This window comes from Methanocella paludicola SANAE (genome assembly GCF_000011005.1).
Taxonomy (GTDB): Archaea; Halobacteriota; Methanocellia; order Methanocellales; family Methanocellaceae; genus Methanocella; species Methanocella paludicola.
In genome coordinates, this window is record NC_013665.1 from 1,181,300 (window position 1) to 1,411,985 (window position 230,686).

219 protein-coding genes and 3 tRNA genes (2 of these 222 cut by a window edge) are annotated in these 230,686 nt (G+C 54.0%); 132 read left to right on the forward strand and 90 right to left on the reverse strand.

Features of this window, described 5'->3' with window-relative positions; translation table 11 throughout:
* The 4 genes from MCP_RS06055 to MCP_RS06070 all read right to left on the reverse strand — a co-directional run.
* Window positions 1-120 carry the beginning of a hypothetical protein gene (locus MCP_RS06055; protein WP_012899945.1) on the reverse strand. Its footprint begins 1,731 nt before the window's first position, so only the first 120 of its 1,851 coding nucleotides appear in the window; the start codon lies at window positions 118-120; its stop codon lies beyond the left edge, outside the window.
* Between the two features lie 86 nt (window positions 121-206).
* The gene (locus tag MCP_RS06060) at window positions 207-1,391 is read right to left on the reverse strand and encodes an ABC transporter permease (protein ID WP_012899946.1); all 1,185 of its coding nucleotides are present in this window, start codon (window positions 1,389-1,391) and stop codon (window positions 207-209) included.
* 4 nt (window positions 1,392-1,395) lie between these two features.
* Complete coding sequence (locus tag MCP_RS06065) at window positions 1,396-2,412, reverse strand: ABC transporter ATP-binding protein (protein WP_012899947.1); 1,017 nt, start codon at window positions 2,410-2,412, stop codon at window positions 1,396-1,398.
* Window positions 2,413-2,421: 9 nt separating this feature from the next.
* The gene (locus tag MCP_RS06070; protein ID WP_231845179.1) at window positions 2,422-2,715 is read right to left on the reverse strand and encodes a PadR family transcriptional regulator; all 294 of its coding nucleotides are present in this window, start codon (window positions 2,713-2,715) and stop codon (window positions 2,422-2,424) included.
* A 189-nt stretch (window positions 2,716-2,904) separates the two neighbouring features.
* Between MCP_RS06070 and MCP_RS06075 the strand changes: the two genes are divergently transcribed.
* Complete coding sequence (locus MCP_RS06075) at window positions 2,905-3,948, forward strand: sensor histidine kinase (protein WP_012899949.1); 1,044 nt, start codon at window positions 2,905-2,907, stop codon at window positions 3,946-3,948.
* A 608-nt stretch (window positions 3,949-4,556) separates the two neighbouring features.
* Here the strand turns inward: MCP_RS06075 and MCP_RS06080 are convergent.
* Together MCP_RS06080 and MCP_RS06085 are read right to left on the reverse strand one after the other, a co-directional pair.
* The gene (locus MCP_RS06080; RefSeq protein ID WP_231845180.1) at window positions 4,557-5,270 is read right to left on the reverse strand and encodes a winged helix-turn-helix transcriptional regulator; all 714 of its coding nucleotides are present in this window, start codon (window positions 5,268-5,270) and stop codon (window positions 4,557-4,559) included.
* 14 nt (window positions 5,271-5,284) lie between these two features.
* A complete protein-coding gene (locus MCP_RS06085) occupies window positions 5,285-6,058 on the reverse strand; it encodes a hypothetical protein (protein WP_012899951.1) in 774 nt (257 codons plus the stop codon).
* Window positions 6,059-6,306: 248 nt separating this feature from the next.
* On the opposite strand from MCP_RS06085, the gene MCP_RS06090 reads away from it, so the two are divergent.
* The 4 genes from MCP_RS06090 to MCP_RS06105 all read left to right on the forward strand — a co-directional run bounded on the left by MCP_RS06090 (window position 6,307) and on the right by MCP_RS06105 (window position 10,104).
* A complete protein-coding gene (locus tag MCP_RS06090; RefSeq protein WP_012899952.1) occupies window positions 6,307-7,041 on the forward strand; it encodes an ABC transporter ATP-binding protein in 735 nt (244 codons plus the stop codon).
* A 1-nt stretch (window position 7,042) separates the two neighbouring features.
* Window positions 7,043-8,170 (forward strand): ABC transporter permease, encoded by a 1,128-nt coding sequence (locus MCP_RS06095; protein WP_012899953.1) that lies wholly within the window; start codon window positions 7,043-7,045, stop codon window positions 8,168-8,170.
* Complete coding sequence (locus MCP_RS06100; protein WP_012899954.1) at window positions 8,167-9,576, forward strand: COG1470 family protein; 1,410 nt, start codon at window positions 8,167-8,169, stop codon at window positions 9,574-9,576. Before MCP_RS06095 ends, MCP_RS06100 begins: the two co-directional genes overlap by 4 nt.
* A 156-nt stretch (window positions 9,577-9,732) precedes the next feature.
* Entirely contained in the window at window positions 9,733-10,104 is a 372-nt protein-coding gene (locus MCP_RS06105; RefSeq protein ID WP_012899955.1) for a hypothetical protein, read from the forward strand.
* A gap of 94 nt (window positions 10,105-10,198) precedes the next feature.
* On the opposite strand, the gene MCP_RS06110 is transcribed toward MCP_RS06105, so the two are convergent.
* Window positions 10,199-11,251 carry a hypothetical protein gene (locus tag MCP_RS06110; protein ID WP_012899956.1) on the reverse strand — a complete coding sequence of 351 codons (1,053 nt, stop codon included), beginning with the start codon at window positions 11,249-11,251 and terminating at the stop codon, window positions 10,199-10,201.
* Window positions 11,252-11,658: 407 nt separating this feature from the next.
* Here MCP_RS06110 and MCP_RS06115 point away from each other — a divergent pair, with 407 nt between their 5' ends.
* From MCP_RS06115 to MCP_RS06125, 3 genes are all read left to right on the forward strand, one after another.
* Window positions 11,659-12,807: a hypothetical protein gene (locus MCP_RS06115; protein WP_012899957.1), complete on the forward strand. Its 1,149-nt coding sequence runs from the start codon at window positions 11,659-11,661 to the stop codon at window positions 12,805-12,807.
* A 241-nt stretch (window positions 12,808-13,048) separates the two neighbouring features.
* Window positions 13,049-13,417 carry a hypothetical protein gene (locus MCP_RS06120; protein WP_128567063.1) on the forward strand — a complete coding sequence of 123 codons (369 nt, stop codon included), beginning with the start codon at window positions 13,049-13,051 and terminating at the stop codon, window positions 13,415-13,417.
* Window positions 13,418-13,532: 115 nt separating this feature from the next.
* Window positions 13,533-14,021, forward strand: a complete 489-nt coding sequence (locus MCP_RS06125; protein WP_158301450.1) for a WD40 repeat domain-containing protein — start codon at window positions 13,533-13,535, stop codon at window positions 14,019-14,021.
* Window positions 14,022-14,028: 7 nt separating this feature from the next.
* Here the strand turns inward: MCP_RS06125 and MCP_RS06130 are convergent, their stop codons facing one another.
* A complete protein-coding gene (locus tag MCP_RS06130; RefSeq protein ID WP_012899960.1) occupies window positions 14,029-14,667 on the reverse strand; it encodes a thymidylate synthase in 639 nt (212 codons plus the stop codon).
* A 444-nt stretch (window positions 14,668-15,111) separates the two neighbouring features.
* Here MCP_RS06130 and MCP_RS06135 point away from each other — a divergent pair, with 444 nt between their 5' ends.
* Complete coding sequence (locus tag MCP_RS06135; protein WP_012899961.1) at window positions 15,112-16,317, forward strand: HEAT repeat domain-containing protein; 1,206 nt, start codon at window positions 15,112-15,114, stop codon at window positions 16,315-16,317.
* On the opposite strand, the gene msrA is transcribed toward MCP_RS06135, so the two are convergent.
* Entirely contained in the window at window positions 16,314-16,817 is a 504-nt protein-coding gene (gene msrA / locus MCP_RS06140; protein WP_173332316.1) for a peptide-methionine (S)-S-oxide reductase MsrA, read from the reverse strand. The two genes, MCP_RS06135 and msrA, sit on opposite strands and share 4 nt — an antisense overlap.
* Window positions 16,818-16,895: 78 nt before the next feature.
* Between msrA and MCP_RS06145 the strand changes: the two genes are divergently transcribed.
* Both MCP_RS06145 and MCP_RS06150 read left to right on the forward strand, forming a co-directional pair.
* Complete coding sequence (locus MCP_RS06145) at window positions 16,896-17,075, forward strand: hypothetical protein (RefSeq protein WP_012899963.1); 180 nt, start codon at window positions 16,896-16,898, stop codon at window positions 17,073-17,075.
* A gap of 129 nt (window positions 17,076-17,204) precedes the next feature.
* Window positions 17,205-18,323 carry a hypothetical protein gene (locus tag MCP_RS06150; RefSeq protein WP_012899964.1) on the forward strand — a complete coding sequence of 373 codons (1,119 nt, stop codon included), beginning with the start codon at window positions 17,205-17,207 and terminating at the stop codon, window positions 18,321-18,323.
* A gap of 63 nt (window positions 18,324-18,386) precedes the next feature.
* On the opposite strand, the gene MCP_RS06155 is transcribed toward MCP_RS06150, so the two are convergent.
* On the reverse strand, window positions 18,387-19,589 hold the full coding sequence (locus tag MCP_RS06155; RefSeq protein WP_012899965.1) for an MBL fold metallo-hydrolase: 1,203 nt from the start codon (window positions 19,587-19,589) through the stop codon (window positions 18,387-18,389).
* A gap of 399 nt (window positions 19,590-19,988) precedes the next feature.
* Here MCP_RS06155 and MCP_RS06160 point away from each other — a divergent pair.
* The 13 genes from MCP_RS06160 to rpsJ all read left to right on the forward strand — a co-directional run bounded on the left by MCP_RS06160 (window position 19,989) and on the right by rpsJ (window position 33,325).
* A tRNA-Lys gene (locus MCP_RS06160) sits at window positions 19,989-20,062 on the forward strand.
* Between the two features lie 11 nt (window positions 20,063-20,073).
* On the forward strand, window positions 20,074-20,352 hold the full coding sequence (locus tag MCP_RS06165) for a DNA-directed RNA polymerase subunit H (protein WP_173332317.1): 279 nt from the start codon (window positions 20,074-20,076) through the stop codon (window positions 20,350-20,352).
* A 17-nt stretch (window positions 20,353-20,369) separates the two neighbouring features.
* Window positions 20,370-21,914 carry a DNA-directed RNA polymerase subunit B'' gene (locus MCP_RS06170; RefSeq protein WP_012899967.1) on the forward strand — a complete coding sequence of 515 codons (1,545 nt, stop codon included), beginning with the start codon at window positions 20,370-20,372 and terminating at the stop codon, window positions 21,912-21,914.
* A gap of 1 nt (window position 21,915) precedes the next feature.
* Window positions 21,916-23,730 carry a DNA-directed RNA polymerase subunit B gene (gene rpoB / locus MCP_RS06175; protein WP_012899968.1) on the forward strand — a complete coding sequence of 605 codons (1,815 nt, stop codon included), beginning with the start codon at window positions 21,916-21,918 and terminating at the stop codon, window positions 23,728-23,730.
* The gene (locus tag MCP_RS06180; protein WP_012899969.1) at window positions 23,727-26,360 is read left to right on the forward strand and encodes a DNA-directed RNA polymerase subunit A'; all 2,634 of its coding nucleotides are present in this window, start codon (window positions 23,727-23,729) and stop codon (window positions 26,358-26,360) included. Before rpoB ends, MCP_RS06180 begins: the two co-directional genes overlap by 4 nt.
* The gene (gene rpoA2, locus MCP_RS06185; protein WP_012899970.1) at window positions 26,357-27,526 is read left to right on the forward strand and encodes a DNA-directed RNA polymerase subunit A''; all 1,170 of its coding nucleotides are present in this window, start codon (window positions 26,357-26,359) and stop codon (window positions 27,524-27,526) included. Before MCP_RS06180 ends, rpoA2 begins: the two co-directional genes overlap by 4 nt.
* A gap of 40 nt (window positions 27,527-27,566) precedes the next feature.
* Window positions 27,567-27,872, forward strand: coding sequence for a 50S ribosomal protein L30e (locus tag MCP_RS06190; RefSeq protein WP_128567065.1), 306 nt, complete (start codon window positions 27,567-27,569; stop codon window positions 27,870-27,872).
* On the forward strand, window positions 27,865-28,308 hold the full coding sequence (locus tag MCP_RS06195; RefSeq protein ID WP_012899972.1) for a NusA-like transcription termination signal-binding factor: 444 nt from the start codon (window positions 27,865-27,867) through the stop codon (window positions 28,306-28,308). Before MCP_RS06190 ends, MCP_RS06195 begins: the two co-directional genes overlap by 8 nt.
* Before the next feature lie 12 nt (window positions 28,309-28,320).
* The gene (locus tag MCP_RS06200; RefSeq protein WP_012899973.1) at window positions 28,321-28,749 is read left to right on the forward strand and encodes a 30S ribosomal protein S12; all 429 of its coding nucleotides are present in this window, start codon (window positions 28,321-28,323) and stop codon (window positions 28,747-28,749) included.
* 9 nt (window positions 28,750-28,758) lie between these two features.
* Window positions 28,759-29,325, forward strand: coding sequence for a 30S ribosomal protein S7 (locus tag MCP_RS06205; protein ID WP_012899974.1), 567 nt, complete (start codon window positions 28,759-28,761; stop codon window positions 29,323-29,325).
* A 19-nt stretch (window positions 29,326-29,344) separates the two neighbouring features.
* Window positions 29,345-31,543, forward strand: coding sequence for an elongation factor EF-2 (locus MCP_RS06210; protein WP_012899975.1), 2,199 nt, complete (start codon window positions 29,345-29,347; stop codon window positions 31,541-31,543).
* A 126-nt stretch (window positions 31,544-31,669) separates the two neighbouring features.
* On the forward strand, window positions 31,670-32,950 hold the full coding sequence (gene tuf, locus MCP_RS06215; protein WP_012899976.1) for a translation elongation factor EF-1 subunit alpha: 1,281 nt from the start codon (window positions 31,670-31,672) through the stop codon (window positions 32,948-32,950).
* A gap of 60 nt (window positions 32,951-33,010) precedes the next feature.
* Window positions 33,011-33,325 (forward strand): 30S ribosomal protein S10, encoded by a 315-nt coding sequence (rpsJ, locus tag MCP_RS06220; RefSeq protein ID WP_012899977.1) that lies wholly within the window; start codon window positions 33,011-33,013, stop codon window positions 33,323-33,325.
* Window positions 33,326-33,546: 221 nt separating this feature from the next.
* On the opposite strand, the gene MCP_RS06225 is transcribed toward rpsJ, so the two are convergent.
* Complete coding sequence (locus tag MCP_RS06225; RefSeq protein WP_012899978.1) at window positions 33,547-33,939, reverse strand: hypothetical protein; 393 nt, start codon at window positions 33,937-33,939, stop codon at window positions 33,547-33,549.
* 546 nt (window positions 33,940-34,485) lie between these two features.
* On the opposite strand from MCP_RS06225, the gene MCP_RS06230 reads away from it, so the two are divergent.
* Entirely contained in the window at window positions 34,486-35,640 is a 1,155-nt protein-coding gene (locus tag MCP_RS06230) for a transposase (RefSeq protein ID WP_128567066.1), read from the forward strand.
* 315 nt (window positions 35,641-35,955) lie between these two features.
* Here the strand turns inward: MCP_RS06230 and MCP_RS06235 are convergent, their stop codons facing one another.
* A complete protein-coding gene (locus MCP_RS06235) occupies window positions 35,956-36,690 on the reverse strand; it encodes a tetratricopeptide repeat protein (protein WP_012899980.1) in 735 nt (244 codons plus the stop codon).
* 94 nt (window positions 36,691-36,784) lie between these two features.
* Between MCP_RS06235 and budA the strand changes: the two genes are divergently transcribed.
* Window positions 36,785-37,510, forward strand: coding sequence for an acetolactate decarboxylase (budA, locus tag MCP_RS06240; protein WP_158301451.1), 726 nt, complete (start codon window positions 36,785-36,787; stop codon window positions 37,508-37,510).
* A 7-nt stretch (window positions 37,511-37,517) separates the two neighbouring features.
* Here the strand turns inward: budA and MCP_RS06245 are convergent, their stop codons facing one another.
* A complete protein-coding gene (locus MCP_RS06245) occupies window positions 37,518-38,069 on the reverse strand; it encodes a hypothetical protein (protein WP_158301452.1) in 552 nt (183 codons plus the stop codon).
* Between the two features lie 99 nt (window positions 38,070-38,168).
* Window positions 38,169-38,858: a protease inhibitor I42 family protein gene (locus MCP_RS06250; RefSeq protein WP_128567068.1), complete on the reverse strand. Its 690-nt coding sequence runs from the start codon at window positions 38,856-38,858 to the stop codon at window positions 38,169-38,171.
* Window positions 38,859-38,999: 141 nt separating this feature from the next.
* On the opposite strand from MCP_RS06250, the gene MCP_RS06255 reads away from it, so the two are divergent.
* Window positions 39,000-39,329, forward strand: coding sequence for a hypothetical protein (locus MCP_RS06255; RefSeq protein WP_012899985.1), 330 nt, complete (start codon window positions 39,000-39,002; stop codon window positions 39,327-39,329).
* Between the two features lie 5 nt (window positions 39,330-39,334).
* Here the strand turns inward: MCP_RS06255 and MCP_RS06260 are convergent, their stop codons facing one another.
* The 5 genes from MCP_RS06260 to MCP_RS06280 all read right to left on the reverse strand — a co-directional run bounded on the left by MCP_RS06260 (window position 39,335) and on the right by MCP_RS06280 (window position 44,363).
* Entirely contained in the window at window positions 39,335-40,609 is a 1,275-nt protein-coding gene (locus MCP_RS06260; RefSeq protein WP_012899986.1) for an MFS transporter, read from the reverse strand.
* A 26-nt stretch (window positions 40,610-40,635) separates the two neighbouring features.
* Window positions 40,636-41,496: an ABC transporter permease gene (locus MCP_RS06265; RefSeq protein ID WP_012899987.1), complete on the reverse strand. Its 861-nt coding sequence runs from the start codon at window positions 41,494-41,496 to the stop codon at window positions 40,636-40,638.
* A gap of 2 nt (window positions 41,497-41,498) precedes the next feature.
* Window positions 41,499-42,431 (reverse strand): ABC transporter ATP-binding protein, encoded by a 933-nt coding sequence (locus tag MCP_RS06270; RefSeq protein ID WP_012899988.1) that lies wholly within the window; start codon window positions 42,429-42,431, stop codon window positions 41,499-41,501.
* 118 nt (window positions 42,432-42,549) lie between these two features.
* A complete protein-coding gene (locus MCP_RS06275) occupies window positions 42,550-43,335 on the reverse strand; it encodes a carboxypeptidase-like regulatory domain-containing protein (protein WP_231845181.1) in 786 nt (261 codons plus the stop codon).
* Between the two features lie 140 nt (window positions 43,336-43,475).
* Window positions 43,476-44,363, reverse strand: coding sequence for a carbohydrate kinase family protein (locus tag MCP_RS06280; protein ID WP_231845182.1), 888 nt, complete (start codon window positions 44,361-44,363; stop codon window positions 43,476-43,478).
* A 177-nt stretch (window positions 44,364-44,540) separates the two neighbouring features.
* On the opposite strand from MCP_RS06280, the gene MCP_RS06285 reads away from it, so the two are divergent.
* The 5 genes from MCP_RS06285 (at window position 44,541) to MCP_RS06305 (ending at window position 48,882) form a co-directional block, all read left to right on the forward strand.
* Window positions 44,541-45,422, forward strand: coding sequence for an ABC transporter ATP-binding protein (locus MCP_RS06285; protein WP_012899991.1), 882 nt, complete (start codon window positions 44,541-44,543; stop codon window positions 45,420-45,422).
* A 28-nt stretch (window positions 45,423-45,450) separates the two neighbouring features.
* On the forward strand, window positions 45,451-46,224 hold the full coding sequence (locus tag MCP_RS06290; protein WP_128567069.1) for an ABC transporter permease subunit: 774 nt from the start codon (window positions 45,451-45,453) through the stop codon (window positions 46,222-46,224).
* A gap of 164 nt (window positions 46,225-46,388) precedes the next feature.
* Window positions 46,389-47,276: an ABC transporter ATP-binding protein gene (locus MCP_RS06295; RefSeq protein WP_012899993.1), complete on the forward strand. Its 888-nt coding sequence runs from the start codon at window positions 46,389-46,391 to the stop codon at window positions 47,274-47,276.
* Window positions 47,277-48,071 (forward strand): ABC transporter permease, encoded by a 795-nt coding sequence (locus MCP_RS06300; RefSeq protein ID WP_012899994.1) that lies wholly within the window; start codon window positions 47,277-47,279, stop codon window positions 48,069-48,071.
* 10 nt (window positions 48,072-48,081) lie between these two features.
* Window positions 48,082-48,882 carry an ABC transporter permease gene (locus MCP_RS06305; protein WP_012899995.1) on the forward strand — a complete coding sequence of 267 codons (801 nt, stop codon included), beginning with the start codon at window positions 48,082-48,084 and terminating at the stop codon, window positions 48,880-48,882.
* Between the two features lie 91 nt (window positions 48,883-48,973).
* Here the strand turns inward: MCP_RS06305 and MCP_RS06310 are convergent, their stop codons facing one another.
* Window positions 48,974-49,819, reverse strand: coding sequence for a TrmB family transcriptional regulator (locus MCP_RS06310; protein WP_012899996.1), 846 nt, complete (start codon window positions 49,817-49,819; stop codon window positions 48,974-48,976).
* Between the two features lie 127 nt (window positions 49,820-49,946).
* On the opposite strand from MCP_RS06310, the gene MCP_RS06315 reads away from it, so the two are divergent.
* The 3 genes from MCP_RS06315 (at window position 49,947) to MCP_RS06325 (ending at window position 52,376) form a co-directional block, all read left to right on the forward strand.
* Window positions 49,947-50,822: an SAM-dependent methyltransferase gene (locus MCP_RS06315; RefSeq protein WP_012899997.1), complete on the forward strand. Its 876-nt coding sequence runs from the start codon at window positions 49,947-49,949 to the stop codon at window positions 50,820-50,822.
* Window positions 50,823-50,923: 101 nt separating this feature from the next.
* Entirely contained in the window at window positions 50,924-51,403 is a 480-nt protein-coding gene (locus MCP_RS06320) for a MarR family winged helix-turn-helix transcriptional regulator (RefSeq protein ID WP_158301453.1), read from the forward strand.
* Window positions 51,387-52,376 carry a carbon-nitrogen hydrolase family protein gene (locus MCP_RS06325; RefSeq protein ID WP_394296152.1) on the forward strand — a complete coding sequence of 330 codons (990 nt, stop codon included), beginning with the start codon at window positions 51,387-51,389 and terminating at the stop codon, window positions 52,374-52,376. Before MCP_RS06320 ends, MCP_RS06325 begins: the two co-directional genes overlap by 17 nt.
* A gap of 5 nt (window positions 52,377-52,381) precedes the next feature.
* Here the strand turns inward: MCP_RS06325 and MCP_RS06330 are convergent, their stop codons facing one another.
* On the reverse strand, window positions 52,382-53,176 hold the full coding sequence (locus tag MCP_RS06330; protein ID WP_012900000.1) for a DUF169 domain-containing protein: 795 nt from the start codon (window positions 53,174-53,176) through the stop codon (window positions 52,382-52,384).
* Between the two features lie 79 nt (window positions 53,177-53,255).
* Between MCP_RS06330 and MCP_RS06335 the strand changes: the two genes are divergently transcribed.
* From MCP_RS06335 to MCP_RS06345, 3 genes are all read left to right on the forward strand, one after another.
* A complete protein-coding gene (locus tag MCP_RS06335; RefSeq protein ID WP_012900001.1) occupies window positions 53,256-55,346 on the forward strand; it encodes a minichromosome maintenance protein MCM in 2,091 nt (696 codons plus the stop codon).
* 25 nt (window positions 55,347-55,371) lie between these two features.
* Window positions 55,372-55,656, forward strand: a complete 285-nt coding sequence (locus MCP_RS06340) for a DUF424 domain-containing protein (RefSeq protein WP_128860161.1) — start codon at window positions 55,372-55,374, stop codon at window positions 55,654-55,656.
* 269 nt (window positions 55,657-55,925) lie between these two features.
* Window positions 55,926-56,510, forward strand: coding sequence for an Lrp/AsnC family transcriptional regulator (locus tag MCP_RS06345; RefSeq protein ID WP_012900003.1), 585 nt, complete (start codon window positions 55,926-55,928; stop codon window positions 56,508-56,510).
* 50 nt (window positions 56,511-56,560) lie between these two features.
* Here MCP_RS06345 and MCP_RS06350 read toward each other — a convergent pair whose 3' ends face one another.
* The 6 genes from MCP_RS06350 to MCP_RS06375 all read right to left on the reverse strand — a co-directional run bounded on the left by MCP_RS06350 (window position 56,561) and on the right by MCP_RS06375 (window position 61,647).
* Window positions 56,561-57,850: an ATP-binding protein gene (locus MCP_RS06350; RefSeq protein WP_012900004.1), complete on the reverse strand. Its 1,290-nt coding sequence runs from the start codon at window positions 57,848-57,850 to the stop codon at window positions 56,561-56,563.
* Window positions 57,851-57,948: 98 nt separating this feature from the next.
* Window positions 57,949-58,752: an A24 family peptidase C-terminal domain-containing protein gene (locus MCP_RS06355; RefSeq protein ID WP_012900005.1), complete on the reverse strand. Its 804-nt coding sequence runs from the start codon at window positions 58,750-58,752 to the stop codon at window positions 57,949-57,951.
* Between the two features lie 81 nt (window positions 58,753-58,833).
* Complete coding sequence (locus MCP_RS06360; RefSeq protein ID WP_128860162.1) at window positions 58,834-59,070, reverse strand: 4Fe-4S binding protein; 237 nt, start codon at window positions 59,068-59,070, stop codon at window positions 58,834-58,836.
* Between the two features lie 44 nt (window positions 59,071-59,114).
* Entirely contained in the window at window positions 59,115-59,657 is a 543-nt protein-coding gene (locus tag MCP_RS06365) for a 2-oxoacid:acceptor oxidoreductase family protein (protein WP_012900007.1), read from the reverse strand.
* Window positions 59,657-60,754: a transketolase C-terminal domain-containing protein gene (locus MCP_RS06370; RefSeq protein ID WP_012900008.1), complete on the reverse strand. Its 1,098-nt coding sequence runs from the start codon at window positions 60,752-60,754 to the stop codon at window positions 59,657-59,659. Before MCP_RS06370 ends, MCP_RS06365 begins: the two co-directional genes overlap by 1 nt.
* Window positions 60,751-61,647: a thiamine pyrophosphate-dependent enzyme gene (locus tag MCP_RS06375; RefSeq protein WP_128567071.1), complete on the reverse strand. Its 897-nt coding sequence runs from the start codon at window positions 61,645-61,647 to the stop codon at window positions 60,751-60,753. The genes MCP_RS06370 and MCP_RS06375 overlap by 4 nt, the downstream gene beginning before the upstream one ends.
* A 266-nt stretch (window positions 61,648-61,913) precedes the next feature.
* Between MCP_RS06375 and MCP_RS06380 the strand changes: the two genes are divergently transcribed.
* Window positions 61,914-62,318 carry a tetratricopeptide repeat protein gene (locus MCP_RS06380; protein WP_012900010.1) on the forward strand — a complete coding sequence of 135 codons (405 nt, stop codon included), beginning with the start codon at window positions 61,914-61,916 and terminating at the stop codon, window positions 62,316-62,318.
* Window positions 62,319-62,449: 131 nt separating this feature from the next.
* Window positions 62,450-62,701 carry a glutaredoxin family protein gene (locus MCP_RS06385; RefSeq protein ID WP_012900011.1) on the forward strand — a complete coding sequence of 84 codons (252 nt, stop codon included), beginning with the start codon at window positions 62,450-62,452 and terminating at the stop codon, window positions 62,699-62,701.
* 3 nt (window positions 62,702-62,704) lie between these two features.
* On the opposite strand, the gene MCP_RS06390 is transcribed toward MCP_RS06385, so the two are convergent.
* From MCP_RS06390 to MCP_RS06410, 5 genes are all read right to left on the reverse strand, one after another.
* Window positions 62,705-63,376, reverse strand: a complete 672-nt coding sequence (locus MCP_RS06390) for a B3/B4 domain-containing protein (protein WP_128859968.1) — start codon at window positions 63,374-63,376, stop codon at window positions 62,705-62,707.
* A gap of 103 nt (window positions 63,377-63,479) precedes the next feature.
* Window positions 63,480-64,418 carry a carbohydrate kinase family protein gene (locus MCP_RS06395; protein ID WP_128860165.1) on the reverse strand — a complete coding sequence of 313 codons (939 nt, stop codon included), beginning with the start codon at window positions 64,416-64,418 and terminating at the stop codon, window positions 63,480-63,482.
* Window positions 64,419-64,451: 33 nt separating this feature from the next.
* Window positions 64,452-65,678, reverse strand: a complete 1,227-nt coding sequence (locus tag MCP_RS06400) for a 2,3-bisphosphoglycerate-independent phosphoglycerate mutase (RefSeq protein ID WP_012900014.1) — start codon at window positions 65,676-65,678, stop codon at window positions 64,452-64,454.
* 136 nt (window positions 65,679-65,814) lie between these two features.
* Window positions 65,815-68,250 carry a plasma-membrane proton-efflux P-type ATPase gene (locus MCP_RS06405; protein WP_012900015.1) on the reverse strand — a complete coding sequence of 812 codons (2,436 nt, stop codon included), beginning with the start codon at window positions 68,248-68,250 and terminating at the stop codon, window positions 65,815-65,817.
* Window positions 68,251-68,289: 39 nt separating this feature from the next.
* Window positions 68,290-70,446, reverse strand: coding sequence for an amylo-alpha-1,6-glucosidase (locus MCP_RS06410; protein ID WP_128859969.1), 2,157 nt, complete (start codon window positions 70,444-70,446; stop codon window positions 68,290-68,292).
* 156 nt (window positions 70,447-70,602) lie between these two features.
* On the opposite strand from MCP_RS06410, the gene ppsA reads away from it, so the two are divergent.
* The 4 genes from ppsA (at window position 70,603) to MCP_RS06430 (ending at window position 76,324) form a co-directional block, all read left to right on the forward strand.
* Window positions 70,603-73,023, forward strand: a complete 2,421-nt coding sequence (gene ppsA / locus MCP_RS06415; protein ID WP_012900017.1) for a phosphoenolpyruvate synthase — start codon at window positions 70,603-70,605, stop codon at window positions 73,021-73,023.
* Window positions 73,020-74,000 (forward strand): 2-hydroxyacid dehydrogenase, encoded by a 981-nt coding sequence (locus MCP_RS06420; RefSeq protein ID WP_012900018.1) that lies wholly within the window; start codon window positions 73,020-73,022, stop codon window positions 73,998-74,000. Before ppsA ends, MCP_RS06420 begins: the two co-directional genes overlap by 4 nt.
* Before the next feature lie 15 nt (window positions 74,001-74,015).
* Window positions 74,016-75,227 carry a phosphoglycerate kinase gene (locus MCP_RS06425; protein WP_012900019.1) on the forward strand — a complete coding sequence of 404 codons (1,212 nt, stop codon included), beginning with the start codon at window positions 74,016-74,018 and terminating at the stop codon, window positions 75,225-75,227.
* Window positions 75,228-75,361: 134 nt separating this feature from the next.
* Window positions 75,362-76,324 carry an ATP-dependent 6-phosphofructokinase gene (locus MCP_RS06430; protein ID WP_012900020.1) on the forward strand — a complete coding sequence of 321 codons (963 nt, stop codon included), beginning with the start codon at window positions 75,362-75,364 and terminating at the stop codon, window positions 76,322-76,324.
* A gap of 42 nt (window positions 76,325-76,366) precedes the next feature.
* Here MCP_RS06430 and MCP_RS06435 read toward each other — a convergent pair whose 3' ends face one another.
* The 3 genes from MCP_RS06435 to MCP_RS06445 form a co-directional block, all read right to left on the reverse strand.
* The gene (locus tag MCP_RS06435) at window positions 76,367-77,458 is read right to left on the reverse strand and encodes a type II glyceraldehyde-3-phosphate dehydrogenase (protein WP_012900021.1); all 1,092 of its coding nucleotides are present in this window, start codon (window positions 77,456-77,458) and stop codon (window positions 76,367-76,369) included.
* 141 nt (window positions 77,459-77,599) lie between these two features.
* A complete protein-coding gene (locus MCP_RS06440; RefSeq protein ID WP_012900022.1) occupies window positions 77,600-77,827 on the reverse strand; it encodes a hypothetical protein in 228 nt (75 codons plus the stop codon).
* 112 nt (window positions 77,828-77,939) lie between these two features.
* Window positions 77,940-78,521, reverse strand: a complete 582-nt coding sequence (locus MCP_RS06445) for an HdeD family acid-resistance protein (protein WP_012900023.1) — start codon at window positions 78,519-78,521, stop codon at window positions 77,940-77,942.
* A gap of 82 nt (window positions 78,522-78,603) precedes the next feature.
* Between MCP_RS06445 and MCP_RS06450 the strand changes: the two genes are divergently transcribed.
* Window positions 78,604-78,783, forward strand: a complete 180-nt coding sequence (locus MCP_RS06450) for a hypothetical protein (RefSeq protein ID WP_128859970.1) — start codon at window positions 78,604-78,606, stop codon at window positions 78,781-78,783.
* A gap of 30 nt (window positions 78,784-78,813) precedes the next feature.
* On the opposite strand, the gene MCP_RS06455 is transcribed toward MCP_RS06450, so the two are convergent.
* The 3 genes from MCP_RS06455 to MCP_RS06465 form a co-directional block, all read right to left on the reverse strand.
* Window positions 78,814-81,252, reverse strand: coding sequence for a plasma-membrane proton-efflux P-type ATPase (locus tag MCP_RS06455; RefSeq protein ID WP_012900025.1), 2,439 nt, complete (start codon window positions 81,250-81,252; stop codon window positions 78,814-78,816).
* Window positions 81,253-81,260: 8 nt separating this feature from the next.
* The gene (locus MCP_RS06460) at window positions 81,261-82,646 is read right to left on the reverse strand and encodes a PrsW family intramembrane metalloprotease (RefSeq protein WP_231845184.1); all 1,386 of its coding nucleotides are present in this window, start codon (window positions 82,644-82,646) and stop codon (window positions 81,261-81,263) included.
* A 163-nt stretch (window positions 82,647-82,809) separates the two neighbouring features.
* On the reverse strand, window positions 82,810-83,802 hold the full coding sequence (locus tag MCP_RS06465; protein WP_012900027.1) for a hypothetical protein: 993 nt from the start codon (window positions 83,800-83,802) through the stop codon (window positions 82,810-82,812).
* Between the two features lie 262 nt (window positions 83,803-84,064).
* Here MCP_RS06465 and MCP_RS06470 point away from each other — a divergent pair, with 262 nt between their 5' ends.
* Entirely contained in the window at window positions 84,065-84,895 is an 831-nt protein-coding gene (locus MCP_RS06470) for a helix-turn-helix transcriptional regulator (protein WP_128567074.1), read from the forward strand.
* A gap of 168 nt (window positions 84,896-85,063) precedes the next feature.
* A complete protein-coding gene (locus MCP_RS06475; RefSeq protein ID WP_128859971.1) occupies window positions 85,064-85,861 on the forward strand; it encodes a DUF5667 domain-containing protein in 798 nt (265 codons plus the stop codon).
* A gap of 30 nt (window positions 85,862-85,891) precedes the next feature.
* On the opposite strand, the gene MCP_RS06480 is transcribed toward MCP_RS06475, so the two are convergent.
* On the reverse strand, window positions 85,892-86,830 hold the full coding sequence (locus MCP_RS06480) for a CPBP family intramembrane glutamic endopeptidase (protein WP_158301454.1): 939 nt from the start codon (window positions 86,828-86,830) through the stop codon (window positions 85,892-85,894).
* 185 nt (window positions 86,831-87,015) lie between these two features.
* Between MCP_RS06480 and MCP_RS06485 the strand changes: the two genes are divergently transcribed.
* Window positions 87,016-88,416 carry a rhodanese-like domain-containing protein gene (locus MCP_RS06485; protein WP_231845185.1) on the forward strand — a complete coding sequence of 467 codons (1,401 nt, stop codon included), beginning with the start codon at window positions 87,016-87,018 and terminating at the stop codon, window positions 88,414-88,416.
* Here MCP_RS06485 and MCP_RS06490 read toward each other — a convergent pair.
* Together MCP_RS06490 and MCP_RS06495 are read right to left on the reverse strand one after the other, a co-directional pair.
* Window positions 88,413-88,946 carry a DUF6691 family protein gene (locus MCP_RS06490; RefSeq protein WP_012900032.1) on the reverse strand — a complete coding sequence of 178 codons (534 nt, stop codon included), beginning with the start codon at window positions 88,944-88,946 and terminating at the stop codon, window positions 88,413-88,415. The two genes, MCP_RS06485 and MCP_RS06490, sit on opposite strands and share 4 nt — an antisense overlap.
* Complete coding sequence (locus tag MCP_RS06495) at window positions 88,943-89,416, reverse strand: YeeE/YedE thiosulfate transporter family protein (protein ID WP_012900033.1); 474 nt, start codon at window positions 89,414-89,416, stop codon at window positions 88,943-88,945. The genes MCP_RS06490 and MCP_RS06495 overlap by 4 nt, the downstream gene beginning before the upstream one ends.
* A gap of 265 nt (window positions 89,417-89,681) precedes the next feature.
* Between MCP_RS06495 and MCP_RS06500 the strand changes: the two genes are divergently transcribed.
* Window positions 89,682-90,875, forward strand: coding sequence for a S8 family peptidase (locus MCP_RS06500; protein WP_128567075.1), 1,194 nt, complete (start codon window positions 89,682-89,684; stop codon window positions 90,873-90,875).
* 231 nt (window positions 90,876-91,106) lie between these two features.
* Window positions 91,107-91,415, forward strand: coding sequence for a cupredoxin domain-containing protein (locus MCP_RS06505; RefSeq protein WP_012900035.1), 309 nt, complete (start codon window positions 91,107-91,109; stop codon window positions 91,413-91,415).
* A 231-nt stretch (window positions 91,416-91,646) separates the two neighbouring features.
* Here MCP_RS06505 and MCP_RS06510 read toward each other — a convergent pair whose 3' ends face one another.
* The gene (locus MCP_RS06510; protein WP_128567076.1) at window positions 91,647-91,928 is read right to left on the reverse strand and encodes a TATA-box-binding protein; all 282 of its coding nucleotides are present in this window, start codon (window positions 91,926-91,928) and stop codon (window positions 91,647-91,649) included.
* 279 nt (window positions 91,929-92,207) lie between these two features.
* Here MCP_RS06510 and MCP_RS06515 point away from each other — a divergent pair, with 279 nt between their 5' ends.
* Complete coding sequence (locus tag MCP_RS06515; RefSeq protein WP_128859972.1) at window positions 92,208-94,781, forward strand: PAS domain-containing sensor histidine kinase; 2,574 nt, start codon at window positions 92,208-92,210, stop codon at window positions 94,779-94,781.
* Between the two features lie 84 nt (window positions 94,782-94,865).
* The gene (locus MCP_RS06520; protein ID WP_128567077.1) at window positions 94,866-96,491 is read left to right on the forward strand and encodes a PAS domain-containing protein; all 1,626 of its coding nucleotides are present in this window, start codon (window positions 94,866-94,868) and stop codon (window positions 96,489-96,491) included.
* A gap of 29 nt (window positions 96,492-96,520) precedes the next feature.
* Here MCP_RS06520 and MCP_RS06525 read toward each other — a convergent pair whose 3' ends face one another.
* Complete coding sequence (locus tag MCP_RS06525) at window positions 96,521-98,860, reverse strand: PAS domain-containing protein (RefSeq protein WP_012900039.1); 2,340 nt, start codon at window positions 98,858-98,860, stop codon at window positions 96,521-96,523.
* 261 nt (window positions 98,861-99,121) lie between these two features.
* On the reverse strand, window positions 99,122-99,625 hold the full coding sequence (locus tag MCP_RS06530; protein WP_012900041.1) for a hypothetical protein: 504 nt from the start codon (window positions 99,623-99,625) through the stop codon (window positions 99,122-99,124).
* Between the two features lie 91 nt (window positions 99,626-99,716).
* Between MCP_RS06530 and MCP_RS06535 the strand changes: the two genes are divergently transcribed.
* Both MCP_RS06535 and cysS read left to right on the forward strand, forming a co-directional pair.
* The gene (locus tag MCP_RS06535) at window positions 99,717-100,412 is read left to right on the forward strand and encodes a TVP38/TMEM64 family protein (protein WP_012900042.1); all 696 of its coding nucleotides are present in this window, start codon (window positions 99,717-99,719) and stop codon (window positions 100,410-100,412) included.
* 46 nt (window positions 100,413-100,458) lie between these two features.
* Window positions 100,459-101,874, forward strand: coding sequence for a cysteine--tRNA ligase (gene cysS / locus MCP_RS06540; RefSeq protein ID WP_012900043.1), 1,416 nt, complete (start codon window positions 100,459-100,461; stop codon window positions 101,872-101,874).
* Between the two features lie 723 nt (window positions 101,875-102,597).
* On the opposite strand, the gene MCP_RS06545 is transcribed toward cysS, so the two are convergent.
* Entirely contained in the window at window positions 102,598-102,972 is a 375-nt protein-coding gene (locus MCP_RS06545) for a hypothetical protein (protein WP_128859974.1), read from the reverse strand.
* A 95-nt stretch (window positions 102,973-103,067) separates the two neighbouring features.
* Here MCP_RS06545 and MCP_RS06550 point away from each other — a divergent pair, with 95 nt between their 5' ends.
* The 5 genes from MCP_RS06550 (at window position 103,068) to MCP_RS06560 (ending at window position 105,897) form a co-directional block, all read left to right on the forward strand.
* The gene (locus tag MCP_RS06550) at window positions 103,068-104,240 is read left to right on the forward strand and encodes a tetratricopeptide repeat protein (RefSeq protein ID WP_012900045.1); all 1,173 of its coding nucleotides are present in this window, start codon (window positions 103,068-103,070) and stop codon (window positions 104,238-104,240) included.
* A gap of 102 nt (window positions 104,241-104,342) precedes the next feature.
* The gene (locus MCP_RS06555) at window positions 104,343-104,663 is read left to right on the forward strand and encodes a hypothetical protein (RefSeq protein ID WP_012900046.1); all 321 of its coding nucleotides are present in this window, start codon (window positions 104,343-104,345) and stop codon (window positions 104,661-104,663) included.
* Window positions 104,664-104,674: 11 nt separating this feature from the next.
* Complete coding sequence (locus MCP_RS15650) at window positions 104,675-104,818, forward strand: hypothetical protein (protein WP_158301455.1); 144 nt, start codon at window positions 104,675-104,677, stop codon at window positions 104,816-104,818.
* A gap of 11 nt (window positions 104,819-104,829) precedes the next feature.
* The gene (locus tag MCP_RS15655; protein WP_012900047.1) at window positions 104,830-104,985 is read left to right on the forward strand and encodes a hypothetical protein; all 156 of its coding nucleotides are present in this window, start codon (window positions 104,830-104,832) and stop codon (window positions 104,983-104,985) included.
* Between the two features lie 75 nt (window positions 104,986-105,060).
* Window positions 105,061-105,897, forward strand: a complete 837-nt coding sequence (locus MCP_RS06560; protein ID WP_231845186.1) for a coenzyme F420-0:L-glutamate ligase — start codon at window positions 105,061-105,063, stop codon at window positions 105,895-105,897.
* A gap of 447 nt (window positions 105,898-106,344) precedes the next feature.
* On the opposite strand, the gene MCP_RS15660 is transcribed toward MCP_RS06560, so the two are convergent.
* From MCP_RS15660 to MCP_RS06570, 3 genes are all read right to left on the reverse strand, one after another.
* Window positions 106,345-106,512 carry a hypothetical protein gene (locus MCP_RS15660; RefSeq protein ID WP_158301456.1) on the reverse strand — a complete coding sequence of 56 codons (168 nt, stop codon included), beginning with the start codon at window positions 106,510-106,512 and terminating at the stop codon, window positions 106,345-106,347.
* 65 nt (window positions 106,513-106,577) lie between these two features.
* On the reverse strand, window positions 106,578-107,417 hold the full coding sequence (locus tag MCP_RS06565; RefSeq protein ID WP_012900049.1) for a DUF4130 domain-containing protein: 840 nt from the start codon (window positions 107,415-107,417) through the stop codon (window positions 106,578-106,580).
* Entirely contained in the window at window positions 107,414-108,526 is a 1,113-nt protein-coding gene (locus tag MCP_RS06570; RefSeq protein ID WP_012900050.1) for a helix-hairpin-helix domain-containing protein, read from the reverse strand. The genes MCP_RS06565 and MCP_RS06570 overlap by 4 nt, the downstream gene beginning before the upstream one ends.
* Before the next feature lie 157 nt (window positions 108,527-108,683).
* Here MCP_RS06570 and MCP_RS06575 point away from each other — a divergent pair, with 157 nt between their 5' ends.
* Together MCP_RS06575 and MCP_RS06580 are read left to right on the forward strand one after the other, a co-directional pair.
* Entirely contained in the window at window positions 108,684-109,565 is an 882-nt protein-coding gene (locus MCP_RS06575; RefSeq protein ID WP_012900051.1) for an ABC transporter ATP-binding protein, read from the forward strand.
* Complete coding sequence (locus MCP_RS06580; RefSeq protein ID WP_012900052.1) at window positions 109,562-111,175, forward strand: ABC transporter permease; 1,614 nt, start codon at window positions 109,562-109,564, stop codon at window positions 111,173-111,175. Before MCP_RS06575 ends, MCP_RS06580 begins: the two co-directional genes overlap by 4 nt.
* A gap of 6 nt (window positions 111,176-111,181) precedes the next feature.
* Here the strand turns inward: MCP_RS06580 and MCP_RS06585 are convergent, their stop codons facing one another.
* On the reverse strand, window positions 111,182-111,454 hold the full coding sequence (locus MCP_RS06585) for a pro-sigmaK processing inhibitor BofA family protein (protein WP_012900053.1): 273 nt from the start codon (window positions 111,452-111,454) through the stop codon (window positions 111,182-111,184).
* 471 nt (window positions 111,455-111,925) lie between these two features.
* A complete protein-coding gene (locus MCP_RS06590; RefSeq protein ID WP_012900054.1) occupies window positions 111,926-114,325 on the reverse strand; it encodes a DNA-directed DNA polymerase in 2,400 nt (799 codons plus the stop codon).
* 152 nt (window positions 114,326-114,477) lie between these two features.
* Here MCP_RS06590 and MCP_RS06595 point away from each other — a divergent pair, with 152 nt between their 5' ends.
* The 4 genes from MCP_RS06595 to MCP_RS06610 all read left to right on the forward strand — a co-directional run bounded on the left by MCP_RS06595 (window position 114,478) and on the right by MCP_RS06610 (window position 119,544).
* Window positions 114,478-115,248 (forward strand): hypothetical protein, encoded by a 771-nt coding sequence (locus tag MCP_RS06595; protein WP_012900055.1) that lies wholly within the window; start codon window positions 114,478-114,480, stop codon window positions 115,246-115,248.
* Window positions 115,249-115,390: 142 nt separating this feature from the next.
* Window positions 115,391-117,031 (forward strand): ABC transporter ATP-binding protein, encoded by a 1,641-nt coding sequence (locus MCP_RS06600; protein WP_012900056.1) that lies wholly within the window; start codon window positions 115,391-115,393, stop codon window positions 117,029-117,031.
* Window positions 117,028-117,792, forward strand: a complete 765-nt coding sequence (locus MCP_RS06605) for an energy-coupling factor transporter transmembrane component T family protein (protein ID WP_012900057.1) — start codon at window positions 117,028-117,030, stop codon at window positions 117,790-117,792. Before MCP_RS06600 ends, MCP_RS06605 begins: the two co-directional genes overlap by 4 nt.
* A gap of 75 nt (window positions 117,793-117,867) precedes the next feature.
* Window positions 117,868-119,544, forward strand: coding sequence for a PAS domain-containing protein (locus MCP_RS06610; protein WP_012900058.1), 1,677 nt, complete (start codon window positions 117,868-117,870; stop codon window positions 119,542-119,544).
* On the opposite strand, the gene MCP_RS06615 is transcribed toward MCP_RS06610, so the two are convergent.
* Window positions 119,510-121,540 carry a heavy metal translocating P-type ATPase gene (locus tag MCP_RS06615; RefSeq protein ID WP_012900059.1) on the reverse strand — a complete coding sequence of 677 codons (2,031 nt, stop codon included), beginning with the start codon at window positions 121,538-121,540 and terminating at the stop codon, window positions 119,510-119,512. The genes MCP_RS06610 and MCP_RS06615 overlap by 35 nt on opposite strands.
* 319 nt (window positions 121,541-121,859) lie before the next feature.
* Between MCP_RS06615 and MCP_RS06620 the strand changes: the two genes are divergently transcribed.
* Window positions 121,860-122,708, forward strand: coding sequence for a DUF1259 domain-containing protein (locus MCP_RS06620; RefSeq protein ID WP_158301457.1), 849 nt, complete (start codon window positions 121,860-121,862; stop codon window positions 122,706-122,708).
* A 5-nt stretch (window positions 122,709-122,713) separates the two neighbouring features.
* On the opposite strand, the gene MCP_RS06625 is transcribed toward MCP_RS06620, so the two are convergent.
* A complete protein-coding gene (locus tag MCP_RS06625) occupies window positions 122,714-123,676 on the reverse strand; it encodes a DUF1259 domain-containing protein (RefSeq protein ID WP_012900061.1) in 963 nt (320 codons plus the stop codon).
* Between the two features lie 87 nt (window positions 123,677-123,763).
* Between MCP_RS06625 and MCP_RS16045 the strand changes: the two genes are divergently transcribed.
* From MCP_RS16045 to MCP_RS06670, 11 genes are all read left to right on the forward strand, one after another.
* Window positions 123,764-123,856 carry a four-helix bundle copper-binding protein gene (locus tag MCP_RS16045; RefSeq protein WP_231845187.1) on the forward strand — a complete coding sequence of 31 codons (93 nt, stop codon included), beginning with the start codon at window positions 123,764-123,766 and terminating at the stop codon, window positions 123,854-123,856.
* Between the two features lie 20 nt (window positions 123,857-123,876).
* A complete protein-coding gene (locus tag MCP_RS15365; RefSeq protein WP_128859976.1) occupies window positions 123,877-124,107 on the forward strand; it encodes a hypothetical protein in 231 nt (76 codons plus the stop codon).
* 123 nt (window positions 124,108-124,230) lie between these two features.
* Window positions 124,231-126,507: a beta-glucosidase gene (locus tag MCP_RS06630; RefSeq protein ID WP_128859977.1), complete on the forward strand. Its 2,277-nt coding sequence runs from the start codon at window positions 124,231-124,233 to the stop codon at window positions 126,505-126,507.
* Window positions 126,508-126,582: 75 nt separating this feature from the next.
* The gene (locus MCP_RS06635; protein WP_012900063.1) at window positions 126,583-127,545 is read left to right on the forward strand and encodes an ATP-dependent 6-phosphofructokinase; all 963 of its coding nucleotides are present in this window, start codon (window positions 126,583-126,585) and stop codon (window positions 127,543-127,545) included.
* Window positions 127,546-127,731: 186 nt separating this feature from the next.
* The gene (locus MCP_RS06640) at window positions 127,732-128,559 is read left to right on the forward strand and encodes a F420-dependent methylenetetrahydromethanopterin dehydrogenase (protein ID WP_012900064.1); all 828 of its coding nucleotides are present in this window, start codon (window positions 127,732-127,734) and stop codon (window positions 128,557-128,559) included.
* Between the two features lie 144 nt (window positions 128,560-128,703).
* Window positions 128,704-129,240 (forward strand): pyridoxamine 5'-phosphate oxidase family protein, encoded by a 537-nt coding sequence (locus MCP_RS06645; protein WP_012900065.1) that lies wholly within the window; start codon window positions 128,704-128,706, stop codon window positions 129,238-129,240.
* Between the two features lie 55 nt (window positions 129,241-129,295).
* Window positions 129,296-130,984: a potassium channel family protein gene (locus MCP_RS06650; RefSeq protein ID WP_012900066.1), complete on the forward strand. Its 1,689-nt coding sequence runs from the start codon at window positions 129,296-129,298 to the stop codon at window positions 130,982-130,984.
* A gap of 68 nt (window positions 130,985-131,052) precedes the next feature.
* The gene (locus MCP_RS06655; RefSeq protein WP_128567268.1) at window positions 131,053-131,472 is read left to right on the forward strand and encodes a phosphate-starvation-inducible PsiE family protein; all 420 of its coding nucleotides are present in this window, start codon (window positions 131,053-131,055) and stop codon (window positions 131,470-131,472) included.
* Between the two features lie 36 nt (window positions 131,473-131,508).
* On the forward strand, window positions 131,509-131,952 hold the full coding sequence (locus MCP_RS06660; RefSeq protein ID WP_012900068.1) for a phosphate-starvation-inducible PsiE family protein: 444 nt from the start codon (window positions 131,509-131,511) through the stop codon (window positions 131,950-131,952).
* Between the two features lie 4 nt (window positions 131,953-131,956).
* Complete coding sequence (gene truA, locus MCP_RS06665; RefSeq protein WP_128860169.1) at window positions 131,957-132,760, forward strand: tRNA pseudouridine(38-40) synthase TruA; 804 nt, start codon at window positions 131,957-131,959, stop codon at window positions 132,758-132,760.
* Window positions 132,761-132,838: 78 nt separating this feature from the next.
* A complete protein-coding gene (locus tag MCP_RS06670; RefSeq protein WP_012900070.1) occupies window positions 132,839-133,006 on the forward strand; it encodes a CxxC-x17-CxxC domain-containing protein in 168 nt (55 codons plus the stop codon).
* A gap of 94 nt (window positions 133,007-133,100) precedes the next feature.
* Here MCP_RS06670 and MCP_RS06675 read toward each other — a convergent pair whose 3' ends face one another.
* From MCP_RS06675 to MCP_RS06685, 3 genes are all read right to left on the reverse strand, one after another.
* Window positions 133,101-134,414, reverse strand: a complete 1,314-nt coding sequence (locus tag MCP_RS06675; RefSeq protein ID WP_012900071.1) for a hemolysin family protein — start codon at window positions 134,412-134,414, stop codon at window positions 133,101-133,103.
* 632 nt (window positions 134,415-135,046) lie between these two features.
* Window positions 135,047-135,850, reverse strand: coding sequence for a 5'/3'-nucleotidase SurE (gene surE, locus MCP_RS06680; protein ID WP_012900072.1), 804 nt, complete (start codon window positions 135,848-135,850; stop codon window positions 135,047-135,049).
* 516 nt (window positions 135,851-136,366) lie between these two features.
* Window positions 136,367-137,848, reverse strand: a complete 1,482-nt coding sequence (locus MCP_RS06685; protein WP_012900073.1) for an MFS transporter — start codon at window positions 137,846-137,848, stop codon at window positions 136,367-136,369.
* Window positions 137,849-138,001: 153 nt separating this feature from the next.
* Here MCP_RS06685 and MCP_RS06690 point away from each other — a divergent pair, with 153 nt between their 5' ends.
* The 7 genes from MCP_RS06690 (at window position 138,002) to MCP_RS06720 (ending at window position 146,352) form a co-directional block, all read left to right on the forward strand.
* Entirely contained in the window at window positions 138,002-138,352 is a 351-nt protein-coding gene (locus tag MCP_RS06690; protein WP_012900074.1) for a hypothetical protein, read from the forward strand.
* Between the two features lie 73 nt (window positions 138,353-138,425).
* The gene (locus tag MCP_RS06695) at window positions 138,426-139,292 is read left to right on the forward strand and encodes an ATP-grasp domain-containing protein (protein WP_012900075.1); all 867 of its coding nucleotides are present in this window, start codon (window positions 138,426-138,428) and stop codon (window positions 139,290-139,292) included.
* The gene (locus MCP_RS06700; RefSeq protein ID WP_012900076.1) at window positions 139,289-140,245 is read left to right on the forward strand and encodes a hydantoinase/oxoprolinase family protein; all 957 of its coding nucleotides are present in this window, start codon (window positions 139,289-139,291) and stop codon (window positions 140,243-140,245) included. Before MCP_RS06695 ends, MCP_RS06700 begins: the two co-directional genes overlap by 4 nt.
* A 1-nt stretch (window position 140,246) precedes the next feature.
* The gene (locus tag MCP_RS06705; RefSeq protein ID WP_012900077.1) at window positions 140,247-141,245 is read left to right on the forward strand and encodes a hypothetical protein; all 999 of its coding nucleotides are present in this window, start codon (window positions 140,247-140,249) and stop codon (window positions 141,243-141,245) included.
* Between the two features lie 255 nt (window positions 141,246-141,500).
* The gene (locus tag MCP_RS06710; RefSeq protein ID WP_128859978.1) at window positions 141,501-143,522 is read left to right on the forward strand and encodes a type II/IV secretion system ATPase subunit; all 2,022 of its coding nucleotides are present in this window, start codon (window positions 141,501-141,503) and stop codon (window positions 143,520-143,522) included.
* A 10-nt stretch (window positions 143,523-143,532) separates the two neighbouring features.
* Complete coding sequence (locus MCP_RS06715; protein ID WP_012900079.1) at window positions 143,533-145,569, forward strand: type II secretion system F family protein; 2,037 nt, start codon at window positions 143,533-143,535, stop codon at window positions 145,567-145,569.
* A 93-nt stretch (window positions 145,570-145,662) separates the two neighbouring features.
* On the forward strand, window positions 145,663-146,352 hold the full coding sequence (locus tag MCP_RS06720) for an RAD55 family ATPase (RefSeq protein ID WP_231845188.1): 690 nt from the start codon (window positions 145,663-145,665) through the stop codon (window positions 146,350-146,352).
* A gap of 10 nt (window positions 146,353-146,362) precedes the next feature.
* Here the strand turns inward: MCP_RS06720 and MCP_RS15370 are convergent, their stop codons facing one another.
* Window positions 146,363-146,557 (reverse strand): hypothetical protein, encoded by a 195-nt coding sequence (locus MCP_RS15370; protein ID WP_128859979.1) that lies wholly within the window; start codon window positions 146,555-146,557, stop codon window positions 146,363-146,365.
* Between the two features lie 59 nt (window positions 146,558-146,616).
* Window positions 146,617-147,240 (reverse strand): LysE family translocator, encoded by a 624-nt coding sequence (locus tag MCP_RS06725; RefSeq protein ID WP_012900082.1) that lies wholly within the window; start codon window positions 147,238-147,240, stop codon window positions 146,617-146,619.
* 193 nt (window positions 147,241-147,433) lie between these two features.
* Between MCP_RS06725 and MCP_RS06730 the strand changes: the two genes are divergently transcribed.
* The 7 genes from MCP_RS06730 (at window position 147,434) to MCP_RS06760 (ending at window position 154,781) form a co-directional block, all read left to right on the forward strand.
* Window positions 147,434-148,420: a TAXI family TRAP transporter solute-binding subunit gene (locus tag MCP_RS06730; protein ID WP_128567079.1), complete on the forward strand. Its 987-nt coding sequence runs from the start codon at window positions 147,434-147,436 to the stop codon at window positions 148,418-148,420.
* A gap of 20 nt (window positions 148,421-148,440) precedes the next feature.
* Window positions 148,441-148,938, forward strand: a complete 498-nt coding sequence (locus MCP_RS06735) for a DUF1850 domain-containing protein (protein ID WP_012900084.1) — start codon at window positions 148,441-148,443, stop codon at window positions 148,936-148,938.
* 146 nt (window positions 148,939-149,084) lie between these two features.
* Complete coding sequence (locus MCP_RS06740; protein ID WP_012900085.1) at window positions 149,085-151,160, forward strand: TRAP transporter permease; 2,076 nt, start codon at window positions 149,085-149,087, stop codon at window positions 151,158-151,160.
* Window positions 151,161-151,242: 82 nt separating this feature from the next.
* Window positions 151,243-151,434: a hypothetical protein gene (locus MCP_RS06745; protein WP_012900086.1), complete on the forward strand. Its 192-nt coding sequence runs from the start codon at window positions 151,243-151,245 to the stop codon at window positions 151,432-151,434.
* A 5-nt stretch (window positions 151,435-151,439) separates the two neighbouring features.
* On the forward strand, window positions 151,440-152,630 hold the full coding sequence (locus tag MCP_RS06750) for a DUF362 domain-containing protein (protein ID WP_012900087.1): 1,191 nt from the start codon (window positions 151,440-151,442) through the stop codon (window positions 152,628-152,630).
* A gap of 60 nt (window positions 152,631-152,690) precedes the next feature.
* Window positions 152,691-153,371 carry a metal-dependent hydrolase gene (locus MCP_RS06755; RefSeq protein ID WP_012900088.1) on the forward strand — a complete coding sequence of 227 codons (681 nt, stop codon included), beginning with the start codon at window positions 152,691-152,693 and terminating at the stop codon, window positions 153,369-153,371.
* 226 nt (window positions 153,372-153,597) lie between these two features.
* A protein-coding gene (locus MCP_RS06760) for an IS3 family transposase (protein ID WP_394296150.1) occupies window positions 153,598-154,781 on the forward strand; the annotation gives its coding sequence in 2 pieces (ribosomal slippage) (window positions 153,598-153,892 and window positions 153,892-154,781; 1,185 coding nt in all).
* Window positions 154,782-155,251: 470 nt separating this feature from the next.
* Here the strand turns inward: MCP_RS06760 and MCP_RS06765 are convergent.
* The 4 genes from MCP_RS06765 to MCP_RS06780 form a co-directional block, all read right to left on the reverse strand.
* On the reverse strand, window positions 155,252-155,494 hold the full coding sequence (locus MCP_RS06765; protein ID WP_012900091.1) for a hypothetical protein: 243 nt from the start codon (window positions 155,492-155,494) through the stop codon (window positions 155,252-155,254).
* 13 nt (window positions 155,495-155,507) lie between these two features.
* Entirely contained in the window at window positions 155,508-155,945 is a 438-nt protein-coding gene (locus MCP_RS06770; RefSeq protein WP_012900092.1) for a PadR family transcriptional regulator, read from the reverse strand.
* Between the two features lie 112 nt (window positions 155,946-156,057).
* Window positions 156,058-157,578, reverse strand: coding sequence for a PAS domain S-box protein (locus MCP_RS06775; RefSeq protein ID WP_012900093.1), 1,521 nt, complete (start codon window positions 157,576-157,578; stop codon window positions 156,058-156,060).
* Window positions 157,579-157,655: 77 nt separating this feature from the next.
* The gene (locus tag MCP_RS06780; protein WP_012900094.1) at window positions 157,656-158,120 is read right to left on the reverse strand and encodes an Lrp/AsnC family transcriptional regulator; all 465 of its coding nucleotides are present in this window, start codon (window positions 158,118-158,120) and stop codon (window positions 157,656-157,658) included.
* 211 nt (window positions 158,121-158,331) lie between these two features.
* On the opposite strand from MCP_RS06780, the gene ahcY reads away from it, so the two are divergent.
* The 5 genes from ahcY to MCP_RS06805 are packed head-to-tail and all read left to right on the forward strand — an operon-like array spanning window position 158,332 to window position 162,955.
* Complete coding sequence (ahcY, locus tag MCP_RS06785) at window positions 158,332-159,600, forward strand: adenosylhomocysteinase (RefSeq protein ID WP_128567080.1); 1,269 nt, start codon at window positions 158,332-158,334, stop codon at window positions 159,598-159,600.
* A gap of 12 nt (window positions 159,601-159,612) precedes the next feature.
* Window positions 159,613-160,515, forward strand: a complete 903-nt coding sequence (locus MCP_RS06790) for a PfkB family carbohydrate kinase (RefSeq protein ID WP_012900096.1) — start codon at window positions 159,613-159,615, stop codon at window positions 160,513-160,515.
* The gene (locus MCP_RS06795) at window positions 160,515-161,603 is read left to right on the forward strand and encodes a phosphotransferase family protein (protein WP_012900097.1); all 1,089 of its coding nucleotides are present in this window, start codon (window positions 160,515-160,517) and stop codon (window positions 161,601-161,603) included. The genes MCP_RS06790 and MCP_RS06795 overlap by 1 nt, the downstream gene beginning before the upstream one ends.
* Window positions 161,604-161,607: 4 nt before the next feature.
* Window positions 161,608-162,159 (forward strand): adenylyl-sulfate kinase, encoded by a 552-nt coding sequence (locus MCP_RS06800; RefSeq protein WP_012900098.1) that lies wholly within the window; start codon window positions 161,608-161,610, stop codon window positions 162,157-162,159.
* Window positions 162,152-162,955: an inositol monophosphatase family protein gene (locus MCP_RS06805; RefSeq protein WP_012900099.1), complete on the forward strand. Its 804-nt coding sequence runs from the start codon at window positions 162,152-162,154 to the stop codon at window positions 162,953-162,955. Before MCP_RS06800 ends, MCP_RS06805 begins: the two co-directional genes overlap by 8 nt.
* Here MCP_RS06805 and MCP_RS06810 read toward each other — a convergent pair.
* The 3 genes from MCP_RS06810 to MCP_RS06820 all read right to left on the reverse strand — a co-directional run bounded on the left by MCP_RS06810 (window position 162,952) and on the right by MCP_RS06820 (window position 168,928).
* Complete coding sequence (locus MCP_RS06810) at window positions 162,952-163,689, reverse strand: hypothetical protein (protein ID WP_012900100.1); 738 nt, start codon at window positions 163,687-163,689, stop codon at window positions 162,952-162,954. The two genes, MCP_RS06805 and MCP_RS06810, sit on opposite strands and share 4 nt — an antisense overlap.
* 344 nt (window positions 163,690-164,033) lie before the next feature.
* Entirely contained in the window at window positions 164,034-166,646 is a 2,613-nt protein-coding gene (locus MCP_RS06815) for a PAS domain S-box protein (RefSeq protein WP_128567081.1), read from the reverse strand.
* 110 nt (window positions 166,647-166,756) lie between these two features.
* Entirely contained in the window at window positions 166,757-168,928 is a 2,172-nt protein-coding gene (locus MCP_RS06820; RefSeq protein WP_128567082.1) for a PAS domain S-box protein, read from the reverse strand.
* 390 nt (window positions 168,929-169,318) lie between these two features.
* Here MCP_RS06820 and MCP_RS06825 point away from each other — a divergent pair, with 390 nt between their 5' ends.
* Window positions 169,319-170,017 (forward strand): dihydromethanopterin reductase (acceptor), encoded by a 699-nt coding sequence (locus tag MCP_RS06825; RefSeq protein WP_128567083.1) that lies wholly within the window; start codon window positions 169,319-169,321, stop codon window positions 170,015-170,017.
* 237 nt (window positions 170,018-170,254) lie between these two features.
* Window positions 170,255-171,169 carry a phosphatase PAP2 family protein gene (locus MCP_RS06830; RefSeq protein ID WP_012900104.1) on the forward strand — a complete coding sequence of 305 codons (915 nt, stop codon included), beginning with the start codon at window positions 170,255-170,257 and terminating at the stop codon, window positions 171,167-171,169.
* Window positions 171,170-171,173: 4 nt separating this feature from the next.
* Here the strand turns inward: MCP_RS06830 and MCP_RS06835 are convergent, their stop codons facing one another.
* The 3 genes from MCP_RS06835 to MCP_RS06845 all read right to left on the reverse strand — a co-directional run bounded on the left by MCP_RS06835 (window position 171,174) and on the right by MCP_RS06845 (window position 175,504).
* A complete protein-coding gene (locus MCP_RS06835) occupies window positions 171,174-173,795 on the reverse strand; it encodes a hypothetical protein (RefSeq protein ID WP_012900105.1) in 2,622 nt (873 codons plus the stop codon).
* 684 nt (window positions 173,796-174,479) lie between these two features.
* Window positions 174,480-175,004 (reverse strand): hypothetical protein, encoded by a 525-nt coding sequence (locus MCP_RS06840; RefSeq protein WP_012900106.1) that lies wholly within the window; start codon window positions 175,002-175,004, stop codon window positions 174,480-174,482.
* Window positions 175,004-175,504: a pyruvoyl-dependent arginine decarboxylase gene (locus MCP_RS06845; RefSeq protein WP_012900107.1), complete on the reverse strand. Its 501-nt coding sequence runs from the start codon at window positions 175,502-175,504 to the stop codon at window positions 175,004-175,006. Before MCP_RS06845 ends, MCP_RS06840 begins: the two co-directional genes overlap by 1 nt.
* 67 nt (window positions 175,505-175,571) lie before the next feature.
* Here MCP_RS06845 and MCP_RS06850 point away from each other — a divergent pair, with 67 nt between their 5' ends.
* Entirely contained in the window at window positions 175,572-175,772 is a 201-nt protein-coding gene (locus MCP_RS06850) for a hypothetical protein (RefSeq protein WP_012900108.1), read from the forward strand.
* A 114-nt stretch (window positions 175,773-175,886) separates the two neighbouring features.
* Here MCP_RS06850 and MCP_RS06855 read toward each other — a convergent pair whose 3' ends face one another.
* Window positions 175,887-177,857: a phosphoadenosine phosphosulfate reductase family protein gene (locus MCP_RS06855; protein WP_012900109.1), complete on the reverse strand. Its 1,971-nt coding sequence runs from the start codon at window positions 177,855-177,857 to the stop codon at window positions 175,887-175,889.
* 100 nt (window positions 177,858-177,957) lie between these two features.
* Between MCP_RS06855 and MCP_RS06860 the strand changes: the two genes are divergently transcribed.
* Window positions 177,958-178,839: a methionine synthase gene (locus MCP_RS06860; protein WP_012900110.1), complete on the forward strand. Its 882-nt coding sequence runs from the start codon at window positions 177,958-177,960 to the stop codon at window positions 178,837-178,839.
* Here the strand turns inward: MCP_RS06860 and MCP_RS15375 are convergent.
* Together MCP_RS15375 and MCP_RS06865 are read right to left on the reverse strand one after the other, a co-directional pair.
* Window positions 178,791-179,075, reverse strand: a complete 285-nt coding sequence (locus MCP_RS15375; RefSeq protein WP_128859981.1) for a hypothetical protein — start codon at window positions 179,073-179,075, stop codon at window positions 178,791-178,793. The genes MCP_RS06860 and MCP_RS15375 overlap by 49 nt on opposite strands.
* 36 nt (window positions 179,076-179,111) lie before the next feature.
* A complete protein-coding gene (locus MCP_RS06865) occupies window positions 179,112-180,569 on the reverse strand; it encodes an NCS2 family permease (RefSeq protein WP_012900112.1) in 1,458 nt (485 codons plus the stop codon).
* 357 nt (window positions 180,570-180,926) lie between these two features.
* Here MCP_RS06865 and MCP_RS06870 point away from each other — a divergent pair, with 357 nt between their 5' ends.
* Window positions 180,927-181,472 (forward strand): hypothetical protein, encoded by a 546-nt coding sequence (locus MCP_RS06870; protein ID WP_012900113.1) that lies wholly within the window; start codon window positions 180,927-180,929, stop codon window positions 181,470-181,472.
* A gap of 99 nt (window positions 181,473-181,571) precedes the next feature.
* Window positions 181,572-182,039, forward strand: coding sequence for a hypothetical protein (locus MCP_RS06875; RefSeq protein ID WP_012900114.1), 468 nt, complete (start codon window positions 181,572-181,574; stop codon window positions 182,037-182,039).
* Window positions 182,040-182,082: 43 nt separating this feature from the next.
* Here MCP_RS06875 and MCP_RS15935 read toward each other — a convergent pair whose 3' ends face one another.
* From MCP_RS15935 to MCP_RS06920, 9 genes are all read right to left on the reverse strand, one after another.
* Complete coding sequence (locus MCP_RS15935) at window positions 182,083-182,454, reverse strand: hypothetical protein (protein ID WP_012900115.1); 372 nt, start codon at window positions 182,452-182,454, stop codon at window positions 182,083-182,085.
* 110 nt (window positions 182,455-182,564) lie between these two features.
* Window positions 182,565-183,332, reverse strand: a complete 768-nt coding sequence (locus MCP_RS06885) for an ABC transporter permease (RefSeq protein WP_012900116.1) — start codon at window positions 183,330-183,332, stop codon at window positions 182,565-182,567.
* Window positions 183,325-184,266, reverse strand: a complete 942-nt coding sequence (locus MCP_RS06890) for an ABC transporter ATP-binding protein (protein WP_012900117.1) — start codon at window positions 184,264-184,266, stop codon at window positions 183,325-183,327. Before MCP_RS06890 ends, MCP_RS06885 begins: the two co-directional genes overlap by 8 nt.
* The gene (locus MCP_RS06895) at window positions 184,266-185,060 is read right to left on the reverse strand and encodes a 2-amino-3,7-dideoxy-D-threo-hept-6-ulosonate synthase (RefSeq protein WP_012900118.1); all 795 of its coding nucleotides are present in this window, start codon (window positions 185,058-185,060) and stop codon (window positions 184,266-184,268) included. Before MCP_RS06895 ends, MCP_RS06890 begins: the two co-directional genes overlap by 1 nt.
* Window positions 185,061-185,166: 106 nt before the next feature.
* On the reverse strand, window positions 185,167-185,667 hold the full coding sequence (locus MCP_RS06900) for a pyridoxamine 5'-phosphate oxidase family protein (RefSeq protein ID WP_128859982.1): 501 nt from the start codon (window positions 185,665-185,667) through the stop codon (window positions 185,167-185,169).
* 98 nt (window positions 185,668-185,765) lie between these two features.
* Entirely contained in the window at window positions 185,766-185,966 is a 201-nt protein-coding gene (locus tag MCP_RS06905) for a hypothetical protein (protein ID WP_012900120.1), read from the reverse strand.
* Window positions 185,967-186,031: 65 nt separating this feature from the next.
* Entirely contained in the window at window positions 186,032-188,485 is a 2,454-nt protein-coding gene (locus tag MCP_RS06910) for a heavy metal translocating P-type ATPase (RefSeq protein ID WP_012900121.1), read from the reverse strand.
* 8 nt (window positions 188,486-188,493) lie between these two features.
* On the reverse strand, window positions 188,494-188,865 hold the full coding sequence (locus MCP_RS06915; RefSeq protein WP_012900122.1) for an ArsR/SmtB family transcription factor: 372 nt from the start codon (window positions 188,863-188,865) through the stop codon (window positions 188,494-188,496).
* Between the two features lie 89 nt (window positions 188,866-188,954).
* Window positions 188,955-189,716, reverse strand: coding sequence for an ArsR/SmtB family transcription factor (locus tag MCP_RS06920; protein WP_012900123.1), 762 nt, complete (start codon window positions 189,714-189,716; stop codon window positions 188,955-188,957).
* A gap of 252 nt (window positions 189,717-189,968) precedes the next feature.
* Between MCP_RS06920 and MCP_RS06925 the strand changes: the two genes are divergently transcribed.
* The 7 genes from MCP_RS06925 to MCP_RS06950 all read left to right on the forward strand — a co-directional run bounded on the left by MCP_RS06925 (window position 189,969) and on the right by MCP_RS06950 (window position 196,580).
* Window positions 189,969-190,922 carry an ABC transporter ATP-binding protein gene (locus MCP_RS06925; protein ID WP_231845191.1) on the forward strand — a complete coding sequence of 318 codons (954 nt, stop codon included), beginning with the start codon at window positions 189,969-189,971 and terminating at the stop codon, window positions 190,920-190,922.
* 2 nt (window positions 190,923-190,924) lie between these two features.
* Complete coding sequence (locus tag MCP_RS06930; protein WP_012900125.1) at window positions 190,925-191,647, forward strand: ABC transporter permease; 723 nt, start codon at window positions 190,925-190,927, stop codon at window positions 191,645-191,647.
* A gap of 254 nt (window positions 191,648-191,901) precedes the next feature.
* Window positions 191,902-191,989: transfer RNA gene (locus tag MCP_RS06935), tRNA-Leu, on the forward strand.
* 262 nt (window positions 191,990-192,251) lie between these two features.
* A complete protein-coding gene (locus MCP_RS15380; RefSeq protein ID WP_128859983.1) occupies window positions 192,252-192,440 on the forward strand; it encodes a hypothetical protein in 189 nt (62 codons plus the stop codon).
* Between the two features lie 324 nt (window positions 192,441-192,764).
* Entirely contained in the window at window positions 192,765-193,967 is a 1,203-nt protein-coding gene (locus tag MCP_RS06940; RefSeq protein WP_012900126.1) for an ATP-binding protein, read from the forward strand.
* Between the two features lie 338 nt (window positions 193,968-194,305).
* On the forward strand, window positions 194,306-195,070 hold the full coding sequence (locus MCP_RS06945) for a TrmB family transcriptional regulator (protein ID WP_012900127.1): 765 nt from the start codon (window positions 194,306-194,308) through the stop codon (window positions 195,068-195,070).
* A 91-nt stretch (window positions 195,071-195,161) separates the two neighbouring features.
* On the forward strand, window positions 195,162-196,580 hold the full coding sequence (locus MCP_RS06950) for an MFS transporter (protein WP_012900128.1): 1,419 nt from the start codon (window positions 195,162-195,164) through the stop codon (window positions 196,578-196,580).
* Between the two features lie 538 nt (window positions 196,581-197,118).
* Here the strand turns inward: MCP_RS06950 and MCP_RS06955 are convergent.
* From MCP_RS06955 to MCP_RS06965, 3 genes are read right to left on the reverse strand one after another with little or no spacing between them, the layout of a single operon-like run.
* Window positions 197,119-197,658 (reverse strand): flavodoxin family protein, encoded by a 540-nt coding sequence (locus MCP_RS06955; RefSeq protein WP_012900129.1) that lies wholly within the window; start codon window positions 197,656-197,658, stop codon window positions 197,119-197,121.
* Between the two features lie 44 nt (window positions 197,659-197,702).
* Window positions 197,703-198,902, reverse strand: coding sequence for an aldo/keto reductase (locus MCP_RS06960; RefSeq protein ID WP_012900130.1), 1,200 nt, complete (start codon window positions 198,900-198,902; stop codon window positions 197,703-197,705).
* Between the two features lie 6 nt (window positions 198,903-198,908).
* Window positions 198,909-199,424: a flavodoxin gene (locus MCP_RS06965; protein WP_012900131.1), complete on the reverse strand. Its 516-nt coding sequence runs from the start codon at window positions 199,422-199,424 to the stop codon at window positions 198,909-198,911.
* 119 nt (window positions 199,425-199,543) lie between these two features.
* On the opposite strand from MCP_RS06965, the gene MCP_RS06970 reads away from it, so the two are divergent.
* The 3 genes from MCP_RS06970 to MCP_RS06980 all read left to right on the forward strand — a co-directional run bounded on the left by MCP_RS06970 (window position 199,544) and on the right by MCP_RS06980 (window position 201,052).
* Entirely contained in the window at window positions 199,544-199,897 is a 354-nt protein-coding gene (locus tag MCP_RS06970; protein ID WP_012900132.1) for a winged helix-turn-helix transcriptional regulator, read from the forward strand.
* Window positions 199,898-199,932: 35 nt separating this feature from the next.
* A complete protein-coding gene (locus MCP_RS06975; protein ID WP_012900133.1) occupies window positions 199,933-200,661 on the forward strand; it encodes a hypothetical protein in 729 nt (242 codons plus the stop codon).
* A 76-nt stretch (window positions 200,662-200,737) separates the two neighbouring features.
* Window positions 200,738-201,052 (forward strand): DUF488 family protein, N3 subclade, encoded by a 315-nt coding sequence (locus tag MCP_RS06980; RefSeq protein ID WP_012900134.1) that lies wholly within the window; start codon window positions 200,738-200,740, stop codon window positions 201,050-201,052.
* A gap of 9 nt (window positions 201,053-201,061) precedes the next feature.
* Here MCP_RS06980 and MCP_RS06985 read toward each other — a convergent pair whose 3' ends face one another.
* Window positions 201,062-201,478 carry a flavodoxin family protein gene (locus MCP_RS06985; RefSeq protein ID WP_012900135.1) on the reverse strand — a complete coding sequence of 139 codons (417 nt, stop codon included), beginning with the start codon at window positions 201,476-201,478 and terminating at the stop codon, window positions 201,062-201,064.
* 178 nt (window positions 201,479-201,656) lie between these two features.
* Between MCP_RS06985 and MCP_RS06990 the strand changes: the two genes are divergently transcribed.
* Window positions 201,657-203,153 carry an RNB domain-containing ribonuclease gene (locus MCP_RS06990; RefSeq protein WP_012900136.1) on the forward strand — a complete coding sequence of 499 codons (1,497 nt, stop codon included), beginning with the start codon at window positions 201,657-201,659 and terminating at the stop codon, window positions 203,151-203,153.
* 276 nt (window positions 203,154-203,429) lie between these two features.
* Here MCP_RS06990 and MCP_RS06995 read toward each other — a convergent pair whose 3' ends face one another.
* Complete coding sequence (locus MCP_RS06995; protein ID WP_012900137.1) at window positions 203,430-204,047, reverse strand: MBL fold metallo-hydrolase; 618 nt, start codon at window positions 204,045-204,047, stop codon at window positions 203,430-203,432.
* A gap of 31 nt (window positions 204,048-204,078) precedes the next feature.
* Window positions 204,079-205,662, reverse strand: coding sequence for a PAS domain-containing sensor histidine kinase (locus MCP_RS07000; protein ID WP_012900138.1), 1,584 nt, complete (start codon window positions 205,660-205,662; stop codon window positions 204,079-204,081).
* Between the two features lie 178 nt (window positions 205,663-205,840).
* Here MCP_RS07000 and MCP_RS07005 point away from each other — a divergent pair, with 178 nt between their 5' ends.
* Both MCP_RS07005 and MCP_RS07010 read left to right on the forward strand, forming a co-directional pair.
* Window positions 205,841-208,018 (forward strand): sensor histidine kinase, encoded by a 2,178-nt coding sequence (locus MCP_RS07005; RefSeq protein WP_012900139.1) that lies wholly within the window; start codon window positions 205,841-205,843, stop codon window positions 208,016-208,018.
* 366 nt (window positions 208,019-208,384) lie between these two features.
* Window positions 208,385-209,458, forward strand: a complete 1,074-nt coding sequence (locus tag MCP_RS07010) for an EFR1 family ferrodoxin (protein ID WP_012900140.1) — start codon at window positions 208,385-208,387, stop codon at window positions 209,456-209,458.
* On the opposite strand, the gene MCP_RS07015 is transcribed toward MCP_RS07010, so the two are convergent.
* Together MCP_RS07015 and MCP_RS15940 are read right to left on the reverse strand one after the other, a co-directional pair.
* Window positions 209,459-209,917, reverse strand: a complete 459-nt coding sequence (locus MCP_RS07015) for a hypothetical protein (protein WP_012900141.1) — start codon at window positions 209,915-209,917, stop codon at window positions 209,459-209,461.
* 148 nt (window positions 209,918-210,065) lie between these two features.
* The gene (locus MCP_RS15940) at window positions 210,066-210,707 is read right to left on the reverse strand and encodes a hypothetical protein (RefSeq protein WP_012900142.1); all 642 of its coding nucleotides are present in this window, start codon (window positions 210,705-210,707) and stop codon (window positions 210,066-210,068) included.
* A gap of 104 nt (window positions 210,708-210,811) precedes the next feature.
* Between MCP_RS15940 and MCP_RS07025 the strand changes: the two genes are divergently transcribed.
* Complete coding sequence (locus MCP_RS07025) at window positions 210,812-212,224, forward strand: MFS transporter (RefSeq protein WP_012900143.1); 1,413 nt, start codon at window positions 210,812-210,814, stop codon at window positions 212,222-212,224.
* Window positions 212,225-212,826: 602 nt separating this feature from the next.
* Here MCP_RS07025 and MCP_RS07030 read toward each other — a convergent pair.
* The gene (locus MCP_RS07030; RefSeq protein ID WP_012900144.1) at window positions 212,827-213,813 is read right to left on the reverse strand and encodes an aminopeptidase; all 987 of its coding nucleotides are present in this window, start codon (window positions 213,811-213,813) and stop codon (window positions 212,827-212,829) included.
* A gap of 134 nt (window positions 213,814-213,947) precedes the next feature.
* Between MCP_RS07030 and MCP_RS07035 the strand changes: the two genes are divergently transcribed.
* From MCP_RS07035 to ftsZ, 3 genes are all read left to right on the forward strand, one after another.
* Window positions 213,948-214,748 carry a mechanosensitive ion channel family protein gene (locus tag MCP_RS07035; protein ID WP_012900145.1) on the forward strand — a complete coding sequence of 267 codons (801 nt, stop codon included), beginning with the start codon at window positions 213,948-213,950 and terminating at the stop codon, window positions 214,746-214,748.
* A gap of 134 nt (window positions 214,749-214,882) precedes the next feature.
* Window positions 214,883-215,782: a HEAT repeat domain-containing protein gene (locus tag MCP_RS07040; protein WP_012900146.1), complete on the forward strand. Its 900-nt coding sequence runs from the start codon at window positions 214,883-214,885 to the stop codon at window positions 215,780-215,782.
* A gap of 388 nt (window positions 215,783-216,170) precedes the next feature.
* Window positions 216,171-217,316: a cell division protein FtsZ gene (gene ftsZ, locus MCP_RS07045; RefSeq protein ID WP_012900147.1), complete on the forward strand. Its 1,146-nt coding sequence runs from the start codon at window positions 216,171-216,173 to the stop codon at window positions 217,314-217,316.
* Window positions 217,317-218,240: 924 nt separating this feature from the next.
* On the opposite strand, the gene MCP_RS07050 is transcribed toward ftsZ, so the two are convergent.
* Window positions 218,241-218,585 (reverse strand): hypothetical protein, encoded by a 345-nt coding sequence (locus MCP_RS07050; RefSeq protein ID WP_012900148.1) that lies wholly within the window; start codon window positions 218,583-218,585, stop codon window positions 218,241-218,243.
* 750 nt (window positions 218,586-219,335) lie between these two features.
* Here MCP_RS07050 and MCP_RS07055 point away from each other — a divergent pair.
* The 3 genes from MCP_RS07055 (at window position 219,336) to MCP_RS07065 (ending at window position 222,250) form a co-directional block, all read left to right on the forward strand.
* Window positions 219,336-220,118: a tyrosine-type recombinase/integrase gene (locus tag MCP_RS07055; RefSeq protein WP_158301460.1), complete on the forward strand. Its 783-nt coding sequence runs from the start codon at window positions 219,336-219,338 to the stop codon at window positions 220,116-220,118.
* Between the two features lie 483 nt (window positions 220,119-220,601).
* Entirely contained in the window at window positions 220,602-221,099 is a 498-nt protein-coding gene (locus MCP_RS07060; protein ID WP_145972511.1) for an inovirus Gp2 family protein, read from the forward strand.
* Window positions 221,100-221,572: 473 nt separating this feature from the next.
* On the forward strand, window positions 221,573-222,250 hold the full coding sequence (locus MCP_RS07065) for an HXXEE domain-containing protein (RefSeq protein WP_197525932.1): 678 nt from the start codon (window positions 221,573-221,575) through the stop codon (window positions 222,248-222,250).
* 231 nt (window positions 222,251-222,481) lie between these two features.
* On the opposite strand, the gene MCP_RS07070 is transcribed toward MCP_RS07065, so the two are convergent.
* Window positions 222,482-222,555, reverse strand: a tRNA-Thr gene (locus MCP_RS07070).
* 141 nt (window positions 222,556-222,696) lie between these two features.
* Here MCP_RS07070 and MCP_RS07075 point away from each other — a divergent pair.
* From MCP_RS07075 to pheT, 10 genes are all read left to right on the forward strand, one after another.
* Window positions 222,697-223,758 (forward strand): hypothetical protein, encoded by a 1,062-nt coding sequence (locus tag MCP_RS07075; protein ID WP_012900153.1) that lies wholly within the window; start codon window positions 222,697-222,699, stop codon window positions 223,756-223,758.
* Window positions 223,759-223,895: 137 nt separating this feature from the next.
* The gene (locus MCP_RS07080; RefSeq protein WP_269446013.1) at window positions 223,896-224,192 is read left to right on the forward strand and encodes an MscL family protein; all 297 of its coding nucleotides are present in this window, start codon (window positions 223,896-223,898) and stop codon (window positions 224,190-224,192) included.
* Window positions 224,193-224,247: 55 nt separating this feature from the next.
* Window positions 224,248-225,195 (forward strand): diphthamide biosynthesis enzyme Dph2, encoded by a 948-nt coding sequence (dph2, locus tag MCP_RS07085; RefSeq protein WP_128567269.1) that lies wholly within the window; start codon window positions 224,248-224,250, stop codon window positions 225,193-225,195.
* A 103-nt stretch (window positions 225,196-225,298) separates the two neighbouring features.
* Window positions 225,299-225,568 carry a hypothetical protein gene (locus MCP_RS07090; protein ID WP_012900156.1) on the forward strand — a complete coding sequence of 90 codons (270 nt, stop codon included), beginning with the start codon at window positions 225,299-225,301 and terminating at the stop codon, window positions 225,566-225,568.
* A gap of 114 nt (window positions 225,569-225,682) precedes the next feature.
* Entirely contained in the window at window positions 225,683-226,213 is a 531-nt protein-coding gene (locus tag MCP_RS07095) for a hypothetical protein (protein ID WP_128567087.1), read from the forward strand.
* Between the two features lie 129 nt (window positions 226,214-226,342).
* Window positions 226,343-226,615 (forward strand): hypothetical protein, encoded by a 273-nt coding sequence (locus MCP_RS07100; RefSeq protein ID WP_012900158.1) that lies wholly within the window; start codon window positions 226,343-226,345, stop codon window positions 226,613-226,615.
* Between the two features lie 73 nt (window positions 226,616-226,688).
* Window positions 226,689-227,786, forward strand: a complete 1,098-nt coding sequence (gene endA / locus MCP_RS07105; protein WP_012900159.1) for a tRNA-intron lyase — start codon at window positions 226,689-226,691, stop codon at window positions 227,784-227,786.
* An 11-nt stretch (window positions 227,787-227,797) separates the two neighbouring features.
* Complete coding sequence (locus tag MCP_RS07110) at window positions 227,798-229,051, forward strand: tryptophan--tRNA ligase (RefSeq protein WP_012900160.1); 1,254 nt, start codon at window positions 227,798-227,800, stop codon at window positions 229,049-229,051.
* A 1-nt stretch (window position 229,052) separates the two neighbouring features.
* Window positions 229,053-230,540: a phenylalanine--tRNA ligase subunit alpha gene (locus MCP_RS07115; RefSeq protein WP_012900161.1), complete on the forward strand. Its 1,488-nt coding sequence runs from the start codon at window positions 229,053-229,055 to the stop codon at window positions 230,538-230,540.
* On the forward strand, window positions 230,528-230,686 hold the beginning of the coding sequence (gene pheT, locus MCP_RS07120; RefSeq protein ID WP_012900162.1) for a phenylalanine--tRNA ligase subunit beta. Its footprint extends 1,503 nt past the window's final position; the window shows 159 of its 1,662 coding nt (coding positions 1-159); its start codon is at window positions 230,528-230,530; its stop codon lies off the right edge, out of view. Before MCP_RS07115 ends, pheT begins: the two co-directional genes overlap by 13 nt.

The following is a 230,686-nucleotide window of genomic DNA, read 5'->3' on the forward strand; positions in this document are numbered from 1 at the left end:
GAACGTGATGATGGCCCCGTCGTTGTGTTTTTTATCGCTGATGGCGTAAAGCCTGGCCTCGACCAGCTTTTCGACATATTTAGGGTTAAGGCTACCCTCACCCTGTTCCGGTACCGTCATAGTGAACAGTGTTTATAATGTAATCATAAGCTATAATCTTTTTTCTTATGGCGCCTTTTAAAAAAAGAAGGGTAGAGGTAAAACCCCTACCTCGTCATCGCTCTCCTGAACACCGGTATGGCGATCAGCAGCATTATCGCGCCGAAGACTATCAGGATCGCCACTTCGGGAACTATATCGCTGATCCCCGCCCCGAGGATCATGACTTTCCGCATCGCCGTCACGGCATAGGTCAGCGGCAGCAGGTTCGAAACCCACTGCATGAACCACGGCATTTGCTGAATGGGGAAGAATACGCCCGTCAGGAACATCATGGGGAACTGCAGTACGGTCATCAGGATCATCGCCGTCTCCTCGTTATTCGAAAGTGCGGTCAGCAGTATGCCCAGGCCGATGAAGCTAAAGATCCCCAGCAAAAGCACGCCACCTGTCAATAGAATGCTCCCCTGTACCGAGACTCCGAATATCAGTATGGCGATCGCCATCACGATAATGCCCTGGATGAACCCGCGTACCGTCTGGGCTAACGTCTTGCCCATGATGATCGAGATCTCGTTCACCGGGGCGGCCAGGATGCCATCGAAGGTGCCTATCTCCTTCTCATGGGCAATTGCCCGGGGGATGCCGGTCATGGCGCCCATCATAACGATCATCATCAGCAGCCCGGGGGCCACGAAGCTGAAGTAGTTCATGTTACCGGGCACTGTTCCCTGAGCGTTCACCTTGAGCGGGGCGATCACAGCCTGCGGGTCCACGGTCTGATTGGCTTTAACGCTGAGCATCTGCACCTTCATGGCGCCTTGCATGGAGCCGATGATGTTGATGACCGACGTGCCGATGCCCTGCATGACCATCGATATCTGGGGCTGGCTGTTATCCGAAAGGATGGTGATATTCGCCTGCCTGCCCTGCGCCTGCTGGGCGCCGAAGCCCTGCGGCACGATGATCGCTCCGTACACCTGGCCCCTGGTGATCATCGTCCTCGCCTCGTCCTCGGTCGCAACGGAGGTGAGGGCCATCATGTTCGATTTATCGTTCAGCGTCTGCATCTGGGCGATGAGCTGCTGGCTGGCCTGGCTGTGGTCCAGGTCCGCCAGCGCGACCGGTATATCGCTATACGTATTTCCCGTTGGGAATATGAACCCCGTCATGATCAGCATGAAAAACGGCATGAGGAACAGGAAGATCAGGCCGATGCGGTTACGCTCGAACTCCAGCAGGTCTTTGACGGCGATGCGGTAGCTGTCCTGTAAGGTCTTGATAACGCCCATAGCCTTACCTCCCTCTCGGCCGTGGCGCAATACTGGGACCGCGGTGCCGGGTCACTTTCGGCTTTTCAGCCTGGTCACGCATCGTCTTGCCGGTGATCGAGAGGAACACGTCCTCGAGGGTCGGCTCGTTCGTGTTGATCATCGTGATATTGCCGCCGTCGTGGCGAATAGAGTCGATGATCCGGTCGAAACCCTCGCTGCCCCGGGCGCTGACCTTGATGTCATAGGCATCGGGCTGGTCGAAGGCGGTGACGCAGTCCAGGGCCTTGATGTGCCCGGCAATGGCCGGCGTCATATTCGGTATGCGGGCGCTGATAACGGTCATATCCGCTTCCTTGACGAGCTTTTTCAGGTTCGCGGGCGTGTCCAGCGCTACGATCCTGCCGTGGTCAATGATGGCGACCCGGTGGCTGAGCGCCTCGGCCTCGATCATCGCATGCGTCGTCAGGATGACCGTCGTGCCGTTCTTGTTGATACCCCGGATGAGCTCCCGTATGGAGAGCGTCGTCTGCGGGTCGAGGCCGAGCGTCGGCTCATCCATGAATATGATCTTCGGCTCGGTAAGCAGTGCACGGATCACGTTGATGCGTTGCCGCATGCCTGTCGAGTATTTTTTGATCTGGGTATCCTTCCAATCGCTCATGTTTACCAGGCCGAGCAGCTCGTCGATGCGAGATTCCAGCTTCGGCCGCGGCATCTGATACAGGTTACCGAAGAAGCGCAGGTTTTCCGCGGCGGTCAGCTGCTCGTACATGATCATTTTTTCCGAGACAAGGCCGATGCTTTCCCGGACATGGTCCGCTTCTCTGACCAGGTCATAGCCGTTCACCTTCGCTTCCCCGCCCGAAGGCCGGGCGAGCGTGCAGAGCATCCGGATCGTAGTGCTCTTGCCCGCGCCATTCGGCCCTAAAAATCCGAATATTTCCTTTTTATTTACGTTGAACGAAATATTATCCACAGCCGTGAAATCGCCAAATGTCTTCGACAGGCTGCGGACTTCGATGGCGTGATCTTCTGTCATTATTTTCCCTCAATCGTTGAAGAGCAGGCTCATCTCTTCGGTCAGCTGCCTGCGTTTCTCTTCGATGGCCTCGAGGGCCTTTTTTCCTTCCTCTGTGATGGTATAGACTTTTTTACGGTCTATCTCTTCCATTGAGACGTATCCTCTGGCTTCCAGGAAGTCGAGTACAGGGTATATGGAGCCCGGGCTCGGCACCCAGTGACCATGGGTAATTGTCTCGATCGCATGGATGATATCGTAGCCGTGTATGGGTTTCTTACTGATGATCTTCAGGACGATCATCTTCAGAAATCCTTTACGCATTTCTCTTCCCATTGCATCATCTGTCATGTATCTATTTCCGATATATCGCTATTCGATATATTGGCTCCAGATATATCGATACTCGATATAGTATATATATTTTAAGCTCCCGTGGAGCGTATATACAAAGACTAAAATACCGGCTGGTTAATATAAATCAATAAATATCCTGGTGATATCGTGAGTGAAATGATATCCGTAGAAGGCGAAGAACTGAAAAAGACCTTCGATAGCGTTCCCGCCGCGCTCGTCGTGGTCGACGGCGAGCTTAAAGTTCGTTTTTTTAACAGTGCATGGGCTGAGCTCTGTGAGCAGTGCCTGGGTAAAAAGGCCGCCCCGCACATGAGCATCACGACGCTTTTTAAGGATGAGACCCCGGCGCGGATGCTGGCCGACGCCCTGCATGGAAGCACCGTGCGGGAGAACGGCTTCCGCTTCGAGTCCGCATGCGACCGCTTCTATGACCTCACGGCCGCCCCGTCCGACAGCGGCGCCGTGCTTATGGCCGTTGACTCCACGGAGCGCTGTAACGCCATAAACCGGCTGGAGTCGGCAAAGTCCGAGGCCGAGTTCTATGTTGACCTCATGAGCCACGATATCCGGAATTTCAACCAGGTCACCATGGGCTACATCGAGCTGCTCCAATTAGCCGATAGCCTGAGCCCCCGGGATATCGAGTACCTTGAAAAAGCCCAGAAAGGCGTCACGGGCAGCAACAAGCTCATCGATAACATCAAGAAAATACGCCTTATCCGGCAGTTCGCCGGTAAGAACACCGTAAAGACGGACCTGAACGCCATACTTAAACAGGATGCGGACGACGTCCGTAAGGCCTCGCCTTCGGCGAAGATCCGCATGGAGTTCGACCTGAAGGAAAAGCGTGCCGTCATGGCCGACGAATACGTGCACGAGATATTCCGCCATATCCTGGAGAATGCGGCTAAATATGACCCGCATCCCGAGAAGCTCATTGATGTTACGGTATTGCCGGAGAAGATCGACGGTAAGGACTACTGGTCCGTGCGTATCTCCGACCATGGCTCGGGTATTCCGGAGGACAAAAAGAAGTCCGTCTTTGAGCGGATGACGGGGACGACAAAGGGCGCCGGCGTGGGGCTGTCCATCGTCCGGGTGATCGTGGATAAATACGGCGGCCGGATCCGCGCCGAGGACCGCGTTAAAGGCGACCCGTCGAAGGGCACGATATTTGTGGTGGATCTGCCGCAGGCGTGATGTTATAAATTCAACATCTAAACGATGGTTTGTTCGGTCGGTATCACGAACCTCTCCAAAGGAATTAAACCACGAATTTTTCTTTTTAGATTTTTCTCACGAAGTCTCTAAGCCTCGAACTCACCGTCAACGCACGAACTCTCTAATACACAGGGCAGTGCTCTAAGTCTCTAACGCGCTAACCCGAAACGAAGGCTCTAAGTCTCTAAATCACGTTTGAAGCGCTAAACGACATAGCACTGACACTCTAAAAGCCCGGTCGTTCCCCAGTACTTTGGGGTGTTAGTGGCGTTGGCGATTTAGCCGAGCCTTAGAGAGTTTGTGCAGGCTCGTTTAGCGTTTCGAACGTGCATTCGAGTTTTCGAGCCTTCTTTTCGGGTTTGAGGCTCAGGGCGTTCGTGCAATGCCCAGAGTATTAGAGAGTTCGGGCATTGACGGTGTTCTAGAGTCTCAGGGATTTAGTGAGTAAAAATTATAAAAGAAAATTAGTGGTTTATTTCCTTTGGTGATGTTCGAGATACCGACCAAACAAATCAACGCCCTATGGAAGTACGAAAAAATTTCAAGCGAGTGTCGTAAAATAGAGATTCGCACAAATCGCTTCTCAATTAAATATTGCTTAACAGTTTACTAACTGTCGGCTCGACGTAATACTTCTTGAACCTGCCGTCCTGCTCGAACGTGACCAGGTTATCGTTCAGGAACCGCTCGATGTGCCAGTGAACGCTGCTCTTGTCCAGCCCGAACCTCTCCGACAGCCGCTGGTTCGTCACGCCGGGCTCCTCCAAAATGGCCCAAAGAATATTCCGGCTCGTATCGTTCTTGATATACGCCAGCACCGTCTTTTCCTGCTCGGTATTCGCCTTTGAAGTATTGAATATGCGGGTGTACTTGCCCATCCGCTTCAGGATGATCTTGCCCTGCGACTCGAGCATCTGCACGTGGTACTTGACCGTCCCGTTCTTCATGTTCTGCCTGGTCGATATTTCCGAAGGCGTGCAGCCGGGGTTGTTAGCGACATAGTTGAATATGTTAAGCCGGTTGCGGTTATCCAGCACGTTCTGGATCTTGCCGATAACGAAGGGGGCCGCATTCATCAGGCCTATCGCGATGAGTATGCCGTCCAGGGCGCCCGCCACCTGTATCCACAGGGGCAGGTCCCAGAATGATACGGCCGCTGCGTCGGTCGCCTTCACGCCCGCGGGTATGCCGCTGCCCGGCGTCACGACGTATCCGCCGGTGCCGACAGTCGCCTGCAAAAACAAAGGCGAGACCAATAAAAGGGCGGATAAAAGGATGACCGCCACGATAAGGATCTTCATGTTCAGCCGCATAGCTACCAGGTCTTTAAATAATATTCATCTTTGCCGGTAACGCCGGTATCGGTCACCTTGAACGTCCACTCGCCGTTCGCCACACCGCCCGGGTTACTGATATCCATGTTGATGCATCCGTCCGTTACGCCGTCCGAGTCGTCATAGTACGGGCCGAGCTCATTACCGTCGGGCGTATAGACGACGACCCTGAGCGAGTCGTCCGTATTGTTCCACTTCAGCTCGAAGCTGAACGTCGCCGGAGACCCGGAAACATATGCCTGGTGCCAGTTCGTCTCCCCCGACATGATCTCGTTATTAAATACATCGGCTATCTCGCCAGTAACGATAGTGTCGTTCAGGAGCTGTACTTCGCCCTTAAAGCTTAGCTCGGAGCCGTCCACGTCGAACATCGTGTCGGCCATATAGCTGACTCTGTCCGCTCCCTCAGGCCCCTGATGCTTAAAGAAAAACACCGGGAACACCTTTGGCATGTCCTTTCCGGCCGGTATGACCATCATCTTACCTTCGATGAACTCGTGGCCATGGACAGGCCTGAAGCCGAAGATCGGCACCTCGGGCATTGCCCCAGGGTATTGCATTGCACGTACGCCGAACCCACTGCCCGGATAGTTCTCCGTCATGTCCAGGAAGATCTGCGTGAACATCATATCCTTGTGGAAACCGTCGGGAAGACGGCCCCTGTCGCCAGTGCTGTTGACTGGATCGACAGAGCCAATGGTGAACGAAACGACCATCAATAATAGTATGGCCGTTGCAATGCTCTTCTTAAGCATTTATATCAAGTAAATAAGCCTTTACCGGACTATAAATATGTTCTGGCTCCAACATCCAACTATTTTTAGTAAATAAATGCGTTTTATAATAATTCCTGACTTATAGTCATCGATTCTCATGGCGTCCCCTTTAAAGCTTATGGCCGAATCGTCAAACTGTGGCCCGATAGTTTGACGATCAGGCGAGAAATGATTTATATGCTACCCTCCTTTGCTCGATTGCAGGCGCTCACAGGAGGAAGCCTCATTTGATCAAGACAGAGAATTTAACAAAGGCCTATGACGGTGTCAAAGCCGTGGACTCCCTCGACCTTCACGTGGAAAAGGGGGACGTGTTCGGCTTCCTCGGCCCCAACGGATCGGGCAAGACCACCACCATGGGCATGATGATCGGCGAGATCGAGCCGACGTCGGGAAAATGCTTTATCAACGGCATAGACGTTCTCCGCCATCCGCTCGATGTCAAGCGGATCATCGGCTATATGCCCGACGGCCTGGGGTTCTACGAGAACCTCAACGCACGGCAGAACCTGAAATTTTTCTCCGAGTTCTACGACCTACCTTACGATAAGGCGGATAAGCGCATTACGGAACTGCTCAAATATGTGGGGCTCGAAGGCGTGGAAAAGAAAACGGAAGGATATTCAAGAGGCATGAAACAGCGGCTCGGCCTCGCGCAGGCGCTGCTCAACGATCCCGAAGTCATATTCATGGACGAGCCGACCAACGGCCTGGACCCGCAGGGCGTCATGCAGGTGAGGAACATCATCAAGGACCTTTCCTCCCGGGGCAAGACGATCTTTTTCTCCAGCCATATCCTGGAGGAAGTGCGCCATGTATGCAAGACCGTGGGCATCATCTCTCAGGGTAAATTGATCGCAAAGGGCTCGCTGGACGATGTCATGCATAAGATGGATAAGGGCACGGCCCCGGAAAGGTCGCTGGAAGAAATATTCCTGCAGACAGTATACGGAGGCGCTTAAAATGATGCCGGAGCTCATCGTAGCGAAAAAAGAGTTCAAGGATTACCTGACGAGCAAGAGGTTCTTGTTGATCTTCGGCGTGCTGATATGGATCACCATCGCCGCCGTGATCTCGGGCTTAAGCTCCTATAACTCGGAGCTGGGATCGTATAACTCCATGCTTTCTCGTGCGTCCACGATGGTCGCTAACGCGACCTTCCAGGGAGGGAACGCCTTCCAGCCGACAATGCCCTCGATGCTGCTGATCTTCGAGAACTTCAGCACGAGCTTTATCACCATCGGCTGGCTGCTTGCTATCGCCATCGGGTTCGACCTGATATCTAAGGAAAAGGAAACGGGCTCGCTAAAATTATTACTCGCCCGCCCCACCTACAGGGACTCGATCATCAACGGCAAGATCATCGGCGCGGTGTCCATACTGGTCGTCTCGCTCCTGGCCACGTTCCTGATCGCCCTCGCCATACTGCTGTTCGCCGGCGTCGTGCCGACGGGCGATGACCTGGCCCGGCTGGCCATGTTCTTCGTCATGATCGTGCTGTTCAGCGTAGCGTTCCTGGCTATCGGTATAGCGGCATCTGCGATAGCGAAAAACTCGACCATCTCTATACTACTGGCCATCGGGTTCGTCGCTTTCAGCCTGATCCTGCCGAGCTTCACCGGATCGATATACGAAGGCATCATGGGCCAGTCGCCGTCGGCGATGTCGATGTCGAGCGCCGTAACTGCGAGCTCATCGAGCACGAGCACGTCGGGTACGGCGGCTTCAGGGACTTTCGACCCGGCCAGCGGCGGAGGGCCTAACGGGAACAGGAGCATGATACAGATGACGGTCAACCCCGAATATACCAGCTACTGGACGACGAGGAACCAGGTCACCGAGCTGGTCAACCTCCTCTCGCCGACCAACGATCTGAACGGCATATCCCGTGTCGTGGTCAGCGGCGAGTCCGGCCCCACGGAGAATTCGGCGAGCGGCCAGTTCGACTTTAGCTCCAGGGGCATGACCTCGTCGACAACTCTGAGCGAGTCGCTTTCGTCGATACTGCCCCAGGTGCTGGCCCTCCTCGTCATGTCCATCGCCGGGTTCGGTATCGCATATGCGAAATTCGTAAGGATGGACGTCAGATGAAGCTAAAAGCGGCATTAAGCACACTCCTGCTGCTCTGCCTTATATCGGGGGCCCTCATGGCCCCCGCTCAGGCGGGCACGGTGTATTCATCCGTTTTCAGCGGGACGGTAAACGACGGAGAGACTAAATCCGCCGGCGGCTGTTTCGTCAGCTTCGAGATCACGAACGGCTCGGTACACGTCGAGGTCACGAGCCCCGACTATGGGTCGGACGATGCGTACGTTCCGGCGGGTAACGCCTATTACTTCAAGAACGTGCTGCGCATATACATCGCAAGCATCCCCACGACATCTTCGGCAGTAGTCGATATTTCGAAGACGACCTCTTCGACCTCCGGGACGGGCATCAAGGTCTATTGCGATACCCCGGCACAGAATACGCTGGCGGGTGACGAGGTCTCGTTCCCCATCACTATCCAGAACAACCTGGCGTCGGACGAGACGCTGAGCCTGTCGTCGGAAAGCCCTGGCGGATGGAGCTCTAAGTATGATTATAATGGCAAGGACATCTACCAGATCTATGTGCCTGCATCCTCTACAAAGACGGTCAACCTGGTGGTCTCGACGCCCTATACCTCGAGCATAGGCCAGCAGACGGTCTACGTGAAGGTCGGCGATTCAACGCTGGAGCTGTACGTCGATATCACCAGCGTCAACGAGTCTGTGGACGTCTCCGCCAAACTGAGTTCCCAAATTGTGTACATTGGTGACAAGATCTATTATGACCTGACGCTGGATAATCTCCAGGCGGCCGAGAATGTCTATCAGCTCTCCGTCATGGGCCTGCCCGAGAACTGGTACTACATGTACCTGGAATCGCGCAGCAGCTCGAGCGAGCTGGCGGAGACAGTCGTTCCGGCGTCCACCCAGAAGAGCCTCGTGCTCTGCATCGTGCCGCCATACTCGGTAAGCGCCGGGGACTATAACTTCACGGCCCGGATCACGGCCTCGTCTAACCAGACCATAACCAAGGACCTGGCGCTGAAGCTCAAGTCCGGGACCAGCATGACAGTAAATGTGGACAAGCTGGCATATACGGCGAGCGCCGGGCAGACCTTCACCATGAACGTCTACGTGACCAATAGCGGCACGGGAAGCGCGCTGACGAACGTCTATCCGGAAGTCACTGCGCCCTCGGGCTGGGTGGTCAGCTCTTCGCCGGAGACCGTGAGCACGTTAAAGTCGGGAGAGACGCAGACGTTCGTGATCAGCGCACAGCCGCCCGGCAATATCGTGGCGAGCGACTACGACGTGAGCGTGGATATAATGAGCGATCAGGCGACGGATACGGAAGAGTTCCGTATCACTATCGCGACCAGCTCGTACGTCCCGTTCGTTGCCGGCGGCATCATACTGGTCGTGCTCGTCGGCCTGGTCTTCCTCTACAAGAAGTATGGGCGGCGTTAAACGCCCTTTTTTTAGGCTCTGGACAGATCGCTCGATAGTACCGCTATTTTATTCCTGGCCCGCGAGATAGAACGCTAATATACGCTAATATACGCTAATATACGCTACAATATATTTTATCTGTGTTTATAGTTCAATGAGAATGGGGAGACTGGTATGGACATGAAAAAAGTATTTATCTTCGTTCTTTCCGTGCTGGCGATCCTGGCGATCTCTCTTCCGGCTGCTGCCAGCTTCGCCCCTGACGCGCGACCACTCAGCGCCGACTCGAGCATCAAGAGCGTGACTCCGTTCGACGGGTCCGTAGTAAGGGCGCAGCAGGTAAGAGATCCAACGGGAGCCGCAGGCATCTCCAGGCAGGAGGTCACGGGGGAGGAAACACCCGTAACGATGAACTATAATCCTTACTACCCGGTTACCACATATCCCGCCTGGATACCCAACTGGTGGGGGAGCTGGGGGTGGGGTGGCCCTGGCTGGGGCGGCTGGAGCTGGCCCTCGTGGAACACCTGGGGAGGCTATTGGTAAACGAGAGATAAAGCTGCCGGTAAGACCAATAGGACGATAAAAAAATTAATGAGGCGCGTTTTCAATCTGATACCGCCGCCTCTTCGCGAAACGCCTAGAGGTCCCAGAACACAGGTGCTATATGAGCACCGGCCACCGTCTTTTTACGTGCCAGATCCAGCATCGTACTCCTGTTGGTCGGATTGAAACACCCCGTGCCATTTTTATAGGGCGTGATCCATTCCGGATACGATGTCTTGCCTTCGTATGCATTGTGCATCGTGGAGCCTACGAACGCATTCCGGTACATGCGCTGCAGGTTCGTCGAGTTCGAGATCTGCGTCTTATTCCACTTTGGATCGGCAACGGGTGGCTTCCGCGTTCCCCAGCCATCGCGCATCTTCGTAGCGGCGCTCGATGTGCTCGTGGCATTGGTCGTACCCGTTACATTACTGGCGCTCGTCGTATTCGTGACATTCGTCCGGGGCCTGGCGTCCGACGTAATGTCGACCGTGTCGCGATTGATAATGTTCACATCGGTACTGAGCGACTTCACATATGGGCCTATGGCCGGGGATAGGCTGTCCATATCGAGCGCCAGGCTACCGTCGGCAGCCTTGGCGACCGGAGTCATGTACGGCCAGACGAACTCGGAGCCAAGCATCTTCGGATTCTTGAACGGGTGCCCTGATCCGAGGTAAGTCCCGATCGGCTCTGTTCCCAGGTTGCTCGCCGCGGTGTCGGCCATGAAAGCCCAGTTCGCCGTGAAGAACCCTGTGTCCGTAGTCTCCAGCTCTTGCGCCGCGTCCTGGTGAACGTCCGGGAAGGCCAGGTTGACCGGCCCGAATGGCAAAACATTCGCCGTCCCACTTGTGCTAAGGCCGACATCATCACCGATTGCGGTCACGCCCGTCGTCGGACCGAGCCCCAGGTCGTCGGCAGTTATCGGGAAATCGATCTGCAGGTTTTCTTTATCGCGCGCGAAAGCTGTCTGCTGGTGGAATATTGCGGCCATCGGTTTCTGTACGCTGATGTCCTCGCCTACGATCACGTCGCCTGCCTGGAGCGCCCATTGAGCCTCCATACGCGCTGACACGTCCAGTGCCATAGCCCCCACCAGTATACAAACTATGGTCACGATGACAGGCACAACTCTAAGTATGCTCATAAACACCCTCCTCAACGGTATTCTACTAACCCTCAACTAATAGATAGAAAAGCCGTGCGTTTAAAGGTTCACGAAAATTTAACCGAAATAATGGCGTTCTATGGATTATAGGGGACAGCCCGCCGTAATATTTGAGAATGGCCCGGATCATTCCAGGTCCAATTCACTGATTCCCTATCTACAGAGCCCTCTGGATAGTTTCGGTATTGTGACCGGTGGTTCGCTACAAACGCAATGAATAGGCCTGAGAAGTTTAACTAATCAATACTAATCAATCGTATTATTATTATTAAATTTAATTACAGTTAATAATATACTGATTATAAGTTTGTTTTAGAGGTATATTGAGAATCTATCCGGTGAGCCTGTTGAGGGTCAGGAGCCGGTCGGTTCATGAGGAGGGTAATATGAGGGTAGAGTATACGCTGAGAAAACCATTAACTATATTGTTAGTTTCAATCCTCGTGGTCATATCGACCATGCCAACGGTATCATGGGCGAGGACGGAAGCGAGGTATGAACTGATCGCGGGCGACGTGTTCTTCGGCAACGATCTGGGCCAGTGGGTTACTAAACAGAGCTTATTCCATCAGAACACGCTCCAGACGGAGGACCTGGAACATCTGAACATTGATTTTCCGATAAAAGCTGATGATTTAGGGCTTGGCCCGACCATTGGCACTGCGGAAGCTGATGGCGTTGCTCTTACTGGTTCGGCCAACGTTTTGCCGTTCGGTCCCGTGAACCTGGCCTTCCCGGACGTTCACCAGGACGCCTTCCAGTCGATAGCTGCGACGCAGACCGGATTCTTCACGGCTAACACGGTGGGCATACCTCCGGCGAATCTGGGCTCCTACGAGCTGATATCCGGGCCGGGAGCGTTCTTAAGCCCGGTGTCGGCACCTTCATCCATCGCAGGGCCGTACATGCCCTACGCTGAGATGACGAACATCATTCCGGGGTACGAACGACAAAAGGCCATCATTAAGAAGAAATCGAATTTAGCGGACCAGGAGTTCGTCTGGCCCTACTCGATCCCGACCGCCAAGGCTGCCAGTGGCAGCCTGGCCCTCGATACGAGTAGCCTGTCGTCCCCGGGGTATGTTCCGGACGTGCCGTCGCTCGAAGGCGTCAAGAGCGTTAATCCCAATGCGGGGTCAGTATTGAAATCGCAGGTGCGGGATCCAACGGGCGCCGCAGGTATCTCCCGACAGGAGGTCACGGGAGTGGAAGGAGTGGTGCCAGGGAGCTATATGGGCGGTGGTGCGCAGAATTATCTGGCGTATCCGTTCTTCCCGTTCGCCGCAAAGGCTGAGCAAATATCCCAGATGTCGCTCCTTGACAGGATGTGGCGGAACGCCCACCTGGGCACAATGGGCCGGGCTTACGAGGGCCTGACTGCCTATCCGACCTGGATCCTGCCCCTGGATTATACGAAATCCGCCATCAACATGGCGGACTGGGCGGCAGTGAACCGTGAGGCGCTTAAATACACACTGCCCGGAACTCATATAATGCCCAGGCTGTGGGACATCAATATAGTTCCAGGCGCATAACGTCCGTAAATTGATCAACCGGCGATCTCATCATCGGGCCTTGAATCTCAATTCGGGCCCGATGGTGCACGAGCCTGTGCGCTCGATGGGTGGGGCTCGACCAGTATTTCACAGTGATTACGGGGAATGGCATTATATCATAACGCATTTTTATATTTTCCGATGCATTTCATCCATTTTTATGCTTTTTTTATTCCATCGATTTTTACTTAATAAAGCCTTGTCGTTATTAGGGGTAAATATGAAGATGGATTGGAAGATCATAGTAGTGACCATGGCACTGGTCGTGGTCCTATCGGCGATCATATTCGTACCGGTATCCATTGCCGTAGACGGTGGTAAGGCCGGCGGCGGCAATAATACGAGCGTCAAGGCCAATAATACGAGCGCAGCCAACAAGACAAGCAATCAAACTAAGGCATTCGTGCCTGGCGGTGGACCGCATGGCGCAGGATTAAAAACCATTGAAGGCATCGGGCCCCACCAAAAAGGCTGGCTGGGAGGCCCGATGAACCCGTGGGTTTATGGCACTGCGGCATACCCTTCAAGGATGTTTTCGTTTGGCCTGGGCATGCCGGCAACATACCTGGGCGCAGGCATTAATAAATAATTTTTTTTAGAATGGGATCGTCGAGGTGGAGTTAACTTTATTTTACGTAATTGCATACCCGGCTTATTAGCTATCGGCGAGTTTATTTATGACTGAGCCATCCCAGCAACTTCTAATGACTTTAACCGGCCATACAGCACCCGTGATATCCTGCCAGTTCTCTCCCGATGGTAAAAAGATCGCCTCGGCATCCTATGACGGCACTGTCCGGATATGGGATGCTGCGGACGGGAAACTATTGCAAAAGTTGGAGGGCCCGATGAGCGCAGTGTTCTACTGTGTGTTCTCTTCTGACGGCAGGAAAGTTGCCTCTTTATCACGTGATGGCGCCGTGAGGGTATGGGACGTCGAGACCGGGAAGCTTATGCATACGCTATACGACCAGGCGGATAAGGTCTATCACTGTGCATTCTCTCCGGACGGTAAGAAAATAGCGACAGCGTCGCACGATGGCCTTGTACGGATATGGGACGCCGATACAGGGAAATTACTACAAACCCTGGCCGGCCATAAAAAAGCAGTGCTTTCCTGCGAGTTCTCTCCAGACGGAAAGCGGCTGGTCACTGTCTCCAGCGATAAGACCGTGAAGGTATGGGAAGCCTGAAGCGCGGCTACGGCTTAAGAACCTCTTCGGCCGCCTGGAAATCGTCCTCGTAGATGTGGACGTTATCCCCGAAACACCGCAGCGTGCCCAGCATGAAGTCCGTGGGGCCGATCAGCTCGTCCTTGACCAGCTCCTGGAAGGCCATCAGATTTGCCTCGAACGCCTTGAACATGTCCCACGAGCGGTAGTGGATGTGGACGTCAAGCTTGTTGTTCTTGTGGGGGAACACCCAGATCCGCTGAAAACACGGCTGATCCTCCTTTTTCATGCAATCTATTTTGGGCATCCACGTAATGGCCTGGATGCGCTTTGATTCGTACCGCTTATTCTGGAGCTGCTCGCCCATCCATTTTAGCTGGTCGAAGCCCTCGTAATTCACCAAACGGTCGATGTACGTGTACTCGAAACCATGCCTGCCGGCGGACTCCCGCTTGAACTGCTTTTTATAGAATTCGACGCGCTCCTTCGTGCAGAACGGGTCCTTCTTGTGCCACACCTGCACGGGGTTCCGGACCTCCAGGAGCATGCCGTTGATGCATTTTGCCTTGATGCCGTACTCGGTCTCCACGAGCTGCCCGTTAGTGTAAATTTCCTTTATTGCCCAGTACCATGCTTCTGACAGCGTGTCGAATGTTCCGGCGATCATCTCCTACACAAATGCCTTGTTCGATATTAAGCTTTTTGTAAGTATTAAATCGTCGTATGTCGAAGGCATGAAATGAGTTCATGCCCGAAAGGCGATTACTTTCACCATGCACTTGGTCAGCATATATAAACCCGAATGATATACTAGTGCTTAGACAGAACTTATCGCACACGCCCTACACGCTTCAGGGCCAGGCTGCGATACCATCCTGACATCCCCAACCTGTGAGGCGGGCACCATCCCTTTTTTGCCCGCCCCGGATTATCTTTACACAGAAAGCGATATACAGGGTAAAAATATAAATTCCGTTATAATTACTGCTATATATAATAATTTTCGCTATATCGCTGTTTTTTCAATTGATTATACCAAAAAAAGCCGCTTTTTATGGGATTAACCTAGTTATACAACCACTTGATTATGGTCTGTTATCGAGGGCACATCATGATCGTATCTATGAACAGCGATGCCAGGGGCATCACGCTGGACGAAAAGGAGGGCCTGAGACAGGCTTTACGCTGCGATGATATCAAAACACGGATATATGCAGTGAAGGCGCTGGAAGGGCCGGGGGACGAGCGGTCGATAAGCCTGCTGGTGGACGCTCTGAGGGACGAGCAATATGACGTCAGAGAGGCCGCCTACATGACACTCCGCAAGCTCGGCCACAGGGCATTGCCCGGTCTCGTATCGGCATTAAGGGATGAGAACTTCTACGTCCGAATGTACGCGACACTGGCCATTACCGACGAGATCATCGGCAACCCCGGCAGGAAATACGATGAAGCCGTCGTCGACGCCCTCACTCACGCCCTCCTCGATAAGAGCATATATGTCCGGCGCTCCGCATACGATGCCCTGAAGGTGCTGGAATATAACAAGATCCTCCGGTCCCTCATAAGCTCGCTGAAAGATCCCGACCCCGGTATTCGCATGGAGGCAGTCGTAGCGCTGGGCAAGATCGGCGATAAGCGCGCGGTGAAGGCGCTCATCCGTGCGCTGTCCGAATCGGACGCGGGCATCCGGCGGTGCGTCGTATCCTCCCTCGGCCGGATGAAGGATAAGAAGGCCACTGGATATCTCCTGGACATGCTATATGACCTTGATGGGAGCGTAAGGAAAGAGGCCGTTCGGGCGCTGGGCGCCATACAGGATGAGAAGGCCGTTCCGGGCCTTCTGCAGGCCATAAAAGACCGGGAACCCTCGGTTCGGGATGAGGCGCTTTATGCGCTGGACAGCTACAGGTCATTTAAGTACGTGACGCCGTTCGTGTCGGTCCTCGATGATGCTGTCGATGTCCGCAGGGCAGCCATCCGGGCCCTTGGAAAAGTGAGGGGCTGTAAATCCGTGGATACTCTGATAAGCGTGCTTGGCGATGAAGACGCTGAAGCCAGGGAACTGGCCTGCGCGTCCCTCGCCCGCCTCGGGAACTGCGCAATAAAGCCTCTCAGGTCGGCGCTGAACCACGACAACGGCAACGTAAGTAGCGGCGCAGCCCGCGCCCTTGAATTGATCAGTAAGGCCCGGGCGATGAAGCGTATAGATAGTGCCCGTAAACCCAGGCCGCCGGAACTCTGGATGGAGATCGAGTCTGCCGTCTCCGCCGGCCCGAAAGAGACTCAGTCGAGGCTATCATCTTTTGATATTTAGATGCCGCAGCCTTTCAGGTTATTTTTTTCAAGGTACTGCTGATGGTATTCCTCGGCTCTCCAGAATTTTGTTGCGGGCACGATCTCAGTGACGATGGGCTTCTTGAACTTGCCCGACTTTTGTAGCTTCTCTTTGGAGGCACGGGCCGCCGCTTCCTGCTCCTTATTATGATAAAAGATGACGGATCGGTACTGGGTGCCGAAGTCCGGCCCCTGCCTGTTAGGCGTAGTGGGGTCGTGATGGCTCCAGAACACGTCCAGCAGGACATCATATGATACTTTCGACGGGTCGTAGGTGACCTGGACGGTCTCGGCATGTCCGGTCCTGTCGGTGCAGACCTCTCGGTAGTCCGGGTTCTCGGTCCGGCCGCCCTCGTAGCCGACGGCCGTCGATACGACGCCGGGGATGTGCCTGAAGGCTTCCTCTACGTGCCAGAAGCAGCCCGCGGCGAAGTCGGCTTTTTGCAGGTTCTCGCTCACGATAGTAACTTGTCCTTTCATCCTTAAATTTTTGTCCGGCCCGGACACTAAAAAATATTTATTCTACGCTCGCCATATGCTCGCCATATAGGAATAAATATGGCCAGCACAGAGGACATGCTAAAGATCATCGGTTTAGCTTTCATCGGCATACTGGGCATCTTCGCGGTGGTGGTCATCCTGTCCATCCTGTGCGCCGGTATCGCCATCTTCGCTTACGTTTCGATGCCCGCCACGCCCACGGTGACGATAACGCCGATCGATTTTCCCTTTCCCTAGTCATGGTATAGCTACTTTTAAACACTATTCCTGGCCGAGCCCGGCATCTTCAACGGATTATATTTATATAGACACAAATATATAAGTAAACCTATAATTTGCCAAATAAATGCTTGAGGTGCCATATTAATGTCAGGGAAACGCTCACTCTTCGGGCTGCTCATTATCGCAGCGCTTTTAATCGCAGGCTGTACCGGGACGAAAACGATGGCGGGTAACAATGGCCTCTCCGCGGACGGCCAGTCAGCTCTGAAGGATTATCAAAAGTATTCGAGCGAGCTCAAGGACGAGATCAGCTACATGAAGTTCCATTACACGCTCTCCGAGAACGCCACGCTGGACGAATACAAGGCATGGCTCGGAGGATATGCCGAAAAGCTGGACCTCTGCAGGAAAATGTACAATGACACGAGCGCGGCCTCGAAAAAGTATCTCCCCTACCTGAACAACTCGAGTGAAGAGTACCGGAACGTGACCTCTGACGACGCCATCTTCCAGTCGGACATCGAATCCCTGAACCGGTCGTACGATCAGTTTGCCGATTATCTGGACCTTTCCATAAAAAGGGCGACTGCCCTGGGAAAATATACTCAGGCGATGAATGAGACCTACGATGCCTATAACGACATCTCCTCCTTCGCAGGCGGGGCGAAGGTAAGCTCGGAAGAAGATTATGCCAGTTTCCTCGACGGCTTCGACAGGAAGGCACAGGCCTATAAAAAGTATGCCGGCGATGCCGTTAAGGCGGGAGAAGAGTACCAGCAGTTCTTCGACCCGGAGAGCGCCGAGTACGCCGCCATCGAAGAGAACAACAATGCCCTGATCGACAGCATCCGCCAGTGCGAAGCTACCTATACCAAGTATAAAATGGACTACGATAACGGCATGGCGGCTAAAAGTGCCGCCCAGTCGGCCTTTAGCGATTATGTGGATAAGGCCGGCAAGGTGAGCGCCATGAAGACGGAGCTGGATGGATATCGCAACACGAAAATCGCGTTAGATAAGCTCGACCGGAGCTGGCTGGACGGCTACCGGCAGAAGCTGGACGCCTTCAACGCTGCCTGCAACGATGCCATCGCCGCGGGCGACGCCTGCAAGCAATATCTCAACACCACCAGCTCAGAATACAAGAGCATCGACGATAATAAGAAGAACATGCAGGATACTATGGCCGCCTACGAGGAGAACTACAAGAAGATCGAGGCGACCTACCGCAATCTCCACCCGCTGGAAAGTTTGAAACGATGATCCGGTAAATACCTCAAGCCATTGAATCGGTGCCGGGGGCCTGTCCCCCGGCGCACTATAATATTATACTATGTATTCCTCGCCGAGCCTCGGCGCGAACGCGTTGACGCCTATCTCTTTCTTAACCCACCCGGCGAACTCTTGGGTGTGGTCCCCGTGGACACAGAACACGTTCTCGGTGCCCTGGTCGCACATGTGCTTCACGATGGCCTTGAGCTCGGCATCGCCGCTGTGGGCGGAGAAGCTGTACTGCTCCAGCTTACACCGGAGCGGCAAAATCTCGCCGTCGACATCGATGGTGTTCGTGTCCAGCGCCATGCGCCCGTTCGTCCCGTCCACCTGGAAGCCGGTCAGCATGATCTTATTCTTCGGGTCGTCGTACATGTTCGGTATATAATATAGTGCCGGGCCGCCGTTGAGCATGCCCGCCGTGGTCACGACGACGGAGGGCTCGTCCAGCACCGTGCGCCGCATGGAGCCCTTGACGGTGGTGGCGCTACCGTAAGCCGACTTCAATCGTCCCGGATCCCGCACGTACTCGGGATTCTTCAGGAGAATATCCGTTACTTCCGTGCCCATGCCGTCCACGAAGCACCGGATGCCATATTCCTTAAGGATGAGAAGTACCTCCTGCGTGCGCCCGATGGCAAAGCAGGGGATAACGACATTGCCGCCAATGTCCAGCGTGTAGCGGATGGACTCGATGAACTGCTCTTCCAGGGCCTTCCTGTCTATGTGGTCCTTACCAAAGTAGGTGCTCTCCACCATCAGCGTCCTGGCGCCAGGGTAGTGGATCTTCGAGCCCTTAAGAAGGCGGGTGTCGGAGTTCTTGATGTCGCCCGTGTACAGCAACGTGTCGTCGTCGAACTCAACGTAGGTGAGCGCGCTGCCGGGAATGTGGCCCGCATCAAGTAAAGTTATCATATAATCGTCGGTCGAATAGTCCTCGTTATAGTCGAGCTCCCGGGTCCGCTTCAAGAGCATCTGCATATCGTTGGGGTCGAAGGGCGGAACATGTCCTCGCTCGGCGATCTCCAGCGTATCCTGGGCCAGCAGCTTTGTCAGATACTTCGTCGGAGGCGTGGCGAGCACAGTCGGCTTCAGGTCCATGAGGTTAGGCACGACGCCGCAGTGGTCCAGGTGGCCATGGGAGATGACGATGGTCTCAGGCCTGGGGCTGCCCGCCGGGTACTCGGGCGGATCGGAAGGCTTGATGCCATAGTCGAGGAGTACCTTCTCGTTCAGTAGAAATGCGGATCTGCCCACTTCACGCGCGGCTCCAAGGAACTTGATCTGAATGTTTATAACCTCCGATATGCCAAATTTAATATTAAGAGTCGAAAACAGGCTGAAATATATCCCATTCCGAATTAAAGTGTTAAACTGGCAGGCTTATATATTCCTTTCTCTACAAAATAATATAAATATTTCATTATTTCCAGGCCGGTGAAAACACGCCCGAAAGGTATCGTAATGCATGCCCCGTGCTATCCAGAACGATAGAAAAGTATAAATGCAATAGGCGCGATTCTAAGAGACCGTCGGAATCAAGTTCTATAATTGTATGGTGAGCCAAGTAGCATATCCCATGGAATGCCGCAGTCAAAATCCCTCGATGCCAGCATAACGAAAAAACGAAGACAGGACCTGCATAGAGTATCAACGGGGCTCGTAGCTCAGTTAGGTAGAGCGCCTGGCTTTTAACCAGGCTGCCTGGGGTTCAAATCCCCACGAGCCCGCTCACCCTATTATGGGACTTTTTTACTTTCTACACAGGAGGAAGGCAATATTGACCAAGAAATTTGACGTTCTGACGCACGATCTCGTGCCGAACCATATATTATTGACCGAGGAAGAGACCCAGGAACTTTTAAAAAGATACAGCATCACCCGGGGACAGTTGCCGAAAATTAAATCCTCCGACGTCGTCGTCAAGCAGATCGGCGCGAAGCCGGGCGACGTTCTCAAGATCATCAGAAGGAGCCTGACCGCGGGCAAGGCGGTCGCCTACAGGCTTGTTATCGATTAAGGCGAGGGGATTATTTAGTGTTAGACAGAAGAGAATTAAGTAAAGCATATTTTACCCGACGGAAGATAGCGCAGCATCATATTGATTCGTTCAACGTGTTTTTAGACCAGGGCCTTCAGAAAGTCATTGACGAGCAAGGCTTCATCGAGACCGACATCGAGGACGTTGAGCGGAACATTGAGCCCGTCAAGGTGAAATTAGGCAAGATTCGGGTCGGCAATCCCGTCGTGCGAGAGGCCGACGGCTCCGTCGAGCCGCTATTCCCGACGGAAGCCAGATTGCGGAATATTACTTATGCCGCCGAACTATTTTTAGAGATGAGCATCGTAAGGGGCGAAGTCGAAGAAGAGGCGATCGAGGTCAACATCGGCCAGCTCCCCATCATGATCGGCTGCAACAAGTGTAACCTGGCGAAGATGAACTCCGAGGACTGGATCAAGAACGGCGAGGACCCGATGGATCCCGGAGGATACTTCGTCATTAACGGCACCGAGCGTGTCCTGATGACGCTTGAAGACCTGGCCCCGAACAAGATCATGGTCGAGTACGATGACCGCTACGGCGACCAGATCGAGGTGGCCAAGGTGTTCTCGCAGCGCCGCGGGTACCGTGCGCTGGTCATCGTCGAGAGGGGCCGCAAGTCCATCTTAGAAGTATCGTTCCCTTCCATTTCCGGAAGGCTGAACTTAGTCATGCTCATGCGTGCGCTGGGCCTTGAGACCGACCAGGACATAGTGAACGCAGTGTCTGACGACCCCGAGATCCAGAAGTTCATGCTGGAGAACCTGGACGAGGCCGAGGCCGACACCGTGGAGACCGCAATGGAGAAAATAGGCAAGCGCGTGGCCGCGGGCCAGGCCCGGGACTACCAGATGAAACGCGCCCACTACGTCATCGACCGGTACTTACTGCCTCACCTGAACCCCGAGAACTTCGAGCGCATCCACGAGGACGACCCGAAGCTCCGCGATTCTCGCATTAATAAGTCATACTTCCTGGGCCGGATGGCCGAGGCCTGCTGTGAGCTGGCACTCCGCCGCCGCGCTCCGGACGACAAGGACCACTACTCCAACAAGCGGTTAAAACTCGCAGGCGACCTGATGGAGGACCTGTTCCGGGTCTCGTTCAACAGGCTCACCCGTGATATCAAGTACCAGCTCGAGAGGGCCAACATGCGTAACCGTGAGCTTTACATGATCACCGCGGTCAGGGCAGACGTCCTGACCGAGCGTCTCATCCACCCGCTGGCGACCGGCAACTGGGTCGGCGGCAGGACCGGCGTATCCCAGCTACTGGACCGCATCGACTACATGGCAATGCTCTCACACTTAAGGCGTGTCATATCCCCGTTAAGCAGGGCACAGCCCCACTTCGAGGCCCGTGACCTGCACGCGACCCAGTGGGGCCGCATCTGCCCGTCCGAGACGCCTGAAGGCCCGAACTGCGGCCTGGTGAAGAACTTCGCCATGTCCGTAGAGCTGTCCACGGGAGTAGAGGACGAGGAATCCACCAAGAAGGTCCTGCGCGAGGCAGGCGTACTACCGCTGGGGAGGGTGGTGTAACATGAAGTCTAGAATATTCGTCAACGGCGCGCTCATCGGGTCTCATGATAACCCGCTCGAGTTCGTCGAGAACATCCGCGAGAAGAGAAGACAGGGCATCATCTCGAACCAGATCAACATCGCATACCACAAGCTCACCAACGAAGTCATCATCAACACCGACATGGGCAGGGCCAGAAGGCCGCTCATCATCGTGAAGAACGGCAAGCCCGTCATCACGAACGATGACATCGAGCAGGTCCGGAAGGGCGAGGCATCCTTCGACGACATGGTCAAGAGGGGCTTCATCGAGTACATCGACGCCGAGGAAGAGGAGAACACGTTCATCGCCATCGACGAGTCCCAGCTTACCAAGGACCACACGCACATGGAACTGGACTCCTCGCTGATCCTGGGCATCGCCGCCGGCATGATCCCCTACCCGGAGCACAACGCCTCACCGAGAGTAACGATGGGCGCGGGCATGGTCAAGCAGTCGCTGGGCGTATCCACTTCCAACCAGAAGCTGAGGCCGGACACCAGGGGCCACTTCCTGCACTACCCGCAGGAGGGCATCGTGAGCACCCAGACGGCACGCTCGATCAACTTCGATCAGAGGCCGTCGGGCCAGAACTTTGTCGTGGCCGTGCTTTCCTACGAGGGCTACAACATTGAAGATGCGCTCGTGTTCAACAAGGGCTCCATCGAGAGGGGCCTGGGCAGGTCGCACTTCTTCAGGACGACCGAGGGCGAAGAGCGCAGGTACCCCGGCGGACAGGAGGACACCTTCGAGGTGCCCGACGCCGAGGTAAGGGGCGCCCGCGAGTCCGAGTTCTATTCCATGCTGGACGAGGACGGCCTGGTGAACCCGGAGACCGAGGTCGGCCCGAACGATGTATTAATAGGCAAGACGAGCCCGCCGAGATTCCTGGAAGAGCCCACCGACCTGGGCGGCATCACTCCCTTAAAGCGCCGTGAAACGTCGGTGACCATGAGGAGCAACGAGAAGGGCATCGTCGACACGGTAATATTGACCGAGACCCAGAACGGCAGCCGCCTGGCCAAGGTACGCACCAGGGACCAGAGGGTCCCGGAGCTCGGCGACAAGTTCGCCTCAAGGCACGGGCAGAAGGGCGTCATCGGCCTGATCGCCCAGCAGGAGGACATGCCTTTCACCGAGAACGGTATGGTGCCGGACCTCATCATTAACCCGCACGCCATCCCGTCCCGTATGACGATCGGCCACGTACTGGAGACCATCGGCGGCAAGATCGGCAGCCTCGAGGGAAGGTTCGTCGACGGCACCGCATTCAATAACGAGACCGAGGACGAGCTGAGGAAAGAGTTCAAGAAGTTCGGCTTCTCGCACACCGGCAAAGAGGTCTTTTACGATGGCATTACCGGCCAGAGGATCACCGCCGATATATTCGTAGGCGTTATCCTGTACCAGAAGCTGTACCACATGGTCTCGTCCAAGATGCACGCCCGGTCCAGGGGCCCCGTACAGGTCCTGACCAGGCAGCCCACCGAAGGCCGTGCGAGGGAAGGCGGTCTCAGGTTCGGCGAAATGGAAAGAGATGTGATGATCGGCCACGGGGCCGCAATGGCGCTCAAGGAGAGGCTGCTCGACGAGTCCGACAAAGTGTTCGAGTACGTCTGCAACAACTGCGGCATGGTCGCCACCGAGGACAAGAAGAGAAGGCTCGTGTACTGCCCGAACTGCGGCGCGGACACGAATATATACAAGGTAGAAATGAGCTACGCTTTCAAGCTATTATTAGACGAGATGAAGGCGCTGGGCATAGCGCCCAGGCTGGACCTGGAGGACGCAGTATGACCGCACCAAAGAGGATCCGTAAGATAAAGTTCGGCCTGCTATCGCCGGCCGAGATACGCAAGATGAGCGTGACGAAGGTCATCACTGCCGATACGTACGACGACGATGGCTATCCCATCGACATGGGCCTGATGGACCCCCGGCTGGGCGTTATCGACCCCGGCCTGAGGTGCAAGACCTGCGGCGGAAGGCCGGGCGAATGCCCGGGCCACTTCGGCCACATCGAGCTCGCCTCGCCCGTCATTCACGTGGGCTTCGCGCGCCTGCTCCGTAAGATCCTGATGACGACCTGCCGGCGCTGCGGAAAGCTGATGCTGGACGACAAGGCGAAGGCCGATTACATCCGCCAGATCAAGACCAACATCCGGCTGGGCCAGCCCACCGACGAGATCGTCAAGAACGTCTTCAAGGACGCGAAATCGACCACCTGCCCGTACTGCGGCGAGGAGCAGAAGGAGATCAAGTTCGAAAAGCCGACCGGCTACATCGAGGACGGCCACAAGCTGATGCCCACCGATGTCCGTGACAGGCTCGAGATGATCCCGGACGAGGATATCGAGGTCTTCGGCATGGACCCGAAGAACGCTAGGCCCGAATGGATGGTCCTGACCGTTCTGCCGGTACCGCCGGTAACCGTTCGCCCGTCCATCACCCTCGAGAGCGGGCAGCGCTCCGAGGATGACCTGACCCACAAGCTCGTGGACATCATCCGCATCAACCAGCGGTTCCAGGAGAACCGGGACGCAGGCGCCCCGCAGCTCATCATCGAAGACCTGTGGGAACTGTTACAGTACCACGTTACCACTTACATCGATAACGCCGTATCGGGCGTTCCGCCGGCCAGGCACAGGAGCGGCAGGCCATTAAAGACGCTATCGCAGCGTCTCAAGGGTAAGGAAGGCCGTTTCAGGGGCTCATTATCCGGTAAGCGTGTCAACTTCAGCGCCCGTACCGTCATCTCGCCCGACCCCAACCTGAGCATCAACCAGGTTGGCGTGCCCATGAGCATCGCGCGGGAAATGACCATACCCGTGACCGTGACTCCCTTCAACATCGAGTCGACGAAAGAGTACGTCCGCCGCGGCTCCGAAAACCACCCCGGCGCTAATTACGTGAAGAGGCCGGACGGCCGCAGGCTCAAGGTCACCGATAAGAACTGCAGCGAGCTGGCCGACGCGCTCGACATCGGGTGGAAGATCGACCGCCAGCTCAAGGACGGCGACATCGTTCTCTTTAACCGGCAGCCGTCGCTGCACCGCATGAGCATCATGGGCCACTTCGTGAAAGTGATGCCCAACAAGACGTTCAGGCTCAACCCGGCGGTCTGTGCTCCCTATAACGCCGACTTTGACGGCGACGAAATGAACCTGCACGTGCCCCAGAACATGGAGGCCATGGCCGAGGCGCGCATTCTCATGCTGGTACAGGAGAACATCCTGTCCCCGAGGTTCGGCGGCCCCATCATCGGCGGCCTGCACGACCACATCTCAGGCATTTACCTGCTGACCAAAGGCTACCAGATGTTCAGCGAGACCGAAGCGCTGGACGTGGTCCGGAAGGTCGGGATCAAGGAATTACCCGAGCCCGCGAAGGTCGAGAACGGCGCCCAGTACTGGAGCGGCAAGCAGATCTTCAGCGTCATCCTGCCGAAGACGCTGAGCATGACCTACAAGGCCAAGATCTGCGAGAACTGCGAGGTCTGTAAGAAAGAGGAATGCGAGAAGGACGCTTACGTCGTTATCCGTGACGGCGTGCTGAAGTGCGGCACGGTGGACGAGAAGGCCATCGGCGCTTTCAGCGGCAAGATCGTTGACCGTATCGTCAAGACGTACAGCGAGGACACGGCGGCCAAGTTCATCGACGATGTCACGCGTCTCGCTATCCGTGCCATCATGCGGTTTGGCTTCTCCTACGGTATTAGCGACACCGACATACCCAGAGAGGCCAAGGTTCAGACCACCGATATCATCCTCGACTCCGAGAAGCAGGTCAAGAAACTTATCGAAGCGTTCGACGCTGGCGAGCTCGAATCTTTACCTGGCAGGACTCTTAAGGAGACGCTCGAATTACGCATCATGCAGGAACTGGCAAAGGCCAGAGACGCCGCCGGCTCCATCGCGGGCAAGCACCTCGCGAGCGAGGGCAACAACTCGGCGGTCATCATGGCCCGGTCCGGCGCCAGGGGCAGCTTCCTGAACCTGACACAGATGACCGGGTGCGTCGGCCAGCAGTCCGTCCGTGGAGAGCGGATCATGAGAGGCTACAGCGACAGGACGCTCCCGCACTTCCAGCCTGGCGACTTAGGCGCGGACTCGAGAGGCTTCGTCGAATCCTCGTATAAAAAGGGCCTGAACCCGACCGAGTTCTTCTTCCACGCAATGGGCGGCAGAGAGGGTCTCGTCGATACTGCGGTCAGGACATCACAGTCCGGTTACCTGCAGCGCAGGCTTGTTAACGCACTACAGGACCTCGAGGTCAAGTACGACGGCACGGTAAGAGAGACCCGGGGCGTCATCGTCCAGTTCGAATATGGCGAGGACGGCGTCGACCCGATGAAGAGCGACTACGGCGAGGGCGTGAACGTCCAGCATATCGTCGAGACCGTCGCGAACGGGGGTGACTCGAAGTGAGCATATCAGAATCCACCATCGAGGCAGAGCTCAATAAGATCGAGGGCCTGCCGGCAAAGATCGTCGACGAGCTAAAGGCGAGCCTGAAGGACGTGAAGATCAGCAAGAAGCAGCTCGACGAGATCATCGAGAAGACCCGCGAGGCGTACTCGCACGCGAAAGTGGAGAACTGCGAAGCCGTCGGCATGGTCGCCGCACAGAGTATCGGCGAGCCCGGCACGCAGATGACGATGCGTACCTTCCACTATGCGGGCGTAGCCGAGATCGACGTTACGCTCGGCCTGCCCAGGCTTATCGAGATCGTGGACGCCAGGCGCGAGCCTTCCACTCCCATGATGACCATTCACCTGTCCCCCGAGATATCGGGCAACAGGGACCCCGTCAGGAAACTTGCGTGGGAGCTTGAGGAGACCACGGTCAGCGACATCGGCTCCATCGCCACGAACTTGAACGACATGACCATCATCATCGACCTCAACGAAAAGCAGGTCCTGCAGAGGAGCATGACCATCGACGAGGTCATGGGCAAGATCGGGGAAGTCACCGGGCTCAAGATCGACGTGAACGACAACCGTCTCACCGTCCATCCCGAGGGCGAGTCCTATCGTGATCTGCTCCAGATGGTAGAAACGATACGAACGATACTTTTAAAAGGCATAAAAGGTATTAGTCGTGTCGTCATCCGAAAAGAAGAGAACGAGTATGTAATATATACTCAGGGCTCCGCGCTGAAGAAGGTCATACACTTCGACGGCGTCGACGCCTCCAGGACCAAGACGAACAACATCAACGAGATCTCCGAGGTCCTGGGCATCGAAGCGGCCCGAAACGCGATCATCAATGAAGCCCTCGACACGCTGTCCGAGCAGGGTCTCACGGTCGACATCCGGCACATCATGCTGGTCGCCGACATGATGAGCATCGACGGCGAGGTCAAGCAGATCGGCAGGCACGGCATCTCGGGCGAGAAGGCCAGCGTCCTGTCGAGAGCGGCTTTCGAGGTCACGGTGAACCACCTCCTCGACGCCGCCGTCGCGGGCGAAGTCGATGAGCTGACCGGCGTAACTGAAAATGTTATTGTCGGGCAGCCGATACAGCTAGGCACCGGGGACGTAGAGCTTATAACCACATCCTCGAGCCTCAAGAAAACAAAGTCTAAGGCTTAGACAAGCCTAAGGCTAAACCTCAGGAAAAAGAGTGATTAGAATGCAGATAGACTTGGACAAGTCACTGAGAAGCGTTATGAGGACCGGCAAAGTCCTGGTAGGGACCAAGCAGGCCATAAAAGCAAGTAAACGCGGAGTAGCGAAACTTGTCATCGTGGCCTCCAACTGTCCCACCGATGTAAAGAAGCAGATAGCAGACAGCAAGGTGCCCATATACGAGTTCCCGGGATTGAGCGTAGACCTGGGGCCCATATGCGGCAAGCCGTTCATCGTCTCGGCATTGACCGTACTGGATGCCGGCGAGTCGGACATCATGGCATTAGCCAGGGGTGTACAGAGTGCCTGAAGTCTCATTCACTACGGAGACGATGAGGTACATCGCGCTCTTCGAGTCGCTGACCGGAGCGCACGCCAAAGACTGCCTCATCCTTGAGGGCGAGGACAGCCGCATCGTGTTCGTAGTAAAGAGTGGAGACATGGGCTTAGCTATCGGTAAAAATGGTAACAACATCAATCGTGTGAAGAAACAGATAGGAAGGCACGTCGAAGTCATCGAGTATAATGAGGATCCTAAGGAATTCATCAAGAACCTGTTTCAGCCGGCCACCGTGAAGAACATCGTCATTTCGACGAAAGGCGAAAGGACGTTAGCCATCGTGGACGTGGCCACCAAGGATAAGGGCCTGGCCATCGGAAAGAACGGCAGGAACATCAACAAGGTCAAATTACTCGCACAAAGACATCATACGGTCGACGATGTCATCATCAATAATCAAAAGTAAGGTCGTGAATAGATGGGATATGGAAAATTTGCAGCTCGCAAACTCGATCATGAAAGGAAAAATTACAGATGGAGTGACAGAGACTACGCCAGGCGCGTACTAAGGCTCGACGAGAAGGCCGACCCCTTAGAGGGAGCGCCCCAGGCGAAGGGTATCGTATTAGAGAAGATCGGAGTAGAGGCCAAGCAGCCGAACTCCGCCATAAGAAAGTGCATCAGGATCCAGCTGATCAAGAACGGCCGCCAGGTAACGGCATTCTGCCCGGGCGACGGCGCGATCAACTTCATCGATGAGCACGACGAGGTCACCATCGAGGGCATCGGCGGACGTATGGGCGGTTCTTACGGCGATATCCCTGGCGTCAGGTTCAGGGTATGCAAGGTGAACGACGTATCGCTCGACGAGCTCGTGAAGGGCAAGAGAGAGAAGCCATTAAGGTAAGGTGGAAGTTTGTCAGATTTATTGCTATTCGGCAAATGGGATACGACTCAGGTCAACGTCAAGGACCCGAGCATCAAGAGGTACGTTAACCTCACCCCCGTCGTCGTGCCGCACACCGGCGGACGGCTGGGCTGCAAGCAGTTCGGCAAGGCCGAGATGCCGATCGTTGAGCGGCTCATTAATAAGCTGATGAGGAACGAGTTCAACACCGGCGAGAAGATCAAGTGCTACAACATCGTGCGCGACGCGTTCGACATCATCAACCGGCGGACCAAGCAGAACCCGGTCCAGGTATTTGTCGACGCCATCGAGAACGCAGGGCCCCGTGAGGACACCGTCCGTCTCAAGTACGGCGGCATCAACGTCCCCAAGGCAGTGGACGTATCGCCCATGAGGCGTGTCGACCAGGCGCTCATGTTCATCGCATCCGGCGCCGAGAAGGCCTCTTTCAAGAGCAAGAAGTCCATCGAGGACGCGCTCGCCGATGAGCTCATCGCGGCCTCGAAGGGCGACGTGAAGAGCGCCTCCGTGGCCAAGAGAGACGAAAAGGAAAGGGTGGCTAAGGCAGCCCGTTAATACCTAGAGGATAGTGTTTATGGCGACTAGAGGAAAGAAGATGGTCGAGCGGGTCACGGGGCTCATGGATAAGCCGACCCTGATCCGCAACATAGGCATTTGTGCCCATATCGACCATGGAAAGACCACGTTATCGGACAACCTGCTGGGCGGCTCGGGCATGATCTCCATGGACCTGGCCGGCAAGCAGCTTTTCATGGACTTCGACGAGGAAGAGCAGGCAAGAGGCATCACGATCAACGCGGCCAACGTATCGATGGTCCACGAGGTCGGCGGCGAGGAATACCTGATTAACCTCATCGACACGCCGGGACACGTCGACTTCGGCGGCGACGTCACCAGGGCCATGAGGGCCGTGGACGGGGCCGTTGTCGTCGTCGACGCGGTCGAGGGCACCATGCCCCAGACCGAGACCGTGCTCAGGCAGGCTCTCCGGGAGAACGTCAAGCCCATCCTGTTCATCAACAAGGTGGACCGTCTCATCAACGAGCTCAAGATCGAGAAGAAAGACATGCCCATCCGGCTTGCCAAGGTCATCGACCACGTCAACAAGCTGGTCAGGAACATGTCCCCCGAGCACTACGAGAAGGACGGCTGGAAGCTGGATGCCGCAAAAGGCACCGTCTGCTTCGGCTCCGCGCTCTACAAGTGGGCCGTGTCGATCCCCTCGATGAAGGCGAGCGGTATCGGCTTCAACGAGGTCTATGACTACTGTAAGTCGGGTAACATGAAGGATCTGGCCCTGAAGTCCCCGCTGCACTCAGTGCTGCTGGACGCTGTGGTACACCACCTGCCCAATCCGCTGGAAGCGCAGAAGAGGCGTATACCGGTCATCTGGAGGGGCGACAAGGAGTCCAAGGTCGGCAAGGACCTCATGACCGCTAACCCCAACGAAGAGATCGTGTTCATGGTCACGAAGATCCTGACCGACCCGCACGCGGGCGAAGTGGCCGTCGGCCGCTTATTCGCCGGCACGCTGGCGAGGGGCCAGGAGCTATATATCTCGGGCACCGCCACGACGAACCGTGTCCAGTCCGTGGCCATTTCCATGGGCGCGGACCGTGTCGAGGTCGAGAAGATCCCGGCGGGCAACATCGCCGCGGTCACCGGCCTCAGGGACGCCATCGTCGGCTCCACCGGCTCAACCGTCCGTGAGATGACCCCGTTCGAGGCCATCAAGCACGTCTCGGAGCCCGTCATGACCGTGGCCGTCGAGGCCAAGAACATGAAGGACCTCCCGAAGCTGGTCGAGGCCCTGCGGCAGGTGGCCAAGGAAGACCCCACCGTCAAGGTCGAGATCAACGAGGAGACCGGCGAGCACCTCATATCGGGCATGGGCGAACTCCACTTAGAGATCGTCACCAAGTCCAGGATCACCAGGGACAGGGGCATCGAGGTCATCACCTCCGAGCCCATCGTCGTGTACCGTGAGACCGTTATAAGCAAGGCGGGCCCCATCGAAGGTAAGTCCCCCAACAAGCACAACCGGTTCTACGTGCACATCGAGCCCCTCGAGCAGCCGATCTTCGACGCCATCAAGAACGGCGACTTCTCCATGAACATGATGGAGATGGACCGGAGGAAGATGCTCGAGAGCCTGGGCATGAACAAGGATGAGGCCAAGGGCGTTACGCACGTTTACGGCACCAACATGCTCATCGACCAGACCAAGGGTATCCAGTACCTGAAGGAGACCATGGAGCTCATCATCGAAGGCATGGAAGAGGCTCTGAAGAACGGCCCGCTGGCCAGAGAGCCCGCCCAGGGCATAAAGATCCGGCTCGTCGATGTCAAGCTGCACGAAGATGCCGTCCACCGTGGCCCCGCGCAGGTCATCCCCGCGATGAGGACCGCCGTACAGGGCGGCGTGCTCATGTCCGGCCCGACGCTGCTCGAGCCCGTCCAGAAGGTCTTCATCAGCGTCCCGCAGACCCAGATGGGCGCGGCTGTCCGTGAAATACAGGGCAGGCGCGGCGTCATCAACGATATCCAGTCCGAGGGCGACATGTCCATCATCGAAGGGCAGGCGCCTGTGGCGGAATTATTCGGCTTCGCCAGCGACATCCGCGGCGCGACCGAAGGCCGTGCGCTGTGGAACACCGAGTTCCTCGGGTTCTTCCCGGTACCGGGCAGCATGCAGAACGAAATAGTGATCAACATCCGCAAGAGGAAGGGGCTCAAGGCCGAGATACCGAGGCCGAGCGACTTCCTCGAATAAGTAGAGAAGGCGCCACTGGCGCCTCACTTTACTTATAAAAAAACGAAAGGTATAAAAACAACGAATGCCTTTACGATTGCAAGTAAACACAGCATATATGTGGATATATATTCGGAGGAAATATAAATGGCAGCAACTAAGCCGCACATGAATTTAGCAGTCATCGGACACATCGACCACGGCAAGAGCACCCTTGTCGGCAGGCTGATGTTCGAGACCGGCGCCGTACCGGCGCACGTCATCGAGCAGTACAGGAAGGAAGCAGAGTCCAAGGGTAAGGCGACCTTCGAATTCGCCTGGGTCATGGACTCGCTGAAGGAAGAGCGTGAGAGAGGCATTACGATCGATATCGCTCACAGAAGGTTCGACACCGAGAAGTTCTACTTCACCGTCGTGGACTGTCCGGGCCACCGGGACTTCGTCAAGAACATGATCACAGGCGCATCCCAGGCAGATGCCGCTATCCTCGTCGTCGGCGCACCCGATGGCGTAATGCAGCAGACCAAGGAACACATCTTCCTGTCCAGGACGCTCGGCATCAGCCAGCTCATCGTCGCCATCAACAAGATGGACGCGGTCAACTACGACCAGAAGAGATACGATGAGGTCAAGACCGAAGTCTCCAAGATCCTCAAGATGGTCGGATTCAAGACCGACACCATCCCGTTCATCCCGACCTCGGCGTTCAAGGGCGACAACATCGCCAAGCACTCCGAGAACACCAAGTGGTACACGGGCTACACGATCCTTGAGGCGCTCAACCAGCTTACCGAGCCCCAGAAGCCCACTCAGCTGCCCATGAGGACCCCGATCCAGGACGTATATACCATCTCCGGTATCGGCGTAGTCCCCGTAGGCCGTGTCGAGACGGGCATCATGAAGAAGGGCGACAAGGTCATCTTCAGGCCCTCCATCGACGGCGTAGGCGCCGCTGGTGAGGTCAAGTCCATCGAGATGCACCACGAAGAGATCCCCCAGGCACTGCCCGGCGACAACATCGGCTTCAACGTCCGTGGTGTCGAGAAGAACGCCATCAGGCGTGGCGACGTCTGCGGCCCCGTTGACAAGCAGCCCACCGTGGCTACCGAGTTCAAGGCCCAGATCCAGGTCCTGCAGCACCCCTCTGCCATCAGCGCTGGCTACACCCCGGTGTTCCACTGCCACACGGCGCAGGTCGCATGCATGATCACCCAGATCCTGGCCAAGCTCGACCCCAAGACGGGCGGCGTCAAGGAAGAGAACCCGGCCTTCATCAAGGCGGGCGACCCGGCGATCGTTCTCGTAAGGCCCACCAGGCCCATGTGCATCGAGAAGGTCAAGGAGATCCCGCAGCTCGGCAGGTTCGCTATCCGTGATATGGGCCAGACCATCGCTGCCGGCGTCGTGATCGATATCACCCCGAGGTAAGGTTAATATAGAAGGATGGACTACTATGTCCGTCCTTTCATATTATTTAGGTGACATATCATGGCAGCACAAAAAGCAAGGATCAGGCTTTCAGGAACTTCACCCACGAAGTTAGACGATGTCTGCGGACAGGTGAAGAAGATCGCCGAGAAGACCGGCGTAAGCATTTCGGGACCTGTACCTTTACCGACGAAGCGCCTGGTCGTACCGACCAGAAAGAGCCCGAGCGGCGAAGGCACTGCGACCTGGGAACACTGGGAGATGCGTGTGCATAAGAGGCTCATCGACATCGACGCAGACGAGCGTGCTTTAAGGCAGCTGATGCGTATCCAGGTGCCCAAGGACATCAACATCGAGATCGTCCTGAAAGACTAAGTTCGTTCGGATGAACGAATATCGTTCTGAACAATCAATCGTTCTCGAACGAGTATAGCAGTCGAACATCATTAACGTAAAAACGTGTTCCGGATGTAGATTCGGAACGAGTAGAAAGGTTCATTGAACCTTTACATCTCCTCCAATCATAGATGTAGTAGGGGTTCTTTGATATCCCCTACCAAACTTGTTTTAGCGTATTATCAAATGGCTGTTAAAGGCTACTTTTTGGCTACTTTAAGGTGTGAAAGCCCGATATTATTCAGTATCTCGTCAACATCCTCTGAAAAATCCTTTTCTACATTTCGAATATAGATCGCATCATCGTCAAAGGGGGCATCATTTGCAGAGATCTCATACACAGGCTCGATCATGCATTGTCCTTGCTGCGGGATGCCCAGGTGCCATTGGCCGTTATAGTATCCTATGGCTACCTTTTTTCCAACATGACATTTATCTTTGACGTAACCTCTTTGTCTGTCATCCAGCAGGATGGGTATTAATTGATCGTTATTCCTCACGAGTACGATCGCTTCCATCGAATACCGGGAAAATGGCAATACAAAGTCCACTATCTCGCCCACGGACACGTTTTCATGGATCTCTTCTTTCAATCGTCTACCCCGTTACCTATAAAATAATAAGAATAAACCATATTAAATACTTTTTTCTATTACTTTGATTTTCAATATATTTATTGGAATTAAAAACAATGGATCTTGTGCATTTTTGGGATCGTAATTGTTGTAGCTGATCCCCATGCTCTTTTACATTATGCGGTCGTTGAGTGTCCTCAACCACAGGGGCACGAAGAGCGCAGAGTTCACAGAGATTTCTTATAGATGGAGACTCAGAGGGCACGGGGGACGGGTTTATAATATGCCTGGGGCACAGAGTTGAAGGAGGCATAGCTGACGATAAACCGGTCCAGGTGGAAAACTGTTATCAAATAATCATGTGGTAATTGTTTATTCGTCAACCGTGCCCCAATAAACTCTGTGCCCCGGGTAAGCCAATAAACCGGGCTCTGTGCTCTCCGTGGCCTCAAATTATTAAAAAATAACTCTGTCCGTACTTCCGAGGTTGTTGTGTAATTGGTTGTGGTGGTAGAATAAGTTCTAGTATTTAAAGGTGGGGGTGTAAGGGGTTTTTTGGTTAGAATGAAAACTCCTTACAGTCCCCGTGTTTGTAGCGTTAGGCATGTTGATATAAATCTTTTCGCCCGCAGGTTTGCTGAATGGTTTGATTTTCCCCGTAATAGGGAGTATGCGAGGTGTCTTGCTAACGCATCCGTGAGAAGGACGAGCCTTGAGTCCGTGTATGATAATTACGGGGGGCTGCCTCCTGACAGTTTCTTCCTCTCTTTCAAGTACCCTGTAGAGACGGTGATATCGGCGATGGACTGGTTTTTCGAGTGTCAGGCCGGTTTATTGGACTTGCATGGCTGCACGGTCGCCATCGATCTGAACGATGTGGAGTACTGGGGCAGGGTGGACGAGTACGTGCACCCTAAAAAAGGCCTGACAAAGAACACGTACGTCCTCCGGTACGCCGTGGCCTCCATGGTGGACGAGAAACGCAAGCTCGCCCTGGCATGCATGCCCATCAGCACGAACGATAAACTCGTGGACATCGTCAGGATCCTCCTGGAAAAGGCTATGAGCCACGTCCTGGTTGACGTCGTCCTCTTTGACCGGGGATTCTACAACGCCACCCTTCTTAAAACGGTGGAGGAGATGGGCGTGGATTACGTGATTCCTCTCAGGAAAAGCAAGGGGACAGACAGGGTCTGGGAGGAGTCAAAAAAGAATGGGGAATGCAAACTACGGCACACCGTAAAAGGCGAAACAGACCAGATTAGCGCATGGCTGTACCTGGACGAGAAAAAGAAAGAGAACAAAGAGGAGGTGGATAGAAAAGAAACAGGCAAAAGAAAGGGGCAGAACAAGAACAAGAACAAGAACAGGAAGAAGAGGAAAGAAAGGGAGTACGTGGGAGTGATCAGCAATATGGACGTACGTCCCGAACTGGTGGAGGATTTCATGGACTGGTACTTCGTAAGGAACAACGTGGAGACCGGTTTCAAAGAGAAGAACCAATACAAGATACGGACATGCAGCACCGACAAGGCCTATCGGTTCCTTATCTATTGCATTAGCCTCTACCTCATGAACCTCGTGCAAGTGGTAAGGATTGTTAACAACACCTTTTTCAGGAACGATGAGATGAAAAAACTCGTAATACTGCTGCTCATACTTGACAAACCGCTGGTAGGAGAACATAGGCTCTCAAGAACCCTGATAGTGATTGCCTAGCGACAACCGGATAGCCCAGGCTATCCTAAAACACAGAAAAAACCCATACAAACAGCTAATTTTAACATAAACATCCAATAAAACCCATAACCACACAACCGCCAGAAAAACAACCCAAAAAAGACCACATCGGAAGTACGGTCTGTGAAACTCCGTGAGCTCTGTGCCCCTGTGGTTGGACCACTCAACGACGGCATAACGAGAAAAGGATAAAAATGTTAATCCCAAAACCGCGGAAGAGTCAAAACAATTTAAAAAAGAATTCGCATGAACATTAGCATCATAGCCCTCACGATATTTTGGCGGGGAATAACATTACAAAACAGTATGTGGCCCTCGTGTCACCATCAGCTCTTTCACTTTTTCGTCGTACTCCGCCGCCTCGTCGTCCCTTCCGAGCCTTCGCAGCGCAGCAGCCTTATTATTTAACGTCGTGACGTCCTCGGGATTGATCTCCAGGGACCTGTCCAGGCATTCCAGCGCCTCTGTGTACTGGTTGAGCATGGCGTAGCAGTAGCCCTTATTTGTCCATACGACGGCGACCCCGGGATTGATCCGGAGCACCTCCTCATAGCACTGGATGGCCTCGTTGTACAGGCGAATATCTGATAGCACCACGCCCTTATTGTACCAGGCCTTGGGGTAGGCCCGGTCAATCTTGATCGCGGTCTCATAGTACTCCAGCGCTTCTTTGTATTCGCCCATGTAATAGTGGCAGTTCCCGGCGACGCTTCTCGCTTCTACATGTTTTGGGTCGATATCGAGCGCCTCCTCCAGGTACCCCAGTGCAGCCATGAGGTTGCCGCGCTGGTAATATAAAAGACCTTTAAGGAACCAGGCATCCGGGCTTATGGGATTCTTTTCGAGGGCCTTCTCAATGCACTCCAGGGCCCGGGCGAATGAGCCCATACGGCTCAGGGCGCCAGCCTCGCATAACAGCAGGTCAGGGCTGATCTCGCCCATGCGGTCGAAAATAGCCGCCGCTTCATCATACCGGCCGATGCTGGCGTATAGCATGCCTTTCCCGACGTCGTCCCGCATGTCCTTCATTAGCTATCATGAAGTGTATTTTCACGGCGGGCTTAAACCTATCGTCGTCTCTATATTTAATGACCGACAATATACATTCTCAGGAGCTCTGCAAATGCAATTCCGATGGTACCATGTGGCCGTCGCCGGCCTCGCCATACTTCTGCTCGCTGCCGCCATCCAGATGATCGGGCCTTCCGTAGACAGGGATGTTCTTTACCAGGTCTCGGCGATGGACCTGTTCTCGAACGGCTCGTATGGCGGCATCGTGGACGCAAAGACCCTCAGATCCAACGGCGACTTCGGCATCGGCACGTTCGACGGGCTGAACGGCGAGATGATCGTGTTGAACGGTACCGTCTATCAGGCAGCGTCCGACGGCAAAGTGCACATCATGGGCGATTCGGCCACCATACCATTTGCCGACGTGACCTTTTTCGATGCCGACGACACCGTTACTCTGGCCGGGCATTATAATTTTACATCCCTCACGACAGGCCTGGATGAAAAATTATCATCAAAGGATAAGTTTTACGCTATCCGCATCCACGGCACATTCTCCTATCTTAAACTACGCAGCCCACCTCTACAGGACGAGCCATACCCGGTATTATCAGAAGCCTTAAAGAACCAGTCGATATTCGAGATGCAAAATGTAACGGGCACCATGGTCGGCCTCTATACGCCGGCGTATGCGAAGGGAGTCGGATGGCCGGGATATCATTTCCACTTCATCTCGGATGATGGCCAGACTGGCGGGCACGTCCTGGAGCTATCGGCGAACGACATCGTTGCGGCGCTGGACGATACGCCGCGCTTCAGCATGGTACTGTCGCCTTAGCATTACATCAAGTACGGAATAGCTGGTCGGTCTTAAGGATCTTCGTACCGGACCTGTCCATGATCAGGTCCCAGGCCAGCCCTTCGCCGACCCTTACCTTCCATGCCGGCTTACCCTTGTACGGGTACGGCTCTATGCTCTTGATGCTGTCGGCCGTGATCGTGTAGTTCATAGGCTTTCCGGCAATGCTATAGTATGTTAAATTCATGCCGGTGAGCGTCCGGCTTATGTTGTCCCTTGCGGCATTATCCGGCTTAACGGGAGGCGCCAGCGCCGTCAATAGCTCTATGGCCCCCGGCAGGGACGTTATTCGATCTGACAAAATAGAACTGTCGGGGAAATTCGCCGTCGAAGCATTTATCCCGGGGCTCGCGACCTCCGCATTAGTGAATTCTACGAGCCCGCCAATCGCTTCCATCAGCTTTCCAGTATCGCCGGCATATACCGGCCTGATGGCCGGGAACGTTAACGATACCAGGCTCGCCGAAGCGGCCGGCGAAGCAAGCAATATCGCGATAGCTAAATAAGCGATGATCTTGATCCTCATCTCAATACCCACGACAGGAATTAGGCTATACATGCGTAAAAGGATTATACGGCATTATACCGGCTTTAAGCGGTATTTTTTGTTTTAAGCCGGTAAAGCCCTGATAAGAAATTATTCCACGATCACCGTCAGCTTATACGCCTTATCGTAAGTGCCATTCTCCGCCGAGCTCTTATAGCTGCCAAGTATTACCTGGGTCCCTGGCTTAACAGCCTTAATGTCCCATTCCTGGGTGACCTCGAGCTTCGACAGCCCGGAGCCGCTGAATAGCGAGCTTATCTGCTGTGGCGTATACACGCGCTCGCTGGTGATGTTCAGGCCGTCGGTGACTGTCAGGTTCCAGATATACCCCTGATCGACTCGGGCGGGAAGCTGGAGGTGTATGGTGTCCCCGAGCTTGACCGTAATGGTGCCGCCATTACTGGACTCGCCATAGTTATCCGTCGTGGATGGCGACCAGTTCGTAAAGCTGCTTGTCGCCGGCTGCATCATCGAGCTGGATAATATATCCGAGATATTGATCGACGCTGGGAGTTGAGATTGATAGGAGGCCGGCGTTGGCAGGAAGCTCAAGGAAGACGCAGGCTGCGTAAGCGACGGTAAAAATTGCGAGGAATTAAATGCCGACAAATACGTATCCGGCATGCTCAGCGAAGAGTCGATAAGGCCCGCCGGGAAGCCGAAAGAAGACAGCCCCGATAAGTACGACGACAGCCCGAAACTGGCGCAGCACGCTGTAGAACACGTCAACATAGCAGTAACGACAAAAAAGACCGCAGTAGCCCTTGCATTCATGACCATCGTAACTAAGTTATCTCCGCCCGCATAAAAAGCAAATACGACATAATCACATACTTTTAGCAAAATAACGGCAAATTAATTGGATTATTATTTAGCCCGCTGCCGCATGAACTATATTTAATAGTTGAGGTGAGGGTAGTCATGAAAATGATAAAGCTATGTATCGCAGCGCTGCTGGCCGTCGCAGTTCTCGTCTCCACCGGGTATGCGGCCTCGGCCAGCATGTTCTCGTTCCCTTCGTTATCGATAGGCAGCATGGGATTCGGCCAGATCTCAGCGTCGGACATTGGTAGTAAGCCGATCATATTCGCGCCGAGCAACGCGGACCTTTTCTCCGGAAACTTCCTGGGAACGCATGTTAAGCCTAAGCTGACAGTGAATAACTGGACGTCGAGCATGAAGACGTCGCCCGTTAACCAGATGTTCGCCCTGATGGCCAACGGCATCGGCGGCATACCGGCATACGGCTGATCAGCCTATTTTTTTACCGGAATGGGTATCCTGGCAAGCGGCACGTTCGATCTTTCCTTCTCTACCCTGTAGAAAAACAGGTAATACAGGGATGCCGAGCAAACGTAGGTCACGCAGGTGACCATGAAGGGCAGCACGTAATTGGAGCCGGCCATCATGATGCCGCTCAGGTAGGCGCTCAGCGACTGGCACATGTACCACGACATGGACGTGAGGCTGCTCACCGTTGCCCGCTGCTCGTCCGATACGAGCTCCATGTTGAAGTTGTTGATGGCCGGGTTGGCCATGTTCATTAGGGTCATACGCATGATGTAGGCGAACGCCGCCACGTAAATGTTCGTGGTGAACGCGAGCATTATGAGAAAGGGAAGGGAAGCGAGCTCAGTGAAGGCGATGGTCTTGATCTTGCCGAATCGCTCCACGATGAGAGGGATGACCATCAGGCCCACGATCATGACCATCTCGCCCATGGAATATATCAGGCCGATCTGGTCAGTCGTGGCTGACATTAAATTATGGAAATAGACGTTGAAGAAGGGAACGATCATGCCGGCGCCGATGCCGACCAGGCCGTTGATGACCATGAGCTTTTGCACGTCCCTCGAGCGTAGGGCCGAGCCCAGCACTTCGAACCTTTTTACAGGCCGGGCTTTTCTGCGTTCCTCGTTCATGCTGAGTATGGGCAGGGCCGAGAGGGCGATAATTGCCAGTGACAGGAATAGCGTATAGCGATATACCTCCGGGCTCATCGGGTCCACTCCCATCCCGGACAGTACATCGGGCAGCATGCCGCCTGCCATACAGCCAAAGATATATGCCACCTGGGAGAGCGCCGAATTCGTCGAGAACAGGTACATGCGCTCGTCGGGCTTCGAGTTCTCCATCAGGAACGGCGAGCCTGCCACCGTGTAGAAGGCCGTGCCGATGCCGTATACTGCGCTGAGCACGAGGAGCCAGTCGAGCGAAGTTACGGTATATAGCAGTAACAGCGCCGATGACGTGACGATGATGGAAAATAACAGCGTGTATTTGCGGCCCAGCCTGTCGCAGAGCGAAGCGGCAGGCACGGCTGCCAGGCCCGTCGAGATGAAGACGATGGAGAGCATGAGCCCGAGCATGTCTTCCCTGATCCCCAGCCTCAGGATGTATAGATTAAATATGACGCCGTAAATGCCGAGGTGTACGGACAGTAAAAAATAGTACGCCAGGTATGATCGGGCGTTGTGGCTGAATTGCCCCGCCCTGCTAAGATATTCCCCTAGCGCTTTGATACCCGGCACGTTCGCACGCTCGTTTTTATTATTGCTTAGATGTCCTGCCTCTTGAACAGCCCGTCGGCCGCCAGGAGGAGTATGCCCGTAAATAGCAGCAGGATGACGACGTTTGCCCATAACGGCATGCCGACCTTGTCCGCCGTGCCCGCGAGCAGGGGGCTGACGATATCGTGGCTGATCGGGTCGATCCATATCAATAATTTCGCGTAGAGCGGGTACTGAGCGAACGAATCTCCAAGGATGATCGTCCCCCCGTTCATCAGGGAAAGGTAGCCGATAAGATTGCCTATCGTGTTGGAGAAGTACAGCGCGACCCACGCGACGATGCCGCCGAGGATGGATATGAGCGGGTTTTTGGTCACCGTCGATATCAGTATGCCCAGGGCCACATAAACGCCGAACAGGATGACCATGAATACGATGACCATGGCGGCATTCAATAGGTCCGTGCCGGACGGCACAACGCCCGCGACGACCGCCGTCAGCACGTATGCGATGATCGAGCCTGCCCCGTAGAAGAACGATACTACTCCTAAGCAGCCTATGAACTTACCCAGGATGACCGTGCTCCGCTCCACGGGCTTAGACAACAGCTGATAAATGGTCCGGTCCTTCCTCTCCGCAGATATCGTGTCGGCCGTAATGATGACCGCCAGAAGTACCAGGATAATATTAAGGTAGTCCATAGTGCTCAGGACCTGAGAAGGCATAAAGTCCGACATCAGCCCCATGCTCTTCATATAGTTCAGGCTCATGATCGTGATGCCCAGGATGGCGAGCGCCATTACCGCGTAAAGAACCCCGACTAAGATAAACCGTTTGGATTTTAAGTAGTCCCGGAATTCTTTGGAGGCGATGATAAGTATATCATTCATTTGTCCCTGTGCTGCCATGCTCAGCCCTCCACGTTGCCCTCGGCGGTCACTTTAAGGAATGCGTCCTCGAGAGTGGGCATCTTTTCCCGTATGCCGCGGACCCGGCATCCGGCATTGACCAGGGCGATGTTGATATCCTCGGCCAGCGCCGGGCTCTCGACCGTCACGTCGATGAAGCCGTTATTGCGAGTCACTCCGCCGACTCCCTTGATCTTTTTCACCAGGTCGAGATGGGCGTCCTCGAACCTCGGGGCCATTATCTCGATGACGGGCATGTTCCCTTCGGTGCTCCTGAGGAACTCCTCGATGGGCCGCTCGACGATGAGCCTGCCCTTCTTCACGATGCCGACCACGTCACTGATGTCCTGCACCTCGTGAAGGATGTGGGATGATAAGAAAATGGTGACGTTCTCGCTTTTCAGCTTTTTGATGACTTCACGGATGTCATGGGAGCCCTGCGGGTCGAGGCCCGTCGTGGGCTCGTCCAGGATGAGAAGCTTCGGGCTGCCCAGTAATGCCACGGCGATCCCGAGGCGCTGGCGCATGCCATGAGAATAAGTTCCCACCCGGTCGTTGCCCCGGCCTTCGAGCCCTACTGTCTTCAGCAGTTCCACGATACGGCCGTCCAGCTCCTCTACGCCGATGAGCCTGCCGAAATATTCGAGGTTGCCCCTGCCGCTGAGGTCGTCATAGAATGCGGGCCGCTCGGGCAGGTAGCCCGTGATCTTTTTTATCTCAAGGTGCTGTGTCTTTGCATCTAAGCCCATGATGCTGGCCGAGCCGGCCGTGGGCCTGATGAATCCCATGAGCATGTTGATAGTGGTGGATTTTCCCGCGCCGTTGGGGCCCAGGAATCCGTACACGATCCCCGGCTTGACCGTGAGGTCGAGGTCCTTAACTGCGACGAGGTTGCCGTAGTCCTTGGTTAAGCCATGCGTCTCTATCGCGTTCATATATTGGCCTTCGTTGAATTTATGTCATTACATCAGGCGTTTCGAATATAAATAGTCATGTAGTTTGGCATAGGCTCAAAGAAGTATTTTGGGCATCTGGGCCGATGCCCGTAAACTTTTATTTATATCTCTTAAACGCAATGACTAAGCCAAGCGCGATGAGGGCGCCGATGAGCACAAAGCCCGGGGTGGGCGTCGAGGTGGCCGTTGGGATGGCGGTCGGAGTAGTAGTGACCGTTGTAGTCGCGTTGGGGGCTACGGTCGGGCTAGCCGTGGGCGTGGCACTGATCGCTGGAGTCGCAGTCGCCGTTGGCGTCACGAACTCGACGTTCTCCTCCAGGCCGTACGAGCTACCGTTGGTCGATATGGCAAAGATCGTTATTTCGGCGGGCGTGGAGTTGTCAACCCATGGAAGGCTGGTATAGACCTTACCATCCTTATCGGTGAACGCGCTGTCGGGGTTCAGTATCCCCACGCTAGAGCGGAGCAGGATCTGCCATCCGGCACCTACGGAGTGGCCCCAGTAATCGTTTATCTGGACAGTGATGTCGGCGCTGTTACCATAGGTGATGTGCTGGGTGCTCATGGTCATGTTCGCATAGTAGGGCATCGCCATGAGGACGACGCTCCTGGTATACGTATCGTTCGTGGTGACGTTCAGGCCTTCGGAATAGCCTTCCACATAGTATGGAGACCAGGCGTAGACCCGGTAGAAGCCCTCTGATACGTTCGTGAACTGGAAGAAGCCTTTCTCGTCCGGGGTCACGTTGAAGCCGGGGATGTAATCGGAAGCGTTCGACCCGTTGACGAGCTTCACAATGGTACCGTCCGGTACTGCCTGGCCGGTGTTGAAGGCGACCTTGCCGCTGATGCTTCCCGGTGCAGAAGCGGCCGCCGCAGGCAATATAAGGCAGGCCGATAACAAAAAAATAAAAGCCACGGAAGATATTATGTGGATGCTTCTTCTCATAGATATCATAAAAAATTAGGCCTTTTTGCTATAATAAGCTTGTTTTAACTACGAATGAGGCCGTATATATCGGCTTATAATCGATTTTTATGGGCGGAAATGAGGTCAAAAACCTCTGCCGCCGATGTCTTCCGGTAGCTACCCCTCGCAGTCACTTTAAGCGCCCCAGCGGCGCTGGCGAACTCCAGGCACTCCTCAAGGGACATGCCCCGAAGCCGTGCATACATGAACCCGGCGGCGAATGCCGCCCCTGCGCCGGTCGTATCTACCGCCTCCGTATCGAACGCCGGCACGCTGACGATGGCCCCGTCACAGCATATGCATCCCATTTCGCCCAGCGTAACGATCGCCAGGCCATTGTTGGCCTCGTAGATCTTTCGTGCAGCCTCGACCGGGTCGTCCGATATGAGCTTCGATATCTCCTCGCCGGCGATGACGACGTCGAAAAGCCCTATGTTCCGGATGGAGGGCACGTCGAGATTAAGCTGTGCAGGTATGCCTGCGGCTCGGGCCGCCTTCGCAATGATGGCGCCGTTCCTGCCAAAGCAGCCGTCGACGTAAACGTATTTTGAACTCTTGAAGTCGTCGGGTATCGGGATCTCGTCCTCGGGCGTATTGTCGTGAAAAGTAATGGTCGAGCGCTTCAGCCTGTCCAGGACGATGGCCGTTAAGGCTGTCTTCCCGACTTTCTGGACCAGCGCCTTTACCCCTTCCTTTTCGAGGCTCCATAATACATAGTCGCCCATAGGATCGTCGCCTATCGGGCTGCCTGCCAGGCCGACTCTCATACCCAGGCTCGATAAGGTCAGCGCCGCGAGCGCTGCGTCGCCGCCGACGGACATCCGGTAATCGATCGCCGTGGCCTGCTCGTGCTCGTACTGCTGCCGCTCGAGCCTTCCCGAGATATCCAGCGAGATAGCGCCATAGCAAAAAACGTCGTACACGATTACATTATACGCCATACTATGTTTTTAAGTTTTCATCGCAAACCCTAAATACCATATCGTCTAACCTAATCATTTACCGGTACTCCGGTATGGAGCGTAACCTGTTGTTCGTAGATAGTTTATGTTCCCGTTGCCCGCCGAGAAAGGCACGTGGGCGGGCTTTGACCAGAATAAGCCAATGGGGGCTTAACTATGGAAACGGTAATACAGACAACGGACCTGACAAAATTTTACGGCAAAAGTCGCGGGATAAAGGACGTTAGCATCACAGTAAACAAAGGCGACATCTTCGGCTTTTTAGGCCCGAACGGCGCGGGCAAATCGACCACCATAAGGACTCTTCTGGACTTCATCCGGCCTTCGGCCGGCTCCGCCACGATCTTCGGCATGGACTGCCGCAAGGACTCCGTAGCCATCCGAAAGCGCATCGGCTACATCCCGGGCGACTTCGGCCTGTACGGCCACATGACCGGCTGGAAGTTCCTCGAATATTTCGGGCGCATACGAGGTGGATATGATACCTCGGCCGCAAAAGAATACTCGAAGAAGCTCGACATCCGGCTCGACCGCAGGATGAAGGAGTACTCGAGGGGCATGCGGCAGAAGGTAGCTATCATCCAGGCGTTCATGAATAACCCTGACCTTATCATAATGGACGAGCCCACCAACGGCCTCGACCCGCTGGTGCAGCAGACCTTCATGGATATGCTGCACGAGGACGCAGGCCGGACGATATTCATGTCGTCGCACGTGCTCTCGGAGGTGGAAAAATCCTGCAACCGGGTGGCCATCATCAAGGAAGGCCGCATCGTGACCGAGGAGCAGGTCGAGGCGCTGCGGCAAAAATCCGGCAAAGTGCTTGAAGTCAAGTTCGCGCAGCCCCTGACGAAGGAGATCTTCTACCTGCCCGGCATCAGCAACTTAACGCAGGTCAATGGCGCTTACCGCATGACGGTCACCGGCAGTCTCGAGGAGCTTCTCCAGGAGATATCCCGCCACAGGCTGGCGGATATCAGCATACACCAGATGACGCTCGAAGACATTTTCATGCACTACTACGAGGGGGCGAAGTAAGACGGCGCTGGAAGTATTCAAGCAGGCTATAAAGGATAAGTGGGTTGGCGCCACAGTAGCCGCTGTACTGCTTTTCCTGTACGTGTTCTGGATCGCCACGTTCTACCCGGCGCTCAAGCCGAACATGTCCATGTACGACGACATGCTGAGCAATCCCACGTTCCAGGCGCTACTCGGGGAACAGGTAGCCACCATGGGCACATTTGTGGGATTCATGACCATGGAAGTGTTCAGCTACATGGGGCTCGTCCTGGGCGCGTACATCATCTTTATGGCGGCTTCGTTCGCGGCCGGGGAGATCGAGCAGAAGAGCAGCGAGCTGTTGCTGTCGCTTCCGGTAAGGCGTGAGTCGCTCATCATATCGAGGTTCACGGCCATGCTGCCGTTCATCGCCTTAATCGTGTTGGCGGAGCTGGCCGCTATCTACGCCGGAGGCCGGTATATCGGAGAGGACTCCTCGATACGGTGGTTCGCCTATGCCATGCTGTTCATGGGCTTTTTCCTGGTCGCCGTGGGCGCGATGGCGCTGCTGATATCGTCCCTGATGAGCGATGGCAGGAAGGCCGCCCTGGTATCTCTGGGCATACTGCTCGGCATGTTCCTGGTCGAGAACATCGGCTCGATGGTCACGAGCATCGACTGGGCGAGGAGCCTGTCCCTGTTCCATTATGTAAGGCTGACTTCGATCGTCATGAACCACGAGGTCGTCTGGCGGAATGCCGGGATATTGCTGGTCATCACCGTGGTCTGTCTGGTACTCGCCGTCATCGTCTTCAGGCAGCGCGACATCAACGTCACGTAAAAATAGCAAAGCCCCGACAGGGGCTCTTTTTTTAATTACAAGCGGTAATCTTTATATACCGGGAGTTTAGCTGGCAAGAAAATCCTTAAATAAGCAATAAGGAGACTTCCTAATGCCGAATAAAGTGGCACATGCCTTCGGCAAAAATCAGCTGAGGCTTAACAATGGAAACTGTCATCGAAACGAAAAATCTGACTAAGTTTTACGGAAAAAACCGGGGCATTAAAGACGTGAATATCACCGTACGAAAAGGCGATATCTTCGGCTTCCTCGGGCCCAACGGTGCGGGTAAATCGACCACGATCCGCACGCTGCTCGACTTCATCCGGCCGTCGAGTGGCAGAGCGACCATCTTAGGCATGGACTGCCAGAAGGACTCGCTCGCGATCCGGAAACGGACCGGGTACGTCCCCGGTGACGCGAACCTCTATGGCCACATGACCGGCTGGAAGTATCTCGAGTATATCGGTGGCATCCGGGGCCAGTACGATGCGGCGTCGGCGAAAAAGTACGCGGAGCGCTTTGAGATCCGGCTCGACCGCAGGATGCGGGAGTATTCCAGCGGCATGCGGCAGAAGGTCGTCCTCATCCAGGCCCTCATGAATGATCCCGACCTGGTCATCATGGACGAGCCGACGAAGGGCCTGGACCCGCTTGTACAGCAGATCTTTATGGACGTGGTCCGGGAAGAGGCCGCCAATGGTAAGACCATCTTCATGTCGTCCCACGTGCTCTCCGAAGTTGAAAAAGTCTGCAATCGCGTCGCGATCATCAAGGAGGGCATGATTGTCGCCGAGGAGGACATGGAGAGCCTCAAGCACAAAGCTGGCAAGGTCGTCGAGGTGAAGTTCCGGGGAGCGAAGCCTGAGCCCTTCACGATCAGCGGCATCGGCAACGTGGCGCAGCTCAACGGGTACTACCGGATGACGGCGGCCGGCGATATCCGGAACATACTCCGGGATATCGCCTCCTACGACGTCGAGGACGTCAACATCCACTCCATGACGCTGGACGACATCTTCATGCAGTATTACACGCCCGGGGTGAAGTGAATGTCCCTCGCGGTCCTGTTCCAGACGCTCAAGGACAAGGCGAGGGGGACCGGTTTGGCGGTGCTGCTCATCCTCATCTTCGTCACCTACATGGTGGCGATGTTCCCCGAGGTCCAGAAGATGACGGGCCTCGACGAGCTCATGAAGAGCCCCGCCTTCCAGGCGCTGCTGGGTAAGATTCCCGACTTCACGTCCTTCGACGGCTTCATAACTCTCGAATTATTCACCCTGTCAGCACTGGTCATATGTGGATACATCGCATTCCTGACTGCGTCCTTCCTCGCGGGGGAGATCGAGATGAAGACCATCGACCTGCTGCTGGCGCAGCCCGTCACCCGGGTCCGGCTGGTCATCTACCGATATGCCGCCCTCATACCCATCGTCATCCTGCTCATGGCGGCGATCATGGTCGGATTGTACGTAGGGACCCAATACATGGGCATCGCCGCATCCTACGGCTGGCTCGCGTATGCGCTGGTCTTCGCGGGGGCCTTCATGCTGGCGTTCGGCGGGATCTCCCTGTTCATCTCGGCGCTGTTGAGCGACGGCCGGACGGCGGCGATCGTGTCCCTCGGGCTGCTGTTCGCCATGTACTTCATGGAGACCATCGGGGAGTCCGTGGAAAAGGTGAGCATCGTCCGCAGCCTGTCCCTGTTCCACTACGTCCAGTATAGCAACATCATGGTCTACCATGACTTGAATTTGGGCAACCTCGGCGTCCTTATCGCCGTGGCCGTCGTATTCGTTGCGCTAGCGGTGTATACATTCCATCGCCGGGATATTAACGTGGTATAGGAGGTATGACATGTCCCTTAAAGTACTTCGACAAACGCTGCTGGACAAGTGGAAGAGCATCGGCCTGGTCACCGCCCTATTCTTCGTGTTCATGGCCTATTACACGGCCCTGTACCCCTCGACGGCGAGCCTGTCCACGGCCAGCATCAACGAGCTCCTCGAGAATCCGGCCATTAAAGTGTTGCTGGGCAACCTGCAGTGGGATAACTCGTTCGAGAGCTATATCTCGACCAAGGGCCTCATGTTCACCGGACTGATCGCGGCCGGCTTCGTCGCGTGGCTGACGGCCGGGTTCCTCTCCGGCGAGGTCGACCATAAGACCATCGACCTGCTATTGGCCCAGCCCATCGTCCGCACCCGCCTCGTCCTCACTCGCTATGCCGCACTGGTCGCGACGGTCACGATCATGATGCTGGCGATGCTGGTCGGCGTCGTCGTCGCCGTCAAAGCGCTCGACATCACGACATCGATCCCGTGGATAGCGTATGCGATAGGGTATATGGGCGTGTTGACGCTGGCCTTCGGCGCGATCGCGATGTCCATCTCGGCTTATCTGAGCGATGGCCGGAAGGCGGCGCTGACATCGCTGGGAGTCCTGGTCCTCATGTATTTCATGGAGACCGTGGGCTCGATCGTCGACCTGCTGGGTCCGATACGCTATTTGTCGCTCTTCCACTATGCCCGGTACAACGAGATGCTGATGACCCGGACCCTGAGCCTGGTCGATGTTGGCGTTATGCTGGCCGTGGCGATCGTGTTCGTGGCGCTGGCTGTCGTGGCCTTCCAGAGAAGGGACATTAACGTGTCCTGATGTCCCTTTTTTATTTTTACATGCTCAAGTAGCCGGTGAAAAAATGAAAGACAGCTCAAGCGTTACGGCCGAAGGGCGACTGATCTTCTATTTATTTTTTCCGCGGCTTACTATCCGGTGCTTTTTTCATGCTCCACGGGGAAAAGATGAACTTCGAGCTCATGATGAACGCCTGGTTCGTCGTGTTCAGGGCGCTGATCTCGTCCCCGGCGATCGGGGGGACGTACAGGAATTCGCGGTCATCCGTTATTAGCATGAACGCGCTGCGATGGTCCAGGACGCCCATCGCTTCCTTAAAGGGCGTGACCTTATTCGTATTTCCCATCTCGCCAGCGGAAAAGGCATCGATCATTTCCTTTGCCGACATGACGTAGATCGTCGCGTCGTCCTTCTCGAACGTTTTTTTCAGCCTGCCTTCGAGCGTCCCGTCGTCCGACATGACCATGAGGGTGACCTTAACGCCTTTGCCCGCCGCCCGCTCCAGATGGCGCACGTAGCGGTCCGATGCCATGCAATAAATGCTCTGCTCCGCATGGTCGATCATGTCATCGATCTTGTAGCCGACGGTCGCGTTGCCATATATCGACCAGAGGGCGCGGGCGGACTTCTCCTGCCGGTTCTCCTTTTCCAGCGCGTGCAGCCCCCGGAGCGCCTCCTCCGCCGCCTTCACGTACACGTCCGCCAGGAGCCGGACGGCGATCTCGGGCGGGATCGCCTGGTAGACCAGCGGCTTGCTATTCGTCTCCACGACCAGCCCGCGCTCTTCCAGCGTCCGCAGGCTCTCGTAGATGCTCGGCTTGCTGATATCCAGCATTTCGACCAGGTCCTTCGCCTCGGCGTACTTGTAAAGGACGAGCGCCGAATAGACCTTGGCCTCCGAATCGAAGAGGCCCAGCGTTTTGAGCGATGCCACGAGGGCGGGCGAGATATTTTTCATGCTTACTAACAGACTTATCATTGGTAGTTAAATAGTTAACGACCAAAGCGAAAGTTATATATTCGATTACTGTACTCATGTCTATTGTAGTTAACCGGTTAATTACTGTGTATCAGGTCGTGAAAATATGGATAAAAGCCAGTCAAGCACCAGCGCCTCGGGCATCGCCGCCCTGAGGGCATACGAGTCCAGGAAGCCCGAGGGCGAGCGTATCTGTAACGACACTTACGCCCGGCATTTTATCAGCACCTGGATGTACCACCTCGTCAATTTCTTCATGAGGCTCGGCTGGGATAAGATCAAGGGCCCCGACGTAGTGGGCTACCTGGTCGTCCGCTGCCGCTACATGGACGACTACCTGGAATCCTGTATCAAAGATGGGATAAAGCAGTTAGTCATTCTGGGCGCCGGCTACGATTCCCGGGCTTATCGCTTCGAACAGCTTAAAGGCCGGGTCAAGGTATTCGAGGTCGATTTGCCCGGAACACAGGAGATCAAGCGTAAAAAGCTGGTCAACGTCTTCGGTGGCATACCGGATGGTGTCGTCCTGGTGCCGGTAGACTTTAATACCCAGAAACTGGACGAGCGCCTGAAGGAAAGCGGCTATGACGGGAGCCTCAAGACGCTGTTCATCATGGAAGGCGTCGTATTCTATCTCACGCCGGAGGCAGTCGATGGCACACTGGCCTTCATTGTGGGCCACTCCGGGAATGGAAGCTCCGTCATCTTCGACTATACCGATAAGGCCGTCGTAGACGGTACCTATAAGCGCTCCGAGATATCGTCGATGAGGCGTTATAAGGCGTTCTCCGGCGAGGAGATCGTATACGGCATCGACAGCAGTACGATCAAAGAGTTCATGGAGGGCCGGGGGTTCGACCACGTCGTGAACGTCACCGGCGACGACCTACACCGCATGTACTTCAAGGGCGCCAACGAGAAAAGGCAAGTAGCCCCGATCTATTCCATCGTCCACGCAACGGTCAGGCCAAAGAACGGCTAATTCTTTTTTATTATCGTTTACCGTGTGACTGCAAAAACATTTATTACTATATACGTAATATACTAATTACGTAATAACTTGATATCATGGAGATGGCCGGTATGGGAAAAACAGGAGAATCGGGCGCTGTCAATGCGCTTCATGATGAGCATATCTACATGACCGTCAAAAGCCTGCTGACAATACTTAATAAAATGCGGTCCGACAGGCTGGAGACCTGGTCCGACAAGCTAAAGGGAATATCGAAGATGGAATTGCACATCCTCCTGCTCGTCCAGGCACAGCCGGACATCGTCCTGGGCGAGATTAAGGACAGGCTCGACGTGCCTAATAGTACTCTAACCGGCGTCATCGACCGCATGGAAAAGCAAGGCCTGGCCAGGCGCACGATCAGCCCCAGGGACCGCCGCTCATACGGGCTGGAACTCACGGAAAAAGGCAAGGAAGTGCGCAAGGAGCACGACCGTATACTGCTCATGCTCGCCTCGAATATGCTCGATCCTCTGGACGACCGGGAACGTACGACGTTCATAAGACTCCTATCGAAGATCGCTGACAACATGCATCCGGGAGGCGAATAACACGGCATCAGTAAAAGCTCTCCGCGTCGCCGCCATACAGATGACGTCCCGCCTCGGGATGGTCGAGGAAAATATCGGGCATGCGACCCGGATGATAGAGGATGCGGCAGGGCAGGGCGCAAAGATGGTCGTGCTGCCGGAGATGTGCATGACCGGGTATACGCTCACCAAGCAGGCCTGGGATATGGCCGAGCCCGCCGGAGGCCCCATAGAACAGTGGCTTACATCTACATCGAAGCGGCTGGGCATTTACCTGGGAGCAGGGCTGGTCGGGTGCGAAGGCGAGGACTTCTATAACACGTATTTACTGGCCGACCCGCAGGGTAAGGCCATCGGCAGGGTACGAAAGACACAGACAGAATATGACATTTTCAAAGCCGGCGATATGGCCTCCCACGTCATCGATACCGATATCGGACGCATCGGCGTGGGCATCTGCGCCGATAACCATGTCGTCTTTCTTCCGAAGCTCATGGAAGAAAAAGGCGTGGACATCCTGTTAATGCCGCATGCGTGGCCGACGCCATACCGTACATCGAAGCTCATATCAGAGCAGGATATCAAAGAGCAGAACGATAATGCCCACGAGTACGCCCTGCTGTTCTCAATGATACTCGGTATACCGGTAGTCTTCGTCAACCAGGCCGGTCCGATCGAAGGCGGGCGCTGGCCTGGCATACTGGGCAGGGTGCTGACGCCTGAGTACTTCCGTTACCCGGGCCTGTCGGCCATCGTCGACTCGGACAAGTCTATAAAAGCACAAACCGGACACGATGAGGGCATTATCGTGGCGGACGTTACGATGGACCCGGCACGCAAGCATAAGGCAGAAATACCTGATTACGGCGGCTGGCTCCACCCCGGGGCATTCCCCATGAGAAAGATCGTCATGCCCCTGGAGATCTATCGGGGAAAAATAAGCTATAAGCTGAGCGGCGAGCGAAAGCGGAAGGCACTAGCCTGCAACGGCTAGGGGCTTTAAACGATCTTTTCCAGTTTTTCATGGACTTCCGGATAAGCGACGTGAGGCCTTTTCGTGACGAAGGCGCTGTCCAGGTCCTCGCAAATGCCGATAGCGATCCGTATCGGTATTCCCAGCGCCATCCGGTCTTCGGGGAACCAGCAATTCCCTGTCGGGTCCATCGGGCCAATATAAGCCGAATCGCGGGGCGCTTTTTCCGCCAGCCCCGCCGGATAGGTCAAAATCGTGGCGCATGTCGGGCCCCAGGAGGCCCTTACAGCGTTAAACGTGTCCGTGCTCCTGAAGTGGACCATGCTGCTGAGGTTCCTGATCTGCTCGCCATTACCATAGCATATTATCGCCTTCACTCCCGGGTCGGCCTCGAGGTCTTCGCAACGCCGGATGACCGTATACGTGCCGGGCGGTGTTACGGCGCCAAGGGCTTCCTTCGACCTTTTAACGGCGTCGGGGCTGGCTTTCAGGTATTCGGCTTCGCCGTTGCGGAACTCTTTTGTGCCCGTCGAAACGAAAAAGTCGATGAGGGGTGCCATCCTACCGTATCCGGTCCAGCCGATGCCGCCCGCGCAGCACCCGGCCAGCGCGCCCTTGCCGAAGTACAGCGGCGGGGATTTTTCTGATAGCGAGGCCATGTAGATCGCCTTCGCGAGGCACCGGTCGACGGACGTGATCGGCTTCCCGCCATCGGGCACGCTCTCTGCACCATAGACGCATAACGGCTGCGTCTTCAATCTTCCTGCGGTCCGGATACGTTCCCCGATCTTTTTTATCGATATTGCGGTCATCATGGTCATCTCAATACTTTCAATATACCCTCGAAAGCCATATATGTGTAAGGTGGTATATTCTCACTTCCCGACAGGAGTGAGCCCGATGGCGGCGAGCGTCGTATCATCCAAACAAAAATGGAAGGAGTTCTTTACACGGTACTACAAGCCCGATATCCAGCAGCTTGCGGTATCCGACGCAAAGTCTAAGTCCCTTACCATCGAATTCCAGGAGATTGTTAAATTTGACGTGCGCCTGTCCGAGGAGCTTCTGAAGAATCCCGATAAAGTCATTAAGGACGCCGAGGACGCGATACCTCTTGTGGACCTGCCCGTCAAGCGGAAAGTGGCGGCCTTCGTAAGGGTCGTCAGGATACCCCGGAAGACCCAGATCCGCGAGCTAAGGAGCAGCCATATCAACTCGTTCGTATCCATCGAGGGCACTGTCCGTAAGATCACCGACGTCCGCCCCCGCATCATCGTCGCGGCGTTCGAATGTGCCCGGTGCGGCAACCAGATCTATCTGCCCCAGGAAGGCTCCGGCAAGTTCCTTGAGCCCTCCTATTGTAGCTGTAACGAGGAGAAAAAGGGCGTTTTCCGGCTGATGTTCAAGGAGTCGACCTTCGAGGACTACCAGCGCATCAAGATCCAGGAATCCCCGGAGGACCTCAGGGGAGGCGAGCAGCCCCAGACCCTTGATGTCAACGTGAACAACGACCTGTCCGGAGTGCTCACGCCGGGCGAGCGAGTCGTAGTGAACGGCATCCTGCGCTCGGTGCAAAAAATAAACAAGGATGGCAAGACCGTTTATTTTGAGATCTACGTCGATTGTAATTCGCTCGAGTTCGAGGAGCAGGAGTTCGACGAGCTTGAGATCACGCCCGAGGAAGAGGAAACCATTCTCAAGCTGGCGAAGGATAAGGACGTATTCAGGAAGATCATCGGCTCGATTGCGCCCTCTATCTACGGGTATGAGGAAGTTAAAGAGGCTGTAGCCTTACAATTGTTTTCTGGCGTTGTGAAAAATCTGCCCGATGGTACCCGCATCCGGGGCGATATTCACGTCCTGCTGGTCGGTGACCCGGGTATTGCGAAATCGCAGATACTGCGTTATGTTGTTAATCTTGCGCCTCGTGGCGTTTATGCATCCGGTAAGAGCGCATCCTCGGCAGGCCTGACCGCGGCGGCCGTCAAGGACGACTTCGACGGAAGCTGGACGCTGGAGGCCGGCGCGCTCGTCCTCGCCGACAAGGGCATCGCGGCCGTCGATGAGATGGACAAGATGAAATCCGAGGATAGGAGCTCTCTGCACGAGGCAATGGAGAGCCAGACCATCAGCGTCGCGAAGGCGGGCATACTTGCTACGCTCAAGTGCCGCTGCTCGCTGCTGGGCGCGGCGAACCCGAAGCTCGGGCGCTTCGATGCCTTCGAGAACATCGCCGAGCAGATCAACATGCCTCCCTCTCTTATCTCCCGTTTCGACTTGATCTTCATTTTGCAGGACAAGCCGGACGAAAAGCGGGACTCCAGGATCGCGGGGCATATCCTGAAATCGCACTACGCCGGAGAGCTCGGGGCACACCGTACGCATAATGCCTCTAGCTTTGTGACCGACGTCGCGGTTAAAGAGGCCCAGAGCCCGATCCTGCCCGAGATCGACGCCACTCTACTAAGGAAGTACATCGCTTACGCCAAGCGCAACGTATACCCGGTCATGACCGACGAGGCCCGGGAGCGCATCACGAAGTTCTACCTTGAATTGCGTAAGCCGGGCGAAGATAAGAACAGCCCCATCGCTGTTACGGCACGACAGCTGGAAGGCCTGGTGCGATTGTCGGAAGCGAGCGCCCGCATGCGCCTCAGCGACCGCGTTAACATCGAGGACGTAGAGAGGACCATCGCCATCACCATGTCGAGCCTCAAGCAGGTGGGCACGGACCCGCAGACCGGCAACCTGGACATCGACATACTCACGGTCGGCGTGGGCAAGTCCCAGCGCGAGCGCATCAAGGACCTGAAGAACATCATCATGGACCTTGCGAAAGAGTATGGCTCCGGAGGCGTGCCCCTCGATAAGATCGTGGAGAAGGCGGCCGAGCACGGCCTGACGAAGGATAAAGTAGAAAAAGAGATAAAGAAATTAAAGGAGATTGGCGAAATATTCGAGCCCAAGGTCGGCTTCTACAGCCATACCTGAGGCGTGTGAGCGTGGCATCGTGTACATGAAGGTCTATCATATCGGCGAGGAGGTCCTCGTGGCGGTCTCCGACGAGAGCTGTCTCGGTAAGGAGTTTACCGAAGGCGATATTCACCTGAAGGTCAATAAGGAGTTCTATGGCGAGGAGCGTGCGGATAAGGACGAGGTGGTCTCGGCCCTTTGTGACGCCACCATCGCAAACCTCGTCGGCGAGCAGAGCGTCGCCACCGCCGTCGAGAACGGCTTCGTCAACCCCTCGGATGTCATTTACATCCAGGGCGTGCCTCACGCTCAAATGGTGTGCATCTAAGCATTTGCTTAGTACGTAAGCTTTTGCTTATTTTTATAATATCCGTAATATATGCGGAATTCATTCATTCCACAGAACGATTTCTAATTTCATTACATACAGGATGGCGCAACAGGCCTACGATTAATCTACACAGTTTCAGGCCAGGGCAATAATAGTAAACATATTTATATTATGAACATTAATTATTTAAGTAATAAGCTAGGATATAAATAACAATGCACGAAATAGCGTTTTATGTGCATCGACACTTGGGCCGGTGATTGGATATGGAGATAGACTTACTCAATAAAAAAATTCTACAGCTTCTACAGAAGGACGGCAGGATCACATACAAGGACATCACGAAAGAGATGGACCGGGCCGAATCCACGGTGCGAGAGCGCATCGGCTTCATGGAAGACCAGAAGATCATCGAAGGCTATACGGCTATCATCAACAAGCCCCGGGTCGGCCTGAACCGGAGTGCCATCCTCTATGCGAGGGTCCCTATATCCAGCTTCGAGGAGATCGCGAACAATCTGAAAGCGGTGAACGGCGTCCTCCAGATCTACCGGACGAGCGGGGATAAGAACCTGGCGTTCTTCATGGCCGCCACCGATGACGAGGAGCTTAACCGTACTATAAAGAATAAAGTCACGCCCCTGGGCGTCACTGACATCGAAGTGTCCATCATCCTCGAGGCAGTGCGCGAGATCGCCGAAGTCAATATCCTCAGTGTCGAAGAGAAGAATGAGATGGACGAGAAGAAGCGCCAGCGCGAGGTCAGCCGCACACAGAAGGCCGTCAAGGGCGAGAAGAAGATCGGCACCGCGCTTGAGAATGCTTTAGAGAACTTCCGGGTCCAGGTTTAAAATTAGCTGTCCACGGGCTTGCCGTGGACTTCACTCTCTTTTTAATATCTTTAACTGGTGCCCGCATCGTCATTAAGCCGCAGGTTAATACGGTCCTCGAACTGCTTGAGGGCCTTGATCATATCTTCCTGGTTCAGCTTAGTACGGTCCTCGGTCAGAGCGTTAAGCACAGCCTCACGGACTATCAGACGTAAGTCGGACCCGGCATAGTTCTCGGTCCGGTCCGCCAGCGCGTCGATGTCGAAATCGCCGTCGATCGGGTCGAGCACCAGCTCGAAGATCTTCTTGCGCATGTCACGGTCGGGCAGCGGGAACATGACGATCTCGTCGAAACGCCTCCAAACGGCGTTGTCGAGCAGCTTCGGGTGGTTGGTCGCGCCGATGAGCAGGACGCCGTCGTTGACCAGGCTGATCTCGTCGATACACTTGAGCAGCGTGTTCACGGCACGCTTGATGGCGGCGTGCTCGTCCGAAGTACGGGTCTTGGCGACGAAGTCGAACTCGTCGATGAACAGGATACACGGGCTCAGCTTCTTGGCCAGCTCGAACACCTTATCGATGTTCTTGGACGTCTCGCCCAGGTACTGGGACGTGATCATCGAGAGCTTGACCTCGAGGAAGGGCAGCCTCAGGCGGGCGGACATGGCACGGGCCGTGGACGTCTTGCCGGTTCCCGGCGGGCCCACGAAAAGCAGCTTGCCGATCTCGCGCAGGCCGATCTTACGGAGGTAGTCGCGGTACTGGATGGCCTTGACGATCTTCTCGACCTCGGCCTCCTGTTCGCCCGTCAATACGATATCGTCGAGCTTCTGGCCCACTTCTTCCGGCGCCACGATGTGGACGAGCTTGAGCATGTCGATGGAGTCAGCGCCTTCGTCGGCGATGCTCTTGCTCAGGCCGTCGATCCATTCCCTGCCCGATTCCTTGGTCGGGTTACGGGAGCGTACTTCCTTATAGTCGACGTCGAAGTTGCCGTAATTCTGGTAGTAGAAGGCCAGGACGGGGTTGTTGTTGATCCGGTCTTTGACGTCCTTCTTGGCGAACCACTTGGTGCCCAGGTCGAGCACTGTGAGCGTGTAGATGGAGCCGAACTCGTCGAAGTTGACGAAGGGAAGCGAGGACATGATGTCCTTCGCGTTGTCCAGGCCGTAGATAGCCTTGATATCGGACTCGACGACCTTCATGGGACGGTTGACTTTTTTCTCCTTGGCGTCCCAGTAGTGCTTTCGGATCTGGGGCGGCAGGTCGTCCTCATCAAGGTTGTTCGAGTTGTTGTAGATCTCAGCGGTTAATAGTAATTCTAGAACGTCGAGCACGGCGTTCTCGTTTATGCTTGCCATGTGTACCTTCCGTGATTTAGGGGTCGTAAATTAGTATTATATATAGAACTTGTTGATAAAAGCTTCTTTTTAATATACTTTCCGGGGTCCCGGGGAGTTCAGTGTATCAGTATCAGCGATATGATCTGCATGAGTATATCGCCGTACACGATGGACAGTATGAATCCCAGCGTTATGGGGATGAGGAACGGTATCTTGGGCGTTATCCAGACTTTCGGCCCGATGATGCCCTCGTTCTTCCACTTTGTGATCCTGTCGTAGATCTCTTCGCTTATGTCCACCCCGCTGAAGGTGCGCTTAATTTCGGGCTTGCCTTCCGGGGTTTCCAGGTATTTGTGCATGAGGCGCACGTGCTTGCCCTTAAGGTTCTCAATGCTTGCCTTGTAGCCGGTTAAGGCCATCATGGGGCTTGCGGCCAGCTCGCCGAATGGCACAGTGACCAGGTTATAGATCAATATGGCTATTGGTACCACGAGGTTCAGCGCCAGGGCGTTGCCGAAGACGGCCAGCCCAAAGATGATTGAGCGGGACACGCTCGTCAGCGGCAGCGATAGGCCGGCTATGTCTATAATCGGATAATACGGGAACATCAGGGCGATGGCCATGAGCGCCTTCGCGTCGGCGCCGCCCAGCCCGCTCATCCCGAAGTACTGGAAGAAGTAGAACAGGAAGTACATCAGGACGAAGATGAAGATGATGTTCAAAGCCCACGAGAATACGAGATAATTGTTAAAGTTCAAGCTGTACAACTGATATAGGCCGAGTACCAGCCCTATGCCGCCCATGATATACCACAGGCGATTGGGGGCACGGCGTATTTTCCAGTCGGTCACGCAGGAATAGCCGAGAATGACCAGGCATATGGCGATACGAACGATGTCCAACCATTCCCAACCGTACATAGCATGGAGATGGTCAGTAAGCTATTTATTCTTTTTTACAGTTTAAAAATGGGAGATAAGGGTAATCATTCTCTCAGGGAGTCACTCCCTCACCATCTTAATGCACTTGGCGGGACACTCGTTCGCACAGATGCCGCAGCCTTTGCAATAGTCGTAGTCGATGTTATAGCCCTTGTCGACGCAGGACTCGGGGCAATACAGGATGCAGTTACCGCAGTCCTTACACTTTTCCCGGTCTACGACGGGCTTGAACGTCCTCCAGGTGCCGGTCTTGCCGGCGGCCCCGTGCTGGGGCTTCGACGCTGGTGTCAGCGGCATGTCTCCCTTCGCCTTCTTAACGCTCACGAGCTTAGCCTCCTGCTTCATACGATCACCTTTTCATAGGCCGCTTCCGCCGCCTTCACGTTGCGCTCGTCGCTGAACATGTCCCTGATAGCTTTTTCCGCGGACTCGAGCTTGACCACGCCGAGCTTCGCCATCGCGCCGACTATGGGCGTATTCAGGATCGGGTTACCCGACAGGACGAGGCCCAGCGACAGGGCGATATCCGTGACATTGACCCTGGCGATCCGGAATTTATTATACTTCGGGTCCTTGAGCTTCTCGCCGTTCTCCGTATTCACGACGAGCAGCCCTCCCTCCTTCAGCCCGACAGTGACGTCCACCAGGTCCATGATGGTATCATCGAGCACGATGACAATGTCCGGGTTATAGACCTGGCTCACGACCTTGATGTCGTGGTCCGAGATGCGCGTGAACGATGTGACCGGCGCTCCGCGGCGCTCGGCGCCATATAGCGGAAAAGCCGTGCCGTACTTGCCTTCAAGGAACGCGGCCTGTGCCAGCAGCTTCGACGCCGTGACGCCGCCCTGGCCGCCTCTCGAGTGGATGCGTATCTCCAGCATTAGTCCACCCCCAGCCAGAACTCGCCTTCGGGCTTAGCCTTTCTCACAAGGTCCGCTATCGTCTCGTAGCGGACGTCCTGGCCGCCGAGGCCTGCGATGATGTTGTAGACGGGCACATTGTGGTGGAACCGGATCTCCTGCGCCAGTATGCCGCCGGCGCCGAAGGAGCAGTCCCTGTCCAGCACAATGACCTTCTTGCCCTCAATGTTAAGCTTGGGGAACGGCCGGAACTGCCTGACCCTGATAGAGCCGGCCTTCATGCCCTCCTTTCTCAGCAGGTCGACGGCCACCTCGGCTTCCCGTGCCATGGTGCCCATGCCGACGATGACCGTATCCGCGTCCTCCGTCCGGTACTCATCCGTGGGCCCGTACTTGCGGCCGAAGCGCTCCGCGAACTCCTTCTCGATAGAGCGGCACTCGACGTTGGCCTCCTTCTGGGCGTCGTGCATGGCCCGCCTGAACTTGAAGTAGTCATTCTGGGCCGTCAGGTTGCCGTAGGACATCGGGTCGTTCGTGTCCAGCGCGTGCGGTATGTTGATGGGCGGTATGAAGTCGCCCGGCTGTGTGATCTCGAGGGGCTGAATGGCGTGGCTAAGGATGAATCCGTCCATGCAGACCATTGTAGGCAGGTTGACCTTTTCGGCCAGCCTGTATGACATGAGTACCGTATCGTAGACTTCCTGGACTGTCGCCGCGTAGAACTGCAGCCATCCCGTGTCGCGCTGTGATAGTGAGTCCGTGTGCTCGGCCCAGATGTTCCAGGCAGGGCCGACCGCCCTGTTGATGTTGGCCATCACGATGGGGAGTCGGGCTCCGGCAGCCCAGTGGATCATCTCGTGCATATACAGCAAACCGTGGCTCGACGTAGCGGTAAATGCCCGGGCTCCGGAGGCGGATGCACCAATACAGGCCGCAAGGGCAGAATGCTCGCTCTCGACACGAATGTAGGACGCCTTCATCTGCCTCGTCTCGACGAAGCTCGCGATGGTCTCCACGACCTCGGTCTGCGGGGTGATAGGATAAGCAGCGACCACTTCGACGTCCGACTCCTTGACCGCGAGCGCGGCCGCCTGGTTGCCTGTTGCCATCTTCTTCATTGCGAACCCTCCTTTGCCTTCTCAAGGGCATCCATGTTAGCCATGTCCCGGATACGACCCATGCCCTCGTTGACCTCCTTCTGGAGGCGCTCGATGTCGACGCCCTTGAACCGGCCCTGGGGCTTTACGTAGTCTTCCAGCGGTGCGGGCCTCTTCAAAGCTGCCTTCGTGGGGGCGTTCAAGGTAAGCTTACCGTCCTCGTACTCGTAGAGGAACCACATGCCGCACCTGACTGCCAGCTTTCCCAGCTCGACCGACTTCTCGGTCGCGTAGCGCCAGCCGGACGGGCACGGGCACTGGACGTGGATGAACTTCGTGCCCTCGATGCTCAGGGCTTTCTGGACTTTATTAAAGAGGTCCTTCGGGTAGGCCGACGACGCGCTGGCCATATACCGGGGCCGGTGGGCCATGATGATCAGGTCAATGTCCTTCTTGGAGTCCTTCCTGCCGGTCGGCGTGGTCGTGGTGATGGCGCCGTAGGGCGTAGAGCCGCTCTTCTGCATGCCCGTGTTAGAGTAGGCCTCATTATCATAACAAACGTAAAGGATGTTGGCGTTGCGCTCGATGGCGCCCGATAATGCCTGGATGCCGATGTCCACGGTGCCGCCGTCGCCCGCGAAGACGATGATGTTCTTGCCCTTGTTCCGCGCCGCCGAGGCGATCCCGTCGGCCGCTGCCGCCGCTGCGGCGAACGCGATGTTCAGCACGGGAACGCCGTAAGCTGACCTGGGATAGGTGCCCTGGCATACCGTCGAGCAGCATGCGGGGTTCACGATGATCGTATTCGGGCCGGCCGCCTTAAGAATATAGCGCAGTGCCAGCATTGCGCTGCACCCGGCACAGGCCGTGTTGCCTTTATAGAGGAATTCATCCTCCGGGATGTCGTCCAGCATCAAGTTCACCTTATTCGGAAAAACGTATGGTCTTGGTGTAGGATTATACTTTTTTCTTTTGTTATTTAATGTTATGGTATGTGCTACCATATGTCTTGCAATCGTATGATGGCCAGCACCGGGTTGGGGCATGTAGAATAAAAAATGCTTGCTATAGCTATAATAACGGTGCGGACGGGCATAATGCGCCGATTTTTAATGGCTTGGGGTCAATTGTTACCAAATATTTAAGTTAATTTTATATCAGCCCGGATGAGAATCGCGAAATGAGTATCAAGGGTGGTAGTAGCCAGTCCGTCATTATGCAGTCTTTGGACATAATATCGAATGCCCGTAAGGCCATTGAGGTGGAGCCCGATAACCCGGACGCTCATTTCCAGTACGCTAGGCTTCTGGAGCACGAGGGCCGGCTGGAGGACGCAGGCACTGAGTACCTGAAGGCCGGCGAGATGAAGACCGACTTTGCCGATGCATACGTGTGCTATGCGAACCTGCTGTGCCGTATCGGCCGGTACAACGATGCCGAAACACACTACAAGAAGGCGATATGTATCGCTCCCCGAAGCTATTTCGCACGTTTCAGCTACGCGGTCATGCTCGAGGTCATGAAACGCTTCGAGGAGGCCGAGGACGAATACATCGCCGCCGCATCGATCAGTACCGGAATATAAAGGCCGTCTCTATATGGGGCTTCCTGTTCCTTAGCACGCTTTGCAGATGGGCGTATTTCGGCAAAATCCGCGCGCATTCCGGTAAAATCCTTTTTAAACCTGCGGCCGAAGCCAACTTATTGTGTTTGATCATGCCTACGCTTATCATATATACTCAGCCGACGTGCGGCTATTGCCAGGAGCTGAAGGACTACCTGCGTGATAATAATATCCCGTTCGAGGAGAAGGATATCACTAAGGACAGGGCCGCGTGGGACGACCTCGTGAATAAGTATAAGGCCCGCGCTACGCCCCTGGTGGTTTTCGGCGAAAAGACGATGCTCGGTTTTAACCCGGACGAGCTCAAAAAAATGCTGAGTGCCGAGCAGGCTCCGGCCCGTTGAATTTTAAGGGTAGGGTGCCGGGTCTGAGGGCGAGCCGCCCGCATATTCTTTCAGGTAGCGTGCACAGAGGCCATAGGCCTCGAGCACCTTGTTTTTATCGATGCGAGGGACTCCGCAGCTTACGATGTGGATATTTTTGGTGTCCATCGTTACTTTGGTATCGTCCGAGTCCCTGTACGGGTATATCGCGATGATCTTTTTGGAGTCCGTAAGGATCACCTGGTTCGACTTGAGGGCGATGGTCTCTTTCATGCCGATGCCCCGGAATGTCTCGCCTTCGGCGGCGAATCGCATCGTGAGGCTTCCTTCTAATTTATCGGCATCGAAGGCCGCGATGGGCACGCCGCTCAGGGCGGATGCCAGGTTGTAAGCATCTACCGCCGTGTTGATCTTCGGGAGCTTTCCGCCCGAAAGTAGCCTGCGGACCAGCGCCTCCGATGCGGGCCGGGTCTTGGTCGGGTCGATGCCGACGCTCCAGAAGAAGTCCCGGTATGCCCGGAATACCGGGTCGTCCTTGACCTTTTCGAGCGTATACTGCGAGCCGATGGTCCGTGCAACGTCCACTTTCAAAGCCTCAAGGCCTAAGTTCTCTGCAGTGATGCTGACCGATGTGATATCCCCTTCGACCACACAGATGCCCGGGAACTTTTCCAGCACGGCAGCGCTAAATTCCATAAAAGCATACTCCATTGTGTCATTTTCCTTTAATATTACATAAACTATCGGTACTACGGAAAGGATAGGGCTAAAAGCAGAATAAAAGATCGATGACGAGGCATCAAAATCCCTCGAAGCCCCTATCGCTCAAGAATTTATTGACCTGTCGGCGCTCAGGATAGGCGGGCCAGCCTACGCCGCCGATCTTGAGGGCCGCCGTGGCGCTGCCTATCACGGCCGACTCGCGCAGTGTTCTGCCGCTTATGTACGCGCTTATGAACCCGGCCGCGAAGTTATCGCCGGCCCCGGTAGTATCTACCACGTCTACTTTAAAGGCCGGGACATACTCCGACGTGTTCCGGTCGGCGATCCAGCAGCCGCCTTCGCCGACCTTGACCACCGCCGTCTTAACGCCCATACCCACCAGCATCCCGGCAGCCTTTTCCGGCCCGGCGTCTCCGCCCAGTTTTAAAATGTTCCTGGCTTCGTCCATATTCGGCATGAACAGGTCCACTTTCGGCAATATTTCCCGGAGCGGGCCTACCGTCTCTTCTATGAATCCCCGGGGGTCCCAGCCGGTATCGAACGATACCTTGATACCGGCCGCATGAATCAGGTCAATGAGCTTAATGTAATCGTGTCGCAGGCTGTCCATTAAAAAGTACGAGGGAAGATGGACGATATCTGCGGATATTCTTGAGATATCGATATCGTCCAGGCAAAGTGTGGCGTTCTCGCCCTGGTATGTGATGAACGAGCGCTCGATGCCCTGCACCATGGCGAATGTCATGCCCGTTCTTTTATCGGTGAGCAGCACGTTCGCCGTATCTACGCCATTATCCTCCAGTTCAAGGAGCACATACCGGCCGAACACGTCGTCGCCGACCTTGCCGAATAGCTGCGTTCCCATCCCCAGCCTGGAGCAGGAGAGCGAGAAGTTCGCGGAGCAGCCGCCGCCGTGCATCTGGAGGTCCCGCGTGACGACCTGCTTACCCGTGGCCGGTATCCTGTCTATTCGCGCTATCAGGTCGACGTTGATGTCGCCGATGGTCGCGATCATCGCCGCCAAGCGTGATCACATCCGCTTATGCCGTTATGCCCCGTACTTTTCCTCCTTATCGAGCAGGTCCAGGGCGATGGGCATGACGTCCAGGCCTTTGAGCCGGTGGAGCCCGCCCTGGTACGCGATAAGCTCGTTAAAGCGGCTCACATCGTCAATTCTGACCCCCGGCCCGTGGATCACGATCGGCACCGGGTCGGCAGTATGGCGTTTAACGAGGACGGGCGTGCTATGGTCGGCGGTCACGATGACCAGCACTCTCTGCAGGTGCAGCAGGCTCTGGAAGGCCGGGTCCATCTCCTCAAAAAATTTCTTCTTTTTCGCGAAGTCGCCGTCATGCCCGGCCTCGTCCGCCCCTTTGATGTTCACCAGGACGAAGTCATGCGTCCCCAGCGCGGCGATAGCCTTCTCGACCTTGGCGCGCTCCGTCGCGCCCGACAGCCCGGCTCCCATTTCGCCGACGGTCAGGCATTCCATGCCGCAGAGCTTACCGACGCCGATGATCAGCCCGGCGGAGGCGATCACCGCCCCTTTCATATCATATTTACCGTAAAAGTCCGGCATTTCTGGCACGCCGCCGGCACCCCTTAACAGGATGGCGTTAGCCGGCAGAAGCCTCTGTTTTTTTCTATCCACGTTCAGGGGATGGTCTCCGAGGACGCCCATGGCCTGTTCTGATATACTGTTCACGACGCCTGCGGTATGCTTTGCTTCCGGAGTATCGGCCGTAGCGCGACACTCTTTGAGCCGAAGGCCATCCCTATGGGGGTCGGTATCGGTGATATCGGGCGATAGGCCTTTACCCCTCAATACGAGCGCTGCCCTGTGCCCCGTTGACCTTTTAAAAATTATATCCACGCCCGGCACCTTCACCTTCTCGGAGATTGCCGCTGCCAGTGCGTCCGTATCCTGTATCCTGCCGGCCCGCCTGTCCTTCACGGTGCCATCCTCCACCGTGGCGAAGTCGCATCTGAAAGCGACGTCGCCCTTTTTTACGTCGATCCCCACGCCGGCGGCCTCGAAAGGCCCCCTGCCCGTATAATACTTATATGGGTCATACCCGAGGAGGGCCAGGTGGGATACGTCCGACCCCGGGCGTACGCCGATGTCGACGGTGTCCATGATGCCGTTTATCCCGCCGTTGGCCAGCGCGTCGAGGCCGGGCTTATCGGCGCTGGCAAGAGGCGTCGTGCCGTTCACAGGCCTGTCGGAGCCCCCATCGAGGACAATGAGTAGTATCTTGTTAGCGATAGCTGGCATATCCGACATAAAACCAATTAACATATCCCCCGGATAAATAAATCTTAAAGTGTCTAAATATACGGAATTTTCTATAAGGTATGGATAAATTAAATGAAGTCCGGCTTAATTAGATTCTTTGTAGACCTTGCCATAATTACATTAACGTTACCTTTTCTTTTTCTAGTACACTGTATATCAATAGCTTTAAAACGTCCGTCGTAAGGAACCATATAAACGCATATCCCCATACAAATAAGGCAAGGCCCCATCCCATCGCCGGTAGCAAAATGCCATACACCGTGATTATCGTAGCGGTCAGCTGCGTGAGGATAACAGCGATCAAAAGGATCGGCGACGGCTTCACTGACCAGAACGGCCCCCTTGTCCTGGCCACGAATAAGAATAGATGCCCTGCCACCGAGAGCTTGAGATAAATGAACGACTGCAGAACATCATGGTTAAGGTGGAATATATTAAGCCCGATGTATAGCAGGCTGAATGAGGCCAGGACGCCGAAGAGCCCAAGCGCCGTGGACACGCCCAGCAGGGTCCGCATGTTCCATCGCTCAGGCTTTTTAGAGTATAAGACGTTATCATAGGAGATCGCCATGATGGGAAAATCGTTCAGGAGCGCGAGGAGCACGACCATGAGCGCCGTTATGGGATAAAAATTGAATATGATGATCGAGGCGGTGACGAAGAATACGAGGCGTATAGTCTCGCCCATCCGGTATATGGAATAGCTGATCATCCGCCGGAATATCTTACGGCTCTCCTTGATGGAGTCGATGATGACGGATATGCCGGGAAGGGTGAGGACGATGCTGGCGGCGGATTTGGCCGCGTCCGTCGCCCCCGCCACGGCGATGCCCGCGTCGGCCTTCTGTAGCGCAGGGACGTCGTTCACGCCGTCCCCGGTCATGCCGACGATATGGCCTCTTTTCTGCAGCAGGCCCACGATGCGATACTTGTGCTCGGGGAACACTTCCGCAAAGCCATCAGCCTTCTCGACGATGTCCGCCGCCTTTTCATCCGGGGTGTCGACGATGGCGGTCTGGGGCTGGATATTCGTCCCCATGCCGACCTCCCGGGCGATCTCTTTGGCGATGTCCACGTGGTCCCCCGTGATCATCTTTACGTCCAGGCCCATTGACCTGGCCGTATCAATGGTATCCTTTGAGTCCTCGCGGGGAGGGTCGTGCAGTGAGATAAGGCCGACGAAATCCCATTGCCCCTCGTCGCCCGACTTCGCGACGCCCAGCGTACGATATCCTTTTCTGGCAAACTCCTCCGTATGCTCTGCCGCCCAGGCTTTAGTATTGTCGCCGCATAAGGCGACGATCATCTGAGGGGCGCCCTTGGTCACTCTAAACGCTACTCCGCCCTTTGCCACTCTGGCTTCCGTTCGCTTCGAGACGGGGTCGAACGGCAGGAAATCCGAGACGGCATATAGCGATGTGGCCACGTCCAGCTCTTTACTTTCCCTCGTTTTTTTAATGATGGCCAGGTCGATAGGGTCCTTATCCTCCTCCCTCGAGGCCAGGGCTGCATATAGTATCGCGTTCTTTTCGTCGTGGCTGCCGAATGGGGCAACGCCGGCCACGCTGATCAGGTTTTGCGTGATAGTCCCCGTCTTATCGGCGCACAGGATGTCCATGCCCGCCATTTCCTCGATGGCTACGAGCTTGCTGACGATCGCCTCCTTTTTCGCCAGCGCCATGGCCCCCACGGCCATCGTGACGGACAGCACGGCGGGTAATGCGACGGGCACGCCGGCGATGGTCAGCACCAGCGCGAACTCCAGGATCGACAGGACATCATGGCCGCGTAATACTTCGACGATGCTCACGAGCAACACGAGAAGCAGCGTGACCATGATAAGGTAATCGCCGATCTTGACGACGGCCTTCTGGAAGTGGCTTGGCGCGCCGATCTTTTCCGCGAGCCTGGCGGTCTTGCCGAAATAGGTGTCCATCCCGGTGGCCACCACGAGCGCATCCATCTCGCCTTTTCGCACGATCGCCCCCGAATAGCCGACGTCGCCGGCGTGCTTTTCGACGGGCAATGACTCTCCCGTCAACACCGCCTGGTCGACCTCCATGTAGCGGCCTTCGATAAGCTTAACGTCGGCCGGTATGATGTCGCCGAGCCGTATCCTGATGACATCACCCGGGACGAGTTCCCGGGCATTGACCTCCAGCCATTTACCATCCCTTTTTACCCTGGCGGATGGCGAAAGCTTCCGCTTGAGGAGCTCGATGGCATTGCTTGCCTTGTTTTCCTGGAAAAATTTTACGAGCACGTTTATGAGAAGCAGCGTCACGATGATGGCGAAATCCTCCAGGCGCCCGATGACGAGGGATATGATGGCCGCCGCCTCGATCATCCACTGTATCGGCCCCCAAAAGTTCAATAAAAATTTAATGATAGGGTTCTTCTTTTTTTCGATGATCTGGTTCGGGCCATATGCCTGGAGCCGCCTTTCCGCCTCCATACCGGATAGGCCATTGCCACCGGTCGTAAATACCTTAAAGAGATCATCGGCCGATAGCTTTTTTACCTCTTTCAGATCTATGATCTGTTTATCCATTAAAGCCTCTCTTTCTTATGTTCATCGTCTCGACATGCCTTAGTATTCGATAAACACGTCCAGATCGCCATACTTTTTTACCACGTTGACCAGAGTGCCGCTTTCTTCTCTCCTGAATTCCATGTTCACGGATGCGCTGCCCACCCTGAGGTCTGTGATCTTTATATTGTTCAGCCATGGGGGGAGATGAGGTTTTACCAGCGTCAATCGTTTATTTAGTGCATCCGGGGTTAACCCCAGGGCAGCGATGAGCATGTAGGGGATCGTGCCGGCCGACCATGCCTGGGGGCTGCACGCCACGGGATATTTTACGGGTATGTTGTATTTGCCCCTCTCGAATCCGCTAAACAATTCCGGCAGCCGGTATAATGGAAAAACGCTGGCGGCATCGTACATACCGGTAAAAAGATCCGATAGCCTGTCATAGAAGCCATATTTATGAAGCCCCATGGCTATGATCGAGTTGTCATGCGGCCACACGGTACCGATGTGATAGCCCAGCGGGTTATACCGTAGCTCGTTCGAAGAGAGCGTGCGAATGCCCCACCCGCTATACATGTCCGGCTCAAACAGCCTGTCGGCGAGAAATTTGGCGTATTTTTCATCCACGATCCCTGACCAGAGGCAATGTCCGGGATTAGAGGAGATCACGTTGCAGACGCCGAGGTCGTCAAGCGCCATGGCAAAAAATTTCTTATCGTCCATCCAGAACCTATCGTTAAACGCTCTCTTTAGCCTCTCCGCATCTTTTCTTAGCTTTTCCCCATCACCTCCCCTGCCCATCCTGTCGTAAAGCATAGCCAAACGCTTTTTGGCCATATACACGTAGCCCTGGACCTCCGCGAGGGCGACCGGAGGCTTTGCCAGAGTGCCGTCCGAATGCATGACCGCGTCCCAGGAGTCCTTCCACCCCTGGTTGGAGAGGCCTCTCGCTGACCTCGGCAGATATGACGTAAATTCCGAGCCATCGCGCCGGGAATACCGATCGATCCAGGCGATGGCGGCGTCAATGTTGGGCATTATCTTCTCCAGTAATTTCAGGTTGCCCGTCCAGTCCACGTACTCGGCCAGTAATATCAAAAAAAGCGGGGTCGCGTCAACCGTTCCATAGTAAGGCGTCTGGGGTATTTTGTTGAGATTGGCTTTCTCGCCTAGCCTCAATTCATGGAGTATCTTGCCGGGCTCTTCATCGCGCCAATCATCGTATGCCCGGCCTTGATACCCGGCGAGTAATTTTATAGTGCCGGGCGCGGACCCGGAATGATACGGCATGATCTGAATGGCGGCGAGGATGCAATCCCTGCCGAACAGCGCGTCATACCAGGGTACACCCGCCGAATGGAATTTACTCCCATCCAGGCTCATGTATAGCATCCGGAGGTCCGAAAGCGATCTCAGTATGATCTTATTGAAAAGATTATTGTCGGTCAGGAAATCAAAATGCCTCCTGTATGGGACGTGATATGATTTTTCAATGCCCTCCAGCGTCTCCTTCGTGCCCAGCATCCGCGGCTCGACCGCCGGTTTACCCGGCGGCAGGTCCTGGGCAAAGATCGCCAGCATTATTTTTTGAACGCCCCTCGGGTCCAGGCGGACGGAAAAGGTGCATGAACCTTTTTCCACCTTCGAGGGAGGCGGATCGAACTCTATTTTTGTGGTGCGGAAATGCCCGTCTTTACCCATGTAGGGGATATACAGGGTATGATCGCCCGCATCGTATCTTATCGGCAATATTTTCCCGTCGACGCCCTCCGTCAATCCCCTTATCGTGAAAATATCGTTAAAGTCGGACTTAAAATTCAGCGTCAGGTCAAGCGCCACTTTGGCCATATTAAAATTTCTTATCGTAATTGTTTCAACGACGCATCCGGGTATTGCGATATCCCGTCCTATGCTGAGCGTTTCTTTGTTGATGTAATTACCGTTATTGTCCTCCATGTCCGGGTTCGTCAAAATGACGATCGAGTCGAAGCCGCTCTGGGCGCCGATTAATATCTCCGTCAGGTATTTGCCGTTGATCGTCAGGGTATAGCCGCTGAGGAACCTGCAGTCGTGATAATAAAGCCCATACCCGAAATTGTCTTTCATCGGTATGTCGCCATTCGGTAATGTTACGAGAGAAAGGTCATTCTCCCTGATGACGCGGGCATTGATTATGTTGATGGATCTGGTATGTCCTGCTCCCAATTTTTCCATATATATATTAAAATTATATAAATACATAAATAATTTAATTCAAATCTGGATATAATCATCCGTGTGTAGCTAGGTTTAACGCAGATACGTGCAAGGGCATACTGGATTATCATACGGCTGCTAAACTGCCGGATTTTACCATGGTCGGGGGATCTCATGAATGAAAATAAAAGCTATATACTCTGGTTTAACGAGATAGGGATGGAAGACGTGCCCCGGGTCGGCGGTAAGAACGCTTCCCTGGGAGAGATGTACCGGGAGCTATCGCCGGAGGGCATCAAGGTGCCCAACGGTTTTGCCGCGACCTCCGCGGCCTACTGGCATTTCGTCAATTCGGCGGGCATCCTGGAGGACCTTAAGGAAATCCTGGCGGGCCTGGATAAATCGAACGTGAAGGACCTGGTAGAGCGAAGCCTTAACGCCCAGCAGTTGATCCTGAACGCCAGGTTGCCGGACGACCTGTGGGAGGCTATAAAAGCCTCCTATGATAAGCTTTGTGAGCAATACGGCCCGGAAACTGACGTGGCTGTGCGAAGTTCAGCCACTGCTGAGGACCTGCCCACGACATCGTTCGCCGGCCAGATGGAGTCGTACTTGAACGTGCGAGGCTACGACCAGCTACAAGAAGCCTGCCTCAAGTGCTACGCCTCGCTCTTCACCGACCGGGCCATATCCTACCGCATCGATAACCATTTCGACCATTTCAAAGTCGCCCTTTCCATAGGGATCATGAAAATGGTGAGGTCGGATAAGGCGTGCAGCGGGGTCATATTCACCCTGGACACCGAGACGGGCTTCAGGAACGTGGTTTTAGTCACCGGCTCCTATGGCCTAGGAGAGAACATCGTCAAGGGGGCCGTAAATCCGGACGAGTTCTACGTGTTCAAGCCTACTTTGAAAACGGGCTACAAGCCCATCATTAAAAAGGATCTAGGCGATAAAAAGATCAAGATGATATACGCCGAGAAGGTGAAGGGCCAGACCGTGAACGTCGAAGTGCCCGAGGATGAGCGGAGGAGGTTCTGCCTCTCGGATGACGAAGTGCTGGCCCTCGCTAAGTATGCCATGGCCATCGAAGACCACTACTCCCAAAAAGCGGCAAAGGAGATGCCCATGGACATCGAGTGGGCGAAAGACGGGATCCTGAACGAGCTCTTCATCGTCCAGGCCCGGCCCGAGACCGTGGAGTCGCAGAAGCCCCGGGATATTCTGGAGACGTATCACCTGGAGAAGAAGGGGCCTGTACTGGTCACCGGAATGAGCGTGGGGGAGAAGATAGGCGCTGGCAGGGCACGCGTGATCAAGGACGTTTCTCAGCTTTCATCCCTCCAGAAGGGCGAAGTGCTCGTATCGCATACGACTACCCCCGACTGGGAGCCGGCCATGAAGATCGCCTCGGCCATCGTGACCAACACAGGAGGCCGGACAAGCCATGCGGCCATCGTCAGCCGCGAGTTTGGCATACCGGCCGTCGTGGGCACGGACGATGCCACGGAGAAGGTCCGTACAGGCCAGGAGGTGACCGTGTGCTGCGCAGAGTGCGAGAAAGGCTTCGTATACGAGGGTAAGCTGCCCTACCACGTGGAAAAGGTCAGCCTGAAGGGCCTGAAAAGGCCCAAAACCCAGATCCGGATAAACCTGGGCAACCCGGATGAGGCCTTTGCCGTCTCCGCGATCCCCAACGACGGCTGCGGGCTGGCCCGCCTGGAGTTCATCATCGGCAACTACATCAAGATACATCCGATGGCCCTGATACACCCTGAGAGGGTCAAGGACGAGGCTGTGATGAAGAAGATCGACGAGCTGACCTATGGCTACGATAATAAAAAGGATTATTTCGTGGATAAGCTCTCCCAGGGCATAGGGACCATCGCCGCCGCTTTCTACCCGAAGCCGGTCATCGTGCGCTTCAGCGACTTCAAGTCCAACGAGTACGCAAGTCTCATAGGAGGGGAGTACTTCGAGGTCCGCGAGAATAATCCCATGCTGGGCTTCCGGGGCGCGGCACGCTATTACAACGACCGCTACAAAGAAGGCTTCGCCCTGGAGTGCGCGGCCCTGAAAAGGGCGAGGGAGGTCATGGGGCTGACAAATATCATAGCCAAGATACCGTTCTGCCGCAGGATCGATGAGATGAAGAAGGTCCAGGAGGAGATGGCGAAGAACGGGCTCAAAAGGGGCGAGAACGGGCTGGAGGTCTTCATGATGTGCGAGATCCCGAGCAACGTAATACTGGTTGACGGGTTCTGCGAGTACGTGGACGGCATCTCCATCGGCTCCAACGACCTCACTCAGCTCGTGCTGGGCGTAGACCGTGACTCGGAAATACTCGCCTCCGAGTTCGACGAGCGTGACCCCGCCGTCATGGACGCGGTCTCGAGGGCTATCCGGGGCGCAAGGAGGAATAAAAAGCATAGCGCCCTCGACGGCGAGGCGCCGAGCGATTATCCCGAGTACGCCGAGTTCCTCGTGCGAGAGGGGATAAGCTCCATATCCCTGATCCCGGATGCGGTGATGGGCATCACCAGGAGAGTCCTTGACGTCGAGAAAAAGCTTGAGACGAAGGTGATACCTTGAAGATCGTCATATCCGAGCCGATATACCTCACCGATGAATACCGGCGCCGGCTGGAGGCCCTGGGCGATCTCCGGGCTTACGATAGCGTGCCCACCTCGGACGAGGACTTCGTGAGCCGAATAAAGGACGCGGAGATAGTAATAGCCGGGAGGTATGGCTTCTCGGGCGAATCGATCCGTCGGGCTCCCGGCCTTAAGATGATCGCCCTCTGGCAGACCGGCTACGATAACGTGGACCTGGCCGCAGCGACGGCGAGAGGCGTGGTGGTGTCCAACGTGCACAACTACGCCTTCGATACGGTCGCCGAGTTCGCCTTCGCCCTGGCCCTGAACCTGCTCAGGAAGGTCGATAAGGCCGACCTGAACCTGCGCAGGGGCCTGTTCGACTGGAGGCGCTACGTTGGAGAAGAGCTCATGGGCAAGACGCTGGGAGTTATCGGGCTGGGCAGCATCGGCCGGAGGGTGGTACAGATCGCCCACGGCTTCAACATGAGCGTGCTCTCGGTCACCGCCCATCCCGACCCGGAGAGGGCCCGCGCGCTGGGCGTGAAGTTCGTGAGCCTCGATACGCTGCTAGCCGAGTCGGACGTCGTCAGCCTGCACGTGCCCCTCACCCCCGAGACGGAGCACATGATAGGCGCGGCGCAGCTCGCCAGGATGAAGCCGACGGCCATCCTGATCAACACGGCCCGGGGAAAGATCGTGGACGAAAAGGCGCTCGTCGAGGCCCTCCGTGAAAAGAGGATCGCCGGGGCCGGGCTGGACGTCTTCGAGACGGAGCCCCTGCCCATGGATAGCCCCCTGCTTAAGCTTGATAACGTGGTGCTCACGCCCCATATAGCCTTCCTTTCTAAGGAGTCCATCGATGAGTGTACCAGGGTAACGATGGAGAACGTGGAGATGTTCGTCAAAGGCAGGCCCCAGAACGTGGTGAACCAGGCCGTGCTCGCCAAAAAGGCCGAGGAGGGCCTTGCCTGACATCGGGTGATCGAAATGACGATAAAAACAGTGAAAGATGTCGATGTTACCTCAAAAAAAGTTCTAGTCCGGGTAGATTTTAACGTGCCGATGGGCGAGAACGGGGATATCAGAGACGATACGCGCATTCGAGTGTGCCTGCCTACCATCCGGCACCTGGTCGATAAACGTGCCAGGGTCATCCTGTGCTCCCATCTGGACAGGCCAAAGGGAAAGATAGTCGAGTCGCTAAGGCTGGCGCCCGTAGCCAGGCGGTTGTCCGAGCTGCTCGGCAAGCCGGTGGAATCGCTGAGAGAGTGCACAGGCCCTGCCGTTGAAAAGGCCGTGTCTGCAATGCGCGATGGCGACATAGTGCTTTTGGAGAACCTGCGGTTCTACCCTGGCGAGGAGAAAAACGATCCGGGCTTTGCCCGTGCCCTGGCACGCCTGGCGGACATATACGTCAACGACGCGTTCAGCGCCAGCCATCGTGCCCACGCTTCGGTCGTGGGAATAACGGATTATCTCCCTTCCGTGGCCGGATTCCTGATGGAAAAGGAGCTCAACATACTGGGAAAGCTCCTCGAAAACCCTGCGAAGCCTTTTGCCGCGGTAATTGGCGGAGCGAAAGTAAGCGATAAGCTGGAAGTACTTGACAATATCGTAACCCGGGTGAGCATGTTTTTACTCGGCGGCGGCATGGCTGCGACGTTTTTAAAAAGCGAAGGCTACCGCACAGGAAAATCGCTCGTAGAGGACGATAAGCTTCAATATGTACGGGACCTGTCGGAAAAAGCCCGGTCCCTGGATGTCGGGCTGTTCCTGCCCATCGACGTGGTCATAAGTGAAACTCTCGATGGCAGCACTCCGGCCCGAACGGTGGCCGTGAGCGACATACCTGACGGGTGGGCCATCGCGGATATCGGCCCGCAGACGATCTCAAACTATATTCGGGAACTGAAGAAATGCAAAACCGTTTTTTGGAACGGCCCCATGGGCGTGTTCGAAGTGCCTGAATTTTCGAAGGGGACCAGGGAGATCGCCACGGCAATATCAAACCTCGATGCTGTCACGGTAGTTGGGGGCGGCTCTACGACCGAGGCCGTGAACTCGCTCGGGCTGGCGGACAAAATCACCCATATTTCGACCGGGGGCGGGGCCACACTGGAGTTCCTTTCGGGTAAGCCGCTTCCCGGCGTGACGGCGCTGGCGGAGGCTTCCGGGCGGATCCTGGCTCGCACAGGATAAGCCCGGCATCTCTATTTTTTAAATGGCTTTTTATGGCTTAAAAGGCAGTAATTAGTCTAATGTCAGAGCATAAAATCGCGGTATATATGATGAAGCTTTATGTGGCCGGTCGCAAAGCAATATTTGGGTAAAAAGTGAAGCGGATAGGCATTGTTACAAGCGGCGGCGACGCTCCGGGAATGAATGCGGCAATTCGGGCAGTGGTCAGGGCCGCCCATACGAAAGACCTCGAAATCGTGGGCTTCGAAAGGGGCTGGGAAGGCCTGATCAATAATAAATGCAGGCTACTGAGCCCGAGGTCAGTCAGCGGGATACTGCAGTTCGGGGGCACGATACTCCATACGTCGAGATGTCTGGAGTTCTGGACCAAAGACGGGCTTCAAAAGTCCGCGGAGACTCTCGCTTTCAACCGAATCGACGGGCTGGTCGTCATCGGCGGTGACGGCTCTTTCAACGGGGCGCAGGCGTTGAGCAAAGAAACGGATATCAGGATAGCCGGTGTCCCGGCCACCATCGATAACGACGTGTACGGGAACGACGAGACGATCGGCTTCGACACGGCCGTGAACACGGCGGTCGCCGAGATCGACAAGATCCGCGATACGGCGGCTTCCATGGATAGGGTCTTCGTCGTCGAGGTCATGGGACGGACGCGGGGGTTCATCGCGCTGGCGGTCGGCTTAGCCTCGGGAGCGGAAACGATCCTCGTCCCTGAGGTTAAGTTCACCATCGACGACGTCGTCGGGACTGTGAAGCAAAATGTGCAAAAGGGGAAAAAGTCCGGTATCATCGTGGCCGCAGAGGGGATCGGGGATACCCGCGAGCTTTCGCGGGACGTCGAAAAGCTTACCGGCATCGAATCCCGGCTTAGCGTTCTGGGCTATGCCCAGCGGGGAGGCAATCCAACGGCCCGCAGCCGATACCTGGCCGGTGCGTTCGGCGATAAGGCTGTAGAGCTGTTGCTGGAAGAGCGGATAAATAGCATTATCGTGCTGCAGAACGGCAAAGTCACGACAATAAGCCTAGAAGAGTCGGTCAGAAATAAAAAGCCCCTGGATTTAAGCCTTTTGGACCTCGCCCGTATGCTGGCGACATGAGTACGCTAAAAATGCCACTTTAAAAAATATGGGGCAATATCATTACATTGGAAGCTCGACGGAGACCTTGCCGGCTTTCGATGGCGGCGCGACCTTCCATGGCTTGAAATCCCCGATGCCGAGCGATCTGTCGGTCCTGTCCATCGACTTCTTTTTGTCCTTCTCCATGCCCATCATTGCCCGTATGCAGTCGATGTTCTCCGGGATGACGTCCGACTCCTGGTGGACCGCCTGGAACAGCTCGATACTGTCCCCGTCCGCGGACACCGAGTCCTCGTAGATGCAGTTCTCCATCATGTCGCCCTTCGGCCTTCCCAGGACCCTGCCCATCTCCATGATGTCCCCCGTGGACTTGATATTAAACCAGCCGGGGATAAGCCACAGGCGGCGCCACTTCTTCAGCGCATTGAGCACCTGGTCCCGTGTTGGCGTGCCATCCACGCTGAAGTGCACGGAGTGCGTGTGCATGAGCGTGGTCGGCACCTTCAGGGCCGCGGTCGATATCCTGATGTGCGGAAGCACCGTCTGGACGTCCGGGCCGTGGTGCGACGGCAATGTTATCGGGTCGGGCACGATCGCGTTGATCGGGCCGCGCTTGATATCATCCGGGTCGCCGCCCCTGCGCACGAGCGTCACCAGGGCGTTCTTGATGCCAAAAGCCGTGTCTATGGCATAGACGAGCCGGCAAAGCGCCGAAGTGTTACACGATACGACGCGGACGAAATCCTTGCCGATGGCCTCGTCATAATTGGCCGCCGCATTAAAGGAAGTACCAGTCATTTCATGCTTCTCGCCGCCCTGGAATATCGCGGGCTTGCCCATCTTATCGTAGATCTTTTTATTCTCTGCGCCGATCCCGCTCGGCGCGGCATCCACCACGATATCGGCCTTCTTTATCATATCCTTGCTTGAGCCGGCCATGGGTATGCCCGCGGCCTTGAATTTAGACTCCGCCTTCACGGGATCCACCGCATAGATATCATACCCCTTCCCCGCCGCCACAAAAGCCTCATAATCGGGCTTAGTCTTAGCGATCCCCACCAGCGCCATATCGTCCTGGAGCGCGACGGCGTCGGCGACGCGCTTACCGATAGTGCCATAACCATTGAGCGCTACCTTGACCTTATCAGCCATTAAAATCACCCTGCTAGAATAAATAAGAAAATAAAATAATAAAAATATGCCAATTTAGTGCCCTAATTTCCCGCTCATTTTAATAAATTCGGCCATGTTCGCCGGGATAAACTGGAATCTAAAATGGTTGGAGCAAAACGGTTATGCGTGTTCCTTAGCATGTTTTTTAAATTCGTGAATTGCTAACAACACCATACCTACAATAGTACATGCCCCAATTATTGCCAGTTTCGCCACATTACCGATGCCAGCGTTCAGTAAATTCAAGGCAACGAGGATCAATATGCCGATAATGGCCCCTATGATCGCTCCAAAAAATGCTCCCCCAAAGCTGCTCATAAATCCCTGGTAATCAAAATCGTCAGCCATGAGAATCCCCCATGTTCTATTGACTTGAATATTATTATAAGTTTAATACGATTATCGCATCATTTGCGAGTATGGCCTTCCTCTTTATTTTATCCATCCGGCCAGGAAGGTCTTACGCGGCCGCCGGCGCTCTCGGGCCCGTCAGCTTCAGCTTTATCGCCAGCAATACCATGATGAGGCCGAAGGCGATGCTGAATATGCCCACGACCTGGATGAGCGTGACGAGGCCTGCTATGGGATATATCAGCAATATGACTCCAACCATGCCCGCAAGTATGCCGCCGGCGATGAGAAGCCACTCGCCGTGTACCCTCTTATGCGTCTCCACTGCCACGATGACGTCCAGAACGCCCGTGAGCAGGAAGTAGAACGCGACGATGAGCGCGAACGTCAGCAGGGTCAGCCCCGGCCACAGGATGACCGCCGCGGCCGCCGCTATGCCGATGACGCCCTCTATTATCCTCAGCCACCACCGTCCGTCCCTGATCGAGACCGCCTCGAGTAAAAGTAAGACCCCGACCACGAATGCGAAGACTGCGAAGAGCATTATGAATGTCAAAAGGGTCAGGCCCGGAAAGAACAACAGGATGAGCCCGAAGCCCAGGGCTATCAGCCCGCGCAACAGGAAGTTCAGCCAGTGAGCGCTCCATAGTCCGATGCCAAGATTTTCACTACCAGATACACTTTCTGCCACAATAACACCACATAATAATATCGTAATAATTTTATAAATATATTTAACCTAAATGGGCGGGTTGAATGATCAGGAGGACGAAATGACAGGTCACATAGGACACCATGAAGGATGCGGATGCCCGATGTGCGCCGGTGCCATGGCGCACAGGAAGAAGCTAGTCGCCGCGATGGTCTTCTTCGGCGTTATGGCCGTATGTAGCGCAATGATCGCAGGGGCTATCCACTTGTTACTGCATGCCATAGCATGCCGGAAAGAGTGAGCGGCGAAGGTAGCTATGAGCTTTTAACCATTATATTTTTAAGGCTTCAAGATACGGTAAGATGCGCACCTTTACAAAGTCGTTCACCAGCAGGGCGAATATGAAATACCAGGCCCATGCGATCAGCACATAAGCCGCCGGTATCGGTATGAGGCCGGGGATCCCTGCTATCGCGATCGCCGACGTGACGAGCATGTTGCCGCCGATGGCCAGCAGAAGCGTTTTACTCGGCATCGACCTCCAGAAGTAGCTCCTCTCCCTCACCACGAAGATCGTGAACATGCCCCCGAAGATGAGCATGCAGAACGTGAGCGTGCGCAGCCCCGTCGCGTCGGTTAGCCTGAAGTAATTCATGGCGATATACAGCATACCGAACGATTCCATGACCATGAAGACGCCCAGTAAGATGGCGACCTTGACGAGCGCCCTCATATCCCAGGTCTCCGGCTTCAGGGAGGGGCGGGCGTTGTCCGTCGCGATGGATATGGTCACGAAATCGATGAGGAAGAGCAGCAGCACGATCTCGAAGGCTCCCACCACGTACACCCCGGTCACCAGGTAGGCCAGGACGACGAAGAGCACGATCTCAAATGTCTTGACGATCTTATTCAGGATCCAGGTGACTATCCGCTGGTGGATACTGCGCCCGGTCCTGACCAGGCTCACGATCTCCGGCAGTCCCTCCTTCGTGAGGACAACGCTGGCGGCGCCTTTGGCCACGTCCGTGGCGCTGCTCACGGCGATGCCGACCTCCGCCTGCTTCAGCGCCGGGGCGTCGTTCACGCCGTCGCCGGTCATCCCCACCACGTGTTTTTTTGACTGCAATGCCTTGACGATAAGGTACTTATCCTCGGGATAGACGCCGGCAAAGCCATCGCTGCCCTCGATGATCTCTTCAGCCTTATCCGGGTCGATGCTCTCCATTTTTTTCAGGTCTTCCATCCCTGTGACCTTTCCCCCCAGCTTGACCTCATTTGCTATCTCCCTCGCGATGGGCAGCGCATCGCCCGTGAGCATCTTCGTGGATATGCTCAGGCCCCTCAGCTCCTCTATAAGCTTCGCCGAATCCGGCCTGGGCGGGTCATAGAGCGCCGCCATCCCGATAAGCTCGAAGCACTGCTTCTCGCCTCCCTTTGCGACGACGATGGCCCTATAGCCCTTTTTCGCCAGCGAGCCTATTTTCTTTTCCAGGCCGGCCATCTCGCCCGGGTCGACGCCGCAGAGGGCGGCTATCGTGAGCACAGCCCCTTTTATCACCGTGAACTCCTTCCCATCCTTCTCAATGACCGCCTCAGTCCTCCGCGTGGAAGGGTCGAAGGGCGTGAATTTTTTCTGGACGTACCCGTTAAAATTAAGGCCCTTACGCCGTGCTTCCGAGATGAATGCGAGGTCTATGGGATCCTGGTTCGCCTCCTGCGAGGCTAGCGTCCCGTAGAACGCCACGTCGTCCGCCGAATATCCGCCCACGCCTTCCATCTCTGCCACGGAGAGCTTATTCATCGTGATCGTCCCCGTCTTATCGGCGCACAATATGTCCATCATGGCCGCGTCCTGGGACGCGCTGAGCCTCGTCACCAGCACGCCCCTTTTTGCCAGCTCCAGCGAGCCCAGCGCCATCGTCACCGTGAACATGGCAGGGAGCGCCACGGGTATCGACGAGACCAGCAGAACAAGCGCCAGGGGCAGTAATCCTAACAGGCTTACGCCCCTGAAGTACGAGACGATGAACGCGAGGGCGAGCAAAGCGATGACCATGGCTAACAGCCATTTCAGCAGGTTAGTGATGACCTCCTCCACGTACAGCTTTGGCCTTGCCGCCTGGACGAGCTGGGCCGTCCTCCCGAAGTACGTGCGGGTCCCCGTCGATACGATGAGACCCGTGGCCTCGCCCTTCCTCACCAGGGAGCCGGAATATAATAGATCGCCCGACTTTTTCTCCACCGGCAGCGATTCGCCTGTCAGGGCGGACTGGTCGACTTCCATATCCCCGTCGATGATCTTGACGTCGGCCGGCACGAAGTCGCCCGACCTGGCCCTGACGATGTCCCCCGGAACGAGTTCCCTCGCCGGCAATACCGACCAGGCGCCGCCTCTCAGCACCCTGGCCTTGACGCTCAGCTTTTTCTTTAGTGCCTCGACCGCCCTTTCGGCCTGCTGTTCCTGGAAAAATCCCAGGATGGCGTTTATGAGCAGGAGCGCCGCGATCACCGCCAGGTCCAGGAGCCTGCCCAGGACATACGAGATCAGGATAGTCAGTTCGAGCATCCAGGCCGTCAGGCCCCAGAACCTCTTTAAAAAGCTCATCAGCGGGCTCTTCTTTTTCTCGGGCACCTCATTGTACCCGTATTCGGTGAGCCTCTTTTTTACTTCATCGGGCGCAAGGCCCGTATCCGGATGGGCGCCGAGCTCTTGAATGGCCTTTTCCACCGGCAATTTCCTTATATCCTCTTCCGACGGTCTTCCTCCCATAATATCCCTCAACCAGTTCCCGGCCGCTCATGCTTTTCCCTGGCCTGAAGATAAATGCCCAGGCAGATGTAAAATACAAATATCACGAGAGTGAGCAGCGGGTCGAACAGGGGAAGCGGAATGCCGAAAGCCGTGGGGACCGTGGAGCCGATCACGTCGAGTAAGTTAAAAGAGGAATGCAGTACCATGGCGACGGGAAGGCCCAGGAGAAAGCCTTTGACGGCGAATCCTCCGGCGGGCCGGCGGGCTTTAAAGTAGCCTACGAACGCTCCCGTGGCCCCGGTGAAGCAGCCATGGCCCAGCGAATCAAGGAGCGAGCGATACAGCATGTCATACGCCCATTCCATGACGCCGCCCACGTGCACCGGGTTCGCGTTGACCGCGAAGTACAGCCAGTTCTCGATGAACGCAAAGCCCATGCCGATGGCGAAGCCATAGAGTATACCGTCGAGGAGGCCGCCGAAATCCCGCCGGCCCGAGAGGATCAGGACACCCGTCCCCTTCGATGTTTCCTCCGTGACGGGCGCCACCAGGACGGCGGCTATGGCGAACGCGACGCTCTTACCGACGACGGCGCCTATCAGCAGCGTGCACGCCGTATTGATCAGGAACGCGATGAGCGTGGCCATGATGCCCCAGGTGAACATGGATACCATGAGCCTGAACGTCTGGCGCCGGTAGTACTTGAACGCCCAGGCGGCCACGAGGTATACGACCGGCATGAATATCGCCGCGGCGCCGCCCAGCAGGAATATCAGCCATCCGATATCAGGGCTTATGTCGCTCAGCGTGAAGAACAATATGATAGCGACGAGCACGGCGCCGCACGCGAGCTCGAAAAGCCAGAATAAGGGGCTGGTGATCACGTCGGCCAGCAGCTCGGCAGGCCTGGAGATGAAAAATATTCGATGCCGGATGTGCTCGCGCTGCGTCACGGAAAATACCCTTCCCATGATCATGGCCAGGATCCCGAGAAGCAGGCCCGCCATCGGCACGCCGAATAACGAGAGCGTCGAAGCGAGACGGTTCTCGTAGGGGGCCCAGTTTTCGCCGACATGGATGATATTCCCCGAATAGGTACCATCGAACCCGGCCGCGATGCCTAACTGGTCCGTTTCGGCTGTCCTGCCATGGTATGAGAAATTAAGCGGGTACGATAAGGTCCGGTTTTCACCCGGCCCCACTTCCCCGAGCTTCCCCAGCACGTTCCACTTATTATGGCGATATAACGCGATGTACGCGGTCATTCGCGAGCCGGTAGGGTTGGTAACAGCTACCGTCAGGGTTTCATTGGCCTTGAAATCATAGAAAGTATAGTTTGCCGGAGAGATGAGGTGCACGTTGAGGGATCTTCCGGTATAAGCGCCGGCAGGTATGGCCGGTTCACCAGGCATTGATGGCTGTGCGGCCGCCGGCAATAGAGAGGTGAGCGCCAGTGCTAACAGGAGTGAAAACACCAACGGTAAGCGATTAGACATGTTCGATAATTACATTATATTACTAAAATAAAATAACGACTAATAAAAAAGTTAATCTGCCCACAACGGGCTTTTAAAGCTACATCCTATCGAAGATATCTCCAAGAATATCGAACGCCTGGTAAAGCTCGTTCTGCGCGAGCTCGATCTGCCTCAAGCCGTCTATATAGTAAGCATCGTCCCTGGTCTCAGAATATTTCCCGAAGGCTTCCCTGGCATTTACCTGGTATCGACAGACATCATATATATGCTGGTCATAGCCAGCCAGTTCCTGAGCATACCAGGCCTTCTCTTCCGCCGTAAGGCCCAGGGCTTTCTCGTTGATCATGTCCGAAACGTTCATCGCTATTTCGATCCGCGCGTCCATGTTCTTGCAGGCCATGAGCCCGGCATTCGCCTTTACTTCCGACCGGATCATTGCCAGGGCAGGCTCGGCCTTCGCGATGGCCTGTCCCAGGGACTTCATATCGTTCGCCGCCTGGATCTCCTGGTCCATACTATTTAGCCACTGGACATTACTATCGATCCCCCTGGCAATAGCAGCCTGTTCATTCGTACTCAGCCCTGACCCATTGACCATCAGCTTGAGCATGTCCATCTCACGGAGCAGCGTCGTTATCCTCAGCCGGGCGATCTTCTTCGACACGTCGGAATGGCCGCTTCCCCATGATTCGTTGAACCACTTCTGGCCATTCATGGAAGCGTTTTTACCGGTGAGCCCGTCGGCACCGGAAATGCTAAAAGAATAGTTATATTTCGGCCCGGAGCGATAAGTCGATGCCCATTTCTGCCACTCGCCGTAGGAGAGGCCTGAGAAGTTCATCCGCGATAAATTCCCGTAGCCTGCCTGGCCGTTATTTTCAGGGCCGCCGCTGCCGTACTGGTTACCGTTATCATTCGGCTGGCCCGGGGGAGCCTGCGTATTTTGAGCGTCTGGCTGGCTGCCTGGCTGTATATTGCTGCCGTATCCTGTGGTGGGCGTATGGTTGTTGCTGGCCAGCGCAGGGACTGCGGCATATACTAGCATGGTCGCTATTGCCAGTAATATGAAAGTTACCGTTAAGCCTCTCACGATCTATCACACCATCTGCCGCATAGCAGGCATCACGTATAGTTACAGGCATCGAATTTATAACCATTCTTATAATACTCCGAACTATCCATAAAAAAAGGTTTATTTGGGCCGTATGTCGCATGCATTATTTTCTTTCCCGAACCGATTTAAAGCTTTATTTAGCCTCCTATTAGTTTAGAAGCTTCAATTTTAGCTTATTCTTCCAAAGGCCGAATATACCGGAAATAGTATATATTCAATGGCCTTATTAAAAAATGGTATGCACCGGAAAAGGCCTGCACTTATTATTTTTTTCATCACGGCGCTGTTCATTACGATACTGCCGCTGTCCGCACTGGCGGACTCCACAATCCATGGCAGGGTCTACGACTGGTCCACTTTTAAGCCCATCGACGTGGCGGTCGTCGAAATAAACACGACTCCGGTGCAGAAGGTAGTGACGACGGACGGGAATTATTCCTTCAGTATGGCCGGAGGCGAATACGCCATCATCGCCGAGGCCCGGACCTCGACGGGCCCGCTGTCCGCCCGTGAGAACATAACGGTCCCCGGCAGTGGGGATTTCGTGATAGACCTTCTGCTCTTCCCGGCAGATGACCTGGCGATACTCAAAGATCTAAATGAGAGCCTGCCTGTGACCGCGGATGGGGGGACGACAGAAAACCAGGGCTGGTTATTACCGTTCATTGTCGTACTGGCCACCGCTATCCTGCTTGCTGCAGGCGGCATATACCTGCTTATGAAAAAAAGGCGTCCCATAAAACCAGAGCCACAGCAGGAGTCGGTGCCGGCTGCCCCTGACGCAACGCCTGCCCCGGTATCGATGGACGCGACCGGTCGCGTGCTCAGGCAGGATTGCAAAGACGTCCTGTCGGCCATCGCGAAGAACGGCGGCCGCATGACGCAGCTCGAGCTGAGGAAGGCGCTGCCCTACTCGGAGGTTAAGATCAGCCTGATCGCTTCGGAACTCGAGGATGCGGGGCTGCTCAGGAAGGTCAAAAAGGGCCGGGGAAACATACTTATCCTGACGCAAACGGGCCCGACTAAGGCGGATGAGTCAACGGCGGAAAATAAGGAAAAACAAGATTAATTATTACTTTTAATTCCAAATTTAATTTTTAAATAATAAACCGAACTATTTTATACCGTTTTTTAATCTACTAATTCCAAGTATGCTTATCTATTCTATAGGGAACATATGATTGTCGGCGAACATGCGGCCGATCAAGAGTCTATTAACAAGAAAATGGAAGTGGATATGATGAGAAAGATCACATCACTAACGGTCGCCTTTCTGATACTCGCGGCCATGGCCCCGGTATCGCTGGCGCAGCAGGACGATATTACTCCGTATAACGGGTGGGCGGGAGCGGACTCGCCTTTCTATGGCCTCAAGCTCTTCATAGAAAACATCGACGAGTCGCTCGCTGGCAACTCAACCATGAAGCTGGAAAAGCAGATGCTCCACGCGGAGGAGCGGCTATGTGAAGCTCAGGGAATGGCCCTGCGTAATAATACCCGTGCCATGGAGGCGGCCATTAACGGATATTCCCAGAAGCTGGGAGAGATTAATGCAACGATGAACCGGCCGGACGTGGACGAAGGCCAGTACGCTAACGTGGGCAAGTGGCTTAACCGGCATCAGAACCAGTTCGCCTACATGGTCAATGACACGACCTGCACGCCCGAGGCGAGGAACTGCTGGAACAACGCCTTCCAGTACAGTATGGGTTTCCAGAACGGCAGGCCATTTACAAATGATAACGGCAACATAATCTTCACGCCTCCGGGGCAGGCGAAGAATGGCGTGGACAGCACCTTCGTGCCGCCCGGCATACAGAACAAGGGCACATCGACTCCGGCCGGTAACGGCAACCAGCAGCAGGGGGCCGGGCAGCCTATCGAGCACAACTACAGCTACGATTACAGCTACAATAACAGCCTCGACTACGGCCTGAATTGCACTGGCAACTGCACGGACAACAATTACAGCAACAATTATAACGAGACGAACCTGTCGCCCGGGCCTCACCAGGGATCTAACGGCAAAAAATAGATAGCGAGGGGCATCCCTCGCCTTTTTTTATTAGATCCGGCTTCTGCTGTCGCCTGAACTTTTCTTATTCAAGAGATAAGCATTCGAGAAGTAAGAGACCATGGCTATGAAAAGGGCCGCTCCTATGGTAAGCCCTACGGCATCGCCCCAGTTTCCAAGTTTCACGCCTGAGGTGACGATATCTATGGGAGCGCTCAGCATGACCAGCGGCGCCGTGCCGGCAGCCGGCTTCCCAAAAGCCACGAGTGCCAGCACTATAAAATCCTCGAATGCGTGGAACGCAACGCTTGCCCACAGGGATTTTGTAGCATAGAACAGGTATCCCAGGATCAGGGCTATGGGGAAGATGCTAAGGAAATACAGCGGCTCGACGCTCCCCGTAATGAATTTCGGTAACACGTGGACGGCCACGAAGAATATCGATGCAATAGGAAGCGCCCACAGGATACCGTACTTTTTCGTCAGCATGTTCTGCACATAGCCACGGAATAGTATCTCCTCGCCGAATCCGATGGCGAGAGTACCTATGGCCATCAGGACGAAAGATAATGCGATCGCTGTAAGGCTAAATGAAGTGATGCCGAACGCCTCGAACGAGACGGCGCCGATGAGCAAAAGTATCCCAAATAGCGGGATGGTCAAGAACAAATTAAATCCCAGCCCGGAGAGAATCTGCTTCGGAGTTTCCCGTCGGATATCCAGCCCGAACTCCTTCCACGAGAATTTTATCTTATCGACCTTCGTAAGAAACAGCCAGGAGACGAAGATGAACGCCGCGTTCTGCAGCAGAAGGATGGCGAACGTTACCCAAATATTACCCAGGGCAGCGGCGATGGCGATGGCTGCCTGCTGCGAGTCCTGTATGGCCGCATGATAGTAAACATTGATACCGATGATCACGGCGGCGTTCGTGGCAAAAGCAGCTATCATTATGATAACAAATAAAATGACGAGCTTCAAACCTGTCATAAATTTTTCATTTTTTGCTATCGGTGAGGCCATAAGGAATATACCGGTAGGCCTATTGGGCGAAATAGTATTAAAATATGACTCCTGAGAAATGGGGTCGAGTTTTATTGTCCAGACAAAAATGGCCTGTGATTAATTATTAAACAATGTTAAATATAAAAATTGTAATATGTTTAACCATGATAATGAGAAGGATGAAAGCCGAGGGTTTAGCCCATAACACTTATTTTATCAGTTCCGGCGGCGAGGCCGTCGTCATAGACCCCCGCCGGGAGGCCGGCGATATCGAAAACTGCATGGACCTTGCCCGGGGCAGGTGCACAAAAATAAAGTATATACTGGAGACTCACCGGAACGAGGATTTCACCATAGGCTCGGTAGACCTGAAGAAGCGTACCGGCGCTAAGATCGGCCACAGCGCCAACACGCCGTTCACTTATGGTGATATAGCGCTCAAGGAAGGCGATAGCCTGCCATTCGGGGATATGATGCTTAATGTGCTTGAGACACCGGGCCATACCTGCGACAGCCTGACCTACGTGCTCCATGCAAGCGATGGCATCCCCCTGGCAGCTTTCACCGGCGACGCCCTTTTCATAGGCAGCACCGGCCGGATCGATCTGCCGGGCAAAGACGTGGAAGAAAAGAACGCAAGGGCGCTCTACCATTCGATCCATGATAAGATACTGCCCTCAGGTGACCATGTGCTCCTGTACCCTGCGCACGGCGCCGGCTCCGTATGCGGCGTGGGCATCAGCGACCGGGACGAAAGCACGCTAGGCTATGAGCGAATGACCAACGCCCAATTATCGATGGACGAGGATACATTCGTCAAAACGAAGCTGGAAGAAAAGTTCGTCAGGCCCACATACTTCCGGAAAATGGAGCAGTATAATCTCCACGGCCCGCCATTACTGGAAAGCCGCATGAAACCCGAAGCGCTTAGCCTCGCAGAATTTAAGGGAGCGGTGAGGGATAGGCCGATCGTAGACACCAGGACTCCTCCTGCCTTCGGGGGAGGCCATATCCCCGGATCATACAGCATCTGGCTGGAGGGTATGACCCTCTTCCCCGGATGGCTGCTCGATTATGACCGGGAGACGTTGCTGCTCACAGACCGGGATGAAGACGTTAAGACTGCCGATAAGTTTCTGGCCAGGCTGGGTTATGATAAGTGCTGCGGCTATCTCTGCGGGGGCTTCGATGTGTGGCAGAACGCCGGCATGCCCATCGAATATACGCACGACATATCGGTGGAAGAGCTTAACGGACGCCTGGCCGCGGGCGACATTACCCTCACCGATGTCCGTGAGCCCGCCGAATGGGAGCGGGGTATCGTGCCCGGAGCCGCCATGACGTTCGTGGGGCATCTGCCGCAGCGCCTCCCTGACCTGCCCAGAAATAAGCCCATTGCAACCATGTGCTCGGTAGGCCACCGGGGCAGCATTGGAGCGAGCATACTGGAAAGGGCCGGCTATACGAACGTCTATAACGTGCTCGGGGGCTTTAAGGCCTGGAAAAATAAGGGCTATGCGGTCACAACGCCGAAGGTGACGGCACCGAAGCCAGAGGAAGCTGTTACCTAACGTCTTTTTATGGCATTTAAAAGGACCGCAGTCGCGATCATACAAATGCCGAAAGCGATCGCCGTGACCAGTGGGTCCTTTTTAATGACCTTATCCACAGTCAGCTTACCGTAATCCGGACGGGCCAGACACTTATCTATGGACGGCCTGGCGAAGGCGAAGGCAAGCGAGCCCAGCAGCCCTCCCGCCATCGCTATGATGGCGTCCTTTTTTCCCTCCATCGACGCGATGATGCCCGTGCCAGGGCAGTATCCATTTAGTGCGAACCCGGTGCCGAAGACCAGGCCTCCGACGGCCATCATGAGCACCTGCAAGGGCTTTACCGTAAAATGCTCGATGCCCCTCCGGCTAAGCATATAAATCCCTATGGCGGCCGTGCCGATGGCGGTCATCATCATCTTCAGCAGGTCAAGGTCCGTAAAGCGAAGCATGCCAGTCAGCTTATCGTAGTCCGACGCGCCGGCGCGCTGGAGGACGGCGCCGAATAGAAAGCCTATGATAGCCGCCATCAAGCCTGTTATGTTTTTCATCTCCTATCACCGAAGACGAGTAGTGTGAGCGCACCGGCCACGAACGTGGCCAGGGAAAACAGCATGCTTCCGAGAGACATCTGCGCGTCGCCGCTCAGGATGTTACCGCTCGTGCATCCCTTACCTATGCGGGCGCCGAATAGCATTAAAAAGCCCCCTGCTAGCTGCCTTATTATACCGGCAATTGACCTGGTCCTGCCAGGGTTCCCGGCGCTCCTGCCGAACAGCCGCGACGAGACGAGCCCTCCCAGCGCCATCGCGACGACTAATATGAACTGATAGTCAACCTTAGCGTGCTCCTTTAAATACGGGTTCTTGTCGACCAGCGGCTTATCAATAGCCCTTACGCCTATGGCGCCAGCGGTCACGAATGACGTCGATACGCCCAGCGGCTTTTTGACCGCATATGATAAAATATTCAGTAAACCGATAGCCACTCCGGCGATAAACCAGTGAAGATAACGCCCCATCCAACGCCCTATTATAATACAATATCGATGGATTTATACAATGCTGAAAATCCTGTCAAAAAGGGCCATATCTTTGGTTTCAAAAACATGATCGGTCTGAACTCCTTCCACGAGAATTTAACCTTATCGGCCTTCGTCAGGAACAGCCAGGCATTTTTAGTGAACGTTAATATCCTTATACTCATACGATAATGAAAAGGTTAATTAATCATACGCTTAACATATAAATTATAATATTAGTATATAATTAATTGCGGTGTATACTATGAAGATCTTACCGGTATTAATGGTCGGGCTACTCATTGTCTCGGTCATGCTCATGGGTAGCGTTACGTCGGCCGAACGCGTAAAGGCCATCGTCGTCTTCAAGGATAAGGTCCAGGATAGCGATGTAAAAGCGTTAGTGGAACAGGGCGGCATCGTTGATAAAAAGCTCGATATCATTAATGGCGTGTCCGTCGAGCTTCCGAGACAGGTGTTCGATAAGATCGATCATGCGGCTAAACACGGAGCGGAGAGTAAGGTCAAGTTCATTGAGATCGACCAGGAGGTACATATCCTCAAAGTCGACCCGTCTAAAGTAAAGCCCACGGCTACTCCGACGGCTACACCGACTCCGGCTCTTCAGGTGACCCCCTGGGGTATACAGGCTGTCAATGCCGACGATGTATCGATCGATGGCTCGGGCGTTAAGGTGGCCGTAGTAGATACCGGCATAGATTATACGCACCCGGACCTGGCCGGTAAAGTTATCGGCGGCTGCAGTTTCGTCAGATATACCAAAAGCTACAAGGACGATAATGGTCATGGCACCCACGTTGCCGGCACCATAGCCGCGGTAAACAATAATATCGGTGTCGTAGGCGTCGCGCCCGGCGCATCGCTCCTTGCGGTGAAGGTACTGGATAGAAGCGGCTCAGGGTATTTGAGTAATGTGATCAGCGGCATACAGTGGTCCGTAACCAATGGCGCTCAGGTGATATCCATGAGCCTTGGATCAAGCTCCGATAGCCAGGCGCTCCACGATGCAGTGGATGCTGCAAATGCCGGCAGCGTCGTGGTTGTCGTAGCGGCGGGCAATGATGGTGGGGCCGTTAGTTATCCGGCGGCTTATGATTCCGTGATAGCCGTGAGCGCCGTGGATGAAAGCCTGACTAAGGCCTCCTGGAGCAATTTTGGAACGGAGGTGGACCTAGCTGCCCCCGGCGTAAACGTATACTCAACCTATAAAGGAAGCTATGCGTACTTGAGTGGAACGAGCATGGCCTGCCCGCATGTGAGCGGCGTAGTTGCGCTCGTACTTACGACCGCGCCGGGCAAATATGATAAGACTGGCGATGGCTGGGATCCAGGCGAGGTCAAGCAAAAGCTCTATGATACGGCCCGCGACCTCGGGAGTACCGGGAAGGATAATTATTATGGGTACGGGCTGGTTGATGCCTTAAAAGCCGTAAGCTAAGGGGATTAAAAAAATCCCCTTTGTTTTATCATCGGCAACTAACTTTTTTATAATAACATTTTTGATTAAAGCAAAATTAGCGTATCAGGGCATATCAACGGAGATGAAGTGGGGGTTCTATATGGATCGCAAGACGGCTGTTATTATAAAGTTAGTAAAAATTCTGAACTATCTGGTATTTCACGCGCTTAGAAATATCATCACGGTGTCAAATATCCACCTGGTGAACCTATGAAGATTGGAGTACTGATCATGCTAGCTATGGTAGCCCTATTTTTAACGGGCACTGCCACCGCGGCCACAGAACAAGTGCTGATCAGGCACTTTCAATTCCAGCCGGCCGAGATAACGATAAATAAAGGGGACACGGTCACGTGGATGCATCCGGGCCCGGTAAGCCATACCGTTAAATTCGCAGACTCCGAATCGCCGATCCTGAAGAATGGCGGTATGTACTCTAAAAAGTTCGACCAGGCGGGCACGTTCAACTATGAATGCGGGATCCACCCGTATATGAAAGGGACGGTCATCGTTAAGTAGGTGGTAATACGCCAAAGCGCACCGTAATTCTGGCTAACAGGGTGACAGCATCGAATACAAATGTGAAGAATAAATTGCGTTTCTTTAGCTAGCCACTTCGAAAGTCAAAAACAAAAAAGACCCTTATCTATTATGTGTTATTAACGATCTTATAAATTAACATACCACTATACCACGATACTATTCGATGTGAAAAAAGTTGATGGCCGGCTCAAATTAAGGCGTTGACCTCTAATTCCCTGATAATGCGGGCGACGGCGTCTTCGGCGTCTTCGGCGTCTTGCTGCCCGTGATGACCATCTTGCCGCTGCCGAATAACAGCACGGCGACCTTTGGCGGGTCCAGCCTGAGCACGAGGCCGGGGAACTGCTCGGGCTCATATTCGACGTTCTCGAGCCCGAAGGCAATGCAAACGGAGTTCAGGTTGAGCAGGCACCCCAGGTCAGCCGACGAGACAATGTTCTGCACGGTGGCCTGCGGCTTCGGCTTTACTTCGATACCGACGCTATTCATTTTACTGAACACCTCATCAAGGCCCTTGCCGACATCCGCGACAATGGAAAGAGCTGGGCATTAATAAGTCTACGCTCTGGTATATCCAGAAAAACCTCCGCGAGGGCAAGAAGGCCAAGCTATACGATAAGGTCAAGGCTAAAATTTCTTAATGTTACTCTTTGCTTGTTTTTACATTAGCCTGAAAATATAAATATGTACGATTCTTCATTATCATTATATGCGCCCTGAACCCGCCGCTTCAAACTTGCCGGATGTAGAGAGAGAGAGAGAGAGAGAGTGGCGTTTGCCATGAAAGGCTCCGGGGAGTTGAGGGCTTTTATCGATGGGTTTTTGGGAAGCGTTCCCGGGGCGTTCATCGTTCTCGATAAGGAGTGGCGTCTTGTCTACTTGAATAGCGATGCCCTGCGGTTATTCACTGGTAATAATGAATCGCTGATAGGACGGCCGCTCGAGGAAGTATATCCGAGACGGTTTAGCCACCTGATTTCTCCTCAGACGATACGGGGACTATTAGAGGGTAAAGAAAATACCGATGACAGGTACTCGAACGATTTTCGTAAATGGTTCAGGATATCGGCATATTCTACCGATTCTGGCATCTTCATCCGGCTTGAAGATATTACGCTGGAAAAGGCCGCGAACCGTTCGCGGATTATTAACCAGTTCTCGGTTGATCGTGCCGGGGATATGATTCTCTGGTTTAAGCCCAATGGCCATATAATTTATGCGAATGAGACTTCGAGCAAATCGCTAAAATTTGATCGGAGAGAACTGGCGAGCATGATGGTGACGGATATCGATCCGTCTTTCACGGACAATAAGTGGGCCGCATTCGTCGAAGACCTGAGAACGAGGGACTCGGTGGTCTACGAGTCGAGCCTCCGGGCCAGTAACAGGTCTTTCATCCAGGTGGAAGTGTCCTGGAATTACATGGTTTATTATGGTGAAGAATACCTGATCGCGTCCGCACGGGATATCACCGAGCGCAAGCGTGCTGAGAAGGCGTTACGCGAAAGTGAGGAGAAGTATAGGGTTCTTGTCGAGAACGTTAACGATATCGTCTGGCAAATAGACGAGAAATTTGTCTACACATACATTAGCCCGCAAATTTACGACGCCTGGGGCTATACTCCTGAGGAGGTCGTCGGTAAGACCCCGATGGATTTTATGCCCCCTGATGAGGCAGAGCAAGTATCTAAGTCCCTGGAAGATGTGGCCAGAAAAAGGGACAAGTTGTTTATGTATGAGAATCAGCACATCCGTAAAGATGGCCGAATCATGTATATGGAGGTGTCCGGCCAGCCGATCATCGATGAGAACGGCGTTTATAGGGGATACCGGGGCGTCGCCAGAGACATCACCGAGCGTAAGCATACCGAAGTGGCGCTGCAAAAGAGCGAGGCAAGCCTTGCCAGAGCCCAATTCCTCGCTCATATTGGGAACTGGAGTTGGGATTTAGGCACGAACGAGCTCGAATATTCGGATGAATGTTACCGTTTGCTCGGGTATAAGCCCGGTGAAATTAAGCCCGTTCCCTTCGACTTCTTCACTTCCCACATCCACCCTGATGATAAAGGATCCTTTTTTAATGCTATCCGTGAATCCATTCAGGACGTTAAGCCATTCAGCATCGACTTCCGTTTAGTCAAACCTGATGGTACTATCGTCTATATGCACGACGATGGGGAGGTGCAATATGATGCCTGGGGTAAACCAGTCAGGATGTTCGGGACGGTGCAAGACATCACCGAGCACAAGCGGGCCGAAGAGGCGCTGCGGGAGAGCGAGGAAAAGTTCCGAAAATTTTTTGACATACCGTTGATAGGTGCGGCTATTACTTCGCCGGAGAAGCGATTTATTCTGGTCAACGATAAATTGTGTGAAATGTTCGGCTATTCCCGAGAGGAACTGTTAAAAACTAGCTGGGATAAAATTACCAGTCCGGAAGACATGCCCAGGAATTTGGACGCCTTTAAAAGGCTAATGTCTGGCGAGATAGATACCTATACTTTTGAAAAGCGGTTCATCCATAAAAATGGCAGCATCGTTTATGTGTTATTGTCTGTCGAATGTATTCGCCGTGAGGATGGGACGGTCGATTATTTGATATCCAACTATAACGATATCACCAAGCGCAAGCATGCTGAGATAGCTTTACAAGAGGCAAAAAATCAGGCGGAAATATACCTGGATTTAATGGGACATGATATTAATAACCTGAACCAGATCGCTCTCGGATATCTTGAACTGGCCAACGACCAGCTAAAGGATGATAAGGTCAGAGAGCTTATTTCAAAGCCCGTCGAGGTCATAACGAGCAGCTCCAACCTGATAGAGAATGTGAGAAAGCTCCAAAAATCAAGGACACACGGGCTTAGGATAGAAGCTATAGATTTGAACGATGTGCTGTCCAGGTTGAAAACACATTACTCTAAAGTGCCCGATAAAGAGGTCCATATTGAGCTTACTTCGAGTCCAAATGCTTTTATCATGGCTAACGGGCTTATTAACGACGTATTCTCCAATCTTATAATAAATGCGATCAAACACTCCAACAATGCTAAACCCGTAAATATCTGCATACGATTAGAACGTGTAACCGGGGTAAAGGAACTTATCAAGGTGGCTATCGAGGATAACGGCCCGGGCATCCCGGACGAAATTAAGAATAAACTGTTCACCCGCTTCCAGAGAGGCAATACCAAAGCGACCGGTAAAGGCCTTGGATTATATCTCGTGAAGACTCTGCTTGACGACTTCCACGGAAAAGTATGGGCAGAAGATCGTGTTCAAGGGGATTATACCCGGGGCAGCAGGTTCGTGGTCACGCTGCCGGCCGTAGAAAAGTGATTATTTTATCCTCGTCGTATTAGTGGTTGCAGGGTCCTGAAAATATAAATACGAGGTGTTCATTTCACTTTATTATAATATGTTATGAGCCCAAAATTCGCTTCCGCCACCCCATCGGATGTCAATAAGACGAGGGAACAACTTTTATCGGAATTGCACGAGCTTAGGGCTCAAGTAGATATTCTAAGGGAAGCCGGGGTTAAGAGTAAGGACATGGCTGAAGACCTGCGGGAAAGCGAGAAAAATCTATTATTAGCCCAGAGAATTTCCCATCTTGGATTTTGGGTTTGGGATATTGACAAGGACGTTCTGGAATGGTCGGATGAGGTTTATCGTATACTTGGATTGACGCCGCAAGAATTCCGGCCTAGTTATGAGTTGTTTTTAAGCTTTGTACATCCAGAAGACCGGGGACTGGTAAGTATTGCCGTTCAAGATGCCCTGGATGGAAAAAAGCCTTACGGCATCGACTGGCGTATTCTAAGAAGGGGTGGCTCAGCGGGCTACGCTCATAGCGAAGAAGTAGTATCATACTCGAATGGCAAGCCTGTTCGCATGATCGGAACTATTCTGGACATCACCGAACTCATGCGGGCCGAGGAAGCGTTGCGTAACAGTGAACGCCTGTATCGTGCCATTGGGGAGTCGATCGACTATGGCGTGTGGGTGTGCGCCCCCGATGGGCGTAACATCTATGCGAGCGAGTCGTTCCTGAAGCTGGTCGGGCTTATACAGCAGCAATGTTCTGACTTCGGGTGGGGCGATGTGCTCCATCCTGACGATGCTGAGCGCACCATCGAAGCGTGGAAGGAGTGCGTACGCGCCGAAGGGACATGGGATATAGAGCATCGCTATCGGGGGGTTGACGGTCAGTATCATCCTATCCTGGCGCGCGGCGTGCCGGTGCGCGATGAGCATGGTAAGATCATATGCTGGGCAGGTATCAACCTCGATATCAGCAGGCTCAAGCGGACAGAGGCGGAACTGAAGGAAGCCAAGGCGCAGGCCGAACTATACCTGGACCTAATGGGCCACGATATTAATAACATGAACCAGGTGGGCATTGGCAACCTCGAGCTCGCCCTCGAGACGTTAAAGGAAGATGGCAGGGTCAAGAAAGAAGACCTGGAGCTTCTGGAGAAGTCCCTGCATGCCATCACGGATAGCAGCCGGCTTATCGATAATGTGAGAAAGCTCCGGTCGACTATGTCCAAAGAACATCAGCTCCAGCCGATCGACCTGAAAGAAGTCCTCCTGGGCGTTAAAGAACAGTTCTCGAAGACCAACGGCCAAGATGTCACGATCAATTATACGCCCATCGAGGGCCACGTCATGGCGACCGACCTGGTCAGGGACGTATTCATCAACATCGTCGGGAATGCCATCAAGCACTCCGACGCTAATAAGCCCCTGGAGATAAACATAAGCCAGTTCCACATCTATGGCACCGACGAGAGTTACCACAAGGTCATCATCGAGGACAACGGCCCCGGCATACCGGACGAATTGAAAACTCGTATATTCAACCGGTTCGAGCGGGGCAACACGAAGGCAAAGGGGAAAGGCCTGGGACTCTTCCTGGTGAAGACGCTCGTACATGATTTCAACGGCAAGATATGGGTGGAGGACCGTGTCCCCGGCGACCATACGAAGGGCGCCAGGTTCATGGTCGTGCTTCCGGCGGTTGAAAAGGTTGACGAGAAGCCTTAAGGCTTATAAAAAACTCCTAATAATAACAACTATTCAATGGCCGGCAGCATGACCACGAACCTGGCGCCCTTCGTATGGTCTCCATTCACCCGGTCTTCCACATACACCCGGCCATTATAGCTTTCTACGAGTGACTTGACCAGGTACAATCCGAGGCCCATGCCCCGGGCTTTATTTGTACCCTTCAGCGTCCGGTTGAATATCCTGTCCTTCGACTCGTCCGGTATGCCCGGCCCGTCGTCCTCCACGATCACGCGGCAATACTGCCTGTCATTATCCTTTACTATATCCAGGCCAACGATGATGTCCGCTTTGTCCCCGGTATGCTTGACCGCATTGCTTACAAGGTTGGCGAAGACATCGTGTAACAGCTCATTTGCCCGGACAATACAACCCTCATGACCATTTACATTTAACATTACACGCTTATTGGGAATAGCTCCATACTCCCCCTGCACGTCCACAAGCATCCTGCTCACGTTTATTTTCTGGGTCTGGAACACGCCCTCACGGTGCTTTTGCAGCTTCCTCACATTCTGGATGAGCCGGGCACTCCTCTGGAGCACCTCCACCGGCTTATTTAGCAGCCTCGCCTGCTCCTCACCCGGTGGCATGTTACTGGCTAATTCCAGGTAACCCAAAGCCACCTGGTGCATATTGTTAATATCATGGCCCATCAGGTCGAGGTAGAGCTCGGCTTGAACCCTGGCCTTATTTAACTCTTCCTCGGCCATCTTGAGCGGGGTTATATCGTTGCCGATAGAAAATAGTCCGGCTACGTTACCCTCATCGTCGTAGATGGCCTTATTGGTCCAGGAGATCCAGACGAGCTCGCCGTTCTTGCGCCTGTTCTGGTGGACGTTCATCCGGTACGCTTCCGGATGCTGTAACAGGTCATCCAGCATCATGGCAAGGTTCCTGCCCGCAGAATCGGTCGCTGGAATGATCGTCCCTATCGCGTTCCTGCCCAGGATTTCCTCCCCGGTATAGCCGAAGAACCGCTGGGCGTACTCGTTGAAATACGTGATGTTGCCGTCCCGGTCCGCCCGCAGGATGATGCTGTTGGCATTCTCAACAAGCTCCCGATACCGTTCCTTACTCTCCCTCAGCGCCCCCTCAGCCTGCTTACGCTCGGTGATATCTTCTATGACAGCAATGATACGGGGCTCTTCATGGTCGCTATTACGCATCAATGAAACGTTCACGCGAGCCCAGATGGTCCTGCCACTCGCATGTACATAGCGTAGGTCACGCATGAATGACGAAGCCTCCCCTCTTACCAGGCGCTGGACTTCGGCAATATCCATAGCCTGATCATCCGGATGGACAATATCCTCACAGCCCATCGTCAATAATTTTTCACGACTATAGCCCGTGATCTCGCAGAACCGATCGTTGACCGCCTGGTACCCGCGATCGACATCGGCGATGAGTATACCGGTGGCCGCATTATCGAAGACCTTACGGAACCGTTCCTCGCTCTCCTGTAATACTTTCTCGGCCTGCTTGCGTTCGGTGATGTCCCGGTCGAACGTGATCAGATATTCCTCATCCCCATACCGTGTGTAACAGGACGTGACTTCCACGGGGAACACCCGTCCGTCACTGGCCACGTGCGTGGACTCGAACTTCGTATTGTGGTCCAGCATCCTCACTGGCCACAATTCCCAGATCTTCTCCGGCGAGTAGCCAGGGTCTATGTCCCATATATGCATGGATAATAGTTCTTCCCTCGAATATCCGAGGGACCTGCACGCCGCCTGGTTCACGTAGGCGAGGCGCCCATCCTTCGTAACCCAGATGGCGGAATCCCCGAAATTATCCAGGGCGAACTGGGTGAGCTTCAACGCCTCCTCGGCCCGCTTACGTTCGGTGATGTCCTTGAACACCGCCAGGATGGCCGACGCTCCTTTGTAGGTGAACCTCATCGCCCAGACGTCCACGTCCACAGCCCGGCCGTCGACACGGAGGTACTTCTCCTCGACAATAGGCACGGCGCTTTCGCTACCGATCATCGCATTGATACGGTCCTGCACAATTTCCCGGTAGTCGGGATGGATGATGTCCTCCAGTGCCTTTCCCACGACTTCGCCGGGATCCGGCGCCCCCAGGATCCGGGCCCCGGCCTCGTTGATGTAGGCGACCCTGTTACCGACGTTGACCCACATCCCGTACAATTTCTGCTCCAGTAGCTGGCGGGTCATCTCGTCATTTTTCCCTAAATCGGCTTCCAGCTGCTCTACTCTGGCCTTATATTTTTCGAGGTCTGCATTTCGGGCTTTTAGCCCGGCGATGAGCCGGTCCCTGTCACCGGAATCTGCGCTATGTGTACTGCCAGACTTCTTCCCGGGCTTGGATCTCGATGCCATGCTACCGCCTCGACAAAAAAATACTAGTAATCATAAGATTTAGAAACCTTATAATTATTCTGAATTAATTCTTCCACGATGTATTATAAATATTTTATAATCAACTAAAGGCTACTTGGCCAGGCCTAATTTTAGCATTAAACGATCTTAGCCCTCACCTTATCATATAACTTGACCTTCTTACCATGCAGTAAATTTTTCTGGATATGCCAGAGCGTTGACTTATTAATGCTGAGCCCCTGCCGCCGTTCCGGCGTCATGTCATAGCTCGGCATAATTCTGGTATACGATAAAGGCGACTACAGGCATCGCAGCCTTACCGATGGCGTCGGTATGGATCAGCCTTGCCCTAACACCATTCTTAAAAAGCGTGACAAAGCTTTTTTGCATGACGAACTCGAGGTAGTCGTCCCAGGCATCATACGTTTTTTGGACTTCCTGGCAAAAACGCCGGTATTCCAGGTAGGCGCACAGCAGCGTGTAGTTGATCTCCTCGTGCGTCTCCTGCAGGCTCTCAGCGCCGATGACGTTCACTACATCCTCGGAAAGGACCGTCAGGCACCCGTAGCGCTCATCCTCGACATCGTAGACCTCCCCGACCGCGAAGCACCTGTCGGCGCTGTTGATCTCGACGGCGAACATGGCACAGACGTCCTGTAAGAGGGCCGGGTCGTTGACAAGCCCGGCTATGCTGTCCTTCGCCTGCTCGTCAGTGATGGCGCCGCTCTTGTTTTCTGAGAAATAAGCTTCTAATGGATGGGACAATATGACCTCTTCCCCTAATTATCATGTCTTCCCATATACTTTTTACCGGCCACGAAAATGATTATATCCCACACACGGTATTTAATATTCAATGGCTTTCCGGATGCTCGACCTGAGGATAGGAGTGCTGGCAGTCTGGCTGATAGCGCTCGCTGGCGCCACAGTTACTATCGGCCCCGGGACGCTTATGCAGGATTATACGAAAGTGACCCCCGAGGGCATTCGTCAGATCATCGAGTCCTATGGTATCTTCTCCGTCGTGGCCTATGAATTCCTTCACGCGATACGGCCCTTCACATTTCTGCCTGTAACGCCATTCACCATCGCGGGCGGCTATATTTTCGGGCAGCTCTACGGCCTGGCCTTCGCCATGCTCGGCACCACGCTGGCCGCGACCATCACGTTCTTTTTGTCCCGCTATATTTTCCGGGACTACATAAAAAAGCGCCTGAGCACGCATTATGCCGGCTTCGACAGCCGTTTTGATAACGGCGGCATCTTTACCGTGGCATCCTTGAGGGTCGTCCCTATCGTACCGTTCGACGCCGTCGGATACGTGGCCGGTGTTTCCAGCATTCGCTTCAAGGACTACGTCATCGGCACCCTGATCGGCGAGTTCCCGGGCGCGCTGATACTGACCATGCTGGGCAATAATTTGAGGAATATCGACTCCATCTGGTTCGCCGTGAGCCTTGTGCTGGCCGCCCTGCTCTTTATACTCCCCGAAGCCTACCGGCGCCTTAATAAAAAGCCCGCGCCGGAAAAGAGCATTAATCCAGATAAGTGAATTTAAATCCTACTTCAGCCAATCCTATATTATTCCGGTGAATGCGATGGCGCTTCGATTCTACAACACGCTCGCCTCGAAGGTTGAGGATTTTGTCCCCCTTCATGACATGGAAGTTAAGATGTACGTCTGCGGGCCTACCGTTTATGATTATTGCCACATGGGCCATGCCCGGGCCTACGTCGTTTTCGATACCATTCGTCGTTACCTTCAGTATAAGGGATATAAGGTCACCTATGTGCAGAACTTTACGGACGTCGATGATAAGATATTGAAGCGTGCCGCGGAGCAGAACGTGCCCCCAAAGGAGCTTGCTGAAAAGTTCATTAACGCCTACTTTGAGGACATGGACCGGCTGAACATCCTTCGTGCGGACTATTACCCCAGGGTCAGCCAGAATCTCCCGGCCATTATCGATATGATCAAAGCCCTTGTGGATAAGGGCTATGCCTACGTGTCCGACGGCAGCGTCTACTTTAGCGTTGACAGTATGTCCGAGAAGGTCGGCGCCCTCTCGCACCAGTCTTATGATGCCCTAAAAGTCGGGGCTCGCGTTGAAGTCGATGAGCGCAAGCGTAACCCGATGGATTTCGCCCTGTGGAAGGCCTCGAAGCCCGGCGAGATCATCTCGTGGGAGAGTCCCTGGGGTCCCGGGAGGCCCGGGTGGCACATCGAGTGCTCGGCCATGTCCATGACTACGCTGGGGCCGAATATCGATATCCACGGCGGCGGCCTGGACCTCGTCTTCCCTCACCACGAGTCGGAGATCATGCAGACCGAGGCGTATACCGGTAAGCCGCCCTTCGCAAAGTACTGGATCCATAATGGCTTCTTACTTGTTAATAAGGAGAAGATGTCCAAATCGCTTGGTAACTTTTTCTTAGTAAGGGATGTGCTGAAGAAATTTTCGCCCGACACAGTGCGGTTCTTTATTTTGAACACCCACTACCAGAGCCCTCTCGATTTCAACGACCAGGCGCTGGAGGACGCCAGCCGGGGCCTGGAGCGCATCAAGAATGCCATTTCCGGGATTGAGGCGCGCATCAGGAGCCCTCTAGCCGGTGCCGCATCTATACCGGGTGTCCCCGAACGCCTGAGCGAAAGTAAAAAGCGATTCGAGGAGCGCATGGACGATAACCTCGATACTCGCGAGGCGCTCGCCGAGATCTTCGAGCTGACCCGGGACGTGAACCGGTGGCTCGCCGAGGGCGATATGCCCGCCGACCAATGGAAAGAAGTGCTGGACCTTTACGGCATCTACTCGGACGTGCTGGGCATCAAGTGGACCGGGTCTATGGAGGACCTGTTCGCTTCCGAATTATTGCAGCTTATCGTGGATATCCGGGATGCGGTGAGGAAGAAAAAAGATTACGAGACTTCTGACCTGATCCGGAAGAGGCTCAAAGAGCTTGGTATAACCATTGAGGACTCGAAAGAGGGAACCAAAATAAAGCGCATATGAAGTTATTTTTCATTTTATACAATTTTTTTGAATTACCTTAAAAGTTTACCCTGTTATATAAAAATCTTGTTATAGTATCAAATAGTTCCATATTTCGGTATATTACCAGAAGTGCTTTTCGCAAATCAGTTTGGTCGGTATCACGAACCTCTCCAAAGGAAATAAACCACTAATTTTTCTTTTTAGATTTTTCTCACGAAGCCTCTAAGCCTCGAACTCACCGTCAATGCCCGAACTCTCGAATACTCAGGGCAGTGCTCTAAGTCTCTAACGCGCTAACCCGAAAAGAAGTCTCTAAGTCTCTAAATCACGTTTGAAACGCTAAACGGTGGAGCACGAACACTCTAAGAGCCCGGTCGTTCCCCAGCATTTTGGGTGTTCGGGCCGTTGGCGATTTAGCCGAGCCTTAGAGAGTTAGTGCTATTTCGTTTAGCGTTTCGAACGTGTATTCGAGTTTTCGAGCCTTCTTTTCGGGTTTGAGGCTTCGGGCGTTCGTGCAATGCCCGGAGTATTAGGGAGTTCGTGCGTTGACGGTGAGTTCGAGGCTTAGAGGCTTAGTGAGAAAAATCTAAAAAGAAAAATTAGTGGTTTAATTCCTTTGGAGAGATTCGTGATACCGACCGAACAAATCAACGACATGTAATCAATATGACCTACAATCTATTTGACCTCATATTAAGAACCCATAGGATACTTTAATAAATCCATAAAAAGGTTTAATATTTATAAGTAACCGAACGGGTTCAGCACGCCCGTCGTCATACGCACATGAACGTGAGCATCCATGCTGCCGGTATTGGTGATCGTATACCGTACCCCGAGCGGAGTACCCAGCACGGCCGAACCGCTCGTGATATCGTGCCCCTGTCCAGAGCCCCCAATACCCTCATGTGCCTCATCCACCGGAATATCCGAAGTGAACTTCAGTGTGACCATGCCGGGAGGCATATTATACGTTTTACTACTACCAGGAGAAAGCGTGATGCTCTCATCGACAAGGGTCTTCTCGGCGATGACCTGGGAAAAGGTCATGCATAATAGAACAATAAGGATGATCGCAAGGACTGCATAGACTATATAGTTAGTCGATTTGGCCATGAGCGAAAGAACGATCTTAAATATTATAAATCTAGCTCCCGGGCCAGCGCTCAAGACAATAACGGTTTTATACTCTATACGCTAACAAATAAAGGATGGCCCAACAGAGGCGTATGACACGCCAGGTCCAGATAGGCCTCTCCCATAGCGAAAAGGCCAGAAAGCTCTCCTCAAGCGGCTTTTACGAGGAGGCTTTGAAGGAGCTGAACATAGCCCTGCGCGCGTTCGAAGCGGAGAACAAGAACGGCCTCTGGGACGACGCCGTCGCCGGCGTGCTCAACAACGCCGGATATGTCTATCTATTTACAGGAAACTACCAGGGCGCCGAGGATACGTTCCGCTCGGCCCTGGAGATCAAGGAGCGCCTTAACGATAAAAGGTCTCTCGCCGCCACTCTTGCCGGCATCGCGGACGCCTGCAGGGGCCAGTGCCGGTTCGACGATGCGGCCTCGAGGCTCCAGGATGCGCTGGACATCGCCGTTTCCATAAAAGATGATGCCATGGGCAGGGCGCTCATGGCCAGCATGGATGCCCTGGAGCGCACGCGGTGCGACATGCCCGACGCTAACTTCAAAAAGGTCGACTTCGACGAGCTTTATGCGCCCGCGGCCGGTACGGACCTGTCCGCCCGCCTTGCACACCTGAGTATCAAGGCCAAAGACCCGGGCGAGATAATAATAGCGGCGGACATAGGCTTCCCATACCTGATGCACGATATGGGCGGGAGCCACCCCTATCCGGCGATGGCATTCTTATTCCCGAAAGACACGGAAAGCGTACTCATAGATCAGGGCGTCACCGATGAAGAGGAACACCCGGTCGCTTCGACGGCCAGGAAGTTCAGCGGCATCCTGTACGGGCCCGGCTCCTATTGCAGGGCCGGACCGCAGCCCATGCCCGTATGCAAGCAATACCGGTACACGTTCGGAGAAGGGCACCTGCTGAGCTGGCACATCGGCGCCAACGGGTGGTATCACGTAGAAGCGACATTGAGCTTAAACTATGAGGCCGGGCTCAGGCTGTGCATCGCCATGCCATTCGGCAGCGTAAAATTACGGTCATCATCAATATCCATCGACAGGCCGTCTGACTGGAGTGCAATATCGCTCGTTGGCGGGAACTTCATGGAAGGCCGGAGACTTGAGACGGCAAGACTGCCATACGATCTGCACCGGGCTATATATCAAGGGCCCGCAAAGGCCCGGATCAAGTCAGAGGCGGGGACGACAATGAGATATGGCGTGCTAAGCCTCGAAATGATAAAATAAGGATGCAGTACGCGTTTTTTATCGGCAGGACACAATAAATCCGTATTTTGCGTACCTATTATAAAATATGCTACAGGCCTTTATGGAAATAGACGGGATATCATGCCTGAAGACAAGGACCGCAAAGCTAAAAAGAAGGTCATGCCCGACATCACGCCCCCCCGGGAAGAGCTCGGGACGTCTGATGAGGTAGTGATGAGCGGGCGCGTCTACTATGCGGAGGATAAGTCGATGTGGGCCCATGGATATGGCAGGCAGTACCTGGCCTCCCCCGAAGATAAGGTGGACCTACAGCACGGCACGGTCACCTGGATCGACGCCGCCACGTCCGATAAGAACGTGAACGAGGAGCTCGACCGGAAGCTGGACGCGATATTGCGGGAGCGGCAGCATAAGAGGAAGCCTCCCGAATATGACCTTTAGCAGGTGTCTTAATGACGGAGAAAAAGAAGAAAGAGGATGAGAAGAAGAGGAAGAAGAAAAAGCTTCCCGAAAAGGGCGAGGGCAAGGTCTACAACGTCGAGCCTGTGGAAGAGCCGGTCAAAGGGCCGACGGGTAAGGACATATATCGGGTTTGAGGTGATATCTTTTGGCAGAACGGGAACACAGCCGGGGTCATGAGGGCTCGAAGGCGCGCCGGGAAGAGCTGGCCATGCGGAAGCGGAAGAGCCCGCTCCAGAGCGGTAACCAGCAGGAAGAGGAGCCGGTGCAGGGGCCGGAAGGGCAGAAGACCTTCCGCGTATAGCTCAAATATATTTTTGCACAAGGTTTATGGGTTTTCATCGCCCTACACAGATTTAATTTTACGACATCATATTTGATGGACGTTTATGTGATGGAGGCATCGTGCTTGAGGATCACCGCATATACCGTGGATGACGTCCCCATGATCCAGAAAGGGGATGACCTGGCGGCCGTCGTGGCCGAAAGGACGAAACTGGAGGATGACGATGTGGTCGTATTCGCCTCGACCATCGTGTCAAAGGCCGAGGGGCGCCGGTATCTTCTGAACAATATTACTCCGACGGCGAGGGCCGAAGAGCTTGCCGCCCTGAACGCCGAGGACCCGCACTTCATCCAGTATGTGCTCGATAATAGCACGAAGGTGCTTTGGAAGCACCCTCTGCTGGTTGAGACGGTACTTGGTAATGTGTGTATTAACGCCGGCATCGATCGCTCTAATACTGAGACCGGCTATATCCTGCTTTTACCTGCTGACCCGAACGCGTCCGCCCGCAAAATCCGGGACCGCATCCTGGAGCTTACTGGCAAGAGGGTCGCCGTCATCATCACTGACATGAACGGCCGCTCTTTTAGAGAGGGTCAGATCGGGGTCGCCGTGGGCTGCGCCGGCATCGCCGCCATACACGACAAGCGGGGTGACGTGGACCTGTTCGGCCACGAGCTCAAGATCACTATCCAGGGCATCGTGGACGAGGTCGCCGCCTGTGCTAACATGATCATGGGCGAGTCGAACGAGGGCACTCCCATCGCCGTCATCCGGGGCTACGCGTACCTGAAGGATGACCTGGGCATCTCCGTCACGTACCGTAAGGATCGTGAGGATTTCGTTAAACAGGCGCTGCTGGATAAGCTGGCGCAAATGGAGAAGGCGCCCGCTACTAAGGCCAAAGTGAAAAAAGCTAAGGCCTACTGATTTTTTCTTTCTCGAGTTATTTCGGATTGACATTTTTATTTCCATTCTCGTTATGCCGCCGTTGAGTGTCCTTAACCACAGGGGCAGAGAGAGCGCAGAGTTCACAGAGTTTTCTTATAGATGGAGGCTCAGAGGGCACAGGGGACGGGTTTATAACATTCCTGGGGCACGGAGTTGTTAGGGGCACTGGCGAGGATAAACCTGCTAAATTGTTTATTGGTCAACCGTGCCTCGATTAACTCTGTGCCCCAGGAAAACCAATAAACCGGGCTCCGTGTACTTCGTGACTCAAATTATAAAAGAAAAACTTTGTGAACTCCCGTGCGCTCTGCGCCCCTGTGGTTAAGGACACTCAACGACAGCATAACGTGGAAAGGCTAGAATTTTTATCAGCTAAAGCAATTGATCGCCTCGAAACGTACATGAACCTTTTACACGAGTGAGTGTTTACCAGAAGGCACAACTCATGGGCCCGAAAGGACCGTAGAGCCCCCAGAGTCCTCCAAAGCCACAGCTTCCGATGATCGGCGGCCAGAGAAGCGCGCATGCCGGCTCGATCAATGCCAGTACAGCTATTGCTACAAGGCTAAATACGAACAGTCTTTTCAAATCCATATGATCCCCCTATGATTGCACTTACACCTTTTACCGATAAAAAATAAATTCGCTCATTTAGCGGCTCATTGTCTGAAGAAATCGTCCAGCTTATCGGGCTGGATGCCGTGCTCGATCTTTTTTCGTTCCTTCCTTATTTCGGGGCTGATGTACGAGTATTTCTCCGGTAGCCTGCCTTTTGCATACCTCTTATTTCGCCTATTCTCTACGTTCTGGGAATCGTAAAACGTATCCCAGATCTCGCTGTCGGTATCGGGGATATCGCCCAGCAGGCGCTCCGCTTCCTCTTTTGTGACATTGGCGATCTCAGCACGATACCCGAGGGCGCGGGCATTAAGTATGTAATACTCGGCGTGGCACCTGACCACGATGATGCGGTCCCCGTTCCTGCGCATCGCCCACTCCATGAACAGGTCCTTTATGTCATGCTTCGGGTTAACCTCGACATATAACATATCCCCGGTCGCTCGAAAGCGGCAATATGCCTTGAGCCGCTCCAGCTCGCCGCAGGTTTCCCGCTGGAGACGAAAGTACTTCTTTGCGGTCGCATCTTTGTGGGCCAGGATGGCCATGAAGTTGGGGTAATATCGGGCGATGAGGCGCACGAGCTCGTCGGGTATGCACTGGTCATTGCGAAGCGCATAGGTCAAGTATGAGCCCAGCGATAGACCCCGCTGCATCGGGCTACAGGAAGGGAACCTTACCCATAGCTCGGCCTTTGCATGGAAGGGCACGTCCTTGACGACCTCGTCCACGTTCAGCACGATCTCCCCGTGGTACATGGCCAGCTTTTGCTTTAGCTCCCGGGCGTTCGCGCCGCACACCATCGTCGCGTCAGGGTTCTTCTTGAGCGCCACCGCTGCCCTCAAAACGCCATCCAGGTCTTTTTTGTAGCCGATTATCAAGCGAACACCTCCAGCCTCGACTGCACCTTGTTCTTCACCTTGATGAACGGCCGTGCCCTCTTCAGTACCACGCCGATGTTGGAAAGCTCCGCATAATCGTCGATGGGGCGGCTCCGGATGATACGGTGGGCGGTCGTGGGGCCGATGCCCGGGACTTTGATGAGATCCTCGAAAGGTGCCAGGTTTATGTCTACCGGGAAGAAGTCCTTGTTACAGTGGGCCAGCATCAGCTTGGGGTCGCCGTCGGGCAGGAACCCCTCGTCGTCCAGCACGATGTCAAGGTCTTTTGCCTTGAGGCCGTAGTCCTTTAGTAAATATGATATCTGGTATAGCCTGATCTCGCGCCACGCAGGCGATGGCCGGTTCGACGAGAGCGGCGTGCCGGGTACGGGGTCGAAGCTCATGAAATAGGGCCGCCTCAGGCCGTAGTCAGCCTTAAAGCGGTCGATGGTGTGGATTATTTCTTTGTCGGGCTCATTTGAGGCCCCCACCACGAACTGGGTATCGTTAGCGCCTACGATGCCCTCGCCATAGCGGACCTCCTTACGCCGTTTAAGCACGAACTCGTGGGTCCACTTCATTCGATCTAATATATCGTGCTTGTAGTCGAAGTTGGGGCATATCTCGTCGTACCGGGACTCACAGGTCGTCTCGGCGTTCACGCCGAACTTGTTAGCGTAAAGCGACACTTCACGGAGCATATCTCTCGGGACGCCCGGCATCAAGCGAGTATGGATGTAGCCCTTAAAGCCCTGGCCACGAAGGAGCTTGAGCACATCTAGCTGCTTCTGCGTGGTCTTCTCGGGGTCGCCCACGATGCCCGACGATAAGAACAATCCCTCGATGGCGTTCCTCCGGTAGAGGTCCCAGGTAATTCGCACGATCTCTTCAGGCGCCAGCGACGTTCGAGTGACTTCGCGGCCACAACGGTTCGGGCAGTAAAGGCACTCGCCGGAGCACCGGTTCGTCATTAATGTTTTGTATAGCTGGATGCACCGCCCATCCGGAGTAAACGTATGGCACACGATGGTCTGGTTACAGCTATCGTACTTCGTGCCCTCGGATAAGATCTTGATGCGGTCGGTCAGCGAGAAATACTTCTCTCCCATCAAGCATCCGTAGGCAATGGGAATATTTAAGCCCGAAGAAAGAGTGTCCCGAAAGTAAAACCGGTCGGTAGTAAGGCCTATCGACCTCCCGATAACATATAATTATATAGGTTGTGCTGGAATCTTTGCCCGATATTTATCGGGTGAAGGATGGAAAATGAAGCTCGTTATCGACCACGTCAGCAAGTCCTATAAGGGCAATGTGTGGGGGTTAAAAGATTTCAGTCTGGAGCTGGGGCCCGGGATCCTGGGTCTGCTGGGGCCGAACGGGGCCGGTAAATCCACGTTAATGCGTATCCTGGCCACTATCACGAGGGCGACGGAAGGTACCATCACCTGGGACGGCGTCGATATCGCGAAGTCGCCGGACAGCATCCGGTCAGTTCTCGGGTATCTGCCCCAGGATTTCGGCGTTTACCCAAACCTGAACGCGGTCGAGTTCCTGGAGTATATGGCGGCCATCAAGGGCGTCGACGGTAAGGCTGTAAAGCGCCGGATCGACGAGCTGCTGGAGGTCGTCAACCTCGCCGATGCCAGGAGCCGCCCGCTAGGAGGATATTCGGGTGGCATGAAGCAGCGCATCGGCATTGCACAGGCGCTCCTGAACGACCCCGGGCTGCTGATCGTGGACGAGCCTACTGTCGGGCTGGATCCCGAGGAGCGAGTACGGTTCCGGAACCTGCTCTCGGACCTTTCCGGCGACCGAATCGTCATCCTGTCGACGCACATCGTTTCCGACGTAGAGGCAATCGCGAGCGACATCGCGCTCATCAATAAAGGTGAGCTTCTCATGCATGCAACCCCCGAGGACCTGTTGCGGTCGGTCGAAGATAAGGTGTGGGAATGGGTCGTGCCAGGTACGGCGCTCCCGGACGTCAAGAGGCAATTCCTGGTCAGCGGGACCATACGAAAAAGCGATGGCGTGCAAGTAAGGGTGGTATCGGACGCGCAGCCTGTTCCCAAAGCCGGGGCTGTTTCTCCCACCCTGGAAGACGCCTACCTTCGCCTGATCTCGAGCCACCGGGGCGGCAGCGCATGAGTGCAGCACGGGCCTTTTATTATACCATAAAGGCCGACTTCTTAGAGCGGGTAAGGAGCTATAGCTTCCTGGTAGTGCTCCTGCTGACGATGCTGGCCGCCTACGTTTTCGTCCCCGGCCCGGATGCCGGCTACATGACGCTCAAGCTATCGTCCACTGACGGCTTTTACCGGGGCATCTATAATTCTGCCTGGGTCGGGGCTATGGTCTCGCTGCCGACGACACTATTTCTGGCACTGTTCGGCTATTTCGTCGTCAAGAACGCCGTCGGGAGGGATCGTCGGACCGGCGTCGGGCAGATCATAGCTACTACTCCCATTAGTAAGCCTGTCTATATGCTTGGAAAAGCGACGAGTAACTTTGCCGTACTTGCCGTGATCGTGGGCGTAATGATGGCTGGTGCCCTGGCCATGCAGCTTCTCCCGGGCGAGACGTCCGCCATTGACCTCTGGGCATTGTGGTCGCCATTCATATTCCTTTCTTTGCCGGCAATGGCCGTCATTGCATCCGTGGCGGTCCTGTTCGAATCCATATGGCTGCTGCGGGGCGGCTTCGGCAACGTCGTCTACTTTATCCTTTATATCCTCGTCCTCGTCGTACTGTTAACGTCCGCGAGCGGTATCAAGTGGGGTGACGATCTCGCTTTCGCGAAAGATATGCTCGGCACCAGCGTCGGCATTTCGAGCATCGAGGCGACTGCGAAAATAATATATCCGGCCTTCGAGCCGGGGCACTGGAGTATGGGCTTTGCGCCGATCGACCACCCTCCGCATACTTTTATGTGGAATGGCATCCCGTGGACGCCGCTTATATTGCTGGGAAGGCTCTTCTGGGTTCTCGTCGCCTGCGGAATAGCAGTTATGGCGTCGCTGTTTTTCGACCGCTTTGATTCGGCAGGTAACGTAAATGCTAAAACCGGTAAGCAAACATCAAGACCGGAGCCTTTAGCGATAGAGAAGCCGGCGGTCGATGCCAGACTGACTCCCCTGTCGTCCGATAAAAAAAGCCTTAATGTCCTTGCATTATTCATGGCCGAGCTCAAGCTCGCATTCAAAGGCCAGAAATGGTGGTGGTATGCCGGGGCGGCGATCGTGATACTCGCCGGACTGGTTTCATCCGGCAGCGAGGAAAGACATTTTGCGATGCTCGCCGCGATGGTCTGGCCGGTGCTTATATGGTCATCCATGGGCACGAGAGAGCGGACGTTCAATATGGCGCAGATCGTTTTCTCGGCGCCAGGCCCGATAAAAAATCAGCTGCCGGTCATGTGGCTTTCCGGCGTCTGCGTCGGCATCGTCATATGCAGTGGTGTCTTTGTCAGCATGGCGCTCTCGGGAAGTTTCGGCGAGATGGCGACGCTTTTTACCGAGATGCTGCTGATACCGGCGATGGCCCTGGCGATGGGCATCTGGAGCGGCTCGAGTAAGCTCTTCGAGGCGCTGTACATGATCCTCTGGTACGTCGGCCCTGTTAATGGTCTGCCTTTCCTGGACCTCACCGGTACCATCGTAAGCTCCATGCATATCGGGCTACCGGCGGCTTACCTGGCGGTCACTGTCGTATTTATGGCGTTGATGGTAATGGGCCGGTATAGGCAGACATTCGCTTAGTTTTTCCTAAATCAGGATGCCGAAGAGCGCGAGGATGATGACGCAAATTGCGCCCGGCACGCCGCATACCGCACTGATGAGGAGCGTCGGGAAATCATATGGTATGCCCATGATGAACACATAGTTTGCCAGGAGTAAAATGAAGAGCCCTCCCAGCGCGTTCAATATTAAAGCTACTGCATACTTGACCGTGAGCTTCAGGAGTTTGTAAATGATGAAGATTATTATGATGGCAGCGATAAGAGACGCTGCTATAATGACCCATTCCATCCCGACCATATATTGAGTATATCATCGCCCGGTGGATTTATCTTTTTGTGTCTCAGTACTTCTGTTATTTATGTTTAGATATTTTGCCGTGTTTCCTGTGTAGCTGGTCCTTCCGGTCGGTAACACGAAACCACGAAAGACTTTTTATATCCCACGTAAAGCCCAAAATCACCAAGCTCATGCCTGGTGTTTAAAACACAAAACAACCTCTCGAAGGCGCCAAAACACTAATGATCTAAAGCGCGAGAACGGCATGCTCTTATCCAGTAAATTATGCTTTCTCTCGAGTTTTAAACTTTTTGAGCAGTTCGTGCTTTCGGGAGGTTGTTTCGTGTTTTAAACGCTAAAGCATGTTCCTTCGTGCTTTCGAGCCTTACGTGGGATATAAAAAAATTAGTGGTTTCGTGTTACCGACCGGAAGGCTGTACGTGCGTCGCTTTGAATAGACATAGCAAACGAACTAATATCCCATTAATGGACTTAGAAGAATTGCGCCAGCGTGCCCTGTACGCCCTTACCTTTCAGTTCGTCCTCTGTGTGCCCGAAGTATCCGAGAATGCGCAGCGCCGTAGGTATGAGCTGCTTATCCACATAATACTCGGCGTCGAGCTCGTAGGTCTTATCCTTAGCGTACAGCTTCCCATCCTTGAACTTACTGAACATGTCCACAGGGTAGGCCCGTTCGCTCAGTGTGCCGCCAGGACCCTTAACGATAACATAGCTGATCTTGCTCCCGACGGAGGCGGACATATCCATCTCCCGCGCCCTTTCGGCCGCCTTCACGTGCGCCTGGGCGCTCTCGTAGCTCTCCACGCCCTTCGTTAATGTCTTATGAATGACCAGCTTATCCAGAGGCACCATGCCCTCCTTCACCTCACTGATCGTATCCTTAACGAACTTCACCGCCTTCTCGGGGTTCTCCTCTTCTAGTATAATACGGATGACTTCGGACTGCAATTCCTTCGCGAGCTCGCACCAGTCGCCCCGGCGCACTTCGAGGCCCCTGACGACGATCTCGCCCTTACTCGTAAGCCCGGCATAGCGCTTCTTGGACTCGGTGAAGAAAATGGACCGGTAGATGTTGTCGACGTCCATATCCAGGGGCAACTCTTCTTTCACTTTCTTGATGAAGGCACTGGTAATATCCGGCAGCCTGCCCCCATCCTTGAGCGTGACGAAAAGCGAATCCGTATCACCATAAAGCACTTCGAGGCCCATGGCCTGTGCAATATCGTTAGCTTTTTTAATGAAATACCGCCCCCACGCAGAGGTCGCCTCGGCGCACTCGCGCCGGTACCACTTGGCCTGTGCCCAGCCGGTATAACCATAAAAGGCATTCGTAAGGATCTTGATGGTCTTCTGCCGGATGTCCAGCATCTTATAGTCCCTGTCCTTCTTATCCATCAGCGCCAGCTTCTTTTTCAGGGCGCTGCGGTGGCTCACCAGGGACCGAAGGATACGGGTGAAAAAGCCTTCCGGCTCTTTCCGGAAGCAATGGCCCACTTCGGGCGCCGGCGGGTAGCACTCCACATTACAATCCTTGCAGACCGTGTCCGGCGAGATATTATAGGTGATCATGATGGAGGGGTACATGGCCGAGAAGTCGAGCGAGGCGACGTTCTTGTGGATGCCCTTCACGGGCGGGAACACGAAGCCGCCCAGGTACGTTTCCACCTCGCCGCCCCTCGAAGGGATGAGTTCGCCGTACTCGTAAGCGATATACGCGAGGTACGATTCGACCTGCCGCCCGCGCCCCATCTTGGAGACGTTATCGGCGGGCTCGTGCACCATGCGGGCGAACTCGAACTGCAACGGAAGCAGCTCTTCAGAAAGGCCATAGGTGCTCGACACGTCGTCCTTCGCGTACTGGATGAGCTCGCCGCGCTTCTCCTCGTCGGCCCAGTACTGGTAGATATCGGCGGCGAAGAGGTTCACGCGCTCGTCCTTCTTCATCACGCCCAAAAAGTCGGCGACGTTCTCGAGCGTTTTTATCTTGACGCCGTCAACGTCCCGCTGTGCGACCTGGAACAGGTCGATATTTAGGCGCCCGATGAGCTTGGTCTTCCTCTGCAGGCCTCCCCGCCCGAACATGGGGGAAGTCCCGTCACGGCACACGCTGAGCTTGATCTTGTGCTTCTTCGCACGCTCGGAAATATAAGGCCAGTCGAAGCCATCCTGGTTATAGCCCACGATGATGTCCGGGTCATAGTCCTTGACGTACTGGATGAACTCTTTGATCAGGCTTTTATCGCTCTCGTCGGTGGCCGTGAGCACTTTCTCTTCATCATTTGTTTTAATGGAAATGATGACGATGGGGTCCTTCTTGGGGTCGGGCATCCCGCGGGGGTTCCACATCTCGCAGTCGAAGGCCATGATTTTCAGGGGCGGCTCATCCTCCCTGGCAACCGCTTTTGGGCTCCGGCACAACAGCCCGGACCCGGCATAGTCTATGGGCACGGGCTCGCCTTCAGCCTCAATGCCGCCCATGGGGATGAGCCTCTTATCGATGATGTAGCGCACGCCGAACAGGATATCCGCCTCCCGCACGTCCCCGAACTTCAGGGCAAGCTCCCTTAAATAAGGCACATCCCTCGGCAGCTGCGTAAAAATACGATAGCACTTGATGGGCACGCCGAAGTTCTTCCGGTCCACGATGTCGATCTTCACGGGCCTGATCAGCTCGCCGCCCACCTCTTCGGACATATTCTGAAGCTGGCTCATCGGGACATCGCCATAGGGGACGACATAAAAGTAGGGCTCGAAGGAATCGTCGAAAATAACGGCGCTCCGGCCCGTATCGTCAACGCACCACATGCGTATCAATGGCCTGTTATTGACAACTTCATAGTCGACGTCCAGTAGCCAGCCGCGGAACTTCATTATATTTATAATAAGGCCTCCGCGGCTTAAAAACTTCCTGCGGGCGGTGAAAGTGTTCTCGATAAGTAAGCGATAATGTTATATACAAAGCCGTATATGTACACAACAATACCTAAATGTACAACTATATACAATAACTATGGTGTATTAACATGAAGTCCAAGGATATTGTCATTGTAGGCATTCTACTGGGCATCGGCGCCATCGTCAGGTACGTGTCCCTCATAGCGCCCGGGCCCATTACCAGTAACCTGGTCATTGCTTTCTATAGTCTTGCGATCATACTTGTGGCGCCCAAGGTCAGCGAAGCGCTCGGCATCGGCATCGTGGCCGGCATCATCTGCGCTCTGATAAGCCACTCCCTATTCCCTCCGGCCAACCTCATCAGCGAGCCGGTAGGCGCCCTGGTGGCCGTTTTAAGCCTGAAGCTCATCGACCAGTTCACCGGCGCGAAGAAAGCCATCAAGGTCAAGGCGGACGGTGGCAGTATGAAGAAGGATAACCCGCTGGGCTTTGTCATTACGGCCATCGGCCTGCTGGGCATGCTCGCCTTCTGCGGCATCATGTTCCTTAGCGAGGTAAAACCGCTCATCAAGGGCACGCTTCTAGCGACCCAGACGAACCAGATCATCTTTGGCGCCATCGCCGTGCTCGTGCTGCTCGTCGGGCTCTACCTCATCCCGAGGACGCTCGAGAAGTACAGGGCGGCCGTCGTATCCCTGCTGGCCACGCTGGCGAGCGGCACCACGTTCATCGTCGTAGCGGCCATCATAATATTCGCCATGCCGGGCATCCTGTTCAAGACGGCACCCGCCATGGACGTGTTCATCCTGTCGTCAATGCCCATCGTCATCGGCTGCGCAATAATCAACATGGTGCTCGCCCAGATACTGTACTTCCCTGCGAAGCAGGCCATGCGATAAGCATTATTCTCCTTTTCTTTTTTTATTTGAGCTATATTTTATTCAATGGACAAGTATGTACGTAAATGTACTAAGAAATACTTTAATATATCAGCAAGGGCTTTATAACATTAGATCAACGACTTAGTGCCAGGGATATGCAATGATCACGTTTAAAAATTTCACATACCAGTACCCTAAAGCTTCCGAGCCGACGCTGCACGACATTTCCCTCGATATTCAAAAAGGGGAGTTCATCCTTATAACCGGCCGTAGCGGGGCAGGAAAGACGACCCTGAGCAGGGCCATGTTCGGCGCGCTGCACCACGACATCGGCGGCGAGTTCCAGGGCACTCTTACGTTGAAGGACGAGGACATATCCCAGTATAGCATCGGCACGATCGGCGCCTTTATGGGCGTGGTCTTCGACGACCCGGACTCGCAGCTCTTCATGCCCCAGGTCGAGGACGAGATCAAGTTCAGCCTGCAGGCCCGCAACATGCCCTCGGGCCAGGCGGATGTCGAAAAAGCGCTAAAGCGCGTGGGGATCGCCCATCTCTTAAAGCGTTCCACCCATGAGCTATCGGGCGGAGAGAAGCAAAAGCTCGCCATCGCAGCAGCCCTGGCAGTAAACCCGGAAGTATTCTTATTCGACGAGCCCACGTCCCAGCTCGACCCCCGGAGCACGCTCGAAATATACACTATCCTCAAGGAGCTAAAGGCCGAGGGCAAGACGATCATTCTCATCGAGCAGAAGATCGAGGACATCATCGACATCGTGGACCGCATCGCGGTCATCGACCATGGCCGCCTCATCGCCTGCGGCACGCCCCGGGAGGCGCTGCTAAGCCGTGCGCTCTTCAACGTCATGCCATACCCGTGCGTATCTCGCCTCGCTATGGAATTCGGCTCGGAAAAGATGCTTTTAAGCGTGGACGAGGGGCGGCAGTTCCTGGAGGCACGCGGCATACGCCTTAAGCCCGGCTCCGGCAATGGCAGGAGCATCGATGGCGGCGCGCAGCCAGTACTACAGGTGAACGGCCTGAGGTTCGGCTACAATGGTAACGACGTGCTCAAGGGGATATCATTCACCGTGATGCCGGGCGAAGTAGTGGCCATCCTGGGCCGCAACGGTTCCGGCAAGACCACCACGCTCAAGAACATCATCGGGCTCCTCAAGCCCCGAGAGCACGGGATGGTCCTGCTCAACGGCCGGGACGTCAAGGACATGAAGGTCGAGGAGGCGGCCCATTATGCCGGATTCCTGTTCCAGAACCCCGACACGATGCTCTTTGCTGAGACGGTCATGGAGGAAGTCATATTTAGCCCGGCCAACCTCGGCTTCGCCGACGCTCCCGAGCGTGCGGTAAAGGCGCTAGAAGAGGTGGGGCTGCTCGATAAAAAGGACGAGTATCCACGTTATCTTGGCAACGGTGAAAAGCTCAGGCTCTGCGTGGCATCCATCCTTGCCATGGGCCCCCGGCTTATCATCCTGGACGAGCCCACCACGGGCCTGGACGACAATGAATGCGACCGGCTCATGGAGGTCGTGCTAAAACTAAAAGCCGACGGGGTCGCCGTCATCATGGTCTCCCACGACATGAACCTGGTGGCACGGTATGCGAACAAGGTCATCGTCATAGCGGGCGGCCAAATATTCCGGCAGGGCAGCCCGGCCGAAGTGCTAAAGGACGCTGCGGCCATGGGCGAGGCATCTTTGAAGTCGCCGCCCATCGTAGAACTGTCCGGAGAGCGCGGCCGTGTCTGCCTCACCGTCGAGGAGTTCATGGGGGCCGTCATATGAGCGAAATATTCCAGTTCGTCGACAGGGACACTTTCGTTCACCACCTGAACCCTCTGACCAAGATCATCTTCGGCGTCGCGATCATCATCGCCGGAATCCTGTGCGGCGACCCGCTGACACTGCTGGTACTGCTTGCCCTGCCGATCGCCGGGCTGCTCATCGGCGGAATGGCCCGCGAGATCGTGCAACAGGTCAGGATGCTGACAGTAGTATTCGCCTTTCTGGTCGTGCTTTCGGTATTGACGGTCCGGAGCGGCGCCGAATACGTGCTCGGCGGCATGACGCTGTTCACGTATGACGGCCTGGTGCTGGGCATCATCATATCGCTCAGGCTGGCGGCCATGTTCTTCGCGTTCATGCTCCTCGTGAACTCGACCCGGCCTTCGGACCTGGTCAACACGCTGGTCAGCCGGCTTCATTTCCCCATGGACTACGCCCTCATGCTCATGATCACGCTGCGCTTTATCCCGACGCTCCAGATCGAGGCACGCAAGATAAGAGAAGCCCAGGCAGTAAGAGGATTTAACGCATCCGGCGTCAAGAACATCTCGAAGAGCATCGGCCCCACGATCACGCCCCTGCTCTCGAACTCCATCGGCCGGGCGGGCAGCCTGGGGCACATCATCGAGCTCAGGGGCTACCACTCGGGCTCAAAGATCAAGTTCACGGAGATACCACTGCACGCCGTGGACTTCTTATCCATCGGGCTCATGGTCGTCGGGGTCATGGGATATGCCGTATACGCATTAAAGCTCTTATAAGTCATTTTTTATGGTTATTTGCGGGATATCATAATTAATATAATTGCCATAATAAAATATTTATATTGTGGACTTATGTCGCCCGTCGATATCGGCACGAACGACCGCAAATACGCGAGATGGACCCGGGAGTCGCTGGAGGGCGAGCTGGAATCCCTGCACCGGCAGCTTAAAAAACAGCAGGAAGACCTGAAGCGGTGCAGCGGCATCGAGCACTCGCTGAGGGAAAGCGAGGAAAAATATCGTTTCTTAGTTGAAAACTCCGGAGACGTCATCTGGAAGATCGACGTGCAGGGCAGGTGGATGTTCGTCAGCAGCAACGTCGAAAAGGTTACCGGGTACCGGCCGGACGAGATCGTCGGCAAGTCTATCTGGGATTTTGTGGCGCCCGAGTACCATGATGTCATCCGAAATATGCTCCGAAAGCGTAGCCTGGGGGAAAATATTGCGCCGTACGAAGTGGACATCATCGCAAAAGACGGCCATCATATGCCATTTGAAGTGTTGACGACGCCGATAAGGGACAATACGGGCAGGATCGTGGGGATCCAGGGTATATCGCGGGATATCTCGTACCGTAAGCAGGCTGAAGAGCGGCTGATAAAGTACTATAATGAGCTGGAGACACGGGTGGAAAAGCGGACCGCCGAGCTCGATAAGGCCTTGAGCACGCTGAGGGCGATCCTCGAGACTGTGCCCATCGGCATCATCGTTGCCGATCACGATACGGAAATGATCACTTATTCGTCAAAAGGAGTATCGGACATATATGGGTCCAGCGCTTCAGGCAGGCTTTGCGATGCACAAAACTGGCCCTATAAACTTTTGCGGCCCGACGGCTCCAGCCTGCCGCCGGACGAGCTGCCTCTTGTCCGTTCGCTGAGGCTCGGAGAGCGGGTCAGGAACATGGAAATACTGGTCCGCAGGGCGGACGGCAGCGAGGTAAGCATCCTGGCCAGCAGCGCCCCGGTACTGGACCCTGGTGGCCAAATAATGGCCGCCGTGGCAAGCATAAGCGACGTGAGCTGCCTGAAGCGCGTGGAAGCTGAGCTCCGGGACGAGAAAGAGCAGGCCGAGCTCTACCTCGACCTGATGGGCCATGACATTAATAACATGAACCACATCGCAATGGGCTACCTGGAAATGGTGATCGACGAGATAAGACATTCAGGTAAGCTGGATAGTGGCAAACTTAACCTGTTGCTGAAGCCTCTGGAGATGATGAATAACAGCTCCCTGCTGATCGACAATGTTCGAAAGATCCAGCGTATCCGGGAAAACGAGCTGAAGCATGAGACCATTGACCTTTACCCGATGCTGTCCGAGATACGGTCCGAGTACTCGCAGATACCGAACCGGGACATTCATATTTGCCTGTCCGGGATCAGTCCGGCCCCCGTCATAGCTAATCCACTTCTCAAGGACGTTTTTACGAACCTCGTCGGAAATGCTATCAAACACTCGACAGGCCCCCTGAGGATCGATATCCGGATAGGCGAAACAATGCAAAATGGAAAGAAGTATTACCAGGTCGCCATTGAAGACAATGGGCCAGGGATATCCCCGCAGGATAAAAAAATACTGCTCTCCAGAAAGAAGCTGGGCGCCAAAGGGCTGGGCCTGTACCTGGTCAGGACGTTCGTGAAAAAGTTTAACGGGCGCTTCTGGCTGGAAGACCGGGTGCCGGGCGATCATACGCAGGGAGCCCGGTTCGTGGTCATGCTTCCGGCATCCTCAGAAGCCGCGCGTTAATGGCGACGATGACCGTGCTGGCGCTCATGAGCAGTGCGCCGACCGCCGGTGACAGGAGGATGCCATATGCGTACAGGGCTCCCGCCGCCAGCGGGATGGCAAAGGCGTTATAACCCGTCGCCCAGAGCAGGTTCTCGACCATCTTGGTATACGTTCTCCTCGAAAGAACGATAATGTCCACGACTTCCCGGGGGTCGTTACCGACCAGTACGATGTCGGCGCTTTCGATGGCGACGTCGGTGCCTGCGCCGATGGCGATGCCCACATCGGCCTGTACCAGGGCCGGGGCATCGTTGATGCCATCGCCCACCATCGCGACGCGGTACTTTTCCTGGACCTCCTTTATCTTATTCACCTTTTCGTGCGGGAGCACTTCGGCGAAATATTCGTCCAGCCCGAGCTCATCGGCTACGTGTTTCGCCACGGACCTATTATCGCCCGTGAGCATCATGCACTTGATGCCCATCTGCTTTAGCCTGGCTACGGCTTCCCGGGATTCTTTCCGTATCACGTCGGCCAGGGCTATGGCACCCATGGGCTTTTCGTCTTCGAGCAGGTACACGACCGTTTTCCCTTGTTCCCTGATGTCGCCCATTTTCTCATTGCTCGCTTCTATGTTCTTTTCCTTAAGGTATCCGGGGCTGACCACCATGTATGTCTTACCATCGATCGTTCCTTCTACGCCTTTTCCGGGGATTGCCCGAAACCCAGCAGCTGGCTTAAGTATAATACCTATTTCCTTCGCGCTTTTCACAATGCCGGCCGCTATCAGGTGCTCCGAGCCGGACTCGAGCGATGCCGCCATGCCGAGTATGCCGTTTTCATCCATGGGGCCTAGTGGGACGATGTCTGTGACGCCGAACCTACCCTCTGTAAGCGTGCCGGTCTTATCGAACACCACGGCCTGCAGGCTCCGGGCGTTCTCGAACGCGCTCCTGTCCCGAATGAGCAGGCCGGACTTTGCCGCCAGCGCTGTCGAAACTGCCACGACCAGCGGCACGGCCAGGCCTAGGGCGTGGGGGCAGGTAATTACCATGACCGTCGCCATACGCTCGATGGCGAAGGCCAGTGTCTGGCCGAAGAGAAGCCACGCGATGAGCGTGATGCCGCCCGCGGCCAGCGCGATGATGACCAGCACAAGCGCCGCCCTGTCGGCCAGATCCTGGGTGCGGGACTTGCTCTCCTGGGCCTGTCGCACGAGCTCGACGACCTGGCTCAGGTACGTGTCCCTGCCCGTCTTTTCGACCCGGACGGTCACGGAGCCTTCGCCGTTGATGGAGCCCCCGATCACCTTATCGCCCGGCCTCTTCGCCACCGGCCGAGATTCGCCGGTCAGCATCGCCTGGTTGACGCTCGTCTCGCCGTCGATGACGATGCCGTCGACGGGCACCTTCTCCCCGGGCTTGACCAGCACTTTATCCCCCGGCTTCAGCTCCTCGACCTTCACGTCCATGACGTGGCCGTCGTGCACCATGTGGGCTTCCGAGGGCATGATCTTCACGAGCTCTTCCAGGGCCCTCGATGCGCCCATGACCGACCGCATCTCCAGCCAGTGGCCGAGCAGCATGATGTCGATCAGCGTCGCCAGCTCCCAGAAGAAGACCATGCCGGGAAGGCCGAACACGACCGCGGCGCTGTAGAAGTAAGCTACACTTATGGCGACGGCGATCAGGGTCATCATGCCGGGCCTGCGCTCTTTTAGCTCATCGACGATGCCCTTAAGGAACGGGTAGCCACCATAAAAGTAAACGATAGTCGAGAGCAGGAAGACGAGAAAATCGGCGCCCGGGAAAGTAAAGCTGACGCCGAAGAAGCCCTGTACCGTGGAAGATAACAGGATGATGGGGACGGTCAGGACGAGGCAGACGAAGAACCTCTTTTTATAGTCCTCGATCATCTGCATGTGGCCCGCATGGGCGGGCCCGGGAGCATGCCCTTTATGCTCCATTTTATGCCCTGCCATGTCTCTTTCCTTCATGCCGTGCTCCATGTCCATGATTTATTATTCATTGGCAGCATAAATAAAATAATATGCGCTTTCCCGACGATATCGAGGATCTCGTTCTGGCGTTCGTCGAGCCTAGGCAGAAGTGGGAGCTGCGCTGGATGACCCGTGAGCGCTCGCGGTAAGGAGATATTACAGATATTATCCCCGTGTAAAAGAAGCGGGCGATGACCATCTAATTCACCCGGCGCTTAAGATATGTGAAACACTCCGAAATATTTTATTGTTGCCTTAGATATGTCACAAATGGGCGACATAAATGCAGAAAAACATAATGCGATTTGCATCCTTACTGATCGTTACTTTTATAATGGCAACACTAGCAGGCCCGGTATCCGTAGCACAGGACGATAGGGGATACTGGGCTCCCGTGGAACAGGCCATGGGAAAGAAAGGTGAAGTCAGCCCGGACGGCGTCGTTACATTCGTGATCCCCCGCGATCTTAGCGTAACGCTCGACGGCATACGCCTTGCCCCAGGCTCCGATATGTCGCACGAATTCTCTTTTATGAGGACGAGCGAGGGGACAATGATGGTCGGGGAGATCATGCTCAAAGAGGACGAAGTGGCGGGCGTGACGCAAAAACTCCTGGCAGCCGGGATCACTGAGACGGCGCTGCATAATCATCTGCTACGGGAAAGGCCCCATATCATGTGGCTGCACGTCCACGCGAATGGCGATCCCGTACCGGTGGCAAAAGCATTGAATAATATCATCACGCCGCTGGATGGCGGTCCCGCCACTGTCAGCCAGCATGTGCCGCTCTCTCAGCTCGATACGGCCCGGCTGGACGCGATCATAGGCCTCCAGGGTAAGGCCGAGGACGGCGTATATGCGTATAGCGTACCGAGGGCGGATAAGATAAACATGGGCGGCGTTGAGCTGCCCCCCGACATGGACATATCGACAAGGATCTCGTTCCAGCCCACAGGCCAGGGAAAAGCTGCGGTCATCGGCGAATTCGTCCTGGAAAAGAGCGAGGTGAGCCCTGTACTTGCGAGGCTGGCAGATAATGGCGTCGAGGTAACGGCGCTGCACAGCCACATGATTAACGAGCAGCCCCGGCTGTTCTATATGCATTGCTGGGCCGTCGGGGACCCGGCCGTTATAGCGGGCGCAATGCGCAAGGCTCTCGATAAGACCAATAGTTCAGTATAGGCGGATCAGCCGGCATTATATGGCCTTAAGCTATTCGTATTATCCAGCGCCTGCCGTAGCGCTTTTGCCAGGGCGGCCTCATCGCCCGTAGCCCAGAAGTGCATCATGAACAGGCGCGGTTCCTCGGTCAGCATGTGCGTATGCAGGGCGGTGACCACGATGCCGTTCTCGCTCAATGTTTTCATCACGGTCTTCACTTCATCAGGCCTCAGGATAAAGTCCCCTGTTATGGCTGCTTTCCCACCCCCCAGGGGCTGAAACTTTATGGTCGTTGACACGTCCATTGTCGAGGGTATTTCCATCCCGTCCATGGTGATCCGTTCAGCTCTGGGCACTTCATAGACATAGACGCCGTTTTCGGCACGGCCCCTGTAGCCCATTGCCTCATCGAGCCGCTTTAGCTGGCCGGATGATCCCGGGGCAGGCATAACTTCCTCGTGAGTGACATTAACCTGTTCGAGCGCCGCACGCACGCTTGCTGCCATAACGGCCGCATTCCCTCTCCCGCTGATATGCATATCGTAGACCTGGGGGGATTCGCCGACCAGCGTATTATGGATCGCCGTTATATCGATGCCCTCTTCAACGAACCTTCGCTGCACAGGCCCCAGATCCCCGGCCGGCACCACGATATCGCCCATCATCATGGCCTCGTCTCCCATGCGCACGAACGATACCCAGGAGTCAGCGGCCATGGCCGGCCGCAAGAGCACGTCTCCGACCTTTACATCCGGCACGCCCGGCGGCAGCTCGGTCTTATAGACGCCTCCGGCCAGCATCGTCCCTTTAATACCCACAGCCTCGTCTACCTTATTCCAGTACGAGGCATCGCTTTCAGCAGCTCCAGGGCTGCATTCGATTGCTGCCAGGAGAATGATAGCCAGCACGCCGGCCAGGATAAGAATAGCCTCACGTCCCATATTGTCCTCGATACTCAATGCTTCCGGAACGTGATGGTCATAATCCACATTTTGGCCATAAATAAAGGCATATTTTATTAAAAAATCGACATATCGTTTTGATTTAAAATGCCAATGCCAGATGATGGAGTATAAATGCAGGTTTTAAAACAGGATAAGTACCAGAGCCGCATCTGCGCCGGATCGTGTAAAGCCTGCGCCGACGAGTGCAGAAAGATGATGAGATAAAATTTCAAAGGGGGTTATGTATGATGGTGAAAAGATACATAGCAATTTCGATATTGCTGGGATTGATGTTAGCAATACTGACGCCGGGGATTGTGGCCGCTCAGACATCGCCTGGATACAAGGGCCAGTATTGCCCGTGCCCGGGTGGAAAATGCCCGTGCGTCTCTGCCGCACCTGGCGGCCAATGCCCGTGTCCTTCGGGAATGCCTGGCGGTAAGTGCCCGTGCCCGACAGGCATGGCCGCACGTTGAGATCATTACTTCTTTTTTCGAGTATGGTAAGGATTAAAGGATTTAAACGATAAGTGCTATAAAAGAAAAGATATTAATATTCTACGGCCTCCGTGCACTCGTTTCGATAGAAAAGGCATGATAATGATCGATGTTCAATCCATACTCAAGCAGCTCACGATAGAGGAAAAAGCCGCCCTCTGTATAGGTAGTGGCCCCTGGACGACCTTTAATATCGGCCGTCCGGAAGTTCCCGCGATCACCCTTGCCGACGGCCCGCACGGCCTCAGGAGGAGCAGGGATATCGATGCGAGCTTTTGTCAGAGCCTGCCCGCCACCTGCTTCCCCACGGCTTCATGCCTGGCTTCGACGTGGGACCGAAACCTCCTGTATACCATGGGCAAGGCACTTGCCGAAGAGGCCATTGCCCAGGATGTAGATCTTCTGCTCGGGCCTGGCGTGAACATGAAGCGCTCCCCGCTCGGCGGCCGTAACTTCGAGTACTTCTCGGAAGACCCATACCTGGCCGGTGAAATGGCGATCGGCATGGCCAACGGTATTCAGGAAAAGGGCGTGGGCGCGACCATAAAACACTTTGCGGCCAATAGCCAGGAGTTCAAGCGATATTTGCTAAATTCAGAGATCGACGAGCGCACATTACGTGAGATCTATTTACCCGCCTTCGAGATGGCGATAAAAAAAGCGAAGCCATGGGCGGTCATGAGCGCCTACAACAAGGTCAATGGGGTCGCATGCGCTGAAAATACCGAATTGCTTTCTATCCTGAGAGACGAATGGGGATTTGACGGTCTGGTCATGTCGGACTGGGCCGCGGTCCATAACCTGGTAAAGGCGATCGGCGCGGGATTGGACCTGGAAATGCACGGCCCCCAGCTGGTGGATATGCACGCCCTCGTCGATGCGGTCCGTTCGGGAGCCCTGGACGAAAAAGTCCTGGACCGTTCCGTATCCCGTATTCTTTCCACGATCCATAAAGCGTCAAAAACACCTAAAGGCGGATCATTCGATATCGAGAGCCATCACGACCTCGCGGGCAGGATCGCCGGCGAAGGCATGGTACTGCTAAAGAACAACGGCGTATTGCCATTAAAAGATCACGGCAGGATCGCTGTCATCGGGTTATCCGCTATACACCCTTATTTCCAGGGCGGAGGGGCTTCACGCGTTAACCCGACAAAAGTCGCGATACCACTGGATGAGCTACGGCGGCAGGCTCCCGGCACTCGGTTCATGTATGCTGATGGCTATACGAACGATGGGGAGTTCCGGCAAGACATGATCGACGAGGCCACAGGAATAGCTCAATCCGCCGAAGCGGCCATCCTTTTTATCGCCCTACCTCCTTTAACCGAATCCGAAGGTTACGACCGTGCGGATATCGACCTGCCACGCCAGCAGGTCGCCCTGATCAGATCGGTCACGGCCGTTCAGCCGAACACGGTCATCGTATTAAATAACGGGGCACCGGTCGCGATGGGCGAATGGATCGGGGACACGGCGGCCGTGCTCGAAGCCTGGATGATGGGACAGGCAGGCGGTAAAGCCATTGCGGACATACTCTATGGACACGTCAACCCCTCTGGAAAACTGGCAGAAACTTTTCCATTGAAATTATCCGACACGCCGGCGTATCTCAACTGGCCGAGCAAGGCCAACATCGATACCAGCACCGTACGTTATGGCGAGGGGCTTTTCATCGGCTATCGCTATTATGATGCCACGGATACGCCCGTGCTATTCCCCTTCGGCCACGGGTTGAGCTATACAACTTTTTCCTATAGTAACCCACGGACGACGGCAAGCCGGTTTAAAGACGCCGATGGGACCACTGTAACGGTAGATGTGACGAATACGGGTAAAGTCGCAGGAAAGGAGATAGTCCAGGTCTATGTCCATGACCAGAAATCCTCCCTGATCCGCCCGCCGAAAGAATTAAAAGGATTCGTGAAAGTGGAGCTCCACCCGGGCGAAACAAAGACCGTATCCATCCCGCTCGATTACCGTAGCTTTGCCTACTATCATCCCTCGTATAAACGGTGGGTGACGGAGGACGGCGATTTTGATATCCTTATCGGGGCATCCTCCGCCGATATCCGCCAGCATATCACCGTGCATCTGCAATCCGGCTCGAAATTGCGCAATCACTTAAATCACAATTCGACCGTACGCGAATGGCTCGAAGACTCCCGGGCCAGGGTCATCCTCGAGCCGATAATCCTGGGGATCATCGGGCGGATGTGCACCATGGCGGGAAGCGCAGATAGCAAGAATGGAGCCATGAATATGACGGGCGATATAATGGATGCGCCGCTCTTCGTCGTATTCAATTATTTCGAACGATCGATACCGATGCTGCCGGAAAAAATGATGCACTATTTGATCGGCAAGGTCAATGAATAAGCCAGCTTGAAAAAAGCCGTTCGATGGGCGGTAAAAATAATTTACTCCGTACGCCAAGTAAAACGTGGGAGCATTTTGAAGACCATCGGCATCGTGACCAGCGGCGGGGACGCGCCGGGCATGAACGCGGCCATACGGGCGGTCACCCGCATCGCCGCCTACAACGGCATGAGCGTCATAGGCTTTGAGCGGGGCTGGGAAGGGCTGATCTCCGGCCTCGTAAGGCCGTTAAACGCGAGGTCAGTAAGCGGCATCATCAACATGGGCGGCACGATACTGCATACGACTCGCTGCCCCCATATCCAGACATCCGAAGGCCGGGCAAAGGCGGCAGCATGTCTTGCGAAGCACAAGGTCGACGGGCTCGTGGTCATAGGCGGCGACGGCTCCTTCCGGGCGGCAAGAGCGCTGGGCGAAAAGATCGATACGCTCATGGTCGGCGTTCCGGCCACGATCGATAATGACGTCTACGGGACCGACGAGACCATCGGCTTTGATACCGCCGTCGACACGGCGATCGGCATGGTCGATAAGATACGGGATACCGCCATCTCTCACGAAAGGATGTTCATCGTCGAGGTCATGGGCAGAAAGCGGGGTTTCCTGGCGTCCATGGTAGGCCTCACAGTGGGAGCGGAGATCATACTGGTGCCGGAAGTGCCCTTCAAAGAGCAGCGCCTGTTCGATATCATCCGGGCGAACGAGTCCATGGGTAAAAGATCGGCCATTATCATAGCGGCCGAGGGCATCGGGGACACGCGGAAGCTGGCCCTGGACATCGAGGAGAATACGGGGCTCGAGACGCGGCTTAGCGTCCTGGGCTATGCCCAGCGGGGAGGCAGCCCCACGGCAAGGAGCCGCTATCTGGCCAGCGAGTTCGGCAGCAAGGCCGTTGAGCTGTTATCGGATGATAAAGGAGGCCTCATCACCACCCTCAGGGAGGGCAGAGTGATGAGCTTCAGCCTCGAGGAGTCCGTCCGGACCGAGAAGCCGCTGGACCCCGCCATACTCAAGCTCGCTGAGATACTGGCCACATAGGGCTTAACGGGCTATATAAAGCGCTCAGTCATGAAATTCTTGATGGGCAGTCTCGAAAAAGCTATTTACCATTAAAACGTTTATTAGTTTCGTTAATTAAAACGGCCTATTAGAAAAAACGATGGGAGGAGGCCGAACAGTTATTTGTGCCATAATGGCTCAAATAAACTCATAGAAGGTATATTTATGACCGCAAGAGTTGGAATCGTTAAGTTAGGAAACCTTGGAACCTCAAGGTACATAGACCTCATTCTCGATGAGAGGGCAGACAGAGACATATACGTCAGGACCGTTGGCACCGGCGCAAAGCTGGGCGAGGCCGAGGCGGACGAGGCAGTCGCAAAGATCCTGGAGTTCAAGCCCCAGTTATGCATCGTCATCAGCCCGAACGGCGCATTACCCGGCCCGACCAAGGCCAGGGAAGCCATCAAGGCCGCCGGCGTACCGACCATCGCTATCTCGGACGTCCCCATGATGAAGGTCAAGGACGACCTCAAGGCGAAGGGCCTGGGCTACTTCATCGTCAAGTGCGACTCGATGATCGGCGCCCGCAGGCAGTTCCTGGACCCCACCGAAATGGTGCTGTTCAACGCCGACATGACCAAGGTGCTCGCCGAGACCGGCGTAGTCAGGCTCATCCAGACCGAGCTCGACAAGTGCATCGACATGATCAACGCCGGCCAGCCCGTAACCGTACCGCAGATCGTCATTGACGCCGCCAAGGCAGTCCCGATGGCCGGCTACACGAACCCGTACGCCCAGGCAAAGGCGTTCGCCGCGTTCGCCGCCGCCGAGAAAGTCGGCGACCTCGACCTGCTCGGCTGCTTCATGCAGAAGGAAATGGAACAGTACATCATCACCGTCGCCAGCGCTCACGAGCTGCTCCGGACCGCCGCACTGCTGTGCGACCAGGCCAGGGAGCTCGAGAAGGGCGGTAACTCGATCAAGAGGACCCCCCACGCAGCAGACGGCAAGGTCCTGTCCAAGACCACGCTGGTCTCCAAGCCTGAGTAAAGTTGATCCATGCGTGAGTGATCCTCACGCACTCTCTTTTTATTTTTAATTAGTGTTTTCAGTAATCCCGTGTTTACGTTTTGATCGCTCGATTAATAGCTTAACGATAAATATTTACTTACTAATTATTATATTATTAAGCACATGAGGAGCATGATCATGGCCAGTAAGACCAGTAAAAATAACCCAAGAAAGAAAGCCGGTGATGACGGGGTAATTAAGCTGCCCGCGATGACGAAGAAAGAAACGGACGCGCTATTAAAAAGCTGCCAGGTCTGTCGTATGGCGCTCAACGACCGCGTATGTCCGTACCTTATTTGCCTGGACTACGTCTATACAGGGGGAAAAATGTACTTCCATTTCGCCGACTACGGGCGAAAGATGGACCTGATACGGAAGGACCCCCATGTAAGCGTTGAGCTGGACTCATATAATAAGAGCGTGACAGAATACCAGAACGCCACGTTCATGGGCAGGCTGTCGCCGGTGACGGATGCGTCGGAGAAGAAGCGCGCATCGGCTGCCCTTGTAAAAGCCATCCGGCCACGGACCGGGGCGAAGAAGGTCGCGGCGAGGCATGGCTACGATAAGCTCGACGAGAGCCTGTTCGCGTCGGGCGATTCGATGCTCATGCGCCTGGACGTCGAAGAGTACGTCGCCCTCAAGTCGCCGGGCAGTTAGATCTTAAAATAAGCAAATCCTTTTTTATTATCCCGGTCATATTCCAGTATACTCTATGCCCCAGCGAATATCGGACGTCAAGATACGCAGCATCCTGCAGTCGCCATACCTCGCATATCCTGCAGGCATACTGGCGCTCATTCTGTTATATACGTGTATTTTCATGCTGATGCCCGGGGAGTTCAACGCCCATGACAATGATATACTGACCGCCATCTACTGGGTCGTGGTCACCATGACGACGACCGGCTTCGGGGACATCTACCCCATAACCACGCTGGGGAAAATATTCACGATGCTCGTCATCCTCTCGGGCATCGCGATATTCTTCGCTGTCATTCTTCCGATCGTGGTCACGCCGGCCATCGACAAATGGTTCAAGTCGCCCAAAGGTAAGCCGCCGGAGCGCCTGAAAGGGCACGTAGTGGTCTGCGGCTACAACGCCCTCGTGGACTCGCTTATACGTGAGCTTGCCGATACGGGGCGGCAGTTCGTGGTCGTCGACGAGTCAGCGGAAAGTGTCCGTGCCTTACAGCTACGGGGCTACTATGCTTTGCGGGGGGATACGACGGACGAGGCCGTTCTTAAGGCAGCGCACGTCGAGACCGCGTCCATGCTCATCGCCAACGAGGGCGAGCAGAAGGACGCCGCAGTAGTGCTGACCGCTTCACAGCTCTCGGATTGTAAGATCATCGCGCTCGTGGAGCGGCTAGAGCTGGCAGCGTTCTTAAAGCTGGCAGGCGCCGACATCGTGATATCCCCCAAGCAGATACTGGGCATCAATATGGGTATGACGGCCATCTCGTCCATTAATTTTGAAGTAACGAACGTCGTCGACCTCGGCGAGGACATGAAAATATGCAAGCTTCCCGTATACCCGGATAATCCCATGATCGGTAAGAAGCTGAAGGACCTGGGGATACGCGATAAAACGGGCGCCACCATTGTCGGGGCTTTTAAGGATGGCCGGTTCATCGTCGACCCGCCGGATGACATGGAAGTAGACGAGTCCACGGTGCTCATGGCCGTCGGCAATGACCGCCAGCTCCACAATATGAGCTCTCTGGGGCACATAGAAGGCATGCCGTGTGGCAGTAAGCGCATCATCGCCGGCTTCGGGGACGTTGGCAAGGAGGTCGCCCGCCAGTTCGATAAGAAGGGCATCTCCTATACCATCATCGACCTCAAGCCATACGAGGGCAAGGACCAGGTCATCGGCGACTCCACGGACCAGGAGACGCTTAAAAAGGCGGGCATCGAGCAAGCGTCCACGCTCGTCGTGACGCTGAACGACGATAACAAGAATATGCTGACCTCCCTGCTGGCCAGGGGACTGAACCCTCACGTAAGCATTATCTCCAGGGCCAATATGGACCGTAACGTCGGTAAGATATATCGTGCGGGCGCCGATATCGTGACCTCGCTTTCGACCACCGGCGGAAGGACGCTGGCGACGGTCGTTGAAAAAGGCGTCCTCGAGGATGCCATCATGCTCTCGGAGAACGTCCTCCTGTATAAGTTCAACGTGAAGGGCTCGGCCGTTGAAGGCAAGGCGATACAGGATACGGCCATGAGGACGCGGACGGGCTGCTCTATCGTGGGCGTCATCGATGACGGCAAATTTACGCCTAACCCGGGGCTATCTTTCGTATTACGTCCCGACTCGATCATACTGGCTGTCGGCACCTTAAAACAGCTAGAGGCCTGCATGGCAGCTTATGGCATCACGAGGGTCGTTGAATAAGGGCGTATGAATAAACCTTTTATATATCGGGGTCTTTTAAGCTTTCAAATAACCGGGTGAGCATCGATATGGCAATGGATAAGAACAGCGGCGTCGTCAGCCTGCTCGATATGGTGGAGACGGGTATTTACCTCCTGGTCGCGCTTTTCCTCGGCATCATGGCTCTCATGACGTTCTTCATCGTGGCGCTCGACCTGTCGCAGTTCGTATCGGGCGCGAGCCTGGATATCATAGACATGGCGTTGAACAGCCTTCTTGTCACGCTCATCATCGCCGCCCTGATCCAGACCGTGATCGTGTATATCAAGGTCCGCACGCTTGACCTGCGGCTCATACTGAGCGTGGGTCTGACGGCCATGATCCGGCGCGTGCTGGTCTTCGGTGTCGAGAAGACCATCACCTGGGAGCAGATGGCAGTCACGGCGCTGCTCATCCTCGTCATCATCCTCGGCATCTGGCTGGTCGGGGATAAAAAAGCCCAGGCATAAAACCTTTAATATTTATCCGGGCCTTATTGTCATTACATGGCAACTTCCGCCCCAACGGGCTACGACAGCTTTATCGCCGGCTTCCTCGATAAGGTCGAATCGGCCGTATATCTCTTAGTCTCCATATTCCTGGTCATAATGGCCATCATGACGCTCTTCATCGTCGGCAAGGACCTGGCCCGCTTCTTATTCGAGCCGTTCAGCCTGGAGACGCTCGTGCTCGCGCTCAACGACCTGCTCGTGACGCTTATCATCGCCGAGCTGATCCAGACCGTGGTCGTGTATTTCAAAAGCCATCAGCTCGAGCTGAAGCTTATCCTGGCGGCGGGCCTGACGGCCATGATCCGGCGCGTGCTGGTCTTCGGCGTGGAGCCGAACATCACCTGGGAAGAGATGGCCATCACGGCGCTTCTGATCCTCATCATCACGGTCGCCATATATCTGGTGGGTGAGAAAAAGGTCAAGTTCGAGCGGGAGTGAGCCTCTGAAAGTCGCCTTCAAGCTGGCGTATGTCGGCACGGATTTTTCGGGCTCCCAGTCGCAGCCTGGCCGCCGTACTGTGGAGGGTGAGCTTCGCAAGGGCCTCGTCGAAAAGGGCATTATCGGTGAGAAGACTAAAGTCGAATTTTCGGGCCGCACCGACGCTGGCGTCCATGCGCTGGGCCAGGTCATAGCTTTCGTGCCCAAGAACGATAAGCTAACGGAGCCCCGGATCATAAACTCTGTCCTGCCTGCTGATATGTGGGTATACGCTAAAGCGGTAGTGCCCGATGATTTCGACCCTCGACGCCACGCCGTCAGCCGCACTTACCGGTACCTACTCTATGCCCCTGATGTTATCGAGCGCCGCATCGTCACCTACTCGCAGCTCTTCCCCGGCACGCACGACTTTACGAACTTTTCCAGCGTCGAGCCCAACAAGAACCCTGTGCGTACGGTTAAGAGCATCTCGGTCACGAAGCGAGGCGATATGTACGTTATCGACATCGAGGCCGACTCATTCTTGTGGAACATGGTGCGCAAGATCGTGACCGGCCTCAGGCTCGTGGGCTCTAACAAACGGCCGGCGCAGTGGATCGAGCAGATGCTGAAGCCGGACGAGTACCGGGAAGGCATCCCTCCCGCCCTCGCTGCCGGGCTCTATCTCATGAAGGTCGAGTATCCGGGAGTCGAATTTCTCGAAGAAGAATATTCAAAGGGTCGGGCATATCAGCGCATGCTGCATTCCTTTGAGTGGCAGTATACGATGGCTGAAGTATACGGGGAATTTAAGGATGCGATGAAGTAGCGGATGGAAATTGCATAACTATTTATAACATGTACCCGTTATCGACGTCGCAGACCAATTTCTGCATGAGTATTTAAAATGAGTTACAGTGGATTCAATGACCGGAGAAACTCCGGCCCAAGAGAGATGCACAAGGCCGTTTGCGCCGACTGCAAGAAAGAATGTGAAGTACCCTTCCAGCCCACCGAGGGCCGCCCGGTATATTGCCAGGACTGCCTTCCCAAGCACAGGAAGCCCAGGTTCTAAAACTTTTTACTAAGTTTTAAAAGTTCACAAAACGTGATTTTTCAAATAATACAAAGGGGTAACTCTTTGTATATCATATTTTATTTTAGCGCTTTTAATCCTTTTCATTCAGCTCTTCAGCTTTAGGCGGCGTCACCAAAACTTTATCGACCCGCATCCCGTCCATGTCGACCACTTCATACGTGTAGCCTTCCATGGTGAACTTGTTCCCGGCGGCCGGTATGCGATGCAGGTGGGCCATCACGAAGCCGCCCAGCGTCTGGAATGTGCCAGTATCCTCGTCGGGCAGGCTCTTGATGTCCAGGATATTTTTAAACTCGTCTACCGGCATCATCCCGTCCACCAGCCAGGAGCCATCGTCCCTCTGCGTGGCCCGGGGACTGTCAATTGTCGGTACGTCGCCGACCACAGACTCCATGATATCGTGGATGGTCACCAGGCCCTGAAGGCCGCCATACTCATCGATGATCACGGCCATATGCTTGCCGGACTTCTTAAAAAGCTCCAGCGCCTTCAGCGCCGGCATGCTCTCCGGCATGAACAGCGGCTCCTTCATTGTCGCCTTCAGGTCGAGCTTATTCTGCTCCAGGTACCGGGCCAGCAGGTCCTTCACGTAAACGATGCCGAGCACGTTATCGAGCTCGCTGTCGCAGACCGGGTAGCTCGAGTGGCCGCTTTCCGCGATCTTTTTAACGATATCGTTGACCGTATCGTCCAGGTAGAGCACGGTCAGGTCGGTCCTCGGCACCATCATGGAGCTGACCCGCCTGTCGCTCAGGCGAAAGATGCTGTCGACCATGTCGCTCTCGGCTTCCTCGAAGACGCCGGCCTTGGCGCCCTGGTCGATGAGGACCTTGATCTCCTCCTCGGTCACGGGCGGCTCGGTCGATGGTTTTACGCTTAATGCCCAGAGGATCAGGTCCGTCGACAGGCTCAGCAGGCGCACGACGGGCATGGCAAGCTTCGATAGAAGCCGCATCGGGGACGCGATGAGCCGGGCAATACGCTCCGCATAATTCAGGCCTATCCGCTTGGGGACGAGCTCGCCTATTACGATCGTCAGATAAGTGATAGGTAAGACGACGATGAGGATGCTGATGACGTCGCTATAAGGGGCAAGAGCGGGGTAACTCGCTATATAGGGGGTTATCTCTTTGGCGATAGTCGCGCCGCCGAATGCCCCCGCAAGTATACCCACTAGCGTTATGCCCACCTGTATCGTCGACAGGAAGTCGCCGGGCGAGTTGGCCAGCTCGAGCGCCGACTTCGCGCTCGCGTCGCCCTCTTCGGCATACTGCTGAAGCCGTGCCTTGCGGCCGGAGATAATGGCGATCTCGGCCATTGCGAAGAGCCCGTTAAACAAGATCAATAATAAGATGATCAGGATCTCGATCCAAATGTTAGACATTGACTGTACTACCTTGAGGGAATTCACTCGTGCGATGAACTATACTCATACGTTGATACATATCTTATAAATCTTTTGTAATATAAGTTTAAAGTAGTTCCCGGGGTCTGGCTGTTAGCCTGGCAGGCAATCGCTTTGAAAATTTTTATATTTTTGATTCTTCCGCGGTTTTGGGATGAATGTTTTTTTTATTCTTTTCTAGTTATGCCGTCGTTGAGTGGTCCAACCACAGGGGCACGGAGCGCACGGGAGTTACACAGAGTTTTCTTATAAAGGGAGACTCAGAGAGCTCAGAGGCCGGTTTATTAGTTAGCCTGGGACACAGAGTTTATTGAGGCTCGGTTGACCAATAAACAATAATGCGGTTTATCCTCGGCAGTGCCTCTTTCAACTCCGTGCCCCGGGAATGTTATAAACCCGTACTCCGTGGCCTCTGGGCCTCCATTTATAAGAAAACTCCGTGAAACTCAGCGCTCTCCGTGCCCCTGTGGTTGGACCACTCAACGACGGCATAACATAAAAACGAGCGAAGGCATCCGCCAAAGCAATATATCATCCCAAAAACGCACAAGAACCATATTTTAATGTTTAACTATAATGTGAGATATGCCTTGCTCCCGGGCCTTTGAGAATCATGGCTTAAAGGCCTTTGCCAGCATTTTTTCCAGGCCTTTCGTGTTTGACGGAGAGGTCATGTCCATGGTCAGGGGCGTAACGGATATCATGCCTTTCTTCATGATGGTATGCAGGTCAGTTCCCTCTGCCGCGTCCTCGACGATCGTCCCGTCTATCCAGTAATACGAGCGTCCTCTTGGGTCTTTCCGGCGGTGTACCCTGGTGTCGTACATCTTTCGTGCGAGTTTCGTAACGACTACGGGCGTTTTCGGCCCGGCATGCGCCGGCACGTTGACGTTCAACACGTCCACCCCTGCCGGTAGTTTCCCCTCAAGCACGCACTGCGCAAGCTTACCGACGACGTTGATGGCTGCGCTGTAGTCCCTTTTAAAGTTCGTATCGACGAACTTGTCGCCCTCGTCCTCAACACGCATTGATACCGCAATTGCCGGGACTCCCTGCCCTGCCGCCTCGAGGGCGGCGCCGATGGTGCCCGAAGTCGTCGCGGCCTCGGTGCTCAGGTTCTCGCCGATGTTGAAGCCAGAAATGGCGAGGTCGGGCTTTTTCTTCATGGCCACGAACATGCCGATAATGACCGCGTCCGTGGGCGTGCCACTCACAGTGTATGCGGTCGTGCCGTTGATCTTTAGCCTTGTCAGCCTCAATGGGTTAAAAAGTGTCATGGAACGCCCGACCGCGCTCTGCTGGGTCGCCGGGGCCACGATGGTGACTTCACCCAGGCCCTTTACGGACTCATAGGCGGCCAGCAGGCCTGACGAGCTGATGCCGTCGTCGTTCGTGATGAGAATGCGGTGCGTCATCCAGCACAATATAGTAGCCCGAAGCAATATAATCTTTTATCCGCGCCCACTGGAAATCTTTGCATGCATTAGTTGAGTGATTATATTAGTTGCGCTTACCTGTTTATCGTCTTACATTGTACTGCCCTGTTTTTTAAGGCACTGAGCGTACAGAGGCACTATTTTCACCACAATGGCACGGAGCACGCTGAGTTTCACAAAGACTTTTTTAAATGTAAGTCACTAAGGCCGCAGAGATGGCTTTTTGGGTTATTAGGGCACGAAGGGGACAATGACACGATGGCAAAAAGTGTTCGCATGTTCATTTCATTGTGCCATTGTATCCTTTGTGCCCTATCGCCAATGAACCGGGCTTTGTGGCCTCTGTCCCTCACATTTAAAAAAAGTCTTAGTGAGCCTTTGTGAACTCCGTGCCATTGTGGTGAGAATAGTGCCTCCGTCAGCTTAGTGACTTAAAAGCGGGGTTATAAATGGCCCTTCGTTTTACATATGTTGTAATCGGAGTCCTACAAAAAGTCATTGCTTAGCGGGCACATCGCACGCCGCAGGCACATTCACTTCCTGGTTCTTGCTCCAGCCGACGATGAGCGAAGTAATGACGCCGACGACGCATAATGCAGCGGCCATATACATCACGACGCTAATGGAGCTCGCGAGCGCTTCCTTTCCCTGCAGGCTCGCCGAAACCACCCCGGTGAACCCGGCCGCCTCAAGGAGAATGTACAACAGTATGCTCGCCAGGGACACGCCGATGGAGTTCCCGAAGTTCCTCACGGTGGCCAGCACGCTTGAGGCAGTACTGCTCTTCTGCGGAGGCAGCGCGGACATGATCTCCGTATTATTGGGGCTGGTGAACAGGCCGGTGCCTAAGCCGAATAAGCCCAGGCATATCAGCAACAATACGGGGCTGGATAAGTTCACCACGTAGCCCAGGAGGAACAGAGCGAGGGCCATGACCAGCATGCCGAACGAGCTATGATATGTAGACTGTAGCTTATCGTACGTGTAGCCGCTCAGGGGCGCGACGATCCCGGTAAGCAGGGGCACGGCAAGGAGCATCGTGCCGACCTGCTGAGGCGAATAGCCCCACACATACTGGAGCAGGAAGGGTATGCAGAGTATGAACATCGAGAATGCCGTAAAATTGATGAGCGTGCTCAGGCTCGCGAAGGTGAATTTCCGGACCTTGAAAAGGCGCAGATCAATGATGGGGTTCCTATGGCCCAGCTCGGTGGAGACGAACCATGCGAGCGATACTAAAAATATGCCGGCGTATATGAGCATCGCCGTGTCGGGCTCGACGCTGTCCGCAAGGTCGCCCAGCATGAGCATGAGCGAGACCATGGTCAGCATCAGCGCCACCGCTCCCGTCCAGTCCATTCCAGTGATGCGGCAGCTCTTCTCCGTCAGCTTCAGGTATTTCGAGGCGGCGGCCAGGAGCACGATGCCTACGGGCACGTTGATGAAAAATATGTACTGCCAGCCCACGGTGCCCGTGATGAAGCCTCCGAGGATGGGCCCGGCGATGCTGCCGATGGCCACGATGGTGCCGATCATCCCCAGCGTACGGCCCCGCTCCTTCCGGGGGAACGCCTGCACGAGAATGGCAGTATTGATCGAGAAGACGATAGACGCCCCCAGGCCCTGGACGATCCTGAACAGGATAAGCTGGTTCAGGTCAGTCGACAGGCCGCAGGCCAGGGAACTTATGGTGAAGATGCCGATGCCGGCAAAGAACAGCCGCACTTTGCCCGTGTATTCGGACAGCCGGCCGAAGATGAGCAGTAGCGCCGTGTTAACGACGAGATACGCCGTCACCACCCACTGGGACTGCGATAGCTCGACGCCGAACGCCTGCGTGATGGTCGGCAGCGCGACGTTGACCACGTTGGTGTCCAGCACACCCATGAAGACGCCTGAGAGGACGATGGCCAGTATGATGTACCTGTTCTTATACTCGGGTAATTCCTGGACTGCTGCGGCCTGTTTTTCCGCCATTTGCATATCACCGGTGAGAATTAAAGATTAGATGATGCCCTCTTATATAAGGGTAATCGAGCCTGATGTCAGGGCCATGGTATGGCAAATATTTAGTATTAGTAGTAAGCTAATATTGTAGAGGCTTAATTGACATACAGTAGGAGGTTCTGGATGAAGTATAAATTATTATTACTGGCTATTTTAGCTATCGTATTAGTTATGAGCGGCTGCGTTACGAACCTGCAGGAAAGCAAGAATGGGACGCCGCTATTCACGGCCATGAAATCAAATAATACTACGCTGATGATCATGCTTATCGACATGAACGGCGCCGGGAGCGTGACGGGCCTGCACGTGGACAGTCCGGCCATCGGCTCGCCGGACGTCGTCGCCAGCGGCACCTCAGTGCCCGCCGGCAAGGAGATCAAGATCACCGACCCGGCACTGGCCGGCAAAATAAATATCTCGATCTCGTCGACGGTTGACGGCAAGAAAATGACCGTCCTGAATGGGTCGTTCTAACGCCCATTCCCTCTTTATTCTTTTTCTAAAACCGAAACAATATTATATCTACGGCCACTTATTCAAGAGCGTCATGAAGATACTACTGGCCGAGTATTCGGTTTGCGCCGGCCTGCCGACGCTGGCAAACGAAGGCCGTGCCATGCTTGATACTCTAAGGCGCTCGTTCGGGGCCGCCGGCTGCACAGTGCTCGTGCCCCGGGACTTCGAGGCGGATCTTTTAGACTTATCGCATAAGTGTGATTGTTTCCTTGTTATTGCGCCCGATGCCATGCTCGATAAGTATACGGCGGGGCTGGAAAAGAACTGTATTAACCTGGGCTGCTCTTCCCGCGTTGTCCGGCTATGCGCTGACAAGCAGGAGACCACGGAGACACTTTTATATAACGGAATACCGGTCCCACGGCTGGTTCACGAAAAAGGCGTAAAATGCGTCGTAAAGCCTCGCTACGGCTGCGATGCCGAAGGCATTTTCATATCGCCGGGCCCCGTCGATCGAGAGGGCTTGATCTCTACCGAGTACATCGAGGGAGAGCACCTCAGCGTCTCGCTCATCGGAGGACAAACCATGCTGCCGCTCACGCTCAATAAGCAGCACATCAGGGTCGTCGAAAGCGGCGGCATGGCATTCATCGAGTATGACGGCAATGAAGTGCCCTACGAGCATCCGGCGAAAAAAGAGATACTGGCCGTGGCCGCGAAGGCGGGGCAGATGCTCGGCTGCAGAGGCCTCTTCGGCATCGACATCGTCTATGGTGATAAGCCCTATGTGGTCGACGTCAACCCGCGGCCGACGACCGCCGTCCTCGCCCTCGATAAGGTGCTGGATGCTAACATCGCCGACCTCATACTCAAAGCCCGCTTCGGCACGCTGCCCGACAGCGTGGGCATCAAGGGGCATTACTCGTTCACCAAATCCGACCTGGGGAGAACATCATGATCCTGGGCATCGACATCGGGGGAGCTAACACGAAGGCGGCGTCCGCCGATGGGCTCTTCACCTATTCCAAGTATCTTCCCCTCTGGAAGGGCTGCGATATTGCCGGCACGCTCCTGGAAATTAAGCAAAAGGCCGGGCAGATCGACGCCGCCGGTGTCACCATCACGGGCGAGCTGGCCGACTGCTATGCCTCAAAAAAGGAAGGCATCGGGCATATCGCCGCCGAAGTGAAGAAGGTCTTTCCGGAAGCCGTCTTCTATGGCAGCGATGGTAATTTCCATGCCGACGCCGGCGATCACCGCCTCCTGTCGGCGGCCAACTGGTCGGCATCCGCACGATATGTCGGGGGCATCCACAAAAATATTCTTTTCATCGACATCGGCAGCACGACGACCGACATCATTCCCATAGTGGACGGCGTTCCCCGTGCGGGCCTGACGGACTTCCAGCGCCTATCCCGGGGCGAGCTGATCTATGCGGGCGCCCTGCGGACGAATGTGGCGGCCATACTGCGGAAAGTAACATTGCGAGGCGTGGCCGTGCGGACCGCGTCGGAGCTTTTCGCAATAACGGCGGACGTGAACCTTTTACTGGGCACCATCACTGAAGGCGACTATGCGTGCGATACGCCGGACGGCGCACCGAAGACGCAGGAAGCATCGGCGCTACGGCTCGCCCGCGTCGTGTGCTGCGACCTGGAGGAGCTGGCGCCCGAAGAAGTATCGGAGGTCGCAAAGCAGGCGTACCGAGAACAGATCGACGACCTGAAAGAGGGCATCGGGGAAGTATCCGGGTGCCACGGCATCCGGCGCGCCGCAGTATGCGGCCTGGGCGATTTCATCGCGATGAACGCCCTCGATGAGATGGGCCTTCCTTACACCGTAATAGAAAAAGGGGTATCCCGCATATTCCCTGCATATGCCGTGGCAAAGCTGCTCGAAAGGAGTCCATAGGATGACGAAGAAAGACATCACGTTCGTGCTCACACTCATCGCCCTGGCGGCGATATTATCGATGGCCGGCTGCACCGCTCCGGCCACTAGAGATATGACGACTCTCTCGGGGAAAGACGTTTTCGACCCATCGAAGTTCAGCATGGCGACATATCTGATGGCTACGAGCGATAACCAGAGTACGGGCCTCTTCACTGTGCTCGCCTATCCGGGCGAGGAAGACGGCGACCGGCTCTCTTCCGTGCTGGTGTCCGGCAATACTTCGAGCCGTATGGACGTCTGGCTTAACCGGGGCCACGAAGGTATCAACAACGCTACGATGACCCTGGTCGACGGCAGCGGCATGCAGACGGTCGCGATGCCAAAGGCGCTCAACATGACCACCATGGACGATACCTGGAACAGCCCCGGCTCCACGTATGCCTATTATGGCACGGACTCGGTCACCGTGCCGGCAGGCACTTACGAGAACTGCACGATATACTACGGCACGAAACACGTACAATATATGGAAGTATCGTTGGACGTCGAGGTCATGTACTATATGCACGAGTCGTCGCCCGTGCCCGTGTTCTATATGGTCAAGACGGAGGACGGGTCCGTCGCATATGCCCTACGAAGCGCCTACGGCCCCGGCGACATCGATAGCACTCCCGAAAGGGCGGTCCAGAGCTACTTCGACCGCATCGGGTCGGGCGAATATACCCGGGCTGCAAGGCTGCTCGCCAAAGCCGACGGCACCAGCCTCAAGCCAATGGACAGCGCTTCTATCGCCGGCATGGCGAAAAACATGTCCGCGACCTATGGCACAGCCGGAGAAAAGATGGTCGTGCAATATGTGCTTATCGATAATATGATCTCCGCAGGCATCATAGGGGGCCACGATGCCATCACTGTACACTGGAGCAGCATCCATTACGACCGTTCGCCGGGCGAAGTGTACTACATCGAAGGCATGTTCAACATGGCCGACGATAGCGGATGGAAAATAATCGTATAATTTTTATACATATTTTATTTCGTTAATGACCAAATTTTTTATAAAAAACAAAAATTATATATACGTACTTCGAGGGCTTATACGCCAAGTTTATATACCCATAAGCTCGATATGAATATTATAACGCCAAATCATTATAGTATCATTATGCAAGGGCAACTATACAGAGTACGGGGAGTGTAAGTAGTGTCAGGAACCGGAAAAGACATCGATTTTGAGCAACACGAAGACGATAAAAAAACTTTTTATGGCCTGATGAAAAAGAAAGCGTCAGTTAAAGAATCCACGCCTTCCGAACAGGCCGAAAAGCTGGCTGCTGAAACGCCCGCCGGCGAGACAGGCGTGACAGGCTATTATGGCATAGACAGCGACATGGCGCCGCCGAAAGAAACGGATGCCGTCGATGCCGCTGACGAGCGGCTCAGCCGCATTTTCCAGAGCGAGCCCGCGAAATCCGCTGTCATAACAGAGCCGTCTGCGCCGGTTAAGCCCGTTGCCGAGCCGGAGCCGGCAGCCGGGATCGCTTCTGCCGAGGCCATACCCGCCGGCCCTGCCAGCCGGGCCGCGACCCCGAGCGGCCAGGAGACCGGCAATGTTATTTTCCCCGCCGGAAGCCTCGAGACCGAAGAAGACATCATGAAGGAGCTCACCAGCATCGTCAAGCCGGGCGAGGGTGTCGTAAAGTCCGACGAAGAGGAAAAGGTCGAGAAGGGCAAGGGTAAAAAGGATAAGAGTAAGCTTCGCCAGAAGATCGTATTCGAGCCATACGACCCTGAAAAACACGGCCCCATGACGTCATTCCCCGGAGTTACGGGATACGAGGAGGTCGAGCGTTACTGGGTGGACGAGCCCTACGCGTTCATCGTCATCCTCTATAACGAGAGCACGAATAACTACCTGTACTACGTATGCGAGCCTTCCCTGACCATGTTCGAGAAGGAGCTGCTCGTTGAAGTCTACGACCGGCTCCAGGACGTCCTCATGATGGAGAACCTGGACGCTACCACCGACAAGAAGGAGCTGCTCAGGGAAAAGGTCAACCAGACCATCAGCGATTACATCGGGAAGATCGATACCAAGTCATATTACAAGATAATGTACTACATCAACCGGGACTACCTCGAGTTCGGCAAGATCAACCCGCTGATGCACGACAACTTCATCGAGGATATCTCGAACAACGGCTTCGATACCCCCGTCTTCCTGTACCATAAGAATTACGAGAACATCATGACCAACATCGTGTACGGCGAGAGGCAGCTCGACTCGTACGTGATCCGGCTCGCCCAGCGGTGCGGCAAGCACATATCCATCGCCGAGCCCATGGTAGACGCGACCATGCCCGACGGCTCCCGTATCCAGCTTACGCTGGGCAAGGAGGTAACGACGAGGGGCAGCACGTTCACGATCCGTAAGTTCAAGGAGGTACCCATCACGCCCATCGACCTGATCGCGTGGAACACCTTCTCGAGCGAGATCATGTCATACCTCTGGCTGTGCATCGAGAACAACAAGTCGCTCATCTTCTCCGGCGGAACGGCTTCGGGCAAGACCTCGTCGCTGAACGCCGTATCGCTGTTCATCCCGCCAAAGGCGAAAGTCGTCTCCCTGGAAGATACCCGCGAGCTCAAGCTCCCGCACATGAACTGGATCCCCGGCCTGACCAGGGACTCGTTCACGGCCGACGGCAAGGGCGCCATCGAGATGTACACCCTGCTGAAGGCGGCACTGAGGCAAAGGCCCGAATACCTGCTCGTGGGTGAAGTGAGGGGCAAGGAAGCCCTGACCCTGTTCCAGGCGATGTCCACCGGCCACACGACCTTCTCGACCATGCACGCAGACTCGGTCGAATCTGCGATCCATCGTCTCGAGAACCCCCCGATCAGCGTCCCCAGAACCATGATCACAGCGCTAGATATCATCAGCATCCAGGCCCAGACTTACCTGAAAAATAAGCGTGTCAGGCGTAACATGAAGATCGTCGAGATCAACGACATCGACCCGAACACGAGGAACATCCGGACGAACGATATCTTTGTCTGGAACTCGTCCACGGACCGGTTCGAGCGCGTCGGCGAATCCCGCGTGCTCGGCGAAATCGCCCAGCGCAGGGCCTGGAGCAAGCGCGAGCTGTCCGCAGAGCTGATGCGCAGGCAGAAGGTGCTCGAATACATGCTGAACAACAACATACGCGAGTTCAAGCAGATCGCGGCCATCATCCACGCCTACGCAGTCAAGCCGGACCGTGTGCTGGAAACGCTCGGCATCAAGGAATAAGGCGGTCGGCATGGACGAGTTCAGCACCATCGCGCACGTCATATTCGGCGGAGAAGTGCGAAAGCACAAGGAAAAGTTCTACGGGCTCCAGAAAAGTCTCCGGCAGGCCCACATGGCACAGTCCTACGAGGTGTATGCTTCCGTGGCGTACCTCGTTTCGGCCATCGTCGGCTTCATAGGGGCCCTCATCGGCGTTGTCATTGCCTTCTTCATCCTTAACGTGCTCAACACCAAGGGCAACTTTACGAATATCCATATGCCGGAATCGCTATCCTGGATAGCGCCCTTCACCGATATCATCGTTATAATCCTGGGCATGTCCATCATGGCCGTGTTCTGCTATTACGTAACCTACACGGTCGTCATGCTCATACCGGCGATCAACGCCAGCGACCGTAAGTCGAAGATAAACAAGCAGATACCATATGCGGTCACGTTCATGTACGCGCTCTCAAAGGGCGGAATGGACATCATCGGCATCCTGCGGGCGCTGAACTCGGCGGAGAGCACGTACGGCGATATCTCCCGCGAGATAGGCATTATCATACGGGACATGGATTACTTCGGCAGCGACCTCCGTACGGCCATCATCAACTGTACTAACCAGACATCGTCGGACCTGCTCCAGGACCTCTTGACGAACCTGCTTTCAGTCATCGACTCGGGCGGCGACGTCACGCAGTACCTGTACGGTAAGACCGACCAGTACCAGCAGAGGCTCTTACAGGACCAAAAATCGTTCCTCGAGATACTGGGGCTGATCGCCGAGTCGTACGTTACGGCCCTGGTAGCGGCGCCCCTGTTCATCATCATCATGCAGTCTGTCATGACGATCATGAACGGTGGCAGCAACATATTGTTATACATCATCATCTACGCCATGGTCCCGATAGGCTCCGTCGCGTTCACCATCATGATCAGCATGATCACTCCCACGGAGGAAGAGGCGGTCAATAAGTTCGAGATCCCGAATACGAACGTATACGATTCGATCCCGATCGAGGACTCCGGCCGCTCGAAAGCCGAAGAGCAAAAGCTGATCGGCGCGATCAAAGCGGGCAAGAGCAGCCAGAAGCGTAAGGAGTTCATGCAAAACCCACTAAAGCCGATCATGGAAAAGCCGGAGCTTTCGCTGCTGATCAGCGTGCCGGTCGCGATCCTCTTTACGGGCCTCTATTTAGCATTAACCTTAGGTAGCCTGAGCAGCGCGATGACGAACGTGACGCTGATGCAGAACAGCGCAACGGCGAATATCTCAGACCCGCTGGTCTTATACGGCCCGATCATCGGCTATTTCGACGACATCCTCATCTTCATAATGCTGATCCTGATGATACCTCTCTCCGTCTTCTTCGAGAACAAGATCCGGCGGGAGCGCAAGATATCGGCGGAGATGCCCGACTTCCTCAAGAAGCTGGCGTCCACCAACGAGACGGGCATGACTCTGACGCAGTCCATCGCCCTGATCAGCAACGACAACTTCGGCACCATCAGCAGCGAAGTTAAAAAGATCAACCGGAACATCCAGTGGGGCATAGACGTGAACACGGCTCTCAAGATGTTCGGGAACTCGCTGAACACGGCTCTCTCCCAGAGGGTCATCACGCTGATCACCAAGGCCTCGGAGTCGAGCGGCGACATACGTGACGTCCTGAACGTCGCGGCCAACGACGCGAAGATGGGCGAGCGCATACGCAGAGAGCGTTCAGACGGCATGCTGATCTACGTGGCCATCATCTTCATAACGTTCTGCGTGTTCATCTACTGCGTCTACACGCTTTCGTCCAGCTTCATACCGGTCATGTACAGCGCAGGGAACAGCAATGCTGCAGCAGCTGGCTCTAGCGCAGCAACAGCGGGCGCGACTTATATACAAGCGTTCAACCCCGAGGATTACTACCGGCTGTTCTTCCATGCGGTCATACTCCAGGGCATGTTCGCCGGCTTACTCGCGGGAGTAATGGGCGAGGGAAGGTGGATGTCAGGCCTGAAGTACGCGATCATCATGATGATCATCGCATACGTCATGTTCGCGCTATTCATCTAGTCTTTATGTAAAAAGGTGAGTATCATAAACGAAATAATGGGGGCAAATAACATTAGTGAATCCTCTGATATAGCGGAGGCCGCCGTCCCAAAAATGCGGCTTCCCACAGGGGTCGACATTCTTGATCGTAACCTGAGCGGCGGCCTCCCCATCGGGGCCCTGGTCTATTTTTCCGCCAACCCGAAGTCGATGCCGGAGGTATTTCTCTTAGAGCTGGCGACGCCCAGAAAGACCTACTACATAACGACCAGCAAGGATCCCCGATACATCATGCGGGATATGAAGGAGCTTGACCTGGACGTGCCGGATGTCGAGTTCCTCGACCTGCATTCCGAGTATTACCAAAAGATACTGCCCCATGAGCCCGATAAGCATAAGGCGATAAAAAAGCTTATCGAGTTCCTGAATAACTGGCTGGCTACGCTTGAATCTAAAAAAGAGAATGATTTCACGATCATTTTCGACAGCTTTAGCTTTTTAGTCGAGCTGGGGGTCGATGCCGACGAGCTCAAGACCCTGCTGGACAGGATATATGACATTATCAACGACGGCAACGGCATCTGCTACCTCATGATGATCAAAGGCGTGCATCATGAGTCCGTCGAGAGCCGTATCCAGTACTGGTGCGACGTGATCTTCGACATCGACCTTGAGCGCAAAGGCGATAAGATCGTCAATAAGCTGACCCTGCCCAAGATCCGGGGCATGAGTCCCGTTACGGACTATATCAAGTTCAAGGTGACCGACCGTATCACCATCGATACGTCCCGGGATATCGTGTAACTTTTTCGGGCTATCGATGGGCTTTTTCTGCTTCTTTTTCTTCCCTGACGGTCAGGAACGCCGCGCAGATGCCTCCCAGTAGTGAGAGTGACGACAGCATCGAGGCCATATTGCCCGATATGCCTATTTGTGTCGACATGGGCACTAGCAGGATGCTTCCGGTGATCAAGGCCAGGCATGTGAACAATAATCCTCTGGCGTTCATGAAACGTTCAAAGCCCGGACAGGCCAATATATGTTGCCCGCTTTTTTCACGGTGTCGGCTCACATGAACGTCGTGTAGCCTCTCCAGAAGAGGATGGCCGCAAAGGCGAGCATCATCAGGGAGCATAAAAGCGAGAGTACTGACATCCATGACGGCCTGAATACTTTTTTGCCTGCAGCGCTTATCATACCGATGAGCGCGTACCAGCCGAGGCAGGCGATCGCTATGCCGGCGAACATGGCCAGCAGTGAGCCCGCATCGCTCCCGAGATGCACGGCCATGGTCCCGGCGAACACGCCTGTCCACCATACGATGGCGAACGGGCTGGTTATGCATATCAGGAATCCTGCTGCCATGGGCGAGGAGCCTTGCTCTTTATCATCACCCTTCACGCCGTTTTTCCTGAACAGCTTATAGATACCCCGCACGCCGAGAAACACCAGCAGGGCGCAGCCACAAAGCCACATGGCGATACGGCCGGTGCGGCTACCCAGCACCTGGCTCAGGCCGATAACGATGAGCGCGAAAAAAAGCGCATCCGCGGCCACGGCGCCTAAATCGACCTTTAGGGCCGAAAGTAAGCCTTCGGACACTCCTCGCTTGATCACTTCAAAAGTAATAGGGCCGGGCGGCATGGCATGGGTCAGCCCTATGACGAAGCCTGCGGCGAGGATGTCGAACACAGGGACTCGTAAATACCGATGCTATATAAAAATTTACCGGCATGATAATAAATCGGATGCCACATGATACCATACTGCACAAACCTTTATTTATTCAGGCCGCTATACCTAGCTAAACACGTTTTTCAAGGGCATGATATGTGCTCTTGATGTCCTACATTGGAGGAAGGTATAATTGAATAGTTTAAGCAAGATGTGCATTTTAGCGATCTTAGTGGTATTAGTGTCGGCATTCACCTTCGGGTGTACCAGCCCGACGACCTCGCCCGGCGCCAACGCTACCGCGACCCCGAAGCCCGTCGCCCAGTACACGCTCCTGACAGGCGGCACGACCGGCACCTATTACCCGATCGGCACGAGCATCGCGAGCATTGTGAACAACGCGTCTATCGGCATGAAGCTCACGACGGTCACGACCGGCGCATCGGTTGAGAACTGCAGGCGCATTGCGTCGAAGGAGGACAACTTCGCGACCGTCCAGAACGACGTAATGAAGGCAGCATACGATGGGACCAAGCTCTTCAACACGTCGAGTAAGAACCTGAGGGGCATCTGTGCCTTATACCCGGAAACCATCCAGGTCATCGTCCTGAAGGACTCCGGCATTAAGAGCATCAGCGACCTGAAGGGCAAACGGGTCATCGTCGGCGCGGCGGGCAGCGGCTCGGAGTTCAACGCGCTCGAGATCCTGGCGGCTTACGGCATCAATAAGAGCGACATCACCGTGGACAACAACGCCCTGGGCACGGCAACGGACCGGCTCAAGAACGGCCAGGCGGATGCGGCCTTCTGGAGTGGCGGAGCCCCCACGGCGGGCGTCACGAACCTCGCCACGTCCAAGGACGTCAGTATATTACCCATAACCGGCCCCGAGGCTGATAAGCTCATAAACCAGTCGCCGTACTACACGAAGACGACGCTCCCGAAGGACATGTACAAGGGCATGGACGCCCCGGTCGAGACGCTGAACGTCATCGCCTGGCTCATCACCTACGAGGACATGTCCTCGGATGACGTGTACAACCTGCTGTCGGTGATGTACAACAACACGGACACGCTCAAGAACAGTCACGCCATGGCCGGCTACATTACGCCGGAATATGCCTACACGGGCATGACAATTCCCATGCACCCTGGCGCCACGAAGTACTTCGACGAAAAGGGGATAAAAGCACCGTAATCCCCTTTTTATTTATTTTTATGAAAAACAATCCTGTTTTCTTTTTATTATTCCTGGCTCTCTTTGCGCTGGCCTTGCTGCTCATGTTGCCGATAGTGATGGTGGTTAATATCTCCGATATAAAAGGCAGTACGCTTATCGAGGAGCCGATAAATCCCGGAGACAGGATATCCGTCAACTACACGCATTCGGTAGAAAAGACATACGTTAACGAGACATACGTCGTCGATAATGGGGGCCGGCTGGCACTCTACTCAGCAGTCTTCGAATCCAGCGGCGCAGGCCTCCCCTCTGATGCTTCATACGAGATAGAGCAGGGCGAGAACGGCCAGTTCATCATCCGCAATTATGATCGCACCTATGACGAGGTGACGTACGGCACCGGAAATATTTCCCGCCACAGGGTCATTATTGATAACTCAGAATATTACATTTATGACAAATTAAAGGAAAACAACAAATTTACAATTAAAATTTCGAGAGATTCTCCCATAAATATCTTTATTTTACATATTTGATGTGAAATCGTGGCAATTATTCAAATCCCAAAAGATTTATATCGCATAGGTTACTTTTAAAATATTAACTTATACTATCCGATTGCCGAATCGGCAGTCGCATGCTATGCTATATCATATCAATTAACTGGACGTGGTGGGTTAAAATGGGTGAGGACAGCGGAGATATTAATGGCAATATAAAGCTAAAGCACGAAGAGCTCGACGAGCTGGAAGTTAAGTATTCTAATATCCGCAGTCTCACTGCCTGGGGCTTACTTGCCGTCTCTGCCGTCGCGATCACCTCCTCGTTCTATCACCTCTACGTTGCCTATGCGGGAATGCCCACTTACCAGTTCCATCTCACCATGCACCTCATGTTCATGATGGTGCTGGCGTTCTTTATCTATCCGATATCCTCGAAGGTCCTTAGCGGTAAGAAAGGGGCCGATAAGATACCGGTCTACGACCTGGCCATCGCAGCCGTTGCCATCTTTGTCTGCATGTACTGGATCGTGAACTATGTGACGCTCACCCAGTCGATCGGCGCTATGACGACCACGGACTATATCGTCGGCGGCATCGGCATACTGCTCGTGCTCGAGGGCACCCGGAGGACCGTCGGCCCGGCGCTGTCCGTCATCGCCGCGATCTTCATCGCTTACGCCTACTTCGGCAACTACATGCCCGGATTCCTGCAGCATAAGGGATTCGGCATCGAGCGGATCATATCGAACCTCTGGTACACCGATTCGGGCATCTTCGGCGTGCCCCTGATGGTCTCCGCCCAGTACGTCATCGTCTTCATCCTCTTCGGCGCCTTCCTCAAATATTCGGGCGCCGGCGAGTTCTTCATCAGCCTCGCCTATGCGCTGACCGGCTGGCGAAAGGGCGGCCCCGCCAAGACGGCCGTCCTCGCTTCGGGCTTCTTCGGCATGATATCGGGAAGCTCTATCGCGAACGCCGTGACCGTGGGCTCCTTTACCATACCCCTGATGAAGAAAGCCGGCTACAGGAAAGAGTTCGCTGGTGCAGTCGAGGCTTCCGCCTCCACGGGCGGCCAGATCATGCCCCCGGTCATGGGCGCTGCGGCCTTCCTGATGGTCGAATATACGCACATCCCTTATAACCATATCATTATCTCCGCGGCCATACCGGCCATCGCCTTCTTCTTCGGCCTGTGGGTCATGGCCCACCTCGAGGCGGGAAAATCCAACCTCCCGTCCGTGCCCCGGTCGCAGCTTCCGGACGCGTGGAAGCTCTTTAAAGAAAAAGGCTACATGTTCATCTCGGTCATCCTGCTGCTCTACCTGATCATCTTCGCCCAGCTCTCCGTAGAGCTGGCGGGCTTCTACAGCATCATCGCCATCGTCCTGATAAGCTGGGTCCGTAAGGATACGCGCATGGGCATCAAGCAATTACGCGCAGCCCTGGAGGAAGGCACGAAGGGCTCGGTAGGCGTCGCCCTCGCATGTGCCTGCGCGGGCATCATATCGGGCGTGGCCACCCTCACCGGCCTTGGCGCCACCATCGCTTCCGCGGTCGGCAGCCTTTCCATGTCAATGGGCGGCTACTTCGTGTGGCTCTTCGGCTCACTGCCGGTAGCTTCTCTATTCGTGGCCCTGGTGGTCACCATGATCGCATGCCTGATCCTGGGCATGGGCCTGCCGACCACCGCAACGTATGTCGTCCTTGTCGTGCTGGCCGTCCCGGCCATCATCAAGTTCAACCTGCCCACGGGCGCGGCAATACCCCTGATGGCGGTGCACATGTTCGTGCTTTATTACGGCGTGATCGCCGATATCACGCCGCCCGTCGCCCTCGCCGCCTACGCGGCCTCGGGTATCGCAAAATCAAATCAATTCTGGACGGGCGTGGAGGCCTTCAAGATCTCCCTGAATAAGCTGCTGGTGCCGTTCGCCTTCGTGTTCTCGCCGGCGATCCTGCTCCTGGGCATTAACTTCAGCGACCCCATGTCGATCGGGGGTGCGGCGTTCGACATCATCACGGTCTTCATCGGCATCATATGCCTGCAGATATCGCTCTGCGGCTATTTCATCACGAACTGTACCCGTATCGAGCGTATCATCCTGTTTGCCTCTGCACTGGCCCTGATATACCCGAACTTCTGGGGCGCTGTCTTCGGCATATCCTGCCTGGCCATCGTGTATTTCCTGAACACCACGAGGATCAAGTCCGGTAAGACGATCGAATTAACTCCGTTCATCGCCATCAGGCGATAGGCCCGGTACAGCATCTTTTTTATTTTTAAAACGCTGTTAGCCCAGCCAAGATTAATATAAAAACGTATTTTAATTTACCCTGATGGCAGAGGGCTACTTGAAGTGCTCGAGGTGCGGGCGGGCGATGGACGAGAACGCGAAATGCTCTATATGCGGCCAGCCGCTGTGCCTCTACGACATGCGCGAGCTTGAGGGATACGGTATGCTGTGCCCGCGCTGCTACGAGGACATCTCTTTCCTTTATCATTCGAAAAAGTGTGACATTATCCGGTGATCATCATGAACTTCGACGTCGTTGCCGTGAGCAGGGAGGCGCCAACGCTCGGGAGGGCCGCTTACGATAATACCATGGAGGCGCTGAACGTGCTGGAGCATGACGGCCGGCTCGATAAGGTACGGCTGAGCGGCACGATCATGGTCAAGCCGAACTTCACCCAGCCGCCGAACCCCTCGCTCAAATACGGCCCCAGGGAGTCCGACCTGAGCGTCCACAATCACGTCTGCACTGACCCGTTCTCTATTATGGCCGCCTGTGACTTCATTAAGTCGCACGGGGGCCGGCCGTTCATCGCCGAGGGCACTAAATGGCCGGGCGGAACGAAGGGCGTGTTCCTGCAGATGGGCTGCGAATCGTTGCTTGAAGGCAGCGAAGTGCCACTTTATGATACGATAACCACCGGGGCGGGCGACCGCGTGCATGTGTCGCCGTCGAAGGTATGGAATGAGGATTTTGCCTCCCTGGAAGTGAACGGGATATTCACCGAGATCGACGGCGTCGTGAACATCGCGAAGCTGAAGTCCCATAGTAACGCGGTGATCACGGGGGCTGTGAAGAACATGTACGGCGCCCTGGAGCCCTCTAAACGGCGCGCTGAAGGCCACTACTGTGCCGACCCGCTCTGGGCGAGCATCTCGAGGAAGAACATGGCAAAGGGATACAAGCTGTTGTGCGAGACATTCGTACAGGTGCACGACGCCATACTGACCTCTTTCGACCTCGACGAGATATGCGTGATCGAGGGCATCATATCGGGCGAGGGCGACGGCCCGCTCTACCGCCCCGCAATGCCCAGGCAGGAGTACGTCGTGCTTGCCTCGGTGAACAATCCGGCCACCATCGACGCCGCCGAAAGCTATTATGCCGGCTTTTCCCCGGAGTACCTGGCGAGCGAGGCAACGTATCGTTTGAGCGAACTGCGCTCCGTGCCCGACGAGGAATTCCTCGACTCCTACGCCGACCAGTACTTCCTGAGGCTGGCCCGCGAAGCGGGCATGGGCAGCACCCGTGACTTCGGCGTATATGCCATAACAGAAAAGGCTTCGGAGATCATACCGTGCGATATGCTGGGCCTCATTCGCCGGGGCGACGTGTTCGAGCTCCCGACTTTCGTTCGATATGCGGCCAATACGCCCATGTTCGAGCGCATACCGGACGGCGAGCTCGAGTTCAGGGTCGAAGCTGCCGCATGAGATAAAATAAGGCAACGGTTTAATATCTACACGCCATATATTATAATGGAGATAATTCGTATGAAGCTCACCTGGCATGGCCATTCAAATTTCGAGGTCGAAGACAGCCTCGATACGATCATCGATCCATTCTTTATGGGTAATTCAATGGCCGATGTCAAATGGGACGAGGTGAGCCCGGACGTCCTCGTCATTACGCACGGCCATGCCGACCACATGGGCGACGCCATAAGCATCGCGAAGGAGACCGAATGTGAGATCATCGGCGTCAACGAGCTGGCGAAGTACATGCAATCCCGGGGCATCGATGCGCTGGGTTCTAACATCGGCGGCACCATCGAGCTGGGCCCGGTGAAATACACCCTGGTCCAGGCTGTCCACTCGAACGGCATCGACGAGGCGGGATTCGGCTGGGATGCAGGAAGCCCTGCGGGCGTCGTCATCGAGGACACCAGTGTCGTCTACCATGCCGGAGATACGGCCTTATTCAGCGACATGGCCCTTATCGGCGAGCTTTATAAGCCTAAGGTGGCTTTGTTGCCCATCGGCGGGCGTTTCACTATGGATGCCAGGGCTGCTGTTATGGCGGTGAAGCTCATCAAGCCCGAGCTCGTCGTGCCCATGCACTATAATACGTTCGACGTGATCAAGGCCGACCCGTGGAAGTTCCAGAAGATGGTCGAGGACGAGACCGATGCCGAGGCCGTCGTGATGGAGCCCGGTGACTCAATAGACATATAAATTTTTTTTATTCTTCCGCAGTTTGGGTTGAAATTTTTTTTCTATCCCTTCGCTGTATGCCGTCTGGGCGTGTCCTCAACCACAGGGGCCAGTAGTTCCGTGCTTACTCCAGATTTGTTGCATGCTTATTGCCTTATCTAGAATAGTCTATTTTAAGTCACTAAGTGGATTGCTCCCGTTTTTGTGGACAGGTAGTTAAGGCACATCTGCTTAGAGGTGTGTGTTGATGGGTAAGATGGAGCGGCGGAGGTTTTCGCGGGAGTTTAAGCTTCAGGTGTTGCGGGAGCTTGAGAGTTGTAAGAGTGTGGCAGAGGTGTGTCGGGAACATGATCTCACACGGTTCCTTGTCGCGAGGTGGAAGCGGGAGCATGGGAAGGATCCTGACGCGTTTCAGGGTAAGGGTAAGTGTAAGGCTCGCGTGGATGAGAATCGGACGAGGGAGTTGGAGAGGCTGGTTGGCCAGTTGTATGCGGAGAATGATTTTTTAAAAAGAGCGTTGGCCAACATGAAGAAACGTGCGGAAGAAGATCGAGGGAGAGATCGTATATGAGCGTACTGGAATGTCGTGGTAGTCTTCCGGTATCGAGGGCTGTGGAATTGATGGGGGTCAGCAGGAGTGGGTATTACCGGTGGCTGCATGCCCGAAGCAGGGTGAAGCCATGTAGGCCTGATTTGTTGCTCAGGGAGGAGATCCAGCGTATCGCCCTCGATTACCCGAGGTATGGGTACAGGCGTGTGGGGGTGGAACTCGTCCGTCGAGGGCATCGGGCAGGCCTGAAAAGGGTGTACGAGCTGATGAAACAGGATAATCTGCTCTGCGTGAGAAGACGGTACAGGCATTGTACTACTGACTCTAACCATAGCATGCGGGTGTACGAGAATCTGGCCAAGGGCATGAGGATCTCCGGTATTAACCAGTTGTGGGTGGCCGATATCACGTACATCCAGTTATCCAGGGAATACGTGTACCTGGCCGTAGTGATAGACGTGTACAGCAGACGGTGCCTGGGCTGGATGCTCAGCCGTAACATTGACACTCGGCTGACGCTGGGAGCATTGCATAATGCACTGGAGACCAGGAGGACGGAGTTAGGCGGCCTGGTTCATCATAGCGATCAGGGAGTCCAGTACGCCTCTAAGGAGTACGTGGAATGCCTCCTTGAGCACGGTATCCGGGTTAGCATGAGCAGGCGTGGCAATCCGTATGATAACGCGTTCGCCGAGAGCTTCATGAAGACCCTGAAGTACGAGGAGGTATACCTGAACGAGTACGAGACGTTCAAGGATGCAATGGAGAACATCGAACGGTTCATCGACGAAGTGTACAACCAGAAACGATTACACTCGTCGATAGGATACAGATCGCCAATCGAATACGAGAAAACATTAAATATGAATGTTGTGGCTTAACTAATTGTCTACTTTTATGGAAGCACTCCAAAGCGTACAGAGGCACTATTTTTACCACAATGGCACTAAGCTCACTGAGTTTCACAAAGCTTTCTTTTAAATGTAAGTCACTAAGGCCACAGAGATGGCTTTTTGGGTCAAGAGGCACAAAGGGGACAATGACACGATGACAAAAAGTTCTCTTGTTCATTCCGTTGTGCCATTGTTTCCTTTGTGCCCTAAAGACAATGAACCGGTCTTTGTGACCTCTGTCCCTTACATTTAAAAAAATCTTAGTGAGCCTTCGTGAACTCTGTGCCATTGTGGTGAGAATAGTGCCTCCGTCAGCTTAGTGCCTTAAACAAAAGCAAACGCTAATAATACTAACACGAAACTACTGGCCCCTGTAATTGAGGACACGCCCAGACGGCATTATGGGAAAGAGGGAATTCGAATCAGCTAAAGGCATATGATAAAAATTTTACAAAAAGTTAATATTGGTGCCAGTGGCGGTGTCCGCCGCTGAGCAGGCCGGCCAGTATGCCGACGATAAACCCGATGGCGGCAAGCAGCGCAGCCATACGTATGCCGCTCAGGCCGGTCAGGCCTTGAAGTCCCGAGAGCAGGGCGGCATTGAACCTGGGGAATAGCTCTACGACCCATCCGACGATAAAGCCGAAGATAGCGCCGAAAACGGCTCCCAGGACGGTTCTGATCACTCTACCAAGTACCATGATATCACCTTATTCAGATCAATTTCTTTCGTAATCTTTCAAGCCTCTGTTCGATATGCCCAAGATTATCCGCAAGGGGCTTGATCTTCTCCAGGGGTAGGTCTTCCAGATATGAGATGTAGCTCTCGATCTCCCTGATGGCACCGTCAGCCGAATATGCCCTATCCATCCCCCGTCCGAACTCATCATACGTAGTATCGGCAGCCTCATAGCGGCCATCCTCTCGTTTCCTGATAAGGCCTTCCTCGACCATCTTCACGAGCAGAGGATAAATAGAGCCCGGCGAAGGCCGCCAGCTCCCGTAGCTCATGGACTCGATGGCGTCCATGATCTCGGCCCCGTTCTTAGGGCTGTCATTAAGCGTATACAGGATCCAGGTCCGCAGGCCGCCATAGCCGCCGTACCGGCCCAGCTTATCGAATTTTCTCCAGAAATTACGCATATCGGGCATGATCTCACCTTATCGTTTAAACGATATCGAATAATCGATATCGCCAATCCGATATAGCACTTGCTATTATATATAGCTTATGTGTCGGGTACAAAAAACTAGATAATATGGGCTAGCTGTCCAGGGCCGGAAGCATGACGACAAACCTGGCACCTTTCCGGTAATCGCCCTCGACGCGGTCCTCGACCCAGAATTTACCGCTATAATCGTCGATGAGCATTTTTATAAGGCAAAGGCCGAATCCCTTCCCGCGGGCGCGTGTACTGGTCAGGTTGAGCCTGTCGAACAACGTTTGCTTTAGCCCGTCCGGGATCCCGGGGCCATTGTCCTCGACCATAACTTTGTAGTATTTTTTATCGCCTATTACCGTCTCTTTAATGGTTATACTGATATCTAGAGCCCCCGACGAGTGCTTGATGGCATTGCCCACGATATTGATGAAAACGTCCTTCAGGAGCTCGTTCGCCATTACTTTGTGGCCGCCGGCCGGGACAAAATTAATCGTCACATCGCGGCCCGGTACAGATATGTAATAGGATTTAACCTCCTCGAGCAGAGAATCCAGGTCCACTATGGCCGGGTTATACAGCCCTTCCTTCTCCTTCTGCAGCTTCCGCACGTTATCGATGAGCTTCGAGCTATTCTTCAACGATTCGATGGGCTTCTCGATGAGTTCTATATTGCTCAAGTCTAGCTTTCCCTCGAGTTTCATGATGCCATGGGCCAGCTCTAAAAATCCCAGGGATATCTGGTTCATGTTGTTGATATCGTGGCCCATAAGATCGACGTAGAGCTCCGCCTGGGCTTTCGACTTTCTCAGATCCTCCTCGTACTTTTTGCGCAGTGTGATGTCGAGCGCCGTGAAAGTCACGCCCGCCTTCCAGTCCTTTGGGTCCAGCGGCGTCGAGCTTAAAATAATATGGATGATACTGCCATCCTTACGCTGCCACCGGGTCTCGACGCTGCCAGTGCCGCGCTCCCCGATCTGGCGGTACTTCTCCTGGCCTACGAAATCAAACTCCTCGTCCGACGGGTAAAATATGCGTGCGCTCTTGCCGATAAGCTCATCGCGGGAGTAGCCGGTCATATCGCATAGCCTGTCGTTCACATCCTGGATAACGCGATCTGCAACGAGCCCTATGCCCACCGGAGCTGCCCTGAAAATGCTATTCAGCCGGGCTTCCCTCGCCTGCAGCTTCTCTTCGGAGCGCTTTCGCTCCGTCACATCCCGCATCATCACCAGCATCTTATCCCCTATGTACGTACCAAAGAATTCCACGACCTTCACCGTGCCGTCCTTACAGGTCACGTTCGACTCCATCAAGCCTATCTCGTCGCTTTCTGACCGGCTGATAAGAGAATTCCACTGGGCCATGACCATCGACCGGTATGCAGGATCGGGATATGCGAGAGGCCACCAGTCTTCGATACTCGGCGCGTCCCTGAGGCTATATCCGAAAAAACGGGTGACTTTACTATTCATGTACTCGATGTTATCTTCGCTGTCAGAAACCACGGTAGGAAGAGGTAAATGCTCGATAAGCTGGAAGAACCGTTCCTCGCTCTTTCGCAGCTTTTCTGCCAGGGCGGCGTCCCGCCCGTCCGCAGTTTTATTATGGGAATGTACGGTCATGATGAAAGAAGTCTACAGTCACATAAAATATACTATATAAAATACTTTTGATAAAACTTAGTAATAAAAATTGTGCCTTAAAGGCCCGGTACATAATCGTCCGTGCCCTTATAAAAATTAAGGACGACATGGCTCTTGCTGTCTTTCAGCATCGGCCCCATCCTGACGCGCAGGTCGTTCGTATAGTACTCGTATTCCTTCACGTCGCAGAAGGCTAGCAGCAGCATGACGTCCCACTCCCCCGTGATGGAGACGTCCATAAGAACGCTCGGATCTGTCTTTATGGAACGAATAAACTCCGCCGCCTTTTCCTGGTCCGAGACGTCCAGCTTCAGGAACAGGATAAAATACGAGTGCAGCCCCAGCTTTTCGAGGTCTACGGCCGCCTTATACCTTTTAATGACTCCTTCCTTCTCAAGCTTCTTGATGCGTGACGCGACCGTCTGGCGGGTGACACCGCACTCCCCGGCCAGCCGGGCCATCGGTATATTCGAGTCCTTTACCAGCTCCGCCACGATCCTGCGGTCGATTTCATCGATCATGTGATTTTACGGGAAGTTAACTATGCTACGGGCCATATAACGACACATTAACTTCGCGTTAAGCCTCCGTATATAGCTATAGCACGGCACGTACATAAGTCTTTTCCACCATGTTAAAACAAATAATAAATAATATAACATTAAGAAAGATTAAAATACTAATTTATCGTTATACGTAAACAAAACAACCAGTTCATTTAACATCACGTTCATGGTGATATTTGTGAAGGATTACGTCGTTAAGGATATAAAGATGGCAAAACAGGGCGCCGAGCGCATCGAATGGGCCCGCCGCCACATGCCGGTACTGAACTACATCAAGGAAGAGTTCCAGAAGACGAAGCCCCTGAAGGGCGTCAACGTCATCGCATGTTTGCACGTCACGGTAGAGACGGCGAACCTCATCTCGACCCTGCAGGCCGGCGGCGCGAACGTGGCGCTGACCGCTTCCAACCCGCTCTCGACGCAGGACGACGTGGCCGCGGCCCTCGCGAAGGGCGGCGTCAAGGTCTATGCGATAAGAGGCGAGAACGAGAAACAGTACTACGAAAATATCGAGTCCGCCCTCAAGATCAAGCCGAATGTTACCTTAGACGACGGCGCCGACGTGATCGCGACCGTACACTCGAAGCACCCGGAATACCTGAAGGGCATCTACGGGGGCTGTGAGGAGACGACCACCGGCGTTATCCGGCTCAGGGCCATGGCCGCCGATGGCGCGCTCAAGTACCCGGTCATCGCGGTCAACGACGCCGAGACCAAGATGATGTTCGACAACCGGTACGGCACCGGGCAAAGCACCCTCCACGGGATCATAAACGCCACGAACATCCTTCTTGCCGGCAAGAACGTCGTGGTCGTCGGCTACGGCTGGTGCGGCCGCGGAGTGGCAATGCGTGCAAAGGGCATGGGCTCGAACGTGATCGTCGTCGAGGTCAGCCCACGCAAGGCCCTCGAGGCCGCCATGGACGGCTTCCGCGTCATGGACATGAAGCAGGCCGCGAAAGAGGGTGATCTCTTCATCACGGTCACTGGCGACGTCTCCGTCATAAGGAAAGAGCACTTCAAGCTCATGAAGGACCAGGCCATCGTCTGCAACTCGGGACATTTCAATGTCGAGATCGACCTGGAGGACCTGGGTAAGATGGCAAAGAAAGTTAACGAGGTCAAGACCGACGTCATGGAGTACGTCCTGGACGACGGCCGCAGGATCTATGTGCTGGCAGAAGGCCGTTTAGTCAATCTGGCCTGCGCGTTCGGCCACCCGCCCGAGGTCATGGACATGAGCTTCGCGAACCAGGCGCTCTCGGTCAAACACATCGTCGAGAACCACAAGAAGCTCAAGAATGAGGTCTACAAGGTCCCCGAAGCCATCGACAACCGTGTGGCGAAGATGAAGCTGGAGACCATGGGCATCAGCATCGAGAAGCTCACGAAGGAGCAGGAGAAATACCTGAGCTCCTGGAGCATGGGCACATAAGGAGGCCTAAGCGTGGTCGACGTGGTCATATCGGGCACCGTAGCCCTGGACAGCATTAGAACTCCCTTCGGCGAGGTTAAAGAGGTCCTGGGCGGCTCTGCCGTTTACTCCTCCGTCGCCGCCCGCGGGTTTGCTAAAACGGGCGTTTGCAGCGTAGTCGGCAAGGACTTCCCGAAGAAGTACCTGACGTTCCTGAACACGATGGGCGTCGATACCTCCGGAGTCGAGGTCAAGAAGGGCGACACCTTCCGGTGGTCCGGGTTCTACGAGTACGACATGAACCAGGCCCACACGCTGGACACGAAGCTGAACGTGCTGGCCGCGTTCGACCCGAAACTGCCGGACGCTTACCGGCAGTCTAAATATTTATTTTTAGCTAACACGGACCCCGAAGTCCAGATGAAGGTCTACAAGCAGATGAAGAAGCCGCGCTTCGTCATGATGGACACGATGAACTTCTGGATCGAGAATAAGAAGGAAGCCCTTACGAAGATGATCGAAAAGGTCGACGCCGTCGTCCTGAATGATGCCGAGGCCAGGCAGTACTGGGAGACGCCGAACCTGGTGCATGCGGGGCGCGCCTTCCTCGACCTGGGCCCGAAGGCCGTCATCATCAAGAAGGGCGAGCACGGAGCGCTCATGTTCACGGACGGCGCATGCTTTAGCGCCCCTGCGTACCCGCTGGAAAAGCTTGTCGACCCGACGGGTGCGGGCGACTCCTTCGCCGGCGGCTTTATAGGCTGGCTTGCCAGGACCGAGGACATCTCTCCGAGGAACATGCGAAAAGCGGTCATTTTCGGGAGCGCTATCGCCTCCTATAACGCGGAGGACTTCAGCCTCAACAAGCTTAAAAAGATTACCCGCGATGATATTTTCAATAGGTATATGATATTCCAGGACATAGTTTCCTTCTGATGGCAGAGTACAGGGAAGAGGTCGAAAAGTACCTGTCGGAGGTCTTCGCGAAGCCGGTACGGCTGGTGAGGATCCTGCCGATGGGCGCCGAGCCGGGGGAAAAGGAGCTAAAAGGATTCGGCTATGGTAAGCCATACGCGGTAGACTATATCGTCGAGGGCGAGATGCGGTCCTCGGTCCTGTCCTCGATGAAAGTGCAGAAGGGCTTCGGCCACGACACGTTCGCGGACCGGGCCTCCGCCATTTTATGGCAGAACATGGCCTTTAATACGCTGCCGAATCATGTCCGATCGCTCGACGCGGGCTTTTTTACCAAATATGGCGGCCTCAAGAGCGCAGGCGAGGCCGACGAGTTCTTTATATTAATGGACCGCGTCGGCGGCCTCGAATATTACCGTGACCTGGACCGTATCCGTGATACCCATTTCTTCCACCCTCTGGATGTAGACCGGGCCCTGGCGCTCTCTGACTACCTGGCCTATATCCATTCGCAGAAGCATGACGAGCCCGTACTTTACCATCGTCGTATCCGGGAACTGGTGGGTTCGGGCGAATGCATCATGGGCCTGGTCGACAGCTATCCGAAAGACTTCAAGTTTTATTCGGAGAGCGACTTCGAGCGCATGGAGCAAAAGTGCGTGGAATGGCGCTGGAAGCTTCACGATAAGGTGCATCGCCTGTGCGTCGTCCACGGCGACTTCCACCCGTGGAATATCATGTTCAGGAACGGCGTCGACTTTACGGTCCTCGACAGGAGCCGGGGCGAGTACGGAGAGCCTGCCGACGATGTCTCCTGCATGAGCATGAACTACCTGTTCTATTCGTTGCAGAAGTACGGGGAGCTCAAGGGAGAATACAAGGACCTTTTCGAGCGCTTTATCGAGAATTATCTAATAAAGAGCGGCGATTTTGACATGGTGAAGTACATGCCGCCGTTCTACGTGTTCCGGGCCCTGGTGGTCGCCAGCCCCCTCTGGTATCCCGGACTGAAGCCAGAGATCCGTGTAAAGCTCTTTAATTTCATCGATAATGTCCTCGATGCCGATGAGTTCGACTATAAGAACGCCGATCAATACTTGAAGAAGTGATCGTATGTCGTGGGCTGCATGGGTGACAGGGCTTCCCGGAAGCGGCAAGACCACCATAGCTGACATAACCGCAGATATTCTCAGGGTAAAAGGCGTGCATGTTAAAGTCCTGAATATCGACGATGTGCGAAAAGTGCTTACGCCCCATGCCACTTATAGCCTTGAAGAGCGGGCCATCGTCTACGCCGCCATGGCTTACATGGCAAAGCTGCTGGTCGACGAGGGCGTGAACGTGATCATCGACGCCACGGGCAACCTGAGGCAGTACCGTGACGTAGCCCGAAAGCTCATACCCGACTTCGTGGAAATATACGTCAAATGCCCGCTGGACGTGGCCATCAGGCGCGAGGAGGCCCGAAGGGGCGGGAATGCGCCGAAGGATATCTATAAAAAAGGCATGACTGGCAAGAGCTCGACCGTTCCCGGCGTGAACGTCGTGTATGAGCCCCCGGAGGCGCCTCTTGTTACGCTGGATACGGAAAAATTGTCGGCCGCGGATGCTGCTGCCCTGGCCGCCGACGTGCTGATGTCCCATTTTGGTGAAGCCTATGACTGAGCTTAGCCTCGTTAAGCGTATGGCAGAGAACGTCCTGAAGTGCTCGACCGAATACCTTTCATCTCACCTGGACTATGATGAGGTGCTTAAGCGGCGTGCTACCGATGTCACCCGGCGCATCGACATGGTCGCCGAGGAGGCGCTGGATGCCGCCATTATCGAGGAGGGCATCTCGGCCAGGATCATCAGCGAAGAGCTGGGCGAGCATATTGTCCCGGCCGGAAAAGAGCCCGAGTATACGCTCATCATGGACCCCATCGACGGCTCGGCGAACCTTTCTATGGGCATCCCCTATTATTGTACGTCTCTTGCGCTTTCGAAAAAGACGCAGAATGCGACGTTCGCCGACATCGATGCCGGCGCCGTTGCGGCCGTATGGGGAAAGACGTTCTATGCATCGAAAGGCCAGGGCGCATTCTATGACGGCGAGCGCCTGGCCACGAAGGAGCACCCCGAGAAGCCGAGGTACGTGCTATATTCCTTCGGCGTCGGCCCAATTCCTAAAAATATTATTTCGCTGGTCGAGAAAAAGTGCCTGACGCGCACTATGGGAAGCGTTGCCCTGGATATGTCCCAGGTCGCCAGGGGCTCGCTGGACGCCATCATCGATTCCCGGGACCGGATCAGCGGCTACGACATCATGGCCGCCTCGCTTATTCTCAAGGAGGCGGGCGGCGTACTGACAGGCTATGCGGGAAATGATATGTCCACGATGCCGGTGAATGCCGGCAGCTTTTCTATTCTGGGCGCTGCGAACAGCGAACTACATAAAAAGCTTCTTGAAAGCCTGCATTAGGCAGGGTTAATCCAGACGCCCCATTTTTTCTCTACGCGTGCTTTCTCATTTTCATATTCTTCACGATGCTCAGATAAGTACCGTATCCGGTCGTAGGCGGCCTTAACGGCCTTCTGCGCAGCCTCGGACGTAAGCTTCCAGAACCGGTCATCGTCCACTTTCACGAACTCCTCGTTAAATATCTCGAAGACTATGTCGTACATGCCGTAGAGGCTCGTAGTATTGCAGGAAAAACTATTCCCCACGGCCTGCCCGAAAGCACGTGCAAAAAGCTCATCGCCAAATCCCAGACGCAGCGAGGCAAGCTCGCCCAGCTTTGTGATCGTGTCGTGGATGCTCTTACGCATATCCTCCTTATCGCTGGTAAGATACTGCTCTTTACCGAAAGCCGCCCGTATATGCCGGTGCACGATGGCCTCGCTGGCCGAGATGGGCACCTTTTCCTCGTAAACATGAGGGGCCTTCCACACGATCTCCAGCTCATCCCATGGCGTATCTCCGATGTCGCCGATCATCGAGAAAAGGATGCGCAGGCCTCTCCAAAGCTCGTTGACCGTCTCCCGGACGGCATCATTCAGCTGCGGCCGGATCTTTAGAACAAGCTCGTCGCCCTCGACGCCGGCAGAAAATTCAGCATCCAGGCCCTCCAGGGCCTCGTATTCGATAGGAAAAAGAATGCCCACTGAATCCTCGATCTTCTCGATCTTAAGGTCGACGGTGTCGAAGACTTTCATACACTATAAAAATAATTTTATTTGTATTTAATCGTTGGGCAATGCCGGAAGCACAATAAGGTTAATAACTGTCGGATACACCAATAATATAATGGTATTTATTTGGCGACGTTTGGTAAATTGTACCTTGTCCGGATTTATTGCACCAGGCAGAAACGGCGATTAACCATTTCTGACACTCCTAAAGGATGACCGATAATACATACGATGAACATCATTATAATTTTTTAGTCTATTCGCATCCAATGTTAGAGCCCAAATTATGGTTGTCCCATTTCTATCTTGGGGTATATAGCCAGCTCCTCGTTTTTGGACTTTTTCTTATAAAAATATATGGATAATAATCACTTATCAATAGCTGGTAGCATGACCACGAACCGTGCGCCCTTCGTATGATTGCCTGGTACCCTGTCCTCGACATGGATGGTACCGTAGAAATCCTCTACGAGCGATTTGACCAGGTATAAGCCTAATCCCTTGCCACCGACTTTCCCATTCTCTTTCCGAAGCCTCTCGAACACATTCTCCTTTAAAGTGTTAGGAATACCCGGGCCGTCATCCTCTACGATGACCCGGCAATACTCTCCCCCATCCTCCCGGATACGCTCTAATCGCAGGCCTATCCACACGGACTTCCCGGGGCCAGAATGTTTTATCGAGTTGCCTATAAGATTGGAAAACACGTCCCTGAGCAGCCCGTTAGCCATCACATGACAATCCCCAAGCGGTGAATAGTCGATGGCGACGTCCTTGCCCGGCACGTTCAAGTACTCGTCCCTCAACTCGGCGAGCAGGCCGTCCAGATCGATCACCTCTATTTTGAGCCCGCCCGTCTTCACTTTTTGAAGCTTTCTCACGTTATCGATCAGCCTCGAGCTATTTTGTATGGCATCGAGAGGCTTCTTGACAAGATCTTTAATATTATCGTCCTTGACTACATCAACGGCCAGCTCAAGATAACCCAGTGCTATCTGATTCATGTTATTAATGTCGTGGCCCATCAAGTCGAGGTAAAGCTCGGCCTGTGCCTTTGAATCGACGAGTTGTTTTTCGGCCAGCGTTCGTTCGATGATGTCCGCTGTCTGACGGGCCAGCAGGTCTATCAGCTTCAGCTCCCTCTCGTCCGGTCTGCGTGGGGTCCGGTAATGAGTGGAGAATATTCCCATCAGACGTCCGGAGCGGTTCAATAGCGGCGTGGACTGGACCGCCCTGACTCCCGCCGCTAGCATGACCTCCAGATCGGGGGTGCCCATGAAGACGGGGCTACGGGTGACGTCCTCGACGACAACGCGCTCTTTCCGCGACATTGCCTCTCCGCATGCCGCACGGCCTTCGGCGACGTTATCAAAATAGTCTAAGAACGGCCGATCGAAGCCACGATGCGCCACGATCCTGAGCCGGCCCGACTCTAGGTCAAGTACCTGTATGTTACCCATATCGGAATTTGTAATGGAAGTAGCCGCATTAATGATCTGGCTGAGGACGGCCGACAGGTCCCCATCAAGCACGGATTTCACGCTGATCGCATGAAGCCGGTCCATGGCATCCAGTTCAGAGGCCAGATGGTCCTTTGTATTAGACAGCTCTTTCTCGGCCCACTTGCGTTCGGTGATGTCGAAGAAGAGCCCGATGAGCATGTCCCTGCCGTTGATCTTTAAAAGCTGAGCGTTGATCCAGACCGGGATCCCCCTCCCATCCACATGCTGAACTTCGGCTTCCGCATTCTTGAAACTGCCTCCCCTGCCGTGCAACGCGAAGATCTTTTTATACTTTTCCTCTTCACCTTCAGGGTGCAGCCTTGATTGATGCATGCCGATGATCTCGTTCCTCGAACGCCCTGTAAGGGCCTCGGCATTTGAGTTACATTCAACGATATTGCCGGTCTCAACGTCCGCAATAAAAATGGCTGCGCCCGCGCTCTCGAAGATCGCCTTGAACTTGGCCTCCGAATTGATGAGCGCCTCCTCGGCCAGCTTGCGCCCGGTGATGTCCTGTAATATAGATAGGTTCATATCTCCGATGGACGAGAAATAAGCTAAAACCTCCTTCTTTGAGCCATCTTTGCAGGCGACTGTGACCTCCTGTGGGGTAATACTGGCCTTGTTCTTGACCGCTTTGCCCACGGCCGTATACCACCGTTTTTTCACAAATTCACGGTATAGCTCGTCGGGATAGGCGATCAGCCACCACTCGTTGATACTAGGAATATCTTTTATCGTGTAACCGAAGACTTCAGAGAACTTTTTATTAATGTAGTAATTCTTTTCCTCCAGATACACGACCATAGGAATCGGCGAAGTATCAATAATCCTTCTAAGCATGCTTTCGCTCTCGCTCAACTCCCGTGTCCGCTGCTCCACTTTCACTTCCAGGTCATCCCGGGCCCTGCGGAGTTCTTCTTCCATTTGTTTACGCCTGGTGATGTCGATGTTGATGCCGATCAACTTAAGGGGTTTCTCCGACTCGTCCTTGAACACGAAGGATCTTCCATAAAGCCAATGTATCGTGCCGTCGGGCCATACCACTCGCCACTCGCCCTCAAAACTGCCCTTCGCCATAGCCTCATTAACACGACGAACGACCTCAGGCCTATCCTGGGGATAGACCATCTGCTCCCAGGCCTCTTCAGACCCAGGAAATTCGCCCGGAGGCAGGCCATACAATGCCTCCAGCTCCGGCGTCCACGTATTCACGCCCGTCTGGATGTTCCACTCGAACGTGCCGGCATGGGCCACCTGTTGCGCCAGACGTAGCCGCTCCTCACTCTCCCGCAACGAATTCACAGCCCGTTTAAGCTCGGAAGGGCCAAAAGAAGTTACATCTTCATGCTTTAATCTTAATTCGTTTTCCAGAACAACGACACGGTCATTCAACTCGGCGATGAGCCGGTCTTTGCTTCCGGCATCTTCACTACAGGAACGGACCAACTTCCTCCTCGACCGCGATTTCGATGCCATGACCCATCCTTATAAATAGCTATTGAGTTGTTATCGGTACGTATTAATATTTATATCGGAAATAAAACCTCTACGGCTTAATATAAATATTTTATAATGAAAAATAAAAGTCACTTATCTACAGCCGGCAGCATGACCACGAACCTGGCGCCCTGCGTGTAGTCGCCCTTCACACGGTCTTCAACCCAGACCATGCCCCCATAGCTGTCCACCAGAGATCGGACGAGATACAACCCGAGGCCACTGCCCCTGGCTTTGGTGTCGCCACGCTGCAACCTGTTAAAGATACTCTTTTTAATGTCGTCAGATATTCCCGGCCCATCGTCCTCCACTGTGAACTTGTTATAATTCTGGCCATTAAACACAGTGGCCTCTAACTTGACATTAATGGTCGGCGCGAGCCCCGCGTGCTTGATAGCATTACCTATCAAGTTCTCGAAGACCTCGTGCAGGAGGTCATTGGCCAAAACCGGACAGCCAGGAGGCAGCTCATAATTGAAAGTGGCCTTCACATTGGGCATGTTCGAGTAGTGACCGAGCGCCCGCAGAATAGCCGGACAGGCGTCCACCTCGTAGAGCTTTAACGCTCTGTTTTGGGCTTTCTGCAGCTTCCGCACGTTATCGATAAGTCGGGTACTGCTCTCCAATGCGCCCATCGACTTTAACAATAACTCCTTATCCTTTTTTTCGATGTCAGGCGAATTCAGCGTTAGTTCCAGGTATCCCATCGCTGACTGGTTCATGTTGTTGATATCGTGGCCCATCAAGTCCAGGTACAGTTCCGCCTGAGTCTTGGCTTCATTTAATTCTTCCTCCGCCTGCTTGCGCTCGGTGACGTCGAAAAACGTCGCCACACCCGCGGGCTTGCCCATATACATGATCGGCCCGGCAGACAGTTCTATCCACCGCGCTTCGCCGCCCCTCGTGATGATCTTGATCTCATAGGGCGTCGGTGCGGGCTTGCCTTGTTGTCTCGCCAGGCCGCGCTCCTTGACCATCTCCCGGAAATCCGGGTGCACGATGCCCCAGAACTTCATCTTTAAGAGTTCCTCATTCGAGTAGCCGGTAATCCTTTCAGCAGCCTCATTAACATAGACCAGGCTTTCGCCCTGATAGACATAGATTGCCGCCTTAGACGTATCGGCGAGGACCCGGAACTTCTCCTCGCTCTCCCGCAACGCCTCCATAGCCCGCTTGATCGTATCCACCATATCATCGAACGAGCGGGCAAGGTCTCCGATCTCGTCCTTCCTATCGAGCGGGATGGACTTACGATAATCATCGATTTTTAATGCTTCTGTGGTGGCGTGTGACAGGCTTGAGATTGGAGCAACGATGCTGTTCCCTAAGTATAGGCCTAACCCGGCAGCGATTAGTGATAAGGCGACTACTACTAAAAAGATGAGCAGGGTGGCGTCCCACACGGGCTTGTATGCCACGCTCTGCGGCATTGCTACCACCACACCCCACCCAAGATGGTCAATTGGGGCGTAGGCCCCTATCATAGACTGGTTATAGATCGGATTGTAATATTCGCCGGCACCCGCTTTACCGCTGAGGACGCTCTGCACCGCCGGCACGGAACTAAAATCAGTCATATTCCGCATATATTCCGGATCATTGTGCACCATGATGTGCCCGGTACTGTTCACAAGGTATGCGTGTTGGTTCGTAATGACAGTACTTTTAATTTTATTCGAGAATTCTTCGAGGTCTACGGTGCCGACCATCACACCAAGCACGGTGCCATTGTTGTCCTTAATCGGAACTCCTATCGGTACGACGGGCATTTGATTTAAACCGGGCACCGCATCGCCGATATCCGTATTGCCGGTCCTGAACACGCTGCCCACATATGAATAATTACTAGCATTACTTCCGATCAGACCCGAAATCGGATCCGTACTTTCGATAACAATACCCTTACTGTCCACGAAATATATGCTATTGATCCGATTAGTACTATTCACATAGGTGGCAGCCGAATGCAAAACGGGCCGGTTGTCCTCCGCCACCGCGCTGACAACGGATGGTCTATCCGCAATGCTCTCCAAGAAAAGCTGGGAGGTCTGCAGGTAGTCGGGCGTAAAGGCCGAAATGGTCTTTACATTGTTTAAATACTCGTCATAAATATTTTGTTTAACGACTCCCTGGAAATAGAGGGTGCCGGCTACACCCATTAAAACTATAGGGAGTACCATCATCAAAATGATGATAAATGTCCTCAGCCTGATCGAATGCAGCCAAGGCATTCGGGACCGACCCCCTTGGTCACTATACATTTAGATGCCCATCCGCTCTACGTCCATGACATCACACTTGTTTCCAAAGATTCCGAAGCTTAAATTGATTTCCGTGAAAAATAAACCTCCTCGGCTTACTATAAATATTTTACAATAAAGAAAAGGCTAATCGACTAAGGAAAGAAGGTGTCATTAAATAATTTTAGCCTTCACCTTATCGTATAGCTTAACCTTCTTGCCCTCTCGTAGGTTCTTCTGGTTATACCAGTATGTCGGTTCATTTCTTCGTACTCCGTTCAACCTTTAGGGGAAGATAAGGTGATTTTTGTCGCACCACGGCGAAGCTTGCCGAAAGCCGTTGTACCATAAGGTTAATAATGCACAAATGAAGTTTATACTGGGTGTTCGAGTACGGGTGAGCATTTACGGATAGCGTGGGGCATAACGGGCGCGGGACATCTCCTGAAGGACTCTTACGAGGTAATGAAAGAGATAAAACTGAATGGTCACTCCATCACGACATTCATGTCCCGGGCCGGGGAAGAGGTCTCCCGAATGTACGGGCTCCTCGACTCGACTAAGGAGATCTCGGACGGCTCGTACCTCAACGAGATCTATCTCGACTCTAACCAGGGCGCCAGCTTCCCCAAGATCGGCCGGTTCAACGTGGGCAGGTACGACGTTTTCATCTTATCGCCGGCGACCTCGAACACGGTCTCAAAGATCGTATACGGGATAGCGGATACGCTCGTAACGAACTGCGCCGCGCAAGCCATGAAAGGCGGCATACCGTCGCTTATAGTGCCCGTCGACTGGGAAAGCGGAGTCACTTCCTTCATGCCCTATACGATAGACCGCTCCAAATGCAAGTCCTGTGAGGTCTGCCCACCGAGGGAAAGCTGTCCCAACGAGGCCATCACCGACCAGATCGACCTATTAAAATGCCAGGGATGCGGCACCTGCGTCGACCTTTGCGAGTACGGCGCCATATCAGGCGGAGGCGAGGTACCGTTAAAAATAAGAAAGGTAGATGCTCGAAACACGAAGATGCTCTCGGAGATGGAAAGCGTATCCATCTACCGTCACCCGAAAGACATATTAGATAAGATACGCAACTGGAATTATTAACGGTGTGGACACTCCCGCAAAAAAACAGACGAAGTCTGGTGAATACTATCATCGAGCGAACTTTTAATGCGGGAGTGCCATTTTATAAATAATGTCTGTTTGGGTAGCGCTCCTGTTAAGTACTACCGGAAGTAGGATACTACTTTCCGACATATATACTTTGTCATATTATGAGCTGCTCGACATTATGGGTGGGAAGGAAATTAGTTATATGTTGAATCGGTGTAACGATATGTAATGCTCGAGCCGTTCGGTTTTGACAATTCCCTGCTAACGATATTCACGCAACAATTCCCCGACTATAAGGGTTTCTTCTTTGCCATCACCCAGCTCGGAAGCCCTTTTACGCTTGCCCTCCTGGGCTCCTTCGGCTTCGTGCTGGGCAAGAATAAGCTCAAGGTCTTTTCGGCTATCCTCATCATCGGCACGATCTTCGGCATGGTCGTCATAGACGACATAAAGGAGCTCGTAGAGCGTGCCAGGCCGGACGGAGCGAAGGCCGCCGACTTCACGGTCAAGGACTCCTACTCGTTCCCGAGCGGCCACGCCTTTTCCATATTCCTGGCCGCGTCCGTGCTGGGCGCTTATTATGGCTGGAAATTTTATGTGTCCGGCTACGTGCTGGCTATCGCCGTGAGCCTGAGCCGGCTTTACCTTGGCGTGCATTTTCCGAGCGACGTCTTGTTCGGGGCAGTTCTGGGCATCATCGGGGGCGAAATGCTGATCTATGCCGCATACAGGCTTGGCCTGAGCAATAATCCTGGCATTATTTCACTCATATACAAAAAAGCCATAAGGTCTGAAAAAATAACTATAAACGGCCCCGATAGGGTTGTCTCAATATCCATATTCCTTACCATCCTGATCTCTATCGTGCTCTATTTCACCGACTATGCGCCGCTCGCCATATTCACGGTCACGCTGGCCGCGATATTCATCTTCTACTACATTCTATCGAATGGCGTGCGCCTCGACAGGGACTTACTGCTGATATTCGGCATCCTCGCTCTCTGCCTTATCGCATGCTTATCCCTGCTTTTCCTGGGCTCCTACTGGCTGTCCATGATCATTGTGATCATCGCATATTTTGCGATAATGGCCACTACCTACGGCTCGAAAAAGAATGAGGAGATGGCCAGTTCTCTAAAATAGGCCATTATCTCCTTTGTTTTCCTGTAGAACGTGGCGCTGAAGACTGGCGAGGTGCAGCAGACTTGTGGCTGCCGCCTGATGATACCCGGCTTCCCCCTGACGAAGGCGCCTTTACAGAACCCGAAGACGAACGTCTCTGGCCACCACCCGATGGTGCCTTGATGCCGCCGGACTGCACGTTCGGCCTCGACACGGGCGCGCTACGTACTGTGGATGGAGCACGGCCGCCCTGCGCCTGTTGCTTTATCCCGCCTCCCGTACTTGCCGGCATTCCTCTCGATACTCCGCCGGATTGTATCTGCCTCCCGCCAGCCGGGGCACTCCTGACACTTGTCGGCGCCTGGTGACCACCCGAGGCTATTCCCTGCCTTCCTGCTCCAGAAGGCGTACGTATGGCGCCTCCCGGAGCAGCATGCTGCGTTCCGCTCTGCGCATGCATGTTCTGAGGCGTGCGCTGGCTTATGGCTCCATCGCCGCGGCTGGAAGTGCCTCCGGCTGGAACAGCCGCTCCACCTGTATGCTGCGCGCCTCCATGCAGCCCTGATACACCCTGCCCCGCTCCTCTTTGTATGGCTCCCTGCCCTCCGCCTGCTGCGGCAGGGAACTGCGATACCGGCGCACGCCTCGCCGTGCCTGCGCCCTCAGTTATGCCATGGGCCGGAGTGGTGCCTGCTCTTCCGCGCGTCCCTCCATCCGTAATGCCCCCGCCGAATGGCGTGCCTCCCTGCTGCCCCGCTATGCCCTGTCCGGCTTCTCTTTGTATGGCTCCCTGCCCTCCGCCTGCTGCGGCGGGGAACTGCGATACCGGCGCTCGCCTCGCCGTGCCCGCACCTTCTCTCAGACCCTGTCCCTGAGCGCCGCCAGCCCTTCCACGTTCTGCCCCGGTCGCTATGCCGCCGCTGGCTGGCAGGCCTCCATATAGTCCGGCGCCGCCCTGTCCACGCTCAATTCCCGCTCCTCTTTGTATGGCTCCCTGCCCGACGCCCGATGGCGTGCCTCCACCCGCAGCAGAACCGAACTGTGAAATGGGCATCTGCCTGGGCGTACCAGCCCCTTCGAAGCCTCTCCCCCGGCCACCCCTTTCTTGAGTGCCAATACCGCTGAACGGCTGCGATCCGCCCGCGCCCGCTCCATGGCCGCGAACTCCTCGTTCGCCGGTAGGCACCCCGACCTGTCCCACACCCGGGCCTGTAAGAGCGCCTTCTCCACGCTGCGTTCCAGGCCTCCCACGGCCGGCCTGGCCCTCAAGCCCGCCTAAGCCCTCTCTGCCTCCAGCTCTCCGCGCTGCCTCACCTATCCTTCCGGCAATAGAGCCTGGATCAGCCCCCGACCGTCGTGCCTCTCTGGCAGTGTCGAACGCGTGACGGGCTCCGGGTGTATTGAACCTGTCCGCAATACGGTTAGTGGCAAGCACAGGATCGCCACCTGTAGCCGCCGCTCCTGCCGCCGCGGCCGATGCCGCAATACCTCCTATATCCGCTCCGCCTGCTGCAGCGGCCGCCGCTGCCGATGCTGCTGCGCTAGCGCCCCCTCGACCGGCTACAGCATTAGATATGGCCGTGGCCGCGGAACCAGCGTCATAGCCGCTTGCTGCGGCCGCTGCCGATGCCGCTGCAACTGCGACGCCTCCGCCGCCGACTCCGGCAGCAGCGGCCGCGGACGCAGCGGCGAATGCTTCACCCCCTCCACCGTATACGTACGGGGCTATTGAAGAGGCGACATCGAACGCGTTGCCACCGTACGCATAAGCGGAGGCCGATGCGGCAGCTATGGCGAACTGGTTACAATAGATGCTTGGAGTAAATGTGTTAATGAAGTAAGGCCCCGATATCGGCGGGGGCGCAACGAATACAGGCGCTACGAAGATCGGTATGGGCTCATAAACGGGAACGTACACCGGGGGAGTGACGTATATGGGCTCCTGGTAGACGATCGGCGCAACACTCGTATAATACCCGGACGAGTAGCCATTGTAGTACGTATTGAACGTATTCGCGAACTGCGGGAACGTCGGAACGCTCATACGATAAGTCATCGTGTCGATGACAAGCTGTACCGGCTGATCCAGAGTAAATGCGGTCAATGTGCCATCAGGGGCGATCATCGAAATAGAGGTAACGTAGAACATCGTCTGATAGCCCGACGTGCCCTGGTACTGCATTATCATGTCTATGATGAAAATACTGGCGTCGTACCTCAGCACATTATAAACGTTCGACTTTTCAACCATGCCTGCTCCACTGACCGACACGGCAAGCTGCGACATGTCGATCTGCATGGTATTTGCCGTGGTATCGAATACGCCCATCATCGGCGTGCTTAGAGAATAGACCGTCGACTGGCCCGAATACGGGCTCGATACAGCGAAGCCCACGACTTCGAAGTAAGACTTCCCCTGCTCCTGGGAGACCATGTGCGTCGCCAGGCTCACCTGGTTCTCGCCCGACGTGAATCCCTGCAGTCCGTCCAGCCCGTTTATGGTAAGCGGCTGATTGGCGCCATTAGTATAGCCATATGTCTGCGCATTAGCTTTAAAGCCCAAAGGCATCAGGCTTGCGAGCATCGATACCAGCAGGAAGCCGGTGATAATTAAGATCGATAGCTTATATCTGCCACTCTGCTCCAACTTTCTATCCCCGGCTTACGATATGGAACGCAGAGCTTTTATACTGTCTAGAATTTTTTCACATTTAAACGGTGATATGACTATATTTTAACCTGAATTGGCTTTTATATGCTTTTTATTAAAAATAAGGCTCATTACTTAATTATTTATTTACCATATTTATTAATAATGGCTTAAACGATAAAAACAGCCAAATAACGGCAGATTATACTTAAGGGTAACTAATAGAAAATTTAAGGTTCTTGTGCGTTTTTGGGATGATATATTGCTTTGGCTGATGCCTTCGCTCGTTTTTATGTTATGCCGTCGTTGAGTGGTCCAACCACAGGGGCACGGAGAGCGCTGAGTTTCACGGAGTTTTCTTATAAAGGGAGGCTCAGAGGGCACAGGGGACGGGTTTATAACTTTCCCGGGGCACGGAGTTGAAAGAGGCACTGCTGAGGATAAACCGCATTATTGTTTATTGGTCAACCGGGCCTCAATAATCTCTGTGCCCCAGGCAAACTAATAAACCGGCCTCTGAGCTCTCTGAGTCTCAAATTATAAGAAAACTCTGTGTAACTCCTGTGCGCTCCGTGCCCCTGTGGTTGGACCACTCAACGACGGCATAACTAGAAAAGGATAAAAAAATATTCATCCCAAAACCGCGGAAGAATCAAATTTAATAAAAAAAGGGGTATCGGATCACGCGCAGCGGCGACACACGAAAACAATATCGTAGTCGGCGTCGTCATCCTTGATCCAGCCCTTAAGGAGCTTCTTGCCCACCATCAGGTGGTAACGGCCGCATTTGGAGCACTTCTTGATCTTGAATTCGTCGTACCACTCGGGCTTGACCTCGAACTCGAACTCGGCCTGCTCCTGGTCGATCACTTCCCGGGCCACACGGCGGGCCTGCTTTAGCTCGAGGCCGGTATTTTGCGAAATATCGTAGGCGATGCAGCTGATAAGGAGCATCCTCTCGACGTCGGTAAAGATGTCGCCGAAGAAATCGTACATGCGGTCCATCATGGACGGGTCCATGTCGAAGGGCATCTCGTCATAGTCCGGCACGCAGGTAATGAACGAGTCAGCGTCGGGCGAGCCGCCAGACGGGGCTTCCTTATGCTCTTTGATCCGGGCGCCGCAGAGCGGGCACTTGCCCATGATCAGCTCGTCGTCGAAAGTTTCCTCTCCACATCCGGGACAGCGCATTTGTGGCATCACCATTATAGTATAAACACGGCAGCAGATATAACTGTTGTCCAATTCCCCTCGTCATCCACTTCGGCCGTCTTCGAGATATTCATGGTCGACTCGGGGCGCTCGTTCTTCCAGGTAAAATACATATTCTCGGCGAGTTTTTCCGCGTACATGCCGGCGCACTTTTCGGTCTCGCCGTAAGAGTGGTGCTCGGATAAATATCCAAAGTCGGCCTGGCGGTCCTTGGGCTTGGCGCAGCCTATGGCCGCGGCGATGCGCCGGCTCGGCTCATTAGACGAGTTCCGGGACATTACGGTAAATACGATCTCACCGGGAACCAGCGATTTCAGCCCTTCGCTGCGCTCGATGATCTCGCACTTCGGCGGCAGTATAGAGCTCACAGTGACCAGGTTAAATTTTTCAATTCCGGCATCACGAAGCGCCATCTCGAACGATTCCAGCATTTCCTTATGCGTTCCCGAGCCGCTCGTAAAGAACACTTTCTTTGGTACAAGCCCTTGTCTCATTTGACGTCTCCTTTAGCAATCGTAAAACATATGTCCAATCAGGCACGTTTAGAGTATGGTGTGTTAATTGGACAAGTTGAATATCACGATCATTGAGGTCGGAGGTTCGATCCTCATTCTTGCGATCTTTATAGCCTTATTCGCCTTTACGGGGTCTCTGCCGGAGCTTAAACCCTGGTCGAATATCCTGTACGTGGTACTGTTCCTTGGCTATACGGCCGTTATGTGCCTGTTCGGCTTGAAGATGGCCCCATATCTTAGCCAGTGAGGTTTCGTACTTTTTTGTCTATTAATGAACTAGTATCATTAATAGACTAGTGCTTATTATATGCCCGCGTTTTTAAATCTTTCGAGTATCGCTATTCGGGTACCCTAAAAGTGCTTATCGAGGGGATATATTTTTTGGTACTGGATACGGGCGGTGTCCTGAGAAATCGGGTTTTTGTTTTTTGTTTATGAGGCGGTCGTAATACCTGGCTACTACGCAGCCCCTCGTGCAGCGGCCGCAGTGGTCGCATCGCTTTTCGTCTACCTTAATGTGGCCATCCAGCCTTATTGCCTTTTTTGGGCATGCCCTGACGCATATCCTGCACTTCGTGCAGAGCGAGGCCCGCAGCACCTGCCTGATCGTGTTCTCGAAGAGCTTTCCGGCCTCTTCTTTGTCGTTGGCCGAGGCGTATATCTGGCCTCCGGCGAATAGCTTGGCCGTGCCCTTTCCCTTTGGCATTCTTACGAGTATGACGTCAAGGTCTTCCGAGTACGCGGGGGCGCCGATGGTCTTGAGCATCTCCAGCAGCCTCTCGGTCGAGGCCTTATTAGGCAGTCGAAGGACGCCCTCGATGCTGTACCCGCCCAGCGTGCAGGGGCTGATCCCTCGTATGATGTCCAGCGCCATGCCGCTCTTGTAAGACGGCTTCAATGGTATGTGTTTTTCCTGTGCGATATTGAGCATCTTGTTGGGATGCGACTTCCAGCGCCAGAAGCCATAGCGCACATAGTCCGGCGTGAGGCCCGACTCGTCCGCCCACTTGTGGAGCTTGTTCTGCCACTCTCCGTAGCGGTCCGGGTGTAACTCTTTCATGCGGACATATTCTGCCTGGAGCGCGGCAGGGCATAGCCAGCAGCCGATGCGCTCGAAGCCCCTATCGTACAATTCGTTATACGGCAGCTTTTCCATGTGGATGTACAGCCAGACTTCGATGGCCCGCCAGTCCTTGATCGGGAATACGCTCATCTGGCCCGGGACGAACGGGTTTCGCTCCACGGTATCGATGCCGCCCCGCTGGAACGACTCGTATCTGCGCTTGCCGTCTATCGTGATTACGCCTTTTTTGAACTGTGATAAATGAGTAGTGACGGGCCCGAGCTTGCATACTTTGCAGCACCACCTGAAGTCTTTTGCCGGCGGGCCGAACGCGGGAAAGTTTTCATCGAACGCCTTACCCGCCTTTTCTATTTTTACGGGCACTTCCTTTGCGGTATCTTCCACGAATTTCGTGGTCTCCGGGAACTCAAGGCCCGTATCAATGTAGAATGCCTCGAACTTCTTCACCGCCTTCTTCGTTAAGTTCAGCACGACGAGGCTGTCCTTGCCGCCGCTGAACGAGACGGTTACTGGTAGTTCTTTGTTCTTGCCCTGGCTTACGACGCCTTTGATGACGTTGATGGCATCCTTCTCCATGGCCTCGATGGTCTTGCGGTTGGCGGCCACTGCATCCTCGAGAGTGCTGAGCTTATCATTAAGGCGAATAGAGCCGCCGCCGATCTTCCGGATCTTGATCGTGTTCTGCGAGGCATCTTTAAGGTTCTCCGCGTCCGCTTTTGCCACGCCAAGCCCGTTGAAGTTCTCGTTTACCCTGATGAGCACGATATCGTCCTTTTTAATATCCGGGGAGGTATCGACGACCGTGCTTCCCTTAATGCCCTTGCCGCTCAGGTGCATGTTCCGGGGCACATCCACGGTGACTGTCTTTTTATTAGTAAGGGCCATGAGGAGCTTGGCCCCGTAGAGCCTGAGGTCCAGCTTATAGCCCTCTTCTTTTAAGTCATAATAGACTACAGCGATCGTGTATCCGTCAATGATGATCTCGTCGGCCTTATCGTCGCCGGGTATTTTGTTTAAGAGCACCAGGCGCTCGCCGATGGGATCGCAGCCGAAGTCGCGCTCGAATAAATTCCTGATGATGGTACGCTCGTAGGGCGAGCAGAACCGGACATCGCCTGGCGGGGAAAGCCTGACCTGTCTGGCCGTAGCTCCGCATGTGCCGCATGTCTCACTTATGAGCGGCACATTGCATGAGTCGCACCAAAAAATATGATCCAGGGCTCCCTCGAAGGGCTTGATTCCGGCCATCGGGATATACAGTGTGAGGCGTGATTAAATATTTTATGTAATATGCAAAACGACGAGCTTAAGTCTAAATATTTTAACCTCCCTATGTGTTTTGATAAAGATGATGGTCACGACCGTGGTCGGAAGCTACCCGACGGGCATAAAAGTCCAGACTGAAGAAGACGTAAAGAAAGCGATCGAGATAGCGGTGGCCGACCAGGAAAAGGCCGGAGTCTCCATCATCTCTGACGGCCAGGTTCGCACTGACATGGTGGGGATCTTTGCCATGAACATGCCCGGCTACAGGAAAGAAGGCAACCGGTATAAGGTGGTGGGCCGCATCGAAGTGCCGGATAAGCCGGCGACGGTGAATGACTATCTTTTTACTAAGAAGCTTGCGAAAGCGAAGGTCAAGGGTATTATTACAGGCCCGACTACGATGGCAAAGACCTCGCAGGTGGAAAAAAGCTCGCCATATAAGTCCAACACGGACCCCGAGCTCATCTATGATATCGCCTATGCGCAGGCTGCCGAAGCAAGGGCGCTTGCGCAGGCCGGGGCCGACATCATCCAGATCGACGAGCCCTTCTTCAGCGTAGACGCCGACCTCGAAGTGGGCATCAAGGCAGTCAACATCATAACGAAGAACATCGAGACGCCTGCCATGCACGTCTGCGGCGATATCCGCCCTATCTTCAAGAAGCTACTGGAGACCAACATGGCCATCCTCGACCACGAGTTCGCCAAGTCGAAGAACCTGGAAGCGATGGACAAGGGCTTAATCGAGGCGCATGGTAAGATCATCGGTTACGGCTGCATCGATACCACGTCAAACACGATCGAGACGGTCGACCAGGCCGAAAAGACTATTCGGGCCGGCATCGAGAAAATCGGCAAGAAGAACATGTGGATCGACCCCGACTGCGGCATGCGCATGCGCACCCGGGACGCCGCCTACCAGAAACTTGCAAACATGGTCGAGGCCGTCAGGCGCATCGGATAATTAAATCTTATAATATTTCTTCCAAAGGCCAGTAACTCATAGGGCGAGTTGACAGGAGCCACATCAGGCTTAAAAGACAACAAATGCTCGAACAGCGCCTCATCGCCCCAGTCCGCCACAGCCTGAGCGAGCTCGATATTGCCGCGGGGGCCGGGCAGGCCAGACTCGCTTAACAGATACGCATCGATATCTTCGACTTTACCAAGCGCATCCTTATAAAAAACTATCTTAGACATAAAAAGAAAACGGGGCACGAAGCCCCATTTGTATGTTTAAATGATGTTCGACACGAAGATGAAGTACAGCAGGAAGATGGCAGCAACGATCCACATGACGGGGTGTACTTCTCTCCACTTTCCGGACGCCGTCTTGATCAGGCAGTAGGAAATGAACCCGAAGCCGATGCCCTTCGATATGCTGAAGGTGAACACCATGCCCGCAATGGTCAGGAACGCCGGGAGAGCCTCCTCGAGCTTATCCCAGGGGATGTCCTTGACCAGCGTGATCATCAGGAATCCGACGATGATGAGCGCCGGGGCCGTTGCCGCGCCCGGGATCAGGTAGGCCAGCGGCACCAGGAACATGGCCAGCAGGAACAGCAGCGACGTAACGACCGATGCCAGGCCTGTCCTGCCGCCCGCGCTCACGCCCGATGCGCTCTCGATGTACGACGTGTTCGAGCTGCAGCCCATGAAACCGCCGATCATCGCCGCGAGGGAGTCGACCAGCAGGACGTTCTTGAGGCCCGGAAGCCTGCCTTCCTTATCCAGAAGCTTAGCCTGGCCGCCGACCGCGACGACCGTGCCCATGGTGTCGAAGAAGTCGACCATGCCCAGGGCGAAGATCAGGCTGACCAGCGACAGGATGCCGATATTGAGGGCGCCCATGAGGTCTAGCTGGCCGATCGTGGACAATGTGGCTGCACTGGGTATCTCGAAGATGGAGCCTCCCCAGCCGGGAACATTGCTCAGCCCGGCGGGCAGCGCCGCGCCGACGACCGTGGGCACGCCCGAATTGTTGTATACGTTGAACGCGATGCCCATCGCGTCCGCGCCGAAGCAGATAGCCAGCGACAGCAGCGCCGTCAGGATGATGCCGTAGAGAATGCTGCCCTTGATCTCGAGGGCCATTAAAACCATTATAATGATAAGTCCTATAAGTGAGACGATCACGACGGGGTTGGACATGCTGCCAAAGCCGACGTACGTTGCCGCATTCGACACCATGATGCCCGCGTCCTTGAACCCGATGAACGCGATGAACAGGCCGATAGCGACGCCAATGGCGATCTTGAGCGATCCGGGGATCGAGTTCATGACCAGCTCTCTCAGGTTCGTGAGCACCAGGATGAGAATGACCAGGCCTTCGATGAAGATCAGCGCCATCGCGATCTGCCAGGACAGGCCCATGCCGATACAAATGCCATAAGTCACAACGGCGTTCATGCCCATGCCGGGCGCGAGCGCGAACGGATACTTGCCTATGACGCCCATCAGGAAAGTCGAAAGCGCCGCCGCAAGGCACGTGGCTACGAATACAGCCTTAAAGTCCATGCCCGCCGCCGATAATATACCGGGGTTCACGATGATGATATAGGCCATCGTCATGAACGTGGTAATACCGGCGATTATCTCGGTCTTTACACTCGAGTTTCTTTCTGTTATATGGAAATACTTATCTAAAAAAGAGGTAGAACTCTCTACCGTCTTTTTTTGAGGTTGCTCATACACAGATAACCACCTTAGGACTCACTCTTTTCAAGGCCTTAATATAGCTTTGCACCTTTGGCCAACAAATTTTATGGCCTGGCGGCGTTTCCACTGGAAATATCCTCTAGCTGGACGAATTGTATTCAATTCGTCGATTACTCATGCGAAAACTCTATAAAGATAAGTTATTTCGTTAATGTCCTGCCCCACAATGCCCCGGAGCAAATACGCACAATATAGCAAAAATTTGATAAATTTGTCGACGTCAATGAATGATTCTGGCTTTTTCAACCGCTTGAAACACAATATTTTTATCATTGATGCGCTTACTAGCAAATTGTAATCGATCCTAAAAACATCGGTGTATGAGGTTTAACAATGAAGTGTTACGTGCATCCTGACATAGATGCGGTGGGCACCTGTACGAACTGCGGGAAGACCGTATGCTCCGGCTGTGCCCTGGAGATGAACGGGAAGCTCATCTGTAAGTCGTGTATCGAGCGTATGGCGACACAGCCATCGTCACAGCCGCCAGTACAGCCTGCCGCGCAGCCTGCCGCGCAGCCTGTGCCCCAGCCGACCGCTCCGCCGGTGGCACCTGTTGCCGCTGCGGCACCGGCTGCCCCCGGGAGAAAAGAGCCATTGATCTCGCTTATCCTCTCGTTCTTCTTCCCTGGTCTCGGCCAGATCTATAATGGCCAGATGAAAAAAGGCATCATCCTTATCGTTGCGTACCTGGCGCTCTGGATCGGCATGTTCATCGTATACTTCGCGGGCACTGTAGTTACCATGGGCGTCGGAGCGCTGTGTTGCCTGCCGGTTTTGCTGGTGCCTATGGCCGAATGGGTATACGGCATGTACGATGCATACAAGGTCGCCAACATGATAAACCGCGGCGAACCTACAAAGGACTGGCTCTCGTAAGCCCTTCTCTTTTTTATATTTCTTTTGTCATAGTAAGCTTTATAATACCAGGATTACTTTATGGTAAGAAATTCTCCCGTAAGGGAAAGGTGGGATTATATGAAATGCTATATGCATCCTGAGGTCGAGGCTACTGGCACCTGCACGAGCTGCGGCAGGCCCGTATGCCCCGATTGTTCCATGAATGTCGCGGGTAAGATCACGTGCAAGGCCTGTGCGGAAGCGCTGGCTACGCAGTGCGCGACAGCGCCGAAAAAGGAGCCCTGGCTCGCGCTGGCCCTTTCGCTGTTCGGCGGCTTCGTCAGCGGCCTGTTCATCGGCCTTGGACAGCTCTATAACGGCCAGGTCAAGAAGGCGGTCATCCTCTCGCTGGCGCACGTTTTCGGATGGTTCGTCATCATCGTCGGTTACGTCCTCCTTGCCATAGTCACGTTAGGAATCGGCGCGATCGTATGCTTGCCGATGTTTCTCATCCCGCTGCTGTTATGGCTGTACGCGATGTACGATGCCTATGTGACGGCCGAAAAGATCAATAAGGGCGAAACAGTCAAAGACTGGCTGGAATAAGCCTTTTAACTTTTTTAAAAGAAAAAAGATAAAAATTTGTTTATTAGTAGCCGTACACGTAGCTGGTGGTTCCGAAGATCATGACCATCAGAAGTGACAAAGCCATGGCTATGATGAAGATCAGCACGAACTCGACGACGAAGACCAGTATGATATAGAGAATAATCTTGCCGATCGACGTTTCCTTGTACGGTACCTCTCCAAGGTTGATCTTCCCCGCGACCTTGTAAGCGTTGTATATGCCGTAGATCCAGATCGCCAGCCCGGGTATGACCAGGACGATCGACCCGATGATCATGCCGATGACATACAACATACCCTTCAGCATGCCTTCGCCGTTATATACCTGGCCGAGGCCCGGTACGAAGAACGATCCTATGGCCGCTAAAAGCGGGTTCTTTTCTTTCCGGGGCATTGCCCCGGCATTAACGTTCACATTGACGTTATCGATATTATCAGCTCCCCATAGTAGTTATTTTTCTTTAATCGCTTAATGACCGTCCTTATTATAAACTTTATTATGGGCTAGGTCTTGAGGTTATAGCCGCTCTCGAACAGCCTCAGGCTCGCGTAGAACATGACGAGCAGGGATATCGCGATAGCGCCGAGGCAATAGTAAGGATTAGTGCGCTCGTAGCCGATCATGGCATATCGGACGCCGTCCACGACGTAGGTCAGCGGGTCGAGCCACGAAAGCCAGCGTATCCAGTCGGCGGGGATGATATCGATGGAGAAGAAGACACCGCCTAAGAACAGTAGCGGGCTCAGCGCATAGCTCATGACGTTGCCCACGTCCTCGATGTTCTTCGACCACTGGCCCAGCATGACGCCGAAGCAGGCGAAGGTGGCCGACGTGCCCAGCAATAGCAGCACGAACATCGGTACATCGTATATGCCTATGCCGAAGAGCACCATAGTCACGCCCGCAATGATAAGGCCCATAAAGAGACCCCTCGCCATACCTCCGAGCACGTAGGCGACGACCATCGTCGAGTAGCGCATGGGCGTGGTGAGCGGGTCCTCGATGTACCGGTCATCCCGGGACGAGAACAGGGAGTACGCGGGATTGACGTACGCATGTAATATAACCTGCATCATGACAAGGCCCGGGAGCATGAAATTGATGTACGAATGCCCTCCCATCGCCGGGATGGCGGTGCCCAGGGCGTAGCCGAAGGCAAAGATGTAAAGGAACGTGGAGATGACGCTGGGCAGTATGGTCCGGTTGGGCTTGCGGATGAACCGGATGATCTCCCGCTTCAGCATCAGGTATAGCGCGTCCCACTCACTCACGCAGTTCACGCCCCGTCATTTTAATGAAAACGTCCTCGAGTGTCGATTCCCTGACGTGCATGGACTTTACCGCCACGCCGCCGGACCTGAGGAAGTCCAGCACCTTTACGGCAGCAGTACTGGTGTCGCTCACGTGGACGATGAGCTTTTCCCTGCTTAACGAATAGCGAATGACGCCCGGCACCGATGTAAGGTCGGGCACATGGTCGCCGACGATGTCGAACTCAAGGCGGCTGCTGTCGACCTCCCGGCGCTTCAAGGCGTCGGGGGTGCCCAGCGCGATGAACCGGCCATGGTCCATGATGGCCACACGGCCGCAGAGGCTCTCCGCCTCCTCGATGTAGTGCGTCGTCAGCACGATGGTCGTGCCTTCTGAATTGAGCTTCTTCAACATGCCCCATAAGGCACGGCGGAGCTGCACGTCAACGCCCGTCGTCGGCTCATCCAGAAAAAGCACCTTCGGCCTCTGCATCAGAGCACGGCCGATGAGCAGGCGGCGCTTCATGCCGCCCGATAATTTATCACAGTACTCGTTCGCCTTGTCGCTGATCTCTAAAAAGTCAAGGATATCGTCGGCACGCTTTTCTCTCTCTGCCTTCGGCATGCCATAGTAGCCCGCGTGGTACGTGAGGATCTCCTTCGTCTTGAGGTTCTCGTCGAAGTTATACTCCTGCGGGGCCACGCCGATGAGCTTTCTCGACTCGATGGCGTCCCTGACGATGTCTCTTCCGAGGATACTGGCGCTGCCCGAAGTAGGCGTGGAAAGTCCCACGAGCATGCGGATCAGCGTGGTCTTGCCGGCGCCGTTCGGCCCCAGCAGCCCGAAAAACTCTCCGGTCCCGATATCCAGGCCCACGTTATCGACGGCGGTCAGGCCGTTGAATCGTTTTGTCAGGCCCCGGATGGAAATGGCCTGCTCTTCCGTCGTGCCCATTAACCCCTGATCTTCATCGCCTCTTCCGGGCTCAGCGAGTCGTGTACGACGGCGCGTATGCGGCGTACCATGAGCGTCGGGGTCTCGTGCATGAACACGTTCCTTCCGATGGCGACTCCGGCAGAGCCCGCTTCCATGGCGCCGCCGATATGCTCCAGCAGCTCAAGGTCGGTGCTCGTCTTCAGGCCGCCCGCCACGATGACCGGCGCAGGGCACCCTTTTACGACCCGCTTGAACGAGTCCGGGTCCCCGGTGTAGTTGGTCTTCACCACGTCGGCGCCCATCTCGGCGCCCACGCGGCATACGTGCGCAATTAGCTCCGGGTCGTACTGGTTATGGATATTCTTGCCCCTCGGGTACATCATGGCCAGCATGGGGAGGCCCAGGGCCTCGCACTCCCGCGCGACCATCCCCGAGTCCTTCAGCATAATATCCTCCTTCTCCGAGCCGATGTTCACATGGACGGAGACCGCGTCCGCACCGAGCCTGAGGGCTTCGTCGGGCGTGGTCAGCAGCACCTTATGGTCAGGATCGACGCTGAGGCTCGTGCTTGCGGATAAATGTATTATTAGCCCCGCCGTCTTAGGGCAGTTCACATAACAATCCTTCACGATGCCCTTGTGCATGATCAGCGCGTTCGCGCCGCCTTCGGCGGCACATCGCATAACGTCCTTTACGTTCACAAGTCCCTTTACAGGTCCTAGAGTGATGCCGTGGTCCATCGGCACCATCACGGTCTTCTTCGTCCGTCGGTCAAAAATTTTTTCCATTCTTATAGATTTGCCAACATTCATAGTTCCTCATCAACAGGATAGTGGTCGGTCAAATATGTTACAAACGTTTAAACTCAATGATATATGCAATTACTATACAAAATTCTTTTCTTTAATTAAAAAAAGTTCAATGTGCCTTTTTGCCCGTCATCTCTTTGACTTCGAGCTTCAGGAGCTTAAGCGGTATGTTGGATGCCGACAGGTAATCGACGCCCTTACTCCCCACCGGGATCCTCAGGATGGACTTGATGCCGGCCCTGTTATGGACGTGGGATGCCATCGCTACGTTGACCGTGTTGCGCTCGTCCGCGTTGTCCACCGGAAATAGCCGCCCCTTCAGGATGACGCTCTTATAATCCGTCAGAAGATCGTCGTACCAGTCGACCTCGACTGTCACGTTCGGGTTCTTGTTCATAAGCTCGATCTTTTTGCCCGTCATGGTGAAGTGGAAGTATATCGTATCGCCGAAATAGTAATACTCCATCGGTACCGTGTAAGGATAAGGCTCGTCGTGGAACGTGATCCTGCATAATAGCTGGCTTTTCAGGAGGTCGTCCATTTCCCGGTGCGTCATGTCGGGCAGGTCGAATCTCTTGATCTCGTATTCCCTGGGTAGCTGTTCTTGCATGGCGAACACCATTTATTCATGTTGGGCCGTATGATTATAACGGGCGCGTAATTTTATTGGCTTTTCTTTCTTTAAATTCGCTATATGTGCCGGGCATCCTACTGATTGGGTTCGGTCTCGATGTTCGGTGTCTCTTTTCTGTTGTCCGTTATGTATTCGCCTCGCTTTTTTTCTGAGTAGAACTCAGCTCTGTCTACTTTTTCCTGCTTGATGCTGCTGTCTTTTTCGTTCAGCCTGCGGCGCCTGTTCGTGGTTTGTTCGGTGAGGTCCTCTACTTTTTTGAATCCGTCGGTCATCATGGATGTGTCGGCATGGCCGCTCTAAAATGGTAACACGCGTTTATTGCGGACTCGTTTAACGAGGATCAATGTGTCCTGATGAGGCGCATACCGTTAAGGATGACGATGAGCGAGGCGCCCATATCGGCGAAAACGGCCATCCACAGGTTCGCCATGCCGAAGACGGCCAGCCCTATGAATACCGCCTTGATGGCAATGGCGAAGATGACGTTCTGCTTGATGATCGACAGGGTGTGGCGTCCCAGGCGAATGGTGTAGTCGACCTTTGTAAGGTCATTGGCCATGAGGGCGATATCGGCCGTTTCAAGCGCCGTGTCCGAGCCAGTGGCGCCCATGGCGATGCCCACATTGGATGCGGCAAGGGCCGGGGCGTCGTTAACGCCGTCGCCGACCATGATCACGTTGCCGTGGGCTTTACGTATGCCCTTCACGATGTTCGCCTTCTCCTCCGGTAAGAGCTCCCCGAAGTAGCCGTCCAGGCCGATGTCGGAGGCGATGGCCTTTGCCATGCGGTTGTTGTCGCCGGTGAGCATGACGACCTCCTTCAGGCCGGACTTGTGCAGGTCCTTAACCAGCTCCCGGCTCTCGGGCCGGACCTCGTCGGAAATGGCGATAACGGCCAGGATCGCGTGGTCTTTGCCGAGGATGACCGGCGTCATCCCGGCTTCCTGGAGATGGGCTACAGTCTGTTGAACATTCTCGTTCACGGCCTCGAACATCTTTAGATTTCCCAGTGTGTAATCAACACCGTCGACGGTGCCCGTAACTCCCTTACCCGTGACGGACTGGAAATTTTCGACCGGCATGGGCGTCTGCCCGTGGTTCGCCCGGATGATGGCGGCCGCCAGCGGGTGCCCGGACTTCGATTCGAGCGAGGCGGCGATATTCATGATCTGCGCCGTATCGAGCGAGTCAAAGTTAACGACCTCGGATACGGCGGTCTTGCCTTTGGTCAGCGTGCCCGTCTTATCGAACGCGATGGCCCGGGCGCGCCCGATCTCTTCCAGATAGCTGCCGCCCTTGATGAGTACGCCGTTCCTCGAGGCGCTGCCGATGGCCGCGACGATCGAGACGGGCGTGGAAATGACGAGCGCGCAGGGGCACGAGATGACCAGGAGCACGAGGCCCCGGTAGAGCCAGGTATAGAAGGGCTGGCCCATCAGCGTGGGTATGATGGCGACGCCCGCTGCCAGAAGGATGACGGCCGGCGTGTAATATTTTGTGAATTTATCGAGGAACACCTGAGTCGGCGCCCGCTGTACCTGCGCTTCCTCGACCATGTGGATGATCTTGCTAAGCGTGTTGTCCTTTGCAAGCCGGGTGACTTTTATCTCAAGGGCACCGTTCTCGTTGATGGTGCCCGCGTATACGACGCTGCCAGGCTCCTTTTCGACGGACATGGACTCGCCGGTAATTGGCGCCTGGTTTACGTAGGACAAGCCGCTGATCACCTCGCCGTCCATGGGTATTTTTTCTCCCGGCTTCACCACGATCATGTCGCCGACATTTATTAAAGCGGTATTAAGCCTGACCTCGCTGCCGTTCCTTATTACCGCGGCATCGTTCGGCGTGATCGAGATCAGCTCTTTAATGGAATTGCGCGTCTTATCAAGTGTATAGGACTGTAGGGCGTTGCCCAGAGCGAATAGTACGACCACTGTGGCGCCTTCCTCCCACTGGCCTATGGCCATTGCGCCGATGATCGCGATGGTCATCAGGAGGTTCATGTCCGCCGTCATGGTCTTGAGCGAGTATATGGCGCTCTTCGCGATGTGGGATCCGCCTACGACGATGGCCATGAAATACAGCAGTATCGGAATATACGGGGGCACGTTCAGGTGGCTCAGGGTGAACCCTGTAACTGTGAGGAGTCCTGATACTACAGTAATTAAAACGGGCCTGTGCCTGGTAAAAAATGATCCCTTTTCCTTTGTGCCGGATACCTTGATGGTATACCCAATGTCGCGGGCAGCCGCAAGGATATCATCAACAGGACATGTGTGCTCTACGATTAGCTTGCCTACGGCAAAATTTAGCGAAGCCCGGATGACCCCGGGCGTCATGGCGATGGCCTTCTCGAACTTCTTCGCGCAGTCGATGCAGTCCAGCTCCTGCACGTCGAACTGTGTGATCTTAAACGTATCCGCGGCCACATGGTAACCGGACTGCTCGACGACATCAAGCAAGTCCGAGGCGGCTCCCGTATGCTTGATATTCAGGGTCGCCGTCCCGAAGTTGAACTTCACCGAGGTGACGCCATGCACCTTAGCTATGCGCTCCTCCAGCTTTTTGGCACAGTCTGCACAGTCCATGTTGTCGATCTTAAATCCTGTCTCCCTGAGCGGACCCTTCCCTTCGGGCTCGATGCGGCAGACCTGACACTCGGTCTCCTCGTGATCTTCGTGGCATTCGACTTCGTCATGGCACGTGCCGCAGCTGCACGTCCCCTTCTCCTCGTGGCTTTCCTCTTCCTCGTGACACGTGCCGCAGTTGCATTTTTCTTTTTCGTGTTCCGTCATAATGCCGCCTAACCGTGCCGGGCGTGCTCCAGGCCGCCGTTGAAGAGCTGGAGCACGTGCTCGTCGTCTAAAGAATAAATGGCCTCTTTACCCTGCTTCCGGAACTTTACGACGCGCATGTTCCTAAGGATCCGGAGTTGATGGGAAATGGCAGAATGCTCCATGCCCAGGGCGGCGGCGATGTCGCAGACGCACATCTCTCCCGAGGAGAGTGCGTGGATGATCCTGAGCCTGGTCGGATCGCCCATTACCTTGAATATGTCCGATAAGCGTACAATGGTGTTCCCTTCGAGATCTTTTGCCCTTGTTTTTGCTTTTTCCACTGCATCTTCGTGGATTATACAGGCATCGCAGTCGTCCCTGGCACGCACGTTGTCCATCAATATTCCTCGTTTAACATGAACATATGAATAACTATTCACATGTTATGCTATCTACATATACATTTCGATTGGAAAGAGAGCCTTTATCAGATTAGCCCGAAGTATTCGTTGATCTTCCAGCGTATTGCCGTGGGCAGGTAAAAAGCCTTTACGTATAATGGTGCTTCCTCGAGCCTGGCCATCAGGCCCACCATGTCCTCGATGAGCTCGCTATATTCGAGCTGGTAAAAGCGGGACCTGTATACGACCACCAATACGAGAACGGCCAGCCCTATGACCATGGCGGTAGCTGCGATCTCCGCCGGTACCGACGAGATGCCAGATACAGCAATTATTCCCATAAGCAGCAGCGCGACGGCCATGTTTACGACCATCGATAACAGGGGCGTTTTGAGCCGGAAATCTTTGTAGAACGCGTAGTCAATGGCCGCGTTCCAGACGAAAATAATTGCTACGATCGCCATCAGATACCATATATTGAATATGACGCCGCAGACCAGGACCAGTATGAGCGGAAGCCGTGTAAGCGTGCCCGCCAGTTCCTTAAAGATGTTGATGTCCTGCTTTGCCTGAACCTCGGATGTCGTGACCTTGAGGCCATCCTTTCCGAGCTGGAGCGTTACGTCCTTCACGTAATAACGCTTCACCTTGCGGGAGCCTTCCGTCTCCCACCGGCCCTCGACAATGTCGTGTTCCTCCATCGCTTTGAGTCGGCGCACGATGAAAGGCTCGCTGAGGCCCATTTCGCCGGCGAGCTCGCGTGGATAATATGGGCGCACCTTGAGTTTCTCCAGGATGCGCAGGTTGGACTCGTTATTCAGGACACTGGCGATATTCTTGGCCGGCATATAGACAACATATCCATGGTATGCCATAAATATTTTAGCCGTCTCGTCCGCACCCATGCTTCCTCAAAATTTGCTAATTTCCCATGATCTTTACCACGGTAAATGCCCGATCAATCCATTATTTTTCTCGAGATCCCGATAGTTCAAGATAGTTCACCGGCCTTCACGCATGCCGTATTAACCACTGGCGGTCAATGGTTAATGGCATTCGGTCAAAATTTTTCTTATATACAAAGTAAGACCAATTATCCCTTGTTGCGGCGCAGGCGCCGCGAGAAGTGGATCACGATGATCATAACCAAGGGATTGACGAAAATGTACGACGATGTCCACGGCATCCGGGGCATCGACCTGACTGTAAGAGACGGGGCATCGCTGGGCCTGCTAGGCAGGAATGGGGCAGGGAAAACGACGCTGATCAGGGCACTTATCGGGCTCATTAAGGCAGATTCGGGCATAGCAACTGTGAATGGCCTGGACATTAACGCTGATGCAGACAGGGTCAGAAAGGTCATAGGCTATCTGCCCGAAGCCTACGGCCTCTACGACGAGATGACCGTCTATAACATACTGGACTATACGGCAAGGCTTCACCGCATCGAAGCCCCGGCCAGGAAGCAGCGCATCGAGGAGCTCCTCCGCACATTCGAGCTGGAGTCTTACAGGAACATGAAGGCGGGGACGCTGTCGAAGGGCCTGCGCCAGAAGCTTGGTTTCGCCCGGGCGCTGGTCAACGATCCTCAAGTAATATTCCTGGACGAGCCCACGTCGGGCCTGGACCCGATCGCCGCCCGGAGCATCGAGAATATTGTGGCTGGCCTGAAGAGGCAGGGCAAAACGGTGCTCATCACTTCGCATATCCTGCCGGAAGTGGAGAAGATGTGCGACGACATCGCCCTGATCAAAGAGGGCCGAATCGTTGTGTCCGGCAGGCTGGAGGACATCAAGAGGCAATATGCCATGCCTTCCGTCATCGTGCGGCTGAAGGACCATGAAAGCGTCGGTCGGGCCATGCTGCTGCTGAAGCCGATGGTTACGGGCAGGATGGAGCCGCTGGACGACGGGCTGACGGTCTACACACAGGACCCCGATAGCGTGACACCCATCGTAAATAAGGCACTGATGGACGCCAGCATACCCGTGCTGGAGATCAAGAGGGCCGAGGAAAGCCTGGGAGACATATACTTCAAGGTACTGGAGGAGTAAACATGGTCAACGTCATATTTGAGATCGCTCGAAAGGAAGCCACATCTTACTATGCCCGGAAGGGCATCATCATGCAGAACGCCCTGCTGGCCATCGTATTCTGCCTGGTGCCCATCCAGCAAATTTCGGCCACCATTGCGGCTGTGGGATACCATGCCAGCGCCTTCGCCGGCTTACTAGACTTCTACCTGCTCTTTGCCGCCTTCTATCCCATCGTGATCGCGAGCGGCATCTCCATCTTCGCGTTCCCCGTCGAGCGGGACCAGAGGACCATCGAGCACCTGCTCTCGCTTCCCCTGACGAACGCCGAGATATTCCTGGGTAAAGTGTTGGCTGCGGTTGTCACAGCCCTTATATGGGCAGTGATCATGTACGGCGCCATCCTGGGGTACACGCTCACGATGAACCCGATTATCTGGGATGCGCCCCTGCTTACGCCCTCCCTGAGCATCCTGCTCTTCGCTATCGTCCCGGCCATCATACTCCTCTCGACGATGATGACGGTCGCCCTGACCTCATACATCTCCAATACACGGGGCGCCTACATGGTCAACATCGTCATCATGGGCATCATGATCGGGCTTACTGGTGTCCGGTCGGCGATGCTGGTCGAAGCCGCCACGTTTAACCTGATGTTATTGGCCTTCCTGGCCCTGCTCCTGGTCGTAACGTACGTGCTTAGTGTTAAGGGATTTAACAGGGAAAAGCTGATAGCTAAGACATGATGGGGGTTACCATCCCCTACCTTTTTTAATATAACCTGTCAAGACCCTCAAAGATGGTTTAAGAACACTCGAAGACGTTTTTCAGCACTAAGTTCTCGAAGCTGCCTGAAAGTTACTCAAAGATATTATTAGAGGACTTACCATCTACAAAGTGAAAACGGAAAGCTTTATATTCGAGAAATACCATTTAAAGTCTGCTCCATGCAACATATTTGAGATTGCGTCGAGCAGTTCAACAATTTTCTAACCTCTTTGCGGGGGTTGCCCAGACAGGTCAAAGGCGTAGGATTGAGGGTCCTATTCCGTAGGGATTCGCGAGTTCAAATCTCGTCCCCCGCACCACCTAAAACGGTTCAAAGCTCTCCGTTTTTTCATAATTTTCGTAAAATCAATAATGACATGGAATCAGCAGGTCGCGAGTACAAATCTCGCCGGGGGCTTATAGGCGTGAGGTATAAATCCCCAAGCTAATAATTTTTTATATTCAACGTTTCTAAGCCGGATCCCTACACCACACCAAATAAGTTCAAAGCTATCCATTTATCGCAAAAAAGATTATATTGTAATGAAATATCCATATTAAAGATAATTGGAGGTTATATAATTGGCTGTAACGGATAAGACTGCGAATAAAAAGAACATTGCCATAATTTTAGCAGTATTAGGGATAATCTTAATGAGTATCGGATTGGTAATAGTTCGCGGATCTGGCTGGGGTATTGTTTCAATTATATCAGGTTTAGTATTATTGGTTTTTGGCGGCTATTTGATATATGCTAAACCAAAAGCTTAATTAAAAAATTGTCTTTTTGAAAAATAATTGTTTAATGCTGGGTCCCAGCATGAGGCTAAAGCAGTCCGAAGCTATCAGAACTTCGGGCCGTCTTACCTACCAATTAAAGCTCGTCCCCCGCACCAGCTATTTGTACTTCATTATCTTCGCGATCAGACGCCCGGCCTGATGATTGACTAATACCTTAAAAGCCTCTACCGAAAGTAATTTTTTACTCAATAGGACTATTCGTATATACTCAGGTAAAAGTATATTTTGGTAAAAGATAATACTTTATTTTGTAAAAAGAAAGATATTTATATTCACAATAGAAACTTGATACTCATGCTTCTAAAGGAGACGCTTCGGAAACTTGCGGAAATACAGGCTGGAGAGGTGAAAGTGCTCGATCAGGGCACTGGCAGGGACCTCCTGGACACCATCGACATGCAGTCTCCCCTGGCCGTCATCATCTCCGGCGTGAGGCGGTGCGGTAAAAGCACCTTGCTAAAGCAGATAATGAAAAAGAACAGGAGCTATAATTACTTTAATTTTGAGGACGAGCGTGCGCTTAATTTCGAAGTGTCCGACTTCGAGCGGCTGGACGGCGTATTCTCGGAAATAAATCGGGGCGCAACTCATTATTTCTTCGACGAGATCCAGAACGTTCCCGGGTGGGAGGTGTTCGTCAGGAGGAAGCTTGACGAAGGTAAAAAATTTTTCATAACGGGCTCGAATTCGTCGCTAATGAGCAAAGAACTGGGTACGAAGCTTACCGGCCGCCACTTGACCTACGATCTTTTCCCCATGTCCTATTCAGAGGCATTGCGGCTTACCGGAGAGTCGGCGTCCCTCGCTTCTTTCGACAAGTACTTCATGACCGGAGGATTCCCTGGCTATATCAGGCACGACAACGACATGATGCTTCAGCAGGTGTTCGACGACATCGTCGTCAAAGACATCGTCGTCCGGTATGGCTTGAAGGACCCGCTCCTGGTAAAAAATCTGGCCATATATTTAATAACGAACTCGGGAAAAGAGTTCTCCTATAATAGCCTGAAAAAATCGTTCGACGTCGGCGCCGCGTCGACCATATCGAACTTTGTCTCCTATTTCGAGGACAGCTACCTGCTCTTCACCATCCCGAAGTTCTCGTATTCCTATAAGCAGCAGCTCATGAACCCGAAAAAGGCTTATGCCATCGATCACGGGCTTGCAAGGGTGAACAGCGTCTCCTTCTCCGAAGATAAGGGAAGAATACTGGAAAACATCGTCTTCTTACAACTGAGGCGACAGTATCCTGATATTTACTATTTTAGAGAAAAGAGCGAATGCGATTTCATAGTTAAGAATGCGGCGGGTCAGTTACTGGCCATGCAGGTCTGCTATAAGCTGGATGAAGATAACCTGCGCAGGGAGATGAAAGGCTTAAGAGAAGCGATGGGGGTCGCCGGTATCAAGAAAGGCTTGATCATTACGCTGGGCCAGGAAGATAAGTTCGACGATATAGATGTCGTTCCCGCGTGGAAATGGCTGTCAGGACAGTAGTATCATTAATTTTTATTTATCAACTTAACTAACAACACTAGCGGTTAATATTCTATGGAAAAAGCAAAAGACGTTGATTCTTACATCGCCAGTTCTGACAAAGAGGCTCGTCCGATACTCGAAGAGCTCTTATCTTTACTACGAAGGTCCGAATCCTTAAGGATTTGCGTGTTTAAATATCGTCCCTATACCATGCTAAAGTGGTATATTATGCATGTTCCATTTTGCCTTTTATCCATGCAACAATATTAAAACTAACAACAAGGCCTTTTCTAAAAAAACGCTTTTTCAACGTCAACTTGTAACTTTTATATGGTTAAAGGTAGTATTGGCAAGTTGTGCTGCTTGATGAAAAAACTCTCGTGACGCTGCAGAGGCTTGGCCTGACCTATTACGGCGCGCGGATCTATGAAACGCTGGTATTGCTGGGCCCGAGCGACGCGACCAGGCTTTCCGCCGAGGCGGATGTTCCAAGGACCAAGGTGTATGACATCCTGCGGCGGCTCGAAACCGAGGGCTGGATCACGAGCGAGCGTACGCGGCCCATCACGTACACCGCCCGCTATCCACGGGAAGTGCTCGAAGAGCGGAAAGCCGAATTTAATGCGGCAGTCGATGAGACTGCGAATGATCTGTCCATGCTGTACGATAATCAGATGGACAAGGAGAACCCGCGGGTGTGGCTGTTAAGGGGTTCGGGCAACGTGACAGTCAAGCTGCTCGACATGATCAGCCGGTCGAAAAAGAGCATCATGCTTATGGGCTCCCTTTACTTTGCCGATGAGATCGGGCCGCTTAAGACCCAGCTTGAATACGCAAAGAAACGAGGAGTGACCATACGTCTCATAACCCAGAAGAGTATTCAGCTGAAGGACGGCGAAATTGACATCCTGGGCCAGCTGTCTCCGGCCGTATCCGAGGTAAAAGTATATGGGCCGCCGTACTCGAAGTCCGCGATCGTCGACGACCGGGAATTACTGATGTTATTCCCCCGCCTCGATAATAACGTACCCGACGAGGATAGCATCGTCGCCATCTGGATCCCCAACACCGCCGTCGCTTCTAACTGGGCGAGCATTTTCAATGCGGTCTGGAATGCGTGACCAGACAACTGTCATCTTTACCCCCTTAAAAGTTACAAAAGATATATTAATCGCCTTCATCCTGATTCCATTATCAGAGGTTTGCTTCCGGATGACATCGATTATCGATAAACGTCTTGTACTGATCATCACCTGTTTGACGGCCTTCACTACGCCCTTCTTGTCGACATCCGTCAACATCGCGCTGCCGACCATCAACGCCGAGTTCGCGGTCCCGGACCAGGCGCTGCTGAACTGGCTGGTCACCAGCTATTTGCTCGTGTCGGCCATCTTTGTAGTCCCCTTCGGCCGTATTGCCGACCGGTATGGCCTGAAAAAGGTCTTTGTCACCGGCCTGTTCGTCATCGTCGTTTCGTCGGCCCTCTGCGCCATATCCGGCTCCATTTTCATGCTCATCGCCTTCCGGGCGATCGAGGGCATCGGCGCTGCCATGATCTTCGGCACGTCCATGGCCATCCTGACCTCCGCGTACCCGCAAAAGGAGCGGGGCAAGGTGCTGGGCATCTACATGGCGGTCACGTACGCTGGACTGTCGCTGGGCCCATCGCTGGGCGGCTTCATCATTCACTTCGGAAGCTGGCGGCTCATCTACGCCGGTATCGCGGTGTATGCCCTGTTAGTGGCCTTGCTTGCCGTCAGGAAGCTCGCCGATGAAAGATCCGCGGCGGAGAAAGGGCAGTTCGACCTGCCCGGGACCGTTCTTTACGGGGCGGTGCTCGTCTCGCTTATACTGGGCCTGTCCAGCTTACAGGAAATGCTCGGCATAGCCCTATTCGGGCTCAGTCTCGTCCTCATGGCCGTGTTCTTCGGGTGGGAGTTGCGACAGGCCAATCCGGTGCTCAAGGTCAGCGTATTCCGGAAGAACACGGTATTCATGTTCTCCAACCTGGCCGCTTTGATTAATTACAGTGCGATCGGCGCCGTCCCATTCATGCTGAGCCTGTACCTGCAGAAGATCTACGGGTTAGATGCGCTAACGACCGGGCTCATCATGATCGTCCAGACCGTACTGATGGTGGCGTTCTCGCCCACGGCCGGCAAGCTGTCCGACAGGCTTGAGCCGCGTATCGTGGCTTCGGCGGGCATGGCCATCTGCGCCATCGGCCTGGTGCTCTTCGCCATGATCTCACCGGAGACGCCCCTGTGGCTGGTTGTCACAAGTCTGATATTCATGGGCATCGGCGTCGCGTTCTTCTCGTCGCCCAATACCAACGCGATCATGAGCTCTGTGGCGAAGTCAGACTTCGCCGTGGCCTCGAGCATGGTGAGCACGATGCGTATGATCGGCGGGATACTGGGCCTGGGCATCGCCAATCTGATATTCACGTACTTCATGGGACACACTGAGATCCCTGCGACGGGCCCTTACGACCTCCTCATGAAGAGCATCCAGGTGGCGTTTGCGGTCATGGCGGGGCTCTGCATCATCGGCGTCGGCCTGTCTTTGGCTAGAGGCAACCTGCGTAAAGCCGAGGTTACGCCGATCGCACACGCTATCAAAAAGTCATAGCCCAATAAGTAAAAGAGACTCTTCCGCGGTTTTGGGATGAATGTTTTTTTATCCTTTTCTAGTTATGCCGTCGTTGAGTGGTCCAACCACAGGGGCACGGAGCGCACAGGAGTTACACAGAGTTTTCTTATAATTTGAGACTCAGAGAGCTCAGAGGCCGGTTTATTAGTTTGCCTGGGGCACAGAGTTTATTGAGGCTCGGTTGACCAATAAACAATAATGCGGTTTATCCTCGGCAGTGCCTCTTTCAACTCCGTGCCCCGGGAATGTTATAAACCCGTACTCCGTGGCCTCTGGGTCTCCATTTATAAGAAAACTCCGTGAAACTCAGCGCTCTCCGTGCCCCTGTGGTTGGAATACTCAACGACGGCATAACATAAAAACGAGCGAAGGCATCAGCCAAAGCAATATATCATCCCAAAAACGCACAAGAACCGTAAAAGAATTAAATAAAAATTTGCATGCACACAGCAAAGGCGTAGGATTGAGGGTTCTATTCCGTAGGGATTCGCGACTTCAAACGTTATGTCCTTCGATTTTATATGGCCATTCCCATTTTATAAGCAATAGCCATTGCCGGCTTTCCTTTAATATCGCCCACGTCACGTACGCCCGTGCCATAGATGATCCCGGCTTCCTCCACGTTAGTCAGGCACGAAAGAAATGCCCGGAAACCGGCGACCGCGACGTCCATGGCCTCTTTTCGGCCATCATCGCTAGTGGCTATAAAGTACGCCTTTTTATTGGATAGCTCCGTGTAACGGGGGCATACCCTATCGATCACGACCTTTAACTGGGCATCCATGTTGTAGAAATAGATCGGAGTCGCCATCACCAGCACATCGGCCCGGACCATTTTATCCAGGATCTCGGCCATATCATCGTTTTGCACGCATACGCCGCCGTTGCTCTGGCAGTCCATGCAACCAAGGCAGAAGTTGATCTCTTTATCCTGCACGTAGATCTTTTCTACCTGGTTTCCCGCCTCCGTGGCGCCCAGTATGAACTGGTCACATAATAAGTCCGAATTTCCGCCTTTCCTCGGGCTGGCGGACAGTACAAGAACTTTTTGTTTCACTTATATCATCTTCCGATTGTTTATGATCCGGGTCATCCTGACATTCACGTCCGTTTGAATGCCACTTTTGCCATGGCGACGCGCTGCTCCAGGTCCGGCCCTTCCAGTTCTTCGACGACGGATTCGAGCATCGTCGGTATTTCGATGTGCTGGGGGCATTTGTCAAGGCAGTCTCCGCATTGGACGCACTTCGAGGCGAACTCCGGCTCTCCCACGGACAGGACGCTGCCCAGCCGTGCGGCATACATGAACCTGGCTCCGTCCGCATTCCCTGACAGGTATTTATCGTTGTATATTTCGAAGCAGAGCGGAATGTTTACCCCTTCCGGGCAAGGCATACAATACCGGCAGCCCGTACAGCCTACTTTCATCAGCTCGCGGTACTTACGCTCTACATTTCTCACCAGCTCCAACTCGGCTTCCGTCAGGGAATGCGGGAACGCCTCATCGGCCACCTTCAGGTTCTCGTCGATATGGTCTTCCTTATTCATCCCGGAGAGGACGACCGTTACCTCCGGGTGGTTCCAGACCCAGCGCAGGGCCCATTCGGCCGGGGTCCTCTTCGTCGGGGCCGTATCCCAGATCGCTTTCACACTCACCGGCACGGGATTCGTGAGGTTCCCTCCCCGGAGGGGCTCCATGACGACTATTCCGAGGCCTTTCGAGGCCGCATATTCCATGCCCTCGGTGCCCGCCTGGTTCTTTTCGTCCAGGTAGTTATACTGGATCAGGCAAAAGTCCCAGTCGTAGGCGTCCACGATCCGCTTGAAATCCTCGCCCGCGCCGTGGAAGGAAAAGCCCGCGTTAACGATGCGGCCGTCGGCTTTGGCATTATCGAGGAAATCGGCAACGCCCATTGTTACAAGTTTGTCCCACAAATCCCCGACCAGGGCATGGACGAGGTAATAGTCGATGTGGTCGGTGTTGAGCTTTTCCAGCTGGACATCAAGGAACTGGTCCATGTCCTTCCGGCTTTTCGCCATCCATCCGGGGAGTTTTGTCGCGAGCTTCACTTTCTCGCGGTAACCGTCGGCGAGAGCCCGGCCTAAGAACGGCTCGCTCTGCTCGTTGTGATAGGGATAGGCCGTATCGACATAGTTTACGCCGTGGTCGATCGCGTAGCGTACCTGCTTCGTGGCCCTTTCTTCGTCGATGGAGCCATTCTCTTTCACCGGGAGGCGCATACATCCGAATCCAAGGATCGACAGCTCGTCTCCGTTCTTCGGCATTTTTCTATACATCATTTTCGCTCACCTCCCGATCTTACGCAGCCATGAAGCCATCTCATTCTGCGCATTTTTAACATAGCTGCCCCGGACGGCAAGTCCCTCCAGAATGATCGACCGTGGGCAAAATTTTTTAATGTCCGTAACACTTCGCCCCAGGCCGCTTCCCTCGTGCGTGCAAAACGGCACAATAGTCTTTCCGGAAAGATCATATTCAGATAAAAACGTTGCAACAGGCCTGGGTATCGTACTCCACCAATTGGGGTAACCGACGAAGATCATATCGTAAGATTCGATGTTCTTGATTATTGATTTCAATTCAGGTATATACTCCTCATCCAGTTCCTTCCTTGCCTGCGCCACAACCGCATTATAATCCCGGGGATAGGGATCTACGGCCACGATCTCAAAGATATCGCCGCCGACGCTTTCGTGTATTTTATCGGCGATGATGCGTGTGTTGCCTGAGTGAGAAAAATAAGCCACAAGGATATTTCCGCCATTTACCGGACTTGAAGATGGTGATAAAGCTCTTTTCACTTTTATACTCCTCCAGCTGCTTTTATATATCGCCTGATGCGGCTTTAGTATACTTTATGTACATAGTGTATAAATATGATGTACATACATACATGTTACATACGAACAGGATTGATACTATGGACGCCGCTCCCAAAGAACAAATATATGATTGGCCGATCGATGCGACCCTGGCCGTGATCGGCGGCAAATGGAAACCGTTGATCATCTATGAGCTAAATGATGAGACGCTCCGTTTTAGCCAGCTACTTGACCGTTTACAGCCCCGAGTCACCCAGAGGATGCTGACAAAGCAACTTCGCCAGCTCGAGGAAGACGGCCTTATCACCCGGAAGGTCTACACGCAGGTCCCGCCGAAAGTGGAGTACTCTCTTACGGAATTGGGAAAATCCCTGATGCCGATCCTGGACCAGCTCTGTGAATGGGGGTCCGAGCACATGGGTGACCGCATCAAGTATAAGTGTGAAGAATGAACGGTACTTCTCATTGATACGGGAGATCGTTAGAATTGGGAACGCCACAAATAGGCACGCTGAACGAGAAGCCACTACATGAAGCCTTGAAGCAGTGGTACGCAGTGCCAAGGGACATGTTCGAGGTACCTGTTGACGGTTCTGTGGTGGATATCGTGCGCGACGATCTTCTCATCGAGATACAAACGAAAAATTTCAGCGCCATCAAACGTAAGCTTGAGAAGCTCGTGGTAAACCATCCGGTGCGGCTGGTATATCCCATACCCGGGGAGAAGTGGATCACTAAGAAGGCGGATGACGGGAGCACGGTCAGCCGCCGGAGATCGCCTAAAAGAGGCACGTATGAACAAATTTTCTATGAGCTCGTGAGGCTGCCGGAACTGCTTAAGAACCCGAACTTCACGCTCGAGCTGCTGCTCATCGAGGAGGAAGAAGTACGCCGGTTCGACGGGGTACGCGGCTGGAGGCGAGGGGGATGGGTCACGGAGGAGCGCTGGTTACTACGGGTGATAGACAGGCGGATATTGAAATCACCAGCAGACATGCTTACTTTTATCCCTACGACCCTGGCCGAGCCATTTAACGTCAGCGACCTCGCAGCCACAACCAAAATTAACAGGACGCTGGCCCAAAAAATGGTCTACTGCCTGCGGACGATGGATTGTCTGGCCCCTGCAGGAAAAAAGGTTAACGCGATACTGTATGTTCGACTAACTACCGGCGCCAATTCAACGGAAAGCAGATATAAAGAGAAATATAAATAATCTTACGAGCGATGCTCGAAGTGATAGACTGAAGACCTCGTTTTTTAAAAGCCCGAACGCGCGCTCGTCGAACGCGGTGAGCATCGCCATAGACCATCCGTCGTGGTTCTATGGCTTCGAGTACAAGCCCCTCATACCACCGGCGGACTTAGAGGATAATTATCGCAGGGGCAGGATAACGGAGGCCGAGTATACGAAGTCGTATAACCTCCAGCTCTTAGCGCTCGACCCGCGGCAGGTGTTCCTCGACCTCGGCGAAAACGCGATCCTGTTATGCCATGAGCCCCCGGGGCAGATCTGCCACCGCAGGCTCGTCGCAGCGTGGCTGGAAAAGTGTCTGAACATCTTCGTGCCCGAGTCCCACTACCGGGAGCCAAAGGTGATGTTATGAAGGCCGGCATCACGAAGCCATTTCTTTCGCGAATTTACGGGCGCCGTCGATCTCATCCTGGTTCGGATGGCCACGGCTAAATATCAGTAATCCTTTACCCTTACAGAAATAGCTCCCGACGACATTCGCGCCTTTCTGTCTCAAGGCCGCTGCCATCTCATCGACTTCCTTGCCGATGCCGCCCATGGACGTGCCAAAGAGCGCGACCTTTCGGCCGCTTAATTTACCGGACTGAATGAACTTCACCATGTCCTCGCCGGGCTTGCCCCCGTAACATCCGCTCCCCAGAAATATGATCTTTACATCCGGGCTCAACGCCGCAGTTTTAACGTCCACGGCCTTAACGCCCAGCTCGCCTGCGATCGCGTCCGCCAGCCTCTTCGTGTTACCGCCACGAGAATAATAAATGACCTCGAAATCGCTCATAACGCTATTGTTGACCTTTCAAGTATATATAATAATAAATGGCATTTACGCTCGAACTTATCGCTCTATAGATATATCTTAAAATACATCTGACGAACCACATGTTCAGTAATATTGATTATTCTTGAACCCTAACTCTCCGGTATATTAAATACTGCGATCCCATACAGGTGATAAGATGACGAATATCGACGACAGGCATCACCGCTCCATACTGAAGGCAATTGCCCATCGGGCGATGCTGGAAAGAGGGCTGGACCCGGATTTCCCGGCACAGGCACTTGCAGAGCTGGACAGGATCAACGGGCCGGCAACACAGGCTGACGCATCTACGCGCGATCTCAGAAACCTTATCTGGTGTTCCATCGACAACGATGATTCGCTCGACCTGGATCAGCTTACCGTTGCCGAAGCCATGCCCACAGGTGCCGTAAAAATACGTGTCGCCATCGCCGATGTGGACGCTGTAGTGAGGAAGCGGTCGGCAATTGACGATCATGCGCGGCAAAATACGACCTCGGTCTATACTGTTGCCGAGACATTTCCGATGCTGCCCGAAAAGCTCTCCACTGATCTCACCTCTCTCAACTATGGGTCCGACCGCCTGGCCGTCGTCATCGAAATGGTCTTTGCCGCGGATGGATCGCTTCGGAGTTCGGACATCTACAGGGCAATGGTACGCAATCATGCAAAACTTGCATATAACAGTGTAGCCGGATGGCTGGAGGGTACCGGGCCAATGCCGCAAGGACTCGATGCGGTCGACGGTCTCCGCGAGAACCTCCGGCTCCAGGACCGCGTGGCTCAAACATTAAAGTCCATCCGCTACAAGCACGGCGCGCTTGAACTAGAAACCATAGAAGCTCGCCCGGTATTTGTCGGCGAGGAGCTCAAAGGACTGGTAACCTCAAAACAGAACCGGGCCCAGGATCTGATCGCCGAGTTCATGATCGCCGCCAACGGCGTTGTGGCACGATATCTCGATTCTAAAAATTTTCCGGTGCTTCAGCGCGTTGTCCGCAAGCCTAAACGCTGGGACCGGATAGTCGGCCTTGCCGCTGAGCGGGGCTCATGGCTGCCACGGGCGCCCGACTCAAAGGCACTGGAGCAATTCCTGGCAACAGCCAAAGCTCAAGACCCTCTTCGATTTCCCGATCTTTCACTCAGCGTCATCAAGCTATTAGGTTCCGGCGAATACATGGTCCAGCTTCCGGGAGAGGATGGGGCCGGGCATTTCGGCCTTGCGGTAAAGGACTACGCTCATTCGACCGCCCCCAACCGCCGATACCCTGACCTGATCACGCAACGGTTACTGAAAGCGGCCATATCCGGGGTGACTCCGCCCTATGATCACGATGAGCTGGAGGCGCTCGCTGCACATTGTACCGAAGAGGAGGATGAAGCGACCAAGGTCGAACGGCAGGTAAGAAAATCCGCAGCGGCATTGCTGCTGAGATCAAGGGTCGGGGAGCAGTTCGATGCCTTCGTCACCGGCGCCACCGATCATGGGACGTGGGTCCGCATCCTGGATCCGCCCGTTGAAGGAAAGCTTGAGCATGGTTTTGAAGGCGTGGATGTCGGCTGCAGGATCCGGGTGCAGTTGATCGGCACGGACGTGGAGCGCGGGTTTATCGACTTTAAGAGGATAAAGAAAAATAACCGGCACGGACGATAGTTATTACCCGATTTTAGCGACTCTTCAAATACATTTTGGCCGTATCGTCCAACTGTGCCTCGATTGTTGGACGTTACGGCGAGAAATCATTTATATTCCAGTACCTTAGGGACAATTGGCGAGAGATCCTTCGCCATAATTTCAACCTCCTCAAAAACGAATGTGATGTGAATTCAATGAAGCGCAACTTCCGCAATTACTTCATAGACTTGACCCTCCTGGTCATACGTATATAAAGATTTATTTCCGTGCATATAAGCTCTCTATAATGATCTGTCAACTATCCTGTAATATCCTGAGTATGGCCTCTGCATCAATGTCCTGCCCGTGTGACGGGCAGAATCGCCTCACGCCGCCCTCTATCATTTTCTTCAGGCTTTGCTTTATGTCATCTGGCTCTCCGGTATAAAGGCCTGCGAGAAAATCTCCTACAGCACAATTACCGTCGCTCGCCAGGGCCGAGATCGAGCCCTCTGTGTGGCCTGGCGTCAGGAATACTCTGGCATCTATTCCATAGTCTTCCAGGCTTATGTCGTCTTTGACGACTACTTCGACATTTGTTCCTTCAAAATTCAGATACCTGGCATGCTTTGCCGCCGACCTCGAGACCGGGGAATTCTCGCCTCTTTCGAGGTATTCCGAGTCAGGCCAGCCCGCCATGACCGGCACCTTCAGCGCTGCCTTTAGCGCGTGTAAGCTCCCGCAGTGGTCCCAGTGGGCATGAGTGACAATAATGAGGTTAACACTGCCCTGAGATATCCCGGCCTCTCTCAGGGCTTTCAGGATCTTCCGCTCGTTACCCGGGGCGCCAGTATCGACGATCGCAGTCCGATCGCCCTGGATAAAAAAGACACGAGAGTTACTATCTATCCTGGAATCGATAAGCTGGCTCATACTTTGTAACAAAAGTCATAAGCATATAAAATTATTCATGTGCAGGAAGCTCGACCACGAACCGTGCGCCTTCTCCATGCTCCCCGGGCACACGGTCTTCCACCCACACCCTGCCCTGATAGTCATTGACCAGCGTCTTCACCAGCCTCAGGCCGAGGCCCCTGCGGATCGCCCTCCGCTCACTCTTTTTAATATCGGCGAACAGGTTCTTCTTCTGTTCATCGGGGATGCCAGGTCCGTTGTCCTCGATGGCAACACGATAATACTTTTTACCTTCGTCAATAGCTGTTGTCAGCTCTATATTAATTATAATGGGACCCTGAGAATGCTTAATAGAGTTACCCACAAGGTTCGAGAAAACGTCTAGTAGAAGCTCATTCGCCTCGACCAAGCGATCCGCCACAGGCGTATAATTAATAGTCACATCCCGGCCATGGACGCTCTTGTATTCATCACGTACCTGTGACAGCACCTCGCCCAGGTCAAGGACACGCGGGGGCACCTCGCCGGCCTCAAGCCTGCGCAGCTTCTTCACATTATCGATAAGCTTAGAGCTATGCTCGATGATCTCCAGGGGCTTTTCGACCAGCTCTTTATCCTTACCTTGAAGGCCCAGCAGCTCGATGGCCATCTCAAGATAGCCCATCATTGCCTGGTTCATGTTATTGATGTCGTGGCTCATCAAGTCCACATAAAGCTCCGCCTGCGACTTAGACTTCTCAAGCTCCAGCTCGGCATTTCTCCGCTCGGTGATGTCCTCGTACGTGCCCAGGATGCCCACGACGTTGCCCTCGCTGTCGTGCATGGGGATCTTATTCGTGTCGAGCCATGCGTGCTTTCCGCCTGCCTGAAGCTGGGGCTCGATAATATGATACAGGGGCTTATCCGAATCCATGACCCGGCGGTCGTCTCTCCGGAATGCCTCGGCCTCTTCCATCGACCAGGCCAGGTCATAGTCAGTCTTACCGACAATGTCCTCGGGGGCCTCCACGCCGGCAAAACGCGCGAAAACCGTATTACAGCCAAGGTAGACGGAATTGATATCCTTCCAGAAGACGGCCTGCGGGATATTATCCATGACCAGACGCAGCATTTCCGTCGATTTACGGGCTGCATCCTCCGTCTTCTTACGTTCCGTAATGTCCTCGATCACGGCGATAAAATATTGTGACGTCCGCGCACGGACAATGGAGACGGTAAGATGTATCCACACGATGGAGTGGTCCTTACGTATATACCGCTTATCGGTCGAATACGTATCGGCCTCTCCTTTTATCAAGCCGTTCATACTATTCAAGTCTCTTCCCAGGTCATCGGGATGCGTGATGCTCTGGAAGGTCATTTTTATTAATTCCACCTGCGTATAGCCGGTAATATCGCAAAACTTTTGATTCACGCGTATAAAGTGCCCGTCGAGGGTCAGGTGTGCAATGCCTACGGCCGCGAGGTTAAACGTCGCCCTGAACCGCTCTTCGCTCTCCCGCAGGGCCTCGTCAGCTATATCCCTCTCTTTCTCTGCCCTTTTTAGCGCTTTGACCCGGGCCCTCAGCTCCTTTATTTCTTGAGATACCTGCTCTTCGCTCTTGCTATCTTCCAGTACAGGGTTGGGATGCACGCCTCATTCCGCCGGGTCTGTTCTCTAACGATTAAATTATTAATATAATGTTAAAGCTATATGTATAAATTTCATTTGCTTTCCTGCCATATTATACCAAAATCTCAAAGTACATATATTATAAAATCGAATTTTTATAATACATATTTTTTACATAGTGGCGGAACGGTGACATGCAGTGGCATCGATAAAGGTAAAAGTGATCGTCCTTGTACTCCTGATGATCCTTCCTATTATTTTAATAGGGGCTGCAGGCACCCTGTACTTCCAGTACACCATCCGGCAAACCATATGGGACGACAACCTGGCGCAGGCGAAGGCCATATCCGCGATGACGCCGGAGTATATGGGCGCCTCGCAATTATACCTTACTAGCATTGCGGACCGGCCTCTGGTAGTAAGAGCTATGGAGAACGGGGATACGGCCTTTTTAACTTCGATGGCCGCTTATGCGAACAGCACCGAGCGCATTAACAGCGTGTACTTTACCGATAAGAACGGCACCGTTCTGGCCGCCACGGCTCCCTTGTCCGGCCTGATCGGTACCAGTGCCGTCGACCGGCCATATGTCAATAATGTGACCATGACGGGCATGCCATACATCGGGGATACGGAGCCCGGCATAGACAGGACGCCCGTAGTCGCCATCGGCGTCCCGGTAAAGAACAATAACGGGACGGTGATCGGCGTCATGGTCGGTACTATCGACCTCGACGACTATGCGAAAACCGTGCTCGGCACGCAGGTGAAGAACCAGCAATACATATACCTGGTGAACCGCACGGGCCACATCATCGTACACAACAACCCTCAATATGTGTTAGAGATGCGCGATTATACGTCCGTACCGGCAGTACAGCGTGTACTGAACGGCGAAACCGGCGTTATGGAGAACCATAACCCCGTGGAAAATGACGACCGGCTGGCCGCATATACACCGATAAAGACCCTTGGCTGGGGCGTGATCGTAGCCATACCAGTAAATGTGGCCTACGAGCCCGTCAGGAACGCCACAACATGGATGGTAGCCATTGTCGCCACTACCGTCATTCTTTCCATGATACTAGGGCTCTACGTCGGCAACGGTATTACCTCCCCGATAACGAAGCTCTCGACCGCCGTCAAGATGGCAGGCGAGAGCGAAAATTACCGGCACATGCTGCCGCTCGGCAGGGACGATGAGATCGGGGAGCTTGCCCGCTCGTTCAGCGGTATGATGGATATTATAAAAAAGGATATCGAGGAGCTCAAGCGGACAGGGGACGCGCTAAGAAAGGGCCAGCATATCCTCACGAAGTCTCAGGAGGTCGCCCATGTCGGTAACTGGGCCTGGAACGTGCAGACGGGAGAGCTTACCGGCTCGCCCGAATGCGACCGGATATTCGGTTATGAGCCCGGCCAGGTCAGGCCGTCGCACAATTGGGCTATTTCACGCGTTCATCCCGATGACCGAAAGATCATGGAGGGCCTTATGGAAACCGCGATACGGACGGGCAAGCGCGGGGGCGCGGACTATCGTATCGTGAGGCCGGACGGGACTATCAGGTATGTGAACACGATCGTTGACAAGATCGTCCACGATAAAGCTGGAAAAGTCAAGTGGCTCTACGGCATCAGCCAGGACATCACTGAGCGGAAGCAGGCCGAGGAGAGCATGAAGGAGGCCAAGCAGCGGGCCGAGCTGTACCTCGACCTCATGGGCCACGATATCAACAACATCAACCAGGTCGCCATGGGGTACCTGGAGCTCGCTAACGACCGGCTGCCGCTCAGCGAAGAGGAAAAAGAGCTCATATCCACGCCCCTGGACGCCCTTAAGAGCAGCGCCCGGCTCATCGAGAACGTCCGGAAGCTCCAGCGCTCGAAGGAGGGCGACCTGAAGACGGAGGTCATCGACATGGGCGATGTCCTGTCCGACGTACGGGACGACTACCTGCGCACATCTTCCGACAGCATCGTCATCCGCTATGAGAAAAAGGAAAGCTGCCATGTCCTCGCCAACAGCCTCATACGGGACGTCTTCGGCAACCTCATCGGGAACGCCATCAAGCACTCCGAAGGCCGAAAGCCCGTCGAGATCGATATCCGTCAGGATACCATGGTCGAGAACGGAAAAGATTATTGCCGTGTCGCCATCGAGGATAACGGCCCGGGCATCCCCGACCAGCTCAAGCAGAAGCTGTTCCACCGCTTCCAGCGGGGCGATACGCACGCCCATGGCAAAGGCCTGGGGCTATACCTGGTAAGGACCCTCGTCGAGGACTACCATGGCCGGGCCTGGGTCGAGGACCGGGTGCCGGGTGACCACACAAAGGGCTCCCGGTTCGTGGTCATTTTACCGCTGGCCGGTAACTGACAGCATATTTTATACCTTTTGGCCAAATCGTCCAACTGTGGCGCAATAGTTGGATGATGGGGCGAGAAATCATTTATATGTCACCCGATAAAGTACTGGTTGTAGCATTGCTACAACATACCTTAACCCCCCAAGATCAAGAACAATAAAAACGATGCCGAGGCCAGGGGCCTCGGCATGTGAGAAATGGAGATGTATTGACGTATGAACGAAAACGTTTGCCTCTACAGGGGTGATGCGAGAAAGCCCTCCGGCAGTACCAGGATTTGATCACCTCATACTAACCTCCTATTTTTTTCTGGTCCTCTACTCACCGTTTTCTTGCGGAAAGCCTTTTATGATACTATCGAAAACTAGTATACAATTATGGCCGATGAGGTGAGGGGCGCTACCATTCATTATTTTTCGGGTACGGGTAACACTTTCCGGGCAGCATCAATTGTAAAGAAAAAGCTCGAAGATAACAGGTACCGGGTCCGGCTCTGGAACGTTGAAAAGGGCATGAATAATTCATCTGACAGCCTTGACATTTTTGCTTTTCCCGTATATGCCTATGATGTCCCCGAGATCATGATGCGATACATACATGGCCTTGCGCCGGTAAAGAAAAAGAAGGCGGCGGTCATCGCAGTCCATGGTATGCTCTGGCAAAAGCCCGTAATACCGGGCGATGGCGGCGACCCGGGATACTCTTTCGAGCACGCACGATGGGCTCTATCAAGAAAGGGCTATGACGTATCCTTTACCATGGCGGTCGGTTATCCTCACAGCATATCGATGCTGATCAGCACGCCGCCTCCCGCTGAGATAAGTAAGATACGGCAATCATCAGATAATCGTGTGGAATCGTTCGCGGAAAAAATAGCCGCCGGAACTAGAAGCCTGCAAAAATGCGGCTTACTTCCGATCGCCTATTCCATTTTCCCCGGCATAATTTTCAGCATCTTCGGCCGGCGTGGCCTCGGAAAGCTCTATGTGGCCGACACGGCCTGTATCAAGTGCGGTAAATGCGTTGCGTCCTGCCCGGTAAAAGCTATTCGATTTTCGCTGGGGCACCCGCGATGGGGCTGGAAATGCCAGGGCTGTCAGCGCTGCATTAACATCTGCCCTCAGAAAGCCGTTCAGGCCTCTCTGCCGCGGGCTTTTGCCATGATCGCGGGCCTTTTCATACCATGGAATATGTTTGCCTTTAACCTAATCTCCGCCACACACCCTTCAGGCATATCGGGAACAGCCCTCGAGATCGCCGCATGGGCACTGCTATATCTTATCTTCCTCTTCATCGCAGATAAGCTCATATTCGTGATGGAAGTCATCCCCATAGTAGGGAAAGTCATGAGCCTGAACTTAAGCAGTCCCAACCGGCGATATATGGACCCGCTCTTTACGTCGGTTATAAACGAGGATACAGCTGAAAAAGCCGAAATAAAGATACCCTGATCATTTTATTACGCGGGCAATGTGGCCGTTTTCCCAGGCAATGCCGATGCTCGTGGTGTTAAGCGTTCTGCCGGCCTCTTTATCTATCATCGCCAGGGTGATATGCACGGGCGGCTTATCTTTATCCATATCCTCGGGGCTGTATGACCAGTAGATTTTTCTATCTGTGGTAACGGCGTCCTGCCCGTTATTTTTGACCTTAAAGTCGGGCGATTCCCAGGACAGGAAATAGCCATAATCCGTATGCCAGAGGAAGCTTACGGTGCTATTATTGATCGATGAAGGATATTCGGGCGTCAGGCCGATCCCTACAGTCGATGACATCAGGGGCGTATAGTTCGGCCTGTCTGCTATAATTCCCAGAGGTACGCTGCTTGTTATCGCCTTATACCCGGCGCAGCCGCAGGCCAGAAATGCTATTGTCAGGAGACAGATTATGGCAATGCACTTTCCTCTCATGATCCCTGAATATTTTTATAGCTGCATATATTTAAAGAGGTGTTTTCAAGCAAGAAGTTCTTAAGCTGTGACTTTATTAAAAGACATCAGTATAAAAAGAATGAATGATGCCTCCAGGACCTTTTATGGTAGGAGGCGAAATAATGTTTTAATTCTTATTACGCATCGAGACGATCCACGTCGCTACGCATCCCGCGACTAACAGCGACAAAACCTGCGGGATCACGTAAGGCGTCGGCTGTGGCGTTGCGGTCGGAGTAGACGGTGTCGCAGTAACGGGCTGTGATGTGGGCGCAACGGTCGCAGTGGGCGTTACCGCTCCCTGCCCGGGCATCGGGAAATCCGTATATTCGAATCCCTTATAGACGCGTATCGTCACGATGTTCGAGTCCCTGGAGATGGGAAGCTCCACGAACTTGAGCGACCCGATCGAGTTCGGAGAGACTTTGTCTCCCGTGTAGGTGCGCTCGTCCAGCTTGTACACGTTGCCCTTATCGTCGATGAACTCGAGTTTCAGGTCGCCGTCCTCGGTCGTGTTCCCGTGGTTCTCGTACTGGTAGAACAGGCGGAACCATTTCACACGCTCGAGGGGCGTGGTGGTCTGAGTGCTTCCCTTACGGTCGTCACCGATCTCGACGTACTGTAAGTGCGCCTCGACCTGGCTTCTCAGCCCGTATGCCGAATAGCCCAGCGGTATCGTCACCTGGTCGGCATGCGCTGCCGGCGCGGATACCATGCCCAGTGAAACGATGAATAGCAGCGCGACTAAGGCGCTCATCATTCGAGACATGGTTGCTTAATTATTCCCGGCTTAGCTTTAAACTTTCTGATAGGGCGGACCACCTCTTATTTATAAGTAAAAGATGAGAAAGGACACTATTCCAGGGGCATCCTATGGCAGAAGTCACGGATAAGCGGCTCATTCTCCTCATCACCTGCATGTCGGCCTTTATAACGCCGTTCCTCTCGTCCTCGATCAACATCGCCCTTGTCTCTATCGGCAAGGAATTCCCGGGGACCGACGAGATCATGCTGGGCTGGGTGGTCACGGCGTTCCTGCTGTCCGCGGCCATATTCGTAGTGCCGTTCGGGAGGATCGCCGACATTTTCGGGCGCCGCAAGTTCTTCATCGCGGGATTGGGCGTCATCGTAGTCTCATCTTTCTTATGCTTCATCTCGAATTCTGTGCCGGTGCTCGTAGCGTCCCGGGCTATCGAAGGGTTTGGCGCTGCAATGATCTTTGGGACGGCCATGGCCATACTAACGGCGGCTTATCCGGCGAAGGAGCGGGGAAAGGTGCTCGGCATCAACATGGCGGTCACGTATACGGGGCTGTCCCTCGGGCCAGTCCTGGGCGGCCTCATCACGCAGTACCTAGGCTGGCGGTACATCTACGGCGGCATCATGGTCTTTGCCCTCATCATCACACTTCTCGCATACTTGCTGATAAAGGACGAATGGCGCTACCCGGAGACGGAAAAGTTCGACCTTCCCGGCACGGCTCTCTATACGGTCATGCTCTTCTCCCTCATGTACGGGCTTACCGAGGTCCCCGGAGCCCATGGCTTCGCATTGATAGCTCTCGGTCTGCTCATAATGATCGTATTCTTCTGGTGGGAGTTGAGGAATAAGAACCCCATCCTGAAGGTGAGCGTATTACGCAAGAATACGGTGTTCATGTTCTCCAACCTGGCGGCTCTTATCAACTATAGCGCCACGTTCGCCGTATCGTTCCTGCTTAGCTTCTACCTGCAGTATATCCGCGGGTACGATTACCAGACCGCCGGCATCATTCTTATAGCTGCGCCCATTATTCAGGCCGTCTTCTCCCCGCTCACAGGGCGCCTCTCGGATAAGGTGGAGCCCCGCGTCGTGGCCTCCGCAGGAATGGGGCTTTGCGTGCTGGGCCTGGCCTTGTTTGCCCTGCTTACCCCCGAAACACCGCTCATCCTTGTTATAGGGGGACTGGCCTTCATCGGCCTGGGCTTTGCGCTCTTCTCCTCGCCGAATACGAGCGCCATCATGGGCTCGGTCGAAAAACGTGACCTCGGTGTCGCATCGGGCATGGTCAGCACCATGCGCCTCATCGGCCAGGTGATGAGCCTGGGCATCGCCATGCTGCTCTTTTCCCTCTATATGGGCCGCATCGAGCTTATTCCGGGGCCGAATCCTGCGCTGATGTCCAGCATTCAGACGGCTTTTATCGTTTTCGCCGTGCTTTGCGTGCTGGGCTTGATCGCCTCGGTGATGCGGGGTGACCTGCGGAAGAAGGAAGTGCCCGTGCCTGCGGCCCCACAGAAGCATTAGATATTACCTTACATATTCAACGTTTTAAAATACTATTCTAATATGTAACAGCTGCTGCATTACATGCCGTATTCCACATGGCGCTGGATAGTTCGGTCGGTATCACGAACCTCTCCAAAGGAATTACACCACTAATTTTCTTTTATAATTTTACTCACTAAATCCCTGAGCCTCTAAAACACCGTCAATGCCCGAACTCCCTAATACTCTGGGCAGTGCCCAAACGCTCGAAGCCTCAAACCCGAAAATAAGGCTCTAAAACTCGAATACACGTTCGAAACGCTAAACGAGCAGGCACCAACACTCTAAGGCTCAGTTAAAACGCAAACTCCTCGAACACCCTAAATACCGGGGAACGACCGGGCTCTTAGAGTGTTAGTGCTCCACTGTTTAGCGTTTCAAACGTGTATTCGAGTTTTAGAGCCTTCTTTTCGGGTTAGCGCGTTAGAGGCTTAGAGCACTGCCCAGAGTGTTTGAGAGTTCGGGCATTGACGGTGAGCTAGAGCATTCGAGGCTTCGTGAGAAAAATCTAAAAAGAAGAATTCGTGGCTTATTTCCTTTGGAGAGGTTCGAGATACCGACCGAACAAATCAGCTAGAACGCTATAGGTATTTGTCGATGTCCAGTATGTTCCCGTCAACCCATATCGATGGATTATCGACGACGCCGTCCATGTGCAGCGGAACGCTCACGTCCCCGCCGAAGGCGGCGTTGCTGCCCAGCGCGAAGTGGACTGTATGGGCTACTTTCTCGTCCTCGAGGAGTAGGCCGCAGATGCGGGCGGCAGGGTTCATCCCGATGCCAAACTCGGCCAGGTTCATCGCCTTCGGCCCGAATCCGGCGAGTATCTTTTCAAGCTCTTCAGCCCTTTCACCCTTTATCGAGTAGGCCATGCCTCCCTTGACCTCTATCCTGAGCGGCGATTTGAGCTTTCCCAATCTGCCCATTGTGACGTCGACAACAATAATGCCTTCAGCGTTGACCGGGGCTACATAAACCTCACCGGCAGGCAGGTTCGTAAAATCTCCTGGCTTGTGGGCGATGCCCGAATCCGTGTGAAATTCTCTGCCACCATACTCAACCCGGATATCAGTTCCTTTTTCTGTCGTGATGCGGGCTTCGCTGGTCCCGTTCAAGTGTCCGGCCAGGTGCCGGATGTTCTCGTCCATTCGCCGGTAGTCCACGGTCATGCCGCCGCCCGTGAATATGCCCATGACGAAGTCCGTGCTCCGGGCGCCGAACGGCATGGTGGCGATGCGAGCGCCGTGTTTCACTGCCCTGATCTTCGCCTGCGTATGGGATAGCGATACTTTAGTGATCGCGATGATGACATCCGCATGGTACATCGCGTCGGCGACCACGAGCGGGGGCTCCTCGCCGTTAATGGTGCGGGGCCTCATCTCCAAATAAATTGCATCGTTCCCTGCAGCCAGGGCAGCCTGGTAAATTGGCACGCCCAGGTCCTTCCGCAGGCTGTCCGTGATGACGAGGACGGACTCGCCGGGCTTTACGCCCATGCAATCCTTTATTATGCGGCCGGATACGTCCGCGACGGTGGCCAGCTTAGAGGTATATGCGCCCGGATACATGTTAGGATAAATAATCTAAGAAAAATATCAATTTAATACTATCTTGAATAATTATTAAATGGAAGGGAAACGGACAGGGCTAATACCATCGCCGACGCCATAATTATAAAAACCTGCATCTCATAGTTCTTTATATGCAGTCGGCCACAGACAGCACCACGAAAGCCGTAGTGGCCATAGTGGATTTTCTCACGGCCAACTGGGAGAAGCTATTATACACCCTCCTCATCGTCATCATCGCGTTCGCCCTCATACGGGTCCTGAAGGCCTTCATCGGCAAGTTCGGCAGGGACGAGGCGCTGACGCCTGGCACCGTCAGCTTTCTGCAGGCGGTCGTCAAATACGGCATACTCTTCTTCGCCGCCATCAACATCCTGGGCATTTACAGCTTTACCTACATCTATTCGCTGATCCTGAGCCTGGGCCTTATCAGCGTAGTCATCGCGCTCGGCTCGCAGACCATCATCTCAAATCTAATGGGCGGCATCATCGTGTACATCGAGAGGCCCTTCAAGCCGGGCGACATCATCAAGGTCGGCGAGAACACGGGCGAAGTGGACGGGATCAGCTTCCGCTCGACCACGCTCCGGGGCCTGAACGGGCTGAACATCGTCGTCCCTAACTCGACTTTCCTTACGGTGCCCATCGTTAACTATACCCGGACCAGGTCGTACCTGCTAAAAGTTCCATTCGTTATGCCCCGGGCCACGGATATCTCGAATCTGCTGTCGGCAATTAAAGAACACATTCAATCGCTTCCCGGCGTGCGCTACGACATGGACATGCACGTCTATAAGTCGAAGATCACCCCGGACAATATCGACTACGAGTTCCATGTCTGGGTCAAGGACCCCAGGGATTCCGAAAGGGCCACATCGGCCGTTATCGACGTGATCAATGACTTTTATAAGAAACCATTAAAAGAGAAGGCCTGAAGAGGACTTTCCGTTTCCCCTCTCAAACGAATAAATTAATTTGTTCCCGATTACACAGTAAGATTTAATATATTACGACGTTTAATCAATAAGTACAATTGGTTAATTCTCGATCGCTTAATCGGGGTATATAAATGGTCGGATCGATGCCGGGCGAAGACAGGATCGTGGACGATAATTCCAGCCAGAAGCTTTTTAGTGAACAGGTAAGTCGCCTCTACGATGCGCTCGATGCCGATAACACGGCCGCCGCCCTTCAAATCATTGAAGCCATGGGCGATAATAAAAATATGCTGGCCATGGAGCCGCTAAGTGTGCTTCTAGAATACCCTGACGAGTCTATACAGGCCGGCTCCGCCATGGCGCTCGGCAAGATCGGCGATAAAGCGGCCATACAGCCGTTGTTAAATGCCCTGAAACGCTCTTCCGATAAAGTCAACGTCAGCGTCGTAACAGCGCTGGGCATGTTCGGCGATAAAAGCGTGATCGGGCCTATTGAGAGCATACCGCTGACGCCCGATGAGCCCAGGCTTATTAACGCGGTCAGGAGCACCGTGTATAAGCTCAATCATCCCGAAGGCCCTGATGCGAGCGCTCCGGAGCCCGAGGAGGGGACGTCGGACGTAGACCTCGTGATGCTCGTGGAGAATAAGCTCGAGGAAAAGAAGCCTTCGCCGCCCGAAAACCAAAAAAGCCCCATACTCGCGGCCGTTTGCTCATTCCTGGTGCCCGGCCTGGGCCAGATCTATAATGGCGAAGGCTATGCTAAAGGCTTCATGTACTATGCCGGGATATACATCGGGTACCTGCTTCTTATCATTCCGGGATTCGCGTTATGGCTGTACAGCATATATAATGCCTACACGACGGCGAATAAGATCAACACGGGCGAGGTCGTGAAACCCGAGCCGTCTTTAGTAAGTATCCTTATCTATGCGGCGCTGACAGTCATTGTCATCCCGCTGATCATTACCATGATATTTGTCGTGCTCATTTTTGCCCTGATATTCCCGATGTACGGGTATCCAGGTTAAGTTTTTTAAAAGGTAAGAGAGCCCCCTGCGAGTTTCGACCGGATGGATATCAGCCGATCATAACCCGAGCATATCTTGTGCAAATACTCCCACTCCAGCAAGCTTAAATATGGGAATAAACGTATACGTATTTTGGGTTTGGATTGGAGTAACTGATGAGAAAATCTCATCTCTATCCGTTGATTGTTCAGCGATGGCTATAGAAATTTTGGATATGAGAGCCTCAATTTACATTCCCGCCTGGCCGATGCTCGGCCTACTCCTTTTACAAACGTGTCCATGTAGCCCGGCAAGGACAAACTGAAAATAATGTGAAGCGGCCCATGCGCCTGTTTGGCACTTGAGCATGGTTCCGCATTATCAAATGGGGATGGGAATAAACATGAGTATGGATTCAGTTGTGCAAGAAGCACTGAAATACACAGAAATGGAACGCGAGTACAGGAACGATAAGGGCGAGAACACTGCCGGTAGCGACTTCGAGGATTTTGGCCTCCCTCGTATCAAGATCGTAGGATGCGGCGGAGCCGGAAACAACACCATCAACCGATTATACAACATCGGCGTCGGGAGTGTCGAGACAATAGCCGTGAACACCGATAAGCAAGGACTTGACATGGTCAAGGCCGATAAGAAGATCCTCGTGGGCAAGTCCCTGACCAGAGGATTGGGCGCGGGCGGTTTCCCGGAGATCGGCAAGAGAGCGGCGGAACTCGCGAGAGGCACTTTGCAGGAAGTCCTTAAAGACGCAGACTTAGTATTCATCACCGCAGGCATGGGTGGCGGAACGGGCACCGGGACCGCACCGGTCGTTGCCCAGGTCGCAAAGGAGCAGGGCGCCATCGTCGTTGGCATGGTCTCCACGCCATTCAAGGTAGAACGAGCGAGGATCGTCAAGGCAGAAGAGGGTATCGCCGAACTAAGATCCGCGGCGGACACGGTCATCGTGCTTGACAACAACAGGTTGCTCGAATATGTGCCGGACCTGCCTCTGGAGCAGTCGTTCTCTGTCATGGACCAGCTGATCTCCGAGACAGTAAAGGGCATATCCGAAACGATTACGAAGCCATCGTTGATCAACCTGGACTTCGCTGATGTGAAGGCCGTCATGAACGGAGGCGGCGTCGCTGTGATGCTCATCGGCGAGGCAAAGAGCCAGGATAAGTCCGACAACGTCGTAAGGAACGCGCTCAGTCACCCGCTGCTCGACGTGGATTGCCGTGGCGCTACCGGCGCTCTGGTGCACATCACCGGCGGGCCTGACCTGACCCTGAGCGATGCCACGAACATCGCAGAGTCGTTAACGTACGAGATGGACTCTAACGCTAACGTTATATGGGGCGCAAGGGTCCAGAAGGAATACGAGGGCAAGGTACGAGTGATGGCCATATTGACCGGCGTGCATTCGCCGCAGATCATGGGCAAAGGCCAGAAGACTAGTGCCGCAACCAATGATGACAGTGCCCCGATGGGCAGGCTGAACATGCGCGGCGGCTCGAAAGTGTCCAATTCCATCATCGATGCTATCAAGTGAAGCGGCCTTCGCTTCACCATTTTTATATGAATAAACTCAAAAACCAAAATGGACGCAAACCTTTTCTTTTTTATTTATTTTTGCTGTGTTGAATTACTATCATCTCGCCCATGCTGTCAAATCCCATTAAGAGGTTTAAGTCCGCGAAGACTGTTCGAGCCCGAAGACCGCTAAGCTTACGCGAAGACCGCGAAGACTATCTTAAATTAATTATGACTTTTTAGACTTAACCATCTAAATGATCTTTTAAGGCAGCGCCTCCAATGTTCAATATTTTTTCTTTATTCTCCATTCATTTACAGTTATGCCTTGGTTGAGTGTCCAATACACAGGGTCACGGGGCCACGGAGTACGCACGAAGATTCTTTTATATGCGAGACACGGAAGGGGACAGAGACGGGTTTATACTTAACTGAGAGACAGAGTTACACAGGGCACGGCTTACCATAAACCGGCTCAATTACAACAATCCCATGAGTCAGTTAGCAGGTTTATCGCCAACCGGGCCCCTATAAGTTCTACCTCTCAGTTCGCTCGGAACAGTCTTCGCGGGCTTGCACCTATTCGCGGGCTTAAAACCGGGACTGGTCAGATAAATGGGGCTAGTTCAACACAGCATTTATTTTCAGTTATCGTAATAACAAGCGCAACTCGCACATTTGGCGTCTGAGGAGTGATACTCAGAAACACTAAAATGGCTTTAATGAAAATTAGTTTTTTTTATCTAACGATTATAATAAAACATTCATTTTGTTTTAAAAAAAGTAAAAGAGCCCCCCGGCAAGATTCGAACTCGCGACCTGCTGATTACAAGTTAAAATTAAAATAAAAAAGTCGGTCCGAAATATTTGTGGATTCGGACCAATCTTTAAAGTCCGAAGGTAAATTTTTGTGTAGAAAAACCGGACGGAATGGTGGGAGTCATTAGGGTAGATGTGGATGCATCTGGCCGAATGCCATGAATATGATGTTCCATCCTACCCCAATCACGATTAACAAGGCCCAGAGCACGATGAACACGGCCAGTATTGCGAATGCGCCCTTGATTAACAGAGCCAATATTGTGCCTGCGTTCTTGAGTAACCGGTTAATCAGGTCATAACCAGATTCAAGGATGTCTAAGCTTGGCATTGATATTCTCCCCTCCAGGCGGGGGTCCAGCACAGCAATAGCTACAAAAATAATAACCGGAAAGAAAACGATTCCCAGTAATAATAAATTACCAAAACAACAATAAGTAGCAAGTGCATTAGGAGCAGGTGTGACCATTTACATCACAATTATTTAATTAGAGCAATTTACTTGTTATTAAATGCTTTGAATCATAAAACTTGAAAGATATAAAATGAAAAAAGATGAGCTTTGTACCTATATAGTCGAGTCTGGGTGACGAGAATTAAAATATATAGATTATAAAAAAGTAGCTTGGAGATTTATACCCCAAGCCCATAAGTCCCCGGCGAGATTCGAACTCGCGACCTGCTGATTACAAGTAAGCGATTCGTGGCCTTTTTCTTAAAATCAAATAACTGTGGACTTATTTTCTCATCCCTGTCAAGGATTATACGATTTCCTAGTCAGAAGGTGAGAAGTTTCATGAAAGTGAAATCAACCAATGGGAAGGTCGTGCCGTAGGATACAATAAGTATAAATCAAAATAAGCCATGTAAGCATGTGCTTGAAAAAGCATATACTGACTGCGAAAGCCGTAAATCGAAATACTCTGAAAAGGGGACTTTAAACCACACTACTAAACCAAAACCAGTAACGGCCAAACCACTATATCCCGCTTTGAGGGAACCACCTACTAAGGGCCGTGAACCTAACCTTAAACCTAAACCACCTACAAAACCCCAAAACACCTACTTTTTCGTTGGCCGTGGTCAGGAGGTTAGGTCCAAAATGTACATATCTGAAGTTCACCTGGAGAGTTACCTCCTTGACACTCAAGGATTGAGTAATAAAAACGTTGAAACGATCGTACGGAACATTCGTGCCATACAGCGTGTATGGGGCGTATTGGAACCCTCTAACGAGAACGCCCTACTACTAAAAGCGGCCATGAGACAGAAAGGCCGTTCGCCTAACGCCATAAGACAATACCTTTGGGCCATGAAATATTGGGCCAAGTCCTATGGTAAGGACATCGACTTTAAGGCCGTCCCTTTGCCGAAGCCGGAAAAGACAGTTCCAAAGATACTGGACTTTCAGGTGGTACGCGATATCATCGAGGACGAGGGCCTGTCGATACGGGACCGTGTCATATTCATGGTGTTCGCCTTTACAGCTTGTCGCGTGGGCGAGCTAGCCTCGATTAACATCGGGGATATAGATCATAAGGCGAGAACTCTCCTAATCCATGATACAAAGACGAGAAAGGAAAAGGTCGCCCCGATACCGCCCAGGTATTACAGCATCCTTACCGTATATCTAGATGCCAGGGCTCGATACCTTGCACATATCGGCCGTAACACTGATGCGCTTATCGTCAGTGAACGCACCTGGACGGATGGAGATGGTAAGCCCCATAACGAGTTGACCAGTGACGGCATTAGACAGGCCATATACCGCATTGGCGAGCGTTACGGCATAGACGGGCCGTCCCAACCTGGGGAGAGGCGTAAGCGTATGTTACACCCTCATACGATGAGGCATACCGCTACTACTAAGCTGATGGATCAGCTCGGCAATCCTGAGGAAGTCATGCGGATAACGGGCCATTCGAGTTCGGATATGCTCGATTGGTATTCGCATCCCCACATGGAACGCATAAAGGCCAAAATGGAAAGCTTCAGTTATTAGCGAGGCCCCACGATGACCGGAAATGCTCGTCTCCAATCCCCGGGCCTTTGCTATAAAATTTTTTTCAGCTTGAACCCGACCGCGCCGCCTCTTCACCCAAATTTTGGAGGCGGCGCAAAAGCAAGGCGCGCTAGGGGGCAGCCCGTAGGGGGAACCTTGCGCGCCGACAGGATGCCCAAGCTGGTGGGGACTACGTGCGCGCCAGGCCCACGGGGGCTACGCATCGCAAGCGCGAAGGCGCTGGCGGGCCGGAGGCCCGCCTTCCCTTGACCGTATATGAATAAGTTAGAAAATAAGAAGGAAGGAAAGCAATAAATGCCGACTAACTGCATCAAGCCCATAGGATACGGTCAAAGCACTACCACAGGAGAACGATTCCACATCCCATGTAAGAAGTGGGATTGCCCCGTTTGCTCTAGGGTAAGAAAAAACAAATTGTTGGACGATGTCAACCGGTTCTTTCGTGGGGAACATGTCCGGTTCATGACGTTGACAGAACGATCTACGGCCAAAAACAAGGATAAAATAATGAAGCACTACCGGAGGCTAATGGATAATCTAAAAAAGGAATATCCGGGCCTAAAGGCGTTCTGGGTAAAGGAATTCACCAAACGGGGCGTGAGGCACCTTCACGTAGCGTTAAATATGTACATCCCCCAAGCCAGGATAAAGAAATTGTGGACGAGAGCAACTGACGGGGAAAGCTACATCGTGCATATTGAGGATACTTGCGAGGTACGCAATGCAGCTGGATACATGATGAAGTACATGACCAAACAGCTAGAAGGTGGTGACAACTTCAAAACCCACGAAAGGCGATACGGATTCAACGGCGAAAAAAGGCCTAAACCTCCAGAATGGGAAGGTAAAGCGGAAGGCGAAATAGAAGTAGAAATAGATCCGCACTTCAATCCCCAACTCAAAATACTGGTTCAACTACTACAATACGAACCAAATCGCATATGGCCCCTCCTTCATTGAATACATAAACCTTGCAACATGCAGCGATATTGCAAAATCCAAAATAAGAATGATAAAATATGAAATGGGTGATGACATGCCCATTATCTAATTTTCTACAAAGCAGTTATATCAATTGTAGATTAACTAGTAGAATGGCGAGTATATGCACGGCCATAGTATTTTTATTAATAATGATGCACCTGACGGCTCAATTTGTGAGATATGCAGTAAGCCTGCACCCTGGAAAATGTATTGTAAGGATTGTGGGCATGTACTTCGATATTTCTGCGATGAACATGCATATCTGAGCCAGGGCGATGAAAAATTAGAAAGACAAGTCAAGAAATCATATAAGAACAACAAGCCTTTGAAGATAGGAAGAGAACTTCAAACGGCTATGGACGAATGGCAATCTTATGTGAAAATGAGTTAAGTAGTTCAGTAGCAAACTACATATATGATGTAATCTCGATTGTTCTTGAGGGATTCTTATGAAGATTATGGACTTTATAAGAGGGAACTGGTACAACATAGGATTGGTTGTTGCCTTTGTTGCATTGCTCTATTTAGTTTTGGAATATCCGAATATGGGTGTATTGCAAATTTTACTGTTGCTTAACTTTGTGGCCATTTTAATACATCAATTCGAGGAGTATGGTTTCCCGGGTGGCGAGCCGGCGGTCATGAACATGGTATTACAGCCTAGTTCTACTCCTAACAAATACCCCTTGAATCAAAATTCGGCCATGATCACTAATGTGGTTGTTACTTATTTGATGTACTTAATTCCAGTATTCTTCCCTAATATAATATGGCTTGGATTGGCTCCCATATTATTTGGCATGATGCAATTTATTGTTCATGGCGTAATGACCAACTTAAAGCTCAAATCACTTTATAATCCGGGGTTGGGGGCCGTTGTTTTGCTACACATACCCATAGGATTATACTATATCTACTACATCCAAACCATGGGCCTAGCGAGTATCTGGGATTGGGTAATCGCAATCGTATACATGGTCCTCGTGGCGTTCATCGTTGTAAACAAGATGACCTATTCGTGGTTGGCCGACAAGAATAGCCCCAATATTTTCTCTGCAGCTGAAATGAAAAGGTGGAACGTCCAAGAGAAATTAAATAAGCTTCATGGGGGAAGTCCCAAAAATTAACAATTTTCAACTTTTTGTTCTGTTTGACTTCGAGGTCAGTAACCTATTGGTATAAGTGAGGAGGGACGAAATTTTAGCAAACGTTTATATCGTAATTAGTTATTGTTTTCATTAGAGATCGTATCATCAGCATATGAGGTCAAATGTCTATAAATTTGGCTTCATTTGTCAGCATTAGAAAATAAGCCCGTTAGGAAAATAAAGACTATATTTGGTTTTAAAAAGGAAAAGAGCCCCCGGCGAGATTTGAACTCGCGACCTGCTGATTACAAGTCAGCCGCTCTACCAGGCTGAGCCACAGAGGCATCTTGAAAAAGCATAGACTACATACCTGAACGCCCTATTTAAAATTTACGCAACGGCCAGAAAAGCACAAACCAATATATTTGCTTTAATTTACTATGAGCAAAAAGATTAAGACCTCATAGCGATTATAGAACATCGGGATGGAAAGGATGAGCTTACTCTATCAATTCTTAGGGTACACTCCTGAAAATTACAGCAGGGTCAGTGTGGCCCAGTACGAACTGCTAATGTGCCTCACAAAGCAGCAGGTCGACCAGGAACTACAGCAAGCGTGGACTCCGATCGTCGGGTCCCTTGAACACAATATCGCATTATTTTGCAGTGAGGGCCTCTTAGAGGAGGCATCGCTCGAAGAAAAATTCGATTCCAAGTACAGAGTTGCAGACATCAAGTCGCTTTTAGAACAGCATCAGATCTCAATGAGCCCGAAGGCCCGGAAGTCGGAGATGATCGCCCGGTACCTTGACTGTATACCGGCCAACGTGGCCTCGAACGAGGTCGCCGACATCAGGCGTTACCGGCTGACGGGGAAAGGCAAGAAACAGGTCGAATTCTACCTGGCCAGCAAAGAGATGGCCCGAAAGACGATGGAGGCGAGCGCCATGGCATACCTGATGACCGGAGACCTCACCCGTGCCGGCCAGCGCATCGCTCTCTACGAGTCTCAGCAGGTATTCTCCAAAGGCCCGGGCATTGATTGGTCGAAGGGCATGCCCGAGGCGTACCTGAAGCTGGCGGCCTACCTGCTCGCTCACGACTACAGTGAGCTCCCGCTGCTCGAGACCCAGCGCAAGGAGGTCGGCGCAAAACTGGCTTTATCCGCGCTGCTGGGCGAGACGTATGCCGATGCCGGCAAGCGTATCCTGGACGTGTCCAACGGCGAGTTCGGCTGGACCGTGTTCGGGAACGTGCTCAGGACAAACCCGTGCTGCGGCTACGCGACGACGTGCAACCTTGACGATCCGCTCGAGATCGCCCAGCTCTATGCCCGTATGCGTATGGGCGAAGCGTGCACGAACATGGATCTCGAAAAGCTGTCGGCGCTAAGGCTGGGCAAGGGCATCAAGATCCTGCCCGCCAACGGTAACCACTGTATCTCGTGTACGAGGGGTAAGCACCAGTACTCGTGGTCCGAGATACAAAGCCTGCCCCGGCTTCCCAAGCAGTGGGGCTGCATGTGCACGTACTCGGCCTGGATATAAAGATTACTAGAACATGGATGCCCCCGCCCCCACATACATTCTATCGGGGCATCCCAATTTTTTTTAATTTAAATTATTTATAGTAGGCCTGTCATATTGCTCAGTAATAGCTTGTATGAGGTGATTTTATGGGAATAATGCAAGATTTTAAAGAATTTTTAAATGAATATAAGGTAATGGGATTGGCAGTCGCATTCATCATGGGTGTCGCAGCCACGGCGTTGATCCAGGCGCTGGTAAACGATATCATCATGCCCATAATCGGGAGACTGATCCCCGGCGGCGCATGGCAGACAGCGACGCTTGACATCGCCGGCATGTTGTTCAAGTGGGGCGACTTCCTGTCCCAGGTGATCAACTTCGTCATCATAGCGTTCGTCGTTTTCCTCATCGCCAAGTTTATCATGGGCGAGAAGAAGGTCACGAAGAAGTAAGTCTTATTTTTTTATGCAAAAGTATACATGAGTGTTGTTCTATTTTTATTTCAGGATGTTCGACGTTCCGAAGATCACTGGTATTATTAGTGCCCGTAATGCGAAGACCATCGGGTTTCAGTTCCCCGAGGGCCTGAAGCGCCAGGCACCGGCTCTCGCTAAAGAGGTCGAGGCGAAGACGGGCGCCCTGGTCATTATTTCGGGCGACCCGTGCTACGGGGCATGTGATATCGACGACGCCTTGCTGGATATGGTCGATGTGCTCTTTCACTTCGGGCATTCCCGCATTAGCGATGACGACCGTATCGTCTTCATGGAGTATTATCATGATGTCGACGTCGATCGGGCTGTTGCGAGCGCATTGCCGCTGCTGGGCCAAAAAGTGGGCGTTGTCACTACCGTGCAGCACATCCATAAGCTCGACGACATCGCTAAGATCCTGACTGATGCCGGCAGGGAGCCCGTCATTTCTAAGGGCGATTCAAGGATCACTTACCCGGGCCAGGTGCTGGGGTGCAACTTCAGCGCAGTGCCCGCCGGCGTGGACTCTTTTTTGTTCGTCGGCTCGGGCAATTTCCACCCGATGGGCATGAGGCTCGCCCATAAGGTGCCCGTGGTCGCGGCGGACCCCTTCACGGGCGAGGCCCGCCTGGTGGACGTAGAAAAAATAATGAAACAGCGATACGCCGTCATGGCGAAGGCCATGGACGCGAAAAAGTGGGGGATCATCGTGGGCATGAAATCGGGGCAGCAGCGCCTGGCGCTGGCGAAGCGCCTCAAGGATATCGCCGGCGATGCAGTGCTCATCTCCATTAAAGAGATATCTCCCGATCGTCTGCTGAACTTCAAAGTCGACGCGTATGTGTCGACGGCCTGCCCCCGGATCGCCATCGACGATGCCGGGCGATTCCCCGCGCCGGTGCTCACACCGGTCGAATTCGAGATGGTCAAAGGCCTGAGAAGCTGGGAAGACCTGGCATTGGATGAGATAGCAGGCGATTGAACATTTAGCATTTGCTATTAATTGCGCTATAGGCTGCTTTTTTTGCCCTTTCAACGGGTCGTTAATTTATTTATTAATATTTTTATAGCAATGGGGGCAAACAATGGCCTGTAATGCATACGGTAGTGTAATAAAAGGCGAAGTAGCCGGATATAAGCATGGATGGATACCAATGTCGCCTGCCCTTATGGTCGTCAAGGCCGGCGGCGATATGATCAAGATACCCATCGACCAGCGTCAGGTAAAGTTCATCCAGAAAGAGTACCATGTCGGGGACATTGTCGAGCTGGAATATGACGGCTGCTGGCATATTATGAGCCGCCTGGCGCCCGAGGAAAGCAAAATACAAAACTTTCTCCATAATACTTATTAAACTTTTTTTCAATGTGGAAAAAATCTTTAGGCTAATAATGTAGTTTATCTAAATAAACGATAAGGTGCCGTGCGTAAAAACCTTCAGTAAATGACATGCAAGGATTTACCACATATGACCGACAAAAATGCTAAACTGGTCCTTATTGCGATATTGATCGTCGCTATATCGCTGACAACTGCCGGATGCTCCGGCGCTTTTATTAGGGCTCCTACGCCTACGCCTGCCGCTCCGACGCCTACGCCTGTTGTTACGGCCACGCCGCTGCCTACCCCGGTCCCGACAATAACCGGCCCCGTAGACCTTATATTTACAAGGCCGCTTGAATCGGGCGCGAACAATACCTCTGCGATACACGTCCTCACTGGTAATATCACCTACAACGGCGACCCTGCGGCCGGCTATATCGTGCTCGTCGATACCGTTAACGGATGCGAATACGGGAACAGGACGGGCGCCGATGGAAAATTCAAGGTGACCTTCAGGGATGACTGGGGCTCCACATATACCATGAAGATCGTCGACACTTCGGACTGCGTCATATATGCGGACAGGACTCCCCGCCCTGTGAGCGAGACAGGCCCGTTCGCTATCTCGATCGAAGTGCCCTCTAGCAAACAGATCCATGTCAGCATTGCGCCATAACGTCGTAAAATCTGCGGGCAATGCCCGCCTTATGCTGTTTTTTATTCTATGACCGCTTGGTTTTCTTGCCATTACTTTTAGAGCCTTTATTATTTATAAATTATATTATAATTTAAAAGTGATAGTAAAATGGTCTATAAAAGCGCCGATATAATCACTTTTGGCGAGATCGCCAGGTACCCGAAACGCCTGTTGCCGATCTCGAGAAGTACCCACATCGTCGTGAGGGTCGGGCGGGAGATGGTCGACGTGCCGGTCGATAACCGGCAGATCAAGTTCATCGAGAAAGAGCACCCAGTGGGCAGCATCGTCGAGCTGGAATACGACAGCGGCTGGCGTATTCGCAGCCATGTGGCGCCCCTGGAGAATGATATAGCCGTTAAGGCCCAGGATATCTATTAGCAGGGTCATCTTTATAAGGCCGATTCGGCTATAAAATATCTATTGTTCAATGTACTTATAGTGAGTTTATTTTATGAAAGGCGAGCTAAAAGGCGACCGGGTCGTCATGGGCAGTGATGCCGTCGAGGAGTTGTATAATGTTCTATATTATGGCCGCCTTAAGGATGATACGCTCGAGCTTGCTCTGGTCGAGGCCGCCTATCTTCTGGACCGTGAGAAGATCTCTGTCGACTCTAATGGTAGATCGCTGTCCTTCAGGGACCTTTTCATCGAGGCGTCGCATCTGCAGGAATACTTCGAGCTTAAGTATATCGTTTATCGTGATCTTCGCGAGCGCGGCTATTATGTTCAGCCCGGCGTTACGGATTTCCGGGTCTACCCGCGGGGCGGCAAGCCGGGCGTCACAGCCTCTCACTTATTTGTTCACGTAGTAACGGAGCGCAAGCCCCTCCCGCTAACGCAGCTCATATCGAACCTGCAGGCGGCCATCAATGTCCGGCGGGAAATGGCGCTAGCCATCGTGGACGAAGAAAGCGACATAACGTACTACGGCGTCAAGTTCCAGCGTATGCGGGGTGGTATGGGTCCACTGGACGTTGAAATGAAAAAGGGCGTGGCCACGCTCATGGCCGACCGGGTCATCGTCTGGGACCAGGGCATGTCCCTGCAGCTCCACGAAAAAGGCTTCTACGGCAATATGCTGGACGAGAAGCGCCTCCAGCTATCCCTCATCGAATCCGCCTATCTGATGAAAAAATATGGCCTGGCGATCCTAGACACACAGACAAATGAGCCCCTGAAGCTCGAAACCTTTATACAAAAAACGCGCACAATAGACCGTGACTTCGAAGGCAAATTGAAAGTCTACGAGGACTTAAGGGAGAGGGGCCTGGTCGCGAAGACCGGGTTCAAGTTCGGCAGCCATTTCCGCGTATATCTCAAGATCGAGAACATCAAGAAGATCCCGCACTCCCTCTACCTGGTAGACTATATTGAGAACGGGCACGTGTTCGACCTGCCCGACCTGTCGAGGTCGGTAAGGCTGGCGAACAGCGTCCGGAAGGAAATGGTCTTCGCCTTCGAGAAAGATGGCGCAGCCTCCGATAAGGGAGGCATAGCCTCCGATAGCGGGGGCGTACAGTACTTCAGCCTTGGCCGCATTAAGCTATAGGAACGATGAAAATGAACGAGGAATTCAAGGTCACGCCATGGGAAGTCTCCGGCAAGGTGGACTACGCGCGTCTCATAGAAGTGTTCGGCACCGAGCCGATCGACGATAAGCTCCTTGAGCGGTGGAAACGCATTACGGGCAGCGTCCCGATGGCTCTCCAGAGGAAGATATTCTTTTCGCATCGTGACCTGAACTGGATCCTCGACCTGTACGAAAAGGGTGAAAAGTTCGTCCTGTACACCGGGAGGGGCCCCTCGGGCAACACGCACCTGGGCCATCTCATGCCCTGGATGTTCACCAAATACCTGCAGGATACGTTCGACGTTCCCCTGTATTTCCAGATGACGGACGACGAGAAGTACCTGTCCAGGGATGAGCTTTCTATTAAGGATACGCTGGGCTTTTCCTATGAGAATGCGCTGGACGTCGTCGCCCTGGGATTCGACCCGAAGAAGACCTTCATATTCTCCGATCTTGAATATAATAAGACGTTGTATCGCATAGCTATTGAAGTGGCGAAGCGCCTCACGTTCTCCACGGCGAAAGCCGTGTTCGGGTTCGACAACTCGACCAACGTGGGCATGATATTCATTACGTCCATGCAGTCGGCTCCCGCTTTTCTGCCTTCGGTGGAACGGGGAAAGAACGTGCCTGTGCTCATCCCCCACGCTATCGACCAGGACCCGCATTTCCGCGTAACCAGGGATATAGCGCCCAAGCTCGGCTATTATAAGCCTGCCTCGGTCCACTGCACGTTCCTCCCGAGCCTGGCGGGCTCCGATAAGATGTCCGCTTCGAAGCCGGAGACGACCATCTACACGACGGACGACCCGAAGACCGCCCGCAAGAAGGTGCTGAGCGCTTTCACCGGCGGAAGGGTCTCGGTGGAAGAGCAAAGGAAGCTGGGCGGGGTGCCAAGCGTCTGCGCCATATTCCAGTATTACTATTATCTCTTCGAGGAGGACCGGGAGAAGCTCAACGCCCGCGAGCAAAAATGCGTGCGTGGCGAGATCATGTGCGGAGAATGCAAGCAGGAGCTTGCCGGCCGCGTCGTGAGCTTCCTCGAGAGGCACCAGGAGAAGAGGGAGAAGGCGAAAGAGATCATCGACGAGTTCATCGTCAGCGATTACAGCGCCGCCTACGATAAGTTAAAGAGGCCGCAGGATAAAAAAGAGGTCGCTAAACTTAAAAAGTCTATGAAAGAGTACTGCAGCGTCAAGGAAGGCGACCGCATTCAAATTAAAAAGACGAAAGAGCTGGAGTAACATGGATCTGTCCGCAAATGAAAAGATCGTTCTAAAGGCCATCGGCGACATTGAGATGACGGCCCTGGAGGTCTCGAAGGCAACGGGGCTGAAGGCCGAGGCCGTCACGCATGCCGCCTACCTTCTGGAGGAAAAGGGCCTGGCGTCGGTCCGGGACGAGGTCGTCTCGGAATACGTTTTAACGGATGAAGGCCGGAAGTACGCTGAAGAGGGGCTTCCGGAGCGCATTATTTTTAATGCCTTGCCGGACGGCGGGGCATCCTTAAAAGAGCTTAAATCGAAATTTCCGCCCTCGACCGTCAATATCGCCATGGGCTGGCTGAGGCAAAAGGGCTGGGCGAAGTTCGAGAAGAAGGACGGGGATACGGTCCTGGTGCCGCAAAAAGCTGAGAAGTCGCCCGATGAGGTGGCTCTTTCCATTATCGGCGAGGGTAAGCCACAGGAGAGCCTGCCGGAAAAGACCATGAAGGACCTGCTCAAGCGCAGCATCGTGACAATTAAAGAAGAAAAGGAAAAGATCATTCTCATTACTGCCGCCGGTGCGGCGCTTAAGGAAAAGGGCATCACGGTGGAGGAAGAGCTCGGCCAGCTTACGCCCGAGATGATCGCCTCCGGCACCTGGCAGGGCAAATCCTTCCGGAAGTTCGACGTGAGCGCCCCGGTGCTCAACGAGTACGGCGGCCGGAAGCACATCCTCCGCATGGCCATGGACAAGGTGAAGCGCACCCTCATCGAGATGGGCTTCAAGGAGATGGAAGGCCCGATGGTGGACGCAGAGTTTTACGTGAACGACCTTCTGTTCATGCCGCAGGACCACCCGGCCAGGACGCAGTGGGACCAGTTTAACCTGAAGAAGCCGAAGTACATCCGCACATTGCCAAAAGACCTTGTGCATCGAGTCAGGGATATCCACGAGCACGGCGGCGATACTGGCTCCCTGGGCTGGAACTATGCCTGGGACGAGCAAATCGCTAAAAAGCTGGTCCTCCGTGGGCACACGACCTCGGTGACGGCACGTTACCTGGCGAAATATAACAGGCCGCCTCAGAAGTTCTTCTCTGTTGCCCCAGTATTCAGGAACGATACCATCGACATCACGCACCTGCTCGAATTCTACCAGATCGAAGGCTGGATCATGGACGAGAAGCTCAGCATGCGGGACCTCATGGGCACCTTCAAGGAGTTCTACTCCCGATTCGGTATTACGAACCTGCGGTTCAAGCCCACATATAATCCTTACACAGAGCCAAGCCTCGAGATATACGGCAAGCACCCGCGTAGCGGGCGGATGATCGAGGTAGGCAACTCGGGCATGTTCAGGAAGGAAATGCTGGCGCCCTATGGCATCGAATGCGACGTCATCGCCTGGGGACTGGCCCTGGAACGCCTGCTCATGATACTGTATGGATACGAGGACATCCGTGACCTTCACGGTCCTCTGTGCGACATCAACTTCTTAAGGAGCGTGCCCGTCATATGGCAACAGTAACGGTCAACTATCCCGACCTCGTCAGGCTCATCGGCAAGGACATATCTCTGGACAAGCTGCGCGACGACCTGTTCGAGCTCGGCCTCGAAACGGAAGCCATTGAAGGCGATGACGTGACCTTCGAGGTCACGAGCGACCGTGCTGAC

What these genes read in the sequence shown, in the direction of transcription:
- MCP_RS06060 (WP_012899946.1), bottom strand. Translation starts at nt 1,391, where the DNA reads ATGGGCGTTATCAAGACCTTACAGGACAGCTACCGCATCGCCGTCAAA.
- MCP_RS06065 (WP_012899947.1), bottom strand. Translation starts at nt 2,412, where the DNA reads ATGACAGAAGATCACGCCATCGAAGTCCGCAGCCTGTCGAAGACATTT.
- MCP_RS06070 (WP_231845179.1), bottom strand. Translation starts at nt 2,715, where the DNA reads ATGCGTAAAGGATTTCTGAAGATGATCGTCCTGAAGATCATCAGTAAG.
- MCP_RS06075 (WP_012899949.1), top strand. Translation starts at nt 2,905, where the DNA reads ATGATATCCGTAGAAGGCGAAGAACTGAAAAAGACCTTCGATAGCGTT.
- MCP_RS06080 (WP_231845180.1), bottom strand. Translation starts at nt 5,270, where the DNA reads ATGAAGATCCTTATCGTGGCGGTCATCCTTTTATCCGCCCTTTTATTG.
- MCP_RS06085 (WP_012899951.1), bottom strand. Translation starts at nt 6,058, where the DNA reads ATGCTTAAGAAGAGCATTGCAACGGCCATACTATTATTGATGGTCGTT.
- MCP_RS06095 (WP_012899953.1), top strand. Translation starts at nt 7,043, where the DNA reads ATGATGCCGGAGCTCATCGTAGCGAAAAAAGAGTTCAAGGATTACCTG.
- MCP_RS06100 (WP_012899954.1), top strand. Translation starts at nt 8,167, where the DNA reads ATGAAGCTAAAAGCGGCATTAAGCACACTCCTGCTGCTCTGCCTTATA.
- MCP_RS06105 (WP_012899955.1), top strand. Translation starts at nt 9,733, where the DNA reads ATGGACATGAAAAAAGTATTTATCTTCGTTCTTTCCGTGCTGGCGATC.
- MCP_RS06110 (WP_012899956.1), bottom strand. Translation starts at nt 11,251, where the DNA reads ATGAGCATACTTAGAGTTGTGCCTGTCATCGTGACCATAGTTTGTATA.
- MCP_RS06115 (WP_012899957.1), top strand. Translation starts at nt 11,659, where the DNA reads ATGAGGGTAGAGTATACGCTGAGAAAACCATTAACTATATTGTTAGTT.
- MCP_RS06120 (WP_128567063.1), top strand. Translation starts at nt 13,049, where the DNA reads ATGAAGATGGATTGGAAGATCATAGTAGTGACCATGGCACTGGTCGTG.
- MCP_RS06125 (WP_158301450.1), top strand. Translation starts at nt 13,533, where the DNA reads ATGACTTTAACCGGCCATACAGCACCCGTGATATCCTGCCAGTTCTCT.
- MCP_RS06130 (WP_012899960.1), bottom strand. Translation starts at nt 14,667, where the DNA reads ATGATCGCCGGAACATTCGACACGCTGTCAGAAGCATGGTACTGGGCA.
- MCP_RS06135 (WP_012899961.1), top strand. Translation starts at nt 15,112, where the DNA reads ATGATCGTATCTATGAACAGCGATGCCAGGGGCATCACGCTGGACGAA.
- msrA (WP_173332316.1), bottom strand. Translation starts at nt 16,817, where the DNA reads ATGAAAGGACAAGTTACTATCGTGAGCGAGAACCTGCAAAAAGCCGAC.
- MCP_RS06145 (WP_012899963.1), top strand. Translation starts at nt 16,896, where the DNA reads ATGGCCAGCACAGAGGACATGCTAAAGATCATCGGTTTAGCTTTCATC.
- MCP_RS06150 (WP_012899964.1), top strand. Translation starts at nt 17,205, where the DNA reads ATGTCAGGGAAACGCTCACTCTTCGGGCTGCTCATTATCGCAGCGCTT.
- MCP_RS06165 (WP_173332317.1), top strand. Translation starts at nt 20,074, where the DNA reads ATGGGACTTTTTTACTTTCTACACAGGAGGAAGGCAATATTGACCAAG.
- rpoB (WP_012899968.1), top strand. Translation starts at nt 21,916, where the DNA reads ATGAAGTCTAGAATATTCGTCAACGGCGCGCTCATCGGGTCTCATGAT.
- MCP_RS06180 (WP_012899969.1), top strand. Translation starts at nt 23,727, where the DNA reads ATGACCGCACCAAAGAGGATCCGTAAGATAAAGTTCGGCCTGCTATCG.
- MCP_RS06190 (WP_128567065.1), top strand. Translation starts at nt 27,567, where the DNA reads ATGCAGATAGACTTGGACAAGTCACTGAGAAGCGTTATGAGGACCGGC.
- MCP_RS06200 (WP_012899973.1), top strand. Translation starts at nt 28,321, where the DNA reads ATGGGATATGGAAAATTTGCAGCTCGCAAACTCGATCATGAAAGGAAA.
- MCP_RS06210 (WP_012899975.1), top strand. Translation starts at nt 29,345, where the DNA reads ATGGCGACTAGAGGAAAGAAGATGGTCGAGCGGGTCACGGGGCTCATG.
- tuf (WP_012899976.1), top strand. Translation starts at nt 31,670, where the DNA reads ATGGCAGCAACTAAGCCGCACATGAATTTAGCAGTCATCGGACACATC.
- rpsJ (WP_012899977.1), top strand. Translation starts at nt 33,011, where the DNA reads ATGGCAGCACAAAAAGCAAGGATCAGGCTTTCAGGAACTTCACCCACG.
- MCP_RS06230 (WP_128567066.1), top strand. Translation starts at nt 34,486, where the DNA reads ATGAAAACTCCTTACAGTCCCCGTGTTTGTAGCGTTAGGCATGTTGAT.
- MCP_RS06235 (WP_012899980.1), bottom strand. Translation starts at nt 36,690, where the DNA reads ATGAAGGACATGCGGGACGACGTCGGGAAAGGCATGCTATACGCCAGC.
- budA (WP_158301451.1), top strand. Translation starts at nt 36,785, where the DNA reads ATGCAATTCCGATGGTACCATGTGGCCGTCGCCGGCCTCGCCATACTT.
- MCP_RS06250 (WP_128567068.1), bottom strand. Translation starts at nt 38,858, where the DNA reads ATGGTCATGAATGCAAGGGCTACTGCGGTCTTTTTTGTCGTTACTGCT.
- MCP_RS06255 (WP_012899985.1), top strand. Translation starts at nt 39,000, where the DNA reads ATGAAAATGATAAAGCTATGTATCGCAGCGCTGCTGGCCGTCGCAGTT.
- MCP_RS06265 (WP_012899987.1), bottom strand. Translation starts at nt 41,496, where the DNA reads ATGGCAGCACAGGGACAAATGAATGATATACTTATCATCGCCTCCAAA.
- MCP_RS06270 (WP_012899988.1), bottom strand. Translation starts at nt 42,431, where the DNA reads ATGAACGCGATAGAGACGCATGGCTTAACCAAGGACTACGGCAACCTC.
- MCP_RS06280 (WP_231845182.1), bottom strand. Translation starts at nt 44,363, where the DNA reads ATGGCGTATAATGTAATCGTGTACGACGTTTTTTGCTATGGCGCTATC.
- MCP_RS06285 (WP_012899991.1), top strand. Translation starts at nt 44,541, where the DNA reads ATGGAAACGGTAATACAGACAACGGACCTGACAAAATTTTACGGCAAA.
- MCP_RS06295 (WP_012899993.1), top strand. Translation starts at nt 46,389, where the DNA reads ATGGAAACTGTCATCGAAACGAAAAATCTGACTAAGTTTTACGGAAAA.
- MCP_RS06300 (WP_012899994.1), top strand. Translation starts at nt 47,277, where the DNA reads ATGTCCCTCGCGGTCCTGTTCCAGACGCTCAAGGACAAGGCGAGGGGG.
- MCP_RS06305 (WP_012899995.1), top strand. Translation starts at nt 48,082, where the DNA reads ATGTCCCTTAAAGTACTTCGACAAACGCTGCTGGACAAGTGGAAGAGC.
- MCP_RS06310 (WP_012899996.1), bottom strand. Translation starts at nt 49,819, where the DNA reads ATGAAAAATATCTCGCCCGCCCTCGTGGCATCGCTCAAAACGCTGGGC.
- MCP_RS06315 (WP_012899997.1), top strand. Translation starts at nt 49,947, where the DNA reads ATGGATAAAAGCCAGTCAAGCACCAGCGCCTCGGGCATCGCCGCCCTG.
- MCP_RS06320 (WP_158301453.1), top strand. Translation starts at nt 50,924, where the DNA reads ATGGGAAAAACAGGAGAATCGGGCGCTGTCAATGCGCTTCATGATGAG.
- MCP_RS06330 (WP_012900000.1), bottom strand. Translation starts at nt 53,176, where the DNA reads ATGACCATGATGACCGCAATATCGATAAAAAAGATCGGGGAACGTATC.
- MCP_RS06335 (WP_012900001.1), top strand. Translation starts at nt 53,256, where the DNA reads ATGGCGGCGAGCGTCGTATCATCCAAACAAAAATGGAAGGAGTTCTTT.
- MCP_RS06340 (WP_128860161.1), top strand. Translation starts at nt 55,372, where the DNA reads ATGAAGGTCTATCATATCGGCGAGGAGGTCCTCGTGGCGGTCTCCGAC.
- MCP_RS06345 (WP_012900003.1), top strand. Translation starts at nt 55,926, where the DNA reads ATGGAGATAGACTTACTCAATAAAAAAATTCTACAGCTTCTACAGAAG.
- MCP_RS06350 (WP_012900004.1), bottom strand. Translation starts at nt 57,850, where the DNA reads ATGGCAAGCATAAACGAGAACGCCGTGCTCGACGTTCTAGAATTACTA.
- MCP_RS06355 (WP_012900005.1), bottom strand. Translation starts at nt 58,752, where the DNA reads ATGTACGGTTGGGAATGGTTGGACATCGTTCGTATCGCCATATGCCTG.
- MCP_RS06360 (WP_128860162.1), bottom strand. Translation starts at nt 59,070, where the DNA reads ATGCCGCTGACACCAGCGTCGAAGCCCCAGCACGGGGCCGCCGGCAAG.
- MCP_RS06365 (WP_012900007.1), bottom strand. Translation starts at nt 59,657, where the DNA reads ATGCTGGAGATACGCATCCACTCGAGAGGCGGCCAGGGCGGCGTCACG.
- MCP_RS06370 (WP_012900008.1), bottom strand. Translation starts at nt 60,754, where the DNA reads ATGAAGAAGATGGCAACAGGCAACCAGGCGGCCGCGCTCGCGGTCAAG.
- MCP_RS06375 (WP_128567071.1), bottom strand. Translation starts at nt 61,647, where the DNA reads ATGCTGGACGACATCCCGGAGGATGAATTCCTCTATAAAGGCAACACG.
- MCP_RS06380 (WP_012900010.1), top strand. Translation starts at nt 61,914, where the DNA reads ATGAGTATCAAGGGTGGTAGTAGCCAGTCCGTCATTATGCAGTCTTTG.
- MCP_RS06385 (WP_012900011.1), top strand. Translation starts at nt 62,450, where the DNA reads ATGCCTACGCTTATCATATATACTCAGCCGACGTGCGGCTATTGCCAG.
- MCP_RS06390 (WP_128859968.1), bottom strand. Translation starts at nt 63,376, where the DNA reads ATGGAATTTAGCGCTGCCGTGCTGGAAAAGTTCCCGGGCATCTGTGTG.
- MCP_RS06395 (WP_128860165.1), bottom strand. Translation starts at nt 64,418, where the DNA reads ATGATCGCGACCATCGGCGACATCAACGTCGACCTGATAGCGCGAATA.
- MCP_RS06400 (WP_012900014.1), bottom strand. Translation starts at nt 65,678, where the DNA reads ATGCCAGCTATCGCTAACAAGATACTACTCATTGTCCTCGATGGGGGC.
- MCP_RS06405 (WP_012900015.1), bottom strand. Translation starts at nt 68,250, where the DNA reads ATGGATAAACAGATCATAGATCTGAAAGAGGTAAAAAAGCTATCGGCC.
- MCP_RS06410 (WP_128859969.1), bottom strand. Translation starts at nt 70,446, where the DNA reads ATGGAAAAATTGGGAGCAGGACATACCAGATCCATCAACATAATCAAT.
- ppsA (WP_012900017.1), top strand. Translation starts at nt 70,603, where the DNA reads ATGAATGAAAATAAAAGCTATATACTCTGGTTTAACGAGATAGGGATG.
- MCP_RS06425 (WP_012900019.1), top strand. Translation starts at nt 74,016, where the DNA reads ATGACGATAAAAACAGTGAAAGATGTCGATGTTACCTCAAAAAAAGTT.
- MCP_RS06435 (WP_012900021.1), bottom strand. Translation starts at nt 77,458, where the DNA reads ATGGCTGATAAGGTCAAGGTAGCGCTCAATGGTTATGGCACTATCGGT.
- MCP_RS06440 (WP_012900022.1), bottom strand. Translation starts at nt 77,827, where the DNA reads ATGGCTGACGATTTTGATTACCAGGGATTTATGAGCAGCTTTGGGGGA.
- MCP_RS06450 (WP_128859970.1), top strand. Translation starts at nt 78,604, where the DNA reads ATGACAGGTCACATAGGACACCATGAAGGATGCGGATGCCCGATGTGC.
- MCP_RS06455 (WP_012900025.1), bottom strand. Translation starts at nt 81,252, where the DNA reads ATGGGAGGAAGACCGTCGGAAGAGGATATAAGGAAATTGCCGGTGGAA.
- MCP_RS06460 (WP_231845184.1), bottom strand. Translation starts at nt 82,646, where the DNA reads ATGCCTGGTGAACCGGCCATACCTGCCGGCGCTTATACCGGAAGATCC.
- MCP_RS06470 (WP_128567074.1), top strand. Translation starts at nt 84,065, where the DNA reads ATGCACCGGAAAAGGCCTGCACTTATTATTTTTTTCATCACGGCGCTG.
- MCP_RS06475 (WP_128859971.1), top strand. Translation starts at nt 85,064, where the DNA reads ATGATGAGAAAGATCACATCACTAACGGTCGCCTTTCTGATACTCGCG.
- MCP_RS06480 (WP_158301454.1), bottom strand. Translation starts at nt 86,830, where the DNA reads ATGACAGGTTTGAAGCTCGTCATTTTATTTGTTATCATAATGATAGCT.
- MCP_RS06485 (WP_231845185.1), top strand. Translation starts at nt 87,016, where the DNA reads ATGAGAAGGATGAAAGCCGAGGGTTTAGCCCATAACACTTATTTTATC.
- MCP_RS06490 (WP_012900032.1), bottom strand. Translation starts at nt 88,946, where the DNA reads ATGAAAAACATAACAGGCTTGATGGCGGCTATCATAGGCTTTCTATTC.
- MCP_RS06495 (WP_012900033.1), bottom strand. Translation starts at nt 89,416, where the DNA reads ATGGGGCGTTATCTTCACTGGTTTATCGCCGGAGTGGCTATCGGTTTA.
- MCP_RS06500 (WP_128567075.1), top strand. Translation starts at nt 89,682, where the DNA reads ATGAAGATCTTACCGGTATTAATGGTCGGGCTACTCATTGTCTCGGTC.
- MCP_RS06505 (WP_012900035.1), top strand. Translation starts at nt 91,107, where the DNA reads ATGAAGATTGGAGTACTGATCATGCTAGCTATGGTAGCCCTATTTTTA.
- MCP_RS06510 (WP_128567076.1), bottom strand. Translation starts at nt 91,928, where the DNA reads ATGAATAGCGTCGGTATCGAAGTAAAGCCGAAGCCGCAGGCCACCGTG.
- MCP_RS06520 (WP_128567077.1), top strand. Translation starts at nt 94,866, where the DNA reads ATGAGCCCAAAATTCGCTTCCGCCACCCCATCGGATGTCAATAAGACG.
- MCP_RS06525 (WP_012900039.1), bottom strand. Translation starts at nt 98,860, where the DNA reads ATGGCATCGAGATCCAAGCCCGGGAAGAAGTCTGGCAGTACACATAGC.
- MCP_RS06535 (WP_012900042.1), top strand. Translation starts at nt 99,717, where the DNA reads ATGGCTTTCCGGATGCTCGACCTGAGGATAGGAGTGCTGGCAGTCTGG.
- cysS (WP_012900043.1), top strand. Translation starts at nt 100,459, where the DNA reads ATGGCGCTTCGATTCTACAACACGCTCGCCTCGAAGGTTGAGGATTTT.
- MCP_RS06545 (WP_128859974.1), bottom strand. Translation starts at nt 102,972, where the DNA reads ATGGCCAAATCGACTAACTATATAGTCTATGCAGTCCTTGCGATCATC.
- MCP_RS06550 (WP_012900045.1), top strand. Translation starts at nt 103,068, where the DNA reads ATGGCCCAACAGAGGCGTATGACACGCCAGGTCCAGATAGGCCTCTCC.
- MCP_RS06555 (WP_012900046.1), top strand. Translation starts at nt 104,343, where the DNA reads ATGCCTGAAGACAAGGACCGCAAAGCTAAAAAGAAGGTCATGCCCGAC.
- MCP_RS15650 (WP_158301455.1), top strand. Translation starts at nt 104,675, where the DNA reads ATGACGGAGAAAAAGAAGAAAGAGGATGAGAAGAAGAGGAAGAAGAAA.
- MCP_RS06560 (WP_231845186.1), top strand. Translation starts at nt 105,061, where the DNA reads ATGGACGTTTATGTGATGGAGGCATCGTGCTTGAGGATCACCGCATAT.
- MCP_RS15660 (WP_158301456.1), bottom strand. Translation starts at nt 106,512, where the DNA reads ATGGATTTGAAAAGACTGTTCGTATTTAGCCTTGTAGCAATAGCTGTA.
- MCP_RS06570 (WP_012900050.1), bottom strand. Translation starts at nt 108,526, where the DNA reads ATGGGAGAGAAGTATTTCTCGCTGACCGACCGCATCAAGATCTTATCC.
- MCP_RS06575 (WP_012900051.1), top strand. Translation starts at nt 108,684, where the DNA reads ATGAAGCTCGTTATCGACCACGTCAGCAAGTCCTATAAGGGCAATGTG.
- MCP_RS06580 (WP_012900052.1), top strand. Translation starts at nt 109,562, where the DNA reads ATGAGTGCAGCACGGGCCTTTTATTATACCATAAAGGCCGACTTCTTA.
- MCP_RS06585 (WP_012900053.1), bottom strand. Translation starts at nt 111,454, where the DNA reads ATGGTCGGGATGGAATGGGTCATTATAGCAGCGTCTCTTATCGCTGCC.
- MCP_RS06590 (WP_012900054.1), bottom strand. Translation starts at nt 114,325, where the DNA reads ATGAAGTTCCGCGGCTGGCTACTGGACGTCGACTATGAAGTTGTCAAT.
- MCP_RS06595 (WP_012900055.1), top strand. Translation starts at nt 114,478, where the DNA reads ATGAAGTCCAAGGATATTGTCATTGTAGGCATTCTACTGGGCATCGGC.
- MCP_RS06600 (WP_012900056.1), top strand. Translation starts at nt 115,391, where the DNA reads ATGATCACGTTTAAAAATTTCACATACCAGTACCCTAAAGCTTCCGAG.
- MCP_RS06605 (WP_012900057.1), top strand. Translation starts at nt 117,028, where the DNA reads ATGAGCGAAATATTCCAGTTCGTCGACAGGGACACTTTCGTTCACCAC.
- MCP_RS06610 (WP_012900058.1), top strand. Translation starts at nt 117,868, where the DNA reads ATGTCGCCCGTCGATATCGGCACGAACGACCGCAAATACGCGAGATGG.
- MCP_RS06615 (WP_012900059.1), bottom strand. Translation starts at nt 121,540, where the DNA reads ATGGACATGGAGCACGGCATGAAGGAAAGAGACATGGCAGGGCATAAA.
- MCP_RS06620 (WP_158301457.1), top strand. Translation starts at nt 121,860, where the DNA reads ATGGCAACACTAGCAGGCCCGGTATCCGTAGCACAGGACGATAGGGGA.
- MCP_RS16045 (WP_231845187.1), top strand. Translation starts at nt 123,764, where the DNA reads ATGCAGGTTTTAAAACAGGATAAGTACCAGAGCCGCATCTGCGCCGGA.
- MCP_RS15365 (WP_128859976.1), top strand. Translation starts at nt 123,877, where the DNA reads ATGATGGTGAAAAGATACATAGCAATTTCGATATTGCTGGGATTGATG.
- MCP_RS06630 (WP_128859977.1), top strand. Translation starts at nt 124,231, where the DNA reads ATGATCGATGTTCAATCCATACTCAAGCAGCTCACGATAGAGGAAAAA.
- MCP_RS06640 (WP_012900064.1), top strand. Translation starts at nt 127,732, where the DNA reads ATGACCGCAAGAGTTGGAATCGTTAAGTTAGGAAACCTTGGAACCTCA.
- MCP_RS06645 (WP_012900065.1), top strand. Translation starts at nt 128,704, where the DNA reads ATGAGGAGCATGATCATGGCCAGTAAGACCAGTAAAAATAACCCAAGA.
- MCP_RS06650 (WP_012900066.1), top strand. Translation starts at nt 129,296, where the DNA reads ATGCCCCAGCGAATATCGGACGTCAAGATACGCAGCATCCTGCAGTCG.
- MCP_RS06655 (WP_128567268.1), top strand. Translation starts at nt 131,053, where the DNA reads ATGGCAATGGATAAGAACAGCGGCGTCGTCAGCCTGCTCGATATGGTG.
- MCP_RS06660 (WP_012900068.1), top strand. Translation starts at nt 131,509, where the DNA reads ATGGCAACTTCCGCCCCAACGGGCTACGACAGCTTTATCGCCGGCTTC.
- MCP_RS06670 (WP_012900070.1), top strand. Translation starts at nt 132,839, where the DNA reads ATGAGTTACAGTGGATTCAATGACCGGAGAAACTCCGGCCCAAGAGAG.
- MCP_RS06675 (WP_012900071.1), bottom strand. Translation starts at nt 134,414, where the DNA reads ATGTCTAACATTTGGATCGAGATCCTGATCATCTTATTATTGATCTTG.
- surE (WP_012900072.1), bottom strand. Translation starts at nt 135,850, where the DNA reads ATGACGCACCGCATTCTCATCACGAACGACGACGGCATCAGCTCGTCA.
- MCP_RS06685 (WP_012900073.1), bottom strand. Translation starts at nt 137,848, where the DNA reads ATGGCGGAAAAACAGGCCGCAGCAGTCCAGGAATTACCCGAGTATAAG.
- MCP_RS06690 (WP_012900074.1), top strand. Translation starts at nt 138,002, where the DNA reads ATGAAGTATAAATTATTATTACTGGCTATTTTAGCTATCGTATTAGTT.
- MCP_RS06695 (WP_012900075.1), top strand. Translation starts at nt 138,426, where the DNA reads ATGAAGATACTACTGGCCGAGTATTCGGTTTGCGCCGGCCTGCCGACG.
- MCP_RS06700 (WP_012900076.1), top strand. Translation starts at nt 139,289, where the DNA reads ATGATCCTGGGCATCGACATCGGGGGAGCTAACACGAAGGCGGCGTCC.
- MCP_RS06705 (WP_012900077.1), top strand. Translation starts at nt 140,247, where the DNA reads ATGACGAAGAAAGACATCACGTTCGTGCTCACACTCATCGCCCTGGCG.
- MCP_RS06710 (WP_128859978.1), top strand. Translation starts at nt 141,501, where the DNA reads ATGAAAAAGAAAGCGTCAGTTAAAGAATCCACGCCTTCCGAACAGGCC.
- MCP_RS06715 (WP_012900079.1), top strand. Translation starts at nt 143,533, where the DNA reads ATGGACGAGTTCAGCACCATCGCGCACGTCATATTCGGCGGAGAAGTG.
- MCP_RS06720 (WP_231845188.1), top strand. Translation starts at nt 145,663, where the DNA reads ATGCGGCTTCCCACAGGGGTCGACATTCTTGATCGTAACCTGAGCGGC.
- MCP_RS15370 (WP_128859979.1), bottom strand. Translation starts at nt 146,557, where the DNA reads ATGAACGCCAGAGGATTATTGTTCACATGCCTGGCCTTGATCACCGGA.
- MCP_RS06730 (WP_128567079.1), top strand. Translation starts at nt 147,434, where the DNA reads ATGTGCATTTTAGCGATCTTAGTGGTATTAGTGTCGGCATTCACCTTC.
- MCP_RS06735 (WP_012900084.1), top strand. Translation starts at nt 148,441, where the DNA reads ATGAAAAACAATCCTGTTTTCTTTTTATTATTCCTGGCTCTCTTTGCG.
- MCP_RS06740 (WP_012900085.1), top strand. Translation starts at nt 149,085, where the DNA reads ATGGGTGAGGACAGCGGAGATATTAATGGCAATATAAAGCTAAAGCAC.
- MCP_RS06745 (WP_012900086.1), top strand. Translation starts at nt 151,243, where the DNA reads ATGGCAGAGGGCTACTTGAAGTGCTCGAGGTGCGGGCGGGCGATGGAC.
- MCP_RS06750 (WP_012900087.1), top strand. Translation starts at nt 151,440, where the DNA reads ATGAACTTCGACGTCGTTGCCGTGAGCAGGGAGGCGCCAACGCTCGGG.
- MCP_RS06755 (WP_012900088.1), top strand. Translation starts at nt 152,691, where the DNA reads ATGAAGCTCACCTGGCATGGCCATTCAAATTTCGAGGTCGAAGACAGC.
- MCP_RS06765 (WP_012900091.1), bottom strand. Translation starts at nt 155,494, where the DNA reads ATGGTACTTGGTAGAGTGATCAGAACCGTCCTGGGAGCCGTTTTCGGC.
- MCP_RS06770 (WP_012900092.1), bottom strand. Translation starts at nt 155,945, where the DNA reads ATGCCCGATATGCGTAATTTCTGGAGAAAATTCGATAAGCTGGGCCGG.
- MCP_RS06775 (WP_012900093.1), bottom strand. Translation starts at nt 157,578, where the DNA reads ATGACCGTACATTCCCATAATAAAACTGCGGACGGGCGGGACGCCGCC.
- MCP_RS06780 (WP_012900094.1), bottom strand. Translation starts at nt 158,120, where the DNA reads ATGATCGATGAAATCGACCGCAGGATCGTGGCGGAGCTGGTAAAGGAC.
- ahcY (WP_128567080.1), top strand. Translation starts at nt 158,332, where the DNA reads ATGGTGATATTTGTGAAGGATTACGTCGTTAAGGATATAAAGATGGCA.
- MCP_RS06795 (WP_012900097.1), top strand. Translation starts at nt 160,515, where the DNA reads ATGGCAGAGTACAGGGAAGAGGTCGAAAAGTACCTGTCGGAGGTCTTC.
- MCP_RS06800 (WP_012900098.1), top strand. Translation starts at nt 161,608, where the DNA reads ATGTCGTGGGCTGCATGGGTGACAGGGCTTCCCGGAAGCGGCAAGACC.
- MCP_RS06805 (WP_012900099.1), top strand. Translation starts at nt 162,152, where the DNA reads ATGACTGAGCTTAGCCTCGTTAAGCGTATGGCAGAGAACGTCCTGAAG.
- MCP_RS06810 (WP_012900100.1), bottom strand. Translation starts at nt 163,689, where the DNA reads ATGAAAGTCTTCGACACCGTCGACCTTAAGATCGAGAAGATCGAGGAT.
- MCP_RS06815 (WP_128567081.1), bottom strand. Translation starts at nt 166,646, where the DNA reads ATGGCATCGAAATCGCGGTCGAGGAGGAAGTTGGTCCGTTCCTGTAGT.
- MCP_RS06820 (WP_128567082.1), bottom strand. Translation starts at nt 168,928, where the DNA reads ATGTATAGTGACCAAGGGGGTCGGTCCCGAATGCCTTGGCTGCATTCG.
- MCP_RS06830 (WP_012900104.1), top strand. Translation starts at nt 170,255, where the DNA reads ATGCTCGAGCCGTTCGGTTTTGACAATTCCCTGCTAACGATATTCACG.
- MCP_RS06840 (WP_012900106.1), bottom strand. Translation starts at nt 175,004, where the DNA reads ATGGTGATGCCACAAATGCGCTGTCCCGGATGTGGAGAGGAAACTTTC.
- MCP_RS06845 (WP_012900107.1), bottom strand. Translation starts at nt 175,504, where the DNA reads ATGAGACAAGGGCTTGTACCAAAGAAAGTGTTCTTTACGAGCGGCTCG.
- MCP_RS06855 (WP_012900109.1), bottom strand. Translation starts at nt 177,857, where the DNA reads ATGGCCGGAATCAAGCCCTTCGAGGGAGCCCTGGATCATATTTTTTGG.
- MCP_RS06860 (WP_012900110.1), top strand. Translation starts at nt 177,958, where the DNA reads ATGATGGTCACGACCGTGGTCGGAAGCTACCCGACGGGCATAAAAGTC.
- MCP_RS15375 (WP_128859981.1), bottom strand. Translation starts at nt 179,075, where the DNA reads ATGTCTAAGATAGTTTTTTATAAGGATGCGCTTGGTAAAGTCGAAGAT.
- MCP_RS06870 (WP_012900113.1), top strand. Translation starts at nt 180,927, where the DNA reads ATGAAGTGTTACGTGCATCCTGACATAGATGCGGTGGGCACCTGTACG.
- MCP_RS06875 (WP_012900114.1), top strand. Translation starts at nt 181,572, where the DNA reads ATGAAATGCTATATGCATCCTGAGGTCGAGGCTACTGGCACCTGCACG.
- MCP_RS15935 (WP_012900115.1), bottom strand. Translation starts at nt 182,454, where the DNA reads ATGCCCCGGAAAGAAAAGAACCCGCTTTTAGCGGCCATAGGATCGTTC.
- MCP_RS06890 (WP_012900117.1), bottom strand. Translation starts at nt 184,266, where the DNA reads ATGGGCACGACGGAAGAGCAGGCCATTTCCATCCGGGGCCTGACAAAA.
- MCP_RS06895 (WP_012900118.1), bottom strand. Translation starts at nt 185,060, where the DNA reads ATGAATGTTGGCAAATCTATAAGAATGGAAAAAATTTTTGACCGACGG.
- MCP_RS06900 (WP_128859982.1), bottom strand. Translation starts at nt 185,667, where the DNA reads ATGCAAGAACAGCTACCCAGGGAATACGAGATCAAGAGATTCGACCTG.
- MCP_RS06905 (WP_012900120.1), bottom strand. Translation starts at nt 185,966, where the DNA reads ATGATGACCGACGGATTCAAAAAAGTAGAGGACCTCACCGAACAAACC.
- MCP_RS06910 (WP_012900121.1), bottom strand. Translation starts at nt 188,485, where the DNA reads ATGACGGAACACGAAAAAGAAAAATGCAACTGCGGCACGTGTCACGAG.
- MCP_RS06915 (WP_012900122.1), bottom strand. Translation starts at nt 188,865, where the DNA reads ATGGACAACGTGCGTGCCAGGGACGACTGCGATGCCTGTATAATCCAC.
- MCP_RS06920 (WP_012900123.1), bottom strand. Translation starts at nt 189,716, where the DNA reads ATGCCGGCCAAGAATATCGCCAGTGTCCTGAATAACGAGTCCAACCTG.
- MCP_RS06930 (WP_012900125.1), top strand. Translation starts at nt 190,925, where the DNA reads ATGGTCAACGTCATATTTGAGATCGCTCGAAAGGAAGCCACATCTTAC.
- MCP_RS06940 (WP_012900126.1), top strand. Translation starts at nt 192,765, where the DNA reads ATGCTTCTAAAGGAGACGCTTCGGAAACTTGCGGAAATACAGGCTGGA.
- MCP_RS06950 (WP_012900128.1), top strand. Translation starts at nt 195,162, where the DNA reads ATGACATCGATTATCGATAAACGTCTTGTACTGATCATCACCTGTTTG.
- MCP_RS06960 (WP_012900130.1), bottom strand. Translation starts at nt 198,902, where the DNA reads ATGATGTATAGAAAAATGCCGAAGAACGGAGACGAGCTGTCGATCCTT.
- MCP_RS06970 (WP_012900132.1), top strand. Translation starts at nt 199,544, where the DNA reads ATGGACGCCGCTCCCAAAGAACAAATATATGATTGGCCGATCGATGCG.
- MCP_RS06985 (WP_012900135.1), bottom strand. Translation starts at nt 201,478, where the DNA reads ATGAGCGATTTCGAGGTCATTTATTATTCTCGTGGCGGTAACACGAAG.
- MCP_RS06990 (WP_012900136.1), top strand. Translation starts at nt 201,657, where the DNA reads ATGACGAATATCGACGACAGGCATCACCGCTCCATACTGAAGGCAATT.
- MCP_RS06995 (WP_012900137.1), bottom strand. Translation starts at nt 204,047, where the DNA reads ATGAGCCAGCTTATCGATTCCAGGATAGATAGTAACTCTCGTGTCTTT.
- MCP_RS07010 (WP_012900140.1), top strand. Translation starts at nt 208,385, where the DNA reads ATGGCCGATGAGGTGAGGGGCGCTACCATTCATTATTTTTCGGGTACG.
- MCP_RS07015 (WP_012900141.1), bottom strand. Translation starts at nt 209,917, where the DNA reads ATGAGAGGAAAGTGCATTGCCATAATCTGTCTCCTGACAATAGCATTT.
- MCP_RS15940 (WP_012900142.1), bottom strand. Translation starts at nt 210,707, where the DNA reads ATGTCTCGAATGATGAGCGCCTTAGTCGCGCTGCTATTCATCGTTTCA.
- MCP_RS07025 (WP_012900143.1), top strand. Translation starts at nt 210,812, where the DNA reads ATGGCAGAAGTCACGGATAAGCGGCTCATTCTCCTCATCACCTGCATG.
- MCP_RS07030 (WP_012900144.1), bottom strand. Translation starts at nt 213,813, where the DNA reads ATGTATCCGGGCGCATATACCTCTAAGCTGGCCACCGTCGCGGACGTA.
- MCP_RS07035 (WP_012900145.1), top strand. Translation starts at nt 213,948, where the DNA reads ATGCAGTCGGCCACAGACAGCACCACGAAAGCCGTAGTGGCCATAGTG.
- MCP_RS07040 (WP_012900146.1), top strand. Translation starts at nt 214,883, where the DNA reads ATGGTCGGATCGATGCCGGGCGAAGACAGGATCGTGGACGATAATTCC.
- ftsZ (WP_012900147.1), top strand. Translation starts at nt 216,171, where the DNA reads ATGGATTCAGTTGTGCAAGAAGCACTGAAATACACAGAAATGGAACGC.
- MCP_RS07050 (WP_012900148.1), bottom strand. Translation starts at nt 218,585, where the DNA reads ATGGTCACACCTGCTCCTAATGCACTTGCTACTTATTGTTGTTTTGGT.
- MCP_RS07060 (WP_145972511.1), top strand. Translation starts at nt 220,602, where the DNA reads ATGACGTTGACAGAACGATCTACGGCCAAAAACAAGGATAAAATAATG.
- MCP_RS07065 (WP_197525932.1), top strand. Translation starts at nt 221,573, where the DNA reads ATGAAGATTATGGACTTTATAAGAGGGAACTGGTACAACATAGGATTG.
- MCP_RS07075 (WP_012900153.1), top strand. Translation starts at nt 222,697, where the DNA reads ATGGAAAGGATGAGCTTACTCTATCAATTCTTAGGGTACACTCCTGAA.
- MCP_RS07080 (WP_269446013.1), top strand. Translation starts at nt 223,896, where the DNA reads ATGCAAGATTTTAAAGAATTTTTAAATGAATATAAGGTAATGGGATTG.
- dph2 (WP_128567269.1), top strand. Translation starts at nt 224,248, where the DNA reads ATGTTCGACGTTCCGAAGATCACTGGTATTATTAGTGCCCGTAATGCG.
- MCP_RS07090 (WP_012900156.1), top strand. Translation starts at nt 225,299, where the DNA reads ATGGCCTGTAATGCATACGGTAGTGTAATAAAAGGCGAAGTAGCCGGA.
- MCP_RS07095 (WP_128567087.1), top strand. Translation starts at nt 225,683, where the DNA reads ATGACCGACAAAAATGCTAAACTGGTCCTTATTGCGATATTGATCGTC.
- MCP_RS07100 (WP_012900158.1), top strand. Translation starts at nt 226,343, where the DNA reads ATGGTCTATAAAAGCGCCGATATAATCACTTTTGGCGAGATCGCCAGG.
- endA (WP_012900159.1), top strand. Translation starts at nt 226,689, where the DNA reads ATGAAAGGCGAGCTAAAAGGCGACCGGGTCGTCATGGGCAGTGATGCC.
- MCP_RS07110 (WP_012900160.1), top strand. Translation starts at nt 227,798, where the DNA reads ATGAACGAGGAATTCAAGGTCACGCCATGGGAAGTCTCCGGCAAGGTG.
- MCP_RS07115 (WP_012900161.1), top strand. Translation starts at nt 229,053, where the DNA reads ATGGATCTGTCCGCAAATGAAAAGATCGTTCTAAAGGCCATCGGCGAC.